This is a genomic window from Halorubrum xinjiangense, from assembly GCF_049604745.1.
Taxonomy (GTDB): Archaea; Halobacteriota; Halobacteria; order Halobacteriales; family Haloferacaceae; genus Halorubrum; species Halorubrum xinjiangense_A.
This window is the reverse complement of sequence record NZ_CP187140.1, coordinates 388,966-607,594: the sequence shown is the minus strand read 5'-3', so window position 1 is coordinate 607,594 and position 218,629 is coordinate 388,966. Positions and strand designations below refer to the sequence as shown.

227 protein-coding genes, 5 tRNA genes, 3 rRNA genes and 2 pseudogenes (2 of these 237 running past the window's edge) are annotated in these 218,629 nt (G+C 64.9%); 120 read left to right on the top strand and 117 right to left on the bottom strand.

Annotated elements, in window-relative coordinates:
• The 5 genes from purF to ACOZ35_RS04005 all read right to left on the bottom strand — a co-directional run.
• Nucleotides 1-614, bottom strand: the beginning of a protein-coding gene (purF, locus tag ACOZ35_RS04025) for an amidophosphoribosyltransferase (RefSeq protein ID WP_424015175.1). It extends 886 nt beyond the left edge of the window; the window shows 614 of its 1,500 coding nt (coding positions 1-614); its start codon is at nt 612-614; its stop codon lies beyond the left edge, outside the window.
• Nucleotides 615-751: 137 nt separating this feature from the next.
• A complete protein-coding gene (locus tag ACOZ35_RS04020; protein ID WP_424015174.1) occupies nt 752-1,144 on the bottom strand; it encodes a DUF5820 family protein in 393 nt (130 codons plus the stop codon).
• Between the two features lie 74 nt (nt 1,145-1,218).
• Nucleotides 1,219-3,411 carry a ribosome rescue protein RqcH gene (rqcH, locus tag ACOZ35_RS04015; protein WP_424015173.1) on the bottom strand — a complete coding sequence of 731 codons (2,193 nt, stop codon included), beginning with the start codon at nt 3,409-3,411 and terminating at the stop codon, nt 1,219-1,221.
• A gap of 93 nt (nt 3,412-3,504) precedes the next feature.
• On the bottom strand, nt 3,505-4,950 hold the full coding sequence (locus ACOZ35_RS04010; protein WP_424015172.1) for a S8 family peptidase: 1,446 nt from the start codon (nt 4,948-4,950) through the stop codon (nt 3,505-3,507).
• Nucleotides 4,951-5,161: 211 nt separating this feature from the next.
• Nucleotides 5,162-6,892, bottom strand: coding sequence for a tRNA uridine(34) 5-carboxymethylaminomethyl modification radical SAM/GNAT enzyme Elp3 (locus ACOZ35_RS04005; protein ID WP_424015171.1), 1,731 nt, complete (start codon nt 6,890-6,892; stop codon nt 5,162-5,164).
• Nucleotides 6,893-6,979: 87 nt separating this feature from the next.
• Between ACOZ35_RS04005 and ACOZ35_RS04000 the strand changes: the two genes are divergently transcribed.
• Complete coding sequence (locus ACOZ35_RS04000) at nt 6,980-8,497, top strand: DUF790 family protein (RefSeq protein ID WP_424015170.1); 1,518 nt, start codon at nt 6,980-6,982, stop codon at nt 8,495-8,497.
• 897 nt (nt 8,498-9,394) lie between these two features.
• Here ACOZ35_RS04000 and ACOZ35_RS03995 read toward each other — a convergent pair.
• Both ACOZ35_RS03995 and ACOZ35_RS03990 read right to left on the bottom strand, forming a co-directional pair.
• Nucleotides 9,395-9,925: a DUF7122 family protein gene (locus ACOZ35_RS03995; protein WP_424015169.1), complete on the bottom strand. Its 531-nt coding sequence runs from the start codon at nt 9,923-9,925 to the stop codon at nt 9,395-9,397.
• Nucleotides 9,922-10,872, bottom strand: a complete 951-nt coding sequence (locus tag ACOZ35_RS03990) for an RsmB/NOP family class I SAM-dependent RNA methyltransferase (protein WP_424015168.1) — start codon at nt 10,870-10,872, stop codon at nt 9,922-9,924. Before ACOZ35_RS03990 ends, ACOZ35_RS03995 begins: the two co-directional genes overlap by 4 nt.
• Before the next feature lie 125 nt (nt 10,873-10,997).
• On the opposite strand from ACOZ35_RS03990, the gene ACOZ35_RS03985 reads away from it, so the two are divergent.
• Nucleotides 10,998-11,738, top strand: a complete 741-nt coding sequence (locus tag ACOZ35_RS03985; RefSeq protein ID WP_424015167.1) for a proteasome assembly chaperone family protein — start codon at nt 10,998-11,000, stop codon at nt 11,736-11,738.
• Between the two features lie 26 nt (nt 11,739-11,764).
• On the opposite strand, the gene ACOZ35_RS03980 is transcribed toward ACOZ35_RS03985, so the two are convergent.
• Nucleotides 11,765-13,141, bottom strand: coding sequence for an isochorismate synthase (locus ACOZ35_RS03980; protein WP_424015166.1), 1,377 nt, complete (start codon nt 13,139-13,141; stop codon nt 11,765-11,767).
• Nucleotides 13,142-13,269: 128 nt separating this feature from the next.
• Entirely contained in the window at nt 13,270-13,884 is a 615-nt protein-coding gene (locus ACOZ35_RS03975) for a sulfite oxidase-like oxidoreductase (RefSeq protein ID WP_424015165.1), read from the bottom strand.
• A 235-nt stretch (nt 13,885-14,119) separates the two neighbouring features.
• On the opposite strand from ACOZ35_RS03975, the gene ACOZ35_RS03970 reads away from it, so the two are divergent.
• The 3 genes from ACOZ35_RS03970 (at nt 14,120) to ACOZ35_RS03960 (ending at nt 16,733) form a co-directional block, all read left to right on the top strand.
• Nucleotides 14,120-14,335: a ribbon-helix-helix domain-containing protein gene (locus ACOZ35_RS03970; protein ID WP_004598554.1), complete on the top strand. Its 216-nt coding sequence runs from the start codon at nt 14,120-14,122 to the stop codon at nt 14,333-14,335.
• Between the two features lie 92 nt (nt 14,336-14,427).
• On the top strand, nt 14,428-14,706 hold the full coding sequence (locus ACOZ35_RS03965; protein ID WP_424015164.1) for a UPF0058 family protein: 279 nt from the start codon (nt 14,428-14,430) through the stop codon (nt 14,704-14,706).
• 104 nt (nt 14,707-14,810) lie between these two features.
• A complete protein-coding gene (locus ACOZ35_RS03960; RefSeq protein WP_424015163.1) occupies nt 14,811-16,733 on the top strand; it encodes a rhomboid family intramembrane serine protease in 1,923 nt (640 codons plus the stop codon).
• A 39-nt stretch (nt 16,734-16,772) separates the two neighbouring features.
• On the opposite strand, the gene ACOZ35_RS03955 is transcribed toward ACOZ35_RS03960, so the two are convergent.
• Nucleotides 16,773-17,396: an METTL5 family protein gene (locus ACOZ35_RS03955; protein ID WP_424015162.1), complete on the bottom strand. Its 624-nt coding sequence runs from the start codon at nt 17,394-17,396 to the stop codon at nt 16,773-16,775.
• A 3-nt stretch (nt 17,397-17,399) separates the two neighbouring features.
• Nucleotides 17,400-17,795: a hypothetical protein gene (locus ACOZ35_RS03950; RefSeq protein WP_424015161.1), complete on the bottom strand. Its 396-nt coding sequence runs from the start codon at nt 17,793-17,795 to the stop codon at nt 17,400-17,402.
• A 363-nt stretch (nt 17,796-18,158) separates the two neighbouring features.
• Between ACOZ35_RS03950 and ACOZ35_RS03945 the strand changes: the two genes are divergently transcribed.
• From ACOZ35_RS03945 to ACOZ35_RS03930, 4 genes and pseudogenes are all read left to right on the top strand, one after another.
• Complete coding sequence (locus tag ACOZ35_RS03945; protein ID WP_004598548.1) at nt 18,159-19,112, top strand: transcription initiation factor IIB; 954 nt, start codon at nt 18,159-18,161, stop codon at nt 19,110-19,112.
• A gap of 96 nt (nt 19,113-19,208) precedes the next feature.
• The gene (locus ACOZ35_RS03940) at nt 19,209-19,643 is read left to right on the top strand and encodes a universal stress protein (RefSeq protein ID WP_424015160.1); all 435 of its coding nucleotides are present in this window, start codon (nt 19,209-19,211) and stop codon (nt 19,641-19,643) included.
• A gap of 33 nt (nt 19,644-19,676) precedes the next feature.
• Nucleotides 19,677-21,791 (top strand): annotated as a pseudogene (locus ACOZ35_RS03935) (AMP-binding protein); the annotation flags it as partial.
• Nucleotides 21,792-22,311: 520 nt separating this feature from the next.
• A complete protein-coding gene (locus ACOZ35_RS03930) occupies nt 22,312-23,460 on the top strand; it encodes an acyl-CoA dehydrogenase family protein (RefSeq protein WP_424015159.1) in 1,149 nt (382 codons plus the stop codon).
• Between the two features lie 20 nt (nt 23,461-23,480).
• Here the strand turns inward: ACOZ35_RS03930 and ACOZ35_RS03925 are convergent, their stop codons facing one another.
• Complete coding sequence (locus ACOZ35_RS03925; RefSeq protein WP_424015158.1) at nt 23,481-24,155, bottom strand: MBL fold metallo-hydrolase; 675 nt, start codon at nt 24,153-24,155, stop codon at nt 23,481-23,483.
• 137 nt (nt 24,156-24,292) lie between these two features.
• Between ACOZ35_RS03925 and ACOZ35_RS03920 the strand changes: the two genes are divergently transcribed.
• Both ACOZ35_RS03920 and ACOZ35_RS03915 read left to right on the top strand, forming a co-directional pair.
• Nucleotides 24,293-26,131 (top strand): MutS-related protein, encoded by a 1,839-nt coding sequence (locus ACOZ35_RS03920; protein ID WP_424015157.1) that lies wholly within the window; start codon nt 24,293-24,295, stop codon nt 26,129-26,131.
• Nucleotides 26,124-26,588 (top strand): hypothetical protein, encoded by a 465-nt coding sequence (locus ACOZ35_RS03915; protein WP_424015156.1) that lies wholly within the window; start codon nt 26,124-26,126, stop codon nt 26,586-26,588. The genes ACOZ35_RS03920 and ACOZ35_RS03915 overlap by 8 nt, the downstream gene beginning before the upstream one ends.
• Before the next feature lie 29 nt (nt 26,589-26,617).
• Here the strand turns inward: ACOZ35_RS03915 and ACOZ35_RS03910 are convergent, their stop codons facing one another.
• Nucleotides 26,618-31,420, bottom strand: a complete 4,803-nt coding sequence (locus ACOZ35_RS03910) for a glycoside hydrolase family 15 protein (protein ID WP_424015155.1) — start codon at nt 31,418-31,420, stop codon at nt 26,618-26,620.
• 131 nt (nt 31,421-31,551) lie between these two features.
• Between ACOZ35_RS03910 and malA the strand changes: the two genes are divergently transcribed.
• The 3 genes from malA to ACOZ35_RS03895 all read left to right on the top strand — a co-directional run bounded on the left by malA (nt 31,552) and on the right by ACOZ35_RS03895 (nt 36,280).
• The gene (gene malA / locus ACOZ35_RS03905) at nt 31,552-33,660 is read left to right on the top strand and encodes an alpha-amylase MalA (RefSeq protein ID WP_424015154.1); all 2,109 of its coding nucleotides are present in this window, start codon (nt 31,552-31,554) and stop codon (nt 33,658-33,660) included.
• Nucleotides 33,661-33,757: 97 nt separating this feature from the next.
• The gene (gene malQ / locus ACOZ35_RS03900) at nt 33,758-35,248 is read left to right on the top strand and encodes a 4-alpha-glucanotransferase (protein ID WP_424015153.1); all 1,491 of its coding nucleotides are present in this window, start codon (nt 33,758-33,760) and stop codon (nt 35,246-35,248) included.
• Between the two features lie 3 nt (nt 35,249-35,251).
• The gene (locus tag ACOZ35_RS03895; RefSeq protein ID WP_424015152.1) at nt 35,252-36,280 is read left to right on the top strand and encodes a sodium:calcium antiporter; all 1,029 of its coding nucleotides are present in this window, start codon (nt 35,252-35,254) and stop codon (nt 36,278-36,280) included.
• A gap of 51 nt (nt 36,281-36,331) precedes the next feature.
• Here ACOZ35_RS03895 and ACOZ35_RS03890 read toward each other — a convergent pair whose 3' ends face one another.
• Both ACOZ35_RS03890 and ACOZ35_RS03885 read right to left on the bottom strand, forming a co-directional pair.
• Nucleotides 36,332-36,544, bottom strand: coding sequence for a PLDc N-terminal domain-containing protein (locus tag ACOZ35_RS03890; protein WP_424015151.1), 213 nt, complete (start codon nt 36,542-36,544; stop codon nt 36,332-36,334).
• 450 nt (nt 36,545-36,994) lie between these two features.
• Nucleotides 36,995-37,780, bottom strand: coding sequence for a helix-turn-helix transcriptional regulator (locus ACOZ35_RS03885; RefSeq protein ID WP_424015150.1), 786 nt, complete (start codon nt 37,778-37,780; stop codon nt 36,995-36,997).
• Between the two features lie 321 nt (nt 37,781-38,101).
• Between ACOZ35_RS03885 and ACOZ35_RS03880 the strand changes: the two genes are divergently transcribed.
• From ACOZ35_RS03880 to ACOZ35_RS03845, 8 genes are all read left to right on the top strand, one after another.
• Nucleotides 38,102-39,415, top strand: coding sequence for a Zn-dependent hydrolase (locus ACOZ35_RS03880; protein ID WP_424015149.1), 1,314 nt, complete (start codon nt 38,102-38,104; stop codon nt 39,413-39,415).
• Between the two features lie 97 nt (nt 39,416-39,512).
• A complete protein-coding gene (locus tag ACOZ35_RS03875) occupies nt 39,513-40,469 on the top strand; it encodes a mechanosensitive ion channel family protein (protein ID WP_424015148.1) in 957 nt (318 codons plus the stop codon).
• A gap of 147 nt (nt 40,470-40,616) precedes the next feature.
• On the top strand, nt 40,617-41,405 hold the full coding sequence (locus ACOZ35_RS03870; protein ID WP_424015147.1) for an SDR family oxidoreductase: 789 nt from the start codon (nt 40,617-40,619) through the stop codon (nt 41,403-41,405).
• A complete protein-coding gene (locus ACOZ35_RS03865; protein WP_424015146.1) occupies nt 41,402-41,752 on the top strand; it encodes a cupin domain-containing protein in 351 nt (116 codons plus the stop codon). The genes ACOZ35_RS03870 and ACOZ35_RS03865 overlap by 4 nt, the downstream gene beginning before the upstream one ends.
• Before the next feature lie 24 nt (nt 41,753-41,776).
• A complete protein-coding gene (locus tag ACOZ35_RS03860) occupies nt 41,777-42,607 on the top strand; it encodes a fumarylacetoacetate hydrolase family protein (RefSeq protein ID WP_424015145.1) in 831 nt (276 codons plus the stop codon).
• Between the two features lie 298 nt (nt 42,608-42,905).
• Nucleotides 42,906-43,970 (top strand): transcription initiation factor IIB, encoded by a 1,065-nt coding sequence (locus tag ACOZ35_RS03855; protein WP_424015144.1) that lies wholly within the window; start codon nt 42,906-42,908, stop codon nt 43,968-43,970.
• 113 nt (nt 43,971-44,083) lie between these two features.
• A complete protein-coding gene (locus tag ACOZ35_RS03850; protein ID WP_096392845.1) occupies nt 44,084-44,263 on the top strand; it encodes a hypothetical protein in 180 nt (59 codons plus the stop codon).
• A 244-nt stretch (nt 44,264-44,507) separates the two neighbouring features.
• A complete protein-coding gene (locus tag ACOZ35_RS03845; protein WP_004598519.1) occupies nt 44,508-44,741 on the top strand; it encodes a UPF0058 family protein in 234 nt (77 codons plus the stop codon).
• A gap of 63 nt (nt 44,742-44,804) precedes the next feature.
• Here the strand turns inward: ACOZ35_RS03845 and ACOZ35_RS03840 are convergent, their stop codons facing one another.
• Both ACOZ35_RS03840 and ACOZ35_RS03835 read right to left on the bottom strand, forming a co-directional pair.
• Nucleotides 44,805-45,266, bottom strand: a complete 462-nt coding sequence (locus tag ACOZ35_RS03840; protein ID WP_424015143.1) for a DUF555 domain-containing protein — start codon at nt 45,264-45,266, stop codon at nt 44,805-44,807.
• Between the two features lie 88 nt (nt 45,267-45,354).
• Nucleotides 45,355-46,281, bottom strand: a complete 927-nt coding sequence (locus ACOZ35_RS03835; protein WP_424015142.1) for a DNA-3-methyladenine glycosylase family protein — start codon at nt 46,279-46,281, stop codon at nt 45,355-45,357.
• Nucleotides 46,282-46,374: 93 nt separating this feature from the next.
• Between ACOZ35_RS03835 and ACOZ35_RS03830 the strand changes: the two genes are divergently transcribed.
• Nucleotides 46,375-46,875, top strand: a complete 501-nt coding sequence (locus tag ACOZ35_RS03830; RefSeq protein WP_424015141.1) for an SRPBCC family protein — start codon at nt 46,375-46,377, stop codon at nt 46,873-46,875.
• Between the two features lie 79 nt (nt 46,876-46,954).
• Here ACOZ35_RS03830 and ACOZ35_RS03825 read toward each other — a convergent pair whose 3' ends face one another.
• Both ACOZ35_RS03825 and ACOZ35_RS03820 read right to left on the bottom strand, forming a co-directional pair.
• Nucleotides 46,955-48,532, bottom strand: coding sequence for an ATP-binding protein (locus ACOZ35_RS03825; protein ID WP_424015140.1), 1,578 nt, complete (start codon nt 48,530-48,532; stop codon nt 46,955-46,957).
• Between the two features lie 60 nt (nt 48,533-48,592).
• Nucleotides 48,593-49,480, bottom strand: coding sequence for a DMT family transporter (locus tag ACOZ35_RS03820; RefSeq protein ID WP_424015139.1), 888 nt, complete (start codon nt 49,478-49,480; stop codon nt 48,593-48,595).
• Between the two features lie 138 nt (nt 49,481-49,618).
• Between ACOZ35_RS03820 and ACOZ35_RS03815 the strand changes: the two genes are divergently transcribed.
• Complete coding sequence (locus ACOZ35_RS03815) at nt 49,619-49,921, top strand: hypothetical protein (protein WP_424015138.1); 303 nt, start codon at nt 49,619-49,621, stop codon at nt 49,919-49,921.
• A 49-nt stretch (nt 49,922-49,970) separates the two neighbouring features.
• Here the strand turns inward: ACOZ35_RS03815 and ACOZ35_RS03810 are convergent, their stop codons facing one another.
• The 5 genes from ACOZ35_RS03810 to ACOZ35_RS03790 all read right to left on the bottom strand — a co-directional run bounded on the left by ACOZ35_RS03810 (nt 49,971) and on the right by ACOZ35_RS03790 (nt 56,262).
• Nucleotides 49,971-50,642: a hypothetical protein gene (locus ACOZ35_RS03810; protein WP_424016024.1), complete on the bottom strand. Its 672-nt coding sequence runs from the start codon at nt 50,640-50,642 to the stop codon at nt 49,971-49,973.
• Nucleotides 50,643-51,106: 464 nt separating this feature from the next.
• Nucleotides 51,107-51,228 (bottom strand): 5S ribosomal RNA (gene rrf, locus ACOZ35_RS03805).
• Nucleotides 51,229-51,371: 143 nt separating this feature from the next.
• Nucleotides 51,372-54,284, bottom strand: a 23S ribosomal RNA gene (locus ACOZ35_RS03800).
• A gap of 271 nt (nt 54,285-54,555) precedes the next feature.
• Nucleotides 54,556-54,627 (bottom strand) — tRNA-Ala (locus tag ACOZ35_RS03795).
• A gap of 165 nt (nt 54,628-54,792) precedes the next feature.
• Nucleotides 54,793-56,262: ribosomal RNA gene (locus ACOZ35_RS03790) — 16S ribosomal RNA — on the bottom strand.
• Together the 16S, 23S and 5S rRNA genes with 1 tRNA gene alongside form the textbook arrangement of a ribosomal RNA operon.
• A gap of 670 nt (nt 56,263-56,932) precedes the next feature.
• Here ACOZ35_RS03790 and ACOZ35_RS03785 point away from each other — a divergent pair.
• Nucleotides 56,933-57,493: a TATA-box-binding protein gene (locus ACOZ35_RS03785; RefSeq protein WP_049932645.1), complete on the top strand. Its 561-nt coding sequence runs from the start codon at nt 56,933-56,935 to the stop codon at nt 57,491-57,493.
• Between the two features lie 101 nt (nt 57,494-57,594).
• Here ACOZ35_RS03785 and ACOZ35_RS03780 read toward each other — a convergent pair whose 3' ends face one another.
• The 4 genes from ACOZ35_RS03780 to ACOZ35_RS03765 form a co-directional block, all read right to left on the bottom strand.
• On the bottom strand, nt 57,595-58,800 hold the full coding sequence (locus ACOZ35_RS03780) for a Cdc6/Cdc18 family protein (protein WP_049932642.1): 1,206 nt from the start codon (nt 58,798-58,800) through the stop codon (nt 57,595-57,597).
• Between the two features lie 879 nt (nt 58,801-59,679).
• Complete coding sequence (locus tag ACOZ35_RS03775) at nt 59,680-60,495, bottom strand: MarR family transcriptional regulator (protein WP_424015137.1); 816 nt, start codon at nt 60,493-60,495, stop codon at nt 59,680-59,682.
• A 142-nt stretch (nt 60,496-60,637) separates the two neighbouring features.
• Complete coding sequence (locus ACOZ35_RS03770) at nt 60,638-62,890, bottom strand: NADP-dependent malic enzyme (RefSeq protein ID WP_424015136.1); 2,253 nt, start codon at nt 62,888-62,890, stop codon at nt 60,638-60,640.
• A 139-nt stretch (nt 62,891-63,029) separates the two neighbouring features.
• Nucleotides 63,030-64,160, bottom strand: a complete 1,131-nt coding sequence (locus ACOZ35_RS03765) for a DUF7544 domain-containing protein (protein WP_424015135.1) — start codon at nt 64,158-64,160, stop codon at nt 63,030-63,032.
• A 110-nt stretch (nt 64,161-64,270) separates the two neighbouring features.
• Here ACOZ35_RS03765 and ACOZ35_RS03760 point away from each other — a divergent pair, with 110 nt between their 5' ends.
• Entirely contained in the window at nt 64,271-65,143 is an 873-nt protein-coding gene (locus ACOZ35_RS03760) for a DUF7117 family protein (protein WP_424015134.1), read from the top strand.
• Nucleotides 65,144-65,179: 36 nt separating this feature from the next.
• On the opposite strand, the gene ACOZ35_RS03755 is transcribed toward ACOZ35_RS03760, so the two are convergent.
• The 11 genes from ACOZ35_RS03755 to ACOZ35_RS03705 all read right to left on the bottom strand — a co-directional run bounded on the left by ACOZ35_RS03755 (nt 65,180) and on the right by ACOZ35_RS03705 (nt 72,740).
• On the bottom strand, nt 65,180-65,905 hold the full coding sequence (locus tag ACOZ35_RS03755) for a fumarylacetoacetate hydrolase family protein (protein WP_424015133.1): 726 nt from the start codon (nt 65,903-65,905) through the stop codon (nt 65,180-65,182).
• A 54-nt stretch (nt 65,906-65,959) separates the two neighbouring features.
• Complete coding sequence (locus tag ACOZ35_RS03750) at nt 65,960-66,439, bottom strand: hypothetical protein (protein WP_424015132.1); 480 nt, start codon at nt 66,437-66,439, stop codon at nt 65,960-65,962.
• Nucleotides 66,439-66,834: a hypothetical protein gene (locus tag ACOZ35_RS03745; RefSeq protein ID WP_424015131.1), complete on the bottom strand. Its 396-nt coding sequence runs from the start codon at nt 66,832-66,834 to the stop codon at nt 66,439-66,441. The genes ACOZ35_RS03750 and ACOZ35_RS03745 overlap by 1 nt, the downstream gene beginning before the upstream one ends.
• Entirely contained in the window at nt 66,831-67,112 is a 282-nt protein-coding gene (locus ACOZ35_RS03740) for a ubiquitin-like small modifier protein 1 (RefSeq protein WP_424015130.1), read from the bottom strand. The genes ACOZ35_RS03745 and ACOZ35_RS03740 overlap by 4 nt, the downstream gene beginning before the upstream one ends.
• A 62-nt stretch (nt 67,113-67,174) precedes the next feature.
• A complete protein-coding gene (locus tag ACOZ35_RS03735; RefSeq protein WP_424015129.1) occupies nt 67,175-67,558 on the bottom strand; it encodes a hypothetical protein in 384 nt (127 codons plus the stop codon).
• Between the two features lie 36 nt (nt 67,559-67,594).
• Complete coding sequence (locus ACOZ35_RS03730) at nt 67,595-68,467, bottom strand: alpha/beta hydrolase (protein ID WP_424015128.1); 873 nt, start codon at nt 68,465-68,467, stop codon at nt 67,595-67,597.
• Nucleotides 68,464-69,462, bottom strand: coding sequence for a PhoU domain-containing protein (locus tag ACOZ35_RS03725; RefSeq protein ID WP_424015127.1), 999 nt, complete (start codon nt 69,460-69,462; stop codon nt 68,464-68,466). Before ACOZ35_RS03725 ends, ACOZ35_RS03730 begins: the two co-directional genes overlap by 4 nt.
• Nucleotides 69,463-69,654: 192 nt before the next feature.
• Nucleotides 69,655-70,602: a D-2-hydroxyacid dehydrogenase gene (locus ACOZ35_RS03720; RefSeq protein WP_424015126.1), complete on the bottom strand. Its 948-nt coding sequence runs from the start codon at nt 70,600-70,602 to the stop codon at nt 69,655-69,657.
• Nucleotides 70,603-70,680: 78 nt separating this feature from the next.
• The gene (locus ACOZ35_RS03715; protein ID WP_424015125.1) at nt 70,681-71,868 is read right to left on the bottom strand and encodes a cystathionine gamma-synthase; all 1,188 of its coding nucleotides are present in this window, start codon (nt 71,866-71,868) and stop codon (nt 70,681-70,683) included.
• Between the two features lie 105 nt (nt 71,869-71,973).
• Nucleotides 71,974-72,082: transfer RNA gene (locus ACOZ35_RS03710), tRNA-Glu, on the bottom strand.
• Between the two features lie 91 nt (nt 72,083-72,173).
• Nucleotides 72,174-72,740 (bottom strand): peptidylprolyl isomerase, encoded by a 567-nt coding sequence (locus ACOZ35_RS03705; RefSeq protein ID WP_424015124.1) that lies wholly within the window; start codon nt 72,738-72,740, stop codon nt 72,174-72,176.
• 103 nt (nt 72,741-72,843) lie between these two features.
• Here ACOZ35_RS03705 and ACOZ35_RS03700 point away from each other — a divergent pair, with 103 nt between their 5' ends.
• From ACOZ35_RS03700 to truA, 3 genes are all read left to right on the top strand, one after another.
• Nucleotides 72,844-73,044, top strand: coding sequence for a XapX domain-containing protein (locus tag ACOZ35_RS03700; RefSeq protein ID WP_424015123.1), 201 nt, complete (start codon nt 72,844-72,846; stop codon nt 73,042-73,044).
• Nucleotides 73,045-73,123: 79 nt separating this feature from the next.
• Nucleotides 73,124-73,642 (top strand): universal stress protein, encoded by a 519-nt coding sequence (locus tag ACOZ35_RS03695; protein WP_424015122.1) that lies wholly within the window; start codon nt 73,124-73,126, stop codon nt 73,640-73,642.
• Nucleotides 73,639-74,604, top strand: coding sequence for a tRNA pseudouridine(38-40) synthase TruA (truA, locus tag ACOZ35_RS03690; RefSeq protein WP_424015121.1), 966 nt, complete (start codon nt 73,639-73,641; stop codon nt 74,602-74,604). Before ACOZ35_RS03695 ends, truA begins: the two co-directional genes overlap by 4 nt.
• A 36-nt stretch (nt 74,605-74,640) precedes the next feature.
• Here the strand turns inward: truA and ACOZ35_RS03685 are convergent, their stop codons facing one another.
• Complete coding sequence (locus ACOZ35_RS03685; protein WP_424015120.1) at nt 74,641-75,174, bottom strand: TrmB family transcriptional regulator; 534 nt, start codon at nt 75,172-75,174, stop codon at nt 74,641-74,643.
• A gap of 430 nt (nt 75,175-75,604) precedes the next feature.
• Here ACOZ35_RS03685 and nadE point away from each other — a divergent pair, with 430 nt between their 5' ends.
• Nucleotides 75,605-76,546, top strand: a complete 942-nt coding sequence (nadE, locus tag ACOZ35_RS03680; RefSeq protein ID WP_424015119.1) for an NAD(+) synthase — start codon at nt 75,605-75,607, stop codon at nt 76,544-76,546.
• A 34-nt stretch (nt 76,547-76,580) separates the two neighbouring features.
• On the opposite strand, the gene ACOZ35_RS03675 is transcribed toward nadE, so the two are convergent.
• Entirely contained in the window at nt 76,581-78,014 is a 1,434-nt protein-coding gene (locus ACOZ35_RS03675; RefSeq protein ID WP_424015118.1) for a M28 family peptidase, read from the bottom strand.
• Nucleotides 78,015-78,132: 118 nt separating this feature from the next.
• On the opposite strand from ACOZ35_RS03675, the gene ACOZ35_RS03670 reads away from it, so the two are divergent.
• Nucleotides 78,133-78,203: transfer RNA gene (locus ACOZ35_RS03670), tRNA-Gly, on the top strand.
• A 247-nt stretch (nt 78,204-78,450) separates the two neighbouring features.
• On the top strand, nt 78,451-79,539 hold the full coding sequence (locus ACOZ35_RS03665; RefSeq protein ID WP_424015117.1) for a hypothetical protein: 1,089 nt from the start codon (nt 78,451-78,453) through the stop codon (nt 79,537-79,539).
• 29 nt (nt 79,540-79,568) lie between these two features.
• Here the strand turns inward: ACOZ35_RS03665 and ACOZ35_RS03660 are convergent, their stop codons facing one another.
• Entirely contained in the window at nt 79,569-80,990 is a 1,422-nt protein-coding gene (locus ACOZ35_RS03660) for a KaiC domain-containing protein (RefSeq protein ID WP_424015116.1), read from the bottom strand.
• Between the two features lie 147 nt (nt 80,991-81,137).
• Here ACOZ35_RS03660 and ACOZ35_RS03655 point away from each other — a divergent pair, with 147 nt between their 5' ends.
• Together ACOZ35_RS03655 and ACOZ35_RS03650 are read left to right on the top strand one after the other, a co-directional pair.
• Nucleotides 81,138-81,965 carry an NAD(+)/NADH kinase gene (locus ACOZ35_RS03655; RefSeq protein ID WP_424015115.1) on the top strand — a complete coding sequence of 276 codons (828 nt, stop codon included), beginning with the start codon at nt 81,138-81,140 and terminating at the stop codon, nt 81,963-81,965.
• 76 nt (nt 81,966-82,041) lie between these two features.
• Complete coding sequence (locus ACOZ35_RS03650; protein WP_424015114.1) at nt 82,042-82,734, top strand: VTT domain-containing protein; 693 nt, start codon at nt 82,042-82,044, stop codon at nt 82,732-82,734.
• A gap of 303 nt (nt 82,735-83,037) precedes the next feature.
• Here the strand turns inward: ACOZ35_RS03650 and ACOZ35_RS03645 are convergent, their stop codons facing one another.
• The 3 genes from ACOZ35_RS03645 to aspS all read right to left on the bottom strand — a co-directional run bounded on the left by ACOZ35_RS03645 (nt 83,038) and on the right by aspS (nt 85,599).
• Nucleotides 83,038-83,772 (bottom strand): DUF4382 domain-containing protein, encoded by a 735-nt coding sequence (locus tag ACOZ35_RS03645; protein ID WP_424015113.1) that lies wholly within the window; start codon nt 83,770-83,772, stop codon nt 83,038-83,040.
• 1 nt (nt 83,773) lies between these two features.
• Nucleotides 83,774-84,073 (bottom strand): hypothetical protein, encoded by a 300-nt coding sequence (locus ACOZ35_RS03640; protein ID WP_424015112.1) that lies wholly within the window; start codon nt 84,071-84,073, stop codon nt 83,774-83,776.
• A gap of 221 nt (nt 84,074-84,294) precedes the next feature.
• A complete protein-coding gene (gene aspS, locus ACOZ35_RS03635; protein WP_424015111.1) occupies nt 84,295-85,599 on the bottom strand; it encodes an aspartate--tRNA(Asn) ligase in 1,305 nt (434 codons plus the stop codon).
• A gap of 572 nt (nt 85,600-86,171) precedes the next feature.
• Between aspS and ACOZ35_RS03630 the strand changes: the two genes are divergently transcribed.
• The gene (locus ACOZ35_RS03630; protein WP_424015110.1) at nt 86,172-86,519 is read left to right on the top strand and encodes a hypothetical protein; all 348 of its coding nucleotides are present in this window, start codon (nt 86,172-86,174) and stop codon (nt 86,517-86,519) included.
• 27 nt (nt 86,520-86,546) lie between these two features.
• On the opposite strand, the gene larC is transcribed toward ACOZ35_RS03630, so the two are convergent.
• Nucleotides 86,547-87,932, bottom strand: coding sequence for a nickel pincer cofactor biosynthesis protein LarC (gene larC / locus ACOZ35_RS03625; RefSeq protein ID WP_424015109.1), 1,386 nt, complete (start codon nt 87,930-87,932; stop codon nt 86,547-86,549).
• Nucleotides 87,933-88,630: 698 nt separating this feature from the next.
• Here larC and ACOZ35_RS03620 point away from each other — a divergent pair.
• The 4 genes from ACOZ35_RS03620 (at nt 88,631) to ACOZ35_RS03605 (ending at nt 92,134) form a co-directional block, all read left to right on the top strand.
• The gene (locus ACOZ35_RS03620) at nt 88,631-90,853 is read left to right on the top strand and encodes a CDC48 family AAA ATPase (RefSeq protein ID WP_424015108.1); all 2,223 of its coding nucleotides are present in this window, start codon (nt 88,631-88,633) and stop codon (nt 90,851-90,853) included.
• A gap of 66 nt (nt 90,854-90,919) precedes the next feature.
• A complete protein-coding gene (locus ACOZ35_RS03615) occupies nt 90,920-91,153 on the top strand; it encodes a hypothetical protein (RefSeq protein ID WP_424015107.1) in 234 nt (77 codons plus the stop codon).
• Nucleotides 91,154-91,235: 82 nt separating this feature from the next.
• Nucleotides 91,236-91,769, top strand: a complete 534-nt coding sequence (locus ACOZ35_RS03610; RefSeq protein ID WP_424015106.1) for a DUF5815 family protein — start codon at nt 91,236-91,238, stop codon at nt 91,767-91,769.
• Nucleotides 91,770-91,909: 140 nt separating this feature from the next.
• Nucleotides 91,910-92,134, top strand: coding sequence for a hypothetical protein (locus ACOZ35_RS03605; RefSeq protein WP_424015105.1), 225 nt, complete (start codon nt 91,910-91,912; stop codon nt 92,132-92,134).
• Between the two features lie 77 nt (nt 92,135-92,211).
• Here ACOZ35_RS03605 and ACOZ35_RS03600 read toward each other — a convergent pair whose 3' ends face one another.
• Nucleotides 92,212-93,231: a hypothetical protein gene (locus ACOZ35_RS03600; protein WP_424015104.1), complete on the bottom strand. Its 1,020-nt coding sequence runs from the start codon at nt 93,229-93,231 to the stop codon at nt 92,212-92,214.
• Between the two features lie 200 nt (nt 93,232-93,431).
• Here ACOZ35_RS03600 and carB point away from each other — a divergent pair, with 200 nt between their 5' ends.
• A complete protein-coding gene (carB, locus tag ACOZ35_RS03595) occupies nt 93,432-96,662 on the top strand; it encodes a carbamoyl-phosphate synthase large subunit (RefSeq protein WP_424015103.1) in 3,231 nt (1,076 codons plus the stop codon).
• Between the two features lie 155 nt (nt 96,663-96,817).
• Nucleotides 96,818-97,966 (top strand): signal peptidase I, encoded by a 1,149-nt coding sequence (locus ACOZ35_RS03590; protein ID WP_424015102.1) that lies wholly within the window; start codon nt 96,818-96,820, stop codon nt 97,964-97,966.
• Nucleotides 97,967-97,975: 9 nt separating this feature from the next.
• Here the strand turns inward: ACOZ35_RS03590 and ACOZ35_RS03585 are convergent, their stop codons facing one another.
• From ACOZ35_RS03585 to ACOZ35_RS03575, 3 genes are all read right to left on the bottom strand, one after another.
• Complete coding sequence (locus tag ACOZ35_RS03585) at nt 97,976-98,743, bottom strand: hypothetical protein (RefSeq protein ID WP_424015101.1); 768 nt, start codon at nt 98,741-98,743, stop codon at nt 97,976-97,978.
• A gap of 196 nt (nt 98,744-98,939) precedes the next feature.
• Nucleotides 98,940-99,512, bottom strand: a complete 573-nt coding sequence (locus ACOZ35_RS03580) for a DUF7344 domain-containing protein (protein WP_424015100.1) — start codon at nt 99,510-99,512, stop codon at nt 98,940-98,942.
• Nucleotides 99,513-99,676: 164 nt separating this feature from the next.
• A complete protein-coding gene (locus tag ACOZ35_RS03575; protein WP_424015099.1) occupies nt 99,677-100,363 on the bottom strand; it encodes a hypothetical protein in 687 nt (228 codons plus the stop codon).
• Nucleotides 100,364-100,665: 302 nt separating this feature from the next.
• Here ACOZ35_RS03575 and ACOZ35_RS03570 point away from each other — a divergent pair, with 302 nt between their 5' ends.
• Complete coding sequence (locus ACOZ35_RS03570) at nt 100,666-101,859, top strand: hypothetical protein (RefSeq protein ID WP_424015098.1); 1,194 nt, start codon at nt 100,666-100,668, stop codon at nt 101,857-101,859.
• 34 nt (nt 101,860-101,893) lie between these two features.
• On the opposite strand, the gene ACOZ35_RS03565 is transcribed toward ACOZ35_RS03570, so the two are convergent.
• Complete coding sequence (locus ACOZ35_RS03565) at nt 101,894-102,508, bottom strand: nitrous oxide reductase accessory protein NosL (protein ID WP_424015097.1); 615 nt, start codon at nt 102,506-102,508, stop codon at nt 101,894-101,896.
• 105 nt (nt 102,509-102,613) lie between these two features.
• Between ACOZ35_RS03565 and ACOZ35_RS03560 the strand changes: the two genes are divergently transcribed.
• From ACOZ35_RS03560 to ACOZ35_RS03550, 3 genes are read left to right on the top strand one after another with little or no spacing between them, the layout of a single operon-like run.
• The gene (locus ACOZ35_RS03560) at nt 102,614-104,647 is read left to right on the top strand and encodes a NosD domain-containing protein (RefSeq protein ID WP_424015096.1); all 2,034 of its coding nucleotides are present in this window, start codon (nt 102,614-102,616) and stop codon (nt 104,645-104,647) included.
• Complete coding sequence (locus ACOZ35_RS03555; protein ID WP_424015095.1) at nt 104,644-105,441, top strand: ABC transporter ATP-binding protein; 798 nt, start codon at nt 104,644-104,646, stop codon at nt 105,439-105,441. The genes ACOZ35_RS03560 and ACOZ35_RS03555 overlap by 4 nt, the downstream gene beginning before the upstream one ends.
• Nucleotides 105,438-106,301: a copper ABC transporter permease gene (locus ACOZ35_RS03550; RefSeq protein ID WP_424015094.1), complete on the top strand. Its 864-nt coding sequence runs from the start codon at nt 105,438-105,440 to the stop codon at nt 106,299-106,301. The genes ACOZ35_RS03555 and ACOZ35_RS03550 overlap by 4 nt, the downstream gene beginning before the upstream one ends.
• A gap of 49 nt (nt 106,302-106,350) precedes the next feature.
• On the opposite strand, the gene ACOZ35_RS03545 is transcribed toward ACOZ35_RS03550, so the two are convergent.
• Complete coding sequence (locus ACOZ35_RS03545; RefSeq protein WP_424015093.1) at nt 106,351-106,704, bottom strand: DUF7471 family protein; 354 nt, start codon at nt 106,702-106,704, stop codon at nt 106,351-106,353.
• A 110-nt stretch (nt 106,705-106,814) separates the two neighbouring features.
• Between ACOZ35_RS03545 and ACOZ35_RS03540 the strand changes: the two genes are divergently transcribed.
• The 4 genes from ACOZ35_RS03540 (at nt 106,815) to ACOZ35_RS03525 (ending at nt 109,856) form a co-directional block, all read left to right on the top strand.
• Nucleotides 106,815-107,327 carry a winged helix-turn-helix transcriptional regulator gene (locus ACOZ35_RS03540; protein ID WP_424015092.1) on the top strand — a complete coding sequence of 171 codons (513 nt, stop codon included), beginning with the start codon at nt 106,815-106,817 and terminating at the stop codon, nt 107,325-107,327.
• 127 nt (nt 107,328-107,454) lie between these two features.
• The gene (locus ACOZ35_RS03535) at nt 107,455-108,309 is read left to right on the top strand and encodes a sulfite exporter TauE/SafE family protein (protein WP_424015091.1); all 855 of its coding nucleotides are present in this window, start codon (nt 107,455-107,457) and stop codon (nt 108,307-108,309) included.
• Nucleotides 108,310-108,434: 125 nt separating this feature from the next.
• Nucleotides 108,435-109,124: an SCO family protein gene (locus ACOZ35_RS03530; RefSeq protein ID WP_424015090.1), complete on the top strand. Its 690-nt coding sequence runs from the start codon at nt 108,435-108,437 to the stop codon at nt 109,122-109,124.
• Between the two features lie 81 nt (nt 109,125-109,205).
• Nucleotides 109,206-109,856, top strand: coding sequence for a DJ-1/PfpI family protein (locus tag ACOZ35_RS03525; RefSeq protein WP_424015089.1), 651 nt, complete (start codon nt 109,206-109,208; stop codon nt 109,854-109,856).
• 12 nt (nt 109,857-109,868) lie between these two features.
• On the opposite strand, the gene ACOZ35_RS03520 is transcribed toward ACOZ35_RS03525, so the two are convergent.
• The 4 genes from ACOZ35_RS03520 to ACOZ35_RS03505 all read right to left on the bottom strand — a co-directional run bounded on the left by ACOZ35_RS03520 (nt 109,869) and on the right by ACOZ35_RS03505 (nt 112,754).
• Nucleotides 109,869-110,345: a universal stress protein gene (locus ACOZ35_RS03520; protein WP_424015088.1), complete on the bottom strand. Its 477-nt coding sequence runs from the start codon at nt 110,343-110,345 to the stop codon at nt 109,869-109,871.
• Nucleotides 110,346-110,444: 99 nt separating this feature from the next.
• The gene (locus ACOZ35_RS03515; protein WP_424015087.1) at nt 110,445-110,798 is read right to left on the bottom strand and encodes a hypothetical protein; all 354 of its coding nucleotides are present in this window, start codon (nt 110,796-110,798) and stop codon (nt 110,445-110,447) included.
• Nucleotides 110,799-110,855: 57 nt separating this feature from the next.
• Nucleotides 110,856-111,908, bottom strand: a complete 1,053-nt coding sequence (gene trmB, locus ACOZ35_RS03510; RefSeq protein WP_424015086.1) for an HTH-type sugar sensing transcriptional regulator TrmB — start codon at nt 111,906-111,908, stop codon at nt 110,856-110,858.
• Nucleotides 111,909-112,004: 96 nt separating this feature from the next.
• Nucleotides 112,005-112,754: a proteasome assembly chaperone family protein gene (locus tag ACOZ35_RS03505; protein ID WP_424015085.1), complete on the bottom strand. Its 750-nt coding sequence runs from the start codon at nt 112,752-112,754 to the stop codon at nt 112,005-112,007.
• 182 nt (nt 112,755-112,936) lie between these two features.
• On the opposite strand from ACOZ35_RS03505, the gene ACOZ35_RS03500 reads away from it, so the two are divergent.
• From ACOZ35_RS03500 to ACOZ35_RS03485, 4 genes are all read left to right on the top strand, one after another.
• Nucleotides 112,937-113,965 carry a mechanosensitive ion channel family protein gene (locus ACOZ35_RS03500; protein WP_424015084.1) on the top strand — a complete coding sequence of 343 codons (1,029 nt, stop codon included), beginning with the start codon at nt 112,937-112,939 and terminating at the stop codon, nt 113,963-113,965.
• Nucleotides 113,966-114,012: 47 nt separating this feature from the next.
• Entirely contained in the window at nt 114,013-115,671 is a 1,659-nt protein-coding gene (locus tag ACOZ35_RS03495) for an MATE family efflux transporter (protein ID WP_424015083.1), read from the top strand.
• 428 nt (nt 115,672-116,099) lie between these two features.
• On the top strand, nt 116,100-116,417 hold the full coding sequence (locus ACOZ35_RS03490; RefSeq protein ID WP_424016100.1) for a toxin-antitoxin system TumE family protein: 318 nt from the start codon (nt 116,100-116,102) through the stop codon (nt 116,415-116,417).
• A 33-nt stretch (nt 116,418-116,450) separates the two neighbouring features.
• Nucleotides 116,451-116,858 (top strand): transcriptional regulator, encoded by a 408-nt coding sequence (locus tag ACOZ35_RS03485; RefSeq protein WP_424015082.1) that lies wholly within the window; start codon nt 116,451-116,453, stop codon nt 116,856-116,858.
• Between the two features lie 135 nt (nt 116,859-116,993).
• Here the strand turns inward: ACOZ35_RS03485 and ACOZ35_RS03480 are convergent, their stop codons facing one another.
• Both ACOZ35_RS03480 and ACOZ35_RS03475 read right to left on the bottom strand, forming a co-directional pair.
• Nucleotides 116,994-117,221, bottom strand: coding sequence for a DUF7385 family protein (locus tag ACOZ35_RS03480; RefSeq protein WP_424015081.1), 228 nt, complete (start codon nt 117,219-117,221; stop codon nt 116,994-116,996).
• 65 nt (nt 117,222-117,286) lie between these two features.
• Nucleotides 117,287-118,483: a DUF418 domain-containing protein gene (locus ACOZ35_RS03475; RefSeq protein WP_424015080.1), complete on the bottom strand. Its 1,197-nt coding sequence runs from the start codon at nt 118,481-118,483 to the stop codon at nt 117,287-117,289.
• 253 nt (nt 118,484-118,736) lie between these two features.
• Between ACOZ35_RS03475 and ACOZ35_RS03470 the strand changes: the two genes are divergently transcribed.
• Nucleotides 118,737-119,792 (top strand): hypothetical protein, encoded by a 1,056-nt coding sequence (locus tag ACOZ35_RS03470; RefSeq protein WP_424015079.1) that lies wholly within the window; start codon nt 118,737-118,739, stop codon nt 119,790-119,792.
• A gap of 98 nt (nt 119,793-119,890) precedes the next feature.
• Here the strand turns inward: ACOZ35_RS03470 and ACOZ35_RS03465 are convergent, their stop codons facing one another.
• From ACOZ35_RS03465 to ACOZ35_RS03455, 3 genes are all read right to left on the bottom strand, one after another.
• Nucleotides 119,891-120,955, bottom strand: a complete 1,065-nt coding sequence (locus ACOZ35_RS03465) for a Gfo/Idh/MocA family protein (RefSeq protein WP_424015078.1) — start codon at nt 120,953-120,955, stop codon at nt 119,891-119,893.
• An 84-nt stretch (nt 120,956-121,039) separates the two neighbouring features.
• Nucleotides 121,040-121,510, bottom strand: coding sequence for a hypothetical protein (locus ACOZ35_RS03460; RefSeq protein WP_424015077.1), 471 nt, complete (start codon nt 121,508-121,510; stop codon nt 121,040-121,042).
• Nucleotides 121,511-121,582: 72 nt separating this feature from the next.
• Nucleotides 121,583-123,337 carry a thiamine pyrophosphate-binding protein gene (locus ACOZ35_RS03455; RefSeq protein WP_424015076.1) on the bottom strand — a complete coding sequence of 585 codons (1,755 nt, stop codon included), beginning with the start codon at nt 123,335-123,337 and terminating at the stop codon, nt 121,583-121,585.
• A gap of 144 nt (nt 123,338-123,481) precedes the next feature.
• On the opposite strand from ACOZ35_RS03455, the gene ACOZ35_RS03450 reads away from it, so the two are divergent.
• Complete coding sequence (locus ACOZ35_RS03450; RefSeq protein ID WP_424015075.1) at nt 123,482-123,766, top strand: DUF5789 family protein; 285 nt, start codon at nt 123,482-123,484, stop codon at nt 123,764-123,766.
• Nucleotides 123,766-124,320, top strand: a complete 555-nt coding sequence (locus ACOZ35_RS03445; RefSeq protein WP_424015074.1) for an adenylate kinase — start codon at nt 123,766-123,768, stop codon at nt 124,318-124,320. The genes ACOZ35_RS03450 and ACOZ35_RS03445 overlap by 1 nt, the downstream gene beginning before the upstream one ends.
• Before the next feature lie 66 nt (nt 124,321-124,386).
• On the opposite strand, the gene ACOZ35_RS03440 is transcribed toward ACOZ35_RS03445, so the two are convergent.
• The 3 genes from ACOZ35_RS03440 to ACOZ35_RS03430 all read right to left on the bottom strand — a co-directional run bounded on the left by ACOZ35_RS03440 (nt 124,387) and on the right by ACOZ35_RS03430 (nt 128,348).
• Nucleotides 124,387-126,321 carry a DEAD/DEAH box helicase gene (locus tag ACOZ35_RS03440; RefSeq protein ID WP_424015073.1) on the bottom strand — a complete coding sequence of 645 codons (1,935 nt, stop codon included), beginning with the start codon at nt 126,319-126,321 and terminating at the stop codon, nt 124,387-124,389.
• A gap of 401 nt (nt 126,322-126,722) precedes the next feature.
• Nucleotides 126,723-127,481, bottom strand: coding sequence for a hypothetical protein (locus ACOZ35_RS03435; RefSeq protein ID WP_424015072.1), 759 nt, complete (start codon nt 127,479-127,481; stop codon nt 126,723-126,725).
• A gap of 33 nt (nt 127,482-127,514) precedes the next feature.
• Nucleotides 127,515-128,348: a thermonuclease family protein gene (locus ACOZ35_RS03430; protein WP_424015071.1), complete on the bottom strand. Its 834-nt coding sequence runs from the start codon at nt 128,346-128,348 to the stop codon at nt 127,515-127,517.
• A 326-nt stretch (nt 128,349-128,674) separates the two neighbouring features.
• Between ACOZ35_RS03430 and ACOZ35_RS03425 the strand changes: the two genes are divergently transcribed.
• Nucleotides 128,675-128,926 carry a hypothetical protein gene (locus ACOZ35_RS03425; protein ID WP_424015070.1) on the top strand — a complete coding sequence of 84 codons (252 nt, stop codon included), beginning with the start codon at nt 128,675-128,677 and terminating at the stop codon, nt 128,924-128,926.
• Here the strand turns inward: ACOZ35_RS03425 and ACOZ35_RS03420 are convergent, their stop codons facing one another.
• The 4 genes from ACOZ35_RS03420 to ACOZ35_RS03405 all read right to left on the bottom strand — a co-directional run bounded on the left by ACOZ35_RS03420 (nt 128,927) and on the right by ACOZ35_RS03405 (nt 132,284).
• Nucleotides 128,927-130,201: an IS4 family transposase gene (locus ACOZ35_RS03420; protein WP_424016034.1), complete on the bottom strand. Its 1,275-nt coding sequence runs from the start codon at nt 130,199-130,201 to the stop codon at nt 128,927-128,929.
• Between the two features lie 98 nt (nt 130,202-130,299).
• On the bottom strand, nt 130,300-130,680 hold the full coding sequence (locus tag ACOZ35_RS03415; protein ID WP_424015069.1) for a hypothetical protein: 381 nt from the start codon (nt 130,678-130,680) through the stop codon (nt 130,300-130,302).
• A 1-nt stretch (nt 130,681) separates the two neighbouring features.
• Nucleotides 130,682-131,614 (bottom strand): hypothetical protein, encoded by a 933-nt coding sequence (locus tag ACOZ35_RS03410; RefSeq protein ID WP_424015068.1) that lies wholly within the window; start codon nt 131,612-131,614, stop codon nt 130,682-130,684.
• Nucleotides 131,615-131,846: 232 nt separating this feature from the next.
• Nucleotides 131,847-132,284, bottom strand: a complete 438-nt coding sequence (locus ACOZ35_RS03405) for an HNH endonuclease (protein WP_424015067.1) — start codon at nt 132,282-132,284, stop codon at nt 131,847-131,849.
• A gap of 56 nt (nt 132,285-132,340) precedes the next feature.
• Here ACOZ35_RS03405 and ACOZ35_RS03400 point away from each other — a divergent pair, with 56 nt between their 5' ends.
• Nucleotides 132,341-133,486 carry an ISH3 family transposase gene (locus ACOZ35_RS03400; protein ID WP_424013255.1) on the top strand — a complete coding sequence of 382 codons (1,146 nt, stop codon included), beginning with the start codon at nt 132,341-132,343 and terminating at the stop codon, nt 133,484-133,486.
• Between the two features lie 157 nt (nt 133,487-133,643).
• Here ACOZ35_RS03400 and ACOZ35_RS03395 read toward each other — a convergent pair whose 3' ends face one another.
• Together ACOZ35_RS03395 and ACOZ35_RS03390 are read right to left on the bottom strand one after the other, a co-directional pair.
• Nucleotides 133,644-133,982, bottom strand: a complete 339-nt coding sequence (locus ACOZ35_RS03395; protein WP_424016099.1) for a homing endonuclease associated repeat-containing protein — start codon at nt 133,980-133,982, stop codon at nt 133,644-133,646.
• A 404-nt stretch (nt 133,983-134,386) separates the two neighbouring features.
• Entirely contained in the window at nt 134,387-134,602 is a 216-nt protein-coding gene (locus ACOZ35_RS03390) for a hypothetical protein (protein ID WP_424015066.1), read from the bottom strand.
• A gap of 552 nt (nt 134,603-135,154) precedes the next feature.
• On the opposite strand from ACOZ35_RS03390, the gene ACOZ35_RS03385 reads away from it, so the two are divergent.
• The 9 genes from ACOZ35_RS03385 to ACOZ35_RS03345 all read left to right on the top strand — a co-directional run bounded on the left by ACOZ35_RS03385 (nt 135,155) and on the right by ACOZ35_RS03345 (nt 139,048).
• Nucleotides 135,155-136,201, top strand: coding sequence for a tyrosine-type recombinase/integrase (locus ACOZ35_RS03385; RefSeq protein ID WP_424015065.1), 1,047 nt, complete (start codon nt 135,155-135,157; stop codon nt 136,199-136,201).
• 182 nt (nt 136,202-136,383) lie between these two features.
• Entirely contained in the window at nt 136,384-136,710 is a 327-nt protein-coding gene (locus tag ACOZ35_RS03380; RefSeq protein ID WP_424015064.1) for a hypothetical protein, read from the top strand.
• A gap of 64 nt (nt 136,711-136,774) precedes the next feature.
• The gene (locus tag ACOZ35_RS03375; RefSeq protein ID WP_424015063.1) at nt 136,775-136,963 is read left to right on the top strand and encodes a hypothetical protein; all 189 of its coding nucleotides are present in this window, start codon (nt 136,775-136,777) and stop codon (nt 136,961-136,963) included.
• A complete protein-coding gene (locus ACOZ35_RS03370; RefSeq protein ID WP_424015062.1) occupies nt 136,951-137,142 on the top strand; it encodes a hypothetical protein in 192 nt (63 codons plus the stop codon). Before ACOZ35_RS03375 ends, ACOZ35_RS03370 begins: the two co-directional genes overlap by 13 nt.
• Entirely contained in the window at nt 137,139-137,513 is a 375-nt protein-coding gene (locus ACOZ35_RS03365) for a hypothetical protein (protein WP_424015061.1), read from the top strand. Before ACOZ35_RS03370 ends, ACOZ35_RS03365 begins: the two co-directional genes overlap by 4 nt.
• 77 nt (nt 137,514-137,590) lie before the next feature.
• A complete protein-coding gene (locus ACOZ35_RS03360; RefSeq protein ID WP_424015060.1) occupies nt 137,591-137,782 on the top strand; it encodes a hypothetical protein in 192 nt (63 codons plus the stop codon).
• Between the two features lie 133 nt (nt 137,783-137,915).
• Nucleotides 137,916-138,074, top strand: a complete 159-nt coding sequence (locus ACOZ35_RS03355; protein ID WP_424015059.1) for a hypothetical protein — start codon at nt 137,916-137,918, stop codon at nt 138,072-138,074.
• A 198-nt stretch (nt 138,075-138,272) separates the two neighbouring features.
• Nucleotides 138,273-138,524, top strand: coding sequence for a hypothetical protein (locus tag ACOZ35_RS03350; protein WP_424015058.1), 252 nt, complete (start codon nt 138,273-138,275; stop codon nt 138,522-138,524).
• A gap of 269 nt (nt 138,525-138,793) precedes the next feature.
• Nucleotides 138,794-139,048 carry a hypothetical protein gene (locus ACOZ35_RS03345; RefSeq protein ID WP_424015057.1) on the top strand — a complete coding sequence of 85 codons (255 nt, stop codon included), beginning with the start codon at nt 138,794-138,796 and terminating at the stop codon, nt 139,046-139,048.
• Between the two features lie 260 nt (nt 139,049-139,308).
• Here ACOZ35_RS03345 and ACOZ35_RS03340 read toward each other — a convergent pair whose 3' ends face one another.
• On the bottom strand, nt 139,309-139,554 hold the full coding sequence (locus tag ACOZ35_RS03340) for a hypothetical protein (RefSeq protein WP_424015056.1): 246 nt from the start codon (nt 139,552-139,554) through the stop codon (nt 139,309-139,311).
• Between the two features lie 121 nt (nt 139,555-139,675).
• Between ACOZ35_RS03340 and ACOZ35_RS03335 the strand changes: the two genes are divergently transcribed.
• From ACOZ35_RS03335 to ACOZ35_RS03315, 5 genes are all read left to right on the top strand, one after another.
• Complete coding sequence (locus ACOZ35_RS03335; RefSeq protein WP_424015055.1) at nt 139,676-139,807, top strand: hypothetical protein; 132 nt, start codon at nt 139,676-139,678, stop codon at nt 139,805-139,807.
• Nucleotides 139,808-140,088: 281 nt separating this feature from the next.
• A complete protein-coding gene (locus tag ACOZ35_RS03330; RefSeq protein WP_424015054.1) occupies nt 140,089-140,223 on the top strand; it encodes a hypothetical protein in 135 nt (44 codons plus the stop codon).
• Between the two features lie 20 nt (nt 140,224-140,243).
• Nucleotides 140,244-140,858 (top strand): DUF6338 family protein, encoded by a 615-nt coding sequence (locus tag ACOZ35_RS03325; protein ID WP_424015053.1) that lies wholly within the window; start codon nt 140,244-140,246, stop codon nt 140,856-140,858.
• Nucleotides 140,859-140,921: 63 nt separating this feature from the next.
• Nucleotides 140,922-141,155 (top strand): hypothetical protein, encoded by a 234-nt coding sequence (locus tag ACOZ35_RS03320; protein WP_424015052.1) that lies wholly within the window; start codon nt 140,922-140,924, stop codon nt 141,153-141,155.
• Between the two features lie 466 nt (nt 141,156-141,621).
• On the top strand, nt 141,622-145,215 hold the full coding sequence (locus ACOZ35_RS03315; RefSeq protein ID WP_424015051.1) for an Eco57I restriction-modification methylase domain-containing protein: 3,594 nt from the start codon (nt 141,622-141,624) through the stop codon (nt 145,213-145,215).
• Nucleotides 145,216-145,218: 3 nt separating this feature from the next.
• On the opposite strand, the gene ACOZ35_RS03310 is transcribed toward ACOZ35_RS03315, so the two are convergent.
• Complete coding sequence (locus ACOZ35_RS03310; RefSeq protein ID WP_271959468.1) at nt 145,219-145,344, bottom strand: hypothetical protein; 126 nt, start codon at nt 145,342-145,344, stop codon at nt 145,219-145,221.
• 592 nt (nt 145,345-145,936) lie between these two features.
• Between ACOZ35_RS03310 and ACOZ35_RS03305 the strand changes: the two genes are divergently transcribed.
• From ACOZ35_RS03305 to ACOZ35_RS03275, 7 genes are read left to right on the top strand one after another with little or no spacing between them, the layout of a single operon-like run.
• Nucleotides 145,937-146,140 (top strand): AbrB/MazE/SpoVT family DNA-binding domain-containing protein, encoded by a 204-nt coding sequence (locus tag ACOZ35_RS03305; protein WP_424015050.1) that lies wholly within the window; start codon nt 145,937-145,939, stop codon nt 146,138-146,140.
• Nucleotides 146,137-146,424: a hypothetical protein gene (locus tag ACOZ35_RS03300; protein ID WP_424015049.1), complete on the top strand. Its 288-nt coding sequence runs from the start codon at nt 146,137-146,139 to the stop codon at nt 146,422-146,424. Before ACOZ35_RS03305 ends, ACOZ35_RS03300 begins: the two co-directional genes overlap by 4 nt.
• Nucleotides 146,421-146,615 carry a hypothetical protein gene (locus tag ACOZ35_RS03295; protein WP_424015048.1) on the top strand — a complete coding sequence of 65 codons (195 nt, stop codon included), beginning with the start codon at nt 146,421-146,423 and terminating at the stop codon, nt 146,613-146,615. Before ACOZ35_RS03300 ends, ACOZ35_RS03295 begins: the two co-directional genes overlap by 4 nt.
• Nucleotides 146,615-146,869 carry a hypothetical protein gene (locus ACOZ35_RS03290; RefSeq protein WP_424015047.1) on the top strand — a complete coding sequence of 85 codons (255 nt, stop codon included), beginning with the start codon at nt 146,615-146,617 and terminating at the stop codon, nt 146,867-146,869. The genes ACOZ35_RS03295 and ACOZ35_RS03290 overlap by 1 nt, the downstream gene beginning before the upstream one ends.
• Nucleotides 146,866-147,192, top strand: coding sequence for a hypothetical protein (locus ACOZ35_RS03285; RefSeq protein ID WP_424015046.1), 327 nt, complete (start codon nt 146,866-146,868; stop codon nt 147,190-147,192). The genes ACOZ35_RS03290 and ACOZ35_RS03285 overlap by 4 nt, the downstream gene beginning before the upstream one ends.
• The gene (locus ACOZ35_RS03280) at nt 147,185-147,946 is read left to right on the top strand and encodes a recombinase family protein (protein WP_424015045.1); all 762 of its coding nucleotides are present in this window, start codon (nt 147,185-147,187) and stop codon (nt 147,944-147,946) included. Before ACOZ35_RS03285 ends, ACOZ35_RS03280 begins: the two co-directional genes overlap by 8 nt.
• A complete protein-coding gene (locus ACOZ35_RS03275; protein WP_424015044.1) occupies nt 147,939-148,376 on the top strand; it encodes a hypothetical protein in 438 nt (145 codons plus the stop codon). Before ACOZ35_RS03280 ends, ACOZ35_RS03275 begins: the two co-directional genes overlap by 8 nt.
• On the opposite strand, the gene ACOZ35_RS03270 is transcribed toward ACOZ35_RS03275, so the two are convergent.
• Together ACOZ35_RS03270 and ACOZ35_RS03265 are read right to left on the bottom strand one after the other, a co-directional pair.
• Nucleotides 148,371-148,730, bottom strand: coding sequence for a hypothetical protein (locus ACOZ35_RS03270; RefSeq protein ID WP_424015043.1), 360 nt, complete (start codon nt 148,728-148,730; stop codon nt 148,371-148,373). The two genes, ACOZ35_RS03275 and ACOZ35_RS03270, sit on opposite strands and share 6 nt — an antisense overlap.
• Nucleotides 148,731-148,879: 149 nt before the next feature.
• Nucleotides 148,880-149,218: a hypothetical protein gene (locus ACOZ35_RS03265; RefSeq protein WP_424015042.1), complete on the bottom strand. Its 339-nt coding sequence runs from the start codon at nt 149,216-149,218 to the stop codon at nt 148,880-148,882.
• Nucleotides 149,219-149,571: 353 nt separating this feature from the next.
• Between ACOZ35_RS03265 and ACOZ35_RS03260 the strand changes: the two genes are divergently transcribed.
• From ACOZ35_RS03260 to ACOZ35_RS03210, 11 genes are all read left to right on the top strand, one after another.
• On the top strand, nt 149,572-152,976 hold the full coding sequence (locus ACOZ35_RS03260) for a WD40 repeat domain-containing protein (protein WP_424015041.1): 3,405 nt from the start codon (nt 149,572-149,574) through the stop codon (nt 152,974-152,976).
• On the top strand, nt 152,973-154,517 hold the full coding sequence (locus ACOZ35_RS03255) for a S8 family peptidase (protein WP_424015040.1): 1,545 nt from the start codon (nt 152,973-152,975) through the stop codon (nt 154,515-154,517). The genes ACOZ35_RS03260 and ACOZ35_RS03255 overlap by 4 nt, the downstream gene beginning before the upstream one ends.
• Nucleotides 154,514-155,251: a hypothetical protein gene (locus ACOZ35_RS03250; RefSeq protein WP_424015039.1), complete on the top strand. Its 738-nt coding sequence runs from the start codon at nt 154,514-154,516 to the stop codon at nt 155,249-155,251. Before ACOZ35_RS03255 ends, ACOZ35_RS03250 begins: the two co-directional genes overlap by 4 nt.
• Before the next feature lie 232 nt (nt 155,252-155,483).
• A complete protein-coding gene (locus tag ACOZ35_RS03245; protein ID WP_424015038.1) occupies nt 155,484-156,416 on the top strand; it encodes a VCBS domain-containing protein in 933 nt (310 codons plus the stop codon).
• Between the two features lie 269 nt (nt 156,417-156,685).
• Nucleotides 156,686-157,312 (top strand): hypothetical protein, encoded by a 627-nt coding sequence (locus ACOZ35_RS03240; protein ID WP_424015037.1) that lies wholly within the window; start codon nt 156,686-156,688, stop codon nt 157,310-157,312.
• A 4-nt stretch (nt 157,313-157,316) separates the two neighbouring features.
• The gene (locus ACOZ35_RS03235; protein ID WP_424015036.1) at nt 157,317-157,706 is read left to right on the top strand and encodes a hypothetical protein; all 390 of its coding nucleotides are present in this window, start codon (nt 157,317-157,319) and stop codon (nt 157,704-157,706) included.
• A 29-nt stretch (nt 157,707-157,735) separates the two neighbouring features.
• Complete coding sequence (locus ACOZ35_RS03230) at nt 157,736-158,578, top strand: hypothetical protein (RefSeq protein WP_424015035.1); 843 nt, start codon at nt 157,736-157,738, stop codon at nt 158,576-158,578.
• 5 nt (nt 158,579-158,583) lie between these two features.
• A complete protein-coding gene (locus ACOZ35_RS03225) occupies nt 158,584-158,781 on the top strand; it encodes a hypothetical protein (protein WP_424015034.1) in 198 nt (65 codons plus the stop codon).
• Nucleotides 158,781-159,047: a hypothetical protein gene (locus ACOZ35_RS03220; protein WP_424015033.1), complete on the top strand. Its 267-nt coding sequence runs from the start codon at nt 158,781-158,783 to the stop codon at nt 159,045-159,047. The genes ACOZ35_RS03225 and ACOZ35_RS03220 overlap by 1 nt, the downstream gene beginning before the upstream one ends.
• 19 nt (nt 159,048-159,066) lie before the next feature.
• Nucleotides 159,067-159,549, top strand: coding sequence for a hypothetical protein (locus ACOZ35_RS03215; RefSeq protein ID WP_424015032.1), 483 nt, complete (start codon nt 159,067-159,069; stop codon nt 159,547-159,549).
• Nucleotides 159,546-161,615, top strand: a complete 2,070-nt coding sequence (locus ACOZ35_RS03210; protein ID WP_424015031.1) for a hypothetical protein — start codon at nt 159,546-159,548, stop codon at nt 161,613-161,615. The genes ACOZ35_RS03215 and ACOZ35_RS03210 overlap by 4 nt, the downstream gene beginning before the upstream one ends.
• A 185-nt stretch (nt 161,616-161,800) precedes the next feature.
• On the opposite strand, the gene ACOZ35_RS03205 is transcribed toward ACOZ35_RS03210, so the two are convergent.
• The 11 genes from ACOZ35_RS03205 to ACOZ35_RS03155 all read right to left on the bottom strand — a co-directional run bounded on the left by ACOZ35_RS03205 (nt 161,801) and on the right by ACOZ35_RS03155 (nt 168,257).
• A complete protein-coding gene (locus ACOZ35_RS03205) occupies nt 161,801-162,376 on the bottom strand; it encodes a hypothetical protein (RefSeq protein ID WP_424015030.1) in 576 nt (191 codons plus the stop codon).
• Nucleotides 162,373-163,983: a hypothetical protein gene (locus ACOZ35_RS03200; protein ID WP_424015029.1), complete on the bottom strand. Its 1,611-nt coding sequence runs from the start codon at nt 163,981-163,983 to the stop codon at nt 162,373-162,375. Before ACOZ35_RS03200 ends, ACOZ35_RS03205 begins: the two co-directional genes overlap by 4 nt.
• On the bottom strand, nt 163,980-164,948 hold the full coding sequence (locus ACOZ35_RS03195; RefSeq protein WP_424015028.1) for a hypothetical protein: 969 nt from the start codon (nt 164,946-164,948) through the stop codon (nt 163,980-163,982). The genes ACOZ35_RS03200 and ACOZ35_RS03195 overlap by 4 nt, the downstream gene beginning before the upstream one ends.
• Nucleotides 164,948-165,115 (bottom strand): hypothetical protein, encoded by a 168-nt coding sequence (locus ACOZ35_RS03190; RefSeq protein WP_424015027.1) that lies wholly within the window; start codon nt 165,113-165,115, stop codon nt 164,948-164,950. Before ACOZ35_RS03190 ends, ACOZ35_RS03195 begins: the two co-directional genes overlap by 1 nt.
• Nucleotides 165,108-165,545, bottom strand: a complete 438-nt coding sequence (locus tag ACOZ35_RS03185) for a hypothetical protein (RefSeq protein WP_424015026.1) — start codon at nt 165,543-165,545, stop codon at nt 165,108-165,110. Before ACOZ35_RS03185 ends, ACOZ35_RS03190 begins: the two co-directional genes overlap by 8 nt.
• The gene (locus tag ACOZ35_RS03180) at nt 165,542-165,682 is read right to left on the bottom strand and encodes a ribbon-helix-helix domain-containing protein (protein WP_424015025.1); all 141 of its coding nucleotides are present in this window, start codon (nt 165,680-165,682) and stop codon (nt 165,542-165,544) included. The genes ACOZ35_RS03185 and ACOZ35_RS03180 overlap by 4 nt, the downstream gene beginning before the upstream one ends.
• A 228-nt stretch (nt 165,683-165,910) precedes the next feature.
• Nucleotides 165,911-166,306 (bottom strand): hypothetical protein, encoded by a 396-nt coding sequence (locus ACOZ35_RS03175; RefSeq protein ID WP_424015024.1) that lies wholly within the window; start codon nt 166,304-166,306, stop codon nt 165,911-165,913.
• A gap of 268 nt (nt 166,307-166,574) precedes the next feature.
• Entirely contained in the window at nt 166,575-167,540 is a 966-nt protein-coding gene (locus ACOZ35_RS03170) for a hypothetical protein (RefSeq protein WP_424015023.1), read from the bottom strand.
• Nucleotides 167,537-167,881: a hypothetical protein gene (locus ACOZ35_RS03165; RefSeq protein ID WP_424015022.1), complete on the bottom strand. Its 345-nt coding sequence runs from the start codon at nt 167,879-167,881 to the stop codon at nt 167,537-167,539. Before ACOZ35_RS03165 ends, ACOZ35_RS03170 begins: the two co-directional genes overlap by 4 nt.
• Nucleotides 167,878-168,045, bottom strand: a complete 168-nt coding sequence (locus tag ACOZ35_RS03160; RefSeq protein ID WP_424015021.1) for a hypothetical protein — start codon at nt 168,043-168,045, stop codon at nt 167,878-167,880. The genes ACOZ35_RS03165 and ACOZ35_RS03160 overlap by 4 nt, the downstream gene beginning before the upstream one ends.
• Before the next feature lie 17 nt (nt 168,046-168,062).
• On the bottom strand, nt 168,063-168,257 hold the full coding sequence (locus ACOZ35_RS03155) for a hypothetical protein (protein ID WP_424015020.1): 195 nt from the start codon (nt 168,255-168,257) through the stop codon (nt 168,063-168,065).
• 346 nt (nt 168,258-168,603) lie between these two features.
• Here ACOZ35_RS03155 and ACOZ35_RS03150 point away from each other — a divergent pair, with 346 nt between their 5' ends.
• Complete coding sequence (locus ACOZ35_RS03150) at nt 168,604-168,831, top strand: hypothetical protein (RefSeq protein WP_424015019.1); 228 nt, start codon at nt 168,604-168,606, stop codon at nt 168,829-168,831.
• 157 nt (nt 168,832-168,988) lie between these two features.
• Here ACOZ35_RS03150 and ACOZ35_RS03145 read toward each other — a convergent pair whose 3' ends face one another.
• The gene (locus ACOZ35_RS03145; RefSeq protein ID WP_424013255.1) at nt 168,989-170,134 is read right to left on the bottom strand and encodes an ISH3 family transposase; all 1,146 of its coding nucleotides are present in this window, start codon (nt 170,132-170,134) and stop codon (nt 168,989-168,991) included.
• Between the two features lie 107 nt (nt 170,135-170,241).
• Here ACOZ35_RS03145 and ACOZ35_RS03140 point away from each other — a divergent pair, with 107 nt between their 5' ends.
• Nucleotides 170,242-170,655: a hypothetical protein gene (locus ACOZ35_RS03140; RefSeq protein ID WP_424015018.1), complete on the top strand. Its 414-nt coding sequence runs from the start codon at nt 170,242-170,244 to the stop codon at nt 170,653-170,655.
• A gap of 865 nt (nt 170,656-171,520) precedes the next feature.
• Here the strand turns inward: ACOZ35_RS03140 and ACOZ35_RS03135 are convergent.
• Nucleotides 171,521-171,595 (bottom strand) — tRNA-Arg (locus ACOZ35_RS03135).
• A 332-nt stretch (nt 171,596-171,927) separates the two neighbouring features.
• Between ACOZ35_RS03135 and ACOZ35_RS03130 the strand changes: the two genes are divergently transcribed.
• Complete coding sequence (locus tag ACOZ35_RS03130) at nt 171,928-172,527, top strand: RAD55 family ATPase (RefSeq protein ID WP_424015017.1); 600 nt, start codon at nt 171,928-171,930, stop codon at nt 172,525-172,527.
• 83 nt (nt 172,528-172,610) lie between these two features.
• Nucleotides 172,611-173,033 (top strand): CoA-binding protein, encoded by a 423-nt coding sequence (locus ACOZ35_RS03125; protein ID WP_424015016.1) that lies wholly within the window; start codon nt 172,611-172,613, stop codon nt 173,031-173,033.
• A 443-nt stretch (nt 173,034-173,476) separates the two neighbouring features.
• Here the strand turns inward: ACOZ35_RS03125 and ACOZ35_RS03120 are convergent, their stop codons facing one another.
• Nucleotides 173,477-174,457, bottom strand: a complete 981-nt coding sequence (locus ACOZ35_RS03120) for a PLP-dependent cysteine synthase family protein (RefSeq protein WP_424015015.1) — start codon at nt 174,455-174,457, stop codon at nt 173,477-173,479.
• Nucleotides 174,458-174,646: 189 nt separating this feature from the next.
• Here ACOZ35_RS03120 and thrS point away from each other — a divergent pair, with 189 nt between their 5' ends.
• From thrS to ACOZ35_RS03100, 4 genes are all read left to right on the top strand, one after another.
• Nucleotides 174,647-176,623 (top strand): threonine--tRNA ligase, encoded by a 1,977-nt coding sequence (thrS, locus tag ACOZ35_RS03115; protein ID WP_424015014.1) that lies wholly within the window; start codon nt 174,647-174,649, stop codon nt 176,621-176,623.
• Between the two features lie 83 nt (nt 176,624-176,706).
• The gene (locus ACOZ35_RS03110) at nt 176,707-177,873 is read left to right on the top strand and encodes a pyridoxal-phosphate-dependent aminotransferase family protein (protein ID WP_424015013.1); all 1,167 of its coding nucleotides are present in this window, start codon (nt 176,707-176,709) and stop codon (nt 177,871-177,873) included.
• Nucleotides 177,874-177,964: 91 nt separating this feature from the next.
• Nucleotides 177,965-179,074 carry a guanosine monophosphate reductase gene (locus tag ACOZ35_RS03105; RefSeq protein ID WP_424015012.1) on the top strand — a complete coding sequence of 370 codons (1,110 nt, stop codon included), beginning with the start codon at nt 177,965-177,967 and terminating at the stop codon, nt 179,072-179,074.
• A gap of 150 nt (nt 179,075-179,224) precedes the next feature.
• Nucleotides 179,225-179,944, top strand: coding sequence for a class I SAM-dependent methyltransferase (locus ACOZ35_RS03100; protein ID WP_424015011.1), 720 nt, complete (start codon nt 179,225-179,227; stop codon nt 179,942-179,944).
• Between the two features lie 36 nt (nt 179,945-179,980).
• Here the strand turns inward: ACOZ35_RS03100 and ACOZ35_RS03095 are convergent, their stop codons facing one another.
• The 3 genes from ACOZ35_RS03095 to ACOZ35_RS03085 form a co-directional block, all read right to left on the bottom strand.
• Nucleotides 179,981-181,273, bottom strand: a complete 1,293-nt coding sequence (locus tag ACOZ35_RS03095) for an MFS transporter (RefSeq protein ID WP_424015010.1) — start codon at nt 181,271-181,273, stop codon at nt 179,981-179,983.
• 137 nt (nt 181,274-181,410) lie between these two features.
• Nucleotides 181,411-181,776 carry a DUF7344 domain-containing protein gene (locus tag ACOZ35_RS03090; RefSeq protein ID WP_424015009.1) on the bottom strand — a complete coding sequence of 122 codons (366 nt, stop codon included), beginning with the start codon at nt 181,774-181,776 and terminating at the stop codon, nt 181,411-181,413.
• 112 nt (nt 181,777-181,888) lie between these two features.
• The gene (locus ACOZ35_RS03085; RefSeq protein ID WP_424015008.1) at nt 181,889-182,539 is read right to left on the bottom strand and encodes a helix-turn-helix domain-containing protein; all 651 of its coding nucleotides are present in this window, start codon (nt 182,537-182,539) and stop codon (nt 181,889-181,891) included.
• A 175-nt stretch (nt 182,540-182,714) separates the two neighbouring features.
• Here ACOZ35_RS03085 and ACOZ35_RS03080 point away from each other — a divergent pair, with 175 nt between their 5' ends.
• From ACOZ35_RS03080 to ACOZ35_RS03070, 3 genes are all read left to right on the top strand, one after another.
• Nucleotides 182,715-183,356 (top strand): helix-turn-helix domain-containing protein, encoded by a 642-nt coding sequence (locus tag ACOZ35_RS03080; protein WP_424015007.1) that lies wholly within the window; start codon nt 182,715-182,717, stop codon nt 183,354-183,356.
• A 134-nt stretch (nt 183,357-183,490) separates the two neighbouring features.
• Nucleotides 183,491-183,847 (top strand): HalOD1 output domain-containing protein, encoded by a 357-nt coding sequence (locus ACOZ35_RS03075; protein ID WP_424015006.1) that lies wholly within the window; start codon nt 183,491-183,493, stop codon nt 183,845-183,847.
• Nucleotides 183,844-184,083 (top strand): hypothetical protein, encoded by a 240-nt coding sequence (locus ACOZ35_RS03070; protein ID WP_424015005.1) that lies wholly within the window; start codon nt 183,844-183,846, stop codon nt 184,081-184,083. The genes ACOZ35_RS03075 and ACOZ35_RS03070 overlap by 4 nt, the downstream gene beginning before the upstream one ends.
• Nucleotides 184,084-184,164: 81 nt before the next feature.
• Here the strand turns inward: ACOZ35_RS03070 and ACOZ35_RS03065 are convergent, their stop codons facing one another.
• Nucleotides 184,165-184,572 (bottom strand): hypothetical protein, encoded by a 408-nt coding sequence (locus ACOZ35_RS03065; RefSeq protein ID WP_424015004.1) that lies wholly within the window; start codon nt 184,570-184,572, stop codon nt 184,165-184,167.
• A 117-nt stretch (nt 184,573-184,689) separates the two neighbouring features.
• Between ACOZ35_RS03065 and ACOZ35_RS03060 the strand changes: the two genes are divergently transcribed.
• Nucleotides 184,690-184,812, top strand: a complete 123-nt coding sequence (locus tag ACOZ35_RS03060; protein WP_424015003.1) for a hypothetical protein — start codon at nt 184,690-184,692, stop codon at nt 184,810-184,812.
• A gap of 16 nt (nt 184,813-184,828) precedes the next feature.
• On the opposite strand, the gene ACOZ35_RS03055 is transcribed toward ACOZ35_RS03060, so the two are convergent.
• Complete coding sequence (locus ACOZ35_RS03055; protein ID WP_424015002.1) at nt 184,829-185,566, bottom strand: SDR family oxidoreductase; 738 nt, start codon at nt 185,564-185,566, stop codon at nt 184,829-184,831.
• A 207-nt stretch (nt 185,567-185,773) separates the two neighbouring features.
• Nucleotides 185,774-185,847: transfer RNA gene (locus tag ACOZ35_RS03050), tRNA-Lys, on the bottom strand.
• Nucleotides 185,848-186,023: 176 nt separating this feature from the next.
• Here ACOZ35_RS03050 and ACOZ35_RS03045 point away from each other — a divergent pair.
• Both ACOZ35_RS03045 and ACOZ35_RS03040 read left to right on the top strand, forming a co-directional pair.
• Nucleotides 186,024-187,490 (top strand): DHH family phosphoesterase, encoded by a 1,467-nt coding sequence (locus tag ACOZ35_RS03045; RefSeq protein ID WP_424015001.1) that lies wholly within the window; start codon nt 186,024-186,026, stop codon nt 187,488-187,490.
• 71 nt (nt 187,491-187,561) lie between these two features.
• Nucleotides 187,562-187,768 (top strand): hypothetical protein, encoded by a 207-nt coding sequence (locus ACOZ35_RS03040; protein WP_007993552.1) that lies wholly within the window; start codon nt 187,562-187,564, stop codon nt 187,766-187,768.
• A 19-nt stretch (nt 187,769-187,787) separates the two neighbouring features.
• On the opposite strand, the gene ACOZ35_RS03035 is transcribed toward ACOZ35_RS03040, so the two are convergent.
• The gene (locus ACOZ35_RS03035; RefSeq protein WP_424015000.1) at nt 187,788-188,762 is read right to left on the bottom strand and encodes a sugar phosphate nucleotidyltransferase; all 975 of its coding nucleotides are present in this window, start codon (nt 188,760-188,762) and stop codon (nt 187,788-187,790) included.
• 128 nt (nt 188,763-188,890) lie between these two features.
• Between ACOZ35_RS03035 and ACOZ35_RS03030 the strand changes: the two genes are divergently transcribed.
• Nucleotides 188,891-189,202, top strand: coding sequence for a transcriptional regulator (locus ACOZ35_RS03030; RefSeq protein ID WP_424014999.1), 312 nt, complete (start codon nt 188,891-188,893; stop codon nt 189,200-189,202).
• A 14-nt stretch (nt 189,203-189,216) separates the two neighbouring features.
• On the opposite strand, the gene ACOZ35_RS03025 is transcribed toward ACOZ35_RS03030, so the two are convergent.
• From ACOZ35_RS03025 to ACOZ35_RS03005, 5 genes are all read right to left on the bottom strand, one after another.
• On the bottom strand, nt 189,217-189,894 hold the full coding sequence (locus ACOZ35_RS03025) for a DJ-1/PfpI family protein (RefSeq protein WP_424014998.1): 678 nt from the start codon (nt 189,892-189,894) through the stop codon (nt 189,217-189,219).
• Nucleotides 189,895-189,998: 104 nt separating this feature from the next.
• Nucleotides 189,999-190,211: a hypothetical protein gene (locus tag ACOZ35_RS03020; RefSeq protein WP_424014997.1), complete on the bottom strand. Its 213-nt coding sequence runs from the start codon at nt 190,209-190,211 to the stop codon at nt 189,999-190,001.
• A gap of 435 nt (nt 190,212-190,646) precedes the next feature.
• Entirely contained in the window at nt 190,647-191,216 is a 570-nt protein-coding gene (gene hpt, locus ACOZ35_RS03015) for a hypoxanthine/guanine phosphoribosyltransferase (protein WP_006628363.1), read from the bottom strand.
• Nucleotides 191,217-191,684: 468 nt separating this feature from the next.
• Nucleotides 191,685-192,461, bottom strand: a complete 777-nt coding sequence (locus tag ACOZ35_RS03010) for an enoyl-CoA hydratase/isomerase family protein (protein ID WP_424014996.1) — start codon at nt 192,459-192,461, stop codon at nt 191,685-191,687.
• A gap of 91 nt (nt 192,462-192,552) precedes the next feature.
• On the bottom strand, nt 192,553-192,774 hold the full coding sequence (locus ACOZ35_RS03005) for a hypothetical protein (RefSeq protein WP_424014995.1): 222 nt from the start codon (nt 192,772-192,774) through the stop codon (nt 192,553-192,555).
• A gap of 104 nt (nt 192,775-192,878) precedes the next feature.
• Between ACOZ35_RS03005 and aroC the strand changes: the two genes are divergently transcribed.
• Both aroC and ACOZ35_RS02995 read left to right on the top strand, forming a co-directional pair.
• Nucleotides 192,879-194,066 carry a chorismate synthase gene (gene aroC, locus ACOZ35_RS03000; protein ID WP_424014994.1) on the top strand — a complete coding sequence of 396 codons (1,188 nt, stop codon included), beginning with the start codon at nt 192,879-192,881 and terminating at the stop codon, nt 194,064-194,066.
• A gap of 108 nt (nt 194,067-194,174) precedes the next feature.
• A complete protein-coding gene (locus tag ACOZ35_RS02995; protein WP_424014993.1) occupies nt 194,175-194,498 on the top strand; it encodes a MarR family transcriptional regulator in 324 nt (107 codons plus the stop codon).
• 21 nt (nt 194,499-194,519) lie between these two features.
• Here the strand turns inward: ACOZ35_RS02995 and ACOZ35_RS02990 are convergent, their stop codons facing one another.
• The 3 genes from ACOZ35_RS02990 to ACOZ35_RS02980 form a co-directional block, all read right to left on the bottom strand.
• Nucleotides 194,520-194,729 carry a hypothetical protein gene (locus tag ACOZ35_RS02990; RefSeq protein WP_424014992.1) on the bottom strand — a complete coding sequence of 70 codons (210 nt, stop codon included), beginning with the start codon at nt 194,727-194,729 and terminating at the stop codon, nt 194,520-194,522.
• A 51-nt stretch (nt 194,730-194,780) separates the two neighbouring features.
• Nucleotides 194,781-195,689, bottom strand: a complete 909-nt coding sequence (locus tag ACOZ35_RS02985) for a ZIP family metal transporter (protein ID WP_424014991.1) — start codon at nt 195,687-195,689, stop codon at nt 194,781-194,783.
• Between the two features lie 73 nt (nt 195,690-195,762).
• On the bottom strand, nt 195,763-196,320 hold the full coding sequence (locus ACOZ35_RS02980; RefSeq protein ID WP_424014990.1) for a TIGR04206 family protein: 558 nt from the start codon (nt 196,318-196,320) through the stop codon (nt 195,763-195,765).
• Between the two features lie 88 nt (nt 196,321-196,408).
• Here ACOZ35_RS02980 and ACOZ35_RS02975 point away from each other — a divergent pair, with 88 nt between their 5' ends.
• Both ACOZ35_RS02975 and ACOZ35_RS02970 read left to right on the top strand, forming a co-directional pair.
• Nucleotides 196,409-197,266 (top strand): hypothetical protein, encoded by an 858-nt coding sequence (locus ACOZ35_RS02975; RefSeq protein WP_424014989.1) that lies wholly within the window; start codon nt 196,409-196,411, stop codon nt 197,264-197,266.
• A gap of 24 nt (nt 197,267-197,290) precedes the next feature.
• Nucleotides 197,291-198,058 carry a hypothetical protein gene (locus tag ACOZ35_RS02970; RefSeq protein WP_424014988.1) on the top strand — a complete coding sequence of 256 codons (768 nt, stop codon included), beginning with the start codon at nt 197,291-197,293 and terminating at the stop codon, nt 198,056-198,058.
• 55 nt (nt 198,059-198,113) lie between these two features.
• On the opposite strand, the gene ACOZ35_RS02965 is transcribed toward ACOZ35_RS02970, so the two are convergent.
• Entirely contained in the window at nt 198,114-199,457 is a 1,344-nt protein-coding gene (locus tag ACOZ35_RS02965; protein WP_424014987.1) for an alkaline phosphatase family protein, read from the bottom strand.
• On the opposite strand from ACOZ35_RS02965, the gene ACOZ35_RS02960 reads away from it, so the two are divergent.
• Both ACOZ35_RS02960 and ACOZ35_RS02955 read left to right on the top strand, forming a co-directional pair.
• Nucleotides 199,456-199,593, top strand: coding sequence for a hypothetical protein (locus ACOZ35_RS02960; protein ID WP_424014986.1), 138 nt, complete (start codon nt 199,456-199,458; stop codon nt 199,591-199,593). The two genes, ACOZ35_RS02965 and ACOZ35_RS02960, sit on opposite strands and share 2 nt — an antisense overlap.
• The gene (locus ACOZ35_RS02955) at nt 199,583-200,554 is read left to right on the top strand and encodes a phosphoadenosine phosphosulfate reductase family protein (RefSeq protein WP_424014985.1); all 972 of its coding nucleotides are present in this window, start codon (nt 199,583-199,585) and stop codon (nt 200,552-200,554) included. Before ACOZ35_RS02960 ends, ACOZ35_RS02955 begins: the two co-directional genes overlap by 11 nt.
• A gap of 120 nt (nt 200,555-200,674) precedes the next feature.
• On the opposite strand, the gene ACOZ35_RS02950 is transcribed toward ACOZ35_RS02955, so the two are convergent.
• Nucleotides 200,675-201,928: a saccharopine dehydrogenase family protein gene (locus ACOZ35_RS02950; protein WP_424014984.1), complete on the bottom strand. Its 1,254-nt coding sequence runs from the start codon at nt 201,926-201,928 to the stop codon at nt 200,675-200,677.
• 148 nt (nt 201,929-202,076) lie between these two features.
• Between ACOZ35_RS02950 and ACOZ35_RS02945 the strand changes: the two genes are divergently transcribed.
• The 4 genes from ACOZ35_RS02945 (at nt 202,077) to ACOZ35_RS02930 (ending at nt 203,331) form a co-directional block, all read left to right on the top strand.
• Nucleotides 202,077-202,340 (top strand): hypothetical protein, encoded by a 264-nt coding sequence (locus ACOZ35_RS02945; RefSeq protein ID WP_424014983.1) that lies wholly within the window; start codon nt 202,077-202,079, stop codon nt 202,338-202,340.
• Nucleotides 202,333-202,542 (top strand): hypothetical protein, encoded by a 210-nt coding sequence (locus ACOZ35_RS02940; RefSeq protein WP_007993605.1) that lies wholly within the window; start codon nt 202,333-202,335, stop codon nt 202,540-202,542. The genes ACOZ35_RS02945 and ACOZ35_RS02940 overlap by 8 nt, the downstream gene beginning before the upstream one ends.
• A 187-nt stretch (nt 202,543-202,729) precedes the next feature.
• Nucleotides 202,730-203,002, top strand: a complete 273-nt coding sequence (locus ACOZ35_RS02935) for a DUF433 domain-containing protein (protein ID WP_424014982.1) — start codon at nt 202,730-202,732, stop codon at nt 203,000-203,002.
• 2 nt (nt 203,003-203,004) lie between these two features.
• The gene (locus tag ACOZ35_RS02930; protein WP_007993608.1) at nt 203,005-203,331 is read left to right on the top strand and encodes a DUF5615 family PIN-like protein; all 327 of its coding nucleotides are present in this window, start codon (nt 203,005-203,007) and stop codon (nt 203,329-203,331) included.
• Nucleotide 203,332: 1 nt separating this feature from the next.
• Here ACOZ35_RS02930 and ACOZ35_RS02925 read toward each other — a convergent pair whose 3' ends face one another.
• The gene (locus ACOZ35_RS02925; protein ID WP_424014981.1) at nt 203,333-204,244 is read right to left on the bottom strand and encodes an NAD-dependent epimerase/dehydratase family protein; all 912 of its coding nucleotides are present in this window, start codon (nt 204,242-204,244) and stop codon (nt 203,333-203,335) included.
• A 146-nt stretch (nt 204,245-204,390) separates the two neighbouring features.
• On the opposite strand from ACOZ35_RS02925, the gene glmM reads away from it, so the two are divergent.
• Complete coding sequence (gene glmM, locus ACOZ35_RS02920; protein ID WP_424014980.1) at nt 204,391-205,728, top strand: phosphoglucosamine mutase; 1,338 nt, start codon at nt 204,391-204,393, stop codon at nt 205,726-205,728.
• Here the strand turns inward: glmM and ACOZ35_RS02915 are convergent.
• Both ACOZ35_RS02915 and ACOZ35_RS02910 read right to left on the bottom strand, forming a co-directional pair.
• Nucleotides 205,725-206,180, bottom strand: a complete 456-nt coding sequence (locus ACOZ35_RS02915) for a hypothetical protein (protein WP_424014979.1) — start codon at nt 206,178-206,180, stop codon at nt 205,725-205,727. The genes glmM and ACOZ35_RS02915 overlap by 4 nt on opposite strands.
• Nucleotides 206,181-206,195: 15 nt before the next feature.
• On the bottom strand, nt 206,196-206,753 hold the full coding sequence (locus tag ACOZ35_RS02910) for a DUF7342 family protein (protein ID WP_424014978.1): 558 nt from the start codon (nt 206,751-206,753) through the stop codon (nt 206,196-206,198).
• 128 nt (nt 206,754-206,881) lie between these two features.
• Here ACOZ35_RS02910 and ACOZ35_RS02905 point away from each other — a divergent pair.
• A pseudogene (locus tag ACOZ35_RS02905) lies at nt 206,882-207,064 on the top strand (NTP transferase domain-containing protein); the annotation flags it as partial.
• Nucleotides 207,065-207,270: 206 nt separating this feature from the next.
• On the opposite strand, the gene aglM reads toward ACOZ35_RS02905, so the two are convergent.
• The 4 genes from aglM to ACOZ35_RS02885 form a co-directional block, all read right to left on the bottom strand.
• A complete protein-coding gene (gene aglM, locus ACOZ35_RS02900) occupies nt 207,271-208,593 on the bottom strand; it encodes a UDP-glucose 6-dehydrogenase AglM (protein WP_424014977.1) in 1,323 nt (440 codons plus the stop codon).
• 172 nt (nt 208,594-208,765) lie between these two features.
• Entirely contained in the window at nt 208,766-209,587 is an 822-nt protein-coding gene (locus ACOZ35_RS02895) for an SWIM zinc finger family protein (protein ID WP_159368488.1), read from the bottom strand.
• Nucleotides 209,588-210,467: 880 nt separating this feature from the next.
• Nucleotides 210,468-211,664 (bottom strand): orc1/cdc6 family replication initiation protein, encoded by a 1,197-nt coding sequence (locus ACOZ35_RS02890; RefSeq protein WP_094521215.1) that lies wholly within the window; start codon nt 211,662-211,664, stop codon nt 210,468-210,470.
• Nucleotides 211,665-211,945: 281 nt separating this feature from the next.
• On the bottom strand, nt 211,946-212,584 hold the full coding sequence (locus tag ACOZ35_RS02885) for an IS6 family transposase (RefSeq protein WP_424014976.1): 639 nt from the start codon (nt 212,582-212,584) through the stop codon (nt 211,946-211,948).
• Nucleotides 212,585-212,804: 220 nt separating this feature from the next.
• Here ACOZ35_RS02885 and ACOZ35_RS02880 point away from each other — a divergent pair, with 220 nt between their 5' ends.
• The 3 genes from ACOZ35_RS02880 to ACOZ35_RS02870 all read left to right on the top strand — a co-directional run bounded on the left by ACOZ35_RS02880 (nt 212,805) and on the right by ACOZ35_RS02870 (nt 215,164).
• Nucleotides 212,805-214,055, top strand: a complete 1,251-nt coding sequence (locus ACOZ35_RS02880) for an RNA-guided endonuclease InsQ/TnpB family protein (RefSeq protein ID WP_424014975.1) — start codon at nt 212,805-212,807, stop codon at nt 214,053-214,055.
• 69 nt (nt 214,056-214,124) lie between these two features.
• Nucleotides 214,125-214,748, top strand: a complete 624-nt coding sequence (locus ACOZ35_RS02875) for a hypothetical protein (RefSeq protein ID WP_159368482.1) — start codon at nt 214,125-214,127, stop codon at nt 214,746-214,748.
• 131 nt (nt 214,749-214,879) lie between these two features.
• The gene (locus ACOZ35_RS02870) at nt 214,880-215,164 is read left to right on the top strand and encodes a nucleotidyltransferase family protein (protein WP_267665431.1); all 285 of its coding nucleotides are present in this window, start codon (nt 214,880-214,882) and stop codon (nt 215,162-215,164) included.
• An 803-nt stretch (nt 215,165-215,967) separates the two neighbouring features.
• Here ACOZ35_RS02870 and ACOZ35_RS02865 read toward each other — a convergent pair.
• The 5 genes from ACOZ35_RS02865 to ACOZ35_RS02845 all read right to left on the bottom strand — a co-directional run.
• Entirely contained in the window at nt 215,968-216,510 is a 543-nt protein-coding gene (locus ACOZ35_RS02865) for a DUF7342 family protein (RefSeq protein ID WP_424014974.1), read from the bottom strand.
• 117 nt (nt 216,511-216,627) lie between these two features.
• Nucleotides 216,628-217,059 carry a hypothetical protein gene (locus ACOZ35_RS02860; protein WP_424014973.1) on the bottom strand — a complete coding sequence of 144 codons (432 nt, stop codon included), beginning with the start codon at nt 217,057-217,059 and terminating at the stop codon, nt 216,628-216,630.
• A complete protein-coding gene (locus ACOZ35_RS02855) occupies nt 217,060-217,680 on the bottom strand; it encodes a DUF7342 family protein (RefSeq protein WP_424014972.1) in 621 nt (206 codons plus the stop codon). It abuts the gene before it with no gap.
• Between the two features lie 65 nt (nt 217,681-217,745).
• Nucleotides 217,746-218,396 (bottom strand): restriction endonuclease, encoded by a 651-nt coding sequence (locus ACOZ35_RS02850; protein ID WP_424014971.1) that lies wholly within the window; start codon nt 218,394-218,396, stop codon nt 217,746-217,748.
• Nucleotides 218,389-218,629, bottom strand: the 3' portion of a protein-coding gene (locus ACOZ35_RS02845; RefSeq protein ID WP_424014970.1) for a hypothetical protein. 17 nt of this gene lie beyond the right edge of the window; only the last 241 of its 258 coding nucleotides appear in the window; its start codon lies off the right edge, out of view; the stop codon is at nt 218,389-218,391. The genes ACOZ35_RS02850 and ACOZ35_RS02845 overlap by 8 nt, the downstream gene beginning before the upstream one ends.

The window sequence follows — 218,629 nt, the reverse complement described above, 5'->3', positions numbered from 1 at the left end:
TAGCCGCCGTCGATCTTGCCGAGACACAGCGGGCGATTCCCCAGGGGGTCGCGCACGCCCAGCACGGTGTCGTCGTGGGTGATCGCCAGCGAGTAGGAGCCGTGGATGCGGTTCATCGTGTGTTTGACGGCGCGCACAAGGTCCTCTTCGAGGAGGTTGCGCGCGAGGTCGTGGGCGATCACCTCGGTGTCGCCGTCGGAGGTGAACGCGTGGCCCGCGGCCGCCAGCTCCTCGCGCACCTCGTCGGCGTTGACGAGGTTCCCGTTGTGCGAGAGCCCGAGCGATCCGGACTTGAACGAGACCGAGAAGGGCTGCGCGCAGCTCTTGTCGAGGCTGCCGGCGGTCGGGTAGCGAACGTGACCGATGCCGGTGCCGCCTGACAGCGACGCGAGGTCCCCCTCCTCGAAGGCGTCGCCGACGAGGCCGCGCTCGACGTGGCTGTGCTGCTGGAACCCGTCGTGCGTGACGATCCCGGCCGACTCCTGGCCGCGGTGTTGGAGCGCGTACAGCGCGTAGTACAGCGGTCGCGCGGCCTCCCGGTCCTCGAGCGAGACGCCGACGACGCCGCACTTCTCCCGCGGTTCGTCGCCGCCGTAGTCCCCACCGGCGTTCATGTACGCGAGGGTCGGGCGGGCGGCGATAAAAATCCTCGTGTTCGTGGCGTATCTACTCTCTTCTCGCGGCGAGTTATGCGTAATCGTGGATAAAAAGCGAACGTCCTCCTGCTGTCACGCGGTCCGACTGAGAACCGTCACGCCGTCTCCTCGCCTCCGACAAACTCGTCGAGGCGCGCAAAGTAGTCCTCTCGGGGCACCTGGTACGCCCCCCGGTAATCCACCTCGCCCGCGACGAACCGCTCCGCGACGTCGACCGCGCCGGCCGCGCCCGCCTCGCGGCTCTCGTACGTCTCGGAGACCGCCTCGATCTCGGGCTCTAAGAACAGCACGACGTGCCACTCCTCGGTCGCGTACTGGCCCGAGCCGGGGCGCGCGTTCCGAGCGCCGTTCGTCAGGTAGATCGTCGGGAGACACTCGTCCGGGAGGTCGCCGGTCCCGAAGACGTCGGGGCGGTAGACGAGGATCGCCCGCCCGCTGGGCTCCTCGTTCCACACCAGCCACCCCTCCGGCAGCGATTCGAAGGCCATGCGCCTCCTCCGTCGCGGAGGCTTGAAAACGTCGCGCTCGGGGCGGACGGGGAGCCCCGCGGCCGAAAGGGAGCCTAGTCGACGATGTCCGACCCGCCCGGCGGGAGGAACTCCTGGAGCAGGTCCGCGCTGGCGACCTTGCGGACGAACGACTGATCGTTGAACCGCTCTTTGAGGTTCCGGTAGGCCATCATCGCGGCGTCGTTCTGCGCGTACATCCCCGGCTCGAAGGTGACGTGCGCGGCCGCGCGGTCCACGATCGCCGACGGCGGCCCGCCGATGGCGCGGGTGACCGGCTCACACTGGACACCGACGGCGATCCGACAGGCGACGTCCTCGAAGTAGGTGCGGTCGCCACGGATCACGAAGCTCCCCTTCTCGATGTACTCACCGCTCTCGGGGGTCTTCGACACCTGATCGGGTTCGACCATGTACGCGTCGCCCGCGCCGCGGCCGTCCTTCCAGTCCGACGAGTACGAGACCGCGAACTGCGCGGCCTCCCGCAGCGTCTCCTCGGAGAAGTCGACCGGCTCGGACGACTCCGACGGGCCGGACGCCTTCAGGAGCGTCACCGGTCCCCCGTGCGCCTGCGTGTGGAAGAACCGGTCGTGCTTGCTCATGTACTTCTTCACCAGCTCCTCGTTCTGGTCGGCGTTGCGTCCGCCGATGACGAGGTAGCCCGTCGAGGTGTGGAACCAGCGGAACCGCTCGAACCAGTCGTCCGGGCTCCGGATCGGGATCGACGAGCGGGCGAGCCAGTCCGTCTCGTACTCCTCGTCGTCCTCGCCCTCGCCGTCACCGTCGTCGTCACCGCTCCCGTCGTCGGCCGCCTGCTTCTCCTCCCACTCCGCTTTCCGCTCCTTGACGGCCTCCAGCTCCTCGCGGGTCGACTCGATCGCCGCCATCGCGCCCTCCTTCTTCTCCTCGACGCGCTTCGCCTCCCGGTAGAGGCGGTCGGCGTTGACCTCAACCCCTTCGCTCGCGTCGAGTTCGACGCGGACCGAGCCGCCGCTCTCGCCGTCCTCACCGCCCTCCTCGTCCAGTTCGACCGTCACCGTCCCCTCGCCGCCGTCGACGTCGACGACGGCCTCCGCGGCCGGAATCCCCCGCTCCGCGCCGGCCGCGAGCGTCTCCCCGATCTCGTCCCACGGCACCTCGTTCTCGCGGGCCTCGCGCACCGTCGAGATCACCTCGTCGACGAGGTCGTAGTTCGCGTACAGCAGCTCGGCGCGCTCCCGTTCCGCCTGCGCCTGCTCCTCGAACCCCTCGATCGCCCCCTGCTGCTGTTCGATGATCCGCTCCTGTTTGGCGATCTCCTCCTCGAAATCGGGGCGCGAGGCGCTCGCGTCCGCGGGCGCCTCGCCCTCCTCGGTCTCCTCGCCTCCGAGCCGGTGGAAGTACTCGTCGACCGCGGCGTTGAAGGAGTCGAACCCGACGCTCGGCAGGTCCTCATGCTCCGCGAGCGGGAACGGCGTGACGTCGACGACGCGGGGGTCGCGGTCGGCGTCGTCGTCCACGGACTCCTCGTACACGCGGGGGTCGACGTCGCCCGAGCGGAGCCGCTCGTCGATCCTGGAGAGCGCGTCGTGGAGCGCGCCGAGCTGGTCGTCGGTCGCCTCGTCGATCGGCGTCTCCTTCGGCACGCCCGCCCGGGTACACACCTCCTCGGCGTAGAGCCCGCCGAGGTTCAGCTGCGTCGCGAGCGTGCGCACCACGTCGCTGTCCGACTCGCGCATGTGCCGGTCGAACCCGCCGCGGCTCACGGTGAGGGGGTTGAGCCGAGAGGCGGGGTACTCGTACTGCGAGCCGGGCGCGACGGTGCGGGACTTGAGCCGGACCGTCGACAGCGCCCCGATCACCTCGCCCGTCTCGTCGAGCGCGGCGACGTTCCCCTGGCCGAACAGCTCGGCGACGAGCGTCGTGTTCTGGTCCTCGCGCTCGAACTCGAAGGTGAGGATGCGGTCGAACTCGTACTGCTCGACGCCCGCGAAGTCGGCGCCCGACATCCGGTTCCGCAGCATCTTCGCGAAGTTCGGCGGGCGACCGGGCGCGTCCGCGACGTTGTCCGGGTCCGCGGCGTGCGCCCGTTTGATGTCCCCGACCTCGATCATGAGCTCCACGCGGCCGCGGTCGAAGTCGCGCAGCTTCAGCCGGAGCAGGTCGTCGTCGTAGAGGTACGCCTTGTCGACCTTCGCGCCCTCGTACCGATTCAGCTCGGTGACGAGCGCGGCGAGGTCGATGCTCGACAGCTCCCGCTTCTGGTCCATACTCGAAAGAGACCGCCGGGCCGGAAAAAGGCGTGTCGTTGTCGGGACGAGCCGCGGCGCAGGCCCCGCGAGCGCGGTGGAAGCCGTTCGTCTCTACCGCGCCTCTTTCACGAGCCGACGCAGGTCGAGGTGACCGGCGCCGTGGTACGCCTCACCGCCCGGCTCGTCCTCGGAGGCGGTCTCCCGGAGCAGCGACTCGACCTCGTCGACGCTTGCGTCAGGTCGCAGCGACCGCACCAGCGCGACAGCGCCCGACACCTGCGGCGCCGCCATGGACGTGCCGGCTTTCCAGCCGTATCCCGTTTCGACACCGTCGTCACCGTCCGGGGTTACGATCGTGGAGAACACGAGGTCGTAGAACCACTCGTCTCCTCCACCTATCGCTTCGGGGTCATAGTCTCCACCTGCTGCGCTGACGTCGACCGCGCTGCCGTAGTTCGTGTAATTAGCCGGCGAGGAGGTCGGATCCGTGAGCCGCTTCAGCGCGAGGTCCTCCCGGTGCTGCTTATCATCCCAGAGGAAACCGATTGGACCGGTTGCGGAGACGCCAAAGACTCCCTCCGCTTCCGTCGGGAGACTCAGGATGCCCTCGCCGTCCATGTCGATGCCGTCGTTGCCCGCGGAATTGACCACGAGCGTACCCTCCTCACGGGCGTACGCGGCGGCGCGCTCGTAGGCCTCCTTGAGGGCCAACAGGAACGGGTACTTCTCGGGATCGACGAAGGGGACCGGGTAGCCCAGACTCAGGTTCGCGGCGTCACAACCCCTGTTCGCGGCCGCGACGATCGCCGCGATAACGTCGCCGGTCGCACCCTCCACGTCGGAGAAGACACGGAGGGACACGACCTCCGCGTCCGGCGCGGTGCCGAGCACGCCGTCGCCGTTCGCGTTCGTCGCCGCGACGGTCCCAGCGACGTGGGTGCCGTGGTCGCCGGCCCCATTCGGACGGAAGTCGTATTCGTCGGTCGTGAAGTTCTCGGAAAGGTCCTCGTTCACCACGTCCTCCAGATCGGGGTGAGCGTCCGAGACACCGCTGTCGATCACGGCGACGCGAGCGCCCTCCCCCGTGGTCGTGTCGTGGATCGTTCGCCGGTTATCCGGGCGATCGGAGAGATCGCCCAGGCGCTGGGCGCGTTTGTCCCACTGAAGTTCGTTGTTGGACGGGGCTTCGCCCTCATCCCATGCGGGACTACCGCTTTCATCAGGGGCCTTATCAACCTCTACCGGAGGCCCCGTATTCTCCGGAACAGAGCCTGTATTGTCTTGATAGACCGCGACATCTGGGGTCGTCGAGTCAACTCCTGGTACCGCCTCGGGATCGCCCCGAGCCGCCAACAGGTCGATCTCGGAGATGTCGTGGACGATTTCCACCTCGTCCGGGACGTCACTTCGGTCGACCTCTCGTAAGTCGATGAGGAACCGACCCGCCGCGGGACCCTCACCGCTTTCGGCGGACGCCAGCCCCGAGAACGTCGTTGCTACACCTGCCGCACCGATGCCCTTTAGGAGGGATCGTCTGTCAAAAATCATGGCCACCATCTATCATGTGAGATGGTGTCAGTAGACAAGAAAAAGTTGTAAAAGAATCTTTCTTAAATTCAAGAAAACTAACATTATGTTTATTAATATACACTATATTGACCGCTTAGTTATCTATTTTAGTCAACGCAGAGGCGAATAGTCAGTCCGGCCGGCCTGGTACAAAAAGTTCGAGATGGATCGGGCGTGATCGTCGTTGGAACACGCTCACTCAGATCCGCTTCGACACGTACGGTCCGTCCTGCCGGTATCCCAGTTTGTTCCGGTAGTACTCTCGGGCGCCTATGCCGGAGATGACCGCTATCTTCTCGTAGCCCGCCTCGCGTGACAGTTCCTCGGCACGTTCGAGGAGACTCGTCCCGTACCCCTGATGCTGCCAGTCGCCGTCGCCGCCGATGCCGACCTCGTTGCCGTACACGTGGAGCTCGCGGACTAAGGCGGCGTCTTTGAGCTCCGGACGGATCGGGTCGCCCTCGGTGCCCGGCGCGCCGGGCTGGTCGGGCGCGAACGAGGGGAATCGCAGGCGACAGAAGCCGACGAGCAGGTCGCGGACGGGGTCCTCGAAGGCGATGAAGTGCTCCGTCCCGCCGCCGGCCTCGTAGGTGGTGACGTCGAGCTCGACGTCGTCCGGGTCCGGGTCAGCGTCGTTGTGGCCGACCTCGCGGGCGCGGATGTCGCGCTGGACGATCCCCTTCTCCTCGGCGCGCTGCGCCGCGAGCTGGCGGAGGTTCGACTTCTGGACGCCGGCGTCGATGAAGTCCGCGGGGATGTCGCGCTGGACGCGCTGGAGCCGCGTGTACTTCGGAATGAGGTCCATCACCTCGGCGACGAGGTCGGCCCCCTCCTCGCTGGTGAGCGGGTCGAAGTCGTCGCGGCGCCAGCGGTCGTACACGCGGGTCCCCTCGACGACGAGGGTTGGGTAGATCTTCAGGTAGTCCGGGCGCCAGTCGGGGTTGTCGAACAGCTGGCGGAAGTCCTCCAGGCACATCTCCCGGGTCATCCCCGGCTGGCCGGGCATCATGTGGAAGCCGACCTTGAACGCGGCGTCGCGCAGGCGACGGTTGGCGTTCCGGCTCGCTTCGTTGCCGTGTCCGCGATGCATCTCGCGGTTGATGCGCTCGTAGGTGGTCTGGACGCCGACCTCGACTTTCGTCCCCCCGAGATCGAGCATGCGATCGATCTGCTCGGGGTCGCACCAGTCGGGCTTCGTCTCGAACGTCGTCCCGATGTTGCGGATCGCGTTCGTCTCGTTTTCCGCGATCACGTCTTCGAGGTACTCGAACGAAGTCTCCTCAGGGTCGGGCGCGAACGACTCGCCCTCCGCGGGCTCCGGCTCCTTCTCGAGGTCGTAGTCGTTCATCGCCTGGAGCGCGCGCTTCACGAACCACTCCTGGTAGTCGTGCGAGCGCGCGGTCATCGTCCCGCCCATCAGGATGAGCTCGACCTTGTCGACCGGGTGGCCGATCTTCCGGAGCTGTTCGAGCCGGAGGGTGACCTGCCCGTACGGGTCGTAGTCGTTCTGCTCGCCGCGGGCCGCGGCGGGCTCGTGGCCCGTGTACGACTGCGCGGAGGAGAACTCCGAGGCCGGGCCGCCGGGGCAGTAGAGGCACTTCCCGTGGGGGCACAGCTCCGGCGAGGTCATGATCGCGACCGGGGAGACGCCCGAGGCGGTCCGGACGGGCTTGCGCTGGACCACCTCGATCACGTCATCGCGGGCCTCGGCGGGCGCGTGGTCGAGGATCTCGGTGTTCTTCGGCACCTTCGGGGAGCCGAACTCCGAGCAGGCGTCGAGCTTGGCGCGCTCGAGGTCGTCGCGCTCGATCTCGCCCGCGAGGATGCGGTCGACGAGGTGCTCGCAGGTCCGGACGAACGCCTCCGGCTGGTCGCCATCGCTTCCGGCGGCGCTGTCGGACTCGGCGTCGCCCGCCGCGTCGGTACTCATTACGCTCCGATCGACGGGTTTCGGAGTTAAGCGTGTCGCACCCGAGAAACCGGCCGGTTTTAGGCCGGCACCCGCGTAGCCGCCGCCGTGTTACGGAAGGACCTCCTGCGCGTCTCCCGGGCCGGCGGCGGCTACCGCCCGCAGTTCGCGACCCGGGAACACCGCCCGCTCGCGGCCCGCGTCCTCGGGACGTTCGAGTCGCACGTCGGCGAGCGCCGCGGGGACCTCGACGACGCGCTGGCGGACCTAGAGGCCGACGCCGCCGCAAGGAACGGCGACTTCAAGCTCGTCCGCGGGCTCGCGGCGCTCGTCGAGCGCGAGTGCGAGTTCGAGACGCGCGCGCCGGTCCCGCCGCGCCGCGTCCGGCGGGCTGCGTTCGAGGCCGCGGAGGCAGTCGGCGTCGCGAGCGAAGCGGACCGAGAGACCGCGGTCGGCCGCGCCGCGGACGCGCTCGGGATAGAACCGGCCGACGTGGAGCGGTCGCTGTACGCCGACCGCGACGTCGAGCAGGTCCTCACTGACGCCGACGTGCGCTGGGACTCGGATTCCCTCTTAACGCAGTACGACCTCTCGCTCGCCCAGACCGCGCTGTTCGACGCCACCGAGGTCCGGGTGCGGTCGAACAACCCCAAGCGCCTCGTTTCCGCCGTCAAGCGCCTGCGGTTGATGTACGAAGTGGAGAAGACCCCCGAGGGACGCGAACTCGTCGTGACGGGCCCGGACACGTTGTTCTCGCACACGCGACGCTACGGGACCGCGTTCGCCAGACTGCTCCGGACGGTCGCGGAGTCGGCGGAGTGGGAGCTGACGGCGACGATCGACGACCGCGGCCGCGAGCGCACGATGCGCCTCTCGGACGGCGACGTGACGGTGCCGGACGTGGAGCCGGTCGCGGAGCCCGACTTCGACAGCGGGGTCGAGGCCGACTTCGCCGGCCGGTTCCGCGGGCTCGACCTCGACTGGACCTTGGTGCGCGAGCCGGAGCCGCTCGAAACGGGCGCGAGCGTGATGATCCCGGACTTCGCGTTCGACTACGACCACGCCGACTTCAGGCTCTTCTTCGAGGTGATGGGCTTCTGGACCCCCGAGTACGTCGAAAAAAAGCTCGGTCAGCTCGCGGACGTCGAAGACGTGGACCTCCTCGTCGCCGTCGACGAGAGCCTCGGCGTGGGCGAGGAGATCGCCGCGCGCGACCACCGCGTCGTCACCTACTCGGGGACGGTGCGCGTGAAGGACGTGGTCGACGTGCTCGACGAGTACGAGGCCGAGTTCGTCGCGGACGCGGCCGCGGACCTCCCCGACTCGCTCTCGCCCGACACAGACGCGATCGGACTCGACGACCTCGCGGACGAACACGGCGTGAGCGTGGAGGCGATAGCGGACAAATCATTCCCCGACCACGAGCGAATCGGGCGGACCCTCGTTCGGCCCGCAGTGTTGGAAGCGATCGGCGAGGAAATCGAGGCCGGGATGTCGCTCTCGGAGGCCGAAGCGGTCCTCGACGAGTACGGCGTCGACGACGCGAGCGCCGCCCTCTCGCGGCTCGGCTACCGCGTCGAGTGGGAGGGGCTCGGCGGCGGGACGGTGCGGGAGAAATCGGAATAGGATATTTAAATCGGTGCGGTGGCGCGCGCCTCCGAGCGCCCGGAGGGCGCGAGGAGCGCGTGCGAGGGAGTCGGCCGGCCGGAGCGAAGCGGAGGCCGGCCGACGAGGCTGGGGAGGTATGAGGTGCTGTGCGGTCGCGGGCGGGTGGGACTCAAAGGGGCAGCCGCGAGGCGGGCGCAGGCGAAGTAAGCACCGCAGGGAGCGAACGAAGTGAGCGACTGAGGAGCGCAGCGAGCGTGCGCCCGCCTCGCGGCTGGGGCTTTGGAAGTGTTCACCGTCGATCAGTAGCCATCCATGTACGGCCGAGCGGCTGGGGCTTTGGAAGTGTTCTCCGGCGCTCTGTTGAAACGCCCTTAAAAGACAGAAACCGCTTGCTGATATGTAGAAGTGGGACGGAGAATCGGCGTCGGCTATTTCGGCCGAACACCACAGAATCGGTCTACCAAGACTTACAGACGGTTTCAACGAGGCAGAGATCCCTCGAAAATAGTACGGGTTTTAATATTCACACGAATAAGACAGTTAAATATGGATCATACTGCTCGTGAAGGGTTGATTGGCCAGATCGGGGGAGGGCTTTCGTTCGGTTTGCTTGGTGTCGCAAATGTGCTATACTCGAATCCAATCGCCGCGATCGTTTTCTTTCTACTTTCCCTCTTTGTCGTGACGCCGATCGCCTCGAAGACAGTCAACGAATGGGTGTCTCAAAACAGAACATCGTACGTGGGTATCATCGCAGTTGGCGGGTTCGTCGGCTTCTTAGATTGGATAGTTTGGTGACATCAACAGAGTCACCGCGACGGCAGGCATTTATAAGTAAGCGGCTGAGGGCCTTAGAGGCGTTCACCACGGCGGTAGCAGTTTATAAGCAACAGAACGACTCACCGCCGCGATCCGTCACTCGACGACCGGCAGGTCCGCCCGGCTCCCCTTCGGCACCACAGAACGTAGTTCATCGTAGAGGTACAGCCCAACCCCGATCGGCACCGACTCACCCGCGACCTCGTGTGTGGCGATCAAGTAGCCCCAGTCGCCCTCCCACTCCGGCAATTCCTGATCGTCCCCCGCCGCGAACCGAGACGCCTGCTCCGGGTCCAGTTCTATCACGTTCTTCGTCGCGCGCGAGCCGAACCGCGAAACCGCCCGCCCTGTCGGCTTCCAGTGCTCCTGTCGCGTCCGGAGGAACGTCATTCCGACTGCCTCCACCTCGCTGGGGTCGGTCGCCTCCCCGTTGAAGATCCAGATCTTCCCGGCGCCCTTCTCCCAGAAGCTGTACTCCTCGAACACGTCCCGCCCGATCCCGAATCGCTCGGCCCACCAGTCGAGGACCTCCTCGCGGCTCGCGCGGCCCTCCACCTCGCGGTCGGCGGGCGTCTCGGGGAGGCGGTCGAACTGCTGACCGTCGTTAGTAACTGCGTCGTCGCTCATACCTCCACCTCGCGGTCGGCGGTTCCGGTTCCGTCCGCTGTTTCACCGACACGCAGCTTCGCGCAGAAGAACCCGCCCGTGTCGTTGCGGTGCGGGTAGATCCGCTTCGCGCGCGTCACCGACTCGTCGTACGTCTCGCCCTCCCACTCGGTGACGCCGGGATCGGTGTCGAGCGGTAACTCAAACTCCATCAGCTCGCAGTCCTCGTTCGCGAGGACGTGGTCGAGGACCGCCTCGTTCTCCTCGGGCGCGAACGTACACGTGGAGTAGACCACCACGCCGCCCGGACGAGTCGCCTGAACCGCTCGCGCTAAGACCCCCTTCTGGATCCCCGCGACCGCGTGGACGTGGTCGAGCGTCCACTGGTCGAGCACGTCCGGGTTCTTGCGGCAGGTTCCCTCACACGAGCAGGGCGCGTCGACTAAGGCGCGGTCGAACTCGTCGAACGCCAGCGGCTTCGTCGAGAAGTTGCGGGCGTCCTGGTTCGTGACGATCGTATTCGTGATCCCGAGGCGCTCCGCGTTGTGCCGGAGCGCGGAGAGTCGCCCGAGGTTGTTGTCGTTGGCGACGACCGTTCCCTCGTCGTCCATCGCGTCCGCGATCTGGGTCGTCTTGCTGCCCGGCGCCGCGCAGGCGTCCCAGACGCGCTCGCCCGGCTGCGGGTCGAGCGCGAGCGTCGGCAGCACGGACACCTCCTCCTGTCCGTGCGTCCAGCCGTGGACGTACGGCCAGTTGCCGCCGGGGTTCCCGTCGGGGAGCCGGAAGAGCCCGTCGTGCCAGTCGACCGGCTCGTATGCCACGCCCGCCTCGTCGAACGCCTCGCGGACGCGGTCCGGGGTCGCCGCGATGCCGTTCGTGCGCACGACCGAGGGGAGGGGCCGGTCGCACGCCGCCCGGAACGCGTCGACGTCGTCGACGAGCGACTCGTATCGGTCGAGCGGATTCATGCCCCTCCTTTCGCGTCGGGGCGTTAGACGGTTTCGGGACTCGCGCGCGGTCGCCGCACCCCTTAGATCTAACTGGAACTCCCTCGCGCCGCACCTTTAGGTCCGCCCCGAGCGTAGGGGCGGGCATGGCACGCATCTCCGTCCTCGACGACGACGTCTCGCTGGACGAACCCACCCTGATCGAGGGGTTCCCCGGCGTCGGCCTCGTCGGCAAGATCGCGACCGACCACCTGATCGACGTCCACGGGATGACTCACTACGCGAACGTCCACTGCGACGGGCTCCCGCCGGTGGCCGTCTACCACGAGTCCGAGACGGCCGCGACGACGCCCGTGCGGCTGTACGCCGACGCCGAGAACGACCTCGTCGCGCTCCGCAGCGACGTGCCCGTCAACCCGAGCGCTGCGACGGAGGTCGCAGCGTGCCTCGGCTCGTGGTTCGACGAGACCGAGCTGTTCCCGGTCTTCCTGTCGGGGCTCGGCCGCGAGAAGGACGATGCGCCCCCGGACCTCTACGGGATCGCGACCGGCGACGGCGGCGACGCCCTCGAGCGCGCCGAGGTCTCCGAACCCTCCGAGTCCGGGCTCGTCTCCGGGCCCACGGGCGCGATGCTCGCGGCCGCGCTGGAGGACGGCCGCGACGCGGTCGGGCTCGTCGTCGAGTCCGACCCGCAGTTCCCCGACCCCGAGGCGGCGCGAGTGCTCATCGCCGACGGCATCGACCCGATCGCGGGGATCGAGACGCCGACCGACGGACTCGTCGAGCAGGCGACCGAGATCCGGAACGCGAAACAGCAGCTCGCCGAGCAGATGCGGCAGGCGACCGAAGAGAGCTCGCAGGCCGAGCCGCTCAAGATGTTCCAATAGCGGCGCCCCACTCACCCCGAGACGCGCTACCGACCGGACGAACCGCCTGCGCCGTCGCCCTCCAGCTCGTCAAGGATCGGCCGGTACTTCAGCTGGACCTCGTCCCACTCGCGGTCGGGGTCGGAGTCGGAGACGATGCCGACGCCCGCGAACAGCGTGGCGCGCCGTCGGCTCGCGACGGCCGAGCGGATCGCGACCGCGAACGCGCCGTTGCCCGCGGCGTCGATCCAGCCGACCGGCGCGGCGTACCAGCCGCGGTCGAACGGCTCCGTCTCGCGGATCGTCGCCAGCGCGCGGTCCGGCGGGAGCCCGCCGACAGCGGGCGTCGGGTGGAGCGCCTCGACGAGGTCGAGCACGTGGCGGTCCGCGTCGAGCTCGGCGGTGATCGGCGTGTGGAGGTGCTGGACCGTCGCGAGCCGGCGGACGCGGCGCTCGCCCGCGGAAACCGACGCCGCGAACGGCTCCAGCTGGTCGCGCACCGTCTCCGCGACGAGCTCGTGCTCGTGGACGTTCTTTTCGTCGTCGAGCAGCTCCTGCGCGAGCCACTCGTCCTCCGCCGGCGTCTCGCCGCGCCCGGTCGTCCCGGCGAGCGCGTCAGTCTCGACGGTCCGGCCACGAAGCGAGACCAGCCGCTCGGGCGTGGCGCCGAAGAAGGCGCTCTCCCCGGGGGCGGGCTCGAACCAGTAGCGGTGGCAGTCGGGGTACTTCTCCGCGAGGCGTTCGAGCGTCGCCGCGCGGGGGAAATCGGCCGCGAGGTCGGCCTCCAGTGCCTGCGCCAACACCACCTTCCGGAGGTCGCCGTCGCGGATCCGGTCGACGGCAGCGCCGACGCTCTCGCGCCACGCCTCGCGGCTCGTCGTCCGGCGGCTCTCGCTGATTCCCGGGCGGGGCGGCCGTGATCCCGCCGCTTCCACGGAGTCGCGTCGGTCGAGCCCGGCGAACCGGTCGACCTCGCGGGCCAGGCGGTCCTCGACGGCGGACACGTCGGCGTCGGCGCCGACCGCGTTGACGGTGAGCCACGCGCCGTTGTCCGCTATCGTCAGCTGGACCCGCGGTAACACGAACCGCGCCTCCGGAAACGGTCCCCACGGGTCGCCGTCGCAGGCGCCCTCGTGGAAGGCGAACCCCCCGAAGACGCGGGGGCGAGCCGCCTCGGTGCCGGCGTGGACGTCGCCCGACTCGAACAGCTCGGTCGCGGCGTCGCGGATCGCCCCGAATCGGTCGCCGCCGTCAGCAGTGAGCGTCGCGGCCGCGCCGCCGCCGATCACCAGCGCGTCGTCGGGCGCGCTCCAAGTCGTGCGCGGCGACGGGAGCGTGTCGAACGCCGCCGCGAACGCCGGCTCGTCGATCGCCGTGGTCCGGCTGACAAGCGGCGGCGACGACCGAGAGCGCGCCCGTTCCATGCGTATCAAGTCGGGACCGGGGACCCTTTATCCTGACTATCGGGGCGGAGCGGACGGGGGAAATCGGTGCGGCGAGAACGGAGGGAGGAGTCCGAGCGACGAGGCAGCGGGACTTCAGCGCCGAGCGGTCAGCTGTAGCGCTCCTCGTTCCAGGGGTTCGCCGTGTCGCTGTACCCGCGCTTCTCCCAGTAGCCGAGCTCGGGCTCGGTGAGGAACTCCACGCCCGAGACCCACTTCGCGCCCTTGTACGCGTACTTGTGCGGCGTGACGACCCGGATCGGCCCGCCGTGGTCGGCCGGGAGGTCGTCCCCGTCGAAGCCGTACGCGAGCTGGACGCCCGGCTTCGTGCACTCGTCGAGCGGGAGGTCGGTCGTGTAGCCGTCCAGCGAGTGGAACATCACGTGTTCGGCGTCGTCGCGGACCCCCGCGAGGTCGGCCAGATCCGCGAACGCGACGCCGGTAAACTCGCAGTCGAACTTGCTCCATCCCGTCACGCAGTGGAAGTCCTGTCGCTGGGTGACGGACGGGAGGTCGCGGAACTCTTCGAGCGAGAAGGACAGCGAGTCCTCGACGGCGCCCCACACCTCGAGTTCGAACGTCTCCGGGTCCCACGAGGGCGTTCCGCTCTTCGAGAGGACGGGGAAGCCGTCGGTCTCGCGCTGTCCCGGCGGGAGCCGGTCGTCGCCGTACTCGCGGTAGAGGTCGGTGAGGTCCTCGGCGGCCTCGACGCCGGAGTCGGTCATGGGACTCGGTTCGGCCCGGACCGACGTATGAATGTCGCTCTCGGAGCCCGCCGGCGCGGGGCGATTCTCGACGGACGCGCCGTCGCAGGGGACGTCGGTAGCGGCTAGTTCGCCGTTCTCAAATGAACGTTCAGTACATCAAAAACAAACTTTTGCGTCTACGGTTTGTGTTTTCATATCAGCGGATCTCCGACGCCAATTTTATATACGCCATGCCACAAGACCCGGACAGCAAATGCCCCGAGTGAAGATAACCGTGCCGGAGCATCTGGAGATGCAGATCGCCCAGATGGTCGAGGAGGGGGAGTTCCTCAACCGCGAGGAGGCGGTCGAGGAGCTGCTATCGACTGGCATCAAGGCGTACAAGACCAGCGGCCCGCGGGACGACGACGACTCCAACGGGTTCGAAGACGAGGGGATGATGGGCCACGAAGACGAGTACGTCTTCTGACCGCGCGGCCGTTTTTCACGGCTCCCGACCTCCGAAACCGTGCGTACCGCCCTCAACAACGCTTAAAGGGCCTACAACCCGTATCCGTGGGTATGCACAAGGACGAGCTGCTCGAACTCCACGAACAGATGGTGACGATCATGGAGCACTTCCGCTCCCAAGAGACCGTCGACGGCTCGCTGTTCGACCCCTACGACGAGCTCGACGTCGACCCCTCGCACGTCCACAAGTCGAAGAGCGAGCACAAACACGCGGTGTTCGTCCTCGGCAACGCCTTAGCGAACGCGATGAGCGAAGACGAGTTCTCGCCCGCCGGCCGCGTCGGCAAGCGGATGGAGGAGCTCGCTGACGACGCCGAGAACAAGATCTGAGGCCGGACGCTCCGGCCGTCGGTCGAGTCGCGCTCCCGCTTTCGCCGCCGACACGTCGCTCCGGACCCCCGTATTGATGTGTGCGCGGCCCCCTCGACCCTGATATGGTCGCGGAGGCGCTGACGTCCGACGCCGTTCACCTCGCCGCCGGGGGCGTCGGCATCGTCGTTGCGCTCGCCGCGGTGTTCCTCGTCGACCGCCCGACCGGCGGCTGGACGCGAGCGCCCCGATCGCGGCTCCTCCTCGGCGTCCCGTGGGGGACGCTCGTCGTGATCGCCGGCGTGGTCGGGGTGTACCTGTTCGTCCAGTCCGGCATCGACGACCCGAACCGACCGGTCGTGATCCCGTTCCGGTCGTGGTCGTACTTCTACCCGGAAGGGCTCGTCTGGTCTAGCTTCGCCCATTCGAGCCGCGGGCACATCACCGGGAACCTCCTCTCCGCGCTCGTCGCGGGCGGCCTCGGTGAGTACGCGTACGGCCACTTCCCCGACGGGCGCGAGGTCGGCGGCGGGGACCGGCTCGCCGTCCGCCTCCGACAGCTCCCGAGTCGCCTGCGGCAGCTTCCGAGCCGAGTCCGTCGGCTCCCTCAACGAGTCTGGCAAGTGTCGAGCCGGATCGCCGCCGCCGAATCGCTCGCCGCGAACCCCTACGTGCGGGCGTTCCTGATCGTCCCTAGCGCCGCGGTCGCGTTCGGGCTCCTCTCCGCGCTGTTCGCGCTCGGCCCGGTGATCGGCTTCTCCGTCGTCGTGTTCGGATACTGGGGGTTCGCGCTCGTCTCCCGTCCCGTCGCCGCGCTCGTCGCGATGGCGGGAACGACGCTCGTCGGCGTCCTCTACGACGCCGTCCGGGTCCCGGTGGCGTTCGCCGAGGCGTCCCCCTCCTACGGCGTTCCGGGGTGGGCGAACATCGCGATCCAGGGGCACGCACTCGGCCTCATCGGCGGCGCGCTGATCGCGGTCGTCCTCCTGCGCCGTCGCGCCCGAGAACAGCGAGATAAGAACCGTGACGCGGGCTCGAACGCGGACCCGAACACGACCGCGGGGCGGTGGCGGTACCACCCCCTCGCGACCGCCGACAGCGACGACGTATCCCGCGCGGACGCGACCGAGCGGTCCGCGCTCCTCGTCTTCGGCGCGCTGCTCCTGTTCGGCGCCTCGCGTCGGCTGTGGGCGGTGTACTGGTACCTCGGCAACGAGCGGTACGAGCTGTACCGCGCCGTCGGCGTCGGGCTGCTCGCCCTGCTCGCGGCGATCGTCGCCGTCGCGGCCGTCTCGCGAGACGAGCCACTGTGGCCGACCCGGGCTGTCCCAGAGCCCGAGACGATCCGGGACGGGATCCGGTCGGCGACCCCGGCCGCGATCGGGCTCCTGCTGCTCGTCGCGGCGCTGGCGGTCGTCGCCGGGCCGGGCGTCGTTCCGAACGTCGTCGCGGTCGACGACGGCGACCTCCCGGGCGACCCGATCGAGGTGGAAGGGTACCAGGTGACGTACGCCGAGAACGTGGAGGACCAGCTCGTGGGCGTCGTCGACGTGGAGGCGTTCGGCCGCTCGACGTCGGTCAACACCTCGGGAGTGATCGTTAGCGATCCGGACCGCGAGATATGGACGACCGCGGTCTCGAAGGGGAACCTCGCGTTCTGGGGGTACCGCGCGGTCGACGTGGGCGGGACCGGCTGGCGCGAGACCGTCTGGGTCCAGCGGGTCGGCTGGGTCGCCGCGAACGGCGGCCCGACTTACCGGGTCGACGCGATACGGAACGAGACCCGGCGAACGCTGTTCACGAGCGACCCGGCCCGGGCCGAGCCCCGGATCGACGGCCGCAACGTCACCGTCGCCGCGACGCAGGGCGGGTTCGAGCTGCGGGTCGACGGCCCGGGCGGAAACGCGAGCGCGCCGCTCCCGGCGGCGAACGAGAGCGTGACGCTGCGGGGCGTCGAACTCGTCAGGGAGAGCGACGCCCTGTTCGCGGAGCGCGGCGAGACGCGCGTGCGGATCGCACAGCGAGAGCGGTACGAGGGGCGGCAGTAGCTCGCGCTGGCCGGTACGCGGCGAAGGAATAGGGGAGTCCTACGACCACTCGATCCGATACACTTCGGTGTCGATGTCGCGCGCCTCGTCAGTGTGGTGGTCGAACTGCGCGTCGATCCGGAACTCGGCCGCGAACGCGTGGGTCACTTCGCCGCCCTCGTCGGCGGCGAACGCCTCGATAAACTCCTGGCTGCCGGCGTTGTGGACCGAGTAGGAGACGTCCGCGAGGTCGCTCGCGACCGCGAGGAACTCGCGGTCCGCGTTGCGGTTGCCGTCCTGCGCGCCGAACGGGGGGTTCATCACGACGGTCGCGGGCTCCGCGACGTTGAGCGGGGGGCGGGTGGCGTCGCCGCGGACCCAGTGGACCGGCGCGCTGGCGGCGACGCGGCGCTCGTTGGCCCGAGCGGTCGCGAGCGCGCCGCCGTCGAGTTCGAGGCCGACGACGCGGGCAGGACCGCGCAGCGCGGCAGCCAGCGCGAGCATCCCGGTTCCGGCGCCCAGGTCGATCACGGTCCGGCCGTCGACGTCGCCGTGGAGGTCAGCGAGGTGGACGACGTGGGCGGCCAGCTCCGGAGGCGTCGGGTACTGTTCGAGGGCCGCGTCGGGGCGCTCGAAGCCAGCGACGACGCCGAGCTTGGTCGCGAGCGACCGCTTCGTCGCCATCGGTCAGGCGGCGCCGGCGCCCCCGACGCGAACGAGCTCGACGCCCTCGCGGTCGGCCCGCTCGGCGAGCGCCGCGAGCGCCGTGTCGGCCTCCTCGCATGCCTCGCCGTCGACGCTGACCTCGATCCGGCCGGCACCGAGGAACGACGCCGCGCGGACGAGGCCGCGGAGCCGGTCGGCCTCGCGCTGGCGTTCGAGCGTGCTCTCGGCGTCGAACTCCGCCTCGGTCGCGACCGCGGCGGGCTGGTAGCCGCGGGCCGCGAGCCCCCGCTTGAGGTCCCGGAGGTGTTCGGGCGCGGTGCTGTCGAGGTCCGCCGCGTCGATGACGACGGGGTCGACGTCGGCGGGGCGACAGCCGCGCAGCGTGCGTTCGATGCCGGGAGACGAGGTGGTGCTCATACGAACCAATTGGCAGAGGTTATACAAAAGTCTTTATAGATGTTTAGTAGTAATATAGAGACCTTCGGCCGCGCACGGCACGCTCCGAGATGGACCCTCTCAAACGTTGACATGGCGGTCTCGGGCCCGATCGGCCGCCCCAAATGCGGTATTTCGACCTCAAAGCACGGTCACGTTTTGTGCGTCGTGCCGGATCGCGGCGGACCGCGTCGAGGCCGTCGACGAGCCGAATCCGAATTCCCGTTTCAGAGGTTTCAGGCTTTTTCAGCGGCAAAAACCGGAGATGAGAGCGTGCTGCGAATCCTCAGGATCGATGATAGATGTGGACAAGGTTTAAATACGCGACTGACCACAAACCTTTTAATGGAACGTCCGAGTCGCCAGCGGCAACAGGAGCGGGACACGGAGCAGGAAACGGACGAATCGACGGTCTCCTGTCCGGAGTGTGACTCGGAGAACATCGTCACCGACGCCGATCAAGAGCTCGTCTGCGAGGACTGCGGGCTCGTCTTAGACGAACGGAACATCGACCGCGGCCCGGAGTGGCGCGCGTTCAACCACAACGAGCGGCAGTCGAAGTCGCGCGTCGGCGCCCCGATCACGGAGACGATGCACGACAAGGGGCTGACGACGACGATCGACTGGAAGGACAAGGACGCCTACGGGCGGTCGCTCTCCTCGGAGAAGCGCTCGCAGATGCACCGCCTGCGCAAGTGGCAGGAGCGGATTCGGACCAAAGACGCGGGCGAGCGCAACCTCCAGTTCGCGCTCTCGGAGATCGACCGGATGGCGAGCGCGCTTGGCGTCCCGCGGTCGGTACGCGAAGTGGCGTCCGTCATTTATCGACGCGCGCTCAACGAGGATCTGATCCGCGGCCGCTCCATCGAGGGCGTCTCCACCGCCGCGCTGTACGCCGCCTGCCGCCAGGAGGGTATCCCCCGCAGCCTCGACGAGGTCGCTGACGTGTCGCGGGTCCCCCAGAAGGAGATCGGCCGGACGTACCGCTACATCTCGCAGGAGCTCGGGCTGGAGCTGAAGCCGGTCGACCCCAAGCAGTTCGTCCCGCGGTTCGCGTCCTCGCTCCAGCTCTCGGAGGAGGTCCAGTCGAAGGCGACCGAGATAATCGACGTCTCCGCCGAGCAGGGGCTGCTCTCCGGGAAGTCGCCGACCGGCTTCGCGGCGGCCGCCATCTACGCGGCCTCGCTGCTCTGTAACGAGAAGAAGACCCAGCGCGAGGTCGCCGACGTCGCGCAGGTCACCGAGGTCACCATCCGCAACCGGTATCAGGAACAGATCGAAGCGATGGGCTTCCGGTAGGACGAATCGGCGATCAAGACGGCGGTATTCGACCCTTACCGGGGTTCGAGAAGTTGATCGGGTTTTTAATCGATACCCGCTGTACTACGGAGTGTGATGTACTCAGAGATCCTCGTTCCGACCGACGGCAGTCCGGCGTCGGACGCCGCAATCGAACACGCGATCGACCTCGCGGACCAGTACGGCGCGCGCCTCCACGCGCTGTACGTCGTCGACGGCGCGGCGTACTCCAGCCTCGAGGCGGGCGCGGAGGTCGTCGTCGAGGCGCTCGAAACCGAGGGCGAGGAGGCGACGGGCCGCGTGGCCGACGCCGCCGCGGACGCAGGCGTCGACTGCGTCACCAGCGTGACGTCCGGGACGGCCTATCAGTCCATCCACGACTACGTCGACGAACACGGCATCGACGTCGTGGTGATGGGGACCCACGGGCGGAAGGGGCTCGACCGCTACCTGCTCGGGAGCGTCACGGAACGCGTCGTCCGCACCTCGGACGTCCCGGTGTTGACCGTGCGACAGCCGACAGATGAGTAACCCCACCGTACTCGGCGGACCCGGGTGAGACCGATGCGCGACTGGCTCTCTCACCGCGTGGTCTCGTCGCCCGACGACACCGCCCTCGTCCGCGCCGAGGACGGCGAGGCGTGGAGCTACACCGACCTCGACCGGCTCGTCGCCGAGACGGCGGGCCGACTCGTCGCGCACGGGCTGGGCGAGGGCGACCGCATCGGCGTGCTCACGCCCCCGTACGTGGGTACCGTCGGACTCGTCCACGCGACGATGCGGATCGGGGCGACGTTCGTCCCGCTCGGCCAAGAGCTGACTCCCCGCGAGATCGCCGCGCGGATCGACCGGACCGACCTCGACGCCGTCGTCTGCGCGGAGCCGACCGAGCCGACGGCGACCGACGCGGCGGCGGAGATCGAGGGCGTCCCCGTCTACTCCGTTGACGACCCGACGAGCGCCGAGGTCACGGGGATCCACGATGTCGACCCGGCGTCGCTCGATCCGCCCGAATGGTCGTTCGAGGACCCGCTCTGCGTGCTGTTCACCTCGGGGACCACCGGCGAGCCCAAGCCCGTGCCGCTGACCGCGGGCAACGTGTACAGCTCGGCGGTCGCCTCCGGGTTCCGGCTGGGCGTCGAGGCAGACGACCGGTGGCTCGTGTCGCTGTCGCTCCACCACATGGGCGGGCTCGCGCCGGTGTACCGGTCGGTGCTGTACGGGACCACCCTCGTGCTGCGCGAGGGCTTCGACGCGGCCGGCACCGCCGACGACATCGACGCGTACGACGTGACGGGCGTCTCGCTCGTCCCGACGATGCTCAAGCGGATGCTCGACCGACGGGGGACGCTGTCGGACTCGCTGCGCGTGGTCCTGCTCGGCGGCGCGCCCGCCCCGGCGGAGCTGTTGGAGCGGTGTCGCGACTACTCGGTCCCCGTCTATCCGACGTACGGGATGACGGAGGCCGCCTCGCAGATCACGACTGCGGCGCCGCGACAGACCAGAGGCCGGATCGGGACGGTGGGCCGACCCCTCTTCGGCACCGACGTGACGGTCGTCGACGACGACGGCAACCCGGCCGAGCCGGGCGAAACCGGCGAAATCGTCGTCAGCGGCCCGACGATCACGCCGGGGTATCTCGCCGAGGACGACGGAGATGCCCCCGACGCTGACGACGAGGGGGACGATGGAGACTCACCGGACGCGGACGACGAGGGGGACGATGGAGACTCACCGGACGCGGACGACGAGGGCGACGAGGCAGACTCACCGGACGCGGACGACGAGGGCGACGACGGCGGCCCCGAGGCAGCTACAGGAGCCGAAGAGATCGACATGAACGGGATCGACCCCGGGAACCTCGACCGGTCCGATTTCGGCCCGTACGGGCTTCACACAGGCGACGTCGGACGGTTCGACGAGGACGGCTACCTCCACGTGCTCAACCGCGTCGACGACCGGATCATCAGCGGCGGCGAGAACGTCGAGCCCGGCGAGGTCGCGGACGTCCTCCGGAAGTACGACGAGATCGACGACGTGGCGGTGGTCGGTCTCGACGACGAGGTGTGGGGCGAGCGCGTCGCGGCGCTCGTGGCCGTCGGCGACCGGTTCCCGTCGACGGCGACGGCTCCCGTCGAGGGAGACGCCTCGGAGGGGGGTGACTCGGAACAGGACGACTCGCAACAGGACGACTTGGGCGACGAGCTTGCTGACCACGAGCCCACCGAGCACGAGCCCGCCGATCACGAGGCCACAGAGCAGAGCGCAGGGACCGCGACGCCGGCAGTCGAAGCCGGCGGGATCGGCCCCGCACCGATCGACGAGGCGGCGTTCGTCGCCTTCGCCCGGGAGCGACTCGCGCGGTTCAAAATCCCGAAGACGATCGCGTACGTTGACGAGCTCCCGCGGACCGTCTCGGGGACGGTCGACAGGGAAGCGACGCGCGCGCTCCTCCGCGAGCGCGGCGCGGACCCCCGGCGGAACGCCGACGCGGACCTCGAAACCGCGGGGTTCGAACCCGCCGACCCCGCCGAGCCGGCCGAATCGACCGAATCGGCCGAATCGCCGGCGGAGTCGGAGGGGGAAGCGCCGGGCGAGGCGGACCCCTCGGAAGCCGATTCCGACGACGCGACGGACGACAACTCGGCCGTGGACGAGCGGAGCGACGCCACCGACGAGCGAAGCGACGCCACCGACGAGCGAAGCGACGCCACCGACGAGCGAAGCGACGCCACCGACGAGCGAAGCGACGCCACCGACGAGCGAAGCGACGCCACCGACGAGCGAAGCGACGCCACCGACGAGCGAAGCGACGCCACCGACGAGCGAAGCGACGCCACCGACGAGCGAAGCGACGCCACCGACGAGCGAAGCGACGCCACCGACGAGCGAAGCGACGCCACCGACGAGCGAAGCGACGCCACCGACGAGCGAAGCGACGCCACCGACGAGCGAAGCGACGCCACCGACGAGCGAAGCGACGCGCCCGAAGAGGTCGACATCGCCGACGCGGAGAAGATCGCGGCCGAAGCGAGCGACGAGGGCGCGAACGCCGCGGGATCCGGTGACACCGCCGCTGTCGAAGCGGGGGAGCGAGGCGACGACGACAGCGATGCGAGCGCGGTCGACGAGGAGTAAACTCGCCCGGAGTTCTCCGTTGTTCCACGAACGTTTTGCCCGCGGAGTCCTCACGGGTCGTATGGAGCTACTCGACGACAGCGTCGTGCCGGAGCGCGCGCGAGACGTCAAACAGGAGGCCCGCGAGTTCGCCGACGAGTACATCGCCCCAAACGCCGAGGCGTACTACGAGTCCGGCGACTACCCGTGGGAGGTGCTCGAAGCGGGGATGGACGCCGGGCTCGTCGCACAGGACATCGGCGAGGAGTACGGCGGCAAGGGGTTCGACCTCGCGCAGGTGCTGGCCATCGCGGAGGAGTTCTACCGCGCCGACGCGGGCATCGCGCTCACCCTCCAGCTCGCCAGCTTCGGCGCGGAGATGGTCGAGCAGTACGGGACCGAGGAGCAGAAAGAAGAGTACCTCCGCCCGGTCGCGGAGAACGACCAGATCTCGGGGCTCGCGGTCTCCGAGCCGCAGACCGGCTCGGACCTCGCGGGGATGACGACGAAGGCCGAAAAGGTTGAAGGCGGCTACGAGCTCACCGGCGAGAAGTACTGGGTCGGCAACGCGGTCGAGGCCGACTGGCTCACCGTCTACGCGAAGACCGGCGAGAGCGACGACCGCTACTCGAACTACACGCTGTTCATCGTCGAGACGGACTCTGACGGCTACGAGGCCGAGCACATCCCGGAGAAGATGGGGATGCGCGCGTCCAAGCAGGGCCACATCGTCTTCGAGGACTGCTTCGTGCCCGAGGAGAACGTCGTCGGCAGCGAGGGCGGCGGGTTCTACGTGCTCGCGGACTTCTTCAACCACGGTCGCGTCATCGTCGGCGGTCACGGGCTCGGGCTCGCAGCCGCCGCCATCGAGGAGGCGGAGGCGTTCATCGACGAGCGCGAGGCGTTCGGCCGCACCATCGACGATTTCCAGGCCGTCCAACACACCATCTCGGACATGCGGATCGGGTTCGAATCGGCGCGCGCGCTCAACTGGCGTGCCTGCGAGAAGGTCGCGAACAACGAGGACGCCGGCTACTGGGCCGCGCTGGCGAAGACTAAGTCGACCGAGGTCGCCACCGACTGCGCCGAGAAGGGGATGAAGCTCCACGGCGGCCGCTCGATCCTCACCGACCGCCGGATCGCCCGCGTCTACCGCGACGTGCGCATCCCGGTGATCTACGAGGGCGCCAACGACATCCAGCGCAACCTCATCTACCGGCAGTCGCGGTAGGTAGCGGAGTTCGACAGTTATCAGATCCGGGCCGCGAGCGCGGCCAGTGCCTCGCTCCCGCCCGACGTGAGCGGGTCGCCGTGCCCGACGCAGGCGACCGCGAAGGGCGCGGCGCGCTCGGTGAGGTCGCGGACGCTGTCGAGCACCGCGTCGGTGTCGTAGCTGATCAACCACTCGGAAGGGTCGAGTGCGCCGTCCGACTCCGAGACGAGGTCGCCGAGCAGCCCGACGCCCAGTTCCTCGCTGACGTACGCGACGTGTCCCGGCGTGTGTCCGGGCGTGTGATACGCGGTGAACGAACCGATCTCCTCGCCGTCGCGGACGCCGACGACGTCGAGGTCGGGCAGGTCCGTGAGGAGTCCGCCGAGCCGCTGGATCAGTCCCTTGTGGTTCCGGAGCGGCGGCGACCGCGTCCCGCGGAGCAGTTGCGCGTCGAAGCCGTACGCGTAGACCGGGGCGTCGAGCTCTGGCGCCAGCGCCGCCAGCGTCCCGACGTGGTCGAGGTCGTAGTGGGTGAGGAGGACGCGACCGATCTCCGCGACGTCGACGCCTGCCTTGTCGAGGCCGCGTCGGATCGGCTCCTCGTCCCACGGCGTCCCGGCGTCGACGAGGGTCGGCACGTCGTCGAAGACGAGGTACGCGTTGACCCCGCGGCAGTCGAACCGCCAGACGCCGTCCGCGATTTCCGTCGCCATGGGAGGCGATACGGCCCGGAACGGGATGAACGCTGTCGTGGCGGAAGCGCCGGGAACCGACCGTCACTGGGTCGTGCGGTCGCGGTCGACGGCGCGGGCGACGAAAACGCCAAGGCGTCAGGGGGACACCACGGCGTATGCGACTGGAGGACTACTGGGGGATCGGCCCCAAGACGAGCGAGCGGCTCACGGAGGCGCTCGGGACCGAGCGGGCGGTCGAGGCGATCGAGTCGGCCGACGTCCGCGCGCTCGTCGACGCCGGGCTCCACCGCGGCCGCGCGACCCGCATCCTCCGCCGAGCGAACGGCGAGGCCGGGATGGACGTGCTCGCGACGGGCGACGCGCGCTCGGTGTACGACGACCTCCTCACGCTTGCGGCGGACGCGGCGCTGACCGCCCACGCGGCCGACCGAATCCGGGTTCTGACCCCGCTTCTCGACCGCGACGCCGTCGAGGAGCGACTGGACCGGGTCGTCGCCGCCCGAGACGCGTGGGCCGGCCTCGACGAGGCGGACCGCGAGGCCGTCGAGGACGCCTTCGCCGCGTACGACGAGGCCGACGGCTCCGACCTCGCCGCGGTCGAGACCGCCGTGGCGCTTCGCGAGGCGGGCCTGACGGACGGCCCGTTCGCCGACGTGGGCGCGCTCGACGGCGACCGCCTGCGCGACGCGGCCGACGCGCTCGCCGACGTGCGCGGCTCGATCGACCCCGCCGGCGACCTCGACGGGGACGACATCGAGATCGCGACGGGCGCCGACGCGGAGCTGGACCGCCTGCGCGAGCAGCTGTCGGCCGCGCGCGACCTCGCGGACTCCGCGTTCGACGTGCTCGAATCGGTACGCGACGGGAGCCTCCGCGACTTCGAGGCGCTGGAGGCGGCGACGATAGAGCACGTCGCGCGAGAAACGGGCGTCGAGCCCGCGACGGTCCGCTCGGCGGCGCCCGACGAGGCGCTCGACGCCGCCGACTTCGTCTCCGGGACGCTGCGCGACCTCGTCGCCGAACTCGAGTCGGCGGTCGACGAGCGCGAGGCCGCGGTCGCGGCCGACATCCGTGAACGGCTGGGCGACGAGTCCGAGGCCAACGAAGACGGCGCCGACGCGGACGACGGCGAAACCACCGTCGCCCGCGCCGCGACGGCGGTCTCCGACGCCGCGTTCCTGCTGTCACTCGGGCGGTTCGCGGCCGAGAACGGCCACGTCCGACCCACGCTCGTCGACGACGGCATCGCCGTGCGCGGCGCGCGGAACCCCTTCCTCGGCGGGGAGGTCCAGCCCGTCTCCTACGGCGTCGGCTCGCACTCCCTCGCGGACGAGGCGGGCGTCGCGAGCGGGGACACCCCGCCGACCGGCGACCGCGTGAGCGTCCTCACCGGGGCGAACTCGGGCGGGAAGACGACGCTGCTGGAAACTCTCTGTGCGGTGGCGCTGCTCGCGTCGATGGGGCTGCCCGTGCCCGCCGACGCGGCCGAGGTCGGGACGTTCGACCGGATCGTCTTCCACCGCCGGCACGCCTCCTTCAACGCCGGCGTGCTGGAGTCGACGCTGAAGTCGGTCGTCCCGCCGCTGGTCGCGGACGGCCGCACGCTCATGCTCGTCGACGAGTTCGAGGCGATCACGGAGCCGGGCCGCGCCGCCGACCTGCTGAACGGGCTGGTGACGCTCACCGTCGACCGCGGCGCGCTCGGCGTCTACGTCACCCACCTCGCCGAGGACCTAAGCCCGCTGCCCGACGCCGCCCGGATCGACGGCATCTTCGCCGAGGGGTTAACGAACGACCTGGAACTCCGCGTCGACTACCAGCCGCGGTTCGAGACTGTCGGAAAGTCCACGCCGGAGTTCATCGTCTCGCGGCTCGTCGCGAACGCGGGCGACCGCGGCGTCCGCGCCGGCTTCGAACACCTCGCTGGCGCGGTCGGAGAGGAGGCGGTCCAGCGGACACTCTCCGACGCCGAGTGGGCGGAGAACGATGACTGAGGAGGGACGCGGTAACGACTCCGGACCCGACAGGTTCCGGTCGATCGCGGTCCATCGGGATGACGTGGCGAACGCGCTCGAAGCCAGCCTCCGGAGCGACCGCGAAGTCGTCCTGCGCGCGACGCCGCCCTTCTCGGGACGGATGCGGGCCCGCCTCCACGCGCTCGGCGCGGGCGGTAACGGAGTCGACGGCGAGGATGCGGGGAGCGCCGACGGCTCCGACGCGCCCGCGCCGCTCCACATCGACCCCCGAGACCTCGTGGCGGACGCGCCGCCGTACCCGGAGCCGGACGAGACCGCGAGCGAGCACCCCGACGCCGACCTCGAAACCCGGCGGGAGCGACACGCGGAAGCCGTCGAGGCGTGGCGCGAGCGCGTCCGGGAGCGCGTCGGCTCGACGGTCGAGATCGAGGTCGACGGCGAGGAGCGCGCGGTCGACGTGGTTGCGCTCGGGTGAACCGAGCCGGGAAAACGGAACCGTCCTGCTTACAGCCGTAACCGCTCGACGGCGGTACCGGCGGCCTCGAAGTCGTGGTCGGTCGCGGCCGCGACTACGACGGTGTCCGCGTCGGTGTCGGCGTCGAGGTCGACCTCGAAGGCGCCGTCGTCGTCGGGCGTCACGAGCCGCGAGGTCTGTCGGGTGTGGACAGCGACGGACTCGGCGTCCGTCTCGCCCGCGACGACGACGGAGTCCTCGACGAACTCGGCGGTGGCCGTCAGGTCGGGTCCGGCGGGACGGTCGCGCTCGACGTAGCGGTCGCGGACGACGGTCGGCGTCTCGACCGGTTCGCCCGCGTCGACGCCGTGCGCCAGCCGGACGAACCCGGCCATCGACCACGCGAGGGGGGTCGCCCCCCCGGTGCCCTCGCCGAACTCCCAGCCGTACTTCGTCGGGTGTTCGCGGTCCCACACCTGCTCGGGTAACATTAGTCCGGAGTTGCCGAACCCGGCCATCGTCTCCAGCAGCGTCTCGGGTTCGAGCGCATCCTCGTCGGTGCCGCCGAAGGCGTCCGGGCCGTCGGCGCGGGCGCGAAGCTCGTACTCGCCGCGCTCACCGGTGAAGATGGGCCAGAGACGCCCGCGGCCGTCACCGGTTCCGGCCCACGGTGCGCCGGGGTCGCCGACGGCTATCTCGCCGTACGCGTCGCCGACGTAGCGGTACCACGCGGCGCCGTGGGGCGTGTCCACCCGGATCGAGTCGTCGACGACGGAGACGGAGTTGCGGACGACCGGGTCGTCGGCGGGCTTGATCCCCAGCCGGACGAGTTCGAGGAAGCCACCGTCGACGATCTCCCGCTCGTCGTAGGTCGGGCCGTCGTTGGCGATGGTACGGGGGCGACCGGAGTCGGGGTTCCCGTCTGCCGTGACCCGGAGGTAGTACGGCGTCTGCTCGTGACGGTCGGTTCCGATCGCGGTCGCGCACCACTCCTCGACGCGCGCCGTCCAGTCGTCAGCGAGCGCCAGCCACGCGAGCGCGTCGGCGCGGAGCGACTCCGGCGACGCCGCGGCGTCGCTTCCGGACTCGGCGTCGCTCCCGGACTCGGCTCCGGCGCGCCGGTCGGCCTCCGCGAGCGAGAGCGCCGCGCCGCAGACCAGGCCGGCGATCTCGGCCGCGATGCTCGACGGGGAGTAGCCGGCCTCCTCCTCCCAGCGCTCCTGGGCGGTCTCGGGGCCGTTCTCGGCGATGTAGTCGAGCGAGCGGGCGACCTGATCGTAGGTGTAGCCGGCGTCGTCGAGCGTCACGCCGCGCTCGTACAGCTGCCAGGCCATCACCGAGGGGAACCCGATGTTGTCCATCTGCTCGCCGCCCCACCGGGTCCGCCCGTCGATGTAGGTGTTCTGCGGGAGGAACCCGTCGTCGTCCTGCTGGGTGTTGTACAGGTACGCCAAGGCATCGGCGCCGCGCTCGAGGTCGTCCATCTCGATCAGCGCCGTGAACACCTGATAGAGGTCCCGCGACCAGACGAAGTTGTAGCCGTAGCCGCGGTCCTCCGCGGCGTACTCCGTCTCGCCCCACGGGACGGAGGGGCTCGCGATCCCCGCGCCGTCGTGGGCCTTGTCCTCGACGGCCGCCAGCGTCATCAGCGCGAACCGGTACTGCGCCGCGAGGTCGGGGTCGCCCGCGACCGAGTCGGGGAGGTCGCGGTCCGCGAGCCACGACCGCCACGTCTCGGCGTACGCGTCCGCGGCGTCGTCGAAGCCGCGCCCGAGCGCCCCCTCCGCCTCGCCGAGGGCGGCCGCGGTGTCCGAGTCCTCGGCGAACCCGAGCGCGACCGTGTCCGCGACGGTCTCGCCGCTGCCGACGAGGCCGGCGAGGACGACGTTGCCGACCGCCTCGGGCGACTCCTCGCCGCGCTCGCCGTCGCCGAACAGCGCGTCGGCCGCCTCGCCGCCGGCCGGGAGCGCGCTCGCCCAGTCGAACCCCTCGCCGCTGGCTAAGGCGAGCGCGGGGGCGAACGGCTCGCCCTCGTCGTCGACCAGCTTGCCCGCGTCGCGGTCGGGGTCGTCCTTCTGCGCGAGGAGGTGCGCCCCCGCGTCGCCGTCGACGCGCTCGGCGCGGTCGTTCGTGCCGACGTTGGCGATCGTCGCGTCCGCGAGCGCGTACACGTCGTACTCGCGGCTCCCCTCGAACCGGACGTCCGCGAGGATCGCCGTCCCGTCGGTGTCGACCGCGTACTCGACGCGGAGCGTCCACGTGTGTCCGTGGCCGTCGCCGGTCTCGCGGATCGTCTGGACGTATGCGAGCGCGTTGTCGGCCGCCGGCTCCGTCGTCCGCTCGATCGTCTCCGTCGCCGTGACGTGGCCAGTCTCGTCGAACGTCCGGATCGCGTAGTCGGAGTCGGGGTCGGCGACGAGGAAGTCGAACGTCCGGACGTTCATCACGTCGATCCGGGGGAACCGCGCCTCGGTGAGCGCCCCCTCGGTGAGCGTAAACCACACCGGGACCGGCTCGTCGGACTCGTAGTCAGCCGGCGTGCCGACGCCGAACTTCCGGCCGGTCGTCCAGTGAGGCGCCGCCTCAGGGCCGGTCTCGCGGTCGTGCGGGACCGGGAGTTCGCCGTGTTTCGCGAGCGTCACCGTCGCGTCGATCCGGAGCGCGTGCGACCACGCGATGGGGGTCGCGCTGTCGAGGTCGCCGTCGTCGAACGCCTGCTCCGCGAACAGCCCCGCCTCGTTGACGAAGGGGCCGTCCGGCTCGCAGATCGCGTACAGGTCGCGGGCGTCCGCGAACAGCGGTCCGGACGCGCCGCCGCGCTCCTCGACGACGCCGGCGAGCGTCGCCGCCGCGGTCGCGCCCCACAGCGTCGCGATCGACCACATCTTCGCGGCACCCTGTTCCGCCGTGCGCCAGTCGTCGCCGGTGAACCTGACGAGCCCCTCTACCGAGGCGGTCTCGCGGTGGAGCGCGTCGATCGACTGCCGGACGTGGGTGTTGACGCGGTCGAGGAAACGGTCAAACTCGCTCGTCGCGACGGTGTCGATCGGTTCGGCCGTGCCGGAGCCGTCGGTGGCGGCCGCGTCGTCGTCAGACGCGGAGCCGTCGGTGGCGGCCGCGTCGTCGTCAGACGCGGAGCCGTCGGCGCTCGGGTCGTCTTCCGCTCCGGTCTCGTCGTCGATCAGGGCGGCGTACTCGGCGGCCGCGGTCGCGAGCGCGAAGGTGCTGGCGTCGGCGCGGGCGTCCTGATCCTCCTCGCTGGCGCGCTGGAGGAACCGCTCCGTGTCGGGGTTCCAGCGTGCGTCGAGCCCCGACAGCGCCGCATCCGCGGCGTCGGCGGCGTCGGCGCGGAGGTCATCGTTGACCGGCGCGCGCGCCACCGCGGCGAACGCCCGGAGGTACTCGGCGCCGGTGTGGGTGAACCGACCGAGCGCGTTCTCCCAGCAGTTCTGACAGCGGCGGGGAACCCCGTCGTCTTCGGTCGTCTCCAAGAGGAACTCGACGGCGTCGGCGATGGTCTCGTCGATCCGGTCGCGCCACTCGGCCGGGAGGTCCGACTCGCGGCGCAGCGTCGCGAGGAAGGCGACGACCGTCGCGGGCTGGTCGAGCTGGTCGTTCGGGCCGGGCGTCGCGTTCGCGCCCTCGATCCGGGCGTTCGCCCAGCCGGGCGCGACCTTCCCGGAGTCGGCCCACACGCGGTGGGGCCACGAGCCGTCGGCGTCCTGTGTCCGACAGAAGAAGCTCGCGGCAGCGAGCAGCTCCTCGTCGGCGTCGAGGCCGAGGTCCTCGCTCGCGCCGAGCAGCGCGGTCGACACTGTCGCCTCGTCGCGGAACCAAGTGTAGCCGTAGCCGCCGGAAGTGGAGTAGAAGGGGTCGAACTCGGGGGCGGCGATCCGGCCGCCGGACTCCGCGGTGAGCAGGTCAAGCGCGCGGAGGTCGCTCGCGATCACCGACCGGCGCGGCGCGTCCTCGGGCACGTTCGGGCCGCGCCCGTCCGCGGCCTCGCGGAGGTCGTCGGCGTCGGGGTAGGCGGTGGCGATGTTCGAGACCGCCTCGATGCGGCGCTGGCGGTCGATCCCGTCGGTGAGCGCGTCCTTCGCGTCGTCGCCGGTGTCGCGCGCGGCCCGGCGGTCGACGACGGCGCGCCCGGCGAGCGTGACGCGCTCAGTGCGTCCGTCGCGCTCGAAGGGCGCCCGGACGACGACGTCCGGGGTGAGCCGTGAGTCCTCGCGGCGGTCGATCTCGCCGCGGTGCGGGAAGCCGTCGTCGGCCTCGCCGAGCAGCTCGGGGATCGTTCGCAAGCGCTGGCCGTGGGCGTTCGAGAGGCCGGTGGACGCGGTGAGGAAGTCGTGTTCGGTGCGGTGGTACACCTCGACGACGCCGCCGTCGTCGGGCCCGGCCCCGTCGTGGACCATGTTGCCGACGCGCCCCTCGACCATGTCGGGGGAGAACGCGTAGGCGGCGACGAGCTCGGCGTCGGCCGGCGGCGAGCCGCGGAGCTCGACGTGGGTGAGGTGCGTGTCGCTCACGACGAGGTCGAACTGGTGGATGGTGTAGCGGCCGGCGTCGTACTCCGTCTCGACGAGCGGCGTGTCGCCGTCGTAATGCTGGCGGGTCGTCTCGAGGTCGTCGAACCAGCGGACGCCGCGCCCCGCTGTGATCCCCATCCGAAGGCGGTCGGCGCCGCCGACCTCGGAGAGGGAGTACGAACAGTCGTGGACGGTCCCGTCCGGCCCCACGTGGACCAGTCGGCCGTCGTCGCCGGTGAACGCGCCGGCGGTCATCGAGTGCTCCGCCGGGTAGCGCTCCCCGCGCCGACGTTCGTGCTCCGTAAGGGCGGTACGCAGTCGCATACCCGCCCTGCGCCGGCCGGAGTAAAAGCCTTGACGACCGCGGCGGAGACCGCGAAACGCCGAGCGTCGCTGCCCGAGATGACACCGAACCAAGAGCAACACCGAAGACCCCGGGTGCCGATGGGCGTCACATGCACCATCCCGGACCCCCGCGATTCCTCGCGACCGGCGAGCGGACGGAGCTGGCACCGAGAGACCCGAACCCGGACGCCGCGTACGCGTGGCGCGTCGCGGACGCGCCGCCCGACAGCGAGGCGACCGTCGGCGACGAGCCGGTGACCGAGTTCACGCCCGACGTCCCCGGACGCTACCTGCTCGGCCTCGACGCGCCAGATGGCGACCACCTGCTCACGGTCCGCGCATTCCCCGCGAGCTACGAGGGCGTCGACGTCGCCGGCGGGAGCGGCACCGCGATACGCGACCGCGACGCGGGCGACGTCGACGCCCCTGTCGACTACGCCGCCCGTGAGCGACACGAGGGGGTCGGCAAACCGCGCGTGCGGGTGGACGCGAACGTCGTGGCCGGTGACGACGACAGGAAGGGAGAAGGCGCCGGCGAAGCCGTGTTCACCGCGGTCCCCTCGCCGAATCCGGAGTCCTCGCTCGACGCCGACGACCTGGCGGTGACGTTCGTCGTCGACGACCGCGACGTCGCCGACGCCGTCGCGGCGGGGCGCGCGAACCCGCGGGACGCGCTCCGCGTGAGCGAGGACGGCCGCGAGCTCCGCGTGCCGCTCGACGCGGTGCCCGACCGGCTCCGGGTCCACGCCGTCGCCGTCGCGCGGGACCCGGGCGAGGACCCGCGCGTGAGCGTCGCCGACGCGGCGGCCGTGAAGCGGGTTGGAAGCGGGTCGGCCCCGCTCGACGACACCGCGGGAGGCGAGGCCGTGTTGACGCCGGACACGCCCGACTTCGAGACGGTCCGGCTCAACGAGCCGCCGGCGTGGACCCGCGACGCCTCCGTCTATGAGGTGTTCGTCCGCACCTTCGCGGACGCCGACGAGGGCGAGGCGTTCGACGCCATCGCCGAACGGATCCCACAGATCGCGGACCTCGGCGTCGACACGCTGTGGCTCACGCCGGTCCTCGGCCACGACGGGAAGCCGCACGGCTACAACATCGTCGACTTCTTCGACACCGCCGACGACCTCGGCGAGCGCGAGGACTTCGAGGCGCTCGTCGAGACCGCTCACGACCACGGGATGCGGGTATTGTTCGACTTCGTCGCCAACCACACCGCGCGCGAGCACGAGTGGTTCCGAGACGCCTACCAGAATCCCGACTCGCCGTACCGCGACCGCTACGAGTGGCAGGAGTCGGGCGAGCCGGGCACCTACTTCGACTGGGAGCTGATCGCGAACCTCAACCACGCGAACCTCGACGTGCGGCGGTTCCTCCTCGACGTGATCGACGAGTGGGCGCCGCTCGTCGACGGGTTCCGCTGTGACATGGCGTGGGCCGTGCCCGACTCCTTCTGGCGCGAGCTCCGCGACCGCGTGAAGGACATCGACCGGGAGTTCCTCCTGATGGACGAGACGATCCCGTACATCCCCGGCTTCCACGAGGGGATGTTCGACGTCCACTTCGACGCGACGCTGTACTTCCAGCTCCGGCAGGTCGGCCGCGGGGCCGAGCCCGCCAGCACCGTCCTCGACGCGGTCGACCAGCGCGCCGAGATCGGCTTCCCGGACCACGCCGAGTTCCTTCAGTACATCGAGAACCACGACGAGACGCGCTATCGCGTCGAGTGCGGCGACGCCGCCGCGGCCGCCGCCGGCGCGGCGATCATGACGCTGCCGGGCGTGCCGATGGTGTACGCAGGCCAGGAGATCGGCCAGCGCGGCCGCCGCGACGCGATCGCGTGGGACCACGCGCGCGAGGAGGTCCGCGACCGCTACGAGCGCCTGCTCGAAACGCGGCGCGACCACCCGGCGCTCGGGCCGGACGGCGACGTGTCCCGCGTCGGCTACCACGTCGCGAGCGGCGACCTCTCCGAGCAGCCGATCGTCGCCAGCGGCGACGTCCACCCGGACGACGTGGTCGCGTTCCGTCGGCACGACGGCGAAGAGGACCTCGTCGTCGTCCTCAACTTCGCGCCGGCCGACGCGAGCGTCGCGGTCGACGTCGACCACGGCGAGCGCGACCTGATCACGGGCGAGGAATGCGTCGTCGAGGACGGCGAGGGAACCGAGCGGATCCGCGTCGACGAGGTGGCGGTGGTGCCGGTCGCGGAGGAGTAGGCGGCCCCCTCGAACCGCCGGTCTGTTTCGAGAGTCGGTCTCGGCCGCGACCCGCACGGACGCAACGCTTGAGTCGGTGGGGATCGCAGGGTGGTGTATGCGATTCGACCGCTCCGACGCCGTCTTCTGTCACGTCACTTCGCTGCCGGGGGCGTACGGGATCGGCGACCTCGGCGAGGGCGCGCGCGAGTTCCTCTCGTTCCTCGGCGACGCCGACGTCGACCACTGGCAGATCTGTCCGATCGGGCCGACCATCTCCGCCGCCGGGGAGTCGCCGTACCAGTCGCCGTCGGCGTTCGCCGGCAACCCGCTGTTCGTCGACCCCGAGGGGCTCGTCGACGACGGCTGGCTCGACGGGGGTGACCTGGATCCGGTCCCCGAGTTCCCGACCGACCGCGTCGACTACGACGCGGTCCGCGAGTACAAGCTCCCGCTGTTGCGGACCGCGTTCGAGCGGTTCGAGGAGCGGGCGAGCGAGGACGACCGCGCGGCGCTCGACGAGTTCCGCGAGCGCGAGCCGTGGCTCGCCGACTACGCGCTGTTCCGAGCGCTCTCGGACGCGCGGCCGGAGGACGTCTGGACCGAGTGGCCCGAGCCGCTGCGGACGCGCGACCCCGAGGCGCTGGCCGGCGCGCGCGAGGAGCACGCCCGGGAGGTCCGGTTCCGCGAGTTCGTCCAGTGGACGTTCGACCGCCAGTGGCGCGACCTGCGCGCTGTCGCGGCCGAAGAGGGGGTGTCGATCGTCGGCGACGTGCCAATCTACGTCGCGCTCGACTCCGCCGACGTGTGGGCGAGCCCGGAGGCGTTCCGGCTCGACGAGGGGAACCGCCCGACTGCGGTGGCGGGCGTCCCGCCGAACGCGGGCGACACCGGCCAGCGCTGGGGGAACCCGCTGTACGACTGGGAACACCTCGCCGAGACGGGGTACGACTGGTGGCTCGACCGGTTCCGGCGGCTGTTCGAGCTCGCGGACGTGGCGCGGCTCGACCACTTCCTCGGGTTCGTGAAGTACTGGGCGATCCCGGCCGACAGCGACGACCCCGCGGACGGCGAGTGGCGCGACGGCCCGGGGCGCGACCTCTTCGAGACGGTCGAGCGCGAGCTCGGCGAGGCCCCCTTCATCGCCGAGGACCTCGGCTTCGAGGAGCCGGCGATGGACGAGCTGATGGCCGAGTTCGGCTTCCCCGGCATGCGCGTCCCGCAGTACGCGGACTGGTGCGCGGAGGGGAACGAGTACCAGCCGATGCACTACGGCGAGGGCGTCGTCGGCTACACCTCGACGCACGACACGGATACGTGGGCGGGCTACTTCGAAGACCTCCCGGCAAAGCAGCGCGACTGCTTCCGGTACAACGTCGGCTCCGACCCCGACGAGCCGAGCGAGTGGGCGATCATCGACGCGGTGTGGGGCTCGGACGCGATCCTCGCGGTGACGACGCTCCAGGACCTGCTCGGGCTCGGCAGCGAGTCGCGATTCAACGAGCCCGGCACCCTCGACGGCAACTGGGAGTGGCGCGTCGCCCGCGGCGCGCTCGACGACGAAATCGCGGACCGGCTGTGGGAGCTGGGCGGGAAACACGTGCGCTGACCCGTGATCGGACCCCTCCCCGACGCGCCGGTCGTCCACGTCCTCGTGATCGCCGCGGCGACGGGGCTCATCTGGCTCGGGAGCGGCTGGTTGGCGGAGGCCGCCGAGACGCTCGCCGGGTACTACGGGCTCCCGGCGGTGGTCCAGGGGTCGATCGTCGTCGCGGTCGGGTCGAGCTTCCCGGAGCTCGTGAGCGTGCTGGTCACCGCCGTCACCGGCGTCTTCGACATGGGCGTGGGTGCGCTCGTCGGGTCGGCGATCTTCAACGTCCTCGTGATCCCCGCGGCGGCCGGGCTCGGGGGCGAAGACGAGCTGGAGGCCAACCGAGCGATCGTGTACAAGGAGGCGCAGTTCTACATGCTCGCGGTCTCTGCGCTGGTCGTGACGTTCGCGCTCGCGGCCATCTACTTCCCGGTGTCGTCGGACCCGATCGCCGGGACCGTGAACCGTTCGCTCGCGGTCATCCCGCTCGCGCTGTACGGCCTCTACCTCTTCATCCAGTACCAGGACGTCGGTGACGCCGCGATCGAGCCCGTACGCGACGAGGTCGACATCCGCCGCGAGTGGGGGAAGCTGGCGGCCGGCCTCGCGCTCATCGTCGTCACCGTCGAACGGCTCGTCGCGTCGGTCGAATCGCTCGGGGTCACGTTCGGGGTTCCGGAGTTTCTCGCCGGCGTCACGGTCGTCGCGGCCGCGACGAGCCTGCCGGACGCGCTGGTGAGCGTCCGGACCGCGCGCGAGGACCGCGGCACGACGAGCCTCGGCAACGTCCTCGGGTCGAACACATTCGACCTGCTCGTCGCGATTCCGCTCGGCGTGCTGATCGTCGGCGAGGTCGTCGTCAACTTCTCGACGGCAGTGCCGATGCTGGGGGTGTTGACGGCCGCGACCGTCCTGCTGTTCGTGACCCTCCGGACGAGCCTCGCGCTCACCGAGCACGAGTCGTACGCGCTGCTCGCGGCCTACGGGCTGTTCGTCGCATGGGTCGTCGCCGAAACGGTCGGGGCGACGAGCGTGCTCAGAGGGGTGTGAGCCCGTTTCGGCGTCGGTCGTCGTCTGCGGGAGACCGCGAAAGACGGGGGCTCAGTAGGAGTTACGACCGATGATGAGGTACAGGAGCAGCCCGAGGATCGGCGCGAAGAACACCACGAGCGCCCAGAGGATCGGCGGGTGGTCGCTGCGCGACTCCGCGTCTGAGTACGTCCACACGATCATCGCGAGGTGGACGACGAGGAAGACGAGGCTAATCAGCAGGGCGATTCCGGCGGCCGCGCCTTGGAGGAGCAACGGGGACATGCCGCTCGATATGAGAGCAGCCGGCGGCAAGTGTTTTCGGGATCGATTTCGGCGGCGATCGACGACAGGATTTGCGTTTGCTGGAGCACCGAACACCAACTCCGTTGGAATCCCTAGTGAGAGACTCATTTGAATACAGTTTCGACCAGTACAGGCCGTTCAGTACACGCTACTCACAGTATTCTCCCAACTACTGTACCAGCCGTAGTACAAACTGCTATGAGCAATGCCATCTTCACAGATATTCGATCGGTGAAATGGCTAAGAGAAAGGCCGACGATAGCAGACGCCAAGAAGCTGTAGGCGATGACTGCTGACAGAGAGAGGGCCATAATGCTTGCTAAACTGACGACATCATGAATATCCTATGGTCAATTCGCAGTCCCCGTCCATCGGCCGTTTCGGAGTAGTTGTGTCTGAAAAATAGGGATTCAATAGAGTCATCTCGACTTACTCCGGTGCGACAGCGACGCACGAGGCCTTCCGTTTGTACTCTCGGTATTGCTCGTTCGCCCATCGGAGGGCCGGTTCAGACTGCGTCATGATCACGCCCGCGACGCTCCCGCCGGAATCGTGAACGGTGATACCCGCGTGGTCTCCCGCTGGGGCCTCCATGATCCACAGCGCGTACGGAAGGTTCGTTTCGGACTCGTAGAGCGACAGCGACTCCCTCCCGAGCAGCGATTCGGTCGGCGCGGCCGGGAACGACCTGAGCGAGTCGATCACGCCCCGTTCCGCGACAATTTCGACGGTCAGCTCGTCGCGTTCGAGCTCGCCGTCGACGGTGAAGACGTCCGATTTCAGGACGGTCGGGGCGAGTCCCTTCATTTTCGTCGCCTCCGTGAGCAGCGAGGCGCTCGCCGCCGCCGCTCGGTCGGGCGCGTGTGGCTCCGAGCGCGTCACCGACGCCCCCTTGAGGAACGCCGGGGAAATCTCGGCCGTCGCCGGCAGGTGTTTCAACAGCCCGCTCGCGCGACCGATCGCGTCCGTGCCGGCGACGTATTCCGTCCGCTCGGCGAGCGCGAGCCGGCCGGTCTTCGTTACGCTGTAGGTGGATCCATCGGCGACGACGCAGTCGACGTCGGTCAGTTCGCCGATCGCCCGGTCGACCGTCGACCGCGAGACCGAGAGTTCGTCGACGAGTTCCGGCTTCCGTGCGGGAGACTCGGCGAGAGACGCGAGGATATCCTCCCGCTTCGCGAGCACTGAGCGGAGATCAGTTCCGTCGTCAGCCATTAGATTTCCTACTCAGATCGCGAATAAATAGCTGACTCTTGGACGTTCCGCGGGTCGTCGATTTTACCTCTCGTCTGAAGCCGTAGATTTTCGCTCCGCTGTCAGTATCGGAACACGTCGGTGAAAACCGTGGAGGGCCGTTCGTCAACGGGCGAGCTACCGTACGGGTGACGGACTGATTACCTCACGGGCTCGGAGAGTGTTCAGGGTGCGGTGATGTTCTCACCCGCCGGTGTCGACCCGAGCGACCCCCGCCCGGTCGAATCCCGACGCGGCCGCCGGAGACCGAACCGTTTTGATCCAGCGTCACCCGGAGTCGGTATGAGACTCCCAGTCGACGCGGACCGGCTCCGAGCGGATATCGAGGAAAACGCGGCGTTCGGTCGGGTTGAGACGGACGACCCCGAGGCGCACGCGCGAACGAATCGGACGGGGACCGAGGCCAATCGGCGGGCGAGGGATCGACTGGTCGAACGCCTCCGCGAGGCCGGACTAGACGTAACGGTCGACGCCGTCGGGAACGTCCTCGGGACGTGGACGCCGGAGAGCGCGGATCCGGACGCGGCGCCGGTCGTTTCCGGGAGCCACCTCGACAGCGTCCCCGAAGGAGGAATGTTCGACGGCCCGCTCGGCGTGTACGCCGGGCTGGAGGCGGTCCGCGCGATGCGCGACGACGGGTTCGAGCCGGACCGCCCGGTCGGCGTCGTCAGCTTCACCGAGGAGGAGGGCGGCACGTTCGGCAACGGCCTGCTGGGGTCGACCGTCGCGACCGGCGAGCTGGCGCTCGACGAGGCGCTTTCGCTGACGAACCCGGAGGGGGAGACCCTCGGCGAGGCGCTCGAACGGATCGGCTACCGCGGCGGGAGCGCGGTCGACGCCGCCACGCCGACCGACGCCGACGGCGACCCGACGACGCTGGATCCCGCGTCGTGGGCGGCGTTCTACGAGCTCCACGTGGAGCAGGACACGACACTGGAGTCGGCGGGCGCGGCGGCCGGCGTCGTGACGACGATCACGGGGATCACCCACTGCGAGGCGGCAATCGAGGGCGAAGCGAACCACGCGGGCGCGACCGCGATGGACGAGCGGACGGACGCGCTCGCGGCCGCGAGCGAATTCGTCTTGGACGTCGAGGCCGCCGCGAACGAGGTCGTCGACTCCTCGTCGCCCTCGGCTGTCGGGACCGTGGGATCGCTGTCGGTCGAACCGAACGCGACGAACGTCGTGCCCGGGCGTGTCGAGGCCGGCGTCGACATTCGCGACGTCGAGGCCGAGTCGATGGAGACAATCGTCGACGCCGCGCGCGACTCGCTCGCTCGGCTGGAGCGAGAGCGAGGGGTCGAGACCGAGTTCGAGCGCCCGTTCGACGTGGCGCCGACGCCGATGAGCGACCGGCTTCGCGAGGCCGCCCACGACGCCGCGGACGCGGCCGGGCGCGAGGCGATCGACCTCCACTCGGGCGCCGCTCACGACGCGATGCGGGTCGCGCGCGTCACGGACGCGTCGCTGCTTTTCGCCCCCTCGCGCGACGGAATCTCGCACAACCCCCGCGAGTGGACCGATTGGGCGGACTGCGCCGCCGCGACGGAAGTGCTCGCGGGAGCGCTCGCGCGCGTCGCGGTCGACGAGCGGTGACGGTCGGCCGGAGAGAGCGGCGGCGCGTGGCCGCGAGACGCGGCCCGACTCGCCGCGACGGCACAACCGTTTTGCCGGTCGGCCGCGAGCGACGAGCGTGAGACGACCACTCGGACTCGCGTCGCTCGCGGTCGGGCTGCTGGCCGGGGTCGCCGGAACGGTCGCCGGCACGACCGACGCGCTCGCGAACTGGCCGCCGATCGGCGGGTACCCCGCGCCGACCGTCGTCGGCCGGACGCTGCTCGTCGTCGCCGTCGCGGGAGTCGTGTACGGGAGCTACCTCCTCGCGGTCCGAGTGTTGACGCGGTCGGCCAACAAGCGCCGCGCGCACAACGTCCGGAACCTGCTCCGACTGACGTTCGGCGTCGTCGGAGCCGTGGCGACGCTCGCGGTGGCGACGGAGAACTGGATCGGCCTTCTCTTCTCGCTCGGCGTCATCGGGTTCGCGATCACCTTCGCGCTCCAGCAGCCGCTCTTGTCGCTGATCGCGTGGGTGTACATCGCGGTGAAACAGCCGTTCGGCGTCGGCGACCGGGTCAAGATCGACGACGCGAAAGGCGACGTGATCGGGGTCGACTTCCTCGTGACGACCCTGTGGGAGATCAACGGCGAGCTGGTGACGACGAACCAGCCATCGGGGCGGGTGGTCACCGTCCCGAACAGCGTCGTCCTCTCGTCGAACGTCGTTAACTTCGGCGGGGGCGGGTCGCCGTACGTCTGGAACGAGGTGTCCGTTCAGGTCGCCTACGAGACCGACCTTGAGTTCGCGCGCTCGGTGATGATCGAGGAGGCGACCGACCTGATCGGCCGCGACATGGCCGAGGGGATCGCCGCCTACCGCGAGGCGCTCGCGGAGACGCCCGTCGAGCTGGAGGTCCACGACGGTCCGAGCGTCAACGTCCGGCAGGAGGAGTCGTGGGTCGAACTCCGCGTCCGGTACCTCACCCACCCGCGCCGCGGCCAGCGCGTGAAGAACCGGCTGTACGAGCGGATCTTGGAGCGGTTCAACGACAACCCGGACCGCGTAGCGTTTCCGGTGAGTCGGAGTCGGTGAAGCGGAGTCGGTGAGTGGAGTTGGTGAGTTGGATTCGGTGAAGCGGAGTCGGTGAGTTGAGGAAGAGAGAACCGAGTCCGCGCGTTTCGCGGGCGGCGGATTGCCTCCGGGGAAACGCTTTCCACGATACCCACGCACTGCTAGCACATGGATCTAGAGATAGCGGGGAACGCTGCGCTCGTCACGGCGTCGTCGAGCGGGCTCGGGAAGGCATCGGCGACGGCGCTCGCGCGCGAGGGCGTCAACGTCGTGATCAACGGTCGCGACGAAGAGCGGCTCGCGGAGGCCAGATCGGAGATCGAATCGGTCGCAGCGGGCGAGGTCGTCGCCCAGCCCGGCGACCTTACCGACCCGGACGACATAGAGGCGCTCGTCGAGACGACAGTTGACGAGTTCGGCGGGCTCGACCACCTCGTCACCAGTGCGGGCGGGCCGCCGTCAGGAGCGTTCTTAGAGACCGACGACGAGGACTGGGAGGAGGCGTACGAGCTGCTGGTGATGAGCGTCGTCCGCCTCGCGCGCGAGGCCGAGCCGCACCTCCGCGAGGGCGACGGCGGCACCATCGTGAACATCACCTCCCGGAGCGTGAAGGAGGCGCTCGACAGCCTCGTGTTGTCGAACTCCGTCCGGATGGGCGTCATCGGGTTAGAGAAGACGCTCTCGAAGGAGTTCGCGCCGGAGATCCGAGCCAACGCCGTGTTGCCCGGGCCCCACGAGACGTCCCGCATCCGGGAGCTCGTGAACGACGCCGTCGACCGCGGCGAGTACGACTCCTACGAGGAGGGGCTCGACGAGTGGGCCGGCAACCCCCTCGAACGCATCGGCGACCCGATGGAGCTCGGCGACACGGTCGCGTTCCTCTCCTCGCCGAAGTCCGGGTTCATCAACGGCACTGCGCTGCCGATCGACGGCGGCGCCACCGGCGCGAACCTATGAACGCGGTCCGGTTCGACGAGGCCGAGACGTACGAGCCGGAGGCGGGGTGGCGACGGGTCGCGATGGCTGGCAGCGACCGCTTCTCGTTCGAGTGGTTCGAGAAGCCGCCGGGCCACTCCTCCCCGCTCCACGACCACGAGAACGAACAGGTGTGCCTCTGTCTCGACGGGGAGCTGACCGTCGTCACGGAGGAGGGAGAGTCGGTGACGCTCGGGCCGAACGACTCCGTCCACCTCGAAGCGAACGAGCCCCACCGGGTCGAGAACACCGGCGACGAGCGGGCGGTCGGGCTCGACGTGTTCGCGCCCGGGCGCTCGTTCGACTTCTGGACGGATCGGGAGGAGTGAGTCGACGGTGATGGGGAACATCGCGTGAAGTACCTCGCGCGCACCGCGACCGGCCGAGCCCTGCTCGGCGACGAGGAAGGGTACGTGCCGCTCTCGGCCGCGGCGCCGCGGGCGGCGACCGTCCGCGACGCGCTCCCGCTGGCGGCCGCGGGGGACCTCCCGAGCGTCGACGACGCCCCCGCCGAGCGCGTTCCGGTCGAGGATCTGACGTTCGGGCCGCCGTTGGAGCGGTTCGGGAAACTGTGGGGGATCGGCCTCAACTACGCCGACCACGCCGGCGACCTCGACGAGGAGCGCCCGGATGAGCCGGCCAGCTTCATCAAGCCGTCGACGGCCCTGACGGGGCCCGGCGGTCCGATTCGGCTGCCGCCGAGCGAGCAGAGCGAGCGCGTGACCGCGGAGGCGGAGCTTGGGGTCCTGCTGGGCCGGGAGTGCCGGTCCGTCGCGACCGCGGACGTAAGCGACGTCGTCGCCGGCTACCTGCCGGTCATCGACATGACCGCCGAGGACGTGCTCCGACGGAACCCCCGGTTCCTCACGCGCGCGAAGAGCTACGACACGTTCCTCGTCGTCGGCCCGGCGATCGCGGTCCCCGACGGGCCGGTCGACCTCGCGGACGCGACTGTGACGACGCGGGTCAACGGCACGATTGCGGCCGAAAACGAGGTGCGAAACATGCTGTTCCCGCCGGCCGACATCGTCTCGTTCCACTCCGAGGTGTCGACGCTGCGCCCCGGCGATCTGTTCAGCACCGGCACCCCCGGCGCGGCGCCGATCGACCCCGGCGACGAGGTGCGCGCGACCGTCGAGTCGATCGGCTCCGTGTCCGCATCAGTGACCGGGCGCCGGTCGTGACTCGTCGGGCGGCCGCGGTCGCGACTCTGCCACACCGTCACGAACGGACTCCGAGAGTGAAGTATATATGCGGTCGTCCACCCCGTACGGCGGACGCTTCTCTGCGATAGACGGAGCGTATCAGGAAGGTCATACCGTCGTTTTCCGCTGTTAATCGTCTTTCAGGGCATTTCTGTGATCGATACGCTGCCCCGAAGTAACAGACAGATTTATATACTTCAGCGACTAACTATACGTTAACAGACTGGCGATTGCGGACCTCGCTGTATTTTCGTCGGGGGATCGTCGGAGCAAGCCCATGACAGAGACAGACACCTACAGCGACAGCGGAACGGAACGAGACCGACTCGCGGACCCGGGCGAGGCGTCCGCGAACGGCGAGCGCACGCGAACGCGGATGGACGCGTCGGCCGAGGAGTCGGCGGACGTCGAGGAGCGCACGGAGAGCGAGCGCGAGAGCGAACGGATCACCACCTGTCCCGAGTGCGACGGCCGGCTCGCGACGGACACGGAACACGGCGAGACGGTCTGCAGCGACTGCGGGCTGGTCGTCGAGGAGGACTCGGTCGACCGCGGGCCGGAGTGGCGCGCGTTCAACTCCGGCGAGCGGGACAGCAAGTCCCGTGTCGGGGCCCCGACGACGAACATGATGCACGACAAGGGGCTCTCGACGAACATCGGCTGGCAGGACAAAGACGCCTACGGGAAGTCGCTCTCGGGGCGACAGCGGCGCCGGATGCAGCGGCTGCGGACGTGGAACGAGCGGTTCCGCACCCGCGACTCCAAGGAGCGCAATCTCAAGCAGGCGCTCGGTGAGATCGACCGCATGGCGAGCGCGCTCGGCCTCCCGGACAACGTCCGCGAGACCGCCTCCGTCATCTACCGCCGCGCGCTGAGCGAGAACCTCCTGCCCGGGCGCTCCATCGAGGGCGTCGCGACCGCGGCGCTGTACGCCGCCGCCCGGCAGGTGGGGAACCCGCGGAGCCTCGACGAGTTCACGGCGGTCTCTCGGGTCGAGAAGATGGAACTCACCCGGACGTACCGCTACGTAGTCCGCGAGCTCGGCCTGCGCGTCCAGCCCGCGGACCCGACGAGCTACGTCCCGCGGTTCGTCTCGCGGCTCGACCTCTCGGAAGAGACCGAGCGCCGCGCCCGCGAACTGCTCGAGGACGCCGCGAACGCGGGGATCACGAGCGGGAAGTCGCCGGTCGGACTCGCCGCCGCCGCGGTCTACGCCGCGGCGCTGCTGTCGAACGAGAAGGTGACCCAGAGCCAGGTGTCCGACGTCGCCGACGTCTCGGAGGTCACCATCCGGAACCGGTACAAGGAGCTGCTCGAAGCGAGCGGCACCGTAAGCGCCTGACGCGCCGTCACGTACCGATTCGACCCGGGCAGTGGACGACCGCAGTCCCCGCCTCGGCGGGCGGCTCTCTGTCGGCACCTACGTTTTTAACGCGGCCGGCTGTACAGGGTGACATGGTTGACGCGTTCGTCAGACTCGTCTGTCCGGAGTGCGGCAAGGAATGGCAGGACAATCCCGCCGAGCTTCAGGATCTTCGGTCCAACTTCAGCTGTTCGGCGTGTCACGCGACGCGTCGCCTGACCGAGTTCATGCGAACGGAACGCGACCTCGAGGCGGTCAAGCAGTTCCAGTGACGCGCGGCGGAGTTAGCTGCCGCCGCCGAACCGACCGCCGGCCCTCCCTCTCGATCGAGAATCCACTGACTGCGCAGTGACGCCTTTCGCTCGCTCCTCACATCCCTGCGAACGTCGGAAAACGATCCTGATCGATCTATCGAGAATCCACTTCTCCGCCCCGCTACTCGCGAAATACGCGGATGGTGTGGTAACGTGGCTCAAGATAATAATATAAACCTCCGGTAGCAAAGGACTGGTACTCATGAAGAAGCAGGAGCTCATCCATCTTCACGGTCTCCTCGCGGAGGTACGAAAACAGTGCGAGTTCTGGGACGACGACGTTGACCTCGAAGCCTACGAGGAACTTGGCGTGAAGCCGACATCGATTCACAAATCGAAGACCGACCACAAAGCGGCCGTTTTCAAGCTGACAGAGGGAATCACTGAGCCGATGGAGTCGTCCGAATCGGAGCCGCTGGCCCCAACGGCCGACTGAGACGTCTACTGCGAGCTACTCCTCACCGACCGCACAATCGACGACCAGCGTCGCGGCCGCCGCTCAGTACTCGGTGTCGTCCCCGGTGCCGTCGCCGGGACCGGAGTCGTTGCGGTCCGATTCGGACGTCTCCTCCGCGGCCGATGGCTCCTCCGTGGTCGAGGATTCCTCCGCGCGGTCGCTCTCTTCGGAATCGATCTCGGTGACAGAAAGCACCTTCAGCGGGATGTTACGGAGGCGTTTGCCGATCTCCTTGCGCGCGACGCGACTGGCGTGTTCGCCGCGGTCGACGTTGAACACGTCCATTTGAAGCTCCAGGGCGACGAGCGCCTCGTCGGCCGCGACGAACGCCGGGTCGAGCTGCTCGCCGCTCGGCGACGTCCGCGTCCCGGTGTCGATCTCGACGTAGTTGAGGTCCGGGTTGAGCATCTCCCCGGTCTTCGAGATGGCGATCCGGACCGCCTCGTCGGCGGTTTCCACGTCGTACACCGGAACCGCGGCCTCGACGACGACTCGACAGTCCATCACGCGTGCGAATACCACGCGAACGAGTATCAAACTTCGGCCGCGACAGGGAGTGGGAGTCTAAGGCAGTCGGCGCTCCGCGTTCCGATCACTCGCCGCCGGCGCGGAGATAGTAGAACACGTACGTCTGGGCGTAGCCGGCGAACTCGCCGCCGAACCGCTCGCGTATCGCCCGGGAGGTCTCGGCGTAGCCCCCGCGGTCGCAGTCCGGGTAGTTCTCCTCGATGGTGGTGCGGATCCAGGTGTCGAGCGGCACTGCTTCGAGGAACCCCAAGGAGAATAACAGCACGCAGTCCGCGACCTTGTCCCCGACGCCGACGAATCGCGTGAGCGACTCGCGGGCCTCCTCGTAGGGGAGGTCGGACGCCTCCAGCGGGTCTGCCTCGCCGCTCGCGATCATCTCTGCGGTGCGCTGGACGTACGGCGCGCGGTAGCCGAGGGAGAGGTCGCGGAGTTCCTCCTCGGTGCGCGCAGCCAACTGCTCGGGCGTCGGGAAGGCCCGATACGTCTCGTCGCCGAGCGCGACCGCGTCGCCGTACGTCTCCCGGAGCCGTCGCTGCATCCCGTGGATGCGGGCGACCCGCATCTGTGCCGAACAGATGAACGATACCAGACAGGGGAACACTGGATCGCGGGTCAGCCGCATTCCCTCGTAGGCGTCGTACGCGCGCTCCAAGAGCGGAAGGTCCGGCGTGGCGTCTACGATCGCGTCGAGGTCGTCGTCGAGTCGGAGCAGGTGCATCAACAGTGGCTCGGCGTCCGTCGACGCCTCCCAGCGGAGCGTCCCGTCGTGGACGCCGCCTTCCTGGCGGACCCGGACCGCGACGCGCTCCTCGGTCACGCCGGGGATCGGGTCGACGACGGTCTCGTACCACGCGTCGCCGCCGTACGCGTGAAGATCGGCGTACGTCTCGCCGTCCGCACGGTTCCAGAGGTAGCTCTGTCCGCTCTCGAGGGTCGCCTGTAGGTCGAACGGTCCAGCCAGATCGCCGACGTCGATCGCCCCGCGTTCCATCGTCTTCAGTCAGGGCGCGCGCGGACATGCGGGTTTCGGTCCCCGGACCGCCGCCGAGGACGGGTTTTTGTCCGCGCGACCCGTATCCAACGTATGCCGACGTACAGGCGGACGACTCGGGTGCCGGCCCCGATCGAAGACGTGTGGGCGTTTCACTCCACGGTCGACGGACTGCGGGAACTCACCCCGGACTGGATGCGGCTCCGCGTGGACGGCGTCGAAGGGCCGGACGGGTCGCCCGACCCCGAGGTCCTCGTTACCGGTTCGGAGATAGCAATGTCGATCCGGCCGTTCGGAGCCGGTCCGCGTCAGCGGTGGACCTCGCGGATCGTCGAGCGCGAGCCCGACGGGACGACGCCGCCCGAGCGCTCCGCTCGGTTCGTCGACGAGATGGAGGGCGGCCCGTTCCGGCGGTGGGAACACACCCACGCGTTCTACGCCGACGGCGAGGAGACCCTCCTCGTCGACACGGTCGCCTATCGGCTGCCGCTCGGCCCGCTCGGCGACGCGGTCGGGCCGATGGCGAAGGTCGGGTTCGAGGGGATGTTCCGCGACCGCCACCGACGGACGGTCAAGCGGTTCGCCGAGAACTGACGGCGGACGGCGGGACAGCGGTGCGGCGACGGCGTGCGCGGCGCCGGACCGCTACGAGGAGGGGTACGGCGCCGGACCGCTACGGCGACGCGAGTCGCGTCGCGTCCGCGCCGAACGTGAGTTCGAAGACGGCGCCGTCGTCGTTGCGGGCCTCGATGTCCCACTCGTGCGCCTCGACGATCCGGTCGACGATCGCCAGTCCGATCCCCGAACTGTCTGCCGACGAGACGCCCGAGTCGAACACCGTGTCGGCGAGTTCGACCGGGATCCCGGGCCCGTCGTCCGCAACGTACATCCCGCCGACGCCGCCGTCCGCGGTGAGCGGACCGACCTCTATCGACACCTCCGGGCCGCCGTGGTCGATCGCGTTCCGAAAGAGATTCTCCAGCGCCTGCCGGAGCCGGCCCGGGTCGGCCTCGACGCGGCCGACCCCCTCAGCGATCGTGAGCGTCGCGTTGGGCGCGCGCACCGACCCCCACGCCTCCTCCGCGACGGCCGCGATCGGGACCGGCTCGGTCTCGCCGATCGCCTCGCCGCGCCGCGCGAGCATGAGCAGGTCGTCGATCAGCGTCTCCATGCGGTCGACCGCGCCGCTCATGGCGTCGTACCGCGACGGGGAGAGTTCGTCCTCGGAGAGCGACAGGTAGCCCGAGATCACGTTCAGAGGGTTCCGCAGGTCGTGTGAGACGACCGCGCTGAACTGTTCCAGCTGTTCCGCCTGCCGGCGGAGCGCCGTTCGGCGGTCGTTGCGCGCGATTGTGTGCGCGATCAGGTCTCCGAGGGTGCGGTACAGGTCGACCTCGTCATCCGTCCAGGCGCGGGGGTCGTCGGACTCGAACGCGACGATCCCGCTCAGCTCCCAGTCGACGACGAGCGGGACGTGAACCGTCGCCGGCGCTTCCGCGATCCGGACCTCGTCGCCCTCGCCGTCCGCGTTCCCGCTAGGGACGGAGCCGCGCGCGACGTTGCCGAACGTCGACAGCTGCTCGGGGTCAGGGAACGCCTCGAACGGCCTCGGTTCCGGCTGGGACCCGTCGGGACACCAGCCGTACGCGGGGACGAACCGCCCGTCCTCCTCCCGGTAACAGACGATCCGATCGAGCTCGGCGTGTTCGCCGACGTTCTCCATCGTCCACTCGATCTTCGTCCCGACCTCGTCGGTGCGGGTGCTCATCAGCGTCGTCCCGGCGTCGAGCAACACGTCGGCGAGGCGGGCGACGTCGTCGTCGCCGAGTCGGACGCGGTCGGGGGCCAGTCGACTCGCGAGTCGCTCGGCGAGCGGGTGGGAGGCGTCGATCTCATCGGGAGCCGACTCCCAGTCGTCCGCGTCGACGGCGTCGTCCACGTCGGCCGCTAACAGGGATCGGACGGTCGCCGTCGTCGCGTCCTCGACGAGCGCGATCACCGGCACGTTCGACGGGAGCGCCGCGAGCCGCTCCGTCACCGCGTCGTCGCTCGCGGCCGCGGCGGTGACGACGACGCCGCACGTGTCGTTCAGCGGGTCCTCTCCGTCCCGGTCGTCGTCCAGATCCGTCGGGACGAACGTGCGGAGTTCCGGTCCGCTCGGGCCGCCCCAGACAGCGTCGACCGCGCGGGACACGCGTTCGCTCGCGCTCGGGTCTTCGCCCACGAACGCGACGACCGTTCGCCGGTCCATACCCAGTTCACTCATGCGGGTGGCTTCAACGTTCACCTCCAAATATCGGTGCTGAAAACGCTACGTCTGAGCCGCCGTCGCGGTGACGTAGATACCGGCGAGGACGACGCACCCGCCCGCGATCGTCGCCGGCGTCGGCGTCTCCGACAGCAAGGCGAACGCGAGCAGCGTCGCACCGACGGGTTCGCCGAGCAGCGAGACGGAGACGACGCTCGACTCGAGATGCGCGAGCGCCCAGTTGAGAACGGTGTGACCGAGCAGCCCCGGCCCGACCGCGAGCCCGACGAAGAGGAGCCACTCCCGGGCGGGATATCCCGTGAGCGGGTGTCCGGCGGCGAGGACGAACGCGAGCAGAACGACCACACAGACGCCGTACACGACGGTGACGTAGGGGATAAGCGAGATGCGCTGGCGCAGCGAGCGACCGGCCAGCACGTAGCCTGCGGCGGCGACGGCGCCCGCGAGCGCCAGCGCGTTGCCGTACAGCGGACGGGGACCGACCGCCACGCCGCCGAGGAAATCGCCGAGCGACATCGACGCCATCCCGCCGACGGCGACCGCGATACCCGCGGCCATCCGACGCGTGACGCGCTCGCGCAACAGCAGCCAGGCGCCGATCGAGACGAACACCGGTTGCGCCTGAACGAGCGTCACGCTCGCCGCGACGCTCGTCCACCGGAGGCTCTCGAACCAGGCCGCGAAGTGGACCGCGAGCGCAACCCCGGACAACACCGCGAACGCGAGGTCCCGGGACCGGATCCGTGCGAACTCTCCGCGGTACCGCCACGCCGCTATCGCGGTCAGCGGCAGGGTCGTGAACAGCACCCGGTAGAACGCGGCGACCGAGCTCGGGGCGTCGCTCAGGCGGACGAGGATCGCGCCCGCGCTCACCGCGACGACCGCGGCCGCGAGTCCCGCCTTCGGCGACACCGCCGGCTTCGAACTCATCGTATCTCGTGGGCGTTCGAGCGACGGGCGCTTACCGGTTTCGAGAGCCGATCGGTCGGCACGGCGAGGTACTCGTTTCGCTCTCCCCCGACGGACGACGCCGACGGAGATTTCACACCCCAGCGCGAACCACCGCTCATGTGTGCGGACACGTTCGGCGTCGGCATCCGCGTCGCCGAGACGGAACTCCGAGTCGTCGTCGGCGTCCCCTCCGATATCGACGCCGGGTGGACCGACCCCGAGGCGTTCCAGTCGCTCGTCGCGGAGGCCGTGTGGGAGCGACTCGATCGCCGCCCGACCCTGGAGGCCATCGCCGCGCGGTACGACACCGGTGAGACCGCCGCCCTCGGGAGCGTGACGCTCGAACCTGACGGCACCGTAGTGGAGACCGACCTCAAGCGCGTCGCGCCGCCCGACGGTCAGGAAGATACGGACGACTAAGGATCGACGAGACGGGCGACTAACGAGCCGTGTCAGCGCGGCGTCCGTTTCACTCCTCGGAGGCGCTCGCTTCGAGCGCGGCGCCGACCGCCCACGTCCGCTCTGGCCGGTACGCGGTGAGGTCGTATCGGGTCGGCCCCACGGTGTCGCCCCACGTCTCCAGCGCGCCGAGCGTGACCAGTCCCGACAGGGTCGCCCCCAGCGTCCGCGGCGTCGTCTCCGGGTCGGTCAGCGCGGCGTGGACCTGCTTCGACTGCGGGTAGTTGCGGTCGCACGTCTCGATGCCGCGCTTGGCCTCGGCCCAGTGGCGACGGACGTATCCAAAGGTGGTGGGATCCTCGTGCGAGAGCCGTTCGACCGCCGCCGTCGCGTCCGCGTCGGCACCGACGACACCGTCGACGCGACCGCCCACGCGCGACAGCAGCTCCGCTGCCCCCTCGAAGGAACAGCCGATCGCCACCTGGTTCGCTCGGCCCCCGAACCGTTCGAGGAGCCGGTCCACGAACGCGACCGCGGCGTCGACGCCGCCCCGAGCGGCGACGGGCGCGACGTCGTCGATTACCACGTCGACCGTTCCCGAGGGGACCTCGTCGAGGTGATCGGCGACCGCGTCGAGAACTCGCTCGCTCTCGGCATCGCGGCCCAGCACGGTGTACGCGAGCCCGTTGTTCGGCACCACCTGCGTTGACGCGGCGGCCCCGCTCCGAGCGATGTCGTTCACGTCCACCACCGCCTCGCGGGCCGGCGGGCCCGCCGGCCTTCGCTCCCAGCCGCTCCGCCACGCCTCGACGTCGGTTCCGAACAACACGGATACGACACGGTCCGAGGCGACTCCATCGCGAACCGACGGCTGGCCGCCACAGAACAGTCGTCCCGCGCCGTGCGATCCGTCCACGATACCTTGGGTTCATCGACAAAAGTGATAAACTTACGGATGAAACTATTAGTACTGATACGCGTTCCCGCGAGACGATCAGCCGAGCGTGGTGAGTCGTCCGTGGAACAGCGCTTCGCGAGCTCTCGAATTAGCAAATTCGGTTCCAACGGTTGCGGACCACGCAACCGAGACCGTCGGGCGACAGTCGACGAAAGCGAGTGAAATGCGAGCGCTGCGGCTCGCTGGGTATGAAAAAAGCCCACGGACGCGCTGTCCGTGGGCTTGGTGGGATGATTCCCGTATGAGTGGGTAGGCGGCGACTCGTGGTTCCCAGAGGATCGCTCACTCCAGTACTTCACGATACGCTGGTAGGCTTAACTTCCGTGTTCGGAATGGGTACGGGTGTTTCCCTACCGCTCTGGCCGCCTTCATGCCGACTCCCGGATTCGAACCGAGACTCTCTGTATCCTCTACAGCGAGACGCCTGTGTCGGTCTGGTTCGATACCAACCGTGTAAATCGTGCGATCCAGTTACCGCCTGAACTCATGCGAGTCGTGGCGCGTCAGCGCCAATGAATGTGGCTCGGTCTGTTAGTGCTCGTGGGCTTAACACCTCGTTGCCTCGGTGCGTACACCCCGAGTCTATCGAACTCGTCTTCTACGAGTGACCTCTGTGGTACCTCTTTTCCATGTGGGTTTCGAGCTTAGATGCGTTCAGCTCTTACCCCGTGTCGCGTGGCTACTCGGCATCTGCCCTTCCGGACAACCGATACACCAGTGGCGACCAAACGTAGTTCCTCTCGTACTATACGTTCGTTCACGTCAGGTACCTCACACCCCCAATAGATAGCAGCCGACCTGTCTCACGACGGTCTAAACCCAGCTCACGACCTCCTTTAATAGGCGAACAACCTCACCCTTGCCCGCGTCTGCACGGGCAGGATGGAGGGAACCGACATCGAGGTAGCAAGCCACTCGGTCGATATGTGCTCTTGCGAGTGACGACTCTGTTATCCCTAAGGTAGCTTTTCTGTCATCTACGGGTCCCATTCCGGAACCTCGTAGGTTCGCTAGACCACGCTTTCGCGTCAGCGTTCCTCGTTGGGAAGAACACTGTCAGACCATCTTGTGCTCTTGCGCTCTTCGCCGGATTCCCGACCCGGCTGAGATGATCTTCGGGCGCGCTCGATATCTTTTCGAGCGCGTACCGCCCCAGTCAAACTGCCCGGCTACCGGTGTACTCCTCCCGGAGTGAGAGTCGCAGTCACCGACGGGTAGTATTTCAATGCTGACTCGGTGGCGTGCTAGCGCACGTACCTGTGTAGCGTCTCCTACCTATGCTGCACATCGGCGACCACGTCTCAGCGACAGCCTGCAGTAAAGCTCTATAGGGTCTTCGCTTCCCCTTGGGGGTCTCCAGACTCCGCACTGGAACGTACAGTTCACCGGGTCCAACGTTGGGACAGTGGCGCTCTCGTTTATCCATTCATGCAAGCCGCTACTGAAGCGGCAAGGTACTACGCTACCTTAAGAGGGTCATAGTTACCCCCGCCGTTGACGGGTCCTTCGTCCTCTTGTACGAGGTGTTCAGATACCCGCACTGGGCAGGATTCAGTGACCGTACGAGTCCTTGCGGATTTGCGGTCACCTGTGTTGTTACTAGACAGTCGGAGCGCCCGAGTCACTGCGACCTGCTCCGTAGAGAGCAGGCATCCCTTCTTCCGAAGGTACGGGACTAACTTGCCGAATTCCCTAACGTCGGTTCTCCCGACAGGCCTTGCCTTGCGCTGGCAGAGCACCTGTGTCGGATCTCGGTACGGACATCATGCTTGCCTTTTCACGGGCCCTATGTACGGCTGACTTTCGCTATCTCGCGTTTCGCTCGCTTCGTGCCGTGACGGCGTCCACGAGTTTCCACGATTTGACCGGGCGAATGCCCGGCTCAGCGTTCCACACGGCGTCGGCGTTTACTGCACGATGGCGCTGGAATATTAACCAGCTTCCCGTCGGTGTAGTCAAGTTGTGGTACACCTTAGGACCGGCTAACCCTCGGCTGAACGGCAGTGCCGAGGAACCCTTGCTCTTCAGGCCGTCGAGGTTCTCACCCGACTATCGCTGCTACTGTGACCAGGATTGTCGTTACTGGACGGTCCACACGAGCTCTCGCCCGGGCTTCCGTCCGACCAGTACGCCAACCTACGCGGTTGCCCCTGTCAAGGGCACGGCCAGGTCTCGGTGGTAGATTTGAGCCCCGATCATTTTGGGCGCCTCAAACCTCGGCCGGTAAGCTGTTACGCTTTTCTTAGCGGGTAGCTGCTTCTAAGCTCACCTCCCGGCTGTTTAGGGCTTGAGACCACCTTCGAATCGCACTTAATCTACACTTTGGGACCTTAACCCGGCTCTGGGTTGTTCCCCTCACGGTACACAGGCTTACCCCGCGCACCGGACTCCCTTCGTCTACAGCGCCTGCGGGTTTGGAGTTCGACAGGATGGCCGACTCCTCTCGGAGGCGGGTCATCCAATCGGTAGCTCTACCCCGCGGGCTACCTCGGAAGAGGTCATGCTTCGACATGTTTCGGTTGGAACCAGCTGTTGCCAGGCTCGATGGGCCTTTCACCCCTACACACGAGTCACGAGAGGATATTGTAGAATACCAACTCTAACAGGCCTCCACGTGGCTTTCGCCACGCTTCACCTTGCTCGCGCGTAGATCGCCTGGTTTCGGGTCGCACCCAATTGACTCCCCGCGCTTGAACACGGTGGCCCTCGCAATGCTGCGGCCGTATCGGTTTCCCTGCGCCTTCCCCGGTTCACGGGTTAGACTCGTCAATCAAGTGCACTCCCTGGGTCGTTTTTCAAAACGCACGACACGACGCCGGCTCGATTCTCTTCCTACTGGAGGATCGCTCCTCGGTCGTTTTGAGAATCGCCTTATACGCCCTGTCGCTCGATCGCCAGCTGATTTCAGGCCCTATTGCACCGCCCTTCTCGGGGTGCTTTTCAGCGTTCGCTCACGCTACTTGTTCGCTATCGGTCTCGAGGAGTGTTTAGCCTTCTCAGGGGATGCCTGAGATGTTCACAGAGGATATCCGACCCCTGCTACTCTGGATTTGACGCCAACGGTACTGTTCTCTCATACGGGGTTGTCACCCTGTTTCACGCTCCGTTCCAGGAGACTTCTGAGAGAGTGTCGCGTTTTGGTTGTCAACCCGAACACCACATTGGTCCGAAGACCTTCGGTTTGGGCTGTGTCGCGTTTACTCGCGGTTACTGACGACATCGCTGTTGCGTTCTTTTCCTGCCCTTACTGAGATGTTTCAATTCAGGGCGTTCCCTATTGCGCGTGGCAATTGTTGAACGGATTCCGATTGGGAGATCTCGTGTTCTTTCCCTCCATGCGGGTCCCACGAGCTTTTCGCAGCTTGGCACGTCCGTCGTCGGCTCTCGAGCCGAGCCATTCACCAGCTGGCACAGTAGCCAGTAGTGTGTCAGCCAACTCTCCGAAGAGAGTGCTGACGGTGTCAAGTGACATAGTGTCACCCGACTGTATATGGTTCACTGACGTTCCACGAACTCGGATGAGTTCAGTGGACGTCTGGATCGCACGTATACACGGTTGTCATTGAATCGCCCCGGGTGTGACGGGGCGTTCGTCGAACCCTTCCCATCCGCGGTTTCCCGGGATGGTGCATCGGTCGTCGTGTCCGAACCGAGTCGCGTCTCCCACTTAAGAGGACGGATTCGGTCCGGACGGACATGGACTCACTGGGATTCGAACCCAGGGCATCCTCCTTGCAAGGGAGGCACTCTACCGCTGAGCTATGAGCCCACCTTCCCTGTGGGGAAGGTCTGGTGTGTGTGGTGTGAGCCGTGGTCGTTCTGCGGTGTCCAAGCCGGTGGGTGGGCGGACTGTTACAGACCAGTGCGAATGAGTAGTGACCGTCGTGGTGACGGTCGTAAGGTGAGCTCCCGCGAAGCGGGAGTCTCGGGTCGGTGGAGGTGATCCAGCCGCAGATTCCCCTACGGCTACCTTGTTACGACTTAAGCCCCCTTGCGAAGCCCAGATTCGACGTACGAGGTACGCCTCATCCGGACCTCACTCGGGTGCTTTGACGGGCGGTGTGTGCAAGGAGCAGGGACGTATTCACCGCGCGCTTGTGACACGCGATTACTACCGAATCCAGCTTCATGTGGGCGAGTTGCAGCCCACAATCCGAACTACGATCGAGTTTCTGAGATTACCGTCTCCTTTCGGAGTTGGAACCCTTTGTCTCGACCATTGTAGCCCGCGTGTTGCCCAGCACATTCGGGGCATACTGACCTACCGTTGCCCGTTCCTTCCTCCGTGTTAGCCACGGCGGTCCCCCTACTGTCCCCAGCTACCTCGCGGTACTGCTGGCAAGTAAGGGTGCGGGTCTCGCTCGTTGCCTGACTTAACAGGACGCCTCACGGTACGAGCTGACGGCGGCCATGCACCTCCTCTCTGAAACTCGGACAAGGTCATCAACCTGGTCGTCATTATTACAGTCGATGCTGGTGAGATGTCCGGCGTTGAGTCCAATTAAACCGCAGGCTCCTCCGGTTGTAGTGCTCCCCCGCCAATTCCTTTAAGTTTCATCCTTGCGGACGTACTTCCCAGGCGGTCTGCTTAGCGGCTTCCCTACGGCACAGCACCCACTCGTAGTGGGAGCCACACCTAGCAGACATTGTTTACGGCCAGGACTACCCGGGTATCTAATCCGGTTCGAGACCCTGGCTTTCGTCCCTCACTGTCGGATCCGTTCTCGCGACGTGCTTTCGCCATCGGCGGTCCGTCCAGGATTACGGGATTTCACTCCTACCCCGGACGTACCCGTCGCGCCTTCCGGTCCCAAGCCACGCAGTTTCTACCGGGCGCCCACCTGTTGAGCAGGTGGATTTCCCGATGGACTTGCGCGGCCAGCTACGGACGCTTTAGGCCCAATAAGATCGGCCATCACTTGGGCTGCCGGTATTACCGCGGCGGCTGGCACCGGTCTTGCCCAGCCCTTATTCTGGTACCACCTTACGGTACCGAAAAGCACAGGCGCTATGCCTGTGCACTTGGGATCCCCCTATCGCACTGTCGTGCAGTGTAAAGGTTTCGCGCCTGCTGCGCCCCGTAGGGCCCGGAATCTTGTCTCAGATTCCGTCTCCGGGTTCTCACTCTCATGACCCGTACCGATTATTGGCACGGTGGGCCGTTACCCCACCGTCTACCTAATCGGCCGCAGCCACATCCTTCGGCGCCGGAGCGTTTGGCATACCACTCATTCCAGTGGTGGTATGGTATACACTATTAGCCTCAGTTTCCCGAGGGTATGGAGCTCCGAAGGGTAGTTTGGCCACGTGTTACTGAGCTATTCGCCACGAGTCTGAACTCGTGCGACTAGCATGGCTAAATCGGATCCCAATAGCAATGGCCTCCGGCAGGATCAACCGGAATGAATATCCTTCGAGCCTGATTCCCGGCTCGAAGGGGGTGTTGGCGGGTGTCAATCTCGTCGAAGACGAGGGTTGACACACCATTGCATTGGTCTGTGTGGTGTCCGGCCCATCCAGCGACTTGGATGACACCGAACGACCACGGCTCACATCAGATCACCGCTTACGCCGGAGCGCAGGGGGCGTGATCCTCATTGGGTGAGTCGGATGAACCGACTCTGCGAAACCGGGCCGAGTTGAACGGCCCGAGTTCGCGGTGCGTTCTTCGCGTATCAACCGAACGGGCTTGTACACTTAAGCACGTCGGAACGCTTCGACCGGCCGCGTGAACGGCCGGTCGGTGCCCCCTCGGCGGGGGCGCCTCGCATCTCATCGAATGCCCGGGTTGTACTTAACCCCGTCGAACTATCTACGCTACGTCATGCGGTTTCATGGAGCAGTTTACAACGAGTTGATCCATCACCGAGTGGTGGCGTTCGGAGACAGCCGGCGACATCGAGTGGTTGGAGAGGAACTCGCGATCGGGTCATATATCAGAATAATATCATAGTATCTCGCACTACGTCGGGGGTTCACGCGTACGCGGGATCAGAAGTAATCCGCTTCGGGACGAGCTAGTTGTTTATACCACGGGCGTTTATAAGGGAGGGGGACACATATAAAAGCGAACGATGACGAACCCTGCAGACTCGATCGAGATTCAGAACGTTGTTGCATCGACGGGTATCGGCCAGGAGCTCGATTTGGAGGCGCTCGCGGAAGACCTCCCGGGTGCGGATTTTAACCCGGATAACTTCCCCGGCCTCGTGTACCGGACCCAGGAGCCGAAAGCGGCCGCGCTCATCTTCCGCTCGGGGAAGATCGTCTGTACAGGCGCGAAGAGCATCGACGACGTCCACGACGCGCTCGGGATCATCTTCGAGAAGCTTCGCGGCCTCCAGATCCCCGTCGAAGACGACCCGGAGATCACCGTACAGAACATCGTGTCGAGCGCCGACCTCGGGCACAACCTCAACCTCAACGCGCTCGCGATCGGGCTCGGCCTCGAAGACGTGGAGTACGAACCGGAGCAGTTCCCCGGGCTCGTCTACCGGATGGACGAACCCGAAGTCGTCATCCTGCTCTTCGGGAGCGGGAAGATCGTTATCACCGGCGGCAAGCGGACCGACGACGCCGAGGAAGCGGTCGAGGAGATCGTCGAGCGCATCGAAGGGCTCGGCCTGCTCGGCTGAGGTTGAATCGATCGGTCTGTTCGGTTGCTACCCCTCAATAAAAGGCGGTAATCGGCGTCGAGCGGCCGTCAGTCAGCGTCGAGCGGCCGAGTACGGTTCCGTTACGATTCGGCGTCGTCCTCGGTGAGGACCTCTTTGACGACGCTCGGATCCTCGAGAAGCTGGTGTTTGGTGTAGCTCCCCTCGGCGCTGCCGCCGCTGTGTTTCGACTGTTCGATGATGTCGAGGAACGCGTGTTCCTTCAGGAGGTCACGGACGCGTCGCAGCGAGAGACTGTCGGAGCCCTCCTGTCGACAGATGTTCTCGTATATCTCGTACACGCGACTCGTGCGGAACCCGTCCTGTCGACCGTTCGAAAGCGAGAGCAGCGCGAGCGCCTGAAGCACGTACCGCGAGTGCGGGGTGGACCCGCGGATGAGCTCCCGGAACCGGTCCGTCTCGGCTCGCTCGCGCGCCTGCGTGACGAACTCCTCGCGGACCGTGGGTTCGCCGTTCGCCTGCGCGATCTCGCCCGCGTACCGGAGGATGTCGATGGCCTTCCGCGCGTCGCCGTGTTCGCGCGCGGCGAGCGCCGCGGCGCGGGGAATCGTCGAGGGTTCGAGCACGTCGTCGTGGAACGCGTCCGCACGCGCCTGCATGATCTCGCGTAGCTGATTCGCGTCGTACGGCGGGAAGACGAACTCGCGCTCACAGAGGCTCGACTTGACGCGCTCGTCCATCCGGTCTTTGTACTGGATCTTGTTGCTGATTCCGACGACCCCCAGCTTACAGTCAGTTATCTTTCCGGCCTCGCCCGCGCGTGACAGCTGCATCAGAATAGCGTCGTCGTCGAGCTTGTCGATCTCGTCGAGCAGGATCAAAACGACGTCGTACCGTTGGTCGAGGATCCGCCAGAGCCGTTTGTAGTACGTGGAGGTGGAGAGCCCCTTGTCGGGGACGTTGATCCCGGTCTCCTCTGGGTCGTTGACGCCCTCGGCGATCGTCTGGACCGCCTGCGTCTCGGTGGTGTCCTGCGCGCAGTCGACGTAGGCGAACGTCGCCGTGACGCCCTCCTCGCTCGCGGTCGAGACGAGCCGCTTGGAGACGTACTTCGCACACAGCGACTTTCCCGTACCCGTCTTCCCGTAGATGAGGACGTTGCTCGGACTCTGTCCGAAGATGGCCGGGTTGACCGCCGTCGCCAGGTCGGCGATCTCGTCGTCTCGGCCGACGATTCGTCCCTCGCCCGGCAGGTGACTGATCTCGAGGAGCTCCTTGTTCGCGAAGATGGGGTCCTCCCTCGTGAAGAGGTCGTCCGCTGCGTCCATGAGAGAGACACCGGGTTTCCGGTGAAATGCGTTCTGTTTCGCGACCGCGTGTGGGGCGCGGTCGCGGGGCGGGTTGGTCGGTCGAGACACACACCGTGTTTCCGGTGAAAACGGGGGTTGGGAGGGGTGGGTGGGGGTCTGGGGTGGTCGGTCAAGGCGGACCCACGGACGATCGAGGTCAACCCGATTAGAACGACTGAGAGCCGGCCAGCAGGGTGAAACAGGCTGAACGGGAAATCCGCTTCCAGAGGAACGGACGACGAGAACAGGCACCGATCAGCGAGAGCGCGACAGTAGTGAGACGAGTGCGCCACGAGATCGCCACGAGGGCACGTAGAGTCGATGTTAGCAGATGGCGCCAGGTAATAGAACACACCCGACAGAGTGAACGGGACCAGCGACGGGGAGGCGATTGCTGGCCTATTTCACCGGAAACACGGTGTTCGACGGGGCGTCGGACGACCCCATCGCGGGGGAGACCACGTTTCCGATGAAACGAGCAGTGTGGCTCGGCGAGCACTCACCAATTTGGCTTGGCGAGCTTTACTCCAGAATAGATAATAAAGCCTGTTGTTTTGTGTCGGTCAGAATAGTCGGCTTCTCGGACAGGATGCCCAGCCCACCCAACGACCGCACCTAGTCAGCCCCCGATTTCACCGGAAACACGGTGTGTCTCTCCGCTCGTATCGTTCACTACTCGTATCGCCCTCCAGTCGTACTCCTCCCTGACCGAGAGTTTCTCCGCACGTGACCTTCTCTCCGCACATGACCCTCTCCCCGCACGTGACCTTCTCTCCGCACATGACCCTCTCCCCGCACGTGACCTTCTCTCCGCACATGACCCTCTCCCCGCACGTGACTCACGGCTCGATGACCGACTCAGCGGTCGAGGGAGTCGCGAACCTCGTACCGCACGCCGTCTTCACGAAGCCGAGTCGTGTGTCGGGAGAGCTCGTCGGTCGACACGAGCAAGAGTACATCTAAGCCGCGGAGGGCGGCCTGCGAGACGCCCGTGGCAGACCCGAACCGCACGTCGGGCCGCAGTCCGGTACGAGTCGCGAGCGCGTAGGCCTCGGTCCCACCGACGGCGACGAGGTCCGACTCGGCGGCGCGATCCCCGATCACGTCTGGAGAAGGGGGCTCCCCCTCCGTCACGGCCGGAACGGGAACAACTGTCACCACGCCCGGGTCGTACTCGACGACGCCCTCGAAGTCGGTGACGCCGACCGCCTCTCCCGCCTCACCGCCCGTGACGACGACCGCCGTCGCTGCCGAACCCCCCTCGGGGACCGCGTGTAACACGCCGTCTCGCATCTCCAGTCCGACATCGTCCCCTTCTTCGAGCGCGTCGGTCGCCACCGCGGCGTCGACGTCGACGCTTCCCAAGACGTCGTCGGACACCCGGGAGACGAACTCCGAGAGGGCGTCCGTCCGCGTGATGATCCAGTCGACTCCCTCCTTCGTCACCTCATACCGACCGCGACCGCGCTTCTCCACGAACCCGCCGTCGACCAGATCGCGGACGTAGTCGCTCACGGCCTGCGACGTTACGCCGATGACGTCGGCGATCTCTTCTTGGCTCACCGCCGGCTGTCGCGCGGCGATCTCGACGAGAACCCGGTAACGAGTCGCGTCGCGCCTGTTGTCGAGCACTCGCGGCCCGGTCGCTTCGTCCGGATCCTCGCTCGGTTCCATACCAATACTGTCGTAGTTGGAAACAAGTAAAATTGGTGTGCCGACCGGCGAGGCACGCGCGACGATTACCGACCGCCCGGCAGCCCCGACAGACTACTCCCGGCGCGGCGAGACGCCCGGCGACGGGGTGACGGCCGGCGAGCTACTCCTGGGCGTCCACGACGGCGACGCTAGCGAGGTTGACGATGTCTTTCACCTCGTCGCCCCGCTGGAGCACGTGGACCGGCTCGTCCATTCCGACGAGCATCGGGCCGATGGCCTCGGCGCCGCCGAGCCGCTGGAGCAGCTTGTACCCGATGTTCCCGGCTTCGAGGTTCGGGAACACGAGGACGTTGGCGGCCTCGTCGAGCTGAGAGAACTCGTAGGTCCCGTTGAGGATGTCGTCGACGACCGCGGTGTCGGCCTGCATCTCCCCGTCGACCGGGAAGTCGACCGCGTCGTCGGACTGGAGGATGTCGACCGCGTCGCGGGGCTTCCGAGTCCCCTCGTTGTCGACGCTCCCGAAGTTGGAGTACGACAACATCGCCGCGCGCGGCTCGACGTTGAACCGGCGCGCGAGGTCGGCGGTGTGTCGCGTGACCTCCGCCAGCGTCTCCGCGTCCGGGTCCTGGTTGACGGTCGTGTCCGCACAGAAGATGACCCGGTTTTTGAACGTGAGCATGTACACGCCGGCGACGGTGTCGGTGTCGGCCGCGGAGCCGACTATCTGGAGCGGCGGCCGGAGCGCGGACGGGTAGTGGTGGGTGAGCCCCGTGAGCATCGCGTCGACGTCGCCGGTCTCGACCATCACGCTCCCGAGATAGTTCGTGTCCCGCTTCACCAAGTCGTCAGCTTCGCGCTTCGTAATTCCCTTGCGCTTCCGGAGCTCGTACAGTCGATCGCCGTAGCCGGAGACGTCCCGGTCGTCCGGGTCGACCACTTCGGGCCGGAACGAGAGGCCGAGCTCGGCCGCGGTCTGTGAGATGGTGTCGGCGTCGCCGAGCAGCACCGGCTCCGCGATCCCCTGTTCGGAGAGCTGGTAGGCGGCGCGGATCATCTTCTCGTCGGTGCCCTCCGCGAGCGCGATCCGCTTCGGATCGCTCTTCGCTTTGTTCAACACGACCCGCATCATCTCGCGGGACTTCCCGAGCCGCGCTTCGAGCCGCTCTCGGTACTTCTCTAAGTCGATCTCCGTCCGGGCGGAGCCGGACTCCATCGCCGCCTCAGCGACGCGCGGCGCCACCTCGAACAGCACGCGGGGGTCGAGCGGCTTCGGGATGACGTAGTCGGGGCCGAACTGGAGGGGTTCGTCGCCGTACGCCTTCACGACCGCGTCCGGGACGTCCTTGCGCGCGAGGTCGGCGAGCGCCTCCGCGGCGGCCGCCTTCATCTCCTCGTTGATCTCTGTCGCGCGCACGTCGAGCGCCCCGCGGAACAGGAAGGGGAACCCAAGCACGTTGTTCACCATGTTCGGGTAGTCCGACCGGCCCGTCGCCATGATCACCGTGTCGTCGCGCGCGGCCTTCGCGTCCTCGTAGGTGATCTCCGGGTCGGGGTTCGCCATCGCGAAGATGATCGGGTCGGCAGCCATCGACCGGACCATCTCTTGGGAAACGATCCCGCCGACGGAGAGGCCGACGAACACGTCTGCGCCCTCCATCGCGTCCGCGAGGTCGCCGCCCTCGACCGGCGTGGCGAACTGGCTCTTGTACTCGTTGACCTCGCCGGCCTCGACGCGCTCCTCGGTGATGATCCCCGAGGAGTCGCACATCGTGATGTTCTCCTTGCGCGCGCCCAACGAGACGTAGAACCGGGCGCTCGCGATGGCCGACGCGCCGGCGCCCGAGAAGACGATCTCGAGCTCCGAGAGGTCCTTCTCGGAGATGTCGACCGCGTTCATCAGCGCCGCGCCGGAGATGATTGCGGTGCCGTGCTGGTCGTCGTGGAACACGGGGACGTCCATCTCCTCGCGGAGCCGCTCCTCAATTTTGAAGCACTCGGGCGCCTTGATGTCCTCGAGGTTGATCCCGCCGAACGTCGGCTCCATCGCCTTCACGGCCTCGCAGAACGGGTCGACGGAGTCGATGTCGAGCTCGATGTCGAACACGTCGATGTCGGCGAACCGCTTGAACAGCACCCCCTTCCCCTCCATGACGGGCTTCGAGGCGGCGGCGCCGATGTCGCCGAGCCCGAGGACGGCCGAGCCGTTCGAGACGACGGCGACGAGGTTCCCCTTCGCCGTGTACTCGAAGACGGACTCGGGGTCGGCCGCGATGTCGCGACACGGCGCCGCGACGCCCGGCGAGTACGCCAGCGAGAGGTCTCGCTGCGTGTTCGTGGGCTTCGTCGTCTCGATCGCTATCTTTCCGGGCGGCTCCTGTCGGTGGTACTCCCGCGCGTCGTCGTCCAGTCCCATGTCTGCCTCCATTCGTGAACGGAGTAAAAAGGTATCCTATGGTGTCGAATATACGATTCGACGTTCGACGATCCGCCGACGATCATTCGACGACCCCTCAACGCCCCCGAAAGGCCGGAATCCCCGAAACGAGCGGCGATCACTCCCCGACCGATTCCGATTCGTCGCTTGCGACGAGCGTCGATGCCAGCGGCGCCAGGTCAGAGTCGATCCCCGCGAGCGTCGAGACCTCGTAAGCGGTCAGATACGTTCGCGCCACCAGTCGGACCGGGAGCGTCACGGCTACGACGGCGACGACGGCACAAAGGAGAACAACCGCGAGAACGATCTGCCCCGCGGTCGTTCCGATCAACGCCCCGGCACCGCCGAGCGGAACCGCCGCGAGGAGGAGCGCGACGAGGCCGATCGCGGCGATGACCCCGCCGGCGAACCCGAGGACGACGGCCTGAACGATCCCGACGCCCGCCGCGACGACGGCGTGGACCGCGAAGTAGGCGACGACCTGGCCCCACGCCCCGCGGAACGACGCCCAAACTGCTCGCCACCCCGCGATCACACCGACGTCGCGGGCGACCATCGCCGGCGCGACGAACTCGAACGTGAGTCGGGACGCGACGGCACCGATCAGTGCGGTCCCGACCGAGAACACGGCAAGTGCCCCGATCGCTGCGGTCTGTGTGGTCGACGAACCAGAGAGCCCACCGAGCGAAGTCCCGACCGCGCGCGACGCCACGGGGTCGACGGCGACGACGAGCGCGAGCGCGGGGAGTCCGGCCGCGACCGCGAGGACCGCCGAAACGGCGAGCAGCCCCAGCGCCTGCCGGAACCGCTCGCGGAACGGCCGCCAGAGCGCGACCTCGGTCGTCGCGAGCGCGTCGTAGAAGGCGAGCCGAAAGGCGATCGAACACGCGACGAGCGTGACCGCGACGAGCACCGCGCCGACCGCGATTCCGGCCAGCAGCACGGCGTCGAGTCCGGCGAGCCCGGCGAGCCGCTCGGCGCCCGTACTCACGACGCGCTCGACCCCCGCCGGAACCGACTCGGGTTCCCTCGAGGTGAACTCGCGCCAAGCGCCGACTCCGCCGGCCGAAGCGCCGAACGACGACGAAGCGGCGCCCAGGACGCCAGCGCCCGACACTCCGGCGCCCCCGCCCGCCATCACGAGCGCGAGGAACGCGAGCTTCGCCCACCGGACCGCCTCGAACGGAAAGAGGAACCGCCGCGTCGCGTCGACGGCGCGGTCGAGCGCGTCGACGGCGTGCCAGGTCATACCGACCGTTCGCCGGAGAAGGTGAAATATGCTGGCAACTGACCGCTCGGCTCCCGAGCCTACACCGCCGACCCGCAGTCGTTTAGGGCGGACGCGACGAACCACCTTACATGAAGGTCCGCGGCGAACGCGAGTGCCAGTCCTGTGGCGCGCGGTGGTCGTACTACGAGACGGGCTCCGTCGCGTGTCCGAGCTGCGGCGACCTCCGCAGCGTCGGCGTCGACGCCCGCACCGCACACACCGACGCCCCCGTTTCGCTCGACCTCGCAGCCCACCGCGAGCGGTTCGGGGACTCGCCCGATACCCTCCCGCGGTCAGGGGTCGACGACCTCCAGTCCGACCTCCGGGAGTACTGCCGGAAGCGCGGGTTCATCGACGGCGGCCGGCTCGCACCGCTCGACGCGACGTACCTCGCGGCCCGCGAACTGCTGGAGGCGGTCGACTGCTTCGAGCGACTGCGCGACCCGACCGACGCCGACCGCGAGTACCTCCTCGCGCTGCTCACCGGCGCCGACAATGGCGACCGACCGCCCGCGGACGAGGTCCCGACCGCGCTCCGCGAGGCCCGGGGGATGGCGGCCGTACGCGCGGTCGAGGCGTTCCGGAGCGACGCGCTCGACTTCCTCGACGAGCTCGAAGCCGGCGTCGAGCGGAGCGGTGTCGAAAGTAATGACGCCGAAACCGGTGACAACGAAATCGATGACACCGAAAACGACGAGGACGCCCCGACGGTCACCGTCGACGGGGAGCATCCGGAAGCCAGGATCGGCCCCGCCCGCGACGCTTTCGAGCGACTCCGCGACCGCGTCACGCGCGTCGACGCGCTCGGCGGCGACGTGCCGCCCGCGGCCGCGGACGCCCTCGTTGAGGCGGCCGACGCGCTCGGTGCGTACGTCCGAACCGGCGACGAGACGGATCTGCGGACCGCCGACGACCTGATTGACGCCGCGAGCGTCGACGACCTCGACCCCGCGGGCCGCTGATATCGATCGGCGCCCGCTCAACCGAACTCGGAGACGCTACTCCGCGTCCGGCGCGACCACCGCGTTCGAGAGCGTGCCGACTCCCTCGTAGGTGATCTCGACGCGCTCGCCGGGCTCGACGAGGCCGGGGTTCGCGGGACTCCCGAACGCGATACAGTCGCCCGGTTCGAGCGTAAACCGCTTCGAGAGGTACGAGACGATCTCGTGCGGGCCGAACAGCATCAGTTCCGTGTTTGCGTCCTGGCGCGTCTCGCCGCCCACGGTCGTCTCGATGTCGAGATTCGTCGGGTCCACATCGGTCTCGATCCACGGCCCAAGCGGCGCCGACCCGTCGAAGGCCTTGCGCGCGGTCCGCCCCTGCTGGTCGAGCGCGTCGACGTCGTTCATGACCGTGTAGCCGCGCACGGCGTCCGGGACGTCTTCGGGATCGAGGTCGCGACAGCGCTCGTCGATCACGGCGACCAGTTCGCCGGCGTAGGTCAGCTCATCGGTCCACTCCGGGTACCGGATCGCCTCGCCGTGCGCGAGCAGGCTCGCCGGCGGCTTTATGAAGAAGTCCGGCTCCTCGGGCCGCTCGTACTCCATCTGATCGAGCGTCTCGGCGTAGTTCCGACCGACGCAGTACAGGGCGCTTGGCTCGCACGGCGGGAGCAGTCGCCCGTCGCGGCCGACCTCGTAGCGCCCGTCTTCGGCGACGACCGCGCCGTCGACGTAGCGGCCGGCGACGGGTCCGTCCGGTGTGAGCAGTCGAGCGAGTCGCATGCGAGAACGTCCGCGCTGCGGTCCGAAAAGGCGTCGGTGACGGCAGGACTCGGATCAGTCGCGCTCGACGTCGCGGTCGCCGTCCGCATCCGTGTCCTCACCGTCCGCGTCACGATCGCCGTCCGCATCCGCGACTCGGTCACTGTCTCCCTCCCCGATGCCGATGACGACGCCGGACCGGATCTCCAGCGCCGTGTCGAACTCCTCCCGGCGACCGCTCCCGGAGCCGATCCGCTCGACCGCGGCCTCGTGGGCGCGGACCACGGCGTCGCGTTCGCGCTCGGTGAGCCCGACGCGGTCGGCCACTGCCTCCCAGTGGTCCGGCTCGACGAGGAACGTCTCGCGGTCCGGCTCGGCCGCGATCCGCTCGTAGCGCCGGCGGTACGCGTCGATCCTGGGGCCGAGATCGGCCTGGACGCGCGCGAGCAGCGACGGCACGCGGGCCGCCGGCACGCTCGCGAGAGCCGCCGTCTTCACCAGCGCGGTACCCTCGATCGGATACGACCCCGGGTCCTGCTCGGCGTCGTCGGACATCACCCGCCGGCGCGCATGGCCTTCTGCCGGTACTTCGGGAGGAGTTCGGCGAGGACGTCGGGGTCGCCCGCGAACTCGGCGGTCACCTCGGTGAGTTTGATCGCGGCCGCCGCGGTCACCTTCTCGGCGCTGAGGGCCACCCGCCAGCCGTCGCCGTCCACGCGGGTCGCTTCCGCGGGGTCGTCGGTTCCCACGAGTTCCCCGCCCAGATTGCGGAGGTAGTGGGCCGCGAGCCGACGGGAGATGCCGCGGTACGCCACCGTCTCGCGCTCCCATCCCTCCTCCGCGGGCGGGAGGTCGATCCCATCCGCGCTCGCGTCGCCGTCGGCCTCCTCGACCGCCGCCGTGTCGTCGTCGCCGGTCTCCTCCGCCGTCGTCGACCCGTCGTCGCTCATGAACCCCCCGCGACCGGCGGGAACACGGAGAGCCGGTCGCCGTCCGCCATCGGCGTGTCGAGCCCCTCGAGGTGGAGCACCTCACGGCCGTTCTTCAGGACGTTGATCTGCGGGGCAAGGTCACCGTCGACGATCAGGCGGCCCTCCATCCCCTCGTACTCCGACTCCAGTTCGCGCAGCACGTCGCCGACAGTGGAGCCGTCGGCGAACTCCGCGTTCACCGTCTTCCCGCCGGCGGCCTCGCGAAACGTCGCGAAGAACCGCAGTTCCAGTTCCATACCCGTACGTCGTGTCGCGGCGGCTTAAAAGCGGCCGGCCGCGGAAGGTGACGGTCGAGAAATTACAGGTCGGAGAGGCGGATCCCGTCCTCGACCAGCCGGAAGTTGCGCTCGCGGTCGAGGTCGTCGGTGAGCCACTCGTGGTCGTACAGCTGGCCGATGAGTTCGAGGTAGAGGTTTCGCCACGCGATCGCGTAGATGGGCGACTGCCCCCACGCGCGCAGCTCCGGAACGAACTCGTGGTACGTGCTCGCCTGCGACTCCATGCGCTCGACCGCGTCGGCGACGACCTCGGCCGCCTCGTCCGGGTCCGCCTCGTCGAGCGCCTCGTTCAGCCGCGACTGGATTCCCGCGATGGCGCGTCGCATGTCTCGTTCGGCGGTCCCCTCCTCTTCCGGAAGCGACTCGACGACGCCCTTCGGCACGCCGAGTTCGATCTCTGGCATGCGATCCCCTCGGGGGAGCGCGCTCAAAAAACCCGTTCACCCGGCAACGGCGATCGCGGCAGAGCGGACACTCTCCGAGCCGGCGGTCGACGCCGATTGCGACCGGACGTCGCGGTTCACCGAGCCCCGTTCCGAGAGCCACCGCCCGGTCGCGTTCCCGATCGCCTCCCGGCTGGCGTCCGGCGACAGCGATGCGGGATCGTCGCCTCGCTGGGGTCCGTAGGCCCCGAACCCGGCGTGGTTGACGCCATCGAGCGTCACGATCCGGGCGTCCGCCGGGAGATTCGACCGAGACGCGCGCTCGCGTTCGGCGTCGATCACCCCGTCGGCGCCGCCCAGGACCGAGAGCACGTCGAGCCCGGTCTCGGAGATGTCGCGGTCGCAGTAGGCGGCGTGGAGGACGAGCCCGTCGTACGCCTCCGCGTTCCCGGCGGCGTGTCGACAGGCCATGGCGCCGCCGAGCGAGTGACCCCCGACCGCCCACGCGCCCACCTCGGGGTAGCGTTCGCGAACGCGGTCGGCGCGGTCCGGGGCGAGGACGGCGAGGTTGAGCGGCGCGTCCACCACGACGACGAGCGCGACGCGATCGGACGCGGAGACGATCTCGGCGGCCGTCGGGACGTAGCTCTCGTGTGCCACCCGCCCGCCAGGGTAGTAAACGAGCCCGACGGTCGACGACGTCACCGGCCCGTCGCGGACCGCGGTCCCGACCGCCGTCCGATCGACGGAGACGTTCGGATCGGCCTCGACGGCCGCGACAGCCTCCGCATCCGGCCCCATCCCGGCAGCGAAGTACGCGGCGCCGCCGGCGACGACGAGCGCGACGAGGACGAGGGCCGCGCCGCCGGCGATCGCGAGCGTCCGGCGTCCGGGCAGTCGGTTCGCGATCCCGTCGGGGACGCCCCTCACGGCGTCGGCGCGGCCTTCTGGAGGGCCGTCTCGGCGATGTTGCCGCCGTAGTCGGCCGACCGGAGGACGGAGTCGACGACGAGCCCCAGCAGCTGCGCGCGCGTCGGGTCGAGGTCGCGGAGTAGCTCGTCGATGGAGCGCACGCGCTCGTCGATCGCTCTGACGCCGGCCCGCGCTTCGTTGGCTCGCCGGGTCGCGGCGTCGGTGTCGTCGTCGAACAGCGCGTCCATCGCCGCGTCGATCACGTCGACGGCGTCACCGTGGAGGTCGCTTACCGCGTCGACGACCTCGTCGGGAAGGGGCTCGTCGATGTTCAGCGTCAGGTGCGCGATCTTCGTCGCGTGGTCGCCGATCCGCTCTAACTGGCGGGCGCTAGAGTGGTAGTCGAAACACTCCTCGCGCGGGAGCCCGAGCTCCTCGGCGGCCTTCGGCGTCCGCAGCGTGGCGCGGAATATCCGCGAGACGACGAGCCACAGCCGGTCGAGATCGTCGTCGCGGCCGATCACGTCGCGCGCGAGGTCGTGGTCACGCTCCGCGAGGGCGGTGATCGCGTCCTCGAGCATCGACAGCGAGATCAGCCGCATCCGCGTGACCGCGTTGTGGATCGAAAGCTCCGAGGAGTCGAGGAGGTCCTGGACGACGACGCGGTCGCGGGTCTCCTCTAACACCTCCAGCCCGACGAGGCTCTGGACCGCGTCGCGGATCGTCGACCGCTGCTCCGTGGTTATCTCCGCGGCCTCCAGCTCGATGACGTCGAAGCCGCTGACGTACATCGTCGTCACCGCTCGGCGCAGCGCCTGTCCGGTCAGGTCGTCGATGTCCAGCGTCCCCCGCGTCCGCTCCTCCTCGGACCGCGGCGTGAGGAACAGCGAGTCGCCGTCCGGGTGGAACTCGATCTCCGTCCCGGCCTCGACGTCGTTGTCGGTCGCCCACGTCTTCGGGATCGAGACCGTGTACGTCGAACCGCCGGTGACCTGGACCTTCCGCGTTTCCATACCCCACCCTCGGGAGCGGACCACCTTAGTTTTGATCAAAATATATACCCCCTATTCTCTCCGTCTGCGGTTCGTTAGAGTCAGATCCGTCGAAAAGCGACTAACAAGCGCGATTACGACGGAGCTAATCGGCTTAAAAACACATAAATATATAGTGGTATATAGGTCCAGTCAACGGATCGCCGACCCTCCTCACACCACCCGGTTACGCAGGTCGTCGCCGGCGTCCAGCCGCGCGACGTTGTCGGCGAGGATGTCCGCGACGCGCTCGTAGTACTCGGGTGTGTGACCGGCGTTGTGCGGCGTGATCGTCGCGTTCGAGAGCCCCCACAGCGGGTGGTCCTCGGGGAGGGGCTCCGGGTCGGTGACGTCGAGCGCCGCGCCGCGGATGCGGTTGTTCCGGAGCTCCGTCACCAGGGCGTCGGTGTCGACGATCGGCCCGCGCGCGATGTTCACCAACACCGCGTCGGGGCGCATCGTGCGGAGCGCGTCGGCGTCGACGAGCCCCCGCGTCGTCTCCGTGAGCGGACACGCCAGCACGACGTACTCGGCGTCGGTGACCGCCTCGTGGAACTCGTCGAACCCGTACACCTCGTCCGTCGGACCGCCCTTCTCGGGGGAGTAGCGCACGCCGACCGTGTCGACGTCGAACGACTCCAGCCGGTCGATGACCGCCTGCCCGATAGCGCCGAGGCCGACCACTGCGACGGTCGAGCCGTACACCTCCGTGGTCTCGTAGGTGCGCCATTCCCGGCGGGACTGCTGGCGGTACGCCCGGTGGAACTGTCGCGCGTGCGCGATCATCGACCCGACGACGTGCTCGGCGATGTTCGGCCCGTGGACGCCGGACGCGTTCGTCACCGCGACCCCGTGGTCGTCGAGCAGGTCGCGCGGCAGGTGACCCGTCCCCGCGAACACGCAGGCGAAAAGCTCCAGCTCCTCGGCGGCCGCGAGCAGCTCCTCGTCGATGGTGAGCCCGACGGCCACGCGCGCCGTCCGGATCAGGTCGCGCTCCTCGGCGGGCGTCCGCGCCCGCGCGACCTCCGCGTCGGGGAGCCGCTCGCGGATCGCCGCCGCCAGTTCGTCGGGGCCCAGTCCGTGAATCGTCTGGCGAAGCACCAGGACGTCTGGATCGCTCATGGGGGGAGTCTCGGCGGAACCGATAAAAATGGTGTCAGTCGTCAGGCGCCGGTCGGGACCGCCCGGCCGGTTAGACGCCTACGACAGTGCCGCGTCGAACGCCGCCTGAAGGTCCGCCTTCATGTCGTCGACGTGCTCGATCCCCACGGAGACCCGGATGAGGCCGTCGGTGAGCCCGGCCGCGAGCCGCTCCTCGCGCGGGATGGCCGCGTGGGTCATCGCGGCGGGCTGCTCGATGAGGCTCTCGACGCCGCCGAGCGACTCCGCGAGCGTGAACACCTCGGTCTCGCTCACGACCGTCGACGCCTCGTCGAGGGTGCCGTCCAGCTCGAAGGAGAGCATGCCGCCGAAGTCGTCCATCTGCTCGGCCGCGAGCTCGTGGTCCGGATGGGACTCCAACCCGGGGTAGTAGACGCGCTCGACCGCGTCGTGGCCCTCCAGCCACTCCGCGAGCGCCATCGCGTTCTCGCAGTGGCGGTCCATCCGGACAGGGAGCGTCTTCGTCCCGCGGAGGACGAGGAAGGCGTCGAACGGGCCGGGCGTCGCGCCGACGGAGTTCTGGTAGAAGCCCAGCCGCTCGTCTAGCTCCTCGTCGTCGACGATCAGGGCGCCGCCGATGGTGTCCGAGTGCCCGCCGAGGTACTTCGTCAGCGACTGGCAGACGACGTCCGCGCCGTGTTCGAGCGGGCGCTGGAGGTACGGCGTCGCGAACGTGTTATCGACCGCGCAGAGCGCGTCGCCCTCGTGGGCGATGTCGGCGAGCGCGCCGATGTCGTTGACGTTCATCAGCGGGTTCGTTGGCGTCTCCACCCACACCAACTCGGTCTCCTCGCGCATCGCATCCCGGACCGCGTCGTGGTCCGTCGTATCGACGAAGCTGGTCTCGATGTCGTACTCGTCGTACACCTGCGTTAAGATTCGGTGGGTGCCGCCGTACACGTCGTCGCCGGCGACGACGTGGTCGCCCGCCGAAAGGAGGTTGAGAGCGGTGTTGATCGCGCCCATCCCCGAGGAGAAACAGCGGGCGTGGCTCCCCGACTCCAGCGAGGCGAGGTTCGCCTCGAGGTCGCTGCGCGTCGGGTTCCCCGTGCGGCTGTACTCATAGCCGCGGTGGTCGCCGGGCGCATCCTGCTCGTAGGTGGAGTTCGCGTGGATCGGCGTCATCAACGCGCCCGTCTCAGGGTCCGGCTCCTGTCCGGCGTGGATCGCGCGGGTCTCGAAGCGGCGGTCGTCGTCGCCGCCGCTGCCGTCAGATTGATCGCTCATACCCGACTCTCCGTCACCGACGGCCGTGATTCTTCCCCTTCGAACCGACCGAAGAGCGGGGCGACCGACCGAAGAACGAGACGCGTCGCTCGCGGTGATAATGGATGCTCGGTCAGGGATTTGAACCCTGGTCGTCGGCTGACTTCCGAACCGGCGCCGAGGCGCCGCGTCCGCCGAAAGGCCAACATGATTGGCCGGACTACACCAACCGAGCGCGATTATCGCTTACGCCGGGGATGATTTATATCTTCTTAACTCTCCCCGACGTGGGAGGGTCGAACACGGGACGGGGGCGTTCTGACCGACTACTCGTCGACGTCGACCTTCTCGATCTCGACGGCCTCGCGGGGGTCGTCGTTCCGGCCGGTCGGCACTCCACCGATCTCCTCGACGACGTCCATCCCGTCGATGACCTGCCCGAAGACGGCGTGTTTGCCGTCGAGGTGCGGGGTCGCGTCCAGCGTGATGAAGAACTGCGAGCCGTTCGTGTTCGGGCCGGAGTTCGCCATCGAGAGGACCCCGGGCCCGTCGTGGGTGAGGTCGTCGTGGAACTCGTCGTCGAACTGGTAGCCGGGGCCGCCGCGACCGTTCTCCATCGGGTCGCCGCCCTGGATCATGAAGTCGTCGATGACGCGGTGGAAGACGATCCCCTCGTACAGCGAGTCGCCGCGCACTTCGCCGGTCTTGGGGTCCTCCCACGTGTTCGTCTCCGGCGCAGGCTCCGCGTCGGCCGCGGGGTCGTGGCGGGCTAAGCCGAGGAAGTTCTCGACCGTCTTCGGCGCGCGGTCGGCGAACAGCTCGACGACGATGTCGCCGTGGTTGGTCTGAAGCGTCACCTGCGGGTTATCGGGATTTGAAACCTCTCGTGCCATGTGCTTAAGGAGGGACGCGCGTCGGAAAACCCTGCCCATCCGTACGGACAGCTCGCCGGGCACGAACACCGCCCTTATAAACGAACGCCGCGGACGCGACGACATGAGTTCGACCCCCGTTCTGACCGTCGCCGCGCTCCTCGTCGGGGTGACGGTCGGCGCGCTGTTCGCGTTCCTCCGCGTTCCGATCCCCGCACCGCCGGAGCTGCCGGGAGTGGTGGCGATCGTCGGGATCTATCTCGGCTTCAAGCTCGTCGGCTACGCCGGCGTCGGCTTCGACCTGCTCGACGCACTGGGACTATAGCCTCGCCGGTCCGGCCTTCCCCGGCCCGGCTGCCGAGGCGGCCGGTATCGTTTTCCGCCGGGCGCGAGCAGTATCGCGCATGTACGACGACATCCTCCTGCCCGTCGCGCCCGGCGGCGAGGCGAACGACGCGATCCCGCACGCGATCAGTCTCGCCGAGCGATACGACGCGACGGTCCACGTCCTCTCGGCCGCCGACACCGCCGTCGACACGCTCGCCGGCCCGCGGACCGGCGTGTTCTCCGATCGGCTCGCGGAGGCGGCCGAGGAGCGCGTCGAGGCGGTGACCGCAGAACTGGAAGCGGCCGGCGTCGACGCGGTCGGAAGCGTCGTCCGCGGCGAGCCGCTGGACGTCATCGAGAACGCCATCGACGACGGCGCCGACATCGTCGTCATGCCGAGCCACACCCGACGGGGGATCCGCCGGCTGCTCCTCGGGAGCGTCACCGAAAAGGTCGTTCGCGTCGCGTCGGTGCCGGTGGTGACCGTGCCGATGTCCGACCCCGAAGCGGCGGGACGCGCGGACGAAACACCGGACACGGACGGCGGCGACGCGGATGAAGCGAACGACGTGAACGACGCGTCCGACGCCCAGTGACGGCCGCGTCAAACGATCGCGGGATGGTCACCCGCGCCTTCCGGGTCGCGTACGACGGCCGGGAGTACGCCGGCTTCCAGCGCCAGCCGCACGCCCACACGGTCGCGGACGAGCTCCTCGAAGCGCTCGCGGAGCACGGCCTCGTCGAGCGCGGCGACGGGTCGACCCACGCCACGCCGCCCGGCTACGCCGCGGCAGGCCGGACCGACGCCGGCGTCTCCGCGGTGGCCCAGACCGTCGCCTTCGAGGCGCCGACGTGGCTCACGCCGCGCGCGTTCAACGGCCACCTGCCGGGGTCGGTCCGTGTGTGGGCCGCCGCCGACGTCGGGGACAATTTCCACGCGACCCACGACGCGGTCCGCCGCACCTACCGGTACCACCTCTACGCGCCCGCAGCCGACGGAGGCGAGACGCCCGACGCCGGCGCGGAGGAGGCTGCCGAAGTCGATGCGGGCGAGGCCGCCGAGACCGCGCGCCGAGACCCCGAACACGCGATCGACGATGACCGCTTCCGGGCGGCGCTCGCGCGGTTTGACGGCGAGCACGACTTCCACAATCTAACGACAGACGAGACGGGGACGGTCCGCGACCTCGACGCGCGGGCGACCCGCGAAGGCGACGCGCTCGTCGTCGAGCTCTCGGCGGACGGCTTCCCGCGGGCGCTCGTCAGGCGAGTCGTCGCCGCGGTCCGCGCCGTCGGCCGCGGAACGGCCGACCTCGCGTGGATCGACCGGCTGCTCGCCGCCGAGCAGGTCTCGGGCGAGCGGGGCGTCGGTCCCGCGCCCCCGGAGCCGCTCGTGCTGTGGGACGTGACCTACCCCGACGCGGCGTTCACGGTCGACCGCGAGGCCGCGGAGAGCGCGCGCGTCGCATTCGGCGAAAGACACCGGGACGCCCGCCACGCCGCGGCCGCGACCGGCGCGGTCCGCGACCGGCTGTTCTCCGCAATCGACGAGGAGTGACTCAGGCTTTCGGACGGCCGCGCCTCGGGGCCCAGATCAGGCGGCCGATCCGCCTGCCGGCGTCTCCATGCCGTCGACGCGGACCAGCAGGGTGTTGCCGTCGACGTTCGTCGCGTCGACGACGCCCGAGAGCCGCAGCCCGGTGGCAGGTGTCGGCCCGACCGTCACGTGGTCGCCTGCGTCGAAGGGGCCGACCGCCCCACGGATCACGAGCTCGGCGCGACACAGCTCCGGGTTCGCGACGCTCGAGAGGTCGATCTCCGCGACCGTGACGTCCTCGACGGGGTCGCCCTCGCGCTCAACCGGCGTCGTCGCGGCGTCCTCCAGCCGCTCGATGCCGAGCGCGTCGTACGCCCCGTCGGTCGGGATGTAGCCGCCGTCCGGCCCGGCGACGCCCTCGACGAGGCCGAGGGTGTTGAGGCTCCCCATCCGGTTCCGGACCGTCCCCGCGTTGCGGTCGATTGCGTCGGCGATCTCGCGTCCCTGTACCGGCGTCTCCCGGCCCTCGGAGAGGTTCACGAGCGCGGTGAGCACGCGTTCTTGACTCGAACTCAATTGAATGTCGGACATGGACGAATCGAACCCTAACTGATTAATAAATGTTCGCGTATTACGACATTATATGCTTAGAACGTCTCTTGTGTGCCCAATTTATTGAAATTCGTTCGCAAAGAGAGCTAACTTCTTTCGAGACGAGTATCTATCTTCTCCAGCGGCGTTTTATCCGCACTATTGTCTCATTCTCACGGATATAATAAAAGGAACATCGTGTTTTATCCCGTATCTTATCTACTCTCAGCAAAACTGTACCAATTCCTTATACGATCTACACCGCAGGTATTTACCATCGCGACCGGAAGCGGCAGGCGACAGATGACGACCCAACGCGACGCCCGCGATCGCCCGCAGAGACGCGCCCGCATCCCGGGCGGAGTCGCCGGCGGGGCGCTTCGCCGGCGGACGATTCGGACGGGGCGGACGGCCCGCCCCGGAGAGGGAGATGGCTGACCGCGAGTCGGCGTTCGACCCGGACGACGCCGCGGCCTCCGGACGGTTAGGCGGAACCGAGTCGGACGGAGACCGGGGCGATTCCCCGTTCGGACGCATCTCCGCCTCGCTGTTCCCGGACCGAGACCCCGCGGTCGAACGCGACCGAGTCCGGTCGTTCGTCGCCGACCGGGTCGACGCCGCGGGCGCCGACGGGGTGGTGGTGAATATGAGCGGCGGGCTCGACTCGACGGTGACGGCCGCGCTCGCGGTCGAGGCGCTCGGCCCCGACCGCGTGTACGGGCTGATCCTCCCCTGTAACAAGATCGGCGCGCCGCACGCCCGCGACGCCGAGGCGCTCGCAGAGGCCCTCGGGATCGACCACGACACGGTCCACCTCCAGCCGCTGTTCGCGCAGTTCGGCGCCGTCGCCCCCGACCGCTTCGACCTCCACGACGAGCCGGTCCGGTCCGGCAACGCCGTCGCGCGCCTCCGGATGGCGATGGCCTACCTCGCCGCGAACGCGACGAACCGCCTCGTCTGCGGCACCGCGAACCGGAGCGAGCTCCTCCTCGGATACCTGACGAAACACGGCGACGGCGCTGCCGACCTGTTCCCGCTGGGCCACCTCTACAAGACCGACGTCCGGGCGCTCGCCGCCGAGCTCGACGTGCCGGCGTTCGTCGTCGAGAAGCCGCCGACCGCGGGGTTCCTCCCGGGCCAACGCGACGCCGACGACTTGGGCGCCCCCTACGAAGTCGTCGACCCCGTCCTCCACCTCGGCGTCGACCGCGGGCTCGATCCGGAGTCGGTCGTCGAGCGGATCGAGGCTGCGGTCGCCGACGGCGAACTCACCGAGATCGACCGCGAACTCGTCGCGGACCTGCTCGGACGCCACCGCGCGACGGCGCACAAGCGGCTCCCGCCCCCGGCCCCGGACGCGGACCTCGGGTAACTGAGGTGCCGATCCCGGCGCTGGACCGTCCCGCTCAGTCCCAGTCGCTGGGCCAGAGGTCGGCCGCGCGCATCCCCGTCTCGAAGTCGGCCTCGCGGAACGCGGCCGCGAGTTCGTCGCGGTCCAGCCGCGGGAGGTCGCATTCGGGCGCCGCGAACTCGGCGACGAGCAGCGCGATCAGCATCGCGTGTTCGCGGACGTTCCGGTCGTCGACCTTGTCGCGGGTGTCCGCGTGGGTGTGGCCCCACCCCCGGCCGCGGTCGCCCGAGTCGCTGTGGAGCTGGAGCGCCGGCACGCCGCGGCGCACGAACGGCCACTGGTCAGAGAACGGATGCGGCTGCGCGTCGACCTCGATCGGCTGGCGCGTCGCGGTCGACACCGCCTCCGCGACCGACGCGGCCGCCGTCGAGGCGTGCGCGAGCGCGACGAGGTCGCGGAACCGCCCCGCGCCGTCGACGTTGACGACGCCCTTCACGCGGTCGAGGTCGAGGCGGTCCGCGAGGTGTTCCGCGCCGAGCAGCCCGACCTCCTCGGCGCCGACCGCGACGACGTCGACGCCGACCGGGAGGTCCGCGTTCGCGAGAATCCCGGCCGCGGTGGCGACGGTCGCGATCCCGCAGCCGTTGTCGAGCGCGCCCTCAGCGATGTCGTGGGCGTCGTAGTGGGCGAGCAGCAGGACTCGCTCGTCGGTGTCCGGGCCTGCTTTCCCGATCACGTTGCGGCTCTCGCCTGGCGTCGTGGACGCCTCGACCGACAGTTCGGCCTGCGCGACGTCGGCTGCGGCGATTCTGTTTCCCCCGCCGACCGCGTACTCCCGGAGCCACGCGCCGGTCTCCTTCGAGACGCCGACGGCGACCGCCTCGGCCTCCTCGCCGAACGTGAGCGACCCGGTCGGGGGTAGCTGTCCGTCGAGGTGATTGACGAACACGAAGCCGACCGCGCCGGCGTCGATCGCGTAGCCGAACTTCTCCATGCGGTGGACGAACCGCCCGCCCTCCGGGGTGGTCGTCGAGGCGACCGCGATCCGACCCTCCACGTCGCGCTCGTCGATCTCGGCCGGCGTGCCGTAGCCGACGTCGACGAGTTCGCCCGCGACGCTCCCCGCCGGCGAGTACGGCAGCGCCAGCGCCTCGAACGAGCGCGTCGACGGCTCGCCGTCTCGGCCCGAGACGGTCACGTCGAGCGACGCCGACCCGCGCTGCCACGCCGGGAGCTCGAACGGCTCCGTGCGCACGTTCGCGAGCCCGGCGCGCTCGAAGGCGTCGGCGACGAGGCCGGCCGCCCGGCGCTCGCCCTCGCTGCCGGCCATTCGGCTCCCGATCGCCGTGAGGTCGGTGAGGAAGCGCCACGGCTCGTCGTCGGTCCAGGTCGCGCCGAGCGCGGGCGCGAGGTCGGCCGCGCGCTCTCGCACGCGGTCGACCGCGTCGCTCGCGTCGGATCGCGCCGCGTCTGCTGCGTCGTCGGTCATGGGCGTGCCTCCGTCGGTGACGGCTTAAGGGTGTGGCTCGCGGCACCGAAGTTTCGGGGCCGACGGGCGTCCGCCGAAACGCTACGTTAAAGTGAGGCGGTCGGGTACGTGAATTTGAGCACCGTTGGTCCAGTGGTAGGACATTAGCTTCCCAAGCTAATAGCCCGGGTTCAATTCCCGGACGGTGCATTTTCTACCTGACTCCGTCAGGTAGCGTTCGCTTCACGCTGTTCAGCGAACTCTCGAACGTAGTGAGAGAAATCATCGGACGGAATTGAACCCTATCAGTCGCGCGCAGCGAGTGAAACGAGCGAGCACGTCTGATTCCGGTTCAATTCCCGGACGGTGTATACCTGCGGCGAGCAACTCGCGAGCGGCGGCGCTCGCCGAAGACAGAGGACCCACTCTTATACTGTCGGGATGTTGACCTGACGCCATGGCAGACGTAGAGCGGTATCGGGACCGATTGCTGATCGAAATCATCGCAGAGAGGCTCGGTTTCGAGCGGCTCTCGGACGCGCTCCCAGGGGGGAGTGTCTATCCGCCGTATCTGTTTGTCGCGGTCGGACTGTTCGTCGAGTACGGGCTATTCGACGTGTATAACTTCCTCGTGTCGGGGAACAGCTCCTTCTTCGCACAGCCGAACTCCCTCGCGATCCCCGCGATGACGATCCTGGGCGTGTTCGGGCTTCGGTACATTCACGAAAGCTACGCCGACGCGATGATCGCGCTCGGTATCGATGACGAACACGTCGACATCGACACGTCGACACGGCGGCAGTTCGAGGGACTCGTCTCCCTCCGGACGCGGACGGCGGCATACGTTGTCGCTCTCGTCGCCTTCTACGCCTTCGGGGTGTTCGTGCTCGGAATTCCGCGCCTCATCGAAACCGACGGAATCGGCCTGGTCCTGTACGCACAGGCGGTCTCTTTCCCACTCATCACCATTCCGATTCTGGTGGAGCTCGGTGTCTCCTACGTCGCCGTTCATCTTGCTATCCCACGCCGGATCGCCAAGGCGGACTTCGGACTCTTCTACTACGATCCCCGGAACTTAGGCGGATTTGAGCCGATTGGCGAACTTCTCAAACGGTCCTATTACATCTACACCGGTGTTCTACTGTTGTGGTTCCTCCAAACCCACATCCCGGTCATCCTCTCGCAGTATCTCTCTTCGCCGTACCCGGCTCCAGGGCCGATTTTCCAAGCCGTGCTCTCGGCTGTCTGGCTCGTCGGCGTGGCGACGATTGGCTACTCGATGTACAGGGTCCACGCGATCATGAAGCGCAAGAAGCGAGCGAAGATCCGCTCGCTCGAACAGGAACTCAAGCAGTCGGTGAGCGACCCCTTCGACGCCACGCTGTCGGACATCGAGGACAGGGAACGATACGAGAACGCACAGGAGACGCTCGCGCACGTCGAAAGCACGAGAACCTACCCGACGACGTTCGCCATGTGGTCGCAGATATTCGTCAGCGTCCTGCTTCCGCAGGCGTTGAACATGGTCGTTCAGCTCCCCGGCTAGTCCCGGAATCAGTCGCGGTCCGCGTGCGCTCAGAAGATGTTCGCCTGGTCGTACACGGAGATGCCGGTGTCCGTGATGTCGTACGGCTTCGTCTCGCGGGAGTGGTTCGCGTCGCGGATCTTCTGGATCTCGACGGCGAGACGGGTCTCGCGGAAGTCCGAGCCGCGGACGTACTGGAGGACGAACACCGCGTCGGTAAGGTACTCGACGATGCCGTGCCGGGACGCGTACGGCGTCTCCTCGCTCGCCTCAGAGGTGAGCAGCGTCGTGACGCCCGACTCCTTCAGCGAGCGCGTGAACCCGAACACCTCCGAGCGACGCTTCGCGGGGTGGTCGTACATCATCTCTAAAAGCGAGACGGAGTCGAGCACCAGCCGGTCGGCGTCGAACTCGGCGATGAGCCGGACGAGGTCGTTGCGGATCGACGACAACGAGTTGGCCATCTCGATGGGGTCGATGGCGACGACCGCGAGGCGGTCCTCGTCGGCGTGCTCGCGGAACGACCACCCCTTCTCAGTCGCCGTGTCGAGGATCGACTCGCGGGTTTGTTCGAGCGTAATGTAGATCCCCTTCTCGCCCGATTCGAGCGCGTGGTTGAGAAACTGGAGCGCGAACGTCGTCTTCCCGGTGCCGGCTCCGCCGATGACCGACAAGAGGGACCGGCTGGGGACGCCGCCGAGGATCATGTCGTCGAGCCCCTCGATCCCGATGTCGGTCCGCTCGATTCCGGACTCGAACTCGTCGGGGTCGACGTCGAAGTCGGTCGTCCCGCCGGCGTCGGCGTCGCCACCGAACTCACCGAACCCGAAGTCGTCGTCGCCCCCGCCCGCACTCCCGCGGTAACCGCCGAACGGGTCGCCGCCACCGCCCGCCGCTCCATCGGCGCCACCGCCGCTCGACCGGCCGCCGGACCCCTCACCGCCCCGACTCCCCCCGAAGGGGTCGTCTGCGCCGAACGGGTCCGTCGCGCCGCCACCGCCGCCGGAGTCCGTGTCGGCGTCGGTACCCCCGCCACCGCCGCCGAAGGGGTCGTCCTCGCCGAAGGAGCCGAACCCAGCGTCGGCGTCAGCGTCGACGTCGCCGAACGCGTCCGCCGGGACGCCGCCGTTCGCCGCGTCGTCGCCGCCGAACTCACCCCCGTCGGACTTGTCTCCCTCCCCGACGTCGCCGCCGAAGGGGTCTTGGTCGCCCGCCTCGGAGTCCGTCTCGGCGCCCGTCTCGTCGCCGGCACCGCCGAACGGATCGGCGAACTCGCCGTCGTCGCTCGCGGTCTCCGTTTCCTCCGCCGTCTCGTCCGCACTGACTTCCACATCGTCCGTGTCGCCTTCCGCACCGTCGGAACCGTCCTCCGCACTATCGGAACCCTCCTCCGCACCGCTCACCGGCGGATCGTCGGACTCCTCGTCGGTCTCGCGTAACGCGCGTTCGAACCAGTCGTCCTCCTCGCTCATCGTTTCCGCCGCCCGTGGGGGGTCGACATGGACCGAGCAACGCGGCCGAGCGGCTTGAAACTTTCCGGCGTGGTTTCAGGTTCCGGGAACTCGGCGGGCCAGCCCGATGTCCGCACGCTTTTATCCGGGGATCGGGATGGATTCCGCATGGAAGTGGGCATCGTGGCGCGGAAGGGGAGCGAGCGGGCGGCGTCGCTCGCGGCGACTCTCCGAGACGTCGTCGTCGACGCGGGCGAGAGCGTCTGGCTCGACGAGGAGACCGCCGGCGCGCTCGACGCCGGCGACGACGCCCGGCCGGTCGACGCGTTCGGCGACTGCGACCTCGTCGTCGCGGTCGGCGGCGACGGCACGTTCCTGTTCGTCGCGCGCAACGCAGGCGACACCCCGATCGTCGGGGTGAACCTCGGCGAGGTGGGCTTTCTCAACGCCGTCCCGCCGGCGGACGCCGCGACCGCGCTCCGTGCCGAGATCCGGGCGTTTCGCGGCGGCGGGCTGGACGTCCGCGAGGCCCCGCGGCTCACCGCGAGCGCCAGCGACTGGACGTCGACGCCGGCCGCGAACGAGGTGGTCGTCCAGGGCGAGCGCCGCGGCCCGGGCGGCGGGATCGACTACGAGGTGCGCGTCGACGGGTCCCGGTACGCCGGCGGCCACGCTGACGGCGTCCTCGTGGCCACACCGACCGGGTCGACCGCGTACAACCTCTCCGAGCGCGGGCCCCTGGTCCACCCCGAGGTGGACGGACTGGTCGTCAACGAGATGGTCGCGGACGAGGGAATGCCCCCGCTCGTGGTGGACGCCGACGCGACGGTCACCGTCTCGGTCGCGGACGACGCGGGCGCGACGGTCGTCAGCGACGGCCGCGACACCGCGACGCTCGACGGTCCGGTGGAGGTGACCGTCGAGCGCGCCGCGCCGCCGATACGGATCGCGGGCCCGCCCTCGGACTTCTTCGAGGCGCTCGGAAAGCTGTCGTGAGCCGGACGCGCACGCCCTCGACCCCCGCTCGAACGCACCCACAAAGCGTTTACCGGGCGCCCGCGGACTCGGGAGCGTGAATCGCCGGTCCACGCTCGGGCGGTACGCGGTTGCGGGCGCCCTCGTCGCCGCGCTGGCGGCGCTCGCGGTCGCGGTCTCCCCCGAGGCGGGGCTCTCGCGGCTCCGCTGGCTCGCGACCGATCCGCTCCGGTTCGGGGTCGCCGTCCTCGCGCTCGCCGCCGTGCGGCCTCTTCTCGCGTGGCCGACGACCCTTCTCGCCGTCGCCGTCGGCTTCGGCTACGGCTGGGTCGGGACGCCGTTCGCGCTCGCGCTCGTCGTCGGCACCGCGCTCCCGCCGTACGCGCTCGCTCGGGCGGGACGGCTCCGAATTCGCGACGGCACCGAGACGGCCGGAGACTCGGGCATCGCAGACCGGTTCTGCCGGGCCGGCGAGCGCTTCGCGGCGGAGTCCGGCAGCGTGCGCGCCGTGGCCGGGACCCGCCTGCTGCCGCTCCCCTCGGACGCGGTGACGGTCGGGGCCGCGGCCGCCGGCGTCGGGATCCGACCGTTCCTGGTCGGCACGGCGCTCGGCGAACTGCCGTGGGTCCTCGCCGGAGTCGCGGTCGGCGTCTCGCTCGACCGCCTCGCGGCGAGCGGCGGATCGCTCGTCGACCCGACCGTCATACTCGGGATGGCCGCCGTCGGCGCGCTGGTGCTCGCCGGACCGGTCTACCGGACGTTCTTGGGGCCGGACGCGACGACCGCCTAACTCGGTTCGATATAAAAAGCGCCGAAGCGGCGAACGACTCGGAGAAAGCGAAGACCGCCCGTGCGTCGTCGCGCGGGCGATCGTGCGGGTCGTGTGCCTCTGACGGCGACCGTGTGCCTCTGACGGCGACCGTGTGCCTCTGTTCGGGAACCGACCGCAACGGCACGTGCATTCCCCCGGTCCCCGAATCCCGGGAACCGACCCAGCCCTGACCCCGAAGCCGCGGTGAAGCCCGCGCTCGCTCGCGGCGAGCGGCCGGACGCGACCGCGACTTCAACGGGGGACCGAGGGGATGCGACGTCGCTACGAGCTGTCGGTCTCGTTGTCGCCGCTCGATTCGTCGTCTTCCGAGTCCGCCGACTCCTCGTACTCCACCTCGATGCCGCTCGGCACCGGCCGGAGGATATAGCGGCCGTTCCCGCGCAGCACCGGCGCGAAGTCCGCGGTGAACGTCGTCCGCGTGTTCTCGCGGATCTCGAACGCCGCGTTGAACTTCAGCGGCGCGTTGCCCGGCAGGTCGACGGTCGCGTCGCTTCCGTCGGTGAGCGTCCCGTCGGCCGACGACACGTCGAGCTGGAGGTACGGGTACTCGCCCGTCTGGAGCTCCCGCTCGTCGATCAGCTTCGTCTCGCCGTTCTGGAGCTCGACGAGGTCGGCCTCCTGGGGCTCGTCGAACTCGAAGTACTCGCGGCCCTCCTCTGCGTCCTCCTCGTCGTCGGTCTCGTCGCCCGCGTCCGTCTCGTTGCCGTCGGCGGTCTCGTTGTCGCCGTCGCTCCCGTCGTCCGTGTCGGTCTCGTTGCCGTCGGCGTCGTCGTCCGGCTCGGCGCCCTCGGGCCCGAGCCAGAACCCTTCGACGGTGACGACGAGCGACTCGAAGTCGCCGATGTCGGCGGGCTGGTCGGTCACCTGCGTCGCGAGCGTCCCCGTCGCGCGGCCGACGCAGCCGGCGAGGCCGGTCGCGCCGAGCGCGGCGGCGCCGGTCGCCTGAAGATAGGTCCGGCGGTCGAGCGAGACGCGGTCGGACGTGCGGTCCGTCATGTTACGCCTCCTCCTCGCCGTCGGTTCCGTTGTCCGCGTCGCCCTCACCGGCGCCGTTCCCGGCGATATCGCTCACGGTCTCGCCGAGGTCGTCGACGCCGCCGCCGAGGAACTCGTTCACGCTATCGAGGATGCCGCCGACGAAGTCGGGCACCTGGTCCGGGAGGTCGCTCGGCGGCCCCGCGTCGCCCGAGGCGTTGTCCGGGCCGGGCGTCGCCGCGACGGCACCGGCGGCCGCGCCGGTCCCGATCAGTACCACCGTGGCCAGCGCCACGAGCAGCGTCGTTCGGAGTGCGTTCATAGCAACTTCCCCTCGGAGCCCTACGCCCTTTAATGGCGCAAGCCGTTCAGCCGAATTACGCCCAATTTAACTCGGTTTAACGGCCGTGAGAGCCTTCGAAACCCGGATCTCGTTGGATCGATGGGTCACTTATAAAAGACGGCGAACGGCGGGCGGTTCAATCGTCGCTCGCGCGGCGGGGGTCGGAACGAGCCTTGGCGGTCCGAATCGGTTCGCTCTCGTTACGGCTCCAGCCGGTTCGGGTCGCGCGGGAACATGATCGCCTCCTTGATGTTGTCGAGGTCGGCGACCTTCTGGACGAGGCGGTCGATGCCGAGCCCGTAGCCGCCGTGCGGGGGCGTGCCGTAGCTCAGCGCCTCGATGTAGAACTCGAAGTTGGCTGTCTCGACGCCCTCCTCCTCCATCACGTCGACCATGCGCTCGACGTCGTGTTCGCGCTGGCCGCCCGAGGAGAGCTCCTGCCCTTTATAAATGAGGTCGAACTTCCGCGAGGCGATCTCGTCCTCGGGCACGTCCTGCATGTAGTAGAACTTCTCGTCGGGGTAGCCGACGACGAAGAACGCGGGGTGGCCCTGCTCCTCGAAGTGTTCGCCGAGGAGCTTCTCGCCCTTCGTGTCGAGGTCGGTCGGGTCGTCCGGGAAGTGGCCGTACTCGGTCTCGAGGATGTCGAGCGCCTCGTCGAAGGTGATCCGCGGGAAGTCGTCCTCGGGCACGTCGAGGTCGACGTCGAGCAGGTCCAGCTCGCGCTCGGCGTTCTCCGCGACCTCGCGGAGCGCGTACCGGAGCGACTCCTCTTGAACGTCCATCACGTCGTCGTGGTCGTCGATGTACGCCAGCTCCACGTCGAACATCGCGATCTCGGAGACGTGCCGGGAGGTGGCGAAGTCCTCGGCCCGGAACGCCGTGCCCGTCTCGTAGACGGCCTCGTAGCCCGAGGCCATCAGCATCTGCTTGTACAGCTGGGGGCTCTGCGAGAGGAACGCGTCTTGGTTGTAGTAGAGGATCGGGAACAGCTCCGCGCCGCCCTCGGCGCCGCCCTTGGAGATCAGCGGCGTCTTGATGTCGACGAACCCCTCCTCGTCGAACCACTCCTCCATCGCGGTGATGAGCTCGGAGCGGAGCGTGAACACCGCGAGCGTCTCCGGCTTCCGGAGGTCGAGCGCGCGGTTGTCGAGCCGGGTCGAGAGGTCGACCTCGATGTCCTTCGAGATCTCCAGCGGGAGCGGAGAGCCGGCCTCGTCGATGACCTCGTACTCGGTGGGCGCGATCTCCACGCCGCCGGGCGCCTGGTCGCTCTCTAACGGCTCGCCGACGACGCGGACCACGTCCTCGGCGCCGACGTCCTGAACGGCCTCGAACAGCTCGGGCTCGCGCTCCTCCTTGAAGACGATCTGGATGAGCCCCTCGCGGTCGCGTACGATGAGGAAGACGAGGCCTCCCAGGTCGCGGATCTCGTGGACGTGGCCGGCGATGGCGACCTCGTCCGCGTCCGGTTCGACGTCCGACGTGTGGATTCGCTCGATCATGACGGTGGCTGCTTACGCGCAACTGGTCGGGCGTTCGGCATAGGCCTGTCGTCTCGGCGTCGACGGAACGGCTCGCCCGCGGCCGCTCCGGCGGGTTCTCGGGGACTTCCGGACCGAACCCGCCGTGGCATGTGGTAGCATAACTAACATAATTTTAATACGAAACCGATACAGGAGGCTGGTAACGGCGCTTCCCGCGCCGCGGAGCCCGACCATGACCCGTTCCACCCTTTCGACGCTCGTGTGGTCCGCGAGCGTCGCGTTCCTCGGGTGGATCGGGATCGGGTATTCGGCTCCGAACTCACGGTCCGTCCGCCCGACCGCGTGACGCGCGTCGGCTGGGGAGATTTCCCCGCGGGACGGACCATCTCCCGTTCTCTCCAGCCGCCGCTGTCCGTCGCGCGCGTCGAGTCAGACGGCCGTCTCCCTCGCGAGCGTCGCCGTCGGTGGCCCCGCTGCTGACTCCAGTCGGTGGTTCACCGTCGACGCGTTCGAGGCCGCGGACCGGTCGCCTCCCGGGTCGGACTGGGACGCAGACCGGCTGCGCCGCGTTCGACTCGCGGCGAGGGCGTATGGCGGCAGCCATCCACACGCCGTCGGTCGAGGCGACGGTGACCGTCCGCGTCTCGCAGGCGGCCGCCGGCGACCTCGTCGCCGGCGCCAGAGCACAGATCGAGCGAATCGACGGCCTCAGCGTCGAGGAGCTTGAAATCGCCGGCCTCCGGCCCGGCCTCAACGACACCACGGTCGAAGCGGTCGCCACCCTCGCGGTCGACGAGGGGGCGGCGCCCGACGCCGAGTTCGTCGCCGCCGGGATCGACGCGGCCGACGAGGTCGTCGTCGACCGCGTCCGCGAGCGGCTCGCAGACGGTTTCGGCGTCGACCCCGAACGCGTCGAGCGCGTCGACCCGCCCGACTGACCGGCGGGTCGGGGGCGTTCCGTCTGGCTACTCTTCCGCGAGTCGGTCCCGCACGTCGGCCTCGGCGCGTCTGAGCACCTCCCGGATCGGGAGGCCGGTCGCCTCAGCGACCGCGGCCGCGTCGTCGTACTCCCCGCTGACGTCGTACACCTCCCCTTCCGTCGTCGAGGCCATCTTCACGGCCACCTCGTGGGCCGTCCCGTCGACCCGGAGCGTCGCCGTCTCGAACTCGCGTTCGGCGATCCACCGGTGGCTCGCGCCCGACTGGCGCACCCCCAACGTCCCGGTTTCGCGGGCGAGGCGCTCCGCGACCGCCTCGATGTCCGCGGGCTTACAGATCACTTTCACGAGGTGACCCGGGCGGGACTTCTTCATCGTCGTCGGAACGATCGTCACGTCACGCGCGCCGGCGTCCGCGAGCGTCTCCTGAAGCCCGCCGAGGACCTCCGGTGCGGCGTCGTCGAGGTTCGTCTCCAAGACGGCGATGTCGTCGTGAGCGAGCGCGCCGTCGGCGGCGTCCGCGTGAGTGCGGTCCGCGTGCGCGTCGTTCCCCCCGTCGCCGACCATCGCGCGGAGGACGTTCGGGTGGCGTTCGAAGTCGGCGTTGCCGGCGCCGTAGCCCGCGTGATCGACGGCGAGGTCCGGGACCGCGTCGGCGCCCTCGGCGATCGCCCCGAGGATCGCGGCGCCAGTGGGGGTGAGCAGCTCGCGGTCGATCGGCCCGCCGACGATCCGGAAGTCGGCGCGGGTCGCGATCTCGGTCGTCGCCGGGGCCGGGACCGGGTACGTCCCGTGGCTCATCTCGACTGTGCCGCCGCCAGCGGAGACGGGGGTCGTGACTACCCGTTCCGGGTCGAGGTCGTCGAGCAGCAGCGCGGCGCCGACCACGTCGGCGATCGCGTCGTCCGCGCCCACCTCGTGGAAGTGCGTGTCGTCGAGGTCGGTGCCGTGGACTGACGCCTCGGCGCGGCCGAGCAGCTCGAAGGCGTCGAGCGCGGTCGACTCGACCGCGTTGGGGAGCCCCATCGACTCGACGAGGTCGACCACCTCGCGGTAGCTCCGGTGGACGCCGGCGCCCTCGGCGGACTTGTTGGCTCCGGAGGCGTTCTGCTCGTGCGTGTGATCGTGCTCGTGGCTATGGTCGTGATCGTGGGCGTGACTGTGGTCCTGGTCAGAGTTGTGGCCGTGGTCGTGGTCCGCGTCAGCCTCGGCTGCTCCGCTGTCGCCGTCGAGGAGCACGTCGACGGTCGTCGCGCGGATCCCGTTCTTCTCCGTCTCGCCGATTTCGTACCGAACCGGGAGGGCGTCGCTCACGGGGGCGAGGACATCGGGGTCGGCGCCGGCCGCGATCAGCGCGGCGCAGATCATGTCGCCGGCGGCGCCGGTCCGACCGTCGAAGACGAGCGTTCGCATGGTGCGTCCGACGCGACTGGCGGACAAATACCTCGGGATTGACTCCGACGAATCGGTCTGACAGCCGTTTATAAGCATCTGTGTGTCGGGCGTCTTCTATTTATAAAAGGCGGCGAGGCTGCCTCGGAGGCTTCCAAATCGCCAGCCGCTCGCTTATAAATGGTTGACTGCGGATCGACAGTGGCGACCTCCAAAGCCCCAGCCGCGAGGCGGGCGCACGCTCGCTGCGCTCCTCACTCGGTCGCTCACTGCGTTCGCTCCCTCGTTGCGGTGCTTACGTCGCCTGCGCCCGCCTCGCGGCTGCCCCTTTGAGTCCCGCCCCGCACAGCCCCGCACCTCACGCCTCCCCAGCCTCGCCGCTCACGCCCTCCGGGCGTTCGCGGCGTCCCTCGCGCGTGCCTGCGAGCGGCCGCCGCCGGCGGCCGCGAGACAGCACGCGCCGACCGCGTCGAGTCGGAGCGAGAGTCGAACAGGCCCGAAAATCGCCTCGAACGGGTAAAAACGTCCGTTTCGACGGGGCACGAGTCGACGGCGAAAACGCACGCTTACGACGAGGTTTTAAGAACGGACGCCTAATCGTGCTATATGATAACACAACCTGACGCGGTCGCCGGTCGCTCGGTGCGGCCCGGCGGCGGCACGGGCAACAGGCTTATTCCCGGACCGGGTCCAGATACGACCATCCCCCGCGAGGAACCATGAACGAAGTCCAACTCGAAGTGGCGAAGGCGTACCCGAACGACTCGGGGCGCGGCATCGCCCGACTCGACCCCGACACCCTGCTGCATCTGAAGCTCTCGCCCGGCGACATCATCGAGATCGAGGGCGCGGAGACGACCGCCGCGAAGGTCTGGCGCGCTGACCGCCAAGACTGGAACACCGACACCGTCCGCGTGGACGGGTTCACCCGCCAGAACGCGGACGTCGGCATCGGCGAGCGCGTCACCATCCGGAAGGCGGAGGCCGAGAAGGCCGACAAGCTCGTCTTGGCCCCGCCCGAGGAGGCGTCGGTCCAGTTCGGCTCCGACGCCGCCGGCATGGTGAAACGCCAGATCCTCAAGCGACCGGTCGTCGAGCGCGACATCGTCCCCGTGATGTCCTCGACGAACCACCCGTTCATGCGGTCGCCCGGGCAGGCGATCCCGCTGATCGCGGTCGAGACGGAGCCCGACGGCGTCTGCCTGATCACCGAGGACACCGAGGTCGAGCTGCGCGAGGAGCCGATCTCCGGATTCGAGAAGACCGGCGGCGGCATTACGTACGAGGACATCGGCGGGCTCCAGTCGGAGATCCAGCGCGTCCGCGAGATGGTCGAGCTGCCGATGAAACACCCGCAGATCTTCTCGAAGCTCGGCATCGAGCCGCCGCAGGGCGTCCTGCTCCACGGCCCGCCGGGCACCGGGAAGACGCTGCTCGCGAAGGCGGTCGCCAACGAGACGTCGGCGTCGTTCTTCTCGATCGCCGGCCCGGAGATCATCTCGAAGTACTACGGCGAGTCCGAACAGCAGCTTAGGGAGATATTCGAGGACGCGAAAGAGGAGTCGCCCTCGATCATCTTCATCGACGAGCTGGACTCGATCGCGCCCAAGCGCGAGGACGTCACCGGCGAGGTCGAGCGCCGCGTCGTCGCGCAGCTGCTGACGATGATGGACGGGTTAGAGACCCGCGGCCAAGTGATCGTCATCGGCGCGACGAACCGCGTCGACAGCGTCGACCCCGCGCTCCGCCGCCCCGGTCGGTTCGACCGCGAGATCGAGATCGGCGTCCCCGACGAGGTGGGCCGCAAGGAGATCCTCCAGATCCACACCCGCGGGATGCCGCTCTCGGACGACGTGAGTCTCGATCACCTCGCCGACGAGACCCACGGCTTCGTCGGCGCGGACATCGAGAGCCTCACGAAGGAGGCCGCGATGAAGGCGCTCCGGCGCTACCTCCCCGAGATCGACTTAGACGAGGAGGAGGTGCCGCCGAGCCTCATCGACCGGATGATCGTCAAGCGCGACGACTTCTCGGGCGCGCTGAACGAGGTCGAGCCCTCGGCGATGCGCGAGGTGCTCGTCGAGCTGCCGAAGATATCGTGGGACGACGTCGGCGGACTCAGCGACGCCCAACAGCAGGTTCAGGAATCCGTCGAGTGGCCGCTCACCTCGCCGGAGAAGTTCGACCGGATGGGCGTCAACGCCCCGAAGGGGGTGCTGCTGTACGGCCCGCCGGGCACCGGGAAGACGCTGATGGCGAAGGCGGTCGCCAACGAGACGAACGCGAACTTCATCTCGGTGCGGGGGCCCCAGCTGCTCTCGAAGTGGGTCGGCGAGTCGGAGAAGGCGATCCGGCAGACGTTCCGGAAGGCCCGGCAGGTGAGCCCGACGATCATCTTCTTCGACGAGCTCGACAGCCTCGCGCCCTCGCGCGGGCAGGAGATGGGGAACAACGTCTCCGAGCGCGTCGTCAACCAGCTCCTCACGGAGCTCGACGGCCTCGAAGATATGGGCGACGTGATGGTGATCGGCGCGACCAACCGCCCCGACATGATCGACCCCGCGCTGCTGCGCTCGGGCCGGTTCGACCGCCTCGTGATGATCGGCCAGCCCGATCAGGAGGGCCGCGAGCAGATCCTCGACATCCACACCCGTGACACGCCGCTCGCGCCCGACGTGAGCCTCCGCGAGGTCGCCGAGATCACGGACGGCTACGTCGGCTCCGACCTGGAGGGGATCGCCCGCGAGGCCGCCATCGAGGCGCTGCGCGACGACGACGACGCCGAGGAAGTGGAGATGAAACACTTCCGGCGCGCGATGGAGTCGGTGCGGCCGACGATCAACGAGGACATCCTCGCGTACTACGAGGACGTCAGAGAGCAGTTCAAGGGCGGCGGCGGCGAGTCGCTCCGCGACACCGGCGGTCGGATCGGCTTCCAGTAGCGCGACCGCCGACCGGCGACCGCTCCTGCGGGGACGTTTTTGAGTATCGCACGCGTAGCCTGAGCCATGTCAGACGACGTGACCGTCGACGTGGAGGTCGAAGTGGAGGTCGACCGCGACGAGCTGGAGATCGAACGCGACGACGCCGAGTCGATCGAGGCGACCTACGAGGCGAACGGGATCGAGATCGAAATCGAGGCGGAGGTAGAAACGCACGGCGGGAGCGACGACGAGCACGACGACGGCGAGAGCGCGGCCAAAGCCGAGGACGACGAAAGCGGCTACGAGGACTTCGAGTAGCGAGCGTCGAGGTCGCCGTCGCTCCCGTCGGCGCACCGACCCGTTCCGCTCCTTTTAACCTCGACAGCGACCAAGCGGAGCTATGTCTCAGCCCCGTGTCCCCGGCGGCGACGAGAACGCGCTGGAGCTACCCTGCGGGGAGACGATCGGCGTCGGCGAACTGGACCTCGGGATGCGCGAGTACGAGTGCGCCTGCGGCGAGACCCACGGGGTCGTGATGGACGTCCATCCCCCCGAACGGTTCCTCCCGGACTTCCTCGTCGAGGTCCTCCGCGAGGCGATCGACACGACCAGCGAGGAGATGCCGGAGTTCGACACGCCGCACCTGCTCGGCGTCGTCTTAGAGGAGTTCCCGGAGGCGGTCGTCTCGCACGACGCCAGCGAGAACGCCGACGTGGGGTACGCGATGGTGTGGGTGACGGAGTTCGACTCCCGCCGCCTCCACGAGGTCGTTGTCGAGCTCGTCGTCGAGCTGATGGAACACGCCGTGAGCCACGCCGACGACGACGAGGCGCTGTCGGCGTTCGAGCAGGAGATGGTCGAGTTCGACGTGAGCGAGTTCGTCGAGCAGTACCGCGCGGAGCGCGACCTCGAAGCCGAGGATCCGTACGCCTGAATGAAACCCCGACTCCGTTCTGTCGCGGCTCGGTAAACGGCTCAAACGGCCAAAAACGACCGGTAGAGCCCCCGCGTCAGACAATCGTCCGACTCCTGTCTCACTGAACCATATATGTTCGGAGACCCTACGTAAGACGTATGAGCGCCGGTGAATACGACCGGTATGACCGGATCCGCGGCGTGCTCGCCGAGGCCGACGAGCCGCTGACGGCGCGGGAGATCCTCGCCCTCGTCGAGGAGTGCGACGACTGCGAGGAGATCGACAGCCCGCACCGAGTCGCCACCGTGCTGGGGCGCCGGGCCGAGCGCGGCGAGGTCGAGGTCATCGCGGGCCAGCCGTACCGGTACCGGCTCGAAACCTGAGGGCGGTCGGGACCCGCTCCGGCTCCGTCCGCGTCGAGGGGGCGGTGTGCGGCCGGCCGGCGGGAGCCGCGTGCGTACTACGGCGTGACGATTAGATCGAACCGATAGATCCCGTCTCGATACTCGACGACGACGTTCCGGAAGTCGACGCGGTCGTCGTAGGCGTCGATCGGTTCTAGGTCCTCGGCGACGCCGAGCGCGACGAGGGCCTCGTCGAGGTTCTCCGACGGCGGCGCGCCCTCCTCGTAGCGGCGCGGGTCCTCGGCGATCGCGTCGTCTAACACGCCGCGAGCGCCCTCCGAAAGCCCGGCTGAGGCGAGGTCGCGTTCGACGATCGCGTCCCGCGCGTACTCGTTGAATCCGCCCGGCGAGGCGGCGATCTCGTCGATCGCGTACGTCCACTCCGGAACGGCGACGGTTCGGCGCTCCGTGACGACTCGGAAGTACTCGTCTTCGTACTCGACGAACTCGAACGGCGGCGACGGGACGAGGGCGCTGGCCTCGGCGTCGAGCCCGTGGTGGAACTCGACCGTCTGGAGCTCGTCGAACTGGGGGTCGCCGAGGAAGCCGTCGTGGCCGGCGTACACGGCGTCCAGCGCCGCGTCGAGCACGCGTTCGTCCTGGACGGAGAGGTCGAACGGCGGCTCCGCGACTGTCGCGTCGTCGGGCGGGCTCTCGTCGGTTCGGTCGAGGGCGAAGTGCCACCGCTCCCGCTCGAGGTTCCGCTCTTCCGAGATTCGAACCTCGAAGAAGGTCCCGTCGCGTTCGAGGAACGTCGGCCGCGGTCGCGTCTCGGTTCCCCACCGGTCGCGCCCGACGAGGGGCCACTGTCTGACGGTCACTTCCCCGGTCTCGAACAGCTCCGTGAGGGAGGCTTCTTTCGCCTCGGTCGTGAAGTCGACGCGGGTCGTGGCGTCGATTTCGGTCGGGTCGGGCCACAGGTACGGGCGGCCAATCGACGAGAGATCCAGTTCGTCGCCGATGAGGGCGTACGAATCGAGGCTACCGGGGCTGAGGCAGCCGGCCGTCGCGGCGGTCGCGCCGGCGGCACCGGCGGCGCCGAGCAGTTGGAGGGCGCGGCGGCGGGAACAGGGCATATCAGTCCCGAATTTGCTGACATCTCGGTAAATTCCTTGTGGTGGGCCTCTCAGCTCACCGATACGGAGAGGCAACGGGAGAATCATGTGGTGTCGTACCGACTACCGTGACACGCGATCACTTGCGAAAATCGCAAACTCGCTGCGAGATTCGTACTCTACCGCCGGCCTTATTACGATGAGCGTATTCCGTCCGCGTAATGAGCGAGGACCGGACGATTCTACTTATCGGCAGCGGACCGATTCAGATCGGACAGGCGGCCGAGTTCGACTACTCCGGCGCACAGGCGTGTCGCGCCCTCCAAGAGGAGGGCGCCCGCGTCGTCTTAGTGAACTCGAACCCCGCGACGATCATGACCGACCCCGAGACGGCCGACCGGGTGTACATCGAGCCGATCACGCCCGAGGCCATCGCGGAGGTCATCCGCATCGAGGAGCCCGACGGCGTCATCGCGGGGCTCGGCGGCCAGACCGGGCTCAACGTCACCGCCGAGCTCGCCGAGGAGGGCATCTTGGAGGAACACGACGTCGAGGTGATGGGGACGCCGCTCGACACCATCTACGCGACGGAGGACCGCGACCTGTTCCGCCAGCGGATGGAGGGGCTGGGGCAGCCGGTCCCCAAGTCGACCACGATCTCCTTAGACGACGACGAGTCGGTCACCGAGTTCGACGAGGAGTACTTCCGCGAGCGCGTCCAGGACGCGGTCGACGCGGTCGGCGGCCTCCCCGTCATCGCGCGGACGACGTACACCCTCGGCGGCTCCGGGTCGGGCGTCGTCGACGACTTCGAGGAGCTGGTCGAGCGCGTCCGCAAGGGGCTCCGCCTCTCGCGCAACAGCGAGGTGCTGATCACGGAGTCCATCTCGGGCTGGGTCGAGCTGGAGTACGAGGTGATGCGGGACGCCGACGACTCCTGTATCATCATCTGTAACATGGAGAACATCGACCCGATGGGGATCCACACCGGCGAGTCGACGGTCGTCACCCCCTCGCAGGTCATCCCCGACGACGGCCACCAAGAGATGCGCGACGCGGCGCTCGAAGTCATCCGCGACCTCGGTATTCAGGGCGGCTGTAACATCCAGTTCGCGTGGCACGACGACGGCACCCCGGGCGGCGAGTACCGCGTTGTCGAGGTGAACCCCCGCGTCTCCCGTTCCTCCGCGCTCGCGTCGAAGGCGACCGGCTACCCGATCGCCCGCGTCACCGCGAAGGTCGCGCTCGGCAAGCGCCTCCACGAGATCGAAAACGAGATCACGGGCGAGACGACCGCCGCCTTCGAGCCCGCCATCGACTACGTGGTGACGAAGGTGCCGCGCTGGCCGATCGACAAGTTCGACGACGTTGACTTCGAGCTCGGCACGGCGATGAAGTCTACCGGCGAGGCGATGTCCATCGGCCGGACGTTCGAGGAGAGCATGGTGAAGGCGTTACGCTCCTCCGAGTACGACCCCGCCGTCGACTTCGACGAGGTTGACGACGACGAGCTGGAGTCGGAGTACCTCGAACGGCCGAGCCCGGACCGCCCGTACGCGATGTTCGAGGCGTTCGACCGCGGCTACGATGTCGACGACGTGATCGACCTCACCGGCATCCACCGCTGGTACGTCGAGCGCTTCGAGAAGATCGCTGACGGCACCGCCGCGGCCGCCGAGGGCGACTTCACCGAGGCGGCGATGGTCGGCCGCACCGACGCCGAGATCGCGGCGACCGCGACCGCGGGCGGCGTCGACGCCGACGTGGGGCAGGTCGAGAGCGCGGTGCCCGACCGCACCTACAAGCAGGTCGACACCTGCGCTGGCGAGTTCGAGGCCTCGACGCCGTACTACTACTCCGCGCGCCTGCCGGAGTTCCTCCAAGGCGCCGACACCGCCGGCGCAGCCAACGAGGTCCGCGTCGACCCCGACGTCGAGAGCGTCGTGGTCGTCGGCGGCGGCCCGATCCGCATCGGGCAGGGCGTCGAGTTCGACTACTGCGCGGTCCACGCGGTGCGCGCGCTCCGCGAGCTCGGCATCGACGCACACGTTATCAACAACAACCCCGAGACGGTGTCGACGGACTACGACACCTCGGACGGGCTCTTCTTCGAGCCCATCTCCGCCGAGGAGGTGGCCGACGTGATCGAGACGACCGGCGCCGACGGCGTGATGGTCCAGTTCGGCGGGCAGACATCCGTCAACGTGGGCGAATCGCTCGAGGCGGAGCTGGAACGCCGCGGGCTCGACTGCGAGATACTGGGGACGAGCGTCGAGGCGATGGACCTCGCGGAGGACCGCGACCGGTTTAACATCCTGATGGACGAGATGGGCATCGCCCAGCCCGAGGGCGGTACCGCGACGAGCGAGGCCGAGGCACTGGAGCTCGCACACGAGATCGGGTACCCCGTCCTCGTGCGCCCCTCCTACGTGCTGGGCGGCCGCGCGATGCGCGTCGTCGAGGACGACGCGGAGCTTGAGGAGTACATCGAGGAGGCGGTTCGCGTCTCGCCCGACAAGCCAATCTTAGTCGACCAGTTCCTCGACGACGCGGTCGAACTGGACGTCGACGCGGTCGCGGACGGCGAGGACGTGCTGCTCGGCGGCGTGATGGAACACGTCGAGAGCGCGGGCGTCCACTCCGGCGACTCGGCGTGTATGATCCCGCCGCGCTCACTCGGCGACGAGACGCTCGGCCGGGTCCGCGAGGTCACCGAGGACATCGCCCGCGCGCTCGACACGGTCGGCCTGCTCAACGTCCAGCTCGCGGTGACGGGCGTGAACGACCCCGACGCCGAAAGCGAGGTGTACGTGTTGGAGGCGAACCCGCGCTCCTCGCGCACCGTCCCGTTCGTCTCGAAGGCGACGGGCGTCCCCATCGCCAAGCTCGCCGCGAAGGTGATGACCGACGACCTGACGCTTGCCGACCTCGACGTCGACGAGCAGATCCCCGAACACCGCTCTGTGAAGGAGGTCGTCCTCCCGTTCGACCGCCTGCCGGGCTCGGACCCGCGGCTCGGCCCGGAGATGAAGTCCACGGGCGAGGTGATGGGCACCGCGACCTCCTTCGGCAAGGCGTACGACAAGGCGCAGGACTCGACCGGGAAGCCGATCCCGGAGTCCGGCACCGCCGTCGTCGACCTCTCGGCCGAGGAGTTCCCGGACCCGGGCACCGAGGCGGGCGAGGCGCTCGTCGCGGGGTACGCGGAGCACTTCGAGCTGAGCGACGCGACGGACCTCATCGAGGCGGCGAAGCGCGGCGAGCTCGACCTCATCGTCTCGCGCCAGCGCGACCTGCTGGAGGTCGCCGTCGAAGAGGAGATCACCTACTTCTCGACGCACGCCTCCGCGAAGGCCGCCCTGGAGGCGCTCGACCACGCGGGCGACGACCTCGACGTGATGGCGGTCTCGGACCGCCCGAAGCGCGTCGAGCAGTGGGGGTCGACGGAGTAGCGGGCAGACTTCACGCGGCCGGAGTGCGCGCTCGTGGGCAGGAGTACTTCCGTGACATTCGGAGCAAACGCGCCCGGCTGCGCTGACGGCCGCGCTCCAACGGGCCCGCGCTCCGTATTCGACATTTTAACTTCCGACACCTCGTCGGTATGGGCATGCCACGGCAGACGGCAGGAGACGCGATTGCCGTCGTGTCCGTATTAATGGTTGTCGTGATCGTTGCCGGCCAACTCGCCGGGCAGCCGGTCCTTCTCGGGTACGTTACCTCCGGAAGCATGGCGCCGACGCTTGAGGCCGGCGACGGGTTCGTCGCCGTGCCGGCAGCGGTGTCGGGACCCGTCGAGGAGGGGGATGTCGTCGTCTTCGAAGCGATCGAACTCGACGGGGGCGAGACGACGACCCACCGCGTCGTCGGATCGACGCCGGACGGCTATCTCACGAAGGGAGACAACAACCCCTTCCGGGACCAAGACGGCGACGAACCCCCGGTGACCGAGGACCGGATCGTCGCGACGGCGCTCCAAGTGAACGGTGAGGTCGTCCGAATTCCGGGGCTGGGTGCCGCGATCACCGGCGTCCGAGACGCGGCCGGGGGCGTCGCGGTCGGGGCGGCCGGGGCGGTCGGTCTCGACTGGTCGCCGGACCAGCGCGGGCTCAGCGGGCTCTTCATCGCCGTCGGTCTGGCGCTGCTGCTGTTCATCTTCGCCGACGACCTCCGGAACGCCGGTCGACGGGCTCGGAGCCGAGACCGGTCTCGGGGAGACGACGGGCTCGACGCTCGCTGGGTCGCGCTCCTCCTGGCGCTGTTGATACTCGTACCGGCCAACGCCGCGATGATCGCGCCCAGCGGCACGCATCACGTGAGTGTCGGCGGCGGCGACCTGCCGGCTGGGACGCTCCCGGGCGACCAAGTGGAGAACGAGTTCACCGCGGAGAACAACGGGCTCATCACGATGCTCGTCGTGCTCGAAACGAGCCATCCCGAGAGCTCGTTCGACCGGACTCAGTTGGCCGTTCCGCGGGGAGAGTCGGTGACTGCGACGCTGTCGACGACCGCCCCGGAGGCCGGAGAGCGCGCGACGGTCACGGTCTCGGAACACCGGTACTTCCTCGTGGTTCCGCCGTCCCTCATCATGCGGCTCCACGCGGTCCACCCTCTCGTCGCTATTGGGGCGTTCAACGTCTTGGTGCTCGGGAGCATTGCGACGCTGGTCGGCGCGCTCGTCGGGTCCGGATCGAAGCGGATCCGAGAGCGGCGCCACGGTGCGTCCCTGAGCGTCCAGCTGCGGCGGCTGTTCAGGTAACCGAACGAGTCAGGACGACGAACTGACGGGCCGCAGTTCGAAGTAGTCGACCATCGCCGTGACCTCGTTGCCGTTGCTCGTCGTCGCGAAGATGAGGTACAGATCCGTTCTGTTCGAGCGGATGCGCCCGCTCTCGTCCGAGTCGAAGGCGAACCTGTTCGTATTCTTCTTCAGTTTGTCTTTGGGACCGTTTCCAGTGCTGGTCAGTCTCGTTCCCGCTCCGTCGACGAGGTAGACGATCCAGTCCCCGGAGGGCTGATCTCCGGACACTTCCACCCTGAGCTCGTACGCGTCGCTTTTCGGCGCGGTCGGAAAGACGAACCCGATCTTTGCCCCCTTTATCTCCGTCCCGTTGTCTCTGGATTCGGAAGAGAACGTCGCGTAGTGGCCGTCGTAACTGTTCACGTTGCCAGGAGTTGTCACCGACCCTTTCGCAGCCTCACGCGGCGGGATGTCCGTGTTCGTCGTGTCCTCAGTGTTATCTCTGTAGTTGGCGCTGTTACCGTAATCGAACCCGCAGTCGACGGTCACCGGCTCGTCGGTGGTTCGGTCCGCACTGATCGTGTAATCCGCGTTCGACGCTGTGAACGCAAGCTCTATGGTGTACTCGCCGCGGAGTCCGGCCGTCTCGTCGGAGCAGTACAGATCTATCTCGAAGGGGGCCGACCCGTCGCTGACGGTCGCGTCGATCGCTCCGATATCGTCCTCGTCGATCCGCGCACTGACGGAGATCTCGTCCGAGCCGAAGGTGCCGACGTTGTCTCGGATCTCGTACACCGTCGCAGCCCCGTCGCCGACCGTGCCCGCGTCCTTCGACCGATCGACGAATTGTAAGATCGCGTCATCGCCCTCGGCGGCGTTGACCGCCACGTCGCGATACGAAGTGATCTGCGTCGACCCCCCGGTACCGAACAGCAGGAGTCCACCGCCGCTGGCGAGAGAACCCACTGCGGCCCGTCGCGTCCACTTCTTGTTATCGCCCATCTCTGAGTTCCGGCGGCTTTCCGTCCCTGCCGAGGTTCATCTCCCGGTTCTGGTAGGCGTGATACGCCGCGGAGGCAGTGAACAACACGGCGATGATCGCCGCCCATGCGAGTCCCGGGATCGACTCCGGAAAGACGCCGGCCCAGACGGCGGCGACGAGGCCGAGCGACACCGCACCTAAGCCGAGATAGTACTCGGCCCACGGGATCGAGTCGCCGGGGACGACGTCGACGTACACGTCGAGGTCGCGCGCCTCCTCGGTCAGCTCGATCGTGCCGGTGTCATGCGTGATGATCCCCGCGCGCTCCAGTTTCGGGATGTGGTTCTGCTGGATCGAACTGTACGCGAGGTGTCGCTCGCCGGACGTGACTTCGGAGACGGGCTTGTTGTTCTCCCACGCCGCGACCTGTTCAGCGAGCGTCGAGAGTTCGGCGGTCCCATCCTCGTTCTTGATCGCGTGGAGAGAGTAGCGTCTTCGTGGATTGCTTAATATTTCATAAATTTTGTTTCGCGAAAGAGAGGGTTGCTGGTGTTCTTCGGCACTAACATGATCGGTACTCATGGACACTCCGTAGCCGCTGGCAGCTGACTGGTAATTCGGCAGGTCATGCTATTCAGTTATTATTTTATAAGCAGTTTGAATATAAAAAAGAAACGCTCCAGATCAGAATATTTTATGTGGATACCAGCGGCGGCGGCACCTACCACTTGTTCTCAGAACAAATGTTAATTCTCTGTTATTTCTATTGTGAGGTCTTCTGTTTCAGTCGCCGTCTCACCAGTGTCGACCGTCGCGTCAAGCAGCGTCGTTCCGCCGTTGGCAGTCCCGGTAGCCGTCGGCGTCGCTCCGGTATCTTCCACGTCTTCGCCGCCGATCTTCGTGATGAGCCTCGCGTTGGTCGCGTTTTTAGAGGAGAACGCGACATCGAAGTCCCCGTCGCTCACAAGCGCGAACAGGTCGTTCTGTGTGAGTATCGCGTTGCTGGGCAGTTTGTTTCCGTCCGGCCCGAAAACGATCGTCACGTCGTTCGCGACGAGGCTCACGTAGTTTTCGTCAACGCTTCCGTACGTGTCCAAACCGACGGGGAACAGCTCCTCGCCGTCGTAGAAGGTGTCGTCACCGTCTTTCACGGCGATGTTGTTCGAGGAGGTGTCGACGAGAACATCGGCGAAATTACCAGTGATGTTGTCGGCGATTTCGTTCTCCCGTTCCTCGATGGCGTCGGGTAGGTCATCGGCTTCCTCGTCACCGTTCGGATTCAGCCTGTTGATCCCGTTGTCGCCGCCCAGCACGTTCACTTCCACTTCGCGCTGCGCTTCGACCGTGGTGAACGCCCCCGACCCGAACGCCGCACCGGTTCCGACGCCGACCATCCCGATCGCACCCAGCACGCTTCTGCGGTTCAGCTTCATTGTAGACTATCATAAGAGAGGTACCCACTTACTATTACGTCGCGTTAGCGGAGTTCAGGTACCCCCTGAAGCGTCTCAGTCCCCGTAACGACCGCCGTTAGCGCGCGCAAGGCGACGCTGAAACGGCTAACGCAGTTCACTACTAAACCTATCCCAATAGTACGCACCCACGTGAGCGAACGGGCCGCACCGTCCGGAGAGATGACCGGAGCTGTCACACCGGTGACCGGCGGAGCGCGGACCCCGCGCCAGAGTCGGAGCATGCGAACGTTGAACACCCCGCCGCGGAAGTCGCAGTCGCCATGGTGCGTACCGCGAGCGGCGCTGCTATCGACCGGGCGAGCCACGACATGAACCGGTCGCTCGTCCTCCTCGCCGTGGTCGTCGTCCTGCTCGGTGGCGGCGCGGCGACCGCCGGCTCGTTCACCGGCGGCGAGGAGGTGGCGACCGACTCGGGTGTCTACCTCGTCGCCGCCGACAGCGAGAACGGCGAGACGTACGTGGAGTACGACGAGGAACAGGAGCTCCGACTCCGATTCGATTCGGTCCCGCCGGACGCGCGGACGACCGTCGACGACCTGTTCGTCGTCGGCTTCGCGGGCTACGAGGACGACGAGAACGCCACGACGGTGGAGCTCGACACCGAAACGGACCGGGTGACGCTCTACCGGATGGACACCGGCGAGACGGTGACGGGCGGAGCGATCACGCTCCGACCCGAGTCGTCCGTCACGCTGGGCGCGACCGTGGAACCGGCGACGGAGGGTTACACGGACAGCGTCCGGTTCAGCGTCCGAGTTCCCGACGCCCAGTCGGACCCGGGGACCCCTCCGGGAGATGGCGGCGGAGACGACGGTGCGGGTGGCGGTGGAGGTGGTTCCGGCGGCGGTGACGGCAGCGGTAGCGATGGCGACACAGGCACTGGTGGCGACGAAGGCGACGGCGCGGGCGGCGGGAGTGCCGGCGACGGCAGCGACGGCGGAACTGGCGGCGCCGACGGCGAGACAGACGAGTCCGGAGCGGGGGACGACACCGGGGACGTCAACGACGGTGAAACCCGCGGGACCGGCGACCAGTCTGGTGGCGACGGGGACGGCGCCGACGGAGAATCCGGGTCGATAGACGGTAGCGACGACCAAGACGGCGACGCGGGCGACCCGACCGCCGAGCCCGCCGGCGTCGGGTTTGACACGCTCTCCCTCGGCTGGTCGCTGTTCGCGGGCTTCCTGGCGGGGATCACGAACTACCTCGTCCAGACCCGCATCAGGGACGTACTACCGGCGCTGAAGACCGAACGCTCCGTTCGCAGGGAGCGGGTCCGAACGATCCTCGCCCGCGAGGCGGTGATTACGGTCGTCGTGATAGCGCTTACCGTCGTGGTGGCGGGCGTGCTCTCGAGCGCGGGCGTCACCGGCACGGCACAGCTCGTCGCCACGCTGGCGTTCTCGGCCGTCGTCGGCGGCGTCTCCGGCGTTCGCGGGTTCCCAAGAATCTGATCTCGCGCCCGGTCGGCCGAAGCGAGTGGCGCGGCTACAGCGCTTCCAGCGTCGACCGCTCCACCTCGGTCGCGGGCATCGCCTCGCCGCCGTACTCCGCGATGAACTCGTCCACGTCGTCCCCGTCGGTGAACGGGATCAGGTCCGGCCCCATCGCCCCGATGATCTCGCTGCGCGCGACGACGGTGAGTTCCGGCTCGCGGGCGAACGCCTCGCTTTCGACGTGCGAGGAGAACATCGTGTCGCCGCCCTCCTCGAACACCTCCTGGTCGACCGCGGAGTAGTCGGTGAGGAACGTCGCGACCGGAGTCCGCCCCGCGTCCTCCGCGTCGAAGCGGTACGTGTACGTACAGGTGCCACTACAGAACTGCGCCGGGCGGCCGCCCTCCGGCTCGTCGTCCTCGAAGTGGACCTGTCCGACCGTTCCGGGGTGGTCGGCGACGATCATCCCGCACTGGTCGCAGGCCTGATCGTCGTCGATCGAGACGGGTGAGACCGACGCCGACTCCTCGCCGGAACAGCCGGCGACGGCCGCGACGCCGGCGGCGGCGAGTCCCGCGAGCAGTCGGCGGCGGGGGAGCGTCGAACGGCTTTCGGAGCGGCTCGTCGGCGGGTCGGTGCTGGGTGTCGACCGGTCGGAGTGCGCCATACACGGATATTACTAAACGGACCTCTTAGCCCCTCGGGACGCGTTCAACGGCGCGTTCGAGGAACGAACCAGACGCCCTAAGTCGCCGCCGTGCGAAGCGGTCGCGTGGCAGTTTTCGACCCCGATACCGCCCGGTCGCGTCGCACCCGGCTCGCGGCCGCCGGCCTGGTCGCGCTCGCCGCGGTCGCGACCGCCGGCGCGTTCGCCGCCGACCCGAGCGAGTCGGTCCCCGAGCCGGTGCGGTTCGACGACGCGGTCGAGCTCGGGCTCTCCTCGGAGACGGACGCGCTGATGGCCGGGGACGCGACCCTCCCGCGTGTCCAGGTGTTCTACTCACAGCTCCAGTACGTCGTCGGCTACAACGGAATCGCCCCGTTCGTCGAGTCGCGATCCGACGGGCGGACGGAGCGTCAGTTCGGCTACCCGCTCGTCGCGTACGTCGAGACGTTCGACCACAGGGACCCCGGAACGACCGAGTCCGGGCTGTTCTCGGCGGCCGGCGCGGGCGGGTGGACGCCGGTCGGTGAGGCCCGGTACGTCGTCGGAAGCGACGCTCAGGGCCCCTCCGGCGAAGTCGTCGTCCCCTTCCGAGATCGCGAGGCTGCGGCGGCGTTCGCCGACGACCACGGCGGGTCGGTCGTGGGCTGGGAGGCGGTTCGGACGCGGTCGTTCGACGTCGACTCCGCGGCGACCGTGCGCTCGCTCGCCCCGGAGCGCTGGCGGACGGCGACCGAGCGGTTCGCGGCGGCGGAGCGGCGCGCGGACCGTCCCGTCTCCGTCGTCGTCGGCGAGGACGCCCCCACCATCGACGACGCCGTCGCGGCCGCGCCGCCGAACACGACGGTCCGCGTCCCGCCCGGGACCTACGAGGAGACCGTGACGGTGAACCGGTCCGTGACGATCGCCGGGGCGGGCGCCGGCAGCGAGCGGGGCGACGCCGGCACGACCCAGGTCGTCGGGAACGGGACAGGGTCGGTGCTCACCGTCCGCGCGCCCGACGTGGCGCTCACGGGGATGCGTATCGCGGGCACCGGGAACCGCACCCGCGACCCTGACGCGGCCCGCGAGTCGCGGGACCCCGAGGGCGAGGCGTGGGACACGAACATCCAGCTCGGCTACGGCCACGGCGACGCCGGGGTCAAGGCGGTCGGCGCGCCGGGGCTCGTCGTCGACGACGTCGCCGTCGACACGGACGCGAGCGGTCTGTTGCTGCGCGATGGGTCGCACGCGACCGTCTCCGACCTCCGCGTCGACGGGACCGACGAGTGGCAGGACGGGTTCATGGGCATCACCGGGATGGAGTCGCGCGTGACCGTCACGGACAGCCGGTTCGAGGGCGGCCGCGACGGGATCTACCTCCACCGCGCGGACGGCTCTGTCGTCCGGAACTCGACGTTCGCCGACAACCGGTACGGGACGCACCTCATGTACACCGGCGACGCGCTGATCGCGGACAACGCCTTCCGGAACGAGCTGTTCGCCGGCGTCACGGTGATGACGCGGCCGGCCGGTAACGCGATCGTCGGCAACGACGTCCGCGGATCCAGCGCGGGCATCCAGGCGTCTGGCACGCGGACGTACATCGGCTACAACACGCTGGTCGGGAACGAGCTCGGCTTCTCCACGAGCGCCCGCGGGTCGCTGTACGAGCACAACGTCGTCGTCGACAACGAACTCGGCGCGCGCGCGACGACCGTGGTCCCGTCGAGCCGCGTCGTCGCGAACGACTTCGTCGGGAACGGCGATCACGCCGCCGCTGGCGCCGGCGCGCTGCGCGTGTGGGCCGACGGCGACCGGGGGAACTACTGGGAGGGAGCGAACGTCGGCCCGCACGACCCCGGAAGCCGTGGGTACCGTCCGACCTCGCCGGTCGACGCCGCGCTCCACCGCGAGGTGAGCGCGGTCACGGTGCGGGAGTCGCCCGCTGCGCGGCTCCTCGATCGGCTCCGCGGGACCGTCCCCGGTGCCCGGTCCGGGAGCATCGTCGACCCGGCGCCCGCGACCGAGCCCTACCACCCGGACCGAGTCGGCGCGGTCACCGGAGCGGGCGACGGCGCAGACGGACCGGTTCGGGCGGACTGGCGGTCCGCGAGCGAGCGGGACGGAAACGCCACGGCGACCGCGGAGGGGTCGGCGTGAGCGATCGCCCGCTTGCGGCGGTCGACGGAGTCGCCCGCTCCTACGGCGGCGTCCGGGTCCTCGACGACGTCTCGCTGTCGGTCGGGACGGGCGTCACCGCCGTCGTCGGTCCCAACGGCTCCGGCAAGTCGACGCTCCTCGGCGTGCTCGCAGGCGCGGTCGAACCCACAGCGGGGTCGGTCCGGTACCGACGCGGCTCCCCCCGAGAGGGGACGGAGAAGCACCTCGGCTACCTCCCGCAGCGCGTGCCGTTCCGCGACGGCTTCACCGCCCGCGAGACGCTCGGGTTCTACGCGGCGCTCGCTGGCGGCGATCCGGACGAGGCGCTGGCGGCGGTAGGGCTCTCCGACGCGGCCGACAAGCGGGTGGCGGACCTCTCCGGCGGGATGCGACGGCTGCTCGGGATCGCGCAGGCGACGCTCGGTGACCCGGCCGTCGTCGTCCTCGACGAGCCGACCAGCGGGCTCGACCCCGAGATGCGCGAGCGGGCCTTCCGCGCGGCGGCCCGCGCGGGCGACGACGCGGCGGTCGTCGTCAGCTCGCACGACCTCGACCTCGTCGACGCGCACGCGGACGCCGTCGTCGTCCTCCGCCGCGGCCGGGTCGCCGCGTCGGGGCCCCGCGAGCGGCTCCTCGCCGAACACGGCGCCGCCGACGTTCGGGAGCTGTACCGCACCGTCGCGAGCGGGTCGGCCGACCGACCGACGACTCCCGACGGCGAGGAGACCGGGAACGACGCCGACGGTGAGGCGACGGAGGAGTCGGTCCACGTCACGGGGGTGTCCGACCGATGAGGACCCCGTTCGACGGGGCCTGGGTCGTCTTCCGTCGCGAGCTGGCGACGGTGCGACGGACGCCCGGCTACGCGGTCCTCGCGGCCGGACTGCTCGTCGTGCTCGGCGGGCTCGTCGCGGTCGGCGGCGGCGGCGCGACCGGGTTCGTACCCGCCGTCGTCGACCTACTCCTACCGACCGAGGTGCTGGTCCCGCTGCTCGCGGTGGTGCTCGGCTACCGCGCGCTGTTCGCCGACGCCGCGAGCGGCGAGCTCGCCGTGATCCGGACCTACCCCGTGAGCGCGGTCGCGTACGTCCTCGGCGTGCTGCTGGCGCGCACGGTCGCGCTCGTCGCGCTCGTCGGCGGGCCGTTCGCGCTCGTCGGCGCGTACGTCTGGCTCACCGCCGCCCCGGATACCGGGATCTTCGCGACGCACGCCGGCGTCGACTCCCCGGTGCTCTTCGTGCGCTTTCTCGCGCTCGTCGTCCCGTTCGGCGCGGCGTACCTCTCTCTGTCGGCGGCGGTGTCAACGATCGCGACGAGCCGCCGGAGCGCGGTCGCGCTCGGCGTGCTCGCGCTGCTCGCCGGGGTCCTCGGCGGCGACCTCGCGGTGCTCCGGTCGCTGTCCGCGGGGGCGTCGCCGAGCGGCGTCGCCGAGTCGATCGCATTCACCCCCAACGGGGCGTTCCGGGGGCTCGTCTTCGAACACGTGATCGGGGTCGCCTTCGCGCCGGAGGGCGGCTTCGTGGACACCGGTCGCGCGGTGGCCTCGCTCATCGGCTGGAGCGTCTTCGGGGCCGCCGCGGCGGTCGCGGCGGTCGCCTTCGGTTCGCGCGTCGACGTCGCGGTCGAGCGCCTCCGCGGGCGGCTCGGCCGATAGGCGCACCGCGGCGACGGCGGCGCTCGGTCGGTCCGAGGCGACGCCCAACTCAGTCCGAGGCCGCGTCGTCGCCGACGGCCCCGGGCGCGTGGGCGTACACGGCGTAGAGGACAAGCGCGGCGATCAGGAAGTCCAGACTGTGCGCGATGAGGTGGTGGGCCGGCATCGGCACGACGCCGAGGACCGTGCCGGCGCCCACGACCGACCGGGCGAGGAGCGCGCCGACGGCGAGGGCGATCAGTCGGTACTGTGCCCGCCGACGGCGACGGTACGCGGCGAGGCTGACGGCGAAGAGGAGAGTCGTTCCGAGCCCGGCGACGATCACGACCGCCAAGATGGGGAGCGACCCCTCTACCGACCACCCGGCGAGCGCCGGTACCGACACCGAGAGCGACTGCGCCACAGCGACCCTTGGGACGCGACCGATAAGAAGCCGTTCCCCGCGACGTTCCCAGACAGGGAGACCGCGCGGGCGGCTTTTATTCCGCGCGAGGGTAGGACGGACAGCCACGAATGTCGGACACCAGATCCCGGATCCGACGCCACGTCCATGACACCCCCGGCGTCCACTTCAACCGGATCGGCCGCGACCTCGACATCGCGACCGGGCAGGCGCAGTACCACCTCCGTCGGCTCGTCCGCGACGGCGAGCTGGCGGTCGAGCGGATCGGCGGGCGCGCGCACTACTTCGATCCGACCGTCGACGCGTGGGACCGACGGACGCTCGCGTTCCTCAGGCGCGAGACGGCACGCGAGATCGTCGTCCGCCTCCACGCGGACGGCCCGACCCGGCCGGCGGCGCTCGCGGACGACCTCGACCTCGCGAAGAGCACGGTGTCGTGGCACGTCTCGACGCTCGCTGACCACGGGATCGTCGAGAAGTCGCCCGACAGACCGATGACGGTCGCGCTGGCCCGTCCGGAGCGGACGGCCGCGCTCCTCGACGAGGTGTCGCCGTCGCTGCCCGACCGGCTCGTCGACCGCTTCGTCCGCACGGTCGACTCCCTGTTCGACGCCGAGGGCTGACGGCGTCGACGCCGCTCGGAAGGCGGGCCGTCGTGGCTCCTTCACGGGTTGGCCACGCACAGAGCCGGTCTCGTCCGTTCGCCATTCGCACCAGATCGGTTAGCGCCCTCCGGGCCGTTTCGCCGATATGGACGTTGCCAGCGCCGAGACGCTCGGTTCACTCCTCACCGCCGCCGATCCGGCGACCTGCGAGCCGAGCGGCTCCCTCTACGCGACCGACTCGCTGGGCCTCGGGGTCTTCCTTCTCGTCGGCCTGCTCGGCGGCGCCCACTGTCTCGGCATGTGCGGGCCGCTCGTCACCACCTACGCCGACAGGATGCGCGCCGCGGAGAGGGGCGGACGCAGCGGGCGCGACGACCTCACCGTGCGGCAGGTCCGCCAGCACGCGCTGTTCAACCTCGGTCGGACGGCGAGCTACGCGGTTCTCGGCGGCCTCTTCGGCCTCGCGGGGAGCGTCGCGTTCGTCACGGGACGGACGGTTACGACGCTCGCCGACGACGTCCACGCCCTCACCGGCATCGCTGTCGGCGGGATGATTGTCGCCGTCGGCGTTCGCTACGCGCTCCGACTCGAGTTCGAGTCCGTCCCCATACCGGGGTTCGACCGGGCGGCGTCGGCGGTGAGCGACCGGATCGTCGCCCGCGTCGACGCGTGGGTCGGCGACTGGCGCGTCATCGGGCTGGGGGCGGCCCACGGGTTCCTCCCGTGTCCGCTCCTGTATCCCGCGTTCCTGTACGCGTTTGTTCAGGGAAGCGCGCTCGGCGGCGCCGTCGCGCTGGGCGTCCTCGGCCTCGGGACGGTGCCGGCGATGCTACTGTTCGGCACGGCCTTCCAGTCGATGCGCCTCGAAACGCGGCTCCGGTTCCACCGCGTCCTCGGGGTCGCGTTCGTCGCGCTCGGGTACGTCCCGCTCCAGCACGGGCTCGCGACCCTCGGCGTCCCGCTACCGCACCCGCCGATCCCGTACTACGCTCCCTTTTAAACTGCGACCCGCCGAGCCGGGTCGCCGGACCGAGTCGCCGCCCGGTCGCCCCCCGCGAGACGGCGTCGCACGCGTTCGTCGCTCGCACCAGACGCGTTATGCGCCGCTCGCTCCATCGGTCGAACATGAAGCGCCGAACGCTGCTCGCCGGCGTCGGAACAGCCGCCGCCGGCTCAGTCGCGGGCTGTACCTCTCGCCTGTTCGGCGGGAGTCCGGACGGCGTCGCGCTCGACCCGCAGGAGGACCAGATCGCGGACAGCGAGGACCTCGCGTACCCCGCGTACGGGCAGCCGCTCCCGTCGTTCGAGCTGCCGGCCCCGCTCGCGGACGAGACGTTCGACAGCGACGAACTCGACCGGACTGCCCTCGTGACCGGCGTGTTCACCTTCTGTCCAGCGGAGTGCTCGATCCTGCTGCGGCAGTGGGTGACGGTCCAGCGCCGCGTCGCTGACGCGGGACTGACCGACGACGTGTACTTCCTCCCGATCACGTTCGACCCGGAACGCGACGACGCGGCCGCGCTGCGCGACAACGCCGAGTCGATCGGCGCCGACCTCGACGCCGGTAACTGGGTCTACCTCCGTCCCGAGACGCCCGAGCGCGCAAAGGCCGTGGTCGAAGACAAGCTGGGGATCGGGTTCGAGCGGACGACCGACAGCGACCGGCTCCCGGGGTACGACTTCACGCACCTCGTGGTGACCCTGCTCGTCAACCCCGACGGCGTGGTCGAGCGGGCCTACCGCGGCGAGCGGCTCGACCCGGAGCGCGTCGCGAGCGACATCGAGCGGGTCGTGGCCGCCTTCGCCGACGAGTGACGGAGAGCGGCGTCGACCGGGCGCCGCCACGCCGTCGGCGGGAGGGGAACGCACAAGCCGTCCGCCGCCCTGCGGACCGGTATGAACGTCGATATTCTGCTGTACGACGGGTTCGACGAGCTTGACGGGATCGGCCCGTACGAGGTGTTCGACTACGCGCTCGGCTACGCCGCCGAGGAGGCAGCTGACGCCGACGCCGGCAGCGACGGACGATCCGGCCGCGTCCGATACGTCACGCTCGATGAGCACGATCAGGTGACCGCGAGCCACGGGACCCGCGTGGGCGTGGACGGGACGCTTCCCGACCCGGACGCCGACGACACGCCCGACCTGCTGGTCGTCCCCGGGGGCGGGTGGAGCGCGCGCGACGAGGAGGCGAGCGCGTGGGCCGAGGCGAAGAAGGGCGACGTGCCGCGCGCGCTCGCGGCGCACCACGAGGCCGGCACGCGGATCGCCTCGGTGTGCACCGGCTCGATGCTGCTCGCGGAGGCGGGGGTCACCGACGGCCGCCGCGCCGTCACGCACGCCGCGGCGATCGAGGAGCTCCGCGAGTCGGGCGCGGAGGTCGTCGACGCGCGCGTCGTCGACGACGGCGACCTCCTCTCCGCGGGCGGGGTCACCTCCGGCATCGACCTCGCGTTATACATCGTCGAACACGAGTTCGGCGAGGCGGTCGCCGACCGGGTGGCGACCGTCATCGAGTACGAGCGGAGATACGAGGTCGCTGCGTAATCCGAGCCGCGCTCAGTCGTTGCCGTCGTTCGGGAGAGGCACGTCGCCCTTGTCGCCGGCGTCCGCCTCGTCGCCCGTGGTCTCGCCGTCGGCGTCGACGGTGATCACGGTGCAGTCGAGCTCGCCGCGGAGGAACGAGTCGATGTCGGGGTCGGAGAGCAGCTTCTGGACCATCCGCCGCCACCGGCCGGCCTGCTTCGAGCCGATGACGACGACGTCGGCGCCCTCGGCGACGATCTCTTCGAGGATCGTCTCCTCGACGAGGAAGCCGCGGCGGACGACGTAGCGAGCGCGGTCGACCCGGCCGATCCGCTCTTCGACCGCGCGCTTGAGGTCGCTGCGCGAGACGCCCCCCGAGCGCTGGTATAAGTCGACGTGGAGTATCGTGAGGTCGGCGCCGCGCTCCTCGGCGATTCGAGCCGCTTCGCGGAGCGTCGCCGCCGAGTGCGACGAGGGAGGGAATCGGACCGGAACCACGACGAGCGTCATGTCAGACCGATGGGACCCCCGGCGTCAATACGCTGTCGGTGTGGCGGGCTCTCGCGAGCGCGACGCAAACGGTCGACAATCCGGAGACGGAGTCCGATCCTACGACCCGTCTCCCCCGTCTTCGGGCGAGACGACCTCGTCGTCGCCCCTCGGGGCTTCGATCCGAACGGGGTGGCGCGTGTGTCGCGCGTGGGTTCGCGCCCAGCGCCGCGCGGGCCGCTCCGCGAGGAACCGCTCGCCGTCGGGACAGCGGTCGCACCGAGCGACCCACGGGGTCACCCCGTCCGGGTAGTGGCCGGTGTGGCGCTCGTGGTCGAGCGCGAACTGCTCGATCGCGTGGCTCCCCGGGTCGAGGTCGTCGACCTCGCGGTCGAGCTCCCACTCCCGGTCGCACCGCTCGCACGAGACGGTCGGTACCTCCCGGTCATCGGCGGAAACGGGGTCGTCGGTCACGGGCTCGCTTCGGGCCGCGCGTACTTCAACGGCGACCTTCGGGGTCCGGAACCCGCCTCAAAGCGCCGGCGGCTCGTCGCGGCCGATGACGATCTCTTGGCCCTCAACGTCCTCTAAGGCGGCGACGCGGCCGCCGATCTCGACGCGGCCGGTCTCGGTCTCGACGACGAGCGAGGCCACCTCCTCCGTGTCGACAAACGCGACGTCGACCACCTTGCCGCGGACCGTCACCTCCTCGCCGGTCTCGATGTCCCGGCCCTCGACGGTCGCGTAGAACTCCTCGTCGTCGAACTCGCGGACATCCTTCACGGCGCGGCGGATAGAGGCGTAGCGGCGCGGGAAGGGCCGTTCCTCCCCGTCGGAGGCGAGCGTCTCAGCGGTCGTCCACAGGACCGTCCCGAAGAAGCCGGAGACGAGGAAGCCGAGCGCGGAGCGGTTGAAGATGACGCCGTAGCGCTCGCGGTCGTCGCGCAGCGCGTCCTGCGTGGCGTAGACGGAGTACTCGCCGTCGCCGACCGCGAGGACCGGCGTGGTGATCCCCCGGCGGGCCCGGGCGATGGTCGCGACCTCCAGGTAGTCGAACTCCGCCGGGTCGGGCGCGTTCGACGCGGGCGTGACGAGCAGTTCGACGCTGACGCCCGCCGCGACCTTCGCGGCGAGTTCGTCGCGGAAGCGCCGGAGGAGGCCGGGCGTGAGCGAGAGCGCGAGCTCGTACTCCGCGTTCTCGATCACCTCTTCGAGGTACCGGAGGATCGTCGAGCGAGACTTCACGAGCGACACCGCCTCGGTCTCGCGCGTCGGCGCGGTGTAGCGCGCCTCCAGCTCGTCGACCATCTCCGCGAACGACGAGCGCAGGTCGCCGAAGGCGTCGTCGGGGTCGACCGCGACGATCTTCATCGGCCGCGACTCGCGGAGCTCGACGAGCCCGCGGTCGGAGAGGCTCCGGACGGTGTCGTACACCCGCGGCTGCGGGATGTCGGTCCGGTCGGCGATATCGCTCGCCGTCAGTTCCCCGTGTTCCAACACCGCGAGGTACGCGTCGATCTCGTACTCGCCGAGGTTGAACCGGTCCCCGACGCGGTCGAGGGTGTCCCGGAGATCGTCTGTCATGGTCGGACGAATGAGGGCGGGGATTATAGCTTTTTACTATGAGTCGAGTTGTACGCGTTTTCGGAGCGTGGTCCTCGCCTCGGCGGCCCCGACCGATTACATGTACATCCGGTCGTAGCTCCCCTCCGGCTCCCGCTCCTCGATCCGCTCGGCGAGGTCCTCGTAGCGGCGCCGGATCTCCTCGGCGAACGCCTCTAGCGGGGCCGCGTCGACGCCGATATCGTAGATAGCGTTCGCCGTGTCGACGAGCCGCACCGCGGCGTCGACGTCGGGCGCCTGCGCGTGGACCGGCGTGACGAACACTCCGACGCCGAGCGGCGAGTCGAGGCCGCGTTCGAGCAGGCCGGCGTTCGCCCCGTCGAGGAAGCCGGACTCCATCGCGGGGACGTCCGTGCCGTCGTCGAGGCGCGCGGCGCGGTAGTCCTCGGTGGCGACGTGGAAGGTGCGGTGCGCGTCGGGGCCGTGCGCCACGGGAACGCCCGCCAACACCGCGATCTCGTCGACCCCGTTCGCCTCCGTCCAGTCGAGGAGGGCGTCCGCGAGCAGCTCGCCGAGGAACGGCGGGACGAACTGCTCGGCGACCAAGACGGTGATGTCGCGGTCCGAGTCGGTGTACAGCCGGATCGGGTGCCGCGGCGTTCCCTTCGTGAACGGCGTGATCGACGGGGCGCCTTCGATCCGGACGTGGCCGGTCTCCGCGAGGTCGAGGTCGTCGACGAGGTAGTCGACGGCGGTCAGGCCGGCGAGCCCGAACGAGGAGAAGCCGGCTATCAGGGTCTCGCCTGGCTCGGAGTCGTGTTCGACGCTGAACCTCGGTGTCGTCGGATCCGCGGGCGGTCGGGACATACCTTTCTTTCGCTCAGCCGGGCCATAGTGGTTGCCCCGGGGCTCGCGTTCGGGGCGCCGTCGGTCGCGTTCGGGGCGCCGTCGGTCGCGTTCGGGGCGCCGTCGATCGCTGTGCCCGCGTTCTCGCGGCCCCGATCGCCACGGGGAGAAACGCTTTTTCGGATGGCCGACCGCGGATTCCCATGGTCTTCCCGGAGGGGACGCCGGTCATGGGAGTCATCTCGCGGCTCGCCGGCCTCGGATCTCGGCTCGCGGATCTACCGGGAGCGAGCGTGCTGACGGTCCTCATGTCGGTCGCGGTCGGCGTCGTCGTCGCCAACTTCGCCGTCCGACTGATCGGCCGTCCGGTCGCGCGTCGCGTGTCGCGACAGAGCGTCGCGCAGACGATCGTTCGCGGGGTCCGGGTGGGGACGATCGGCGCCGCGCTGCTCGTCGGGCTCGACGCCGTCGGGTTCCAATTCACGGACCTCCTCCTGGGGACGGCGGTGTTCTCGGCCGTCATCGGTATCATCCTCGCGCCGATCGTTGGGAACTTCATCAACGGCGTGTTCATCCTCGCCGACCAGCCGTTCGAGATCGGCGACATGATCGAGTTAGAGGACGGGACGGCGGGGTTCGTCGAGGATATCACGATCCGGTACACGAAGATATTCACCCTCGATAACACCTTCCTCGTCGTGCCGAACGGGACGATGCGCGAGCGCGACGTGACGAACCTCTCGGCCGAAGACGAGCGGACCCGGCGGTCGATCGACGTCTTGGTCACCTACGAGAGCGACATCCCGGAGGCGCGCCGCCGCATCGAGCGCGCGGCGCGCGACTGCGACGCCGTCATCGACGGCGGGCCCGACATCCGCATCGGCGTGGCGCGGTACATGGCGGGCCCGGACTGCCGGCTCCACGAGTTCGGCGACAACGGGATCCTCCTGCGGCTTCGCTACTGGGTGAAAAAGCCGTACAAGCTGGCGAAGGTCCAGTCGGACGTGAACACGAAGATCCGCCAGCGGCTCGGGGATCCGGAGGCGAACGTCACGATGGCGTACCCGCACCGGCACCTCGTCTTCGACGACACCTCCGGCGTCGCCCGCGTCGACGCGGGATCCGGGACGCCGGGGGGCGTCGACCCCGACGCGCCGGCGGCCGCCGCCCCGGATCTCAGCGAGGACGCCGAGAGCAACCGCGACGACGAGGGCAGCGGCGGGGCGGGGTAGTCACCGGATCGGAAGTCTGATAGAGCGCCCCCGCCGTTTATACGGCAGTGAGCGACGAGCCCGCTTCCGACCCGGATGGCCCCTCCGACGACGGTTCGCCTGACGGCCCCTCCGACGACGGTTCGCCCGGCGGCTCCTCCGACGACGGTTCGCCCGACAACCCCGTCGCCGGTCCGTCCGGTGCCCACGGCGACGACGACGGCCCGCTCGACGACGAGTCGATCACCGAGGGGAGCCTCCTCCGGCCACTGTTCCGCCTCGCGTGGCCGATCGTCGTCATCCAGCTGTTGCAGGTGACGTACAACATTGTCGACACCCTCTACCTCGGCCGGCTCTCGGCGGAGGCCGTCGGCGCGATCAGCCTCGCGTTCCCCCTCATCTTCCTGTTGATCGCGGTCGCCGGCGGCTTCACGACCGCGGGCGCGATCCTCGTCGCGCAGTACACCGGCGCCGACGGCGACGGCTCCGCGGGGCTCGTGGCGGGACAGACGATCTTCACCGTCTCGGTGCTGTCCGTGTTCATCGGGATCGGCGGCTACTTCTACACCCGACCCGCCCTCGAGATCCTGCCGAGCGACGCGGACACCGCGGCGACGGTGATCCCGCTCGCGGCCGACTACATGGAAGTGATCTTCGCCGGGATCCCCCTGATGTTCGGCTTCTTCGTCTTCTCGGCGCTGATGCGCGGCTACGGCGACACCCGGACGCCGATGGCGGTCATGTTCATTTCCGTCCTCCTGAACGTCCTGCTCGACCCGTTCTTCATCTTCGGGTTCGAGGGGAACCCGCTGTTCGAGTGGCTCGCCGCGGTGCCCGGCCTCGCCGCGCTCGACCCGGTCGCGCTGGAGGCGACCCTGCTCTCGGCGACCGGGATCACCGGGATCGGCATTCAGGGCGCCGCGCTCGCGACGATCCTCTCGCGGGGCGTCGCGACGGCCATCGGGCTCTGGATCCTGTTCGGGACCGGCTACGGCCCGGACGTAACCTTCGGCCACCTCGTCCCGGACCTCGATTTTATCCGGGATATCTTCCGGCTCGGGCTCCCGTCCAGCGTCGAGCAGACGACGAGCGCGCTCGCGATGATCACGCTCACGGCGATGATCGTCACGTTCTCGCCGCCCGTCGTCGCCGCCTACGGCCTCGGGAACCGCCTCATCTCGCTCGTCTTCCTGCCCGCGATGGGGCTCGGTCGCGCCATCGACACGATGGTCGGACAGAACCTCGGCGCGAACCGCGCCGACCGCGCCGGCAAGGCGGTGAAGTTCGCGGCCACGACCGGCGCGGGCGTGATGTTCCTCGTCGCGGTCGTCGCCGTCGCGTTCACCGAGCCGATCGTCGGGGCGTTCCTCGGCGACGTGCCGGACGCGCCGGCGACCATCTCCTACGCGGTCGAGTACGTCCGGATCCGGTCGGTCGAGTTCGCCTTCATCGGCGTCTCGCAGGTGATCCTCGGTGCGTTCCGCGGCGCCGGTAACACGAAGACCGCGATGGTCATCTCGATTCTCACCCTCTGGGTGGGCCGGGTCGCGAGCGTGGCGTACCTCGTGTTCGTCGCCGGCTGGGGCGAGACCGGGGTGTGGGTCGGCATGGCGCTCGGCAACGTCCTCGGTGCGATCGTCGGCGTCGCGTGGTTCTCGCGCGGCACGTGGACCGAGCGCTACATCGACGACCCGGAGCCCGGCGTCGACCCCGTCGGCGACGACTGACGCCCGGATCCTTTGAGTTCCGTCACAAGTGAGATATTCCGACCCAATCGCGCTCAATACAGGGGTAGCGGCGAGCGATAGCGGGAGTACGTGTAGTACGTCGCTCAGTCTGATGGCGTGGTTGTTTATAAGGAGAATATCGGTGTTGCTGTCGGCTGTTTATAAATAGTTGAGGCTACTGCGGTGGACACCTACAATGCCCCAGCCGCAACCGCACAGCACCACACGCCTCCCCAACCTCGTCGCTGGCGGCTGTCGCCGCCAGCGACTCCCTCGCGCGTGCGACTCGCGCCCTGTCGGGCGCTCGTCGGCACGCGCCACCGCCTGATATTTATAAGCGCCCGTCGCTGTCACTCACGACGTTCCCGTTCGGTGTTGGACTTCTGCCCAACGCTTATGCCGTTGGGTGGTGTCCCAACATGTACGGGATGCCCGCAGAGCCGTTCTTCCAGTACACGCACGTCGAAGCCGGCCTCGTCGAGAACGTCGTGCTTCCACCGACCGACGACACCGAGGCGTACCCCTCGGGCTGGAAGTACACGCTCCATCTGGGCACCCTCGACGATCTCACGCTCGTCCGGTACGACAATTCCCACGAGGATACGAAGGGACACGAGCATCACACCGCCGCTGGCGATCTCGACGGCGTCGGGTTCCCTGGGATGGAAGCGCTTCTCGTCGAGTTCTGGGCGAGTGCGGATGAGTACTGGGACGCTGTCGGCGGCGACCCACCCCGGCCGCACTGATCGAACACCACCCGACCCACCGCCACCCCAACCATGACCACACTCCACATCACCGTCGGCGACCGAGAACAGATCCGTGAGGACGCACTCCAGTTCGTCCAGGACGTCGAGAACGACGACCAAGACGGAAAGGCGACGCTCCAGTTCGGAACCTACGACGACTTCGTCGACAGTCTCACCCCGCTCCGCCTGAATCTCATCCGAGCGATCGCTGAGGAAGCTCCCGAAAGCATGCGCGAAGCGGCGCGGCTCGTCGAGAGAGACGTGTCTGATGTCCACTCTGACCTGAAGCAGCTGGAAGTACTGGGTATCCTTACGCTCGAAGAGGGCGGCCCCAGCGGCGCGATACAACCGATCGTCCCATTCGACCGCATCGAAGTCCACATCGACTACCCGCTCATCGATGACGGCGACGCTGACAACACCCCCGCGAGTGCGTAGTCGGTTCGTCTCAAGATGGGAGGATTCTCAGCGATCAATTCGCACTCTTCAGCGACCAGCCGTTTCAGACGAATATATGTCTGAAGAAAGGATTTCAACGGAGCCGGCGCTCCCCGTAACCCTTCGCCGGTGCGTTCAGTGCCTGAACAGGTAGACGCCGTCACCGTCGCGCAGCAGGCAGAATCGCGCGCCGTCGTTCTCGGGGAACGTCGTCCCCGTCTGTCGCGTGACGAACAGCCGCGAGAAGGCGTCCTCGCACACCGGACACGCCATCTCCTCTCTGTTCTCCCAGAGGCTCGTCGCGCCCGAATCGCGGAGCTGTTTCAGTTCGTGCCGGTGGTCGTGAACGTCGAACGAGGTCATGGACGGGGGTTCGGCGGGAGGGTGTTGAACGTGTCCTCGCGAGTCTCAGTTCGGAGAACGTGGGATCAGTTATCTAGCCGCATCGGCTGCTTCTCCCCGTAGGTGAGCGTGCGCCACACCCACTCGACGGGACCGAACCGGAAGTAGCGCAGCCAGAGCACGGACAGCGGCACCTGAACCGCCCAGATGGCGAGGACGATCCCGTACTGTTCGACCCGGCTCACGGAGCCGAACAGGCCGAGCCCGTGCCCGTAGAAGATTGTCGTGGCGATCACCGTCTGGAGCAGGTAGTTCGTGAACGCGGTCCGGCCGACCGCGGCGAACGCCCGCGTCACGGGGCCGTCCGGCCGGCGCTTGGCGTACAGCATGACGAGCCCGAGGTATCCGCCGGCCACGAGGAAGCTTCCGACGAAGTTGAACTGGAGGAAGAACAGCGCGGCGTCGGCGCTCCAGTCGTTCGCCTGGATGTACGCGACGCCCGCGACGACGATACCGAGACCAACGACGCCGACGCCGACGAGCCGCCGGTACAGCGTCCGCGACCGGTCGCCGGTCAGGACGCCCCACTTGTACAGCGCCATGCCGAGCAGCATGGTGCCGCCGATCTGCCAGAAGCTCTCGACGATACCGATCTGCCGGTTGAACGCGGCCGACACGCGGTGGTCGAGCTGTTCGAGCCAGCCGCCGCGGTAGGCCGCCACCTCCTGGCGGATCGCGGCCTCCGACGGCGCCCAGAACCCCCCGACCGCCTCGGCGCCGAGCGACAGCGCGGCGAACAGCCGCAGGCCGACGAAAAGCAGCAGGAACGCGACGCCGAGCCCGGCCAGCTTCCGCGCTTCGAGGTCGCGAGCGAAGATCAGGAACAACGCCGAGAGGCCGTAGGCCACGAGGATGTCGCCGTACCACAGGAGGTAGGCGTGCAGGAGGCCGATCGCGATGAGAATCGCGGTCCGGCGGTAGTGGAGCCGGACGGCGTCCTGTCCCTTCCGCTCCTTGCTCTCCGTGAACAGGACGATGCCAGCGCCGAACAGCGCCGAGAACAGCGTAATGAACTTGTTCTGTGCGAACACGTGGCCGACGAACCACGCCCAGTAGTTCGCGCCGGAGAAGTCGCCGTACGAGGTGGGGTTCGTCAGGGTCGACTCCGGCATCGCGAACACCCAGATGTTGATGACGAGGATGCCGAGCAGCGCGACCCCCCGGAGCGCATCGAGGCTGGTGATCCGTTCGGAGGGCGGCGTCGGGCCGGGATCGCGGGTCACGAGTTGTTCGACGGGAGTGCGTCCAGCACCGAATAGGTTCCCATCGCGGACGCGGTCGCCGGGGGTCGGAGCGAGCGTTGGCGGCGGGCGGGTCCACCGACGCCGACCGCCTCAGTTGCCGCTGTTGAACTCCGATCCTTCAGGCGGATTCTTGTCTGAAACAGTCGGTGGATGAGATCTGCGCAATGAATACAGAGACGTCTCGCGTTCAGGGGCATAGTGTTTATACGGAGACATTTTGTAATACCCGCTTATGAATTCATCAGGGGATGATCCTATTTGGATCGATTGGGTTGCTACCCGATTTGGTTTCGGACGGCTTGCGTCGGCGCTTCCCGGGTCTCCAGCGCCCGCGTACGTCTTTATCGGCTGTTTCGTCACAATAGATATCGCTATCCGGGTCTATCAGACAGTGACAGGCATTCGTCCCATTCTTGTGAACAATCCCCTATGGCTCGCTCAGGAGGTCGCACTCGTCGGTGCTGTGGTGGCTGCAAAATGGATACACAATGAGTACAGGTGGGTCCTTGACCGGATGGCAATCGACGACCGGGTTTCGGATCCGGGGCGTTTCAAGAAACTAGCCCCAGACCGATTCCTCTGGATTGGGTTCGTGCTTGGGGCCGCTGGGTGGTGGGCATTCGCGTTATTTATTGTGACGCCTGCTGAAGCGATACGAGTCGGCGGTCCGCTCGCGTTAGTGACCGGGCTCGTAATCATTCCTTTTGTATACGTTCCAGTCGCAATCGAATTCCTCACGGCCTATCTCGGCGTTGTCGTCCTGTTTCCACGGCGGATTATTCAGAGTGGCCTCAAACCGTACTTTCCTGACCCCGAGCGGGTTGGCGGATTTCGTCCCGTGGGGGAGCTGATCAAGAGCGCCTACTACTTGCTTATGATCGGGCTAGTCGTGTTTGCCCTTCGAGCATATCTCCCGCATCTCACAGATGTGTTCGCCTCCGAGGGCGACCCACCGGGGATCATCTATAACCTCATGTTCACGAGCATCTGGGTCGTGAGTATAATCACGGTCGCATACGGAATTCTCGTCCTTCATCTGTTCTTACGGCGGGAAAAGCGGGAGACACTCAAGAATCTCGATGAGCAGGTGCGTGACCACTACGACGCTCCGTGGGAAATACATGAATTCCGAGAACCGACAGACACCACCGAATATGAGAGGCTCCGCCGGCGTATTGAGTACGTCAAGCAAACCAAAGAGTACCCGGGAACGTTCTCAATGTGGTCCCAGCTTCTCCTCGGCCTCATCATCCCGAAAGCCGTTCAGTTACTCCTCGCACAGCTTTGATCGTACTGTTCCCGACCTCTCGAACGATGGATAGTTCGTCTGTATTTTAACGGAACGGGATGGAATATCTCACCTGTAGCGAATCTCAACGGGGCCGCTCAATCCAGCCGAACCGCCGCGCCTGTCTCCGAGGACCGGTAGATGGCGTCGATGACGCGCTGGACGCGCAGGCCCTCCTCGACGGTGTTGATCGCGGGCGCCTCGCCCGCGGCGACCGCCTCGAGGAACGTCGCCTGCTCGGCGGCGTGGCCGTCGCCCTCGCGCGTCTCGACCGTCGCGTCCGTGAGGTGGTGGCCGCCGCCGACGCCCGCCTCGTGAATGGTGAGGTCGTCGCTGCCGCGGTCGAGCGTCGCGCCCGCCTCGGTGCCCCGGACCACGAACTCGTCCGTCGCCGGGCGGTTCGTCGCCCACGCGACCTCCAGCGACACGGTGGAGCCGTCCGCGGCGCGGATGAACGCCGACGCGGAGTCGTCGACGTCGAACCCCTCGGGGCCGGCGTCGTCGCCCCACATGTGGACGTACGCGTAGTCGTCGCGGCCGCCGAACTCCGAGCGCGTCTCCCCGGAGACCTCCACGACCTCGGGATGATCGAGGAAGTAGAGGGCCAGGTCGATCGCGTGGACGCCGATGTCGATGAGCGCACCGCCGCCGGCGACGTCGGCCGACGTGAACCACGAGCCGCGGCCGGGGACGCCGCGCCGGCGCACGTAGTTCGCCTCGACGTGGGTGGTCTCGCCGAACCGTCCCTCGTCCTGGTAGTGTTTAATCACCCGCACGGGCTCCGCGAACCGGTTGTTGAACCCGACCATGCAGAACCCCTCGGCGCCACGGGCGGCCTCGGCGATGCGCTCGGCGCTCTCGAGCGTGTGCGCCAGCGGCTTCTCCAAGAGGACGTCGAGGCCGGCCGCGAGCGCCGAGGTCGCGTACTCCTCGTGGAACCGGTTCGGCGTGGTGACCAACACGGCGTCGCAGTCGTCGTAGAGGGCTGCCTCGTCCTCGTAGGCCGGGAGGCCAAACTCCTCGTGGAATCGCGCCCGTGCGTCCGCGTCGATGTCCATTCCGCCGACGAGGTTCGCGCCGCGCTCAACGAGCTTCGTCGCGTGGTGGGACCCGATGCCGCCGAGGCCGACGATGCCGACGGCGACGTCGTTCGGATGCGTCATGCGCCGGATTCACGACGAGTGTTGTTAAGGATCACGTCCTGCCGAACGCGTGGAGAACGCGGCGCGTCAGGTGACGGGCCGCAGTCAGGCGATCGGAACGGCAACGACCAGCGTCATCGCGGCGTCGACGGCCGCGGGCGTCATCGAGTCGACGAAGTCGAAGAGGCCGCCGAGCGAGTCCGCGTTCTCGACGAGACTGTCGCGCGCGTCGAGTAGCGCCCGGAACCGCTCCGGCTCGCGGGCGATCACGAAGCGACTGACGGACGCGCCCGTTCCGAGGAACGCGAGAAGGGCCAGCACCCGCGAGATCGCGAGCAGCTTCAACAGGAGCGGGAGCGCCAGCGCGAGCGCGAGCGCGGCGACGACCCCCGTGACGACCTCACCGAGCGATCCGCCGTCGGCGAGATCGACGACGCCCGCCCCGGAGAGCAGGACGAACGCCCCGACGAGGACCGCAAGCGAGCCCCACATGAACGCCGCCACCAGGCGGACGGGACCGTCGTATCCGCTCCCGGCATCGTCCGGGACGTCGTCGTGGACCCACGGGTTTCGCATACCCGCACTCTGGAGTCGGCGCTCATATAGATCGCTTCAGATCTCGGAAATGCTCGGCGTGAAACCGAGTGACTACTCGCCGGGTCGCGTCCCCGTCATCCACTCGCTGGCCTGCGGCTCGTTCGGGTCGGTGACGACTTCGACGAGCGCCGGCCCGTCCCGGCTGCGAGCGCGCTCGACGGCGTCGCCGACCGCGTTGTGTTCGCGGACGCGCTCCGCGGGCAGGCCCATCCCCGACGCGACCGCGACGAGGTCGAGCCCGGTCTCCGCCCAGCCGTAAGCGCCCTCGGGGAACTCGTACGAGCGCGACGCCTCCTCGCTGATGATCGCGTAGTCGTCGTTGTTGAGCGCGACGACGGTCACGTCGATCCCCTCGCTCGCCAGCGTGTGAAGTTCGTGGACACACATCATGAGCCCGCCGTCGCCGGTGAGCGCGACCACGTCGCGGTCGGGGTTCGCCAGCTTGGCGCCGATCGCCGAGGGGAGCCCGGTGCCCATCGTCGCCCACGAGCCGGGATTGACGTACGACCGCGGTCCCGCGGCGGGGAACGAGACGAGCGTCCACAGCCGGAATCCGCCCGCGTCGGCGGTGACGACCGCGTCTTCGGGGACCGCGTCGCGCACCGCCGACAGGACCTCGACGGAGCGGAGGGGGCGGGAATCGCGGTCGTCGCTGCCGTCGCGGCCGCCGCCTTCGGCCGACTCGGACAGCGCTTCGAACCGCTCGCGGTCGGCGGCGCGGACCGACTTCGCTCGCTCGGCGCCGTCGCGGTCGGGGGCGACGGCGCTCTCGTCGTCCATGTGGTCGTTCAGTGCGCGGAGGAAGCGGTCGGCGTCGGCGACGACGCCGAGGTCGGTCTCGTAGCCGAACCCCACGTCGTCGCCGTCGAGCGTGACGTGGACCAGCGTCTCGGGCATCGTCACGGACCAAGAGGCGGTCGCGACCGCGTCGAGGTCGGAGCCGACGACGAGGCCGACGTCGGCGTCCGCGAGGAGGCCGCGGAGCTCCGCGCTCGCGCCGCCACAGAGGACCCCGGCCGACAGCGGGTGCGACTCGGGGAGCGTCCCTTTTCCTTTATAAGTCGTCACGACCGGCGCGTCAAGGGCCTCGGCGACCGACCGGAGCGCGTCACTCGCGCCCGATCGTCTGACGCCGCCGCCGGCGAGGACGAGGGGGGAGTTCGCGTCGGCGAGCAGATCCGCGGCCTCCCTGACCGCGTCCGCGGGAGGGCCCGGCGGCGGCGAGGGGTCGCGGTCGCCGACCGCCGGCTGGGGCGTGCGGCTCGCGAGGACGTCCTTCGGGATCCCGACGCGCACCGGCCCCTGCGGGTGTTCGCGGGCGGTGCGGATCGCCTCGACGACCGCCGGGACCGCGCCCGCGGGCGAGTCCACGAGGACGTTCTCCTTGACGACCGTGTCGTACGTCTCGGGCGGCGTCTCGTGGATGCCGTCGCCGCCGCGGACCGACCGCTCCGTCTCGACGGCGAGGTGGAGCAGTGGGACGCAGTCGTTGAGGGCGTTCTTCAGCCCGTTCATCGCGTTCGTGTCGCCCGGGCCGGGGACGACGCAGGTGGCGGCCATCTCGCCCGGCTCGCTCGTCTCGGCGTATCCCCACGCCTGGTGCGACACCGCGGTCTCGTGGCGGGCGACGACGAACCGCGCGTCGCGGTCGGCGAGCGCCCGGTTCAGCGGGAGGGTCTGCTTCCCGGGGATCCCGAAGACGGTGTCGACGCCGCGGTCGAGCATCGCGTCGACGACCGCCTCTGCGACGGTCGGGCGCAGGTCGGCGTCCCTGTCGGCCGCGGGCGAGGACTCGTCAGCGTCCATGTCGCGAAGTCGCCGGAGTGCGTGTTGAAAGCTTCGCCCGCTGACGGTCCGCGAGCGGTCCCCGGTGACCGGCGCGGGAGGCGGGACGGCGAGGCACCGCGGTACATACACACTTATCTTCACGTGCGCTGTCATGTGGTATGTATGCGCTTACCAGAAACTCGTGACCTGTTCGCGAGGAAGCTACAGTTTCCGGCGCCCCGAGACGAGGTGCTGGAGACGGTCGGCGACACAAAGCTGTCGCCGCCGGACGGGGAGTCCACGACGATCCGAGCGGTCATCGGCCGATCAGACGTCGAGACGTTCGACTCGGCGGACGACCTCTACGACACGCTGATGATGCTCGTCGGCGCTCAGTTCATCGGCCGCCGGTACTACGACGACCGCGGCGGAATGCCGGGGGACGAGGAGAACGAGGTGAGTTTCTGATGTCCGTCACGCTCGTGTCGGGAGTCAACGGCGTCGGCCTCTCAAGCGTCTGTCAGGCGGTCCGGCGCGGACTCGGAGACGGGTACAAGCTGATCAACTTCGGGGACGTGATGCTCGAACAGGCGGCGGCGATGGGCATCACGACCGAGCGGGCGAAGCTCGGCACGCTCTCGCAGACCGAGACGCGTCGCCTCCAGCGTCGCGCGGGCGAGTTCGTCGCCGAGGAGGCGGAGACGACGAACGTGATCCTCTCGACGCACCTCGCGGTCGAAACGCGGACCGGCTACGTCCAGGGGCTCCCGGTCGAAGTGCTTCAGGACGTCTCGCCCGACGCGTTCGTCCTCGTGGAGGCGGAGCCGGCGACGATCCTCGAACGAAGGCGGCAGAGCGACCGCGACCTCGACGGGGTCACCGAACGCCAGATCGATTTCGAGCAGGACCTCAACCGGTCCGCGGCGCTCCAGTACGCGAGAGATCAGAACGCGCCCGTCCGATTCGTCCAGAACGAGGGGGAGATCGAGGAGGCGGCCGAGCGCCTGGCGGACTCGCTCTGACGCTCCGACCTCGTTCGGCCGATACCGCCGGCCGAGCGAGCGAGGCGAAAATCCCCGCCCCGCGGACTACTCCGCGACGTTCGTCTCGCGGACGCGGACGCCCTTCCGACCGAGGTGCCGCATCTGCCGCTGGGCGAACTCCTCCTCGCTCGACCCGCGCGTCGCGAGGACGTAGACGAGCGCGGAGCCGGTCGGACGCATCGTTCGGCCGGCGCGCTGTGACCCCTGTCGCCGGGAGCCCCCGAGCCCGCTCGCGACGACCGCGAGCTCCGCGTTCGGGAGGTCGATCCCCTCGTCGCCGACCCGGGAGACGACGAGGACGTCGAGGTCGTCGCTGTCGCGGGAGCCGTCGTGGTCGCCCGTCACGTCATCGTCGCCTCCAGCCTCAGCCCGGAACCGGCGGAACAGCTCCGCGCGCTCGTGGTGGGGCGTCTCGCCGCTGATGAACGGGGCGCCGAGCGCGTCGGCGATTTCGTCGCCCTGGTCGAGGTACTCGACGAAGACGAGCGCCTTCTTGTCGCGGTGCGCGGAGAGGAGATAGCGGATCTCCTCGACCTTCGCGGGGTTCTCGGCCGCGATCCGTCTGCGCTCTCGGCCGTCCGCGGCGGCGTACTCGTTCTTGGACACCTCGTCGCGCCACGGGACGTACCGGATCTCGACTTCGGGTTCCTGAACGAAGCCGGCCTCGAAGAGGGAGTCCCAGTCGGCGCCGATCGGCTGGCCGATCAGGGTGAAGATCTCTTCTTCGCTGCCCGTCTCGCTGACGGGCGTCGCCGAGAGGCCGAGCCGGTGTTTGCTCTGGAGCTCGGCGGTCCGGGAGTAGACGGGGGCCGTGATGTGGTGCGCCTCGTCGAAGCAGATCAGCCCCCACTCGCGGGAGTCGAAGAGGCTCCGGTGGCGGTCCATCCCGGCGATCTGGTAGGTGGCGATCGTGACGGGCCTGATATCCTTGGTTCCACCGTGGTACAATCCGATCTCGGCGGGGTCGACCGTGGAGTGGTCGAGCAGTTCCTCGCGCCACTGGTCGGCGAGTTCGCGAGAGGGGACCAGGATAAGCGTCTCGCCGCCGACCGCGGCGATTGTCGCGATCGCGGCGACGGTCTTGCCGGACCCCGGCGGGCCGACGTACACGCCGGACTTGCGGTCGAGGAACGTCTCGACCCACGTCGCCTGGTAGTCGCGGAGGTCGGTCGTGAGTTCGATCTCGACGGGGTCGCCGGTTTCGAGGTCGCGGTCGTCCTCGACCGGGTAGCCCGCGTCGTAGAGCGCGCGCTTCACCGCGGCGACGGCGTCCTCGTTGACCCACGCCTCCGTGTCCGAGATGGGCGCGCGGAGGTGGTCGTCGTCGAGGTGCTGGTCCGCGACGTTCCCCATCAGGCTCTCCGAGGCGGCTTCGAGGACCACGTAGCCGTCGGCGTGGGTGTATAACCGAAAGCGGTGCGCGCGGCGCCACTGGTCGCGCACCCACTCCTCGAGGTGGTCGTAGCGTCGCGGGAGGACGGAGCGGAGCGCACCCACGAGCGCGTCGGCGTCGTCGAACGGCGCGGCCCACACGTCCTCCTGCCGGATCCGATAGAGGTAGCCGCGCGTGCCGGGTTCGGTGCCGGTGGTGTCGACGAGGTTCGCGAACTGTGAGAGCCGCGCGCGGGTGTACTGGGTGGGGCGGTCGACGACGATCTCGCGGCGCTTCGGGAAGGTCACGACGCGCTCGCGGTTCGCCAACGCGCCCCAGTCGCGCGGGTAGAAAACGACGGGGTCGGCCTCGACATCGAGCCGGTCCACGTCGCCGCGGTCGACGAGGGCGGCGAGCGCATCACGGGCGGCCGCCTGCGTGGTTCCGAGTCGGCGGGCGACCTCACTCGCGGTCGCGACCGGGCGCTCCTCGGCTTCGAGCGCCTCGTGGAAGCGATCTAAGGAGAGGTCGTCGGCAGCGCTGTCGGGGTCGGTAGTCGCGTCATCGGTGGGGGCGTCGCCGGCGTCGTCGCCGGTGTCGTCGGTCATCACCACAGCTTCGGCCGCGACGCGGAAATGGATAGCGTCACCGGGCGAGCGGAATTGGCAGCGTCTTGGAGATCGTACGGAGTTGATACCGCGGTGAACACCTCCAAAGCCCCAGCCACGAGGGCGGCGCACGCTCGCTGCGCTCCTCAGTCGTTCGCTCCGCTCACTCCTTGCGGTGCTTACGTCGCCTGCGCCGCCCTCGTGGCTGCCCCTTTGAGTCCCACCCGACCGCGACCGCACCGCACCTCACGCCTCCCCAGCCTCGTCGCTCGCTTCGCTCGCGACTCCCTCGCGCGTGCTGCTCGGCCGCAGAGCGGCCTCGCAGGCACGCGCCACCGCACCGCGTAGCCACTGGTGAATACCGTGGAATATCGAGAGTTGTTTATAAACAAATTCGCCGGCTACCGGCCCGGCGACCGCTGTCGACACCGGCGCGAGGTGATCCCCTCCTTCGAGCGGAACCGGCAGCCGCAGTCGGTACAGCGCACGAACGGCTCGCCCGGCTCGGTTTCGAGGCGGTGCTCGCCGACCTCGAACGGTCGGGTGACCGTTCGGGGCCGGATCCGGTCCGGAATGGGCGTCGACGCCGACTCGCTCAGCGCGGCGCGCACGGCGATGGTGTCAACGTCGACGCCGTCCCACCGCGAGGCTTCGAGGGCCGCCTCGCGGTCCGCGACCTCGGTCCACCCGGTGACGACGACCGGAGAGTTCGTCTCCGTGTCGCTCACGACCACGACGAAGCGGACGCCCCCCTCGACGAGGGCGAACCGCCAGCCGTCGGTGCTGTTCCAGCGGAGCTGCCCCTCCCGGATCGCGTCGCTCACGGTGCGCGTCGAGACGTAGCGGCCGGGCTGTTCGAGCCGCTCGCGGAAGTGGTCGGTGAGCGCGTAGAGCGAGGGGTCGCGCACGGGCGGGTCCTCCGGCGTCCGGGCGGCAGACTTCCCGCCGTGCGGCGGATCGACCGATCGATACTCCCCGCTTCGGCCGGTCCGGTCGGATCGTCCGGCGCGAGCGCGGCGGCGCGCCGGCGACTCCGGCGGCGACCGAGGCCGCACGTCGTCCTCTCGGCTCGCGGCGGCGGTCGTGGAAGCGGTCCGACGCTCCGTCGATCCGGGTCCGAGGGGCTCCGCGTCCCCCGACCCGCCCTGTCGGGATGCCACTACGACACCGTACCGAGCGCGCTCTTAAGTGTGTTACGGCGACACAGGGATGGCGGCCGCGTCGACCCCGAACTGGGGGAGCGACTCGCACGCCTCGCCGTCGCCGTCCGCGTCGAGGTTGTGCGGGTCGTCCGGCGACCGGTCGAGGACCGCGTTCGCCTCCGCGCGCGTGTCGAAGTCGCCGCAGTCGTAGTCGCCGTCGTCGGGGAGCGGCGGGAGGTCTTCGTCGTCGACCTCGCTCGCCTCGGTGGGGTAGTCCGACTCGTCGAACGTCCAGAGCCCGACGCCGCGCTCCCTCGCGTCCGCTTCGGCCGCGGCGTACGCGTCCCGCTTCGCAAACTCGGTGTCGTACAGCCGCGCGTACCCCTCCGTCAGCAGGCGCTCGTTGAAGTCCTCGCCGTCGACGTACAGCACCGCGAGGAGGCGCCCGTAGCCCCCGCGACGGTCGCCGCCGGTCACGACCGTGACCTCCTCGCCGGCGAGCTCCGACTCCGCGAATGCCGACGCCTCAAGGCCCCACGCCCGGAGGTGCGCCCGGCCGGCGTCCGTCTCCGGGATCCCCTCGAACTCGCCGGGGGACGTCGACTCCGCGCTCGTCTCGGGCGTGTCGACGCCGAGGAGCCTGACAGTGTCGACCTCGCCGTTCGGGAACTCGACCTCCATCGTGTCGCCGTCGACGACGCGCACGACGGTGCCGGTCCAAGCCGTGTCGTCCGGGTCGTTCGGATCGACGCCGTCGGGGTTGTCGGGTGGTGATTCGAGATCGGCGGGCCGCGAGTCGGAACCGACGTCCGGGACCGGCGCGCCGGCGCAACCGGCCAGAACAACAAGGAGGACGACGGCGAGCGCGGCCCAGCAGACTCTCATACGGGTATCGTCGCCGCGGGGAGTGAAAAGCCGGGTGGTGACGTCGTCGTCCTCACGCTCGGCCGCGATCGAGGGGTTTCGGCGAGCGATGGACGTGGTATCTTCCGTCCCGGTGAACGTGAAGCGTGGGACGAGGGGAGCGAGGAGGCCGACGATATAACCGAGCTGATGACCACCGCCGAGGCGCTACACGCGGCGATGGTCGACCGGGGAGGGCGTCGACGAGGTAGTTAGCGAGCATACGGAGGAGCGGACGCAGGCGTTTGTATGACCGTTACCCGCTCAATTACTGGCATTCAAGTGATCTGTGGGTGAATTAATCTAACATGAGTTCTGATGAGTCAAACCTCTCAAAACAGATTGACATATTACAATCACCTCGTGTTCGGCTAGCTCTTATTATTCTGGTAACTTTCCTGTCGGTTGCTTCTATTGCTGCCGCACTAGGGGGAATATTTGAAAGGGCTGGGCAGCTCGCAGCGGTCGCGTCCGCCTTTGCTACCATCTTGTTGGTTTCATTAACTGCCCAGTATGCGATACAAACACAGCAGTTAGTTGAAGAAACCATTCGTCTTTAGTTAAGCCTCACACCTTGGTTGAGTAGCGGTAGCGAGCGTCTCTTGTAAGATCGGTCGTTGCTGGTGGATCTTTTGTGCGTCTTCGATCAGCCGCTCCAACAGCGGCGGTGGTGAGTAGCCGAGGAACTCACCGAGTTCGTGAAGAATGAGCTGGGCGTGCGACCGGAAGGTCGCCGCCCAGCGTTCCGGTGGAAACACGATCTCGTCGTCAGCCTGCTCGGAGACCAGATCCAACAACTCACGGCTCACTAGCAGCGACAGCAACGCCGCATACAGCAAAATCTCCACCACAACAGGGCTGCTCGTGTCGAACTCATCTAGTTCGTATTGCGTCTTCAACTCACGAAACAGCGTTTCTACCTCCCATCGACACCGATATAGCGTCCCTAGATCTGCCGGGAAAAACTCTTCTCTCGGTAGATTTGTGATGTACAGATGGTAGTCGTCGGCGTCCTCGTCCCGGACGCCGACGACGCGGAACCGCTTCGTGTCTAGCGACCGTGTTCCCTCGTACTGACCCCGCTTGAACTCCGCTTCGACCTCTACGTCAATGTACTCCCGCGAGAGATCACCGACCACGTCGTGGATCTTCTCCCCTTCTAAGGGAATGGCGCGCCCGCGCCATTCCCGTAACTCCTCTGTTATCACCGGATTCGCGTTCTGCTTCAACCGGCTCACAAAGTAGCCGTCGTTCTCGTCGATCAGCGCAAAGCGGCGGTACTTGAAGTACGCTAGGTCGAACAAAACCAGCCGTCCACGCAGCCACGATCCCGTCTTGAACAGCGTACTGTCGTGCGCTTTTTCATCGGTCACATCGATCCGTTCAATCGTCTGGTCGGTGGCATTGTGGAGCAGGTGGAGCTTCGCTCCAGCCTGCTCCTCGTGGCGAGCTTGGAACTCGTCGGAAAGGAACTCGTGCAACCGCAACACCGTTCCATCAGCGATCATCACGTCCCTGAATCGGTTGATATCAGCGTCAACAGCGTCGGGAACAGCGACCTCGTCGAGACCACGCTCGACGAGGTCGCGGAGATACTCTGCAAGTGACGGTGTCAACCGGTGATAGAAGCCACCGGGAGAGATCGTCTCATCGGCTGTAGAGTTGTAGCTGCGTCTAAATCCAGCGAGTGTTCGGCTCTCGCCTGCGGCGAAGCCGAACACGAGCGCCCACACGAGGACGGGAATCTGAAGTTTGCCCTCACGCTCGACCACGCCGAGTTCCTCGGCGTGCTCTTCGAGGAACTCAGAGGGAAACAGTGTAGTAAGCCGACGCATGATTCTTGATGAGGAGGCGTCTTGGTGCACACTTGCCGCCTCCTCATTCCTCTCAAAAAGTAGCCTCGATAAGCCGCTGCTGTCATGCGGTTCTTCGCTTAGCTAAAGACGAATGCCTCGCGCAGTTCATCAGTGACCTCGTAGACGCCTCTTCCGGCTTTATCATCGTAGAAATCCTCTAAATACCTCCATGCCGAATTTTCGTCCCGGTCAATTTCTGACTGAATCTCCTCAATATCACTCTCACTTAGCTCCCCCTCATAATTGACCTTCACCCGTTGGATGTTCCGAAGTACTCCATTTCTATGCTCCTCAATAATTGAGTCCTTCGCATTTCGGAAGATGTCCTCAACCTGTTTCGTAGCGAAATACTCAGTTTCGCCATTAAACAAGTACTCCCTACATTCCCTGTGATGAGGGTCAGTAAAGAAACAGAACCCGAGGATAACTCCTTTGTCAAGGAAAGCATTATCAGCCATTCTACAGGCTGTCTAGGTCGTCAGATATAGCAGTATTGTACGAATCAGCGACGCTGTCCAAAGCGGAGGTAGACTGTCTTTCTGAGAGGGCTTCCTTCCGCTTCTTTGTTATCCGACTCCGGAGGTCCTTCCTCACTTTTTCTTTTTCTGTACGCCAGTCTTCAAGCGCCTCCGAATCAATATTTGAGTACTCTTCGAACCGGAGAATAATACGCGCAGCTCCCTCGATGAAGGCTTCTGTGAAGTCGTGGAGTTCTCTCGGGCTTCGGCCAATGTCGACCAACAGGCGCATCGTATCGTCCCAATCAAGGTAGAGGTCGTGGATTTCCGAGTAACGCTCCTCGTCAAAGTTTGCCAGCATCTCATCTAGGAGTTCTTCGATGCGGGTCTTCTCATCGGGAGCGACAAATTGGCTCAGTCTGTGTTGATCTTCGTCTTGCGAAATCGTGTTTAAATACCACCGCAAATCAGCGTATGCGACAACGAAACCATCAGGTGCAAAGTTTTGGTACTGGTACTCTTCTAGTTGCTCCGCTGTTTTGTCGCCGTGTTCTCTGACTACGGACTGAACCGCGTTGTAGATGTCATCTTTGAGGTCCTCCGACAGGTGGTCAAAGTCGGACTCGCTAACTTGATCTGCCGGATAGTATGCTTGGCCACCGAAGTGATTCGCGTTGGGGCGGAACGTGACAGCTGAATTCAACTGAGCCTCCGAGATGGTACGGCCGTATTTGTACCAATACTTCGGCAGACCGACTTCTCGGTCGTGTTCTTGTGCTAACAGCCGATCAGCTAAACAGCAAAGCTTGTGGATACGGGTACGCCCCGTTTCATGGCCGTCCTGCTCGTGACGTTCCGCAGCCACCCGATAAAGAAGATACTCGGGAGGTCCCAAGTCACCGATGTCATTATCCGCCGGTGGCGACTCAGACATTCGTCTTATTCAGTCTATAGAAGACGGGTACAAAATAATTGGCGTTGTGATTACTTCCTGAACTGAGAGTAGTTCTCAGTAGAAATCATCCCAAATATGGCAATCAAATGTGCTTTACCGTTCCTTTTCAGCAGTTTCAACGATATTCATCAGTGTGTTTGCTGTATACAGCACCAGCGGGACGCGCGACCGGGTTGGTGACAGGAACGACATGTGAGATACAGGGCGTGAACTATTGGATGAACATCCCGAGCTTTGACTGTACAGTAATATTTCCCCATTCAACATTTGAGTGGCAGCTATCGCAGAGCGTTATGAGATTCTGAAGACGATTCGCCCGTTCGTAATCATCAAACTCACTAAACGGGATGATATGGTGAACGTCTAGGTCTGAGTTAGAGCTCCCACAGAGCTGGCACTCGTGGTTATCTCGCTTACGTGCTTTGCCCCTCTGAGGGTGCCAATTCGGGCCTCGATAGTAGTCTTCGTTATCTTTCCATCGAGGGTGATTCTCACCAGAATATTCACGAGATCGCCATTCAACGAGACACTCTTGCGAGCAAAAACGCGTTTTCCCCTCTCTATTCGCAGCTCGGAAATACGACTCACCGCACCACTCACAGATGAATTCCGTCTGGTTGTAATCGTAGGGGTTGTTCTCCCCAGCCATGTTCTCAGATTCAGTCGATCACATCGGGTTAGAGGAAGTGTCTGCTTTGGGAAGATGTGCAACAACCCGAAGCAGACAGCGAGATAGAGGAAGAGCACCTGCTTAATTTTGTCGTCAACAGTCTTGAAGAGGAGCTTTCGGTAGATCTCGGAGAAGACGTTGAGGTCTCTACGGAGACATTGTACGAGGTCCTCGCCGGCGCCAGCGCCGGCGGGACCTCGATCAATCACGTCTGCGAAACGACTGACGACTCACCACACGCTAATACCGTCCGTGGACATCTCACCGATCAGTTTGAACTGGATTCGGTTGAATCGGTTGGAGACACGCTGCTTCAGCGAGATACGCTTGAGACACTTCCAGATCGACCGGTGGAGGTCTGCGCAGACCTCCACCTCGATCCCTACTACGGTGATGAGGACGAAACCGAGGCTCTGTACTCCTCACAGGCCAAGCGTGGAACAACGACGTTTCACGCCTATGCGACGCTCTACGTACGTGTCCGCAACAAACGATACACGCTGGCGGTTCGCCAGCTTGTCGCTGGCGATACCACCAGCGATGTCCTCGCTGAGTTCCTCGAACTGCTCGACGGCCTTGACCTCGGCGTCAAGGCCGTCTACCTCGATCGTGGATTCTACAACAGTACCTGCCTCGGACTGCTGTCCAAGCACAACTACGCCTACGTCATGCCGATTGTCAAGTGGGGCGAGACGATTCAAGACGAACTCAACAGAGGCTGGAGCCGCGAGATCGAACACGATCTCGCCGGTGAGGTGACGTTCCCCGTGTTCATCGACTGCGTCTACCAGCAGGGACGATACGACGAACACGGGGTGGCGCGTCACGGCTACGCCGCTGACGCGCCGTTCATCGACACACCACGGGATGCCCGAGAACACTACAGCAAGCGCTTCGGCATCGAGTCGAGCTACCGATTAGCTAAGCAGAGCCTCGCTTTCACCAGTTCTCAGGACGCTGGGCTCCGGCTGATGATGTTTGTAGTGAGCCTACTGCTTCAGAACAGCTGGCGATATCTCCACTGGAAGTACGTGGCGGCGCCCCGCCGCGGGGGGCGCCGCCTCTTGCAGTGGTCGTTCACGGAGTTCTGCGAAATGACGCTTCGCGCAGCTTGGACAGCACTTGGTGTGCGTAGGTCTGTTCCAGCGAACCAGTCACTTGACGACCGGTTCTTCCGGTAGCTGTCCACCGGTCCGGACAGCGGTCGTGAGTGGCGACGCCGTCGCGTCGGCGGCAGTCCGCCGCCGACAGCGGCGATCCATCCCGAAAATCATGCTCACTAGCGGTTCGAAGATGCTCCACAGCTAGTTCGGTTTGGTTCACCGTGATCAAACGGGGTTACGCGGCTGTCGATGTGATCGACTGAGATTTCCACTGGCTCAGGCAGTCGCGGCTACAGAACCGACTCTTGTCTTTTTCTGCGTGCTTTACGCTATACTCCTCTCCGCAGACTTCGCACTGAAGAGTCACTCGACCTTTTCTGTGGCGCTCTAAAGAGGCAGCGTCCTGTATGGCGCCCATGGAGCCGTAGTGTGATTGTATTGCCCGCTGAGAATACTTTCCAAATTCATTATACTCAGATTGGGTAGGAGTCTTACCCAACTCCTCCGCAATACGTTTGTAATCTGCTAGCAGGTCATCCTTCGAAACTGAGCGGGGATTATCCTCTCCGGTCATCCGTGGCGGATCCGGATTTCTCGTGGGGATGTCGTATCTGTCGAGCCAGTCTAAGACAGTAGTATCGGAGCAACCCAACTCCTCACCGATGGCAGAAGCTGAAAGACCGTGTTCCACGTACAACTTGTACAATCGGTCCTTGTCCTGCCAAGGTGTATCAGGCATTCTGTGAAAGCAATTCTAATCTAGCTGTTCACCGCGTCGCCATTCATAGTACGTTCGAATCGATATATACCCGACCATGGCGATTGCGATGAAAATAGAAATCATCGCTATTCTTGGGAGGGTCAATGGTTCTTGAGCTGTCGCGAATATTGCGCCGCCAGCCATGCCCGCAAGAACTGCTTCACCAGCTTTGGCACCAGCGCGTAGTGCGTCAACCATTAAAATTGGTTCTGGTGGTTCTAAAAGCCGGTTGTATGCTCGTACACGGCGAGTAATGAAGCAATTCCCAAGAGACCGAATGCTGTGAGAGGGACTGTACGGAGTAGCTCTAGTACTGGATCAAACGGACCATGTATTCCAAATTGAGCTTGGATATCGTAGACCATGGAAAGCGCGGCTATTACTGTAAGTGTGATTATAGCGCTTCCTCCAATCTGCTTCGCCTGATTGTACATACACATGATAGTTATACATGGATGAAAAGAATTTCGAGCATTCCTCTAATGGAGACGACCAAATCTGCGGAGGCGGTGGGGTATCTTAGAATCTGTGGCCTTAGCCACACCCCTAACCGCCAACCGAACCTCCGGCGTCGGTTCAGCGTCGACGAGCAGCTCGTCGAGTCCGGATCCGCGCTTGTGTTACGGTCGAAATCGTCGCGAACCTGCCGATCGGGAGGACCGATCGTCCGACGCGAGGGGTCGCGATCGGTGACGCGTTCAACCCGATTTCAGGACTGGGTTCGGAAGGAACCGATTCCCCCGATTCAGTCGCGTAGCGAGCTGCTACGAGAGAATCAGGGTTAGTCGTGAAAAGCTCCGAAAGCAAGTGGGCGCTGCAGGAAGTATTGTGCTACTCGTTCGCACGCTCACTCCTAGCCCAACCCGCAGTTCCGAACCCTCGCACGCTCGGGATTCGTCACCATTTGAACCCGTGTAGCGAAGCCGGTAGCCATCGCGAGCGGACTGAGGGCGTTCCGTCGTCTCCCCCGGCATCAGGAGACAACGATGTCAACAGACGAAATCGAACCAATAGACGTACAGACCGCAGTAGACCTCTACCTCGACGACAGAGAAGACGAACTAGCAGAATGGACGTACTACTCTCACTCCTCGCGATTAGGTCACTTCGTGAGGTACTGTGACAGAGTAGCCGACGTGACCGAGCTACGGGAAGTCGACGGAAAAACGCTGTACGAGTATCGCGTATGGCGTAGAGACGAAGGCGAACTCAACCCGGTAACAGTCAAGACGCAGATGGACTCGCTCAGAGTGTTCATCCGCTGGTGCGAGGGAGTGTTTGTGCGGCAAGACCTGAGCGACCTCGTCCGGAGTCCCGACCTCGACGCCGAAGCCAACGTCCGCGACGAAATGATTGAGGTAGACCGTGCTAAAGAGATTCTCCAACACTTGAAGAAGTACGAGTACGCCTCTCTCGGGCACGTGACGCTCCATCTCTTGTGGCACACAGGAGTCCGCATCGGCGCGCTACACGCGTTGGACGTGGATGACTACCTGCGCGACGAACAACAGCTGGAAGTCCGCCACAGACCTGACACGGAGACGCCGATTAAAAACAAGGATAACGGGGAACGGAACGTCAACATCTCGGGAGACACGTGCGAGCTCCTCGATGACTGGCTAGACGTACGCCCGGACCACGAGGATGACTATGGTCGTGAACCGCTATTGACCACTTCTGCGGGCGGTGGTCGCGTACACACGACGACTCTGAGAACAGAGTGTCACAAGTGGACTCGTCCCTGTGCGATTGGTATCGATTGCCCGCACGAGCGCGACCCGGATGATTGTGAGGCTACGTCGTATGATGCTGCGTACACGTGCCCGTCGTCTATGTCGGCGCATCCGTTCAGGAGAGGAGCGTTCACTCACTGGTTACGGAATGACTGGCCCGAGGAGGTCGTGTCTGACCGGGGGAACGTGGGTATCGAGACGCTGCGCAAGCACTATGATGAGCGGACTGAGGTTGAGCGTGCTGAAGCGCGGAGGGATTGGCTGGATAAGCTGGATGATGATTTTGACGATAATATCTGATTAGTGTTTCAAACGTGTGTGAGGCTATTATTTGCTTCTATACCTCTTTTTCGGCGTTTATGGTATTGTAGCACTACTATTTACTGACCATTATTGGTGCGTGTAGGGGGAAGGGCTATATTCTCCCCCGTGTTAGGTGGTAGTAAGGACTCAGGGACACCCTGAGTGGAAGAACGAGAACAATGAACGCAACAAACGCGAATTCAAACGAAGCAAGCACCGAAAACGTAATTAACGGAGTATGGCTCAACTGTGGGTCAGCGGTATACAACGACAATCCTAACGCTCGTATCGTCGACCGAGAGGAAGATGGACTCACGCTCATCATCGAGAACGCAGCAGGAGCCGAGACGTATGATACTGTCCGACATGACCAGTTAGAGGACCTCGTCGAGGCCGTCGAGTGGCACTTAGAGCGAGAATTGGGCTTCAACCCTGATTGGGATTATGAGGTTGAGTACGTCGGAGATATCGGGAAGAGCGTCGCGGAATATATCAAAAACGCCTGAAGCTGGTGCTTTACTGGGTTCGATTCCCGGGTCAGGTCTAACTCCCGACACGGGGGTGAACGAAATGCAAGAGAAAGAAAACAAGAAAATCGAAGAAGCAACGAACGAAGCACGACGGTACCTCGCGACTCCGGTACACCAGCGCGACGCGTACGAGGCCACTGGGCTCCTCCAGCAGCTCTACAACGTGCTAACAGACGAAGAAGACGGCATAGTCGTGCCTGACGACGACTGTACAGTGTGGTCGCGATGAGTCGCCCGACCGCCTCGGAAGTCAAGCAGATGTCGCTGGACGAAGCCATCGAACTCCGCGACAAGATGATTCGCATCAACGAGAACAAGAATTTCCACCCGAAGGATGGCGGTGAATTAGCTGCTCGTCTCAGCTGGGCGCGACAACGTATCCGGGAGCTCGACGGTGATGACCAATGAGGTTTGGTGATTCCAACAAGTGGCTTCGCAAGGGATTCGAGCAACTCCGAGACGACGACCTGCTCGACATCTACGACCAGATGCTAGACGACGGCGAGGAACACACCCGGTATGGAGTCGCGCTCGTCGACGAAGTGCGAATCCGATGGTTGAAAGCGAACGAGCGGGTCTCAGAGTTAGAGACGGCCGTTGTTGACGCGCAGCGACAGGCTGAGCCGTACGATAACGGACAGATAATAATTGACGAGATGGAAGCGATGATTGACGATTTCAGTAGTGCAACCGGGGTATCTCGGTCTACTGCTGCTAAAAATATACACAATATCGCGACGGTGATGCTGGAGGCCGAACAATACGGTGAGTCGAGATGATGACTCCTCAACATACTGTAGGAGACCTCGTTCTGATTAGCCGAGCGTATTACTCTGGTGAAGAGAAAGAGAGTTTCATGGCTGTTGGGGGAGTAGTCTATGGGTCGTGGACGGGTCATGACTGGCCAGAATACGAGTTAGAGATAGAGCTCACAGAAGTAATAGAAGGTGACAAGCATCACGTTGGGGACACGCTCTATCAAATGGACGAGGAGACCTTCTCTCTTGACCGAGAAGAACTTCTCGAACTCAGAGGTGATTCGCGATGAATGTCGATGTTGACGAGCAGACCGGGACGGTCTACTACATCACTATCCGCGACGACAACGGTACAGTCGTAGACCGGTTCAAGACGATGTCTAAGGATAGAGTCGAACGAACGAAACGACGCTATGACCGACTATGAAGGTACCAGTAGCTCTTCTAGGCGGTGTCAGCGTCGGCTCACTATTCCTTTTTATCAAGGATGGGGCGACAGTCGATGTTCAGTTTGCTGCGCTTGTCGGGCTGGTCGTGGTCCTCTCCTCGTTAGCACTCCTGATGGTGATGGCTGATGACTAGAGCGACAATCCGGGATGCCAACGGTTCGTGGGTCGTGCGTATCCCGCACGAGGTCCGGGACGAGTACGAGTTGACCCCGGGAACGGTCGTTGATATCTCTGGGACAGACGGTGCGTTCCTCGTACTCGATGGCCGTCTAGACGTAGAGACACGAGCTCGATTGACAGCAGCTATTCGCGAGATTATTGGAGCGGAGTCATGATTGGCTGGCTCATCATGACGTTGTTCGCTGTAACGTTCCTCGCGCTCGTGTTGACTGTCACCGGGTACGCTCACTTGGCTCAGCGTGGTGTCCCAGCGATGTTGCTCGGCCTCTTGTTTTTCACCGCGTCATATTATTCGATGATTGGAGAGACGGTGATGGCCGGACTGTTCTTCGTTCTCACAGTCATTCTCACGCTGATGTATATGGTATATGAACCGCTCCCGGTTCGTTCCTCGCGGTCGTAGGTAGTCTGAAAAGTAGTTACAGTTTTATCAGTTGATATCGTATGTCATATATGCCTAGTACAGGCGTTTCACTATTCTTTTTTCGCCAAGATTCTCCCGTTGAAGTCGTGTGTCCGGAGTGTTCGTATTATCCTTCGTATCCTGCTATTGTGTCTTCTGAGTGTGGTCGCGAGCGAGCGGGTCTTGTTTGTGGTCAGTGCGAGCACATTTGGTGTATATCGTAGTTATTTGCCGTCATACCTTTGCAGTCGTTCTGTGTCTATCTGGGTATGTCTGGACGATTCAGTAAGCGGTATTTGATGGATTATGCGGGCGAACTGTACGAGTGGCTCCCCGCGCCGAACGAGGAGTGGACAGCGTCAGAGATTGATAAAGACCTCCGTGGTGGCCATCTCTCGAAGCTCAAGGCCGAAGGTGTTATCCGCGTGATTGAGGACCCGGAGCACCCGTCTCGGTTTGAAACGTATCGAACAGTGTCTGAAGCATACGAGTATATGTTAGAGGCATTCGCAGAGTGGTACTGATTGTTTAATTCACGCATACACCTTTGTTCTTAAGTAGTGTTGTAGTAGTATGGCAGAACTAGAATCACTGTCGAACGGCACAGTACGCTGTAAGGAGCACGGTGTGACTTTCAGCGAAGATGAGTTCACCCGGAGTGGCCCGAATATGGTTGCTCCATGTGGCTGTAAGCTGACCCCGTACGGTAACCCGCTCAAATCGTTACAGGACTTGTATAATCGTCTTCGTCGTGGTGGGGGCGGTAGCAGTGCCTGAGTACGGTTTAGAGATTCATTTTTTTGAGCAGTTTATCCGGGAAGCAGTCTGGGCAGAGTTCGACATTTCCGTTTTCTTCCCGGGTTCCGCTGTCTGCGTAGTAGTCCCAGTCGACTTCGTAACTGGGTTCGTTTTCTTCGATTTTTGTTCCGCAGTGTTCGCAGTCGATGGTCGTATTGACGCGTTTTTTGTCAGCGAGGTCGTTTTCGACTCGGCCAAAGACTAGTTCGTTTTCTTCCTTTTCGTCGTCCATTCTAAGACATTTGATGTCGAGTCACATAGTCTAGACTATTGCGGTAATTTGTCTACTGTATTACAAGACGACTATCGCACCCACAAGAACATATAAATGTGAGACCAACCGACATGTTTCTATGAGTGATGATGACAATGGCGGAGACGGGTCGAAGGATAGACAACGAGCAACTGATGAGAAGGCCAGAGTAGCGGACACGCCTGATAAGGACCCTCGTGGGAGCGACAGCAGCGGGAGTGACGAGGACTAATCTAACCATGTCTGATGATAAGAGTGGTAATCAGTCGTCGGGTGAGAAGCAAAGCGCCAACGAGCGAGCTACTGTCGCAGATACACCGGATTCTGACCCCCGAGGAGACGCTGGCGGCAACAGCGGAGAAGGTGGAGACGAGTAGATACTATGGGAGACGATTCAGAGGACGATAACCGGAATCTCGAAAAAGCGAATGTAGCCTCCACTCCGGATGAAGACCCTCGTGACGCAGAAGAGAACACTCAAGCCGAGGACGAGTGAGCACTCCGGGTTAGAATATGAGTGACGAAAAAGAAGATAGTAATGAGGATGAGAGTAGTTCTGAGAGGGATGCGCTACAGAAAGCGAACATAGCCTCTACACCAGACGAGGACCCGAGAGACGGCGACTCTGGGGAGTCTGACGACGAGTGAGGCTTGACCGCGTCTAAAGTATGGTTTCGTTCAACCTCCCGCTCATCGACCTTGTCTACGCATTTTTCGTTCTTGTCCCCGGGTTTGTGACGTATCGCGTTGGCCGATACGTCGGTAAGGTCACTGTTAACGTCGACCGATTTGACAAAACTGCGTACACTCTCGTTTCGAGCGGAATTGCGCTATCCCTACTTGTTCTCACTTACGCACTCGTTTTTGACCAGCCGCTTGAGTCAGTGGTTACGACCGAGTATTCTCTTGGGGAGCTTGGTCTAGCGTATCTCGTTCTCCTGACCGTCGCAGCAGTGAATGGGTATGTTTCTGGCTGGTTTATCGATAATAAGCTCAAGCAAGGGTTACAGACTCGACGGGAGAAAACGTGGGAAATTATGATGGACGGTGCAGAGCGACCGATAGAAGCGCGAGTGGTAACGACTGAAGGGAGAGAGATTCACGGCTATATCAACGTGTACGACACGCAAGACCATGGAAAGGACGTGTTGTTAGAGTACCCGCAGACAATCATCCGGGATGCTGACGGAGGTGTTTGGAAGACGGAGTCTATTGGAGACCACGCGTTCGTGAACGAAGCAGATATTTCTCACATCTATATTGAGTCAGAGGTCAATGTTTGATGAATATTTGAGACACCGGGAGTAGCCGTGACTAACTTATACTCGAAGGACACGATTTGTACTATGAGTAAGAAGCCCTACACTCCGGAAGACATCGCTGAAATCACAGGAGGTGACACTACTGATGTCGAGCAAGTGTTTTCGAATGATGTTATACTCGCGCCAGAGGATGTAAGTGATGACGAATGGCGTATTGCGCTCAATTTTGCTTACTCGACAGGGTGTTCAATTGAACTCTTCTTTGACGCGTGTGAATCATTCGAAGCACCAAACACAGGTGTAGGAGGGTGGATGTGAAACCGGGTCAACAACCGAGATTCATCCAACTTGTTCGCATTAAATTATTGTAATTGTTAGAGTCGACCATACAGCTAAAGTCTCGCAGTGAGATATATGAATATCCCTCGTAGGATGGCTATCAACCGGAGATGATAGCGATTCACCCACCAAGTGTCTGACCTACCAGTGTTGGTAGGACGGTTCTGGTAGGACAAAGCGATATAGGGGGTAAAACTGGGCATCGAGATTAAAAACGTCCTTGGCCTTTGTTTTATATTCTTATTTATCTCTCTCCGGTAGTCTGGGGAATACTACACAGACCGGTATTCCCACCGGTCTTGCCTCCGTTTCGTCGTCGAATCGTCCTACCAACACTGGTAGGTCGTATTCAAGTTGGTAGGTGCTTGGTAGTCTGCAAACTTTATACGGTGTGGCTCTCACCGCTATTACATCATGGCGTACACCAAATCGCGGAGGTCCCTGTATGTCTGAGGCCGCGTTCAGCGAAGAAGAGCCTGATATTTCGACAGATGATGTCCGGGACGTGATTGAGGAGTGGTTGGACGACCTCGTTGACCGTCCGCTTAGTAACTCTGAGCTCAACGACCTCCTTGCAGACCGGGAAGATAATATCCAATCGTCTGCGCTCGGGATGAAGCCTGAGACCCATCTCGAAGAGAACCTTCTCGACCCGCTCTTCGAAACTCTAGGTATCGAATACGATTCACAAGCATATGGTCAGAGCGGCGGGAACACTGTCTGGCCAGACTTCAAGATAACCAACGTCGACCCGGTTGTCATCGGGGAGTCTAAAAAATACAATAATTTCGAAGAAGGTGTCTCTGAGGTCAAGGAATATCTAGATAGGAAGTCTATCGGGGCAGATTACGGGATTGTCACTGACGGTTTTGAGTGGAACATGTGGAAAATCGAGGTTGGTGACGTTACCAAATATCCTGAGGTCACACAAGCTGATGTAGACCTCCGTGATGCAATCCTCGAAATTGCCCGTGATATTGGTGCGGTTTCTTCTCGTGGGATTACAGATGTTGATGTCGATGAACTTCTACAGGAGTTCATTTCTGCGTACGAGCACACTGCCTTCGATAGGCTCGTCTCGCAGACAGCACCCCGCCAGATTCGTGACAACCGGAAGCGAGACGTAGAGGAGTTCTATGACCTTTATATCGAGCTTCTGTTTGGAGAGGGTGATGAATACGAAGAGTATGAGACGAGCCTGCTTGATGATATAGAGCAGCCAAAAGGGACTGATGGCCGAGATAAGCGTCTGTTCGCAGTTACGTTGATGAATCGGCTTTTGTTCGTTAAATTTCTTGAGTCACGTGATGTTCTCGACGAGGGATTCCTCTCTGAACGTGTGAGATTTTATCAAGAGCACAGTGATGATATTGCTGGTACGCTCTATAGTAGCCAGATTAAACCGATATTCTACAATTTGCTCAACACCGACGAACGCAAATTGAAATATCGCTCCGGATGGTTCGACCAAGTACCGTATTTGAACGGTGGGCTCTTCCGAGCGAGTATCCACAAAGAGAAAGAATTCGATGTGGGTGACAGAATTCTGCCAGAGGTTATCGACGACCTCATCGAAGGGAGTAAACTGAATCTCTCTGGGGACGGCTACGACCCTGCTATCATCGGCTCGGTGTTTGAAAAGACGATTAATCATATCGAAAAAGAGCGAAACAGCAGTAAAGCGACTCAGAAGGAGAAAGGGGCATATTACACTCCGACAGATATCACTGAGCTCGTTATCGAACGCGCTGTTGACCCTAAGGTTCGAGATGTTCTTGCGGAGACGTTCACGGATTATTTCGAGACAGATTTAGATTTAGATGAAGATGAACTAGAGACTGTAGAGGGCTATCTTGAAGCGTTGACTCTCCCCGACCTCCTCCAATTAGCAGAAGATGAAGCAGAAGTTACGTTGGCCCCGGGTCCTGACCAGATTCGTCTCAAATTTGAAGGTGAGGCTTTGGAGACAGCGGAGGATAGTCTCACAGACTTAACTGTGCTTGACCCTGCGTGTGGTTCTGGTCACTTCTTGACAGCGGCGATGGAAGAGGTACACAGGGCTCAGATGTCGTTACGCCGGGGACAAAGTGATAATGGCGACCCCGAGCCGAAGAAACGGTTCGAGATGAAGCGGGAGCTCGCACTCTCCTCGATTTACGGGATAGATGCAGACCGTGTCGCGACCGAAATCGCGAAACTCCGGGTCTGGCTAAAAATCGTCGAGGGGAATGGTTGGGAAGCTCAATTCGGTAAACTCCCCAATATCGACGTGAACATTCGGGACGGTAACGCGCTAATCGGTCTCCCGTTACAAGGAACGACAGACACGTCGCTCGACCTCCCGATGGTCAAGGAACGTATCGACGATATTCTGGACCTCCGGATGGAGTACAAAGATGACAACATCGATGATAAGGATGAAATCGAGCAGATGGAGAAGGAAATCCGTCCCGAGCTCGACGAGGCCTTCATCGACCAGCTGAACTATATCTACAAGACTACTCCTGAGGGTCCCGATGACCTCAAACGCATCTTCGAAAGCATAGATGGCTCTGTACACCATCAGGTAGAGGAAATTCAGCTAAAGCGGAAGGACCGGGAGAACCTCAGTGATGACGAAAAAGAAACGTTCTCTGAACACGGTTTTGGAACTCACAAGATTAGTGTCTCCCTCGATGTGAAGGACCGTGAGCGGTCCCTACGCGACGATAATGATGTCGACAAGGAACCGAAAGAAGCGCTTTTAGATGAGCTTCTAGAGTTCCTTGAAGGGGATTACGAGTGTACTCGAATCCAACGCCGACCGCTCTCATTTGACCTTTCGGAAGAGCAAATGTTCGGACATCCTGCTCACTGGTTCGCTGAATTCCCTGAAGCCCGCCCTGATGACGAAGATAGCTCTGCGTTCGCGGTGGATTTCGACATCATCATCGGTAATCCTCCATATGGTGATATCCTGAGCGAGAGCGAAGATGTTCTCACAGATACCTACCAGACCGCTGGTGAGGACGTAGTCGCTCTATTCCTTGAGAGACAACTATCGCTCCTCGCAGAAGATGGGTATATTGGCAACGTCGCGAGCCTGAAAATCGCGTACAAGGATTCGATGGATACACTCAACGATATCTATCGGAAGAAACTCGATACCACATCTATATCCTGTTTCGCAAAACGCCCGAGCCACATATTCGAGGGTGCAGAAGTCAGAATTGCAATCCTTTCTGGTAAGAAGGATGTGACTGACGGCGAGGATGAGAATATAGAAACAAGCGAGTTCATCCGATTCAATGAGGACGACCGGGACGAACGGATTCGTAATCTACCTCATCGACCTGTAGACGATTATATCCTCAAAGACGACGGTATCAACGGGAGTGAAGATTATGTTGCGCTCCCCAAGATTGGGACAGAGCGTATTGAGGGAATCATGTCCAAACTTCGTGATGAGGAAACAATAATCAAAGAACGCACTGTCGATTCAGATACGGGTAACGTCATTTGGCGTCGTGAGGGTCAGGACTACTTCGTGAACCCGATGCGGGAGGAATTATACTCCGCACGCGAAGTGAGACCGTTCTACTTCGACACAGAGCTTGAAGCTCGTACAGCCTTCCTCGCCACTGGCTCGAACCTCTTCTACTTATATTGGTGCGTCTACGGCGACATGTTTCACGTGAATCTCAGCCATATCCGTTGCTTCCCGCTCCCATCCCTCGAAGACCTTCAGGAGCACGAGGACGAGATTATAGAGCTATCTGATGACCTTTGGGAAGTGATGGAAGATGGGTTCAAACCGAGCTCTAATACGTTCACGTACAAGCCGATGAAGCCGCACATCGACAAGGCTGACGACCTTCTTGGCCCACTCTACGGTCTTGATGACGACGAGATACGGTTCCTACAAGAGTATCATACACAGTACGGTCGCTCTGGTCCAGCTGATTACTCACTCGACGAGTGGTTATCTGACGAAGATGAGGAAGATGACGATGACGAGACCGAAGAAACTGATGAAGCAGCAGTAGAGGCTGAAGACTAGTATTCAATCTCTGTCTAAGAACTCGGCTACCCGCTCGCATAGGGAGTAACGCCACGGGGAGACCGTGTTGGTCATTACGTCAGCGTCTTCGAGGTGTGGCTCGACCTCGTCTTCGGTCAATTCGTCCATAGGTCTAGTTGTATTCGGGCTCAGGTAAGTGTTTTAGTCGGTTTGGGTGTCGGGGCAGTCGTGTCTGTATCATTATCCCACGAGACCGCGTGTTGGTTGTCTGCTCACTGGATGGAACTCGCCGACTGGCTCCCAGAACCCAACTGTACGTGGAAGCACCGAGATGTTCGGGCCGAGTCTCCATTCTACAGTTCTCTGTTGGTCTCCAAGGGTATTGTTGATAGGGTCGAGCGAGATGCGGATAGGGTGTGGTCGTATCGTACACGCGAGAGTGCGTACGTGCGAGTTATGGATTACGTGGAGAAAGCTGAGGAGTAGGTTTGGGCGGTATAGCTTAGCAGTCGTTCTGTGTCTGGTTTAATATGGTTGATAGATTTGATACTCTAGAAGCTGGGACTGCGAAGTTCTTCCCGGTTAGTCGGACGACGTATGAGTGTAGCGAGTGTGGAACTGAGGTTCCTCTTAAAGAAATTTTGTCTCTTTCGCATGGGTGTTGCTGAGATTGGTGGTATTGGGTGTTCAGGAAGTCCCAATTTAACACCCCCCTCGACGGTACACCTATAGTAATACAACACGTTGTATAACACGACCAATGGCTAAAACAAAGGTCCAAAAGACCACTTCTACCCTCTCAGAAGACGAAGATGGTTCACGAACACTAGTACAGTATAGCACGAGCATCCCGAAAGCCCTCGCAGAATTTTTCGAACTCGAACAAGGCGACGAGCTCGAATGGTCGAATGGCTCCGCCCGGAACAAGATGGAGGTGACAATCATCCATGGTGGTGATGAATGAACGAACTAGACGAACTGGTAGAACAAGTAACACAGAAAGTAGTGAAGTACGGTGAAGGACGATACGAGATTCTCGTCTCAGGAGACCTCGTATACGACGACCGAGATTATGCGGTCACAGTCGACCTAATCAACGAACGCGAAACTGGTCCTAATGAGTACGAACTCATTCAGTGGCACGGAGTTGATTTCCAAGTAGATTCCGCCCCAGAACGGGTGGACTCTTACACGCTGAAAGAGGCTCTCGCTGGCTGGGGCGTCGAATTCGAAGGTGATTCTCGATGAGTCAATCTGAAGAGTTCACGAGCTTCACAGTTGAAGACCTCGAAGCCTTGGATGAAATCATCAGTGAGCTCGAAGAAGAGTTAGAAGAGCTCGTACTGAATAACGGAGACCTGAACACGATAATCGTAACTCAACACGCCCTCGACGCGTTCGAGCGCCACAACTCGTTATTCGAAGGTGATTCTCGATGATGTTCGAACGAGACCCAATTGGGAATATACTGATTGTAGCTTGCGTCGTCATCGCTGTGTTCACAATATTCTTCGTAGGGTATGCGATTGGTACTCCGGACCCCGACAAAGGTGACGTAGTCTACGTTGTGGTCGTGTGCGAAAACGGGATGAGTACAGGAGGGTATGGGTACTATCCACTAAACACTACTGAGATTCATGACGACATTGAGGTACTCTGTGAGCCAATATTTGAGACAGGTGATGAGCAATGACGACGTGTGAAGAGCGAGGTTGCGAGCGAGACGCTGTCGAGTACGTCGAACGCAAGAGTCTGCTGACCACCGCTCAAACAGACTACGGGTTCTGTGACGAGCACTGGCCCGAGACAGACGATGGTATCCGCGAGCTGATGAACGATATCCGTGACGGAAAGTACGACTACGACGAGCGCCTCCAGATGTTCCGCTACAGTGTCGAGGGTCGTCCCGCGATGTACCTCCGCGAACCAGACAAGTTCCCGGACTGGGTTCGAGACGACGACCGCGACGAGCTCAAAGAGTTAGCTGAAGAGTTGATGGGTGATTCTGATGTCTAAGGCTCTCGTGTGGATTCGAAAGAGCAAGGGTCGTGACGATGACGTTGGGCTTGAACTCCAGCGTGAGAACGTACACGCGTACGCTGAAGAGCACTACGACGAGTACGATACGCTCGACCTTGGTGTTCGCTCAGGATTCAGTATCTTTGCTCTCGGTCAAACAGAAGACCGGCTTGACGCAGACCCAGAAGTTGAGTCCGCCGTCGACGACCTTCGAAACGGTGAGTACGACGCACTAGTTGCGTGGAACGATACCCGGGTGTCTCGCGACGAATACTTCTACGTTGTACAGCACGCCTGCTTACAGGGTGGTGTTGAGATAGAGTTTGTCAGCGACGATGTTGTCGACGACGAGACCGTCTTCGGCGTGATGCGAGCTGCGGAGACCGCTGTCAAGAAGAAGGAAATCCGTGAGACGAAACGAGCGCTGGCTGCTCGGGCCGACAGTGATTATTATCAGGGTCGTCCTAAGTACGGAACTCAATATGATGACGCCAAGCAGTATCTCGTCCCGGATGATGACTTCGACGACGTGTTGACGGCACTCTCAATGCGCGAGGACGGAGCTTCTTACAGCGAAATTCTGGAGAATACAGCGATTTCGGGAACTGGTACGCTACGGAACGTCCTCGACCGTCGCGAGTTCTACGAAGAGCTGGCAAGCGCTCACGAGCGTTCTAAATCCTCTCTCGTCGATGCGAAAGAGGGGGGTAACGCCTCTGAAATCGAAGTTACAGGTGGTGGTGATGAATGAACGCGCTGTTTGGGTTTGGAACGTAGTCGGAGGTCTCGAACTCGCTGCAACACTCGTAGCACTGGCCGTTCTCATCCCGTTCTTCATCAGCTTATCATTCCCTGCGTGGCTCCCGGTTGGCGTTGGTATCGCTACTGGTGAATCAATGCTCCCGACGATGCAAGAAGAGTCAACACTGGTTGTCTACGTACAGACCGGGGATTACGAACCCGGAGATATCGTAGTGTTCGACGAGTACGTGAACGAAACTCGCTCCGAACCGGGGCCGATTACTATCCATGAGTCAGTTGAGACTCGGCAAACGATTCACCGCGTCGTCTGGTCAGATAATAGTATAGTCCAGACTCAAGGAGATAACAACGAGATTCCAGACGAACCTATCACCCACGACCAAGTGTACGGCGAGGTCGTGTTCTACGTCGATTTATGACAACACGTATTCGGGGTCGAGGTCCGCTGCTACGTCGAAGGAGTCGTATATTGCTTCTTCGAGCGAGTCGAACGTGCTCAATGCCTGAGAGTCTTTTTTGATTTCGTTCCGCTCCCACCCCTCGTCTCCTTCCCAGATTTCAATACGCACTGCTCCTGCCTCAAGCCCGATAGTTGGGCAGTCAACGTGCTCATGATAGCGTACCGGGGTCTTCAGCTCCGTCGTCACGAATGTTATTGGCCGGGTTCGATAGTCGCTAACGAATGCTTCCCAGTCGACTCCGGAGTGTCTACTTGCGTTCTGTGCGGCTACAATTGCTTGCGATAGTTCTGGCTCAAATGGATTTATATCCATACTAACCAATAGTGCGTTTTTGATTATAACTGTATCTAGTTTTGTAACGTCTTACCTCAAAAATTCTGCCTAGAGGACGGCTAAGACCGTGATTCTCGTAATAAACTTACCTACTTTTCACGCTGACACATCTGGTTCGTCTTATGTCGCTACAGGATAAACACGTCTCCCGGCTTCTTTTTCATCATCACTTTGTAAGCTGACTCGACCGCTTCGTCGAGCTCATCATACCCCGAGAAAGATTCGAATCCGCTTTCACGATACCTGTTTGTCCACCCTGATTCACCCTGCGAGATTTCGATACTGAGGGTACCGCCGTCGAATTGGAGGCTTGGGCCGTCGAATTGTTCCTCAGTTTGCTTGTACCAGTTTATTCTCGTATGTGTCTCGCTAACGTAGACTTCCCAGTCGAGCCCGTTCCGCTTTCTCGCAGTCCTCGCTACTGCTTCTGCTTCTTCGACGTATTCTTCGAATGGAGTAGTATCCATACTAACCAATAGTGGTGAGACGACTATAACACTACCTAGTTTTTCGACGACAGGGTTTGACGATTCTCTCAAACTCTTGCCTGCGATACAGCTTTAGTCTTTGTTAACGTTATATGCACAAGCACTCTTCTCGCGGTCAAATTTGGTGCGTGTTCGTGGCCACACTACTTCTCACGCGCTCCGGGTCTGCCCAGCGAGGTCGTGCGCACACTAGTAATCATGCAGATTATCAACCGCACGGACGGTGACGACCGTCCCACACTAACTCGTCACGACGGTGACGCGCGATGAATAGCCAAACAACCACACACCGAGTAACCGCCGTACTCTTCGCAGTATTCCTGACGACTTCGATGTTCGTCGGATTCATAGGTATTAACTCTCAACCTGTACAGGCACAGTCTGACGACGGCGACTACGTTTACGCGACGAGCGGCGGGAGTAGCGATATACGAAAACTCGACGCGACTGACGGCTCTGAAATCTGGACATTCAGCGGTCACAGCGACAATGTCTATGCCGCCGCCGTGTCTCCTGACGGTGAGTCTGTTTACTCGTCTTCAAGAGATTATACTATACGAAAACTCGATACATCGGATGGGTCGCAGATTTGGAGCTACGGTGATGTCTCTGACTCGGCGCTCACTCTCTCAGCCGATGATGACGCTGTCTATGCTGGCTTTAACGACCAAACCGTGCGGAAAATTGACGCAGAGACTGGCACTGAGGAATGGGTTTTCACCGGACATGGAAACAGCGTACGAGATGTTGTAGTAGATGGTGACTATGTTTACTCGGTCTCTTCCGACGGAAATGTGTTCCAGATTGACGCGACTGACGGCTCTGAAATCTGGAATCATCAGCCAAACGGTGAAGGTGTCTACTCTGTTGTAACATCACCTGATGGAGAACATATCTATGTCGGCACGAATGGCGACACAGTATATAAACTAAATTCAAATGACGGCAGTCAGATTTGGTCTAAAATTGTTCACACGAGCTCTGTCTTCGACCTCGATATATCAAATGATGGGAATTACGTGTACTCCGCTTCTTTTGATGGGACGGCAGCAAAACTAGATGCGGCTGACGGCTCTGAAATTTGGAAAGTAGACCCGGGGGTATCTAGTCTTCGCAGCTTAGCTATTGATGACGAGCGGGTCTTCGTCAGTGGTGATAATACAGTCGCTCTTGACCCGTCAGATGGTTCTGAAATCTGGCTCTATACTGGACAAGATGCGGCAATCTTTGGACTTGCGACACAACCCGGAGCGGCATCGAATTTACTCTCTGGGACAGTAGTTGACGATGAAGGTGCGCCAGTGTCTAACGCGACTGTTGAGATATACGGTGTTGACCACTCTCAGATTACTGCGACTGCGGGCCAGTCACTCGAAGAACGCGCGCAGGAACTCTTAGCGGAAGCGAAGGACCCGTTCCCGGCAACTTGGCAGCCTGACCTCTCACTCCTCGGATTCTTCGACTCTGCTGAAGAAGACTACGTCGCGGTACACAGCGCGAACGTTCTGCCGGACAACCGATTCTTCGACTGGGGAGAGAACACTGGCGCAGCAGACCTAGACACTCCGCAGCTGACCGTCGCCGCTGACGAACCCCTCGTCATGACGGTTTGGGACCCAACAGCGGGCGATACGTTAGAGAACGCTGTTGACGAGGACCTCCCGGGTAAGACGACTGACGGCACGGTAATCATCAAGAAGCTCTCGATGTCTGGAGAAGTTCTGGACACTAAGGAAATCGAGACGCAGGATGTCTACAAGACTGGTGTCGCTCCGTTCTCGAAGACTCACGAAGGAGTACGCTTGTCGCTTGGACAGGGATTCTACGAGGTCTCACCAGAAGGTAGCTCTAACTCGTACGTCATCGCCAGCGTCGGCGACATGAGCATCGAGGAGATGGGCAACACGTACGCGACTAACCTCGAAGACGACGCGAACCGCTTGACTGACCGAGCGAACGAGATTGACGAGAAGCTCACGTCGGGCGAGTTTGGTCGGATTGTTGTCGAGACAGACGCTAACGGCGAATTCACTGCGGATGTCCCTAGTGCGTTCAGCACGGTCGACGTGACTGCGTACAAGGCCGGTGACTTCCTCAGCAGTGTCGACCTCGACCAGCGGAGTATCTCGGAGTTGCAAAAGGAATTAGAAGCAGCTGAGTACGGTGGGAGCATTTACGTCCCGACTCAGACCCAGACGGTCTCGACTCCGTTCCCCTCGACTGTTAACGTGGAAGTGAAGGAAGTGCTCTCGCTCCCCAACACGGGTGGAGTAGACACAACTGGAGCGGAAGACGCGGTCAACAAGACCATCAACACGACGGTAACGGCAGCGGAAGACTTGCTGGACCCAGACACGTGGGATAACGCGGCGGACGACACTAAGGAAGAAATCTACAACAGCTTACTGCGAACCGTCCTCGGCAACGATGACTTAGAGGCATGTATCATCGAAGGTGCTGAGGAAGCTGGTCTCTCGTCGACGTACTCGTGGGACAGTGTAGATGACGAAACCGCTGAACAGCAACTTGAGATAATGACGACGTGTATCGGGACGACAACCCCGGTAGACACGCCTGAGCCCGACGACATCGAAGGCGGAGCAGAAGAGGTCCTGAATGGGGCTGGCGACGTTATTGATTACGTCCTCAACCTCCGTATCCCGTTCGCGGGCTCACTCAACCCTGACACTGCGAGTGTCATCGTACGCTACGCAGACGGCTCGTTTGAGACGATGGGTGATGATTACTGGAGCGTTGATGAAGGTATCCTCGGCACTGACGCGGTCGTGATTGAGGACTACCCGCTCCCGAGCGACCAAGCGATGGCCAGTGTGGAAATCCTTGCTTCGGACGAAGACGGTGTTGACAAGGGTTCCGTCGAAGTACGCAATCCTGCGTTCAACGGCGAGACTCCTGCTCTCCAAGCGATTAAGCTCAACACGCTCGCTCCGGGTGCTGGTCAATCTGTCCAGCTCGACGTGTCCCCGACTGACGACAGCTCCTTCAAATCGGTGAAGAGCGCGAAGGTCTGGGACGGGGACGGCAACGAATTGTCGTCGACGCTGAACAACGGAGAATTGACCTTTACCGCGGCTGGTGAGGGCTCCCACCTCGTCAAGCTGACTGTAGATGACACAGACGGCAACGAGTACGTTGAGCGACTCCGTATCGGCGCGCAAGAAGACGACTTACCGTACGACCCATCTATCCGAGTGAAAAAGGGCTTCCTCGGCACTTACGCAGTTGTTGGTGACGGTGCGATTGACGGCGAAATCTCACAGCGAAACGATGCTACTACTGTCGGAGTCACTCTCGCTGACGGCGAGAACCCGTCGGCTGTACGTGTCCACTTGAACGAACTCGACGAGACGGATAACATCAAGGTCCGCTTGATGCAGGGTTCGAGCCAGCAGTCGTACGATAAGTTCACGACGGTGTTCGTGTACACCAGCCAACTCTCTGAAGACTCGCTCGTCTACCGAGACGGCAACCAGCCAATATCGGTTGACAAGGGCAAGTACGGAGTGCGGATGGACAAGACGGACGCTGAGCTCATCGTCACGTACACTGATACGGACGGTACTGTTGACCTCGGAGTCAACAACGACCCGAGCTTCGTCGACCGGATTCTGTTCTCGGTTCGCGAGCAACTTGGCGGAATCAGTGACGGCCTCAGTCTAGGGGTGATACTCATCCCGCCTGTTGTCCTCGCGCGGCGAAACGGTGATTCGTTATGAATACTAAAATCACCCCTGTAATACTCGCAGTCTTGCTGGTCTTCTCCAGCGTATTCGCAGTTACACCTGTAGCTGCTGCTGACAGCGAGGACGTATTGTCTCCAGCTATCCTCGACGACGTTGGAATCCTCGACTTTGAGCCCGGTGTCGATATCGTCCAATACGGTATTGACGGCAACCCGAGCTTCATCATCGGCTATGAAGACGGGAAGCTCGACACCCTACGCTCGTGGGCAGATGATAGTTCTTCCCGAGAAATTCAGTACGAAGGTAATGGCTGGGCGATTGTCTCGTCCCCTGCTGTTGACATCCTTGAACCGGGTATTATCTCGGAGTCGGGACTCGTTACTCAGGACTACATCACTGCGGTCGATTACAATGTTGAGGTCAACGTAGACCCAATCAACTCGCTCGATAGCGAGGACCGCGGAGCTATTGAGCTCTCACCGTGGGAGCGCGCACGTACTGTACTATCTCCATGGACGGCTGATGGTATCGCGTACGATGAGGACGCTAATGAGACGACTGTGCTCGATGCTCGCGAGTACATCGGAGCGGACTCCGTGTCTGTCGACGGTACTGGAGTTGACGTAGCTATCCTCGACACCGGGACGAACTACAAGTCCACTCTGTACGGTGACTCGATTGTCGCTGGTAAGGACTTCGTAGATGACAGAGGAACGGTGAACGCGTCTACTGGTGACTACTCAGCAATCGAGGACGGCCAAGGACACGGTAGCTGGGTGTCGAGCGCTGTGAGCGACGTGGCCCCCGGAGCAGACCTCCACATCGCGCGAGTGCTTGGAGACGATGGTTCGGGCTCGACCGAGTCTATCGTCCGCGGTCTCGAATGGGCGTGTGAAACTCAGAGCGTCGACGTAGTGTCGATGTCTCTGGGCTCAACGACGTACTCGACGGCGATTGAAAGCCAAGTCGAAGACTGTGCCGAGGACAACGGTGTGCTCGTCATCGTCGCGGCAGGAAACGACCGGCAAGTAACACGCTGGGTCGCTTCTCCTGCTGATTCGGAACACGCAATGGCTGTTGGTGCGACTAACGCTGCCGACGCCACTGAGACGGCATCTGCGTACTTCTCGAACGTCGGACCTGACTCCGGTATCACTGACCTCTCTCAAGGAGAGACGCGTGAGGCAACCATCGATATCGCAGCTCCCGGAATGGCCCTGACAACCAATGTGTCTGAGAACGGTGTTACTCGGGCAAAGACTCTGAGCGGGACGAGTATGGCGACTCCGCTTGTCTCCGGTTCAGCTGCTCTCCTCCTCGAAGCTAACCCGTCACTCTCGGCTACTGATGCTCGGGAGCGATTGACGACGACAGCGACTCCCCTTGAGCTCGCATCGACGAGTGAAGTTGGGAGCGGTCTCGTCAACGCTGGTAACGCTATCAGTAACGCGGTACCTGACGAGACACAAAGCCAGACGCAGAACGATGACGCTGACACTCGCGACGCGTTCAACTCTGCTCTCTCTGGGAACTTCTGGGACCTGCGCGTACACCTACACGCGCTTGAGCGATGAAGCTCAATATCTTACTAGTCGTCTTGCTGGTCTCCTCGTCTTTTGTCGGCGTCGTTGCCGCGGACGACGGCCCTCTCTGGGACGACGTGGAGAAGGCAACGAGCGTATACTACGACGAAGCAACGTGTGAACAGTATCAACCGTACCTCTCGCTCGACCACGTCGAAGTGAGTCCTGACGGGCTTTACTGTGCAGTCTACGAGTCACCTGACCACGATACTGACGTAATCGCGTACTGGGCGCGGTACCCGGTGCAGTTTGGCTACACTAACGCTGACAGTCACGTGGGCGACCGAGAGCCAATCTACGTCCACGTCGACGACCAGACTGGAGAGATTGACAAGGTAGTGTACTCTGCGTACCACTACTACGCGGGCGAGACCTCGTCGCCACAGATGGCCGAGGTCAACGGCTCTGACTACCCGTCTCTGTACGTATTCGAACCTCACCACCACTACGCTCCACGCACGTTCACAACGGGTGAATTAGTCGATGTGAAGCCGTTTGTGTCAAACTCTAACCTTGACGCGAGCGCGTCGCAGGACTGGGTATCGAACGGTTGGGACGTTAACCACGACGCTATCGTTGACCCGTGGAGTATCTCCGCTGGTGACAACTGGTGGCCGGATGATTCCTACGATGGGAGATTGTCTGCGGTCTACTGGGGCGCGATGCAGACCGTGTACGACGTAACCGGGTACGACATAGGCGGGAAACTCGGTTCCTTGTTCTAAATCTGTATACTAAGCAACTATGTGAGCAGCGGTATACCGCCTCCCTACGCTTGTATTCATCCATACCTACGATACACCTAAAGAGTCGCACAGCGTATTAAGCAAATAAGCTCCTTTTTCGGACCCTCCTGTTTTCCCGGGAAAATTCTGGAGCTACCACAACCAAACAATGCGAAATAAACTTATCGCAGTCTTCCTTGCCTTCGCTCTCGTAGCGTCTGGTGTAGGTTCAGTGTCTGCAGCGACGGTTACGTCGTTCGACGATGAAACTACAACTACGACTCCTACAAGCGATTGGACCGAGGGGACTACAGTAAGCTCGTTTAACGCGAGCGAAGATGAATCGAGCAGAATTGAAGTAATCCTTGACGCTGCCCCCACGGGCGACGTTAACATGGAGATTGTCGACCCTGACAGCTCTGAAGTCGTGTACTCCGCGACGATGACGCAGGTTTCGGGCCAGACGACTCACTACGAGTACAACGCCAGCCACGACGAGCTCTCCGAGCTCCCGATTGACGCTGGCGAAACCAAGACCTTCACGGTGAAGGCTGACGACGCAGGGGACGAATCCTCGACCGCGGCGGAAATCAACGTCTCCATCGCTAACTCTAACGACCGCTCTGTCATCCGTGTCGGCGACGCTGCACTCAACGCTGAGGACAGCATCGTTGCGCTCGACTCCGGGTTTGACCTCCGCGGCGCAATTGGTGACCTCTTCGAAGTTGACTCTGCATCCGTTGACGACGAGGTAATCCTTGTACAGGAAGACGCAAACGGTGACGCTGTCACTGACCGGACTGTCTCGTACGACCTCGCAGCATCTGACGTATCGGACGCTTATGATACCGCTGCTGAGTTCAATGACGAGGACGGTGAATGGATGGTTCTCTCGACCGCGTTTGTCGAGGGCGAGCCCGTTAAGGTATACAACGGAGCGCCTGAGGACACTCCCGAAGAGGGACACTACGCAGTCTACGACGAGTCCTCGGACGTACTGACCGTCCACATTAGCGACGATTACGACAAGCAGTCTGTCGACATCAGCTCGACTGGTGGCTCGTCCTTCTCCGTTGGCGACGTATTCGCTGGAGACGGCCTCTTCGACGCTAACGTATTCGCTGACAACTTCGGCGTCTCGGACATCTTCAAGGTGGTCGGGTAAACACCCGGTCTCTCTTCTTAGACAATGTTAAAAATTATTGAAAAATACCCGTATGGTGCCATTGGCGTCACAGCCACAGCTGGTTTCATCGGGTTTGTAGCAGCCGGACCTGTCGGCTCCCTCGTTCTTGGGGGCAGCACGTTCGTCGGTCTCGCTCTCGCTGGTCGCTTCCTGTAAGCAGTCAGTGACGAATTAACACACGCACGTACGGTACTCAACGCGAGTCGAGGTTCGATTCCTCGCGTGCGTCTATCCCTTCTGGGACACGTATGAATCTCAACCAAATACTTGGAGTCCTCTTTGTAGTCCTCCTCGCTTTCTCCGGGATGGCCCTACCCGCATCTGCTGCAGCAGATGACTGTGGAGCCCTCAGCGACTTACTCGGTGATTGCGACGACGCGAACGACGACGGACTCTTTAACGCAATCAAAGCTGGCGTCAGCGGTCTCATTGACCGAGCGACGTACTCAGTAGCAGGTGGCACAGACACAACCGCACAAGAGCAGGCAGACAAGGTACAAGCGACCTTCAACGCTGACAGCGCTCAAATCGCTAATTACTCGGATAAGCGCATCACCCCGACCGATGATTATGATGTAATCCGCCTCGAATTCGTCGACGACTCCGGGGACAAAGCGTCGAAGTACCTCGTCACAACGATTGACGCGAACAACTCTATCTCCAACGTCGAGATGGTTGACTCCACGGACCAGTCTATCGACGCTTACCTCAGTATTGAAGGATACGCGTTTGAGCAGTCTGAAACTGAGCTCGACCGATTTATCACCAATTACGTTGATGAGGACAAGACCCCCCAGAAGTCATACCTAATCAACAAAGCGGCTAAGTTCGACGGTGACATCAGCGGAACTCTCCTTCGCGAGCTCTCCGGGTGATTAGATGAGCCTACGAAGACAACTACGAGCGTTTCAACGGAACCTCAAGCAGTTTTTAATCGATGTCAAGCCTGACCAGATTGTCCCGCCGTTTGTGTGGTCGACTATCGCGTACTACGCGTACTCTATTCCAGTAGCGTTCGGCTTGCTCGAAGGTCGTGACGACAGTAATCAGATGCTCGTCGCATCTATCGCGCTCATCGTCGCTGCTATTGTCTCCTCAGTCGTCTCCGCGGGCCTCACGCTCTTCTTCGTCGGGGTGTTCGCTCTACTCCTTTTCGTCGCAGTAGCTCGGTGGTTCCCAGCGTTCGATTCGATTTGGCAGAAGTGGACCAAGTACCCGAGTAAGATTGTAGCGAGAGTGTACAAGCTCGTTTTCGAGTGGGACCTATGATGAAACCCAGTAACGTATTTTTCGTACTCATGCTCGTGCTGGCGAGCATCCCGCTCTCCGCAGCTGCCGCCGCTCCCGTCACCACGCTAGACAAAGACCACGCACTGTGGACCGATGACAAAAAAGAACAATACCGAGACTCCGGACTCGCCAAATCCGTCATCAACGCTCCCGACGTAACGATAACAGCCAGCGTTGACAAAGACGGCTGTAACGCTCGCTCGCTCACACACCCGGACATCGCGTACGACTTCCTCTGCATCGACTACCAAGAGGATATCAGCCGCACAATCCGACTCCACGTCCCTCGTGGCTACTTTGGGCTTCACAACGGTGTGGTAGAGAGCCTCGAAGAGAACGGTGAAGCTCGCGTCAGCATCTCGCCTGACGAGGACTACATCATCGTCCACGTCGAGGTCGACGGCCCCACTAAGATGACCATCCCGATGAGCGAGACAGGAGCCGTCATTCAACTCGGTAGAGAAACCACAGGAAACGCTGTTGAGGAATTTACCGGGTTTGGACAAGCTGGGGATGAATGGGAGTACATTGAAGCAGGCGAGTTGTCCCCCGACTCTGGAGCGTACGTGATTAACGCGCCAGAGGGCGATACAGCTAAGCACATCCTCGTAGAATATCAAGAAGAAGATACATGGGCGCGACCCGGTCGCTCTTCTGATACGTATAAACCAATCTACACGGTTGAGCGCGACGGTGTAGACAATAAACTGTACGTCCACGCTACAACTGCTGACGCTCCGCAAGTACGCTACAAACTGGAACCCGGACCCGTCGACCGCATCTTTGGATACGGTAACGAGTTGATGCGCGGACCTGCTCGTGTCATCGACTGGTTCGCTAACCTATTCTGACTATTATGAGTATACTTGACTTCCTCCAGATGGACTCGTTGCTGGGTATCGCTTTTGTAATATTTGCTCTCTTAGCCTTCATCGCGTACGGCTGGGGGCCAGTGCTACTAATTGCAATCCTCATCCTGCTCGTCATCTTGCTGGTGATTCGCGGTCTCGGCTTCCGCGTGAGCGACTTTATCAGCGGTCGAGGTGGTCGCTGATGGATGCGCGCGTACTCTTCCTTACCTTCGCCGTCTTGATGCTCTTCGCAGGATTCGTCGCCGCACAACGCTACCCTCACCTGCTCTACGCACCGTACAAAGGCATCACGTTCCTTAGGATAGTGATGTCGGGGATATTCCTGCTCTCGCTCACCTTCTTGATTTTCACCGTGTTTGGAGTTGCAGGCGGAGTGATTTCGGGCATTATCCTGTTCTTCGCGGGTATCGTGATGTACTACGACCGGCCTGACAAGGATATCAGATAATCTCTTAAGTTGATAATTTATGAACCAATTAGACAAACTCCAGCAGAAGTGTGTCGCAGCTCTCTCAAACCCACATTTAGACCCAGACGTATCTGACGAGCTCCGAGAACGATTCAACACGGTACAACGTAGAGTGAGCCGACTTGAAGACAAAGACAGCTTCAGACGCTTCCTGAGAGCCTACATTCAAGACGAATACCTCAAATACACCACGACGACGGAAACAGAGGACACGCGGGACAAACCCCTCTGTCACTGCGCAGGCGCACCGTGTGAGCTCCAACAAGGACAACTCCCCGAGCGCATCAAGCGATGGGGCTCTGTATACCGTCCCACTCCGGACCCCGACGAGCTCGTCCTCCAGTTCTCCGAAACCCACGAGACAGAGGTCGTCATCACCGAAGCACGAGACGCATGGTACGCAGAGTTCGCAGAGTGTGAATCCGAGTTTCTGGACATCATTCTCGCGGCGAAGAAAGCTAGCCGCCCTGAACTCGCATGAGTTCCTCCAGAGATATTGGCGAACACATCCGCAGTGAACGCCGAAAAGAGCTATCCATCAACCGGGAAGAGCTCATCAAAAGCGCGGTCGAACATGGTAACGAAGCTCTCTCAGAAACAGACTGGCCGCGTCTCGCTGCTATTTCTTGTGAGATACTTTACCCCGCTCTCGACATTGATGAGTACACGATAGACGATTACCACCGCGCGGTCCAAGGCCGACCGCTTGACTGGCACTGGGACGACCTGTTCTTATTCGTCGACGACCCGGATACTGACTACTGGACGAGCGAAGCACAGTCCTACGACGGCCAAGTAGCGCTCAAACACATTTTTCTTAGTCTTCAGAGCGCCGCGGTCGTCGAAGGCGTCGTCGACAGCGAACTCTCCCGAGAGATACCGGTATTCGGCTACAATCTCCAACTGGGGCGACGCTGGCTCCCGTGGATGGCTACACGTGATGATGAGCAGGTACTCCGGTCTCTCGACCACTCAGAGATGGTCATCGCCGCAGGTGCGCACGGGAGTGGTAAGAGTACAGCTGGGCAGACGGAAGCCGAGGACCATGTCGCGGCAGGTAACAAGCTCATCGACCTCCACGACCAGTCAAAGGCTGAGAACGCTCTGTACGACGTGGAAGAATCTGATGAAGACCTCATCACTGTCCGAGAAGAGATGGGGCTGCCAATAGGGTTCGACGACGAGTATTCTCGTCCCGGGTTGGAAATCTATGTCCCGATGACGAAATCATTGGACGGGCTCGAACTACCCTACAACACTGAGAGTGACGAATTCGTTGTCAAGCCGTTCGCGATTCCTGCCTCAGAGATTCCGAAAGAAGGCCTCGTGCTGATGGTCGACCAGACCGACGCGCAACAAAAGTACCTGCGTATCGCGTATGAAAAGGTAGACCGGGAGATAGACGATTGGACTCTCCAAGACCTCTCGAACGCTGTATACGAGACTAACGCTCGCGCAGACGTAGCTGACCGTATCCGGGCTAGTCTCGAAGTTCTCCAGCATAAAGGCTACATACGAGATAAACAGAGCTCGAACCTGCTCGAATGGGAAGAGATATTCCGCGACCCCAGTCTCATCACGTCGTTCACTGTGAGTTTGATGGATGACGAGGTCGAGAAGCTCGTCGTCATGCACTATCTACTTGAGAAGATTATCAACGAGCGACGACGACTCGCCCGCGAAAACACTCTCGGCAACTACCCAATGCTCTCAGTCGTCCTCCGGGAGATTCAAAAGCTCGCTCCGTCGCAGAATAAGCGGAGTGAGGACGTTCGAAAAGCATCTATCCAGAGTGCGACGACAGCGACTCTGCAAGAATACGGTGAAGACCTGCGTCACGCACGCTTAGAGATTCTTGCTGATTGCCAGAAATTCAAAGCCCAGTTAGATAACGACGTGAGAGGGCACGCTGACCGTGTCTACGCGTTCAAAGGGCAGGTAGACGACGTGTATGAAGCGTTCAAAACTCGGGTATTAAACAGCAGAGGGCTCGCAGCGACTGTCTCGCAGTATCCGACGGGCCAGTGCGCTTTGCTCAACGAGCAAGGGTACACTATGCCGATACAGATGGCTCCTCCCCGGTCTATGCACTTGGACACGAAGGTATACAGTAACGGATTAATCGCGAGGGTCAGCGTGCTCGACGAAGAAGAAATGCGAGAGGTACCGTGGGACGTGAGTGTTCCAAACAGATTGCTGTTCGAAGAGAGAGTAAATGTTGACGGCGAGGAACCCGACCGCTCAACCTACAAGTTCGCCAGTTCCTGTATCGAGGAAGACGACGAAAGCCGAGCGTTCACCGTTGACTTACACGACGCGTACCGGGTATGGGCGATGACCAACGGCGAAGGGATGGATGTGACGAAGAAACAGTTGATGGAAGACATCGTCGATTACTACTCGCTCGACAAAGACGAGGACAAGACTCGGCCAACCTACACAGATGGCAGCCGCAAAAACGCATGGAAGCGTATCTGCCTGAACGAGCGAGGTCTCGACTATCTTGATAGGGAAGATGAGAGACACAACCTCGAAGAAGTCGCTTAAAACAAGTGCTACCCCCTGTTTCCGACCTAGATTTTAGAACTGTGACGAGCCGACCTCCAACGTCCCGCGCGTATTAACATATAATTGTGCTACCGTGGGGAGGGAGGGTTTAGGGTGACAAGGGTGACATCCCGCCCCCGTGTGGCGATTTGAAGGGTGACGCAAGGGTGACGCAAGGGTGACGCTCACGGACGAAGATATATCAGCTTGTCTCCAACTACCTGCACCTCTCCCTGCTCCACCAACTGCCTCAAGGACGCATCGTACGTCTCAGGAGGATATCTGAAATCATCAACGTGCTCGCGCCGCATATCGACCGCACTAATCCCCTCACGCGACTTGCGAACTTTCTCGCGAAGGTTAGCTGTGATACGCAACCGGCAATCCGCATCCAACCGCGCTCGTGACTCCTCAAGAGAAATTAGCCCCCGGACTACATCTGTGTAATAATACTCAGCGAACGTCGGGCGACCAGAGTCGTAAAACTCAGCGACTGTACGGCCAAGCTCTACTGGGTCCCGATGAGCAAGGTGTACACCACTGATTGTGGCCACGTAAATTGGTGAACCATCCGCATCAGTCACCACTGACCACTTCTTACCACGAGCCTTCCTCAACTGCTTCTTCAACGCTTTTCGGTGTGCTAACTGCTCAGGAGTATACCCGGTCGTCCGAGACCGCCATAGCGTGATGACTACAATCGATATGATGACGAGAGCGAGCAGAATCGCGACAATATCTGGACTCGGCGGTGTCCTCATCGCCGACCACCTGAGATATCCTTAACCTTGCTGTAGAGGCGGTCACCAGCGTCCAGTTCCTCACGAACCGCCATGAGGAGGTCGCGAGTATGCCACACCGGGAGACCGTACTTGGTGGCGTTCTGGTCGACGATGAGCCAGAGAATGTTGAGCACGTCCATATCGGCGCGGGGACGCCCCTCGTCATCCGTGTAATCTGGGTCAGACGCTATTGCTGATAAGAAGTCAGCAAACAGGCGCGCGACATCTTCCCGGGAATCAACGAGAGCGTACGGGTCACCATCCTCCCGAACACTGATATCGAGCTCATCTATGAGGTCTCCCTCAGTCGGTTCAGGAGCAATTGCGAGGCCATCCGTGAAGAGTGCCTGCCGGTCTACATCCTCGTGATGCAATACGCGGCCATCGATTTGGGACCAATCAATTTGGAGGAACACCTCCTCATCAACATCAGTGGGGTCTCCACCGTCTTCAGCGTCCTCAACGAGCTCGTAACCACTATCACTCTCGACGAGTGAGTAACCAAGCTGACCGTGCGCTCGTAGGATAGCCCGAGCAATATCTGTCTCTGTTAGATGCTGGCGGAGCTGCTCGAAACCGGACCACGGATTATCGCCGAGGTACTTGCGGAGGAACTGTGAATGATTATCGCTGAAGCCGTAGTCCTGCCACGTTTTCATTGAAATCATCTGCTTCATCTCCTTCACATACTGCTTCTTCCGCGCCTCGTCAATATCGCCAATCTCAGCCATTTGACGGCGGAGAGTTCGAGCTTCTCGTCGAGCGAGCCAGACAAGGACGGCGGCGGGCAAGAATACGAGACCGATGATGAACCAACCACCGGGGCGGAAAATCAGTAGCGTACCAATTGCCAAGAAGTCGCCTGTAAGTGCGGTTAACGGGTTCTGAGCGAACATGTACCACGGGAAGACTTGCTCGTCCATCAGAGTCTCACACGACTCTACACCGTCACAGAACTCGTCGAAGAGGTCAAGTGTAAACTCGCCAAACTGCGCCCTCTCAGTGAGACGCTCGTAAGATGTCGCGAGAACAAACTCATAATCTGCTTCCTCGATTTTAATGTTAGCACGGTGTGTCACTTGGCCGGCGTCCGTTGACTCGACCCAGTAGACACCGTATGTACCCGAAACACCACCTGTGTCAAGGATATACTGCTCAGACTGCTTATCGTACTTGAGCGACCCCGAATCAACATTGAGTCCAGCACGGATAATATCCGACTCGTTGACCCCCTGTAGATTGATGCGCACTACCTCACCACTAGCCACGTACGTTCGACCGTCATCCTGTTGACGAATTCCTGAGGTCACGTAGTGGGGCTGGGTGACTGTGAGATTAGCAGTAACTTGGTTGGTTGCCGTCTCATTTCCATTCTGAGACGTTTCTCCGTTTTCTCCGCCCGATACCCCGTCTTCGTTGTCAGATGAGTCTGGTGACTCACCAGAGCCGTCTCCAGTCGATTCTACACATTCTTCGAGTTCGTTGTCGTAGACAAATCCTTCTGAACACTCTTCTTGGGCCATTCCGGGGACGGCGAAGAGAGCGAGGACCGCTAAGAGAACGAATAGTACAGTTATTTTTCTCATCGAGAATCACCTGTGCGGTCGTCCGCACGTTCCGTCGCATCCCCAGTTACGCCAGACAAGTCCACAGACTCCTGTGACTCCTTAGCGTTGATAGACCGGTTATTGAGGATTTGCGCAATCACATCTAACTCCGACATCAACCGGTCACGATTATCCGCAGTCAACGACTGCTCCATCGTAGTCATAGCGTCCAACTCTCGCTTGAGCACACGGAGACGCCCCTTAATCCGCTGATTAGTCTCCTCCTGCTCACTCACGTAGCGAGATATCTGATTGCTCGACTTAACGTCGATAGTGCGTGGAATAGACGCCTGAACGTCCGTATGAGTGGAATCAAGGTCGTCTTCGAGCTCTCCTGCGTGAGCTATGTGTACCCGTTTGATGATATCTGCGTCAGTCGACGACCCGTCAACATGGACCGTATGGTCCGGCATCCGGTAACGCAGTGTGTCGTCACCATCAGCGGCGAAACGCGGATATTTTTCCTTGTGTCGCTCAATATCTCGCCGAGCAAACCGGTCACGGATTGTCTGATACTTCTTTCCAAACCCGCGGAAGCCCATTGACGAGAGTGCTTCAAACGCTGTAGAGCCAGTCTCTGTCGTCGTCGCTCGCCCGAAAAAGACAGCTGCGGAGTCCCCGGTGTATACGACGTACTGTTCGATTTCTCCGAGTTTTTCGAGAGCTGAGCCGTGACCCCACACGTACCCTGCCGTCAGGATACCAGCAGCGATAGCAAACGGTGTGAAGGGTTCAACGGCTTGGAATTCAGGGATATACGGAGCGGAAGCGCCAATAAGTCCGATTAGGAAGAACGTAGCGACGGCGGCGAACCAACGACGGTCTCGTATCCAAGCGCTTGCTCGACCGAGTCGGCCAGTATCCTCCCACTCAGGGTCATCGTCCCCGGGAGTCTCTCTAAGCCAACCGACGATTTGCCCGCGCATCCAATTGCGCGCTCCCATCAGAAATCACCCTCGTCGAGGCGTTCCGAGATATCCTCAAACTCACTTTCAAAGCTCTCTTCGCGTCGCTTGAGCCGGTAGAGTTCTTCTTCTAACGCTTCGATTTCTGAGCGAATGCGGTATAGCTCGGCTTGGATGTCGAGCTGGTGACTCTCGATTTCAGACATCGGCATCACCTTGCGGAACAACCAGAGTACCGACGTAGCCCAGAATATACAGTACCACAAACAAGATAACAAGCGAGAGGACGACCTCGTGAGAGTTGGTCGCCATCGTCACGTACGCTTGTACGAGGTCGACGAAACTACCAACAAAATCAAGAGCGAAGTAGAACACCGGGATGAGCAAGTGGACTCCGAGGGAGAGAACAAACACTTTCCCCACTCTCTCGCTCAGCGAGTCCGCGAGGAACCACTCGTTGGTCAAGTAGTATAATATTGGAAGCAGAAGCGAAGTTATTACCAATACTACATAGTCGTAGAGATAGTCTGAGAGGTTTGCGCCAGCGTACTCCCACAATACTAATTCGAAGAGTGCGAGCGCAACGAGTAGCCCGAAAGCAGACCCGAGAATAGCACCAAGACGTGAGTAATTCATTCGGCATCACCGTGGAATTCACGCACAGCGTGGCGGATTGCTTCTGAGGCGGAGTTATAGTGGCCGCTCTCGACCGATTCATCAATTTTAGCTGCCAGTTGCGGAGGGAGGCAGACTTGGAGGCGTACAGTAGTCATATCGCAAAAAAAGTAGTCGTACAGAACTACTCTAACAATATATGGGTACTACTGGGCAGGGTAAAGGTGTATCGTAGACGATAAGAAATTATTCTGAGTCTCCGTCAACGTCAGAATCCCAGCAACGAGGGCAATCAACCATACCCGGGTAAGCCACGCCCTCAGAATGAGTACAAGAACACATAACTATCATATCTGACTACGAATCACTAATGCAAAGAGGTATCGTCACTGAGAAGCCTGCTCTAACACCTCTTCCACGTCTTCCCGGTCATACTCCCCTTCCTCCTCGAACAACTTGTCGAGAAATAGTTCGAGGTACTCCAACGTCTGAGCTTCCGACCGAGTCCATGGAGCGACGACGGTCTCCCCGGAAGGAGTCTCAATCGTATCTATGTCTCGCCACGACTGCTCAGCGATGAGCGCGTCGGCAAGCGGCCCTCGACGCCAAATACTCGACCCCGGACTCGTACGCATCAAATATCCTTTCTCCTCCATCGAGCGCAGCACTCGTCGGGCAGTATGATACTGGCCTTCCTCGAAGGGCAAATCTGATATTTTAAAGCTATCTTGCTTGTATATCATCAGAATTACCTCGTGCCAAACCGAGTCCCTCAAAGTCATACTACGAGATACGCATCTCTATCTTATAAAACAATAGTGGTCAGTGTACAAAATCCGTGAATCCCTGAAAGCTCAACACTCACTAATTATGCTATCTCAATAAAAAAGAGAGGCCGCGAACTTTGAAAGGGGGGAGAACGAGAGTGTAGAGCCCTGCACAGAGAGCGACCAAGGCGAAAACCAGACTCTTGGTCTAAACAAGTGGAGGTTGGGCTTCTACAATTACCAATAGTGCGGGGTACACTATAGGTGTATCGTCAAAACGATACTACCACTCCGGGTACCCATCATTCGGCTCTAGGAAGCTAGTTCCTTCTTGAGCGAGTAGCTGTTCGTAGACACTCACAATCGCTTCAAGTTCTGTTGCGCGCGTATCAAGGTCAACACCGTACGACCACGAGTACGCGTTAATGCGCTTAGCGATGTGACGCCACTTACCCCCATCCCGCTCGTAGCGCTCCTGTAAGTCCTCATCAGAGTGCTTCTTTTCGTACCGGATAGCGTACCGAGCAAGTTTGATGTCTGTACCGTTGCGCATCCCGTATCGCTGGGCCTTAGCGTCTTGAACGTCCCCGGGCATGTTAGACCCGCCGTCAACAGCCCCTGAGGACTGCGTATTGTGTCCGTAGTGGTGGCAGTCGCGACAGAGGCACAAGACGCGGTCTGTCGAGCGGTCGTGGTGGTCAGTGTCCCATCGACCAGACTCACCGAGCTTACCGCACACGGGGCATTCTGGGCGTTGTGACGGGTTCAAATCCCACTCGTCAGCCATGTCGTTCCAGCGGTCTTGATGCTCCCAATTTCGGAATATGTGAGCGTCACGGCTTGGTCCGAAGAACTGGTACGAGCGGAAGAATCCTACAACGAATTCTCGGACTTCCTCCGGGTCGTGTGTCCCGACTTTATTCGAAGGGGTCACAACGAGCTCGTGCCGGTATAACTTCTGTCCACACTTCGGACAAAGCGGACGGTCATAGTAGAGCAACGGAGACGGGAGACCATCGTGCCAGCCATCAAGTTCCTCGTAACAACCGGGGCAGAGTATACTCACATCCTCGTCAGCATACAATCCCTCTTGCACAGCGACAGACATGATAGCCATATCGAGTTCTTCAGACACTCCCTCAATCACTTGTTCAGGTTTGTACTCGCCTGACTGGTGAGAGAGGTCCTTTGCCCCGTCGTACCCGGCAAAATCGCTGTAAGACGCAAACGAGCGACGTTCAGCGCTCATAGGTCACCACCTCCGTTGAAATACCCGTCAGGGAACAGTATGGAATAGTGATTGAGCACGTCCAGCATCATCCACCAGATAGACCGGTGTGTCTGCTCGATATTCTCCTCGTGGAGTAATTCGCCGTCGAACGTTTCGACAGAGAGGATATAATAATCCTTGTCGCGGAGGTCAGTGTCCAGATAGACCGTCGTGTCGGTCTCCGGGCACGGCCACATAAACTGACCCTCACCAAGCTCTACAAGTTCACGCGTGTGCCAGTGCGTCGGAACCGTCTTGTTTCTCTGTTTTCCGTTCTTGTCGACGAGACCGGGTATCGCGACTGTTCTAAAGTTATTCATCGCGAATCACCAGCCACGAGGACTTCGGAGAGCCTCTGTTCGATATTCCAGAGTTCATCAGCGACGCGTCCCAGTTCTTCGGACGCCTCGTCGTCGTCAACCACCATTGTGGCGGCGATGAGCGAATATCGAGCGCTCATCAAGAGCGACTCCGTTTCAGACACATAGTTTGTCGACGACATCAGCGGTCACCGTACTCGTAAATCTCGTAGTCAATCCCGCTCTCGCGCTCCCACGGGGGCGTCGAGTCAGTCTCTTCAGCTTCCAACTCTGCTTGAAGCTGTCGCGTCGTAATGTCTGCCCACGCGAGGACAGCGAGCGACACGACCCACAGACAGAACCCTAAGACGGCCACTGCGACGAATAATTCATTCATCACCTCCACCTGCTCCAAAGAGCGATTCTGGCGTTACACCGAACACTGCGGCGAAGTGTGTGTCCAGTCGTCGTGCTGTTTCACGCGCTCCGGGCGCGTGGTCAATACCGCAATCGTTTCTCGTTTGTTCGTCTCTCATTGTTCTCGACCCCCGCATATCGCGTAAAGGTCTGTCATACTATTGGGGTACTATCAGTATAGGTTTAACTACATCACTAACCAGATATGAAGTAATAAATTATGGGAGCAGGAACCTTCTAGAGACGGATAATTAGATAATTTATATAATTTCTAAGTATATTGTGCGCAGATAAGCCAATATACCCCGCGTACATCTTGACAGTATATGTCAACTACGACAAGTGGAGTTCGAAGCAGAGGTGAACAAGGAGAAAACGAAGGGGAGAACGAAGAAACAGCAGAAGAACAAGTCCGGGGAATCATCCAACGCGCACGCGACACCGGAAGTGAGGACATCGACATGTACGAACGGCTGGTCCTAACACTGGCCGCGCGCGTCGACGACCTCGCCGACCAAGTGGAGAATCAGTCGATCACATCGACAGCCGCGTAACCCCGTTTGATCACGGTGAACCAAACCGAACTAGCTGTGGAGCATCTTCGAACCGCTAGTGAGCATGATTTTCGGGATGGATCGCCGCTGTCGGCGGCGGACTGCCGCCGACGCGACGGCGTCGCCACTCACGACCGCTGTCCGGACCGGTGGACAGCTACCGGAAGAACCGGTCGTCAAGTGACTGGTTCGCTGGAACAGACCTACGCACACCAAGTGCTGTCCAAGCTGCGCGAAGCGTCATTTCGCAGAACTCCGTGAACGACCACTGCAAGAGGCGGCGCCCCCCGCGGCGGGGCGCCGCCACGTACTTCCAGTGGAGATATCGCCAGCTGTTCTGAAGCAGTAGGCTCACTACAAACATCATCAGCCGGAGCCCAGCGTCCTGAGAACTGGTGAAAGCGAGGCTCTGCTTAGCTAATCGGTAGCTCGACTCGATGCCGAAGCGCTTGCTGTAGTGTTCTCGGGCATCCCGTGGTGTGTCGATGAACGGCGCGTCAGCGGCGTAGCCGTGACGCGCCACCCCGTGTTCGTCGTATCGTCCCTGCTGGTAGACGCAGTCGATGAACACGGGGAACGTCACCTCACCGGCGAGATCGTGTTCGATCTCGCGGCTCCAGCCTCTGTTGAGTTCGTCTTGAATCGTCTCGCCCCACTTGACAATCGGCATGACGTAGGCGTAGTTGTGCTTGGACAGCAGTCCGAGGCAGGTACTGTTGTAGAATCCACGATCGAGGTAGACGGCCTTGACGCCGAGGTCAAGGCCGTCGAGCAGTTCGAGGAACTCAGCGAGGACATCGCTGGTGGTATCGCCAGCGACAAGCTGGCGAACCGCCAGCGTGTATCGTTTGTTGCGGACACGTACGTAGAGCGTCGCATAGGCGTGAAACGTCGTTGTTCCACGCTTGGCCTGTGAGGAGTACAGAGCCTCGGTTTCGTCCTCATCACCGTAGTAGGGATCGAGGTGGAGGTCTGCGCAGACCTCCACCGGTCGATCTGGAAGTGTCTCAAGCGTATCTCGCTGAAGCAGCGTGTCTCCAACCGATTCAACCGAATCCAGTTCAAACTGATCGGTGAGATGTCCACGGACGGTATTAGCGTGTGGTGAGTCGTCAGTCGTTTCGCAGACGTGATTGATCGAGGTCCCGCCGGCGCTGGCGCCGGCGAGGACCTCGTACAATGTCTCCGTAGAGACCTCAACGTCTTCTCCGAGATCTACCGAAAGCTCCTCTTCAAGACTGTTGACGACAAAATTAAGCAGGTGCTCTTCCTCTATCTCGCTGTCTGCTTCGGGTTGTTGCACATCTTCCCAAAGCAGACACTTCCTCTAACCCGATGTGATCGACTGAGAATAAAACGTCGAGCGTGCGTACAACCAACAAAATCGGACTCGCCCGGGTAAACGAGCGGATGGACGACGTAGAATCCAAGATGGACCTCTTGAATGCCAAGAAGAACATCAACGTCGACATAGCCAGCGAGCTCTCCGTCATGGAAATGAGACTCTTGCAGGGACACGAGTTCCGACGCGTCGACGAACGAAGAGCAGCGACGCTCGCCAAGAATTACCTAGACTGGGCAGGAGGTAGTGTTGCGGGCGCGAAGCTGAAGGCCAAAGACGCGCGAAAATTCCTATCCGACGCTGAAGGTATCGACCTTGACCCCAAGCTGGCGCACCGAGCGATTGACGAGCTTGTCAAGCAGTCCGGCGGCAAGTTCGTCGTCAGATTAGAACACAACGAGAAAGTGCTTAAACTGCCTAAAGACACTATCTGGTGCCCCACAGAGGAGAAACTGCTCAAAGCGTCAGGGAAGGATATCTGAGGAATTATTTTTTTTTCGACGGTCTCTTTTGCGGGAACTGCTTGACAAATGTCGTCAAGAAGTATTGTCAAGAAATGAGTGCAGACCCACTTTTGTCGGCGGTACACCTTTAGGGTGAGCCCCCCTCCTAATTATTACAACTCGGTTACTTGCACACCGTTAGTCGCGAGTATACTAACGCAAGGATGCCGCCGCAGCCGACGCGACCCCCTCTCGCCCGTTTTTCTTGACGATTGTGCTTGACGACATTTGTCAAGCAAGTCGACTGGCTCGTTCGGGCCACCCCGGACTACTCTCATTCTCTCCCTTCATTCATCTAGAGCCCAGAGGAAGGTCTGCGCTCAGTTTACTATCTCGTGCAGGGTACGCTCGTGGTCAGTGGTGATTGACGAATCTAATAAGGTATTGAGGGGGCGTCTCTATACGTAGTAGTCGTTCGCCCTCGTTCCTGTTTAGTATAGACAAGAATCCCTGTCTAAGCGAGTAGCCTAGGATAGTCTACTTTACAGCAGAATCCTAGTCTAGGTTCTACGTTGAGTGGGGGGTGTTCATGAGAAGTAGTCGTATTGTGTGTTTATAGCGTGTCAAACGGTTTTGAGACCCGTGTCCTAGTTACCGTTGCTCACGGTTTGATACGGTTTCAGCATACGCTATGATTCCGACGACTGAACCATCGAGTGTGAGCGATTACCATAGTTATTTCCCATAGGGGTACTTTGGCTTCTGTTAGATGTCGGGATGGCGATGGGGCGCGCGACAAACAAGCCGCGACAGGTTGGGCTCTAGCGCTTCAACGAGCTACTTTTGCCCTAATGCCGCCGCTGTACAGGGGTTTCGTTTAGCTGTGGGAGGAGTGGAAAACGCATGGGCGCTACAGGATTTGAACCCGTGGCAACTTGGTCCGAAGCCAAGCACTCTGTCCAAACTGAGCTAAGCGCCCTCATCGCCGTGTACTTCCGAGAGCGTGTTAAGTCCCGCGATCCGAAAGCGCCGCCGCGCAGTCCGACGGTTCCGCGCCGGCTCCGGCGGTCGATCAATTCGGTGGCGTGACACGTTCCCGCGATCCGGTGGCGTCTCGTTCCGCGCTGGTGCCGGAATTCGGCGGCTGATCGGGTCCACGACCGCGTCGAGACGACTTGTCGCCTCGTAAGGGACGATCAAAAAGAATATTATTCGGAGCGGGCATGTTTCGGTAGTAGATGTGTCCTGGTCGTACGGCCTCGCGGCCGAACGAGTGGCTCGCGCCGTCGACGTCGCCCCCGAGGTGCGTCCATGTATGAGCTGACGCCGCACTTCGACGCCGAGGTCGAACCCGGGACCAACATCCTGTTGACCGGCCCGCCGCTAAGCGGGAAGCGGTCGATCATGATGGACATCCTCGCCGCGGGGACCGACCGCGACGAGGGCGCCATCGTCGTCACCACCAAGGACGGCGCCGACCGGGTGCTCCGCGACTACGACAAGCGGACGCCCTACGAGGGAAAGCCCGTCGCGGTCGTCGACTGCGTCACCCGCCAGCAGGGCGGCGACACCCGCGAGTCCGACCGGATCAAGTACACCTCCTCGCCGGTGGACATGACCGGCATCGGGATCAAGCTCTCCGAGTTCCTCCAGGCGTTCGGCGACCGCGGCATCGAGCGGAACCGCGTGATGGTCCACTCGCTGTCGACGCTGCTGATGTACTCGGACCTCCAGACGGTGTTCCGCTTCCTCCACGTGTTCACCGGCCGAGTCCAGAGCGTCGACGGCCTCGGGCTGTACAGCATCGACTCGACGGCTCATGACGACCAGGCGATGAACACGCTGAAGCAGCTGTTCGACGGGATCGTCACCGTCCCCGAGGACGGCGAGCCCGAGATCCGGCTCCCCTGACCGGGAGACAATGCAAACTGCCGGTTCCCAGACCGCGACGACCGTGGGGGCCGCTTAATCGTGTCGAGACCGTACGAGGAGCCATGCCCATCACCGACGACGCGGGCCTCGACCGCCTGCTCGACGCCGAGACGATCGCGGTCGTCGGCTGCTCGACGACGCCCGGGAAGGCCGCGCACGACGTGCCCGCGTACCTCCAGAATCAGGGGTACCGAGTGATCCCGGTGAACCCGTTCGCGGACGAGGTGCTCGGCGAGCCGGCGTACGACGCGGTCGGCGACGTCGAGGAGGAGATCGACCTCGTCGACGTGTTCCGGCCGAGCGAGGAGGTGCCGGACGTCGTCGACGACGTCCGCGAGCGCCACGCGGCGCGCGGCGACGCCGGCGCGGTGTGGCTCCAGCTCGGAATCAGCCACGACGAGGCGGCCGCGGCTGCGGAAGAGGACGGGATCGATGTGGTCCAAGACCGGTGTCTCAAAGTCGAACACGGGCGGCTGCGCGGGTAAGCGACAGCGGCTCTGTTGGTATCTATCCCCTCAGACGAGATAAGCTAGATTGAGGCGTTGCTGTCGGCCATCTATAAGTAGACAGGAAGTCTGCGGTCAACATCGTCAAAGCCCCAGTCGCGAGGACGGCGCACACTCGTTGCGCTCCTCGCTCGTTCGCTCCGCTCACTCGCTGCGGTGCTTACGTCGTCTGCGCCGTCCTCGCGACTGCCCCTTTGAGTCCCGCCCCGCACCGCAACCGCACCTCACGCCTCCCCAGCCTCGTCGGCGGTCCTCCGCTTCGCTCCGGACCGCCGACTCCCTCGCGCGTGCTGCCTCGCGGCCGCCGGTGGCGGCCGCTCGCAGGCACGCGCCACCACCTTTCCTTATAAAAGAGAGCCGTCGCTCAGAGCGGATTTAAATATCGCGCCACTGCCGAACACGGCGCCACGCTTACTCCGATATTACCCTTCCCACTCCTCGAAGCTTCGGTAGACGCCCTTCGAGAGGTAGCGCTCGGAGGAGTCGGGGAAGACGGTGACGACCGTGTCGTGCGGGGCGTCGATCGCGCCGTCGCGCACGTCGCGAGCGACCCGCTTCGCCGCGATCGCGTTCGCGGCCGACGAGGAGGCGACGAGGTGGCCCTCCTCGCTCGCGAGCCGGCCCATCTCCTCGTGAACGTCGCGGTCGTCGATCGCTTGGATCTCGTCGACGAGGTCGGGGTCGAACAGCTCGTTGCGCTCGGTGTCGTGGGTGCCAATACCCTCGGTCTTGTACTCCTCGTGCTCGACGTCCGCGCCGAGGAACTCACGGTACGCCGAGCCGGCGGGTTCGACCGCGACGACGTGGGTGTCCGGGTCTTGCTCGCGGAAGTAGCGGGCGATCCCCATCAGCGTCCCGCCGGTCCCGCAGCCGGCGACGACGGCGCCCACCTCGCCGTCGAGCGCTGCGTCGATCTCGGGCGCAGTCGTCTCGTAGTGCGCCTCGGCGTTGAGCGGGTTCGAGAACTGCTGGGGGACGACCGCGTCGTCGAGCTCCTCGGCGATCTGGTGCGCGCGGTCGATCGCGAACCCCATCCCGTCATCGCTCGGGGTGTTCACCACCTCCGCGCCGAGCGCGCGCATGAGCTGCTGTTTCTCCACCGAGAACCGCTCGGGGACGACGAAAATCGCCTCTAATCCGAGCTGCTTGGCGGCGACCGCGAGCCCGATCCCGGTGTTGCCGGCGGTCGGCTCGACGACGGTGCCGCCCTCGCCGACGTCGCCGCGCTCCAGCATGCGTTCAAGCATGTACTTCCCGATGCGGTCTTTGATGCTCGCGCCGGGGTTGAACGACTCCAGCTTGGCGTACACCGGCACCGCGTCCGGCGCATCGTGGACGTCGACGAGCGGCGTCTCCCCGATCGTCTCCAACACCGACGACAGGGGCTCCCGATGAGCGGTCATAGCGCGGCAAACGTTGCCGCCGGATTTGTGTGTTGCCATCGCTCCCTCCGGATCCGGGGATCCCGGGCAGCGGCGTGACTTGCCGGGACCGGGCTCGGGGGAGCGCTGTGACCGGGAGGCCCCCTACGCTGCGATCGGGCGGCCCGACGGGCCGCGTGTGCCAGTCCGCGCCGCGGATCGAACACACTTATGCCGGTCGTCCGGCTCCGATGCTGTATGAGCGAGACCGATGCGGAGGCCGAGGTGACGGTCGTCCTGCCGGACGGATCAGAGCTGACCGTTCCGGCAGGGTCGACAGTCGAGGACGTCGCCTTCGAGATCGGCCCCGGGCTCGGTCGCGACACCGTCGCGGGGAAGATCGACGGCGAACTCGTCGAAAAGTACGCCGAGGTCCACGACGGCGCGCGGATCGAGATCGTCACCGACCAGTCGGACGAGTACCTCACGGTGCTGCGCCACTCCGCGGCCCACGTGTTCGCGCAGGCCCTCCAGCGGCTCCACCCGGAGGCGACCCTGACGATCGGCCCGCCGACCGACGACGGCTTCTACTACGACGTGACCGACATCGACGTCGACGAGGATGACCTGGCCGCCATCGAAGACGAGATGGCGGCGATCATCGAGGCGGACTACGACATCGAGCGCGAGGTCCGGTCGCGAGAGGAGGCGAAAGAGATCTACGCCGACAACGAGTACAAGCGACAGATCTTAGAGGAGGAGGCCGACGGCGAGGAGGTCACCTTCTACGTCCAGGACGACTGGGAGGACCTCTGTCAGGGCCCCCACGTCGAGTCGACCGGCGAGATCGGCGCGGCGACCCTCCTCGAAGTGTCGGCCGCCTACTGGCGCGGCGACGAAGAGAACGACACGCTGACGCGCGTGTACGGCACCGCCTTCGCGAGCGAGTCCGACCTCGAGGAGTATCTCGAGCTTCGCGAGCAGGCCCAAGAGCGCGACCACCGGAAGATCGGCCAGGAGATGAACCTCTTCTCGATCCCGACGGTGACCGGTCCCGGCCTGCCGCTGTACCACCCGCCGGGGAAGACCGTGCTGCGCGAGCTGTCCGACTTCGCGAACGAGCTCAACCGCGACCACGGCTACGAGGAGGTCGAGACCCCCCACGTGTTCCGGACCGAACTCTGGAAGCAGTCCGGCCACTACGAGAACTACAAGGACGACATGTTCCTCCTCGACGTCAACGACGAGGAGTATGGGCTCAAACCGATGAACTGCCCGGGCCACGCGACCATCTTCGACCAGCAGTCGTGGTCGTACCGCGACCTCCCGCAGCGCTACTTCGAGAACGGGAAGGTGTACCGGAAAGAGCAGCGCGGCGAGCTGTCGGGGCTCTCCCGCGTCTGGTCGTTCACCATCGACGACGGCCACCTGTTCGTCCGCCCGGACCAGATCCGCCAGGAGATCGAGTCCGTCATCGAGATGATCTTCGAGGTCGTCGAGACGCTCGACCTCGAGGTCGAGGTCGCGCTGGCGACCCGCCCCGACAAGTCGGTCGGAAGCGACGAGATCTGGGAGTCCGCCGAGGACCAGCTCCGCGACGTCCTCGACTCCGGCGGCTACGACTACGACGTCGAGCCCGGCGACGGCGCCTTCTACGGGCCGAAGATCGACTTCGGCTTCGAGGACGCGCTGGGCCGCGTCTGGGACGGGCCGACGGTCCAGCTCGACTTCAACATGCCCGACCGGTTCGACCTCACCTACACGGGCGAGGACAACGAGGACCACCAGCCCGTGATGATCCACCGCGCGCTGTACGGCAGCTACGAGCGCTTCTTCATGGTCCTCATCGAGCACTTCGACGGCAACTTCCCGCTGTGGCTCGCGCCCGAGCAGGTCCGGATCCTCCCCGTCTCCGACGAGACGCTCGGCTACGCCCACCGCGTGAAGAACGCCTTAGAGGACGCCGGCTTCCGCGTCGAGGTCGAGGACCGCGACTGGACCGTCGGCCGCAAGATCCGCGCGGGCCACGACGACCGCCTCCCGTACATGGTCATCGTCGGCGACGACGAGCAGGAGGCGGGCACCGTCTCGGTGCGCGACCGCTTCGAGAACCAGCGCGGCGACGTCGACCTCGACGACTTCGTCGACCACCTCGTCGAGGAGCGAGCGGAGAAGCGGACGGAGCCGGACTTCGTCGACGCCGAGTAGCCGCCGAGCACTGGGGGCCCGATCCTCCGGCCCGGCTCTCGGGTTCCGTCGTGTTTTTCATGCTGCTCTCGGTACCCTCGCCCATGAGTGACGCATCCGCGCTGACCGACCGAGAGGGCGACGCACCGGACGTCGGCGAGCTGACGCCGCCGGACCGCACGCTGATGGGGCCTGGCCCGAGCGACGTCCACCCGCGCGTACTGAAGGGGATGAGCACGCCGCTGGTCGGCCACCTCGACCCCTCGTTCGTCGAGATCATGGACGAGGTTCAGGAGCTGTTGCGGTACACCTTCCGCACCGACAACCAGTGGACGATTCCGGTCTCGGGGACGGGCTCCGCCTCGATGGAGGCCGCGATCGGCAACCTCGTCGAGCCGGGCGACACCATGCTGGTCCCGACGAACGGCTACTTCGGCGGGCGGATGAAGTCGATGGCCGAGCGCGCGGGCGGCGAGGTCGTCGAGGTCGACGCCCCGTGGGGCGAACCCCTCGACCCCGTCGACGTCGAGCGCGCGTTCGACGAGCACCAGCCCGACGTGTTCGGCTTCGTCCACGCGGAGACGTCGACGGGCGTCCTCCAGCCGAACGTCCCCGAACTGACCGACATCGCGCACGACCACGACGCGTTCGTGATCGCCGACTGCGTCACCTCGCTCGGGGGCGTGGAGATGCGCGTCGACGAGTGGGACGTGGACGTCGCGTATTCGGGGCCCCAGAAGTGCCTCTCGTGTCCGCCCGGCGCGAGCCCGCTCACGCTCAACGACCGTGCGATGGACAAGGTGCTCGACCGCGAGGAGCAGCCCCGGTCGTGGTACCTCGACCTCTCGCTCCTCGAGGGATACTGGGGCGATGACCGCTCGTACCACCACACCGCGCCGATCACGAACGTGTACGCGCTCCGCGAGGCGCTCCGCCTCGTCGCCGAGGAAGGGATCGAGTCGCGGTGGGCGCGCCACCGCGAGGTCGCCGGCGACCTGAAGGCCGGACTTCAGGACCTCGGGCTGGAGATGAACGCGCCCGACGAGTACTGGCTGCCAAGCCTGAACGCGGTGCGCGTGCCCGACGGCGTCGACGACGGCGCCGTCATCGACCACCTCCTCGCGGAGTACGACCTAGAGATCGCCTCCGGCCTCGGTGACCTCGAAGGCGACATCTGGCGGATCGGCTGTATGGGCTACTCCGCACGCCCGAAGAACGTCGAGTACGTCCTCGCCGCGCTGGAAGACGCGCTCGCGGAACAGGGGTTCTGAGCGGGCGAAAGCGCCGCCGAGAACGACGAACCCGACCGTCGACCGTCTGGCGCGGGGTTTTTCACCGTGCGTCTCTCCCCTCGGTAAGGGTATGAACGATCTACGAACCGGACTGAGTTATGGGGACGTGCTGTTGGTCCCCCAGCGATCGCCGGTCGACAGCCGGAGCGACGTCGACCTCTCGGCGCCGCTCACGCCGAACGTCGAACTGGAGACGCCGCTCGTCTCGGCCGCGATGGACACCGTCACGGAGGCGGAGTTGGCGATCGGCCTCTCCCGGGCCGGCGGGATCGGCGTCCTCCACCGGTTCCTCACCGTCGACGAGCAGGCGGCGCAGGTCGAGGCGGTGGTCGCGGCCGGAGAGCGGGTCGCCGCCGCGGTCGGCATTAACGAGGACTACGAGGCCCGGTGCGCCGCGCTGGTCGCGGCCGACGTGGACGCACTCGTGGTCGACGTCGCGCACGGGCACCTCGACAGCGCGGTCGCGGCGGTCGAGGAGATCGCAGACGCGTTCCCGGAGACGGACCTGATCGCCGGCAACGTCGCCACGCCCGCCGGCGTCGAGGACCTCGCGGCCGCGGGCGCCGACTGCGTGAAGGTCGGCATCGGGCCGGGGTCGCACTGCACCACGCGGAAGGTCGCCGGCGCTGGCGTCCCGCAGCTGACCGCGGTCGACGACTGCGCGACCGCGGCCGAGGAGCTGGACGTGACGATCTGTGCCGACGGCGGGATCCGCACGTCCGGCGACGCCGTGAAGGCGCTGATGGCGGGCGCCGACACCGTGATGCTAGGCAGCCTCTTCGCCGGGACGGAAGAGGCGCCGGGCGCGGTCGTCGAGGTGGACGGCACGCGGTACAAGCGGTCGCGCGGGATGGCGACGACCGCCGCCGCCGAAGCCCGCGACGACAAGGGCGCGGACGTGGGCGCCGACGAGGGCGTCGAGGCGCTGACGCCGTACAAGGGGCCGGTCGCGACGGTCGCCGAGGAGTTCTGCCAGGGGATCCGCTCGGGGCTCTCCTACTGCGGCGGTCACACGATCGGACGCGCCCGAGAGCGGGCCGAGTTCGTCCGCGTCGCGCCCGGTGCGAAGGAGCGAGAGGGATTCCACACCGACGACGACTGGGAGGGAATCAGCGTGGACAGCGAGACGAAGCGGGTCGCCGACCCGACCGCGGAATCGACGGCTGAGAGCGACGACTGAACAGCGCTCCACGGCGGGTCCGCCAGTGGAAGGGCCGGCCAAGTGGCGAATCCCGGGACTCACCACCGCTCGGAGGCGGCTTCCGCCCGGTGTGTCACTGGGAGGCGATCTCACGGACCGCTTTTGCCGCGCGGCGGCCAGGCCCGACTCATGGCCGACGCATTCGGACGCGCGATCCGCGACCAACACCGCGGCGAGCGGACGGAGCCGCTCTACCAGGGCGACGGCGAGGAGACGCGCGAGCACCCGATCGGGGACTTCTATTTTTCCGATTTCGACCCCGACAGCGACGCGGGCGCGTGGCTGACGTCGCGGCTGGAGGGCCCGCTCGTCGACCTCGGCGCCGGCGCGGGCCGCCACGCGCTGCGGTTTCAGGAGTGGTTCGAGACGGTCGCCGTCGAGCCCAGTCCGGCGCTCGTCGAGACGATGCGCGAGCGCGGCGTCGCCGACGCCCGCGAGGGCGACATGTTCGCCCTTCGAGACGCGTTCGAGCGCGACCGCTTCGCGTCGGCGCTCGCGATCGGGACGCAGATCGGCCTGGCGGGGTCGGTGCGCGGACTCTCCGCGTTCCTTGGCGACCTCGCGTTCGTGACGACGCCCGACGCGACCGCCGTCGTCGACTGCTACGACCCGGACCACCCCGAGGCCGCGGACCTGCTCGGCTACCGCGAGGACCCGACACCGGGGCTCGCGGGTCGTGTCATGTGGTTCGCTTACGACGGCGAACGGGACCCGACGCTCCGCTTCAGGCTGTTCTCGCCGGACCGACTCCGCGAGGCGGCGATCGGGACCGGCTGGGAAGTCGAGGCGGTCGACCGCGAGGGGTCAGGCGACGGCCCGCACTACCGCGCTGCGCTCCGGAAGCGGTAGGCGCGCCCGTGGCTCAAAAATCCGGAATTTCCCGCACTACCACGCCGTCAGCGCCGCACGGCCGTGATCGTGGGCGAGGAGCGCGAGGAAGGCGAGGACGCCGGTAATCGCGAACGCGCCGCCGACGTAGAAGACGGAGCCCATGCTCACCTCGACCATCAGCCAGCCGGCGATGAGCGGGCCGGCCACGGAGCCCGGCCGCCACACCAGCTCGCGGATGCCGAAGCTGGAGGCGACGCCGCCGTCGTCGGTCCCCTCGTCCGCGAACAGCGCCATGCTCGCGGGCTCGCGGAAGGAGTCCGCGACGCCGAGCAGCCCGGAGAAGGCGACGAGCGGGAGGTACGCGGGCGGCAGGTCGCCGAGGATCGGGAGGGTCATCTCGGCGCCGAGCGCGGTCCCGATCGCGGCCGAGAAGGGGATCGCCATCGCGATGACGCCGTAGGCGCCCCCGCCGGCGAAGACGAACAGCGACCGGCCGTAGGCGTCCGAGAGCCGCCCGGTGAACAGCTGGCCGACCATGTTGGTCGCCTTCTCGGCGGTGACGGTGACGCCGATGGCGACGCCGGTGACGCCGAGGCCGCCGGCGGCCATCTCCGTGCTGACGTAGATCGGGACCCACGTCCGCACCATCGTCACGGCGAAGGCGTACTGGGCGCGGAACGTCGTCATCGTGAGGATCCGTCGGTTAACGGCCAGATCCGAGAAGGGGAACCCTTCGACCCGCGTGTCGTCGTCGTCGAGGACGAGCCACGTGACGGCCCACGCGGCTACCATCAGCGCTGCGATGACCGCGAAGATGGGGCCGAAGCCGACCGCGTCGTACATCGCGCCGGCCGACAGCGACCCCACGATCGAGGCCGCGAAGGAGGCGGCGTTCGCCTTCCCGATCTTGTCGGCGCGCGCCCCCACGTCGGCGATCTGTCCGACCAGCGACAGCGTCATCAGCCCCGCGCCGGTGACCACGAGCCCCTGGAGCGCGCGGACGAGAATGAACGAGCCGGAGGAGTCGACGAGCGGGAACAGCGCGTACACGCCGGCCCCGGCCGCGAGGACGCCGAGGAGGACAGTCCGCTTGTCGAACCGGTCGCCCGCCCACGCCAGCGGCACCACGGCGACGGTCTGCGCGAGCGTGAACCCGGTAGTGTACATCCCGATGACGAATCCGGCCGAAACCGTCACGCCCAGCACCGTCGTCGCCTGCGGGTCGAGCGTGTTGATGTACGTCCCCAACAGGGTGATGAGCGTGATGAACCCAAACCCCTCCGCGAACCGGGTGAGGTAGAGCGCCCAGAACTGCGTTCGACTCGCCCCGGCCGTCGCGTTGCTCACACCGGATCGGCGCCCACCGATTTAAAAGGAATTTCGGTTCGAAACTTCGAGACCGATCGACACGCTGGCGGTCGGGGGTCCGTCCGACGAGAGGTCAGGACGTGGGACGTCCTCGTCGTCGTGCGGGGCGCTGGGGATTAGGACGACGGCTCGGCGGTGTACGCCTCGGTCGCCGCGAGGAGTCGCCGCTCGACCGCCCCCGCCGAGCCGCGAACGCGCTCGGTCTCGGCATCGTACTCGACGAGTCCGGACGCGACCAGCTTCGGGAGGTGGACGTGTCGCAGCGCGGCCCGGACCTCCCGTCGTTCGTCGTCGCCCGTCGCGTCCGAGGAACCTGCCTCGTCGCGGACGGTCTCGACCAGCGCGTCGAGGTCGGCCACGTGCCCCTCGGTCCCGCTGAGCGCGCGGAGGACCAGTCGGCGCCGCTCGTGGGCGAGCGCCGAGAACACCGCGTCGACGTCGTCGCGCCCGCCGGCGCGGGCGTCGGTTTCGGGGTGATCCATCACGAGACGTGACCTCCGAGTGTCGCGGGCGTGGGTTCCCGAAAAGCGACCATATACGTCGAAGTCCGCGCGGCCGCCTATCGGTTCGCCATGACACATCATGGTTTCTCGCCTACTCGTCGTCGATCGGGAGCGTGTAGGTCGCGAGCGCCACGATCGCCCTCCGGAGGCGCTCGGTGACGGCCTGGCCGGAGATACCGAGGTCGTCGGCGAGCTCCTGCGTCGTACAGCCGCGGGGGATGTCGTAGTACCCCCGTTGAATCGCGAGCGTAAGCGCCTCGAACTGCGGTTCGGTGAGTCCGTACCACGGCTGGACGTCCGGCTCCTCGGGGTTGTACACCCGGATCACCTCGAGGTTGATCTCCTCGTCCGCCGCCGTCGTCGAGAACGCGCTCAGCGCCTCGTGGGAGGGGAACCGGACCTCCAGCTTCCACGACGCGGACGTGCCGATGGCGCTCGACACCTGCCCGTCGTTCGCCCGCAGCGCGGCGATGAGGCGATCCTGCTTCGCGTCCCACTTCAGCGTGAACAGCGTGCGGTCGTCGAACACGTCGACCACGTGCGCCTCGTCGACGCTCGAGTGTCGTTGAACCCCCTCGACGAACGAGTCGCGCGAGGAGTTGTGGACCCAGAAGAGGGGGACGGTGGCCTCCCCGAGCGGGACGAGCCGTTCGAGTTCGACGGTGGAGTTCCCCTCGACCGCGAGGATCTGGCCGAGCTCGAAGTCGTCGGACGAAACGCGGAACTCCACGATGACACTCATCAGTTGGTTCGGTTTGTTCGTTCTCGATCCCCGCATAAAGAATCGCACCTTGGTATATCAAGGTCCATCTAAATCCAGGGGGGTCGCGACGGCGTGCGAGGGAATCACCGACCGCGGCCGCGCGGCATGACACATCATCCTCGGCGACTATGTCAGTTCGAACCGAACGGGCGGTATGGCGACCGTCATGGATTTCACGAGCCCGGTCGACGAGTTCCCGCTGGGCACCGTGTTCGAGAACCTCCCGGGGGTGACGGTGGAGTTGGAACGGCTCATCCCGGACGAGACCATGATCATCCCCTACTTCTGGGTCCGCGGCGCGCAGGCGGAAGACATCGAGGCAGCCTTCGAAGCCCACCCCGGTTTCGTGAGCGTCCGACTCATCGACGACGTCGACGAGGAGTACCTCATGCGCGCGGAGTGGAACGACGAGTACTACGGCCTCCTGAGCGCGCTCGCGCACGCCAACATCGTCGTCCTCTCGGGAATCGGAACCAAGGAGGGGTGGCAGTTCGAGGTCCGCGGGGAGACCCGCGAACGGATCGGCGAGTTCCGCAGCGACTGCCAAGACCACGATATCCCGATTGAGATCACCGCGGTCCACTCGCTGCTGCCGGTCCAGGAGGACGGGTACGAGCTCACCGACACCCAGCGTGAGGCGCTGGTGCTGGCCTACGAGATGGGGTACTACGACTCCCCGCGAGCGGTCTCTTTAGCAGAGGTGGCGGCGGAGCTCGACATCTCACAGCAGTCGCTCTCCTCCCGGCTCAAGCGGGGCAACCGCCGGCTGATAGAGCGGACGCTCGCCTCGGAGTGAGCGGTCCGCCGGGCCGCTCGGGACAGCGGATCGAGCGCGGCGGCGCGGCCGACGTTTGCGGCCCGTCCGCAGTATATATACCCCCTGTACTATCAGTAGGATAATTCAACCGAGGCAGACGGCTATGTATCCGTATGTCCGCAGCAGAAACCGGAATCGCCCTCGAATCGTTCACCTCCCGCTCGACGTCGGATTCGGAGACGCATCTGGCACGATACGACCGGACGGAGACCCCGGCCAGCATGGCCGTCGCCGCGGTCGTCTCGAAGGCGCTCGGACGCGACCCGATCGAGATGGACCAGCTCTACTACGCGGTCGACGGAGAGGCGCTCGACGAACTGCTCGACTGCGAGGGCGCGGGCGACGCCGTCAGCGTGGCGTTCGCCTACGAGGGCCACGAGATAACGGTCACCAACGACGAGGTGACCGCGGTCCGACCCTCGCCCGACGAGGGGACCGACGCCCGAGGCGGTGAGTCCGCTTCCGTATGAACGCGCGAGACGACACGCTCTCCGACGATGCCGCGTTCCGAGCGGAACTGCGATCGCTGCTACGGCGCGCGCACGAGTCGGGCGTCGACGTCAAGGGCGGCTGGGAGTGCCGGAACGGCGACGGCGATCCCGACTGGGACGTCGTCGTCACGGAGGTCGAGAAGCGGGCGGACTCGGATGTGGACGCGAACTCGGACGTGGACGCGGACGCGGACGCGGACGCGGACCCGCGGTAGCGGACGCCAACTCCGCGCGAGCCGAGTAACGGCTCTATACTAAAGCTCGAAGCGCCGGCACGGACTCGGGTATACAAGCAGTCATTCTCGCCGCGGGGCGGGGCACGCGAAGGGGCCGCCCACTGAGACGATGCCCAAGCCGCTGTTGCCCGGGAGCTCGACGACGCCGTCACCGTCGACCGCCTCGGGGTCCCGCTTCTCGACGTAGGTTGGGAGGCTCCAGGCGGACCCGCTGTCGTCATCGTCCGAGTCAGCGGAGTCCTCCGAGTCGGCAGAATCGTCCGAGCCCGCGGAGTCCTCCGTCACCGCAGCGTCGTAGTCGGTTATCTCCACGCCGAAGATCGGGTCGGCGTCGGCCGTCTGTGACGGTGATTCGGCCACGACGCCGACCGCGCCGAGCGCAGCGAGCGCGGCGAGCGCGGCGATCACTGCGGCGAGCGTTGCGAGGACGGTGAGCTTCGTCGGCCGGGCGGTTGGGTCTGAGCGCATGGTCGGCGGGAAGAGGGAGTGTGACTAAAGTACGGACAGCAGATCACGTGTAAACCTCCGGCTAACACCGGTTTCGGCGGCGCCGGAGTTATTACGGTCCGAGGGCCATGGCCGGCCATGGGCGAGTCCGCCTGCGACCGTCGGTTCTGTCCGGAGTGCGACCTGGCCCTCTCCCGCGCCGACGAGACCTGTCCGGAGTGCGGAGCGCGGATCGAGTGTCGCGACGGCGGTGACTGCTGACCTCGCGAGGCCTCGCTTACATCGTGTCGGCGTACTTGTCCCGCCGGTAGAGATCGATCTCGTGCGCCGACGAGCCGGGGCGCGACGCGGCGAAGGCGATGGCCTCCGCGACCTCCTCGGGCTCGGTGACGCTCCCGGGCTCGAACCGGTCCTCGAACGGCTCGCCGTCCTCGCTGCCGAACTCGGTCCGGACCTCCGAGGGGTTGACGACCGAGACCGCCACGCCGTCGTCGCCGGCCTGCGCCGCGACGCTGTGCGCGAACCCACGGATCCACCACTTCGTCGCGGCGTACACGGGATTGAACGACCTGGGGAACTCCCCGGCGAAGCTGCCGACCGCGACGAGGGTCCCCTCGCTCTCCTTGAGGTGCGGGAGCGCCTCGCGCGCGAGGAAGAACGCCCCGTCGACGTTCGTCTCCTGCATCGCGAAGTACTCCTCGTCGGTCATCTCCGCCACGTCGCTCCCGCGTGCGAGCCCAGCGTTGATGACGGCGACATCGAGCCCGCCGAACGCCTCGACCGCGGCCTCGACCGCCGCCGCAGACGTTGCCGACTCGCGAACGTCGCCGTCCGCGACGACCGCTTCGACGCCGTACTCTGCCCGCACGTCGTCCGCGACCGATTCGAGCGCCTCGCGCCGCCGCGCCACGAGGACGAGGTTCGCGCCGCGCTCGGCGAGCGCGTGCGCCGTCGCTTCGCCGATTCCTGAGCTCGCTCCGGTGATAACCGCCGTCGCGCCGTCGAGGTCCGTCATGAGCGTGGGATCGGCAAGGACGGAGATAAAAGGTCGCGTCGGAGGAGTTTCGCCGGTCGCAGGCGTAATGGGTTTAAAAGCGGGCCGGGCGCGATTGTGAACTGCGAGAAGACGGTCGCTCGCTTCGCTCGCGCTGCGACTTCGCTACTTCAAATCGCTTCCGTCCGGTTCCCTCACCGCATCGCTGCCGCTCTGCGGTTCAGTGTACGGGCCGGGCGCGATTTGAACACGCGACCGACGGATTAAGAGTCCGTCGCTCTCCCTAACTGAGCTACCGGCCCTCACTGAGTCGTACCCGTGTCGACGTAAAAGGCCTTTTCATTCGACGGTGAGGCGACGGGCCCGGCCGCGGAGGCGCCATCCGTCGCGTGACGCGTCGCGTCTCGGCTGGCGCACCGTTTCCTCCGGCTCACGGGAGAGCGCACTCGTTAAGTGTCGCGCCGCGGAAATCCACATAATGAGTAGTGGGGCATCCGGATCCGCGCGGACCCGTTACGCCATCCTCGGCTGTGGTAGCGTCGGTCACGCGGTGGCGGAGGAACTGACCGAGCGCGGCAAGGACGTCCTCATCCTCGACCGCGACGAGAGCCGGGTCGAGGCGCTCCGGGACCAAGACCTCAACGCGCGTGTCCAGGACATCGCCGAACCCGACGTCGTCGACGAGCTCGACGACCGCGACATCGTGTTGATCCTCGCCAGCGACGTGGAGGCGAACAAGGCCGCCGTCTCCACGGTCAGAGAGACGGGCGGCGACCACTACGTCGTCGTCCGGGCCTCGGACCCCGTCAGCGAGGACGAGCTGCGCGAGCGCGGCGCCGACGTGGTGATCAACCCCTCGACGGTGATCGCCGACAGCGCGCTCCAGTCGCTGGAGACCGGCGAGCTGGAGTACATGGCCCGGCAGCTCGCGGAGATCATCGAGGAGGGCGGCGACCGGATGGCGATCCTCACCCACGACAATCCCGAGCCGGACTCGATCGCGTCCGCCACCGCGCTCCAGGCGATCGCGGAGGCGTTCGGCGTCGACGCCGACATCATCTACTCCGGCGACGTCGGCCACCAAGAGAACCGGGCGTTCGTCAACCTCCTCGGGATCGATCTCCTCGCCCGCGGCGAGGCGCCGCCGCTTTCGGAGTACGAAACGGTCGCGGCCGTCGACCTCGCGAAGGCCGCCGCGGAGGACCTCGAACTCGACGTGTCGATCGATATCTACCTCGACCACCTGGAGTCCGAGGTGCCGTTCGACGCGCGCTTCGTCGACGTCCGGACCAACGTCTCCTCGACGTCGACGATCCTCACGAAGTACCTCCAGGAGTTCGACCAGTCGCCCTCCGAGGCGGTCGCGACCGCGCTCCTCTACGGGATCCGCGCCGAGACCCTCGACTTCAAGCGGGACACGACGCCCGCCGACCTGACCGCGGCCGCGTACCTCCACCCGTTCGCGAACCACGACACGCTCGAACAGGTGGAGTCGCCGTCGATGAGCCCGGAGACGCTCGACGTGCTGGCGGAGGCGATCCAGAACCGCGAGGTCCAGGGGAGCCACCTCTTCTCGACGGCCGGGTTCATCCGCGACCGCGAGGCGCTCGCGCAGGCCGCGCAACACCTCCTCAATCTGGAGGGGATCACGACGACGGCCGTGCTCGGCATCGCGGACGAGAAGATCTACCTCGCGGCGCGCTCGAAGGACATCCGGCTGAACATCGGCAACGTCCTCGACGAGGCGTTCTCCGAGATGGGCGACGCCGCCGGCCACTCGACGCAGGGCTCGCTGGAGATCCCGCTCGGCATCTTCACCGGCATCGAGGCGAGCGGCGAGAACCGCGACACGCTCCTCCACCTCACCGAGGAGGCGGTCCGCCGGAAGCTGTTCGACGCGCTCGGCGTCGAGGGCGGGAGCGGCGACAGTTCAAACGGGTCCTGAACTCTCTCACTCGGCGCGTATCGGCGGGGTCGTTTTCCGGCTCGGAGCCGTAGCCGCGGACGGCACGCCGTATGTACGTCCCCGACGATCCGCCGGCGACCTGTCCCGCCTGCGGCGACCCGTACGAATCGGTCTCGCGGCACACCGACGGGTTCGTGGCGAACTTACTCGACAACGAGCGCTACCGGCGGGTGTGTTTCTACCCCGTAAGCGACGACGGTGACCCCGCGTTCGACTGTTATCACCACACGCACGCACAGGCCGGCACCGAAACGTAGTCCGACAGCGGCGGCCGCGTTAGAAGTCGTCGCCGTCGGTGATCGAGGTGTACGAACCGATCAGCGCGCCGGTGAGGTCCACGTTCTCCAGCGTGACGCCCTCGTCGATTACCGATTTGCTAATCTTCGAGTCGGTGATCGTCGCGTCCTCGAAGACGACGGCGCGGTCGAGCGTCGAGTCCGTGACCGTCGCGCCCGACATGACGTGGACGACGTCACCCAGTTCGGAGTTCTCGACGGTCGCGTCGTCGGCGACGAGCGTTCCGCCGTCGAGCGCGTACTCGACCGCGTCGAGGTAGCTCTCCGCGGTGCCGATGTCGAACCACGCGCCGTCGAAGGTGTACGCGTGGACCGGCCCGCGCTGCTGGAGCCACTGGAGGAACCAACCCGGCTCGTCCGGGTTGTTGTCGTCTTCGAGGTACGTGGTGAGCTTCGGGAGCGTCTCCGCGGGGAACGCGTAGCAGGCGATGGAGACGAGCGTCGACTGCGGGTCCTCGGGCTTCTCTTGGAAGTCGATCACCTCGTCGCCATCGAGCTGGACGAGCCCGTACGACTTCGCGCGCTCGCGGTCGCCCACGTCGTAGGCGGCGAGCGTCGGCGTCCCCTTGTCCTGGAAGAAGTCAGCGAAGTCGCCCAGGTCGAAGCTGATCATGTTGTCGCCGGCGACGACGATCAGGTCGTCGTCGACCCCCTCGCGGTCGACGAGCTGTTCGAGCGCTCCCACGACGCCGAACTTCTCGTCCTCCTCGACGGTCTCCTCGACTGAGAGGGTCGGCTTCTCAAAGGGACTTTCGGCGAGGTACTCCGCGAACGTGTCGGCGAAGCGCTCGTTCGTCGAGACGAACACCTCGTCGACCCGGTCGTCGGCCTCTAAGTCCTCGAATATCTCGTCGATGACGGTGTTTTCGCCCACCGGCAGGAACATCTTCGGCCGGTGTTCGGTGATCGGCCAGAGCCTTGTCGCGTAGCCACCCGCGAGTACGACTGCTTTCATACACCTCCGGTCTCACTCCGGTGACATACCTTTTGCGCCCGCGTCATCGTTCGGAGCGTTCGTGCTGTCGGTGGCGAGCATCGGAAGGATCCCGGACGGTTATACTCGCCGCGCCGCGAGGAGTCCGCATGGAGACGACGCGCCAGCGGATCGCCGACGCCCTCCGCGAGGAGCCGCGGACCGCGAGCGACCTCGCCGCGACGCTGTCGCTGCCGACGCCGGTCGTGTACGAACACCTCGAACACGTCTCGCAGTCGGTCGCGGACGGCGATCAGCCGAGCGACGACGGGGGCGGCAGCGCGGGCGAGGAGTTCCTCGTCGCGCCGCCGACCTGCCGCGAGTGCGGGTTCGACGGCTTCGACGACCCGGTCAACGAGCCCTCGCGGTGTCCGGAGTGTAAGAGCGAGCGGATCGAAGAGCCGGCGTTCGTGATTCGGTAGGAGTCAGTTCGGGGTTACAGCTCGTCGAGCAGCGTCGCGGCCGCGGCCGCGGACGAGCCCGGGCCGCGCGCGGTGATCAGGTCGCCGTCGACCGTGACGCTGGTGTCGGCGTCGAGCTCGGCGTCGAAGTCGGCGCCCGCGAGGACGACCTCGTCTTCGACCCAGTAGGGGAGCTTCCGGCCGTCGGGCATCACGTCGTGCTCGTCGACGATGTCCGCCTCCCACTCGTTGGGGAATCCGGTGACTGAACGGCCCTCGACGAGCGGCGTCCCGTCAGCCTCGTTCGTGAACGCGAGGATGCCGACCGCGTGACAGACGACGAGGGCGACGCCCTCCTCGCCCGCGACCGCGTCGAGCAGCAGCTGGCGGGCGTGGCGGTCCTGGTTCACGTCCCAGACGGTGCCGTGGCCGCCGGGGAAGACGACGGCGTCGTAGTCCGCGGCGTCGACCGTCGCGACCGGCTCCGGATCGTTGAGCCCGGGATGCTCCTCGTCGACCTCGCGGAGCTCCGCGACTCGCTCCTCGCCCCCGGCGGCCTCGGGGTCGAGCGAGCGCTCGTCGACGACCGGCGGCGACCCGGACGGGGTGGCGATCGTCACGTCGACGCCCTCCGACTCCAGCGTCGTCAGCGGCTCGATACACTCCTCGGCCCAGTAGCCTTCCTCGCTCACGACGAATAACGCGCTAGTCATGTGTACCCCATCATTCGTGGCCTCGACATAAAAGGCGCCCGCGCCCGGCAGCAGCGAGGGGCGGCGCGGGGTTTATAAGACGACGGCGTTGCGGCCGATCGGTTTCAGCCGGCGAACAGGTTCGCAAGCGCGAACAGCGCGATTCCGATCCCCACGACGCGGGTGAGCGCCACTTTCCAGTCCGCGGGCTCGACTTCGGACCACGAGCGCTTGCTCCCGATCGAATCGACCTGCTCTTCGAACTTCGCGAACTTGTACGGCCACACGGCGTTCGGAATCCCTATCGCGAGGAGGAAGACGGCGAGTACGGGGTCCATGATTTCGGTTGCTTGGGGTTCGACATTAAATTTTCTGGACCCCAAGGCTTGTGTGAGAGTCACGACGCGGCGCGGTGGCGCGTGCCTGCGAGTGGCCGCCGAAGGCGGCCGCGAGGAGCACGCGCGAGGGAGTCGCGAGCGCTTTTAAGCGCGAGCGACGAGGTTGGGGAGGTGAGAGGTGCTGTGCGGAGCGGTGCGGAGGCGGGACTCAAAGGGGCAGTCGCGAGGGCGAAGGCGCGCGACGTAAGGACCGCAGGGAGCGCACCGAGCCGTCGCGGCTGGGGCTTTGGAGGTGTCCACCGTCGATCCGTCAGCAACCATCTATTGGCGGGCGGCTGTGGCTTTGGCGGTGTTCGCTGTCGATCGGGTATCGACTATTTATAAACGGGCAGGAGGGAGTTTAGCGGTGTTCTCCACCGATCTACGGATGCCGATTTATTCGTCGCCTTGGGCGTCGACGATCACGACCTCGCCGTCCTCGACGGTGACGTTGATCAGCGTCTTCACGTTGTAGTCGGTGTCGTCGAGCTCGTTGGGCCCGGCCTTCTTGATCACGGCGACGACGTCGACGACCTCCGCGCCGACCTCGTCGGTGAGCGCGTCGAGGATGGCCTTCATCGTGCCGCCCGTCGAGAGCACGTCGTCGAGCACGAGCACGCGGTCGCCCTCCTCGACGTCGTTGATGTACATCTCGGACTCGGAGTAGCCGGTCTCCTGGAACAGCGGGACCTCGCCGTCGAGGCCGTACTGGCGCTTGCGGATGACCACGAGGGGGATGTCGGTCATCAGCGAGAGCGCGGTCGAGATGTGGATCCCCATCGCGGCGGGGGTGACGATCTTGTCGACGTTCTCCAGCTCCGCCTTCCGGATGATCCGGATGACGATCTCCCGGAGCAGCTCCGGTTCGAGCATGGGGACGCCGTCGCTGATCGGGTGGACGAAGTACTGGTACTCGCCTTTCTCGATGATCGGCGCGTCGAGGAGCGACTGCCGCAACTGGTCCATGTCGCGGGTACTCGGGCGGATTAATAAAGCGTGGCGATCCCCGGGCTCCGTGGACCGCGATCGCACGGAACGAGGGACGAGCGGACGCCGGGTTTCATCGAGTCACTAACTGCTCATTTATAAATGGGAAACTACGAATCGACGACGACCACCTCCAAAGCCCCAGTCGCGAGGACGCCGCACACTCGTTGCGCTCCTCGGTCGCTCACTCCGTTCGCTCCCTGCGGTGTCGCCGGCGGCTTCGCCGCCGGCTTTCCGTGGCGCGTAGCGCCACGCTACTTACGTCGTCTGCGGCGTCCTCGCGACTGCCCCTTTGAGTCCCGCCCCGCACCGCAACCGCAGCCTCACGCCTCCCCAGCCTCGTCGGCGGTCCTCCGCTTCGCTTCGGACCGCCGACTCCCTCGCACGCGCTCCTCGCGCCCTGCGGGCGCTCGGAGGCGCGCGCCACCGCGTCCGTTCACAACTGCGTTACTCGAACTCCGGATCGCGCTTCTCCAAGAACGCCTTCATCCCCTCGCGCTGGTCGTGCGTGCCGAACAGTCCGGCCCACGCCCGGCGCTCCAAGGCGAGACCTGTCGCCGCCGACCCCTCTCCGGCCGCGTTCAGCGCCTCCTTCGCCGCGCGCAGCGCCGTCGCGGGCTTCGCGGCCAGCTCCCCGGCCAGCTCGTCGATTCGGTCGTCGAACGCGTCGTCCGCGACGACCTCGCCGACGAAACCGACATCGGCCGCCTCCTCGGCGTCGATGCGCTCGCCGAGGAAGATCAGCCGGCGGGCGACCTCGTCGCCGACGAGATCCGGAAGTCGCTGCGTCCCGCCCCAGCCTGGGATGATGCCGAGATCGATCTCGGTCTGGCCGAGGACCGCGCTCTCGGCGGCGACCCGGAGGTCGCAGGCGAGGGCGAGTTCGCAGCCCCCGCCGAAGGCGTAGCCGTCGACGGCGGCGATCGTCGGCGCGGGGAACGTCTCGATCGCGTCCGCGACGCGGTGGCCGAGTTCGGCGTACGCCTGCGCCTCGGGCGTCGACAGGTCGACCATGTGCGAGATGTCCGCGCCCGCGACGAACGCGTCGTCGCCCGCGCCGGCGATCACGAGGACGCGCGCGTCGCGATCGGCCGCCTCGTCGAGCGCATCCTCGATCGCTTCGAGCGTCTCGACGGTGAGCGCGTTGAGCTGTTCCGGTCGGTCGACGGTGATCGTCGCGACCCCGCGGTCGTCGACGTCGAAGGTGATGGTGTCCCAACTCATACGGGCCTCGTCGCGGGGCGGCGTGAAAACGGTTCGGCAGGCGGAACTCCTCCCTGACGGAGTCCCCTCGGGAGCGGCCGCGACGTGTCGGTCAGACCTCTTCGCGGCTGTCGATCCCGGTGTAGATGAACCACGCGGTCGTGTACACGCCGACGAACAGCAGGTAGCCGACGATCAGTCCCCCGAGCTGTCGGCTCGCGAGCCCGTCAGGTAGCGTCCGCGAGAGGAGCCAGAGAGCGAAGACGAAGACGACGAGCGAGAACAGCCCCGAGATGGCGTACACGCCGAGGTCCGATGTGAGACGTTCGCGCACGCACCCACCAACGCGTTCCCGTTACATACTCCCATCGGTCGCGCGGCGGTCCCACCGGTTGCGCGGATTGCAACCCATATATGCCCCCGGCCACACGTGAGGGTATGAACGGGAACCGGTTCGGCCGACTCTTCCAGCTGACGACCTACGGCGAGAGCCACGGCGACGCGATGGGCGTCACCGTCTCCGGCGTGCCCGCGGGCGTCGAGCTCGACGAGGAGGCCATCCAGGCGCAGCTCGACCGGCGCAAGCCGGGCCAGTCGATGATCACCACCTCGCGGGGCGAACCCGACGAGGTCGTCGTCAACTCCGGCGTTCAGGACGGCTACACCACCGGGACGCCGATCGGCATGGTGATCCAGAACAAGGACGCGCGCTCGGGGAAGTACGAGCCGTACGTCACGGCGCCGCGTCCCTCGCACGGCGACTACACCTACTCCGCGAAGTTCGGCACGCGCAACTGGGGCGGCGGCGGGCGCTCCTCAGCCCGGGAGACGGTGAACTGGGTAGCGGCCGGCGCGGTCGCCGAGCAGGTCCTCGACGCCTCCGACCACGACGTGGAGATCAAAGCCCACGTCAACCGCATCGGCGACGTCGAGGCCGACCCGGTAAGCTTCGAGCAGCTCCTCGCGAACAGCGAGGAGAACGACGTGCGCTGCGCCGACCCCGAGGCGGCCGCCGAGATGCAAGAGTTGATCGAGGAGTACCAGGAGAAGGGCGACTCGATCGGCGGCTCGATCTACTTCGAGTGCCGCGGCGTCCCGCGCGGTCTCGGCGCGCCGCGTTTCGACGGCTTCCCGTCCCGGCTCGGACAGGCGATGTTCTCTATTCCGGCGACGACGGGCGTCGAGTTCGGCCTCGGGAAGGACGCCGTCGACGTGACGGGCAGCGAGCGCAACGAGGACTGGACGTTCGACGACGGCGAGTCGTTCGACCACGTCGAGAGCGACGAGGGCGACCCCGTCCCCGAGGGGAACGACCACGGGGGCCTTCAGGGCGGGATCACCACGGGCGAACCCATCTACGGCGAGGCCACGTGGCACGCGCCCACCTCGATCCCCAAGAAGCAGCGCTCCGCCGACTGGGAGACCGGCGAGGAGAAAGAGATACAGGTCGTCGGCCGCCACGATCCCGTCCTCCCGCCGCGGGCCGTCCCCGTGGTCGAGGCGATGCTGTACTGCACCGTCCTCGACTTCATGCTGCTCGCAGGCCGGATCAACCCCGACCGCGTGGACGGGAATCCGGGGCAGTACGACACCGACTATCACCCGAGCAGCCCGGAGAACGAGTAGCGGACAAGGGAGATTCGGAGCGGCTTTTCGCGGTGGCAACTGATTCGAAAATCGAGAAGTCGTTGACTCGCCCACAGGTTTATTACAGAATATTACAGACTATGACGCATGCCGATCGGTATCGACGCGTTCGACGACGAGCCGGAGGCGGCACTCGATGTCGCTCCCGGGACCCAACCGTATCGGGTCCTCGCCTTCCTCGCCGAGCACGACGACCAGGCGTTCACCCAGACCGAGATCCACGAGGAGACGGGTATCAAGCGCGGGAGCGTCGGTGCCGTCCTCTCGCGACTTGAGGACTGCGGACTCGTCCGCCATCGGGGTCGGTACTGGGCGATTGCCGAGGACGAGCGGCTCGCGTCGTTCGCCGCGCAGCGGGCGGCGAGTTCGGCGTCGACGACGGACGATTACTACGGCGAGGACGAAGCGTGACCGAAGAACGCGGTCTGATCCTCACTCCACCGGCGTCCACTCGCAGGCGTTCCCCGCGGTGAGGTCGTTCTCGTCGACGTGCGCGGAGAGGCACGCGTAGTTACAGAAGTACGTCGGCGAGCCGCAGCCGTCGTCGCAGTCGCGCACGCAGATCGGGTCGTGATCGAAAATCTGCGAGCCGCAGTACGCGCATGGCTCGTCGGCGTCGGGCGTCGAAACGGTCGTGGACATGGCCGGAGACAGGGCGCGCCGCGTTGAAAAGGCGTCGCGGGTCTGTGCGACTCACACAACGATGACGGCGTCGACGACGACGAGCAGGACGAAGCCGACGAGGAAGGCGCCGGTCGCGGCGTCCGCGTGTCCGTGGCCGTGCGAGGAGGGGATCAGCTCCCGGAAGACGACCGCGAGCATCGCGCCCGCCGCGAACCCGGACGACACCGGGAACAGGCCGGCTGCGACCGTCACGAGCAGGAATCCGAAGAGGGACGCGACGACCTGCGGGACGACCCCCGAGAGGGTGGTGTACCAGATTACTCGGAGGTTCGACATCCCCGTCTCGGCCATCGGCACCGCGAACGCGAACCCGTCCGGGACGTTCTGAAGTCCGATCACGACCGCGAGCAGCAGCGCGACCTCCTCCAACCCGGAGGCGAACGCGACCCCGATCGCCAGCCCCTCCGGGGCGTTGTGGAGGGTGATCGCCCCGCCGATGAGCAGCGCCTTCCGGAGCGAGGCCTCGCGCTCGGCGAGGATACCGGCGTCCTCAGCGATCGAGTCCGGCTCGGCGTCGCCCTCCTCGCCGGCGCCGGGTTCGTCGCCTCGGGTGGCGACCTCGGCGACCGGGTCATCGGCCGGCGGATCCATCACCGCGGCGTCGTCGTCAGTCGCGCCGCCCTCCGCGAACCATTCCCGATACTCCGCGTGGAGGTGCGGGATGAGGTAGTTCCCGCCGAGCAGCGCGCCCCCGCCGAGGAGGACCCCCGCCATCACCGCCCGGAGCGTTCCCTCCTCCATGCCGGGGAGCACGAGACCGAACACACTGGCGGCGACCATCAGCCCGGCCGCCAGCCCGAGGGCGGCGTCGTAGATCCGGTGGGTCACTCGGTGCCGGAAGAAGACGGGGAGCGCCCCGAAGCCGGTCGCGAGCCCCGCGACGGTCGTCACGCCGAGGACCGAGGCGAGCGTTGTCATGCGTTCCGTGAACGCGGCCGAGTTCATAAAGGGGTGGGAGCGAGGGTCGCCGGTCTGCGGTCCGGGCCTTGGTTCAGCGAACCGCGATCCCGCGGAGGTCCCGTCCGTACGCGGCGACCGCGAGGGCCAGCGTCGCGAGCGCGCTCGCCGGGAGGACGGCGAACCAACCGGCGGTCGCGCCGACGCCAAAGCGAACACCCAGCCCTGCTGCCACCCACAGGGTTGCGGCCGCCGCGAGGACGAGGAGGCCGCCCGTGACCCGGCGGTCCTCGCGGCCGAGCGCGACGCCGCTCGTGGCGCTGCCGGCCGCAAGCAGGTGGAAGCCGAGCGCGAGCGGCCACGCCCTAATTGAGGGCGGGAGCGTCGCGAACGGCCGCGGCTGGTCGAGGAAGTACGCCCACACGGGGTAGCCGCCGAGCCCGCTCCCGTCGCCGCCGAGCGTGACGAATCCCCAGAGGCTCACCAGCGTCGGGGCGTCGTCGCCGCCGGGAACGACCGCCATCGGAACCGCGAGCAGCGCGACGACGAGGAGCCACTCGACGCGGCCGCTGGTCGACGGGGAGTCCGACCGCGAGGCGGGTCGCGGCGTCGGTTCCGTCGCCGGGCGCGAAGCGCCGTCCGGTTCCTCCATGGGAGCGCTTCGACGCCCGCGAGTAAGTATGGTCGGGACCTCGCGGACGCCGAGGGGCTTTTACATCCCACCGCGAGAAGCACTGCTCATGCCAGCCCTCCGCTCGATCCGTCCGGCCGTCGGTAGCGTCGCGAAAAACCCCGTCCTCGTCGCCGTCTCGGCGCTGTTCGCGCTCGCACAGCTTCCCGACCTGCTCGTGGGACCGACGGGGAACCCGGAGCTGTCGGCGGCGGTGTCCGCGCTGACGTTCGGCGCCCTGATCCTCGTCGCCCCCTTCTTCCAGGGCGGCCTGCTCGCGATGGCGGACGAGGCGCTCAACGGGACGACGCGCCTCGCGACGCTCGTCGCGGGGGGAAAGGAACACTATCTCCCGCTGCTGGTCGCGTACCTCGCGCTGCTCGGGGTGAGCCTCGCGTTCGGCTTCCTCGCGTTCTTCGGCGCCCTCCTCGGGATCGCCGGCAGCGTCGCGAGCGAGCCGTCCGGGTTCGTCACCGTCCCCGCCGAGGACGTCACGCTCCTCGCGGTGCTGGCGATCATCGTCGTCGGGCTGTTCGCCGCGTACCTGCTCGTCACCTTCTTCCTCCAGTTTTACGCGCACGCGGTCGTCGTGGACGGCGCCGAACTCGTCGCCGCGTTCCGCCGCAGCGTCCGGCTCGTGCGATCGAATCTTGGAGCCGCGCTCCTGTACACCGTCCTGCTGACCGCCGGCGGGGCGGCGTTCGGCCTCCTCGTTGCCGCCGCGTCGCTGACGCTCGCGCCGCCGGCGGCGATGGAGTCCGCCCCCGCGTGGGTGCCGACCGTCGAAGTCGGCACGCTCGGGACCGTCGGGGTCGGCGTCGGGGTGATCGCGGTCACCGGCGTCCTCGGTGCGCTGTGGGCGACCTACTCCGTGGCGTTCTACCGCGCCCTCTCGGAGCGGACGCCCGCGGACGGGCGTCAGGCGTAACTCGCCGCCGCCCGTACGCCGCGTGTGAACACCGACGACGGCGGCCACCACGACGCGGCGGTCGACGCGCTGGCGGTCCGAGAGTACGAGCGCGCGGGGAACCGCTACACCCGCGGCGGGCGACGCGTGCTCGCCGACCCGCGACCGGAGGTCGACCCCTTCGAGCCGGACGAGAAGGGGTGGGTGGGCCAGGGACTCCAACAGCTGCTCGCGGCCGCGGTCGCCTACCGCGTCGCCGGCGCGGACGAGCGCGCGAGCCGGCGCGCGGCGGAGGGGATCGCCGCCGCCCGCGACTTCGAGTCCGTCCTCACCGGCCCGGGGCAAGGGGCCTGCCTCGCGGAGTTCGTCGCCGACATCCGCGTCGCAGGCGGTCTCGGCGGCGCCGACGACGCGTACGACGACGCCGCGGAGCGGTACGCGGCCGCGGGCAACGAGATAGATTCGCCGCAGGCGCTCGCGACGACCCCGCTCTTCGAGGCCGCGGCCGCGACGATCAAGCAGGTCGCGCGCGGGCAGGCCGACGGCGAGATAGCGATCAAGTGGGAGGACCTCCACGGCGCCGACCCCGACCGCCCGGGCGAGTTCCTCGCGCACCGCGCTCGGTTTAAACGGCAGCGGTTCGCGGGGCTGGTCGAGCGCGCGGTCGACGCCGGGCATCTCGCGGCGCCGCGGGGGACGACCGAGTACGACAACGACAACCACCGCTGCCCGAACTGCGGGTCGAACCACGTGAACTGGGCGGGCACCGGGATCCTCTGTCTGCGGTGTTCGCGCCCGACCGAGCGGGTCTGAACTGCGGGCCCACCTGCGGACGTAAGGTAAGCAGCGGAGCGCGCGCCGACGGCCGTCAGCCCAACAGGCTCTCGCCGTCGAACTCGGCGTCGGCGTCGACGTCCATCAGGTCGAGGACCGTCGGCGTCACGTCGAAGAGGTTCGCGTCCGCGAGGTCGAGGTCGGGGTCGGTCGCGTACAGCAGCGAGTTCTCGAACTTGTGCATCCCGTTGCGGGGACCCTCCGTGAAGACGGCCTCTTTGCCGGAGAATCCGGACTTGAGGTCGAACCCGTCCGCGGGGATGACAACGAGGTCGGGGGCGATGTCGTCGTGATCGCCGTCGAAGACGGTCTCCCCCTTCACGATCCGCTTGCACACCTGCCGGCCGTCGGGCCCGGTGAGCGATTCGAGGTCGTCGATGAGCTCCTCGCGCGTCGCCTCGTACTCGGACTCGGGGACGACCCCCTCCGGCTCGCGGCCTTCGAGGTTGAGGTAGAAGCGTCCGGGGATGAGCGAGTACGCGCGCGTCTCGTCGTCGATGTCGGTCAGCGAGTCGTGGTCGTCGTCCGCGTAGGAGAGCCACCCCTCGTCGGCGAGGAACTGGTTACAGTTCACCTCCCACTCCAGCTCGGTGAATCCGTGGTCGGAGGCGACGACCAGCGTGGCGTCGTCGTCAAGTGAGTCGCGGATCTCGCCGATGTACCCGTCGAGTTTTCGGTAGAACTCGAGGAACTCCTCGGCGTACTCACCGTCGTTCGCGTAGTCGCCGAAGAGGAAGTGATTCACTCGGTCGGTGCTCATGAAGACGCCGAAAAAGAGGTCCCAGTCGTCCTGCGCGAGGTAGTGCTCGAACGCCTCGTAGCGGGCGTCGAGCGTCGCGTGCGCGTTCTCGATGAACTCGGTTTTGTCGTCGTCGTGGCCGAGCTTGGCGTTGACGTCGATGCGGTAGTCGAAGCCGTCGAGCGTCTCGCGGACCGACTCGTCGCTCGCGGCCGACTCCAGGTCGGGCGAGAGGAAGCCGGAGACCATCCGCTGGATCCGCGTCGACGGCGGGAACGTGACGGGGACGTTGAGAACGGTCGCGTCGCGGCCGGCGTCGGTGACGCGGTCCCACAGCCGGGTCGCCTTCACGTGCCGTCCAAGGGGAACGTACGTCTCGTAGGAGTCGCGCTCGCGGTCCTGGAAGCCGTACACGCCCGTGGCACCGGGATTTACGCCGGTCGTGAGACTCGGCCAGCACGCGCTCGACTCGGGCGGGACGATGCTCTCCAAGCGCCCCCCGGAGCCGGTCTCGGCGATCTCGGTCAGGTTCTCGAAGACGTCGGGGTGGTCCTCGACGAGGTCGAGCGGTACGCCGTCGATCCCGAGGAAGACGACGCGCCCGTCGTCGTCGCCGCGGAGCCGGTCGAACAGACCCATGGACGCTGATTCTGGAGGCGGCGGCATATCCCTTGTGTTCTGCGGGATTACGGCGGTCGAGACGGTCCGGATTCACGTGTTCGATTCAGAAAGCCTATTCACTCCCGCGGCGACATATCTGGCGTATGAGCGATGACTTCCCGGCGAGCGTCGACGTCGATTACACCGACGGCGAGGGGGAGACTCCCGAGGACTACCCGTCGATCCAGCACAAAATCGAGAAGGCGGTCGAGGTCACCCGCCGCGGGCTCGAACAGTACGACAACCCGGCGGTGATGTGGACGGGCGGCAAAGACTCCACGCTCACGCTGTACTTCATCAACCAAGTCGCCGAGGAGTACGGCTACGAGAAGCCCACCGCGGTCTTCATCGACCACTTCCAGCACTTCGACGACATCACCGACTTCGTCGAGCACTGGGCTGACGAGTGGGAGATCGAGCTCGTGTACGCTCGCAACGAGGACGTCGGCGACTACGTCGCCGAACACGGCCTCGAACCGGGCGACGACATCCCCGTCGACGCGCTCTCGGAGCACAACCAGCACCATATCCGAGACATTCTGGAGTACGAGGAGGAGACCTTCCCGTTCCTGCTCGACACCTACGTCGGAAACCACCTGCTGAAGACGGTCGCGCTCAACGACGCCCTCGAAGAGTACGACATCGACGGCGTCATCTCGGGCGTGCGCTGGGACGAACAGGAAGCCCGCGCCGACGAGACGTTCTTCTCGCCGCGCCACGACCCCGACCTGTTCCCGCCGCACGACCGCATCCAGCCCATCCTCCAGTTCGCCGAGGCCGACGTGTGGGAGGCCTTCTGGAACTTCGTGGTGCCGGACACCGTCGAGGCGTTCCCCGACGAGGGGTACATCCCGCAGGCCGACGACGACCTTCCCGAGGGCGTCACCCAAGAAGACATTCCCATCTCGCCGAAGTACTTCGCCGGGTTCCGCTCGCTGGGTAGCGAGGTCAGCACGGAGAAGACGACCGAGGAGCCCGCGTGGCTCCAGAACCTCGAGGACACGACCGAGCGCGCCGGCCGTGCCCAGGATAAGGAGGACCTGATGGAGCGCCTGCGCGACCTCGGCTACATGTGATCGACGGCGGGAACTGACCCGCCGACCGTCGTTTCTGCGACCACCGTTTCTGCGACCACCGTTTCTGCGACCGTTGCTTCCGCGTCCAAATCTCCCACTCGCCCGTCAGCGACTGTTTTTTCAGGCCTCGCCGGCCGACGCCGTGAACCCGACCTCGCGGAGGCGCTCTGCCAGCGGGAGGCCGATCCCCGACGACGGGGTCAACACGCCGCCGTCGAACGGGGAGTCGACGTCGCCGCGCGCCAGACAGACCGCGGACTCGCCGAGCATCCGCGCGGTCGCGCCGTAGCCCGGGTCGCGGTCGGCGCCGAACTCGGCCTCGACGGTGAACGGGCCGTCGGTGGCCGTGCCCCGGCCGAGAACGCGGATCCGGAAGTGCCCCGATTCGGCCTCCTCGCGCGTCGGCCCCTCGCCCGGGTCGGGGAAGACGTACCGGCGGAGCGCGGAGCGCAGCGGGCCGACGGACATGGCCGCGGTGAACGCCCCGAGCCCGCCGGCGACGAGTCCCGCGGTCGCCGCGCCCCGCGGCCCGGTCCCGGTCGGGACCACCTCGGTACACCGGAACTCGCGCCCCCACGGGTAACCGAGGAGCGCGTTGCTCCGCCGCACCACGCGCTCGTTCACCGCGGCCATCGGCGAGGGGGCCGTCCACTCGCCCCGCAGCGCATCTCGCCGCGGCCGGCGCTGTTCGCCGGGGTCGACGCCGCTCCGCTCGCCGCGCGGCGCCAGCGAGTAGGGGTTGCGGAGCGTCTCCCGGGCGAGCGGGTCGGTCGCGGCCGCCTCGAACAGCTCGTCGAAGCTCGCGAGCGTCCCGCCGCTGACGCTCCCGCTCCCGCCGTCGAGGTAGATCCGGACGGACTCGCAGGGGGCGTCGTGTTCCTCCCTCGCGAACGACTGGACGAGCAGGGTGCCGATGTCCGCCGGCACGGAGTCGAACCCGCAGCTGTGGACGATCCGAGCGCCGGACTCGACCGCGGCCTCGTGGAACCGGTCTATCGTCTCGCGCACCCAGTTCACCTCGCCGGTGAGGTCGCAGTAGTCCGTGCCGACCTCGACGCAGGCCTCGACCAGCGGCGTCCCGAGCCGAGTGTACGGACCGACCGTCGTACAGACGACGCGCGTCTCCCGAGCGATCGCCCGCAGGCTCTCGGGGTCGGTCGCGTCGCCCACGACGACGGGCACGTCGTCCCACGCGTCGCTGCGGCTTGCGAGGTCGTCGGCAAGCGTGTCGAGCTTCTCCCGGTTCCGGCCGCCGACGGCCAGCGAGAGCTTCTCGGGCGCGTACCGCTCGGTGAGGTACTCGGCCGCGAACCGCCCGGCGACCCCGGTCGCGCCCCACACCACGACGTCGTGCGTCGGATCGGCGTCCGTCATTCGAGGGGAGATACGGGCCGCCGGCGGTAAACTGGTTGGGTCGCGGGTCCATCGAGCGGGCAAACGAGCGCGGCGGGACGGCGAACGCGAGCGTCACCGACACTGCGTGACGCGCTACCTCTTTACATACACAGCCGTAACAACGGATATGCCAGTCGGTACTCGGTTGTCACTACAGCTCGCGGACTTCGGGACCCGATCGCTCGTCACGCACGCGCTCATGGCGGTGGGGTTCGTGGGAGCGGTCGTCTCGGGGCTGTTCGTCGAGGGACAGATCGGCACCATCTCGATGGCGGCGTTCATCAACTTCACCGCCGGGCTGTGGATCTGTCAGTCGATCCACTCGCTCGGAAACGCGGCCACCGACGACGAGTACCAGGGCGTCCTCAAGGAGATTTTAAACCGTGTCTAACGAACCCGGATTCGACGCCGGCCGCTTCGGGCGAATCTTAGCGCTCGTCGGCTTCGTCACGACCGTCTTCCTGTTTCTCACGGCACAGCGACTGTCAGGCGACGCTTTCCAGATCGGCGCCGTCGCCATCGGGATGGTGGGGCTGGTCACCGCGATCATCGGCTTCCTCGTCGCCGCCGGCAGCGCGGTCGACGCCTCCTGACGCTGTTCGGCGATTGCGGGAGCAATTTTCCACGGGGGTGAAGGGGACGCCGACCTGTTCGCTGACGACTCCGTGTCGCGGATCCGGTGTCCGCACAATCGTAGTTCGAACAGTAGTCGAGGGGGATCGCTCGAGCTGAACGAGATATTCGCCAAAGCGTTATGCCGCTTCACAGAGAAATACGGCCATGAGCGTGACCATCCCCGTTGTTTCGACGCCGAACGTACTCGGGGGGAAGCCACGGGTAGAGGGAACGCGCGTCGGCGTCCACCAAGTTGGGTCGCTGGTCCGCGAGCACGATTGGTCGACGGCGGCCGTCGCCGAGGAGTTCGGTCTGACGGCCGACGAGATCGACGCCGCTATCGAGTACTACGAGTCGAATCCCGACGAAATGGAAGCGGTCGCGGCAGAGGCGGACGCGACTCGTGACCGACTGACCGACGTGAGTCGCGCGCCGTAGCGATGCGGCTCCTCTGCGACCAGAACGTCGCACGTCGGTACATCGACGCCTGTATCGAAGCGCCCGACCTTCGAGCGGTCACTGTCCGTGACGCGCTTGATCCGCGTGCGACCGATCCCGATATCGCGGCGTACGCTCACGAAAACGGGTACGTCGTGTTGACCGCGGACGATGACTTCTTCGAGTTGTCGGAACAGTGTGGCTGCCTGTATTTCCACCAACTCGATCAGCCGCCTGTCGGCGACGTACTAACTGCGATCCGGCTGATCGATGACGCGTACGACGACCATACCGAGATCGTCGAGGTCGTCCCGGACGGGTGGGCCTGAACTACTTGTACGGCTCGCACACCAGCTCGACGCCTTCCTCGAAGCTGATTTCGGGTTCCCAGCCGGTCGCCTCGTGGAACGTCGAGTAGTCGGCCATCGTGTCGTGGACGTAGCCGTCGAAGGGGCACTCCATGTACTCGGGGTCGATGTCCGTGCCGAGCGCGTCGTTGATCATCGCGACCATCTCGTTGAACGAGTACGCCTCCTGGGTACCGACGTTGTACACGCCCGTCAGCTCGTTGTCGGCCGCGAGCTCGCAGGCGCGGGCCACGTCCGAGACGTGCGTGAAGTCGCGCGTCTGGCTGCCGTCGCCGAACAGCTCGGGCGCCTCGCCGGAGGCGATCTTGTCCGCGAACTGCGCGACCGTGTTCGCGTACTCGCCTTTGTGCTTCTCGTTGCCGCCGAAGCCCTGGTACACCGAGAAAAAGCGGAGTCCCGCCACGTTCATCTCGTGGTGGTTGGCGTAGTACTCGGCGTAGCGCTCGCGCGCGAGCTTGGAGGCCTCGTAGGCGGTGTGGGCCTCCACGTCCATGTCGACCGGCGAGGGCTCGGTGCGGCTGCCGTAGATGGAAGATGTCGAGGCGTACACGACGGTGTCACAGCCCGCCTGCTGGGCACGCTCGACGGTGTTGACGAACCCCTCGACGTTGACGCGGCAGCCGCGCTGAGGGTCGTTCTCGTGCATGTTCCGCGAGGAGAGCGCGGCGAGGTGGAAGACGACGTCGACGTCGACCGGGAACTCGCCGTCGACGACCGAGGCCTCGACGAACTCCACGTCGGAATCGAGGTTCTCGGGGGTCCCGAGGTAGGTGTCGTCGACCGCGATCACGTCGTTGTCGGCCGCGAGGCGGTTCGCGAGGTTCGAGCCGATGAACCCGGCCCCGCCCGTGACGAGGACGCGTTTGTCCTGCATATTTCGTTCTCGTTCGGGCATCGGGATTATCGTGTCGGTTTCGGCGGCCCGCTGCGAGGCCCCCGAGGGACGCCCGGCGACGGCGTGAGAAACGGCACGGCTCGTCACCCCGAACCGTCTTTGCGGTGGGCGGCGACGTCCGGAGTATGTTCGGAACCAGCGGCGTTCGGGGTCCCGTCGGCGAGGACGTGACGGCCGACCTCGCGCTCGACGTGGGGCGTGCGCTCGCGACGGACGGCGCGGAGACGGTCGTGGTCGGCCGCGACGCGCGAGACAGCGGGCGGATGCTCGTGCGGGCGCTCGTCGCGGGACTCACCGAGTGTGGAGCCGACGCCATCGACGTCGGCGTCGAGGCGACACCCACGGTGGCGCGGGCGGTCGCTCGCGAGGGCGCGGACGCCGGCGTCGTCGTCACGGCCTCGCACAACCCGGCGCCCGACAACGGGATCAAACTCTGGACGGAATCCGGGCGCGCGTTCGGCGACGAGCGCAACGACCGGATTACCAAAATCGTCGAGGCGGAGTCGTTCGACCTCGCGGCGGCCGACGCGATCGGCGCGGTCGAAGAGCGGGACGTGGTCACTGGCGGCGACGCCCGGCGCCTCCACGAGCGCGCGCTCCGCGAGTCGGTCTCGCTCCCGGACGACCTCTCTGTGGTCGTCGACCTCGGCAACGGGGTCGGGCGCGTCACCGCCGACGCGCTCCACGCAGCCGGCTGCGACGTGGAGACGCTCAACGGCCAGCGCGACGGGCGGTTCCCCGGGCGCCCGAGCGAGCCGACCGCGGCGAACTGCGAGACCGCCTGCGAGGTCGTCGCGGCGACCGACGCCGACCTCGGGGTCGTCCACGACGGCGACGCCGACCGCATGATGGCGATCGACGAGCGCGGGCGGTTCGTCGCCGGCGACGCGCTGCTCGCGCTGTTCGCCCGGCGCGAGGCGGGCCCGGACGACCGCGTGGCGGTCCCGGTGGACACGAGCCTCCTCGTCGCCGACGCGCTCGCCGAGGTCGGCGCGGAGGTGACGTACACGCCCGTCGGCGACGCGTACGTCGCCGCGGAGGCCGAGAAGTCGGACGTCGCGTTCGGCGGCGAACCCAGCGGCGCGTGGATCTGGCCGGACCGGACGCCCTGTCCCGACGGCCCGCTTGCGGCCTGCGTGCTGACCGCGCTCGTCGGCGCGGAGGGGTCGTTGGCCGCGCTCGTCGACGACCTCCCAGAGTACCCGATCCGGCGGGACTCGGTGCGGACGGACTCGAAGCGGGCGACCGTCGAGCGCGTCGCGGAACTCGCCGGCGAGGAGTTCGACGACGTCTCGACGCTCGACGGGATCCGCGTGGAGACGGACGCGGGCTGGTTCCTCGTGCGTGCGAGCGGCACCGAGCCGCTGGTGCGGATCACCGCGGAGGCGCGCGGTGAGGATGACGCCGCGGACCTGTTCGAGACAGCGCGGGAACTGGTCGAGCGGGCGGGCGAAACCGCTTAGGCACCAGAATTCGACTCGTTGTGGAGTCGCTCGACCCGCTCGGCGACCCAGTCGAGAACCGAAAACAGGACGTCGAGGTGGTGTTCACCGAGCGACGACAATTCGACGCCGTTCGCGTCCGGCGGCGGATGGAAGTAGCGCTTCGGTGCGTCGGTCTTCGGGTGGCGGTCCCATCGACACTGAAACCGGGCAGTGCCTAGATCTTCGACGTAGTGGACGTAGTAGTCGCCTGTCACGAACCAGTGGACTTCGATCCGGGCGCTGTCAACCGTGTGGGGATACGCGGTCGAAGCCAGCGAGATGACGAGCGAACGGGGGGAGAGTCGGTCCGGCTCGAACCGCCACGAATCGACCAGCGGGTGCGTCTCCGCCCGCCGACCGAGCGTCCGCATCGTCGTCCGGTCGAGGCAGCCGGTCTCCGTCGCGTCATCGGGCGTATCGTCGTCCGACATCCGTCTCGGAGCGCGTCAGGCCGACGCCCCGAGGTCGCCACCGTCGCGGCCCCGCGCGTCGGCCCGTGAAACGGCCCGCTGGAGGAGTTCGATGTCGTGGCGAACCGTGCGCCACCGCGACAGCGAGTCGAGCCGATCGTGTACCGCCGCGTGGTCGCCGCCTTCGATTCGCGCGACCGTGGCGGCGTCGGGATCGGGAACACCGAACGACCCCTGGAAGTCTGCGTCCTCCTCGAGAAGGTCGTCCAGGCGCTCACGGAGTTCCGCCGGAGAATGTTCGTCGGCCAGCGTTTCGACGCGTTTCCACTCGAAGTACGACTTGTTGCGGCGATACTCGGCGGGACGACTCCCGCGCCGGTCGGCGATCCCCATCTCGGCGAGTTGGGTGAGCGCGTTTCGCGCGCCGTCCGTGGAGCAGTCCGCGCGCTCGGCGATGTCGCTCGCCGACGCGTAGTCAGTGACTCCAGTTATCACGTCGTACACCCGCTGAAACGTGGTCCGATCGCGGTTCCACCGGCGCCGCGCCTCGCTATCCTCGCTCGACGACGAGTTCCCGGTGGAGTCACCAGACATACGGTCTGATCACGACTTGAACGATATATGTCTTTGGAAAGATAGATATATCTCCATGTTGCCCCACGAGTTCGAGTTCGAGAAACACACCGCAGCCGCTAAACCCCGGCCCGCCGTCGGTCTCGAACATGTACGGAGTCGTGCTCGCGGCCGGTCGCGGGATTCGGATGCTACCACTGACGGACCGCCGACCGAAACCGCTCCTGCCTGTCGGCGACCGCTCGTTGCTCGAACGCGTGTTCGACGCCGCCCGCGACGTGGTCGACGAGTTCGTCGTCGTGACGGGCTACCGCGGCGACGCGATCCGCGACGACGCCGTCCGCGTAGCCACCGGCAGATAGTTCGGTTCGCTGATCCTGTCGCAGTCGGTTCCGAACCGCTTGACTGTGGGGCCGTCGCTGCGAACGTCTCTCACAGACTGTTCGCGCTCTGTTAGTCGAAAGAAAACGACCGGTGGACTGAACAATACCTCAGTACGGGACAGCGTCACCGTTCAGTGGTCAGGTGGCCCTGACAACTACCAGGTCAGTCCCTCGTACGTGATTCCGTCACGACGCTCGATAATTCGTCTTCCGTCGACGACGATAGCCGTCTCCATCGCGTCGAACTCCTCGTCGAGCGCGGCGAACTCGTCCCAGTCGGTGACGACGACTGCGCCGTCGGCGCCGTCGAGCGCCGCCGCGGCCGAGTCCGCGTACGTGACGTTGTCGACGTAGTTTGGGGCGTTGTCGGCCGCCACCGGGTCATAGGCGGTGACCGTCGCCCCGCGCGCTTGGAGGTCCTCGATTACCGGAATCGCGCGGGAGTTCCGCATGTCGTCGGTGCCAGACTTGAACGCGAGCCCCAGCACGGCGATCTTGGCGCCGTCGACCCTGTGGTCACGTTGGTCGGCGAGGTGGTCGGCAAGCAGCCCGACCAGCCGCTCCGGCTGGCGGTCGTTGACCTCGACCGCGGCGTTGAGCACTGCCGGCTCGTAGCCGGCCCCTTCCGCGGCCGTGATAATTGCGCGTGTATCTTTTGGGAAACATGAACCCCCCCACCCCACGCCGCTCTGGAGGAACTGCTCGCTGATCCGGTCGTCGAGCCCGATCGCGTCCGCGACCTCGTAGGCGTCGACGCCGAACTCCTTACAGATGTTCCCGATGTCGTTGATGAGGCTGATCTTCGCCGCGAGGAAGCCGTTGTTGGCGTACTTGATCATCTCGGCGGTGCGCGTGTCCGTCTCCACGACCGGCGCGTCGGCCGCCTCGACGAGCGGGTCGAACACCGCTCGCATGTCCACGAGCGCGCGGTCGTCGTCCGCGCCAAGGACGACTTTGTCCGGGTTGAGGAAGTCATGGACCGCCGTCCCCTCACGGAGGAACTCTGGGTTCATGCCGACACCGAACGCCTCACCGGCGGTCTTACCGCTCTCCGCTTCCAAGATCGGAGTGATCGTGTCTGCCGTTGAGCCGGGAACGACCGTACTCTTGACGACGACGGTGTGCCAGTCCTCTTTGGCGGCCAGCGTCTGGCCCAGTTGGCTCGCGCCCGCCTCCATGATCGACAGGTCGATGCTGCCGTCGTCGTTCTGCGGGGTGGGGAGACAGAGGAACGTTACGTCGGTGTCGAGGACGGCCGCGTAGTCGGTGGTCGCACGGAGGCGACCCGTGCCGTTGGGGCCTGCGTGGGCGGCGATCAGCTCCGAGAGCCCTTCCTCGTGGATCGGCGCCTCGCCGTCGTTGATCGTTTCGACGACCGTCTCGTCGATGTCGATATTTACCACGTCGTGGCCGAGATCCGCAAAACACGCCGCGACGGTCGTCCCGACGTAGCCGCTGCCGACGATGGAGATACGCATCTTGGCCGTCTCTTCGGGAATCACCGATAAGAAACGTGTGATTGGGGAATCTGGACTAGGCGATGGGCTCTGTGAGTTCTGAGCCGGGTTGTTCGGAAAAGCTGAGGCTGGAGAAAACAGGGTTGTGCTGTATCCGGACTGGTACCGCTTGCGTTGGCCACGTCGAACTCGCTCAACCGTCGGATCCGTTTGTCAGTTCCGCCCGTAGGTCGGTGGCCGCACGCTCGAACTGGTCCGCGAGTAATGGCGTTCCCGACTCCACCCGCTCCTCAAGAAAATCGACAGCGTCTGTGGCTCTCTCGGTCTCGCGGTCCACCGCTGCGGCGCAGTCGACGTACCCGTCGAGAGCCTGGGTGAACGCCTGTGAGAAGTGATCGTACGCGCCGTCGACGCGCTCCATGTTGTCGTCGAGCGACTCGACGAGCGCCCGATAGACTGCGGCCGCTGACGCGTCCCGGCCCTGCTCGCGGTACTCGGTCGCGAGATCGAACCACTTCGAGAAGTCGATCGGCTCGAAGACGACGTAGTATTCGGGATTCGTCTCCTCGAACCGCCGGTCGATGGCGGCGCGTAGCTCGTCGACCGACCGTGTCGAGGATTCGCCGAACCGGGCGAAAAACTGCTCGCGGAGGGTGGCGTCGGTCGCCAGCGTGTCGCGCAGGAACGCTCGTAGATCATCCGCGTCGGCGGCGTCGAGCGCTGCGTCGAGCTGATTGCCCTCGTCCGGCGGGACCTCGTCGAGACACCGAAGCAACACGGCGACGACGTGCTTGCACGCTCCCCGTCCGTCGTACGGACAATCACACCACGGGTCGAACCCGTCCGCGGCGAGGTCGACGCGAACGTCGTACTGGCGGCTCCCGCTCACGACGGCGCTCACGGTGGCGTCGACGCGGTGGATCTCGCGGATACGACCCTCGGTGAGGTAGTTCTCTCCGCGCTCGAAGACCGCGTCTGTGCAGATATCTTGGACCCCGCCCTTGGTCACGTCCATAGTACCAAGTAGTGTTCCGTGGTTACTCCGAAAAATTTGCGCTTGGATCGACAGAAGCAATCTGGATCTGCGTCGTTGCAGATTTCTGGGGCAGCGGGCAGCGGCTCGACGAGCGACACGGCGTGGATATCGGAGCGATCGCTCGCGCACAGAAGTCCCGGTCCTGACGGCGACCGTCGATCACTTCGAGCGTATCGAGAACGAGCGGGTGATCGATTGGGCTACGCTTTGACGCGTGGTAGCCGGGGAGTGAGAGAGTACGTTTCGTCTGTCTTTGTCCAGTGTCACGGAGCGATATCTGTGTCAGCTTCGTTGCGTAGTTTGAGGGCTTCGAGGATGATTTCCAGATCGAGATCGTGGGACTTGCAGTATCGATCACCCTTTCGTCGTGATGTGAGTCTACTTGATTGGGATTCAGGGGCTCTCGGACACCCCTCGCTTCGTCTGCTCTCGTCTCTGCAATGTGGTGGGCTTCGTTCGTTCGAACCACCCCTCGTTTCGTCTGATCACCATCTCGAACTCATGTGACGCGTGTTGATCGCGCTCCGTTGTTAAGGGGGGACAACCAGACACACACCACTTTTCGCAGCGTATCAGCAGGGAGTGAGAGAGTACATTTCGTCTGTCTTTGTGATCGACCTCGTATCGCTACCGCCATTACTGTTATAGACAGACGAAACGTACCCTCTAGCTTGGAAGTAGAGAAGATATTTTACTTCTTTTTAAATAACGGGACGCTTCAGCACTAGTTGACAGCGACCTTGTGATGATCGGACACCCCTCGTTTCGTCTGTTCTGCTCTCCACGGTCTGTGCTGTCTCCGTCTCACTCGAATCACGCCCCTCGTTTCGTCTGTTCTTCCGTTTGGTTTGTAGTCTGACTACGGCTGATTCTCGATCGACTCGCGCGTCTCCAAGATAATGTCGGGATCTAACGTGAGTTCGTATCGGTAGTGAACACCGCCTGCGCGTCCCTCGTTCTGTTCGGTCCGTTCGATAAACCCGAGCATCGTGAGATCCGCGAGATGGTTCTGGATGCTCTTTAGCGTAGTTAGCGGATCATGACCCCAGTTTCGTGCAATGCGTTCGTACACCGCCTGAATCTCTTTTGACCGTGCAGGAATGTCCCCGTTCACCTCGATCTGTGCGAGCGACTCTAAGATGAGCTGCCCGTGCATAGTCTGGTCGCGCAACTTGTCTTGGACACGACCTCGCTGGACACGTGCCGCAGCTACCTCGATATGGTCGTCAGTGATCGCTGTCGCTCCCTGTTCTTCAGCGACATCGCCGCCCTCGCGGAGGAGGTCAATCGCCTGCCGTGCGCTTCCGGTATCTTTCGCGGCCTTCGCGGCTGCGAGCCTAATAGCGGAGTCTTCACATGCCCCATCAACAAGTGCCTTCTCAGCTCTAGCGGTGAGAATCGATTGGAGTTCACCTGCGTCGTACGGCGAAAAGGCCAGTTCCTTCTCCATCAGCGTGTCTTTGACTTTCGGGCTCAGTGACGAACGGAACGTGTAGTTGTTGCTGATCCCGATCACGCCAACTCGTGCAGCGTCGAGATGACCATTTGCCCGTGCGCGGGGGAGTTCGTACAGCAACGAATCAGGGTCAGAAAGGTGATCGATCTCGTCGAGAATGAACAGAAATGTGCCGCCACGTGACTCCATCTCTTCGTATAAGGTTTCGAGAGCGTGCGACGTTGAAAGGCCAGTTTCCGGGAATTTCTCTCCATCGTCCTCACGGATGCTATTGATGAGCGATCGAACCGTTCTGTACACGCTGTCGTCGTTACAGTTCCGGAAATGAACGTGGAGCTCCTCGGCTTCATCTCGTCGCTCTACTTCCGTCTGGAGGGCACTCATCATGTACTCCGTGACCGCCGTCTTCCCGACACCGGTTTTCCCATAGATGAACACGTTTGCGGGATTTCGGCCGAAAAGCACGTCTTTGAGTGCCGATCGATACGCGTCAATTTCGTCGTCTCGTTCGACGATAACGTCCGGACGATACTCCTCCGAGAGAATAGATTTGTCCTCAAAAAGGGTTTCAGTCATCTCCGTGAAGAGATCTTCAGACATTGTTGATATTCTGAGTAACACTACTTACTAACTTAAAAGTGACGTTCGTCTGTTTACTGTGTTTCGTCTGTTTTCTCGTTACAGCCGGCGGGAGGATCAGTACCCGAACTCTGTGATACAGAACAGACGAAATGAGGGGTGTGGTTGATCGCTACCTGTGAAGCACCCCATCGCCCTACTGCGAGAACAGACGAAATGAGGGGTGTCTGCCCGACATGCCCCGACCCTCGGTTACTAACACGGAAACAGACGAATTGAAATCCTCTCCGCCCTGGGTCGCGTTAAGTTTGGCGTGAATTGTGGTAGACGGCGAAGGCTTCGAGCCAATTTTGAGCTGTCCCGAGCGCGACATTGCTGAAACTATTCGCAAACGATGATGTGCGTCGTTCTATTTCCCAAAAGACACGTTCGATGGCATTCCGATTTCCATGTTGAATGACTTGAAATCGATAGCCGTCTTCAGCGAGAACTGATCCGAGATAGTCTGCGTCATCGACGAGAAATTCCACGTTATCAAGCTGATAGCGCCGATGTAGCTCGGTGAGAAACCATCGCGTCGTCTGTTTATTTGCGGTTGGATAGAGGCTCACGTGGAGAATTTCGTTCGTATATGGATCAACCGCGCCGTACAGCCAGAACTGCTGGCCGTGGAGGCGGATCATCTTTTCGTCAACCGCAAGTTGATCCTCTGAGACGGTCGAGATCGGCTGTAGATCGGCTTTATGAACCCAGTTATGGATAGCGACATGACTCCGATCGATCCCAAACCTTTCGAGATGTTTACTTACCTCACGCAGTGACATACCGGCCAAGTGACAGCGGATCCCTACTTCAATCGCCCATCGCGGAGTTCGATCTCGCTCCACAAACGACAAGTCAATCCACGCGATACGTTCGCTGAGGCGGTCGAATTCTGTCATAGACACTCAGAACTCGTCCGCCTCGTCCTCTAACTTAACGCGACCGTTCAATCACCCTGTGGTTTTAAATATGAGTTTGGCTGCGTTGGGTGATTACCAAAATTGAGGCGAGAATGCCCCTTCCTCAAGGAGCGAGCACCGCGAGCGAGTAGGGAGGGAATGAATCGCCGCACACCTATATAAACCATTAAATAGACATATCTCTAATCAGCAGACCGCGATGGAGTACAGTCACCGCTATCATGCATATCCGACACAAGAGCTAGCGGAGCGACTGGAACACCACATCGACGTTCATCGCCAAGCGTACAACTACACCCTGTACGAGTACGAGAACGTGGACACCGACGACATCGGGTCCGCGTACAAACACCACGCCAGACTCCCCGACTGGAAAGACGAGTTCCCCGTGTTCTCGGATGTCAATTCGAAGGCTCTCCAACGAACCGTCACTCGGTTCTATCAGAACCTCACCGGACTTTCCGAACAGAAGCAAAACGGGCACTCAGTTGGCAAACTCACGTGGAAACCGCCCAGAGACTTCCAGAGCATGACGTATTCGCAGTCCGGCTTCGAGCTCAAAAACACGAGTGGCCGCACCGCGACGCTCTGGCTCTCCAAAATCGGAGATATCAAACTCCGCTATCACCGCGCGATCCCCGACGAAGCAGCTATCAAAGAGGTCACGGTCAAGAAGGAAACGACCGGCGAGTGGTTCGTCTCGTTCGGCCTCGAAACCGACGAGGCAAACCTGTCCGAGAAACCCGACGTGGCGTCACTTGACAAAACAAACAGCGTGGGTATCGACCTAGGTATTCTGAACTACATCCACACGTCGGACGGCACGACCGTGGACTGGCTTGAGTTGGAAGAGGAGTACGATCGTCTCCGTCGAGAGCAACAGAAACTCTCGCGGAAGGAACACGGGTCGAACAACTACGAGAGCCAGCGCGAAGCGGTTGCAAAGGTCAAACGCCACATCCGTCAGAAGGTGCTGGACTATCAGCATAAGCTCACGACGTGGCTCGTCAGAGAGTACGATGCTGTGTTCATAGAAGATCTGAACGTTGCTGAGATGCTTCAAGGCGAAGGGAACGCGCGGAACAAGCAGACTGCGGCGTGGCGACAGTTCATCACCTTGCTTGAATACAAGGGTGAGCTGTACGGGACACACGTCGTACAAGTCGAAGCAGCGGGAACGACCAAGGAGTGTGCGTCCTGTGGTATTGAGACGGCGAAACCACTCTGGGTACGAGAGCACACGTGTCCGAGTTGTGGATTTGAGTGCGACCGTGACGCGAACGCGGCGATGAACATCTTACAGAGAGGCTTTGCTGAGTTAGGGCTGAGATGGCCCGAATCAACGCCTGTGGAGACTGCGCTCCCTACGGACACCACTCGCGTGTCTGCAAAGCGCGTCGTGGAAACAGGAAGCCCCACCCTCAACGAAGCCACGCCAGTGGCTGAGTAGGGTGGGGTAGTTCACGGTGGAATTTTATTTAGAGCGATCATCTGCGACTTACAGATACTTCAGATGCCGATGGTTCCAGACAAGTATGAGGAAATGCCCGAGGAACTTTGCGATGCACTCAGCGAGGCGGGGTTTGATCCGTTCAAAGAACACTCACGGTGGGATTACACGCAGGTATTCGTCCGCCAAAATGCCAATGATGATTCACGATCACTCACTCGTCGCGAGGTCCAAGTCGAACTTGAGCAGCAGACGACAGTTGAAACTGCGAAAACAACAGCTAACAACGCCTTAGGCGATCTCGTTGATGCTGGGATTTTGACTTGTGATACGGATTTAGACACGCATCAGTACTGGCTCTCATACTCACCCGAACCGTCATCTGCGACAACTGTCGATGGGGCGATACATGATGGGGGGCCAGTTGCAGAACCAGTCGCTGGTGACGACTCTACAGATACAACAACCTCAGACGCTGATCGACTTGCTGGCTTGACGCGCCGCTACTTTGCGTTTGAGCGCGTCTGGTTAGCTGCGTTGGTAGTCGGACTAACTCTGACCTTGGTGACGCTTGTGCTGTTGCGGCTCTCAGTTCCAACGACACTTTCGATCGGTAGCGCGGCGCTTGCGTGGGCAGTGCTTTCGTTTGGGGGTGTTGTGCTTGTCGTGAGCCTCAGATATATTGTGAATTAATTGCTCTGTTGTGCTCTGTTGAATCCGCAGAAGGCGTCGAGGTCGGGTCACTCTGTGCTCGGTTCAGGAGCCCTGCCGAGAGAATTCAAAGATGGGGTCTTGGCAGAGAGGGCGAGGATGGAGATTACAGGGTGGATCGATCCGGCTCCTTGACGACAAAGAGCAGGGTAATTGCGCCTTCAGAGATCGTGATCCCTGTGCAGTCATCGGATGCAACAGAGCAGCGTGGTGAACAACAGTCTGACAGCGATCTCGACATTCTCGTCGCGTTCGACAATCCAGTAACGTTGTTCGATCTCATTCGATTGGAAAACGAACTGACGGAGGAGCTTGGTATTGAGGTCGACCTCGTGACGAAAGATTCGTTGAAACCACAGATGAAGGCTCGTGTTCACGACGATCTCGTCAGGGTATGACAGCGGTTTTGGACTACCTCGATGACTTCCTTGATAGCGTCGAAAAGATCAAGCGATATACACGAGAGATGACATCCGAGGAGTTCGTTGGCGATCTAAAGACTGACGAGACGGTCACGGCGGCGTTTTGTCACCGTCCTCCGCGTTCATGGGGAAAAGAATGCCAACACAGTTTCCTCCTCTCGTAGGGCTGCGGTACCGATATTCCCGTTCGAACTTGCTACGGGGAGGTCACTCCGGACCATCCAGTATGCTGAGGCGATTAGCGAGTGCGTCCATCACTTCCCACAAGAGTCCGGACACCGAACGTGCGTCGAATGAGGCTGGTTCGTACGTGTAGCAATCGTCGTCTTCGTCGCGTTCCTGATAATGAAGCAGCCCGTCAATATGGGGATTCGGTTCACAGTGAAAGCCACAATCGAAGCCGGAAGGTTCGCTGTAATGGACGGTATAGTATGCCTGAATTGGCGTTCGCATCCACGCATCACTCGTGCGATCAGAGTCTTCTGGTCCGGGTGATGGATCCGGAATCCACGTCATTCGGAGTGTGGCTCTCTCTCCTGAGCGGCCGAACCACGACGGATCGAGGGTAGCCTGTAGTTCTCGGTATTCACTCGGTGGCTCACCTTCGACCGATAGGACGGCTGGATGTCGCGCCAACTCGCCACGCAACTCGCGGAGGATACGATGCCGATCCCGCCCTGAGGTCGTCCCGCCATCAGGACGGACGCCGTCTGCTTGGACATACAAACCAGCATCTCGGTGACGTTCGGATTGGCCATCTGGCGTGCCCCGCTCGTCAGTCATACGCTGAGCGACGACTGGTCAGATTTCCACGTGTCGTAGTTTGTGATCGCGTCTTGGATAAGAGAGAGGTGATACCGGGCAAGTTCCCAGTCGCTTGCCGTCTGCGTCAGTTTGTACGCCTGCTCGGCAGAGACGGTATCTGCGGCCGCTCGTTCCCGGAGTGTATCCGGTGTGTCAGCATCGTACTCCATTTTCCATGCTGCTATATTGTCTTTCAATTCTGTGGCCTGCTCTGCGAGTTCTTGTTTTGTTGTCTCTTCAAGCAATGATCGAATATCACGGAGTCGGGTGTACAGTGGATCCGGATAGTAGTGGCTGGTCCCGTCCTCGTCAGTTTCCGTCACAACACTGAGCTCAACGAGTCGGCGGAGGTGATCTCGTGCCGTATTCGCGGACACGGCAGCCTGCTCCGCGATCCATGGGGCTGATCGGGGCTCCGAGAGCGTCATCGTCACTGACTTAACCCGATCAAACGCCGATGCGTGTTCCTTCCAGGTCTCCATCCATTCGGGGTCGTCGGGCGGCTTTGTGGGTGGCATACGCTGTGGTTCCGGTTCGACAGTAATAATTCTACTCCTACGCAAATTATTGAGTTCACTGAACTCTTTCCAGGATTGAAGCCGTGGGAGGATGTCAGGGCGGATTTTCTGCTTCGTTCAGTTGTGTAAGCGAGTTCTCCTCGTATGCACGCCGCCAGAGAGAATGTACAGCACGTGTAACCTGCCTGGGTCTGTGACAGTAATACAGGAGCGCTGTGGGTGCTCTGACGATGCATCGGGTGGGTTGTGAAAATGCTTGTTTGGAGCGTCTGGTTTTGGATGGTAATCAAACCGGAAGTTGACATCCTGTTCGTCAGTATGGTGAAAATTGTAGTATCCCGTTTGGTACCATCGAACATCGAATCGACACGAGTCCGCATCTCCAATCCCGTCATCGAGTCGAACGACGAGTTTCGTCGGGTCCAGTAGGCTGTCGAATCCTGCCTCGATGACGAGACCATCCAGCGCTGTGAACTCGTCTCGAATCTGTTCTACCGCGGTCTCGTCTAGCGGCCCGACTTCCCCCTCGATATCTGTGTCAGGCTCCATCTACGCTGTCGATCGTTCGCTGTCATCGCTGAGTGCTCCGTACTCATCCGATCCGGTAACACGACCGGTGTCAGCAACACGAGCCGCAGCGGCGTGGCTATCGTCAGGATCGAAATCGTAGAGTGAGAGTGCGGCCTGTGCAATCTCGAGATTCTGTTCAATCTGTTGCCAGCGAGTGATATCTTGCCAGCCATCGTCGCCGGGTTCTAGTTGGAGAGTGAGTTCGTCGACGTCAGCAACGTCGTACTGCTCTCGGAAGCTGTGTAGTTCCGTCTTGAGGTCTTGAATCGTGTCTCGGATCTCGCTTTTCGTATGTTCGCGATGAATTGCTGCGATACGCTTCATTGCCAGCATCTGAGGAGCGCGCATATATCGGGTTCCAGACTCTGTGTTGATTACTTTGACACGGCCAGTCTCCGCCAGTATCGAGAGGTATTTCCGCGCAGTTGGTTCACTTACCTGTGCCCGTTCGGCTATTGTACTGGCCGCTTGCGGTTCGGTGGTGACGTCACTGACGTGCCGGATACGGTCGAACGTGGTTGTATCCGCCTTCCACTCCTCAATAGCGGCCTCATTTACGTCTCCCTCCCACAGTTCGTGGGGAGCGTCAGTTGTGGTCATGTGTATCATCGGTTACTGGCCCTGTCCATAAAATACTTTCTTAGAAATAACTAATATTTGGTATTCTAGCCAAACTCGTAGTCAGTGTCGCGAGCGTTGACGTACTCGTCGTTGCCCGTTCGGTCCGGTACGTAACACGGACCGTGATCCGCTATGTGGAAGACAGGGGCTTCGATATCGAGGCCGCTTCGACGGTGAACTAGAAGCGGTAATCGGTCACGCACATCTTGGATGAGCGGTTCTCGCCGCGCGTTGAGCGTTCCACCCGGAGGCCGGCGTTCGGTCAGCGGCGGGAATTGGCCTTTGTCGAGATCCTGTTCGGTCATAATCCGAACGTCGAGTAGTTGGGCTAACCGCCACGCGCTCTCAGTTACGCGGCGCGCGACAGCGAGGACGGGCATTGCCCGCATGAGCATAGCCCGCAGCGCGACTGCTTCGACGGCGTCCCGCTGAACCGGGACTTGGTGCCAGTCTTTACACTCAACCACGAGGAAATCGTCAGGATCACCACGGGGCTCGTCCCGGCGGCCGATCACGTCGGTTTCGAGCCCAAAACAGTACTCGTTGCGGGCTGTTCTGTACCCCCACTGCTCGAGTGTCTCGGCGACCTGAGTTTCGAGCCAGCGCCCGTTGGTCGGATCGTGGTCCGGATCCTCGTCGTCGGGCGTGCCCACGGCGTCAATTTCGGCCGTGAAATCGAGGTTGTCGTCACTCATCAGTCGGATCCTCGATGGTGTCAGCGGCGTCTGCCTGCTGGGCTGCCTGTTCGAGGGCTGTTGCGATCGTTTGGGCTTCTGTCGGCGTGAGGACGGCGAAGGTGACCTCGCGGTCATCACCGAAGCCGAGGAGGACACGTGATCCCTCAGTGACGTCGGTGCTGTCGGTGCTGACCTGGATACTTCCGTCCGTCGCTTTCGGGCGATCGCGTCTGATGACGGTCTCGAGATCG

What these genes read in the sequence shown, in the direction of transcription:
- ACOZ35_RS04020 (WP_424015174.1), bottom strand. Translation starts at nt 1,144, where the DNA reads ATGGCCTTCGAATCGCTGCCGGAGGGGTGGCTGGTGTGGAACGAGGAG.
- rqcH (WP_424015173.1), bottom strand. Translation starts at nt 3,411, where the DNA reads ATGGACCAGAAGCGGGAGCTGTCGAGCATCGACCTCGCCGCGCTCGTC.
- ACOZ35_RS04010 (WP_424015172.1), bottom strand. Translation starts at nt 4,950, where the DNA reads ATGGTGGCCATGATTTTTGACAGACGATCCCTCCTAAAGGGCATCGGT.
- ACOZ35_RS04005 (WP_424015171.1), bottom strand. Translation starts at nt 6,892, where the DNA reads ATGAGTACCGACGCGGCGGGCGACGCCGAGTCCGACAGCGCCGCCGGA.
- ACOZ35_RS03995 (WP_424015169.1), bottom strand. Translation starts at nt 9,925, where the DNA reads ATGAGCGACGACGCAGTTACTAACGACGGTCAGCAGTTCGACCGCCTC.
- ACOZ35_RS03990 (WP_424015168.1), bottom strand. Translation starts at nt 10,872, where the DNA reads ATGAATCCGCTCGACCGATACGAGTCGCTCGTCGACGACGTCGACGCG.
- ACOZ35_RS03985 (WP_424015167.1), top strand. Translation starts at nt 10,998, where the DNA reads ATGGCACGCATCTCCGTCCTCGACGACGACGTCTCGCTGGACGAACCC.
- ACOZ35_RS03980 (WP_424015166.1), bottom strand. Translation starts at nt 13,141, where the DNA reads ATGGAACGGGCGCGCTCTCGGTCGTCGCCGCCGCTTGTCAGCCGGACC.
- ACOZ35_RS03975 (WP_424015165.1), bottom strand. Translation starts at nt 13,884, where the DNA reads ATGACCGACTCCGGCGTCGAGGCCGCCGAGGACCTCACCGACCTCTAC.
- ACOZ35_RS03970 (WP_004598554.1), top strand. Translation starts at nt 14,120, where the DNA reads ATGCCCCGAGTGAAGATAACCGTGCCGGAGCATCTGGAGATGCAGATC.
- ACOZ35_RS03965 (WP_424015164.1), top strand. Translation starts at nt 14,428, where the DNA reads ATGCACAAGGACGAGCTGCTCGAACTCCACGAACAGATGGTGACGATC.
- ACOZ35_RS03960 (WP_424015163.1), top strand. Translation starts at nt 14,811, where the DNA reads ATGGTCGCGGAGGCGCTGACGTCCGACGCCGTTCACCTCGCCGCCGGG.
- ACOZ35_RS03955 (WP_424015162.1), bottom strand. Translation starts at nt 17,396, where the DNA reads ATGGCGACGAAGCGGTCGCTCGCGACCAAGCTCGGCGTCGTCGCTGGC.
- ACOZ35_RS03950 (WP_424015161.1), bottom strand. Translation starts at nt 17,795, where the DNA reads ATGAGCACCACCTCGTCTCCCGGCATCGAACGCACGCTGCGCGGCTGT.
- ACOZ35_RS03945 (WP_004598548.1), top strand. Translation starts at nt 18,159, where the DNA reads ATGGAACGTCCGAGTCGCCAGCGGCAACAGGAGCGGGACACGGAGCAG.
- ACOZ35_RS03940 (WP_424015160.1), top strand. Translation starts at nt 19,209, where the DNA reads ATGTACTCAGAGATCCTCGTTCCGACCGACGGCAGTCCGGCGTCGGAC.
- ACOZ35_RS03930 (WP_424015159.1), top strand. Translation starts at nt 22,312, where the DNA reads ATGGAGCTACTCGACGACAGCGTCGTGCCGGAGCGCGCGCGAGACGTC.
- ACOZ35_RS03925 (WP_424015158.1), bottom strand. Translation starts at nt 24,155, where the DNA reads ATGGCGACGGAAATCGCGGACGGCGTCTGGCGGTTCGACTGCCGCGGG.
- ACOZ35_RS03920 (WP_424015157.1), top strand. Translation starts at nt 24,293, where the DNA reads ATGCGACTGGAGGACTACTGGGGGATCGGCCCCAAGACGAGCGAGCGG.
- ACOZ35_RS03915 (WP_424015156.1), top strand. Translation starts at nt 26,124, where the DNA reads ATGACTGAGGAGGGACGCGGTAACGACTCCGGACCCGACAGGTTCCGG.
- ACOZ35_RS03910 (WP_424015155.1), bottom strand. Translation starts at nt 31,420, where the DNA reads ATGCGACTGCGTACCGCCCTTACGGAGCACGAACGTCGGCGCGGGGAG.
- malA (WP_424015154.1), top strand. Translation starts at nt 31,552, where the DNA reads ATGCACCATCCCGGACCCCCGCGATTCCTCGCGACCGGCGAGCGGACG.
- malQ (WP_424015153.1), top strand. Translation starts at nt 33,758, where the DNA reads ATGCGATTCGACCGCTCCGACGCCGTCTTCTGTCACGTCACTTCGCTG.
- ACOZ35_RS03890 (WP_424015151.1), bottom strand. Translation starts at nt 36,544, where the DNA reads ATGTCCCCGTTGCTCCTCCAAGGCGCGGCCGCCGGAATCGCCCTGCTG.
- ACOZ35_RS03885 (WP_424015150.1), bottom strand. Translation starts at nt 37,780, where the DNA reads ATGGCTGACGACGGAACTGATCTCCGCTCAGTGCTCGCGAAGCGGGAG.
- ACOZ35_RS03880 (WP_424015149.1), top strand. Translation starts at nt 38,102, where the DNA reads ATGAGACTCCCAGTCGACGCGGACCGGCTCCGAGCGGATATCGAGGAA.
- ACOZ35_RS03870 (WP_424015147.1), top strand. Translation starts at nt 40,617, where the DNA reads ATGGATCTAGAGATAGCGGGGAACGCTGCGCTCGTCACGGCGTCGTCG.
- ACOZ35_RS03865 (WP_424015146.1), top strand. Translation starts at nt 41,402, where the DNA reads ATGAACGCGGTCCGGTTCGACGAGGCCGAGACGTACGAGCCGGAGGCG.
- ACOZ35_RS03855 (WP_424015144.1), top strand. Translation starts at nt 42,906, where the DNA reads ATGACAGAGACAGACACCTACAGCGACAGCGGAACGGAACGAGACCGA.
- ACOZ35_RS03850 (WP_096392845.1), top strand. Translation starts at nt 44,084, where the DNA reads ATGGTTGACGCGTTCGTCAGACTCGTCTGTCCGGAGTGCGGCAAGGAA.
- ACOZ35_RS03845 (WP_004598519.1), top strand. Translation starts at nt 44,508, where the DNA reads ATGAAGAAGCAGGAGCTCATCCATCTTCACGGTCTCCTCGCGGAGGTA.
- ACOZ35_RS03840 (WP_424015143.1), bottom strand. Translation starts at nt 45,266, where the DNA reads ATGGACTGTCGAGTCGTCGTCGAGGCCGCGGTTCCGGTGTACGACGTG.
- ACOZ35_RS03835 (WP_424015142.1), bottom strand. Translation starts at nt 46,281, where the DNA reads ATGGAACGCGGGGCGATCGACGTCGGCGATCTGGCTGGACCGTTCGAC.
- ACOZ35_RS03830 (WP_424015141.1), top strand. Translation starts at nt 46,375, where the DNA reads ATGCCGACGTACAGGCGGACGACTCGGGTGCCGGCCCCGATCGAAGAC.
- ACOZ35_RS03825 (WP_424015140.1), bottom strand. Translation starts at nt 48,532, where the DNA reads ATGGACCGGCGAACGGTCGTCGCGTTCGTGGGCGAAGACCCGAGCGCG.
- ACOZ35_RS03820 (WP_424015139.1), bottom strand. Translation starts at nt 49,480, where the DNA reads ATGAGTTCGAAGCCGGCGGTGTCGCCGAAGGCGGGACTCGCGGCCGCG.
- ACOZ35_RS03815 (WP_424015138.1), top strand. Translation starts at nt 49,619, where the DNA reads ATGTGTGCGGACACGTTCGGCGTCGGCATCCGCGTCGCCGAGACGGAA.
- ACOZ35_RS03785 (WP_049932645.1), top strand. Translation starts at nt 56,933, where the DNA reads ATGACGAACCCTGCAGACTCGATCGAGATTCAGAACGTTGTTGCATCG.
- ACOZ35_RS03780 (WP_049932642.1), bottom strand. Translation starts at nt 58,800, where the DNA reads ATGGACGCAGCGGACGACCTCTTCACGAGGGAGGACCCCATCTTCGCG.
- ACOZ35_RS03775 (WP_424015137.1), bottom strand. Translation starts at nt 60,495, where the DNA reads ATGGAACCGAGCGAGGATCCGGACGAAGCGACCGGGCCGCGAGTGCTC.
- ACOZ35_RS03770 (WP_424015136.1), bottom strand. Translation starts at nt 62,890, where the DNA reads ATGGGACTGGACGACGACGCGCGGGAGTACCACCGACAGGAGCCGCCC.
- ACOZ35_RS03765 (WP_424015135.1), bottom strand. Translation starts at nt 64,160, where the DNA reads ATGACCTGGCACGCCGTCGACGCGCTCGACCGCGCCGTCGACGCGACG.
- ACOZ35_RS03760 (WP_424015134.1), top strand. Translation starts at nt 64,271, where the DNA reads ATGAAGGTCCGCGGCGAACGCGAGTGCCAGTCCTGTGGCGCGCGGTGG.
- ACOZ35_RS03755 (WP_424015133.1), bottom strand. Translation starts at nt 65,905, where the DNA reads ATGCGACTCGCTCGACTGCTCACACCGGACGGACCCGTCGCCGGCCGC.
- ACOZ35_RS03750 (WP_424015132.1), bottom strand. Translation starts at nt 66,439, where the DNA reads ATGTCCGACGACGCCGAGCAGGACCCGGGGTCGTATCCGATCGAGGGT.
- ACOZ35_RS03745 (WP_424015131.1), bottom strand. Translation starts at nt 66,834, where the DNA reads ATGAGCGACGACGGGTCGACGACGGCGGAGGAGACCGGCGACGACGAC.
- ACOZ35_RS03740 (WP_424015130.1), bottom strand. Translation starts at nt 67,112, where the DNA reads ATGGAACTGGAACTGCGGTTCTTCGCGACGTTTCGCGAGGCCGCCGGC.
- ACOZ35_RS03735 (WP_424015129.1), bottom strand. Translation starts at nt 67,558, where the DNA reads ATGCCAGAGATCGAACTCGGCGTGCCGAAGGGCGTCGTCGAGTCGCTT.
- ACOZ35_RS03725 (WP_424015127.1), bottom strand. Translation starts at nt 69,462, where the DNA reads ATGGAAACGCGGAAGGTCCAGGTCACCGGCGGTTCGACGTACACGGTC.
- ACOZ35_RS03720 (WP_424015126.1), bottom strand. Translation starts at nt 70,602, where the DNA reads ATGAGCGATCCAGACGTCCTGGTGCTTCGCCAGACGATTCACGGACTG.
- ACOZ35_RS03715 (WP_424015125.1), bottom strand. Translation starts at nt 71,868, where the DNA reads ATGAGCGATCAATCTGACGGCAGCGGCGGCGACGACGACCGCCGCTTC.
- ACOZ35_RS03705 (WP_424015124.1), bottom strand. Translation starts at nt 72,740, where the DNA reads ATGGCACGAGAGGTTTCAAATCCCGATAACCCGCAGGTGACGCTTCAG.
- ACOZ35_RS03700 (WP_424015123.1), top strand. Translation starts at nt 72,844, where the DNA reads ATGAGTTCGACCCCCGTTCTGACCGTCGCCGCGCTCCTCGTCGGGGTG.
- ACOZ35_RS03695 (WP_424015122.1), top strand. Translation starts at nt 73,124, where the DNA reads ATGTACGACGACATCCTCCTGCCCGTCGCGCCCGGCGGCGAGGCGAAC.
- ACOZ35_RS03685 (WP_424015120.1), bottom strand. Translation starts at nt 75,174, where the DNA reads ATGTCCGACATTCAATTGAGTTCGAGTCAAGAACGCGTGCTCACCGCG.
- nadE (WP_424015119.1), top strand. Translation starts at nt 75,605, where the DNA reads ATGGCTGACCGCGAGTCGGCGTTCGACCCGGACGACGCCGCGGCCTCC.
- ACOZ35_RS03675 (WP_424015118.1), bottom strand. Translation starts at nt 78,014, where the DNA reads ATGACCGACGACGCAGCAGACGCGGCGCGATCCGACGCGAGCGACGCG.
- ACOZ35_RS03665 (WP_424015117.1), top strand. Translation starts at nt 78,451, where the DNA reads ATGGCAGACGTAGAGCGGTATCGGGACCGATTGCTGATCGAAATCATC.
- ACOZ35_RS03660 (WP_424015116.1), bottom strand. Translation starts at nt 80,990, where the DNA reads ATGAGCGAGGAGGACGACTGGTTCGAACGCGCGTTACGCGAGACCGAC.
- ACOZ35_RS03655 (WP_424015115.1), top strand. Translation starts at nt 81,138, where the DNA reads ATGGAAGTGGGCATCGTGGCGCGGAAGGGGAGCGAGCGGGCGGCGTCG.
- ACOZ35_RS03645 (WP_424015113.1), bottom strand. Translation starts at nt 83,772, where the DNA reads ATGACGGACCGCACGTCCGACCGCGTCTCGCTCGACCGCCGGACCTAT.
- ACOZ35_RS03640 (WP_424015112.1), bottom strand. Translation starts at nt 84,073, where the DNA reads ATGAACGCACTCCGAACGACGCTGCTCGTGGCGCTGGCCACGGTGGTA.
- aspS (WP_424015111.1), bottom strand. Translation starts at nt 85,599, where the DNA reads ATGATCGAGCGAATCCACACGTCGGACGTCGAACCGGACGCGGACGAG.
- ACOZ35_RS03630 (WP_424015110.1), top strand. Translation starts at nt 86,172, where the DNA reads ATGGCGGCAGCCATCCACACGCCGTCGGTCGAGGCGACGGTGACCGTC.
- larC (WP_424015109.1), bottom strand. Translation starts at nt 87,932, where the DNA reads ATGCGAACGCTCGTCTTCGACGGTCGGACCGGCGCCGCCGGCGACATG.
- ACOZ35_RS03620 (WP_424015108.1), top strand. Translation starts at nt 88,631, where the DNA reads ATGAACGAAGTCCAACTCGAAGTGGCGAAGGCGTACCCGAACGACTCG.
- ACOZ35_RS03615 (WP_424015107.1), top strand. Translation starts at nt 90,920, where the DNA reads ATGTCAGACGACGTGACCGTCGACGTGGAGGTCGAAGTGGAGGTCGAC.
- ACOZ35_RS03610 (WP_424015106.1), top strand. Translation starts at nt 91,236, where the DNA reads ATGTCTCAGCCCCGTGTCCCCGGCGGCGACGAGAACGCGCTGGAGCTA.
- ACOZ35_RS03605 (WP_424015105.1), top strand. Translation starts at nt 91,910, where the DNA reads ATGAGCGCCGGTGAATACGACCGGTATGACCGGATCCGCGGCGTGCTC.
- ACOZ35_RS03600 (WP_424015104.1), bottom strand. Translation starts at nt 93,231, where the DNA reads ATGCCCTGTTCCCGCCGCCGCGCCCTCCAACTGCTCGGCGCCGCCGGT.
- carB (WP_424015103.1), top strand. Translation starts at nt 93,432, where the DNA reads ATGAGCGAGGACCGGACGATTCTACTTATCGGCAGCGGACCGATTCAG.
- ACOZ35_RS03590 (WP_424015102.1), top strand. Translation starts at nt 96,818, where the DNA reads ATGCCACGGCAGACGGCAGGAGACGCGATTGCCGTCGTGTCCGTATTA.
- ACOZ35_RS03580 (WP_424015100.1), bottom strand. Translation starts at nt 99,512, where the DNA reads ATGAGTACCGATCATGTTAGTGCCGAAGAACACCAGCAACCCTCTCTT.
- ACOZ35_RS03575 (WP_424015099.1), bottom strand. Translation starts at nt 100,363, where the DNA reads ATGAAGCTGAACCGCAGAAGCGTGCTGGGTGCGATCGGGATGGTCGGC.
- ACOZ35_RS03570 (WP_424015098.1), top strand. Translation starts at nt 100,666, where the DNA reads ATGGTGCGTACCGCGAGCGGCGCTGCTATCGACCGGGCGAGCCACGAC.
- ACOZ35_RS03565 (WP_424015097.1), bottom strand. Translation starts at nt 102,508, where the DNA reads ATGGCGCACTCCGACCGGTCGACACCCAGCACCGACCCGCCGACGAGC.
- ACOZ35_RS03550 (WP_424015094.1), top strand. Translation starts at nt 105,438, where the DNA reads ATGAGGACCCCGTTCGACGGGGCCTGGGTCGTCTTCCGTCGCGAGCTG.
- ACOZ35_RS03540 (WP_424015092.1), top strand. Translation starts at nt 106,815, where the DNA reads ATGTCGGACACCAGATCCCGGATCCGACGCCACGTCCATGACACCCCC.
- ACOZ35_RS03535 (WP_424015091.1), top strand. Translation starts at nt 107,455, where the DNA reads ATGGACGTTGCCAGCGCCGAGACGCTCGGTTCACTCCTCACCGCCGCC.
- ACOZ35_RS03530 (WP_424015090.1), top strand. Translation starts at nt 108,435, where the DNA reads ATGAAGCGCCGAACGCTGCTCGCCGGCGTCGGAACAGCCGCCGCCGGC.
- ACOZ35_RS03525 (WP_424015089.1), top strand. Translation starts at nt 109,206, where the DNA reads ATGAACGTCGATATTCTGCTGTACGACGGGTTCGACGAGCTTGACGGG.
- ACOZ35_RS03520 (WP_424015088.1), bottom strand. Translation starts at nt 110,345, where the DNA reads ATGACGCTCGTCGTGGTTCCGGTCCGATTCCCTCCCTCGTCGCACTCG.
- trmB (WP_424015086.1), bottom strand. Translation starts at nt 111,908, where the DNA reads ATGACAGACGATCTCCGGGACACCCTCGACCGCGTCGGGGACCGGTTC.
- ACOZ35_RS03505 (WP_424015085.1), bottom strand. Translation starts at nt 112,754, where the DNA reads ATGTCCCGACCGCCCGCGGATCCGACGACACCGAGGTTCAGCGTCGAA.
- ACOZ35_RS03500 (WP_424015084.1), top strand. Translation starts at nt 112,937, where the DNA reads ATGGTCTTCCCGGAGGGGACGCCGGTCATGGGAGTCATCTCGCGGCTC.
- ACOZ35_RS03490 (WP_424016100.1), top strand. Translation starts at nt 116,100, where the DNA reads ATGCCCGCAGAGCCGTTCTTCCAGTACACGCACGTCGAAGCCGGCCTC.
- ACOZ35_RS03485 (WP_424015082.1), top strand. Translation starts at nt 116,451, where the DNA reads ATGACCACACTCCACATCACCGTCGGCGACCGAGAACAGATCCGTGAG.
- ACOZ35_RS03480 (WP_424015081.1), bottom strand. Translation starts at nt 117,221, where the DNA reads ATGACCTCGTTCGACGTTCACGACCACCGGCACGAACTGAAACAGCTC.
- ACOZ35_RS03470 (WP_424015079.1), top strand. Translation starts at nt 118,737, where the DNA reads ATGAATTCATCAGGGGATGATCCTATTTGGATCGATTGGGTTGCTACC.
- ACOZ35_RS03465 (WP_424015078.1), bottom strand. Translation starts at nt 120,955, where the DNA reads ATGACGCATCCGAACGACGTCGCCGTCGGCATCGTCGGCCTCGGCGGC.
- ACOZ35_RS03460 (WP_424015077.1), bottom strand. Translation starts at nt 121,510, where the DNA reads ATGCGAAACCCGTGGGTCCACGACGACGTCCCGGACGATGCCGGGAGC.
- ACOZ35_RS03455 (WP_424015076.1), bottom strand. Translation starts at nt 123,337, where the DNA reads ATGGACGCTGACGAGTCCTCGCCCGCGGCCGACAGGGACGCCGACCTG.
- ACOZ35_RS03450 (WP_424015075.1), top strand. Translation starts at nt 123,482, where the DNA reads ATGCGCTTACCAGAAACTCGTGACCTGTTCGCGAGGAAGCTACAGTTT.
- ACOZ35_RS03445 (WP_424015074.1), top strand. Translation starts at nt 123,766, where the DNA reads ATGTCCGTCACGCTCGTGTCGGGAGTCAACGGCGTCGGCCTCTCAAGC.
- ACOZ35_RS03440 (WP_424015073.1), bottom strand. Translation starts at nt 126,321, where the DNA reads ATGACCGACGACACCGGCGACGACGCCGGCGACGCCCCCACCGATGAC.
- ACOZ35_RS03430 (WP_424015071.1), bottom strand. Translation starts at nt 128,348, where the DNA reads ATGAGAGTCTGCTGGGCCGCGCTCGCCGTCGTCCTCCTTGTTGTTCTG.
- ACOZ35_RS03425 (WP_424015070.1), top strand. Translation starts at nt 128,675, where the DNA reads ATGAGTTCTGATGAGTCAAACCTCTCAAAACAGATTGACATATTACAA.
- ACOZ35_RS03420 (WP_424016034.1), bottom strand. Translation starts at nt 130,201, where the DNA reads ATGCGTCGGCTTACTACACTGTTTCCCTCTGAGTTCCTCGAAGAGCAC.
- ACOZ35_RS03415 (WP_424015069.1), bottom strand. Translation starts at nt 130,680, where the DNA reads ATGGCTGATAATGCTTTCCTTGACAAAGGAGTTATCCTCGGGTTCTGT.
- ACOZ35_RS03410 (WP_424015068.1), bottom strand. Translation starts at nt 131,614, where the DNA reads ATGTCTGAGTCGCCACCGGCGGATAATGACATCGGTGACTTGGGACCT.
- ACOZ35_RS03405 (WP_424015067.1), bottom strand. Translation starts at nt 132,284, where the DNA reads ATGGCTGGGGAGAACAACCCCTACGATTACAACCAGACGGAATTCATC.
- ACOZ35_RS03395 (WP_424016099.1), bottom strand. Translation starts at nt 133,982, where the DNA reads ATGACCGGAGAGGATAATCCCCGCTCAGTTTCGAAGGATGACCTGCTA.
- ACOZ35_RS03390 (WP_424015066.1), bottom strand. Translation starts at nt 134,602, where the DNA reads ATGTACAATCAGGCGAAGCAGATTGGAGGAAGCGCTATAATCACACTT.
- ACOZ35_RS03385 (WP_424015065.1), top strand. Translation starts at nt 135,155, where the DNA reads ATGTCAACAGACGAAATCGAACCAATAGACGTACAGACCGCAGTAGAC.
- ACOZ35_RS03380 (WP_424015064.1), top strand. Translation starts at nt 136,384, where the DNA reads ATGAACGCAACAAACGCGAATTCAAACGAAGCAAGCACCGAAAACGTA.
- ACOZ35_RS03375 (WP_424015063.1), top strand. Translation starts at nt 136,775, where the DNA reads ATGCAAGAGAAAGAAAACAAGAAAATCGAAGAAGCAACGAACGAAGCA.
- ACOZ35_RS03365 (WP_424015061.1), top strand. Translation starts at nt 137,139, where the DNA reads ATGAGGTTTGGTGATTCCAACAAGTGGCTTCGCAAGGGATTCGAGCAA.
- ACOZ35_RS03360 (WP_424015060.1), top strand. Translation starts at nt 137,591, where the DNA reads ATGGCTGTTGGGGGAGTAGTCTATGGGTCGTGGACGGGTCATGACTGG.
- ACOZ35_RS03355 (WP_424015059.1), top strand. Translation starts at nt 137,916, where the DNA reads ATGAAGGTACCAGTAGCTCTTCTAGGCGGTGTCAGCGTCGGCTCACTA.
- ACOZ35_RS03350 (WP_424015058.1), top strand. Translation starts at nt 138,273, where the DNA reads ATGATTGGCTGGCTCATCATGACGTTGTTCGCTGTAACGTTCCTCGCG.
- ACOZ35_RS03345 (WP_424015057.1), top strand. Translation starts at nt 138,794, where the DNA reads ATGTCTGGACGATTCAGTAAGCGGTATTTGATGGATTATGCGGGCGAA.
- ACOZ35_RS03340 (WP_424015056.1), bottom strand. Translation starts at nt 139,554, where the DNA reads ATGGACGACGAAAAGGAAGAAAACGAACTAGTCTTTGGCCGAGTCGAA.
- ACOZ35_RS03335 (WP_424015055.1), top strand. Translation starts at nt 139,676, where the DNA reads ATGAGTGATGATGACAATGGCGGAGACGGGTCGAAGGATAGACAACGA.
- ACOZ35_RS03330 (WP_424015054.1), top strand. Translation starts at nt 140,089, where the DNA reads ATGAGTGACGAAAAAGAAGATAGTAATGAGGATGAGAGTAGTTCTGAG.
- ACOZ35_RS03325 (WP_424015053.1), top strand. Translation starts at nt 140,244, where the DNA reads ATGGTTTCGTTCAACCTCCCGCTCATCGACCTTGTCTACGCATTTTTC.
- ACOZ35_RS03320 (WP_424015052.1), top strand. Translation starts at nt 140,922, where the DNA reads ATGAGTAAGAAGCCCTACACTCCGGAAGACATCGCTGAAATCACAGGA.
- ACOZ35_RS03315 (WP_424015051.1), top strand. Translation starts at nt 141,622, where the DNA reads ATGTCTGAGGCCGCGTTCAGCGAAGAAGAGCCTGATATTTCGACAGAT.
- ACOZ35_RS03310 (WP_271959468.1), bottom strand. Translation starts at nt 145,344, where the DNA reads ATGGACGAATTGACCGAAGACGAGGTCGAGCCACACCTCGAAGACGCT.
- ACOZ35_RS03305 (WP_424015050.1), top strand. Translation starts at nt 145,937, where the DNA reads ATGGCTAAAACAAAGGTCCAAAAGACCACTTCTACCCTCTCAGAAGAC.
- ACOZ35_RS03300 (WP_424015049.1), top strand. Translation starts at nt 146,137, where the DNA reads ATGAACGAACTAGACGAACTGGTAGAACAAGTAACACAGAAAGTAGTG.
- ACOZ35_RS03295 (WP_424015048.1), top strand. Translation starts at nt 146,421, where the DNA reads ATGAGTCAATCTGAAGAGTTCACGAGCTTCACAGTTGAAGACCTCGAA.
- ACOZ35_RS03290 (WP_424015047.1), top strand. Translation starts at nt 146,615, where the DNA reads ATGTTCGAACGAGACCCAATTGGGAATATACTGATTGTAGCTTGCGTC.
- ACOZ35_RS03285 (WP_424015046.1), top strand. Translation starts at nt 146,866, where the DNA reads ATGACGACGTGTGAAGAGCGAGGTTGCGAGCGAGACGCTGTCGAGTAC.
- ACOZ35_RS03280 (WP_424015045.1), top strand. Translation starts at nt 147,185, where the DNA reads ATGTCTAAGGCTCTCGTGTGGATTCGAAAGAGCAAGGGTCGTGACGAT.
- ACOZ35_RS03275 (WP_424015044.1), top strand. Translation starts at nt 147,939, where the DNA reads ATGAATGAACGCGCTGTTTGGGTTTGGAACGTAGTCGGAGGTCTCGAA.
- ACOZ35_RS03270 (WP_424015043.1), bottom strand. Translation starts at nt 148,730, where the DNA reads ATGGATATAAATCCATTTGAGCCAGAACTATCGCAAGCAATTGTAGCC.
- ACOZ35_RS03265 (WP_424015042.1), bottom strand. Translation starts at nt 149,218, where the DNA reads ATGGATACTACTCCATTCGAAGAATACGTCGAAGAAGCAGAAGCAGTA.
- ACOZ35_RS03260 (WP_424015041.1), top strand. Translation starts at nt 149,572, where the DNA reads ATGTTCGTCGGATTCATAGGTATTAACTCTCAACCTGTACAGGCACAG.
- ACOZ35_RS03255 (WP_424015040.1), top strand. Translation starts at nt 152,973, where the DNA reads ATGAATACTAAAATCACCCCTGTAATACTCGCAGTCTTGCTGGTCTTC.
- ACOZ35_RS03250 (WP_424015039.1), top strand. Translation starts at nt 154,514, where the DNA reads ATGAAGCTCAATATCTTACTAGTCGTCTTGCTGGTCTCCTCGTCTTTT.
- ACOZ35_RS03240 (WP_424015037.1), top strand. Translation starts at nt 156,686, where the DNA reads ATGAATCTCAACCAAATACTTGGAGTCCTCTTTGTAGTCCTCCTCGCT.
- ACOZ35_RS03235 (WP_424015036.1), top strand. Translation starts at nt 157,317, where the DNA reads ATGAGCCTACGAAGACAACTACGAGCGTTTCAACGGAACCTCAAGCAG.
- ACOZ35_RS03230 (WP_424015035.1), top strand. Translation starts at nt 157,736, where the DNA reads ATGCTCGTGCTGGCGAGCATCCCGCTCTCCGCAGCTGCCGCCGCTCCC.
- ACOZ35_RS03225 (WP_424015034.1), top strand. Translation starts at nt 158,584, where the DNA reads ATGAGTATACTTGACTTCCTCCAGATGGACTCGTTGCTGGGTATCGCT.
- ACOZ35_RS03220 (WP_424015033.1), top strand. Translation starts at nt 158,781, where the DNA reads ATGGATGCGCGCGTACTCTTCCTTACCTTCGCCGTCTTGATGCTCTTC.
- ACOZ35_RS03215 (WP_424015032.1), top strand. Translation starts at nt 159,067, where the DNA reads ATGAACCAATTAGACAAACTCCAGCAGAAGTGTGTCGCAGCTCTCTCA.
- ACOZ35_RS03210 (WP_424015031.1), top strand. Translation starts at nt 159,546, where the DNA reads ATGAGTTCCTCCAGAGATATTGGCGAACACATCCGCAGTGAACGCCGA.
- ACOZ35_RS03205 (WP_424015030.1), bottom strand. Translation starts at nt 162,376, where the DNA reads ATGAGGACACCGCCGAGTCCAGATATTGTCGCGATTCTGCTCGCTCTC.
- ACOZ35_RS03200 (WP_424015029.1), bottom strand. Translation starts at nt 163,983, where the DNA reads ATGAGAAAAATAACTGTACTATTCGTTCTCTTAGCGGTCCTCGCTCTC.
- ACOZ35_RS03195 (WP_424015028.1), bottom strand. Translation starts at nt 164,948, where the DNA reads ATGGGAGCGCGCAATTGGATGCGCGGGCAAATCGTCGGTTGGCTTAGA.
- ACOZ35_RS03190 (WP_424015027.1), bottom strand. Translation starts at nt 165,115, where the DNA reads ATGTCTGAAATCGAGAGTCACCAGCTCGACATCCAAGCCGAGCTATAC.
- ACOZ35_RS03185 (WP_424015026.1), bottom strand. Translation starts at nt 165,545, where the DNA reads ATGAATTACTCACGTCTTGGTGCTATTCTCGGGTCTGCTTTCGGGCTA.
- ACOZ35_RS03180 (WP_424015025.1), bottom strand. Translation starts at nt 165,682, where the DNA reads ATGACTACTGTACGCCTCCAAGTCTGCCTCCCTCCGCAACTGGCAGCT.
- ACOZ35_RS03175 (WP_424015024.1), bottom strand. Translation starts at nt 166,306, where the DNA reads ATGACTTTGAGGGACTCGGTTTGGCACGAGGTAATTCTGATGATATAC.
- ACOZ35_RS03170 (WP_424015023.1), bottom strand. Translation starts at nt 167,540, where the DNA reads ATGAGCGCTGAACGTCGCTCGTTTGCGTCTTACAGCGATTTTGCCGGG.
- ACOZ35_RS03165 (WP_424015022.1), bottom strand. Translation starts at nt 167,881, where the DNA reads ATGAATAACTTTAGAACAGTCGCGATACCCGGTCTCGTCGACAAGAAC.
- ACOZ35_RS03155 (WP_424015020.1), bottom strand. Translation starts at nt 168,257, where the DNA reads ATGAATGAATTATTCGTCGCAGTGGCCGTCTTAGGGTTCTGTCTGTGG.
- ACOZ35_RS03150 (WP_424015019.1), top strand. Translation starts at nt 168,604, where the DNA reads ATGTCAACTACGACAAGTGGAGTTCGAAGCAGAGGTGAACAAGGAGAA.
- ACOZ35_RS03140 (WP_424015018.1), top strand. Translation starts at nt 170,242, where the DNA reads ATGGACGACGTAGAATCCAAGATGGACCTCTTGAATGCCAAGAAGAAC.
- ACOZ35_RS03130 (WP_424015017.1), top strand. Translation starts at nt 171,928, where the DNA reads ATGTATGAGCTGACGCCGCACTTCGACGCCGAGGTCGAACCCGGGACC.
- ACOZ35_RS03125 (WP_424015016.1), top strand. Translation starts at nt 172,611, where the DNA reads ATGCCCATCACCGACGACGCGGGCCTCGACCGCCTGCTCGACGCCGAG.
- ACOZ35_RS03120 (WP_424015015.1), bottom strand. Translation starts at nt 174,457, where the DNA reads ATGACCGCTCATCGGGAGCCCCTGTCGTCGGTGTTGGAGACGATCGGG.
- thrS (WP_424015014.1), top strand. Translation starts at nt 174,647, where the DNA reads ATGCCGGTCGTCCGGCTCCGATGCTGTATGAGCGAGACCGATGCGGAG.
- ACOZ35_RS03110 (WP_424015013.1), top strand. Translation starts at nt 176,707, where the DNA reads ATGAGTGACGCATCCGCGCTGACCGACCGAGAGGGCGACGCACCGGAC.
- ACOZ35_RS03105 (WP_424015012.1), top strand. Translation starts at nt 177,965, where the DNA reads ATGAACGATCTACGAACCGGACTGAGTTATGGGGACGTGCTGTTGGTC.
- ACOZ35_RS03100 (WP_424015011.1), top strand. Translation starts at nt 179,225, where the DNA reads ATGGCCGACGCATTCGGACGCGCGATCCGCGACCAACACCGCGGCGAG.
- ACOZ35_RS03090 (WP_424015009.1), bottom strand. Translation starts at nt 181,776, where the DNA reads ATGGATCACCCCGAAACCGACGCCCGCGCCGGCGGGCGCGACGACGTC.
- ACOZ35_RS03085 (WP_424015008.1), bottom strand. Translation starts at nt 182,539, where the DNA reads ATGAGTGTCATCGTGGAGTTCCGCGTTTCGTCCGACGACTTCGAGCTC.
- ACOZ35_RS03080 (WP_424015007.1), top strand. Translation starts at nt 182,715, where the DNA reads ATGGCGACCGTCATGGATTTCACGAGCCCGGTCGACGAGTTCCCGCTG.
- ACOZ35_RS03075 (WP_424015006.1), top strand. Translation starts at nt 183,491, where the DNA reads ATGTCCGCAGCAGAAACCGGAATCGCCCTCGAATCGTTCACCTCCCGC.
- ACOZ35_RS03070 (WP_424015005.1), top strand. Translation starts at nt 183,844, where the DNA reads ATGAACGCGCGAGACGACACGCTCTCCGACGATGCCGCGTTCCGAGCG.
- ACOZ35_RS03065 (WP_424015004.1), bottom strand. Translation starts at nt 184,572, where the DNA reads ATGCGCTCAGACCCAACCGCCCGGCCGACGAAGCTCACCGTCCTCGCA.
- ACOZ35_RS03060 (WP_424015003.1), top strand. Translation starts at nt 184,690, where the DNA reads ATGGGCGAGTCCGCCTGCGACCGTCGGTTCTGTCCGGAGTGCGACCTG.
- ACOZ35_RS03055 (WP_424015002.1), bottom strand. Translation starts at nt 185,566, where the DNA reads ATGACGGACCTCGACGGCGCGACGGCGGTTATCACCGGAGCGAGCTCA.
- ACOZ35_RS03045 (WP_424015001.1), top strand. Translation starts at nt 186,024, where the DNA reads ATGAGTAGTGGGGCATCCGGATCCGCGCGGACCCGTTACGCCATCCTC.
- ACOZ35_RS03040 (WP_007993552.1), top strand. Translation starts at nt 187,562, where the DNA reads ATGTACGTCCCCGACGATCCGCCGGCGACCTGTCCCGCCTGCGGCGAC.
- ACOZ35_RS03035 (WP_424015000.1), bottom strand. Translation starts at nt 188,762, where the DNA reads ATGAAAGCAGTCGTACTCGCGGGTGGCTACGCGACAAGGCTCTGGCCG.
- ACOZ35_RS03030 (WP_424014999.1), top strand. Translation starts at nt 188,891, where the DNA reads ATGGAGACGACGCGCCAGCGGATCGCCGACGCCCTCCGCGAGGAGCCG.
- ACOZ35_RS03025 (WP_424014998.1), bottom strand. Translation starts at nt 189,894, where the DNA reads ATGACTAGCGCGTTATTCGTCGTGAGCGAGGAAGGCTACTGGGCCGAG.
- ACOZ35_RS03020 (WP_424014997.1), bottom strand. Translation starts at nt 190,211, where the DNA reads ATGGACCCCGTACTCGCCGTCTTCCTCCTCGCGATAGGGATTCCGAAC.
- hpt (WP_006628363.1), bottom strand. Translation starts at nt 191,216, where the DNA reads ATGGACCAGTTGCGGCAGTCGCTCCTCGACGCGCCGATCATCGAGAAA.
- ACOZ35_RS03010 (WP_424014996.1), bottom strand. Translation starts at nt 192,461, where the DNA reads ATGAGTTGGGACACCATCACCTTCGACGTCGACGACCGCGGGGTCGCG.
- aroC (WP_424014994.1), top strand. Translation starts at nt 192,879, where the DNA reads ATGAACGGGAACCGGTTCGGCCGACTCTTCCAGCTGACGACCTACGGC.
- ACOZ35_RS02995 (WP_424014993.1), top strand. Translation starts at nt 194,175, where the DNA reads ATGCCGATCGGTATCGACGCGTTCGACGACGAGCCGGAGGCGGCACTC.
- ACOZ35_RS02990 (WP_424014992.1), bottom strand. Translation starts at nt 194,729, where the DNA reads ATGTCCACGACCGTTTCGACGCCCGACGCCGACGAGCCATGCGCGTAC.
- ACOZ35_RS02985 (WP_424014991.1), bottom strand. Translation starts at nt 195,689, where the DNA reads ATGACAACGCTCGCCTCGGTCCTCGGCGTGACGACCGTCGCGGGGCTC.
- ACOZ35_RS02980 (WP_424014990.1), bottom strand. Translation starts at nt 196,320, where the DNA reads ATGGAGGAACCGGACGGCGCTTCGCGCCCGGCGACGGAACCGACGCCG.
- ACOZ35_RS02975 (WP_424014989.1), top strand. Translation starts at nt 196,409, where the DNA reads ATGCCAGCCCTCCGCTCGATCCGTCCGGCCGTCGGTAGCGTCGCGAAA.
- ACOZ35_RS02960 (WP_424014986.1), top strand. Translation starts at nt 199,456, where the DNA reads ATGGACGCTGATTCTGGAGGCGGCGGCATATCCCTTGTGTTCTGCGGG.
- ACOZ35_RS02965 (WP_424014987.1), bottom strand. Translation starts at nt 199,457, where the DNA reads ATGGGTCTGTTCGACCGGCTCCGCGGCGACGACGACGGGCGCGTCGTC.
- ACOZ35_RS02955 (WP_424014985.1), top strand. Translation starts at nt 199,583, where the DNA reads ATGAGCGATGACTTCCCGGCGAGCGTCGACGTCGATTACACCGACGGC.
- ACOZ35_RS02950 (WP_424014984.1), bottom strand. Translation starts at nt 201,928, where the DNA reads ATGACGGACGCCGATCCGACGCACGACGTCGTGGTGTGGGGCGCGACC.
- ACOZ35_RS02945 (WP_424014983.1), top strand. Translation starts at nt 202,077, where the DNA reads ATGCCAGTCGGTACTCGGTTGTCACTACAGCTCGCGGACTTCGGGACC.
- ACOZ35_RS02935 (WP_424014982.1), top strand. Translation starts at nt 202,730, where the DNA reads ATGAGCGTGACCATCCCCGTTGTTTCGACGCCGAACGTACTCGGGGGG.
- ACOZ35_RS02930 (WP_007993608.1), top strand. Translation starts at nt 203,005, where the DNA reads ATGCGGCTCCTCTGCGACCAGAACGTCGCACGTCGGTACATCGACGCC.
- ACOZ35_RS02925 (WP_424014981.1), bottom strand. Translation starts at nt 204,244, where the DNA reads ATGCAGGACAAACGCGTCCTCGTCACGGGCGGGGCCGGGTTCATCGGC.
- glmM (WP_424014980.1), top strand. Translation starts at nt 204,391, where the DNA reads ATGTTCGGAACCAGCGGCGTTCGGGGTCCCGTCGGCGAGGACGTGACG.
- ACOZ35_RS02915 (WP_424014979.1), bottom strand. Translation starts at nt 206,180, where the DNA reads ATGTCGGACGACGATACGCCCGATGACGCGACGGAGACCGGCTGCCTC.
- ACOZ35_RS02910 (WP_424014978.1), bottom strand. Translation starts at nt 206,753, where the DNA reads ATGTCTGGTGACTCCACCGGGAACTCGTCGTCGAGCGAGGATAGCGAG.
- aglM (WP_424014977.1), bottom strand. Translation starts at nt 208,593, where the DNA reads ATGCGTATCTCCATCGTCGGCAGCGGCTACGTCGGGACGACCGTCGCG.
- ACOZ35_RS02895 (WP_159368488.1), bottom strand. Translation starts at nt 209,587, where the DNA reads ATGGACGTGACCAAGGGCGGGGTCCAAGATATCTGCACAGACGCGGTC.
- ACOZ35_RS02890 (WP_094521215.1), bottom strand. Translation starts at nt 211,664, where the DNA reads ATGTCTGAAGATCTCTTCACGGAGATGACTGAAACCCTTTTTGAGGAC.
- ACOZ35_RS02885 (WP_424014976.1), bottom strand. Translation starts at nt 212,584, where the DNA reads ATGACAGAATTCGACCGCCTCAGCGAACGTATCGCGTGGATTGACTTG.
- ACOZ35_RS02880 (WP_424014975.1), top strand. Translation starts at nt 212,805, where the DNA reads ATGGAGTACAGTCACCGCTATCATGCATATCCGACACAAGAGCTAGCG.
- ACOZ35_RS02875 (WP_159368482.1), top strand. Translation starts at nt 214,125, where the DNA reads ATGGTTCCAGACAAGTATGAGGAAATGCCCGAGGAACTTTGCGATGCA.
- ACOZ35_RS02865 (WP_424014974.1), bottom strand. Translation starts at nt 216,510, where the DNA reads ATGCCACCCACAAAGCCGCCCGACGACCCCGAATGGATGGAGACCTGG.
- ACOZ35_RS02860 (WP_424014973.1), bottom strand. Translation starts at nt 217,059, where the DNA reads ATGGAGCCTGACACAGATATCGAGGGGGAAGTCGGGCCGCTAGACGAG.
- ACOZ35_RS02855 (WP_424014972.1), bottom strand. Translation starts at nt 217,680, where the DNA reads ATGACCACAACTGACGCTCCCCACGAACTGTGGGAGGGAGACGTAAAT.
- ACOZ35_RS02850 (WP_424014971.1), bottom strand. Translation starts at nt 218,396, where the DNA reads ATGAGTGACGACAACCTCGATTTCACGGCCGAAATTGACGCCGTGGGC.